Consider the following 230,686-nt stretch of genomic DNA (forward strand, 5'->3'; position numbering starts at 1 on the left):
TTCCCGGGCTTAACGCCTGAGAACGGCTTGCTGTATTTCGTCTGCGGACGCTTAGACGCCAAAGAGAAACGGGAAGGCGCACCCGTTAAGGGGGCGTTCTTCCCGCTGCGACGTCAGCAAGACTCGGATAGTTCGGAGGGTTTGGCACCTTCGGGATTTTCACGAAGCTGCTGTCCTCTGTGAAAGAACGGAAATGCGGCGAACGCGAGCAGCGTCAAAATGCCGAAGATGACCGGTCCCTGACCGAAGCCCAGTCCCTGCAGCAGGAGCCCGCCGATCCAGGCGCACAGGCTCTGCCCCAGGAATGCGAAGCCGCTGGCTCCGTAATAGGCGCCCCGGAGACGCTCGGGAGCTATTTCGCCAATGAGCACATCCCCGACGACGAAGCACAGAATCTCGCCCATGGTGAACACAATCATCGAGAGAAAGAGCAGAGCCGTATTCTCAAAGAGGCCGAAACCGAAAAGTCCCGCCCCGAACAGGAGGCAGCCCGTTTTCAGCGCCGTCAGGGACGTGTAGCGCTTCATAAACCGGGTCAACGGATACTGCAAGACTAGCACGCATAACGTGTTGACGACAAACAGGCTGGAGTAGAGCGCTACCCGGTCATGGCCGATGTACTGCGACAAGGTTGTGTCGAGGTGCGAGTAAGCCCCGGCGACGAAAAAATTGCCGAGCAGCAGATAGAGAAACACCTTATCGGTAAAAACAATCTTCATCATTTGCTTTACGGTCGCGCCGGGCTCATCCCTGCTCTGGAGCAGATGCCTGAAGGAGAACATAAAGACGAGGAGCAGCGCGGCGTACACGGCGTAGATAGCGGCGCTGACCAGAAAAGGCAGCAGGGACGACGTGCCCCCGATGCCCAGCTTCAGGCCGATTAGAGGCCCGACGGCACCGCCGATATTGATGGCGAAATAGCGTGCGTTAAACACTTCCGTGCGGCTTTCGGCCGGTGTCACATCGGCCAGCAGGGCACGCGCAGCAGGTTCGAACACGTTCCGGAACAGCCCGTTCAAAGCGCTGAGGACAAAAAACAGCCAGGTCGCATCGGCGAAGGCGAAGCCGATAAACACCAGACTCCAGGCCGCCATCGACGCAATCATCACGGGATAACGGCCCAGGCGGTCGGACAGCGCGCCTCCGGCAAAACTGCCCAGCGTGCCCACGAACAAGCTTACCGCGAGAATGGCTCCAATCGTCGCGGGATCAATGCCTTTGACCTTGCCCAGATAAATGCCGAGAAACGGAATCGTCATAAAAAAACCTGTCCGGGACAGGAAAGTCCCGATAATGACTCCCCAGGCGACGGGGTGAAAGGAGGGAATACGGAATCGTTTTGTCGTTTTCGCTTTCATGAGTATCACCCTTCTTTTTTGTCGTTATGTTCAGTATAGCTACACAAAAGGGGATGAAAAGTGTATGATTTGATGGAATCAGTTCACCTTTTATAACGGATTTATCGAAACGGAGGAACGAGAACATGCAGACCGTGCTGCCTTTTTTAGAACTCCGGCTGTTTTTCAGAGACCGGGAGCCGCAGAAGCCTTTTCCCGTTACGGTCGACGAGCTGGCCGGTATCTGGCACTGCACGCCCCGCTACGTGAAGCTGATCGTCCGCACGCTGTGTGAGCAGGGATGGATCGATTGGCAGCCCGGCAGGGGCCGCGGCAACAAATCCAAGCTGACCCTCGTGCTGGATTCCGACGAGCTTCTGCTGGAGGAAGTCCGCCGGCGCACGGAGCGGGGGGAGGTTCATGAAGCGATGGAGCTGATGAACCGGTTCGGCGGTCCCGCCGTCAAGGACCGGTTTATGGACTGGATTTCCGAAGGTATCGGTTTCTCGACAGCAGGAATGCCGGATTCCCCGCAGGAGACGCTTTGTATGCCCGTTTTTCGCTCGATTACGACGCTGGACCCCGGACTTGTGTACTATGCCTTCGACTGTCATATGGCCCGGCAGTTGTTCAACACCCTCGTCGAATATGACGAAGAGCTGCAGACGGTTATTCCCTGCATAGCGCATTCCTGGGAAAGCAGTGCGGACGCCAGAGAGTGGACCTTTTATTTGAGAAAAAACATTCTGTTCCATCACGGCCGGGAACTTACGGCGGAAGATGTGATGTTTACGCTAAATCGTCTCAAGCACGATCCCGGCCGTTATGACAGCGGGTGGATGTTCCGGGACATTGAGCGGATGGACGCTCCCGACCGGAAAACGGTCGTCATCCGTCTAAGGGAACCGAATTACTTGTTCCTGAGATTTTTGTGTACGATCGCGGCCGCAATCGTACCGGAGGATGTTGTGCGCCGGGACGAGGCCGCATTTGGGGAGATGCCCGCAGGTACAGGACCTTTTCGGGTCGTATGCCGCAATGAGGGTAGATGCGTGCTGGAAGCTTTCCCCGCTCACTTCCGGGGCCGGGCCCATCTGGACCGCGTGGAAGTGCTCATTTTTCCGCCGGAGGAGTCCGGCCGTTTGAAAGAGCCCGACTGGACGTCCATCATGACGTCCCACGGAGAGACATCCAGCGCGAGGCGGGAGGCTCTGGTCAGCGGGGGAAGGGGATGGTGCAACATGGAAACCATATTCAGCTGCAGCAGCATGCTCGTCTTCAACCAAAGGAAAAACGGCCCCCACAATCATCCCTTGTTCCGGGAAGCGTTTCATCATATTCTCGACCGGGAAGCGCTGATCGCCGATCTGAAAGGCGAAAGATTATGTCCCGCCGGAGGCTTCCATCCGCAGGAAGATATGGGGAAGAGAGAGGGAGCGTTTTATCCCGTGAAGAGCCGATCTGAAATTATGGCGCTGCTGGAGAAAAGCGGATATTCCGGAGAGGTACTGGAACTCGTCACGTATTCCCATCACGAAGAAGACGCCTGCTGGATTCAGGCACGCGCCCGTACGTTCGGCGTTTGCATTGAAATCCGGGTCCGGAACGCGGAGGAATGGTCGGACCGTGCTTCGCTGCAGCGCTACGACTGCCAGCTTTACGGAATTGTTCTGGGAGGCGACGAGGTACGCGAGCTGGAAGTATATCTTCAGAACAATTATTTTGCTGCCCTGTGGGACAGCGCGACGGAAGAGGTCGTCCGCCGGGAGACGGCCGCGATTTTGCGGGAGCCGGGCGAGGCGGAACGGAGGGCGAGATTTGCGCAGCTCGAGCGGTGGATTCGTCAGACCCACGCGATTTTGTTCCTCGTTCATAAAACGACGAACACCGCCTTCCACCAATCCGTCCGCGGAGTGAGATTCAACTCTTACGGGTGGGTCGATTTTTATCATATCTGGTTCAATAAAGGAGCTGCGGCTTTGTCTTGAACGATTTAAAAAGCCTTTTCAAAGCTGGATCTGCATTCATGAACAAGACGCGGGTTTGGATGAAAGCAAGAGGAAACTTACGTCACGTTAGATACGCTGAGAAAAAGAAGAACCTTTCTCAGGTTCTTCTTTTTTTGTGGCGGAAGCGGCTGATCCCAACAATTGAAAATGCTTTTTTGGCTTCACTCCAGCGCTTCCAGCGTTTCCAGTCCGCTCTTCAGCGCCTCGGGATCCTCGTTTTCCACGCCGAACAACGCTTCCTGCAGGGCAAACGTTCCCTTGTAAAAGATTATCCGGCTCAGCATTTCGCGGGCTTCCGGGTTTTTATCCAGAACAAGCCGGAAGAAAGATTCCCCGTAGGAGGCAAGTAAAGCCGCATAATCGACTGCCGGATCTCCCAGGCCGGCCGAGCCGAAATCAAGAATTCCGCTTACCCGTTTGGATGCGGGCTCGTACAAAATATTCGAAGTCCCGAAATCCCCGTGAATGAGCGAAGGGGCGATTTCGAAGTTCTCTTTGCAGCCGAGAAACGCGGAGAAATGCCGGTCTGTCCAAGTACGCGCGCCTTGTTTCATGAACGGATAAAGACGGCTTTGCATGCGTTCATACATATCCGACCATTTGCGGTAGCCGTCATACCCGGGTTCATGCTGCGCACACGCCAGACCCTGCGTGTCCAGTCCGTGCAAGTCGTGCAAGAAATCACCGAGCTGTCCGGCTATATGACGCAGAAATGCTTCATTCGGAACGTGTTCATCCTGAGATTCATTTGACGCCTCGGCCTGTAAAAGATCGGCTTCAAGCGGTTCTCCCGCAATTTTGTTGTAACCGATAAAGGGGTGTTTTTTAAGTGAGGGGCGTGCATGGATAAAAACCGGTCGTGGAATTTCTAACGATACATGATCCGCCGCGTAAAGCAGGAAAGCGACTTCTCTCTCCATGTCACGGATGGCCGATTCGTATCTGGGGAACCGGAAAATCAGCCGGCCGTTTATGAGCCAAACGTCGTTGTTTTGCCCGGCTCCGATTTTTTCCGCCGTGTCCAGCGGCAACTCGGGATAACGCTGCCGGATGGCTTCCAGATAAGGCTGTGCTTTTTTCATTGCGGGCAGCTCCTTTTTACTAGATTTTACTAGTACGCGCGTCTGAAAGTCTTCGTTTCATTTGTCGTACGTTCTTTTGCCTGAAAAGTACATGGAAAACCAGGCGCTATGAGGCCCCGCTTTGCTGGACAGAATACAGGGCGGAATTGGTATAATAGCAGCATATACAAGCTTGCCCACAACCGATGACCCAACCGACAGGGCAGCGTTCACAAGGTTTTGGAACCCGGCGAGGGCGATTTGCCCGTTTGTGGGTAAGGTTACTATTTGAGGAGGAAAGTTGAGGAGGAAAAATGATGGCCAAGGAAATTTCCCGCATCAAAATCGCTGCACCCGCAGGTAACGTGTGGGACGCGCTTACCCGCCCCGAGCTCGTGAAGCAGTGGCAGTATGGAAGCGAGCTTGTGACGGACTGGCGGCCGGGCAGCGAGATTCGTTTCTGTAACGAGTGGGAGGGGCAAGTTTTCGAGCAGTGGGGAACCGTACAGGAAATCGTGCCTGACCGGCTGATCCGGTATACGCTTTTCGCGCCTCGCCCCGGGTTGGAAGACAGGCCGGAAAATTACTTCGTCATGAGCTATCTTTTGGAGGATGACGGGGACTGGACTACGTTGACGATCGAGAAGACGGATAACCGTCCGGACGCCGGCAGCGGGGTAACGGAAGACGATGAGGTTTCACCTGTGCTCTCTGCACTCAAAAAACTCGTCGAAGGGAACTGATTTTTCAGGCATGCGTTCAAGGCTTGTAATCCAATCGTTACTACCTGTGGAATTAGGCAGGCCAATTCTTTTAATAGGTCACGAGAGGAGCGGAACGATGAAGAAAATTATGAACAAGCCGGAAAACCTGGTTAAAGAGATGTGCAGCGGTTTTGTGCTCGCTCATCCGAATCTGGAGTTTGACCGTAAATATACGATCATCCGCAAAAAAACGATCCGTCCCGATAAAGTGACGCTGATCAGCGGCGGAGGGAGCGGGCACGAACCCGCACATGCGGGATTTGTGGGCAACGGGATGCTGGATGCCGCGGTCTGCGGCGATGTTTTCGCTTCTCCGTCCCAGATTCAGGTGTATCAGGCGATCCGTTCAACCGCCAGCCGGAAGGGAACGCTTCTCATTATCAAAAATTACAGCGGCGACATCATGAACTTCAAGAACGCGGCGCATCTTGCGGGCGAAGACGGCATACAAGTCGATTTTGTGAAAGTGGACGACGATATTGCCGTAGAAGACAGCTTGTACACCGTCGGGAGAAGAGGGGTTGCCGGAACGGTTCTCGTACATAAAATAGCGGGCGCGGCCGCGGAAGCGGGGATGTCCCTGGAGCAGGTAAAGCAGGCGGCGCAGAAGGCCGTGGATCGTACGAAAAGCATCGGATTCGCTTTGTCGTCCTGCACGGTACCGGCCAAAGGCAGCCCGACTTTCTCCATGGAAGAGAATGAAATGGAGTACGGGGTGGGCATCCACGGCGAACCCGGTATCCGGCGTGAAAGTGTGCTTACGGCCGATGACCTGGCCCGCAGAATGGTAGCCGAGCTGCTGCAGAGCCTCCCCGAAGACGAAAATAATCCGCCGGAAGTGGCGGTGCTGGTCAACGGGTTCGGAGGCACTCCGCTGCAGGAGCTTTATCTGCTTAACCATTCCGTACAAAGGGAGCTCGCCTCACGGAATGTTGCCGTATATAAAGTGCTTGTCGGCAATTACATGACCAGCATCGATATGGAAGGCGCCTCGCTCACCTTCATGATGCTGGACGACGAGCTGAAAAACCTGCTCCGCGCGGAATGCGATACACCGGCTCTCACTGTCCGTGAATATACGGAGCCTGCGAGCTTCGCGGAAGTCGTTCCTGCTGAGGAGGCGCTCGGGGACAAGCCGGTTTCCTTCAGCGTTGTGACCCCGGAAGAGAGCGCTGTTATTCATAACGGCCGGCTGTCTTTGGACAATATGATCTATCTGATTGATACGATGAGTGAAATCATTATCGAAAACGAGGTGCCGTTCTGCGAGCTGGACGCGCATGCGGGAGACGGTGATTTCGGCATGAGCGTTGCCAAAGGCTTCAGGCAGTTGAAAACGGAATGGAACGAACTGACCGCCGGGGCTTCGGACATCGGATCGTTCCTGGATGCCTGCTCCCTGATTATAATGGAGCACTGCGGCGGCGCTTCCGGCCCGATCTGGGGATCGGCTTTCCGGGCGGCGGGCAGAAGCGTCCGAGGCAAAGCCGGTCTAGATGCGGCGGATATCGCTGAAATGCTGCAAGCCGCGGTCAAAGGAATTCAGGACACAGGAGAAAGGTCGTTCGGCAGGGGAGCGGTAGTCGGTGACAAGACGCTGATCGATGCGCTTGTTCCTTACGCCGACTCGTGGGAGGCGAGCGCCGCCGCAGGCACGGACCTGAAGCTGGCCGGAGCCGCAGCCGCAGAAGCTGCGGTAGAGGGAGCGAAGAAGACGGAAGCGATCGTCGCCCGGATGGGCAGAGCGGGAACCGTCGGCGAGCGGAGTATCGGCTATCCCGATGCGGGAGCGCATGCGTTGGGGGTTATTTTCACCGGCCTCGCCAAAGCGCTTAAATAATCGTAAGGAAAGATACCGTCCTTACGTAATGTTAACGAACCGGCCCTTTTCAAGGGGGCCGGTTCTTTTTTTGCATCGGCCCCGCTAGCTAGCTGCCATGCGGCTCTAGATCCTTATTTTCCGTATAACGGAGCGATTCAGTCTATGCTGTTCGTCCAGATTCCACCGCGACCGAAAGGATGTACTGACCGTCTATGGAACCAAACTTCATTGCCGTTGCCCGCGCCCAAACTTCCCCAAAACGAATTTCACCGTTTGCAAGCATATCTGCCGGAGGAACGCATACGATTAGGCGAAGAAACGGGAAAAAGGAGGATCGCCTATGCCGGCTGACGAGATGCAGGTGACTTCGCTTGTATCGGGGTTTTTACCGCAAGGGGCCGAACTGATGACGATAGAGAAACCCTCTCCGCACACTGCGATTCACTCAGCCGACTTAACAGGAGACGGTATACCGGAAATTGCGGCGGTTTACCGGTTAAACGGAGAAATGTACCTGCTTATATTGACTGACCGGGACGGCGTTTGGCAGAAAGCGGCGGCTGTAAAAGGAACCGGCTACGCCGTAACGCTGCTGTCGTCCGCCCCCGTTCTGCGGGCCGGTCTCAACAATCTGCTCGTAGGCTGGCAGATCGGTTCCATTTGGTCGAAGCTGTCGGTTTACGAATGGACGCCGGAAGGGCTTAAAGATGCCGCTCCCGCGGACATGAGCTACAGTTATATCGAAGTGGGGGATATGCCGGGTCTTGCCGGGCGTGACGGAAAAGCCGAAGTGGCGCTTTGGATTCATGATACGGGAGAAGCCTACCGCGTCCAAGTGCTGAGGTGGAGCAACGGGGCGTTTGTGCCGGCGCCGGATGTCTATCCCTATTATTTTCCGCGTGTGGTCCGGTACTACGAGGCGATGACCCGGCAGCATCCGGATTATACGTTTTACTGGTACTATCTGGCTGACGCCCAGTACCGGGCCGGGTTGCCGGAGGCGGCGCTGGTATCGGTCCGGAAGGCGCTGTCTTTTCCGAATCCTTTTCCTTCGCGTGACAAACTGCTGGAGCTCCGGTTGAACATTTTGGCGGCGCTCGCCAGATCACCCCAAGCCCGGATGCCGGCCCTGTTTCCCGCTTCATTGAAAACAACGTCCGGACTGAAATGGGGCTACATCGATCCGGAAGGAAGGCTGGCGATCCGGCCGATGTACGAGGACGCCGCAGATTTCCAGCGGAACGGACTCGCCGTCGTCGGACGGAACGGGAAATACGGCCTGATCGACCGGTCGGCGCACTTTGTCGTGCCGCCTGTTTACGATTCGATCAATCCGTTTTCCGGTCGGCGGGCGGTTGTCATCGACAGCGAAGGCTTCAAGCTGATCGACGAGAGGGGTAAAGTTCTGACCGGGCGTGCCTACCCGTTTATCGCCAATATGGAGGACGGGAGAGCCGTTTTCTATGTCACCGGCGGGGGAAGCGGCGATACCGGAACGAGCAGATACGGCTATCTCGATGCGCAGGGCAGAGAGGTGATTCCTGCGCAGTACGAGGAAGCGAACGATTTTAACGGCGAACGGGCCGTCGTGAAAATCAGGGACAGCGACTATGCGCTCATCGCTCCGGATGGCCGCAAGCTGGCGTCCTACCCTTACGCGTACGTCGGACCGCACGGAGACGGCCTTCTTGCGTTTCAGCAAACTTCCGGCGGCAAGTACGGCTACATCGATGAGCGGGGGAAAATCGTTATTACGCCGTCCTTTACGATGGGCCTGCCCTTCCATGACGGCAGGGCCGTGGTCAATACGGCGGAAGACTACAAGTGGACATACGGCGTCATCGACAAAGCGGGCCGGTATGTGATCAAGCCGGCCTACAACGACATCCGGGATTTGGGAGAGAAGCGGTTTGCACTCGGCAGGGCGTTAGATCCCGAACAGCCTTTCCTCGGTTCGGTTTACGCGATCGTGGACAGGAACGGAGCGCAGCTGTCGGATTTCCTGTACGACGAGGTTTCCGACTTCAAGGACGGTTTAGCTTCGGTGGCGGGAGCTGAACAAACCTATTTCATCAACCGCAGCGGCAAACCGGCGCCGGGCTATCCGAAAGTGGATGGAAGCGGCACACTCACGCTCGAGCGGGGAGGACTGATCAAAGCATACACCGATCGCAGGCTGGCTTATCTGAACCGGGCCGGCAAGGTGATCTGGCATCAGAACACGGTCATTCCCCTAACACCGCCTTACGCCGTAAGAGAAGAGAAATATAAGCCGAACCGGGACTATCTCGTCTACTATCCGCAGGTCGAAGGAATGAAGGACGAGACGGCGCAGCGGAGTGTCAACACCAAGCTCAAGGAATTGAGCCAGGTGAAGCCGGTTCCCGGGGATCAGAAGCTTGATTATTCGTATTCCGGCGATTTCGAGGTCGCTTTTTACAAGGAAAAACTGCTTGAGCTGGAGCTGACCGGGTACAAATACCCGTTTGGCGCCGCCCACGGCATGCCTTCCAAAACGTATGCGATCCTTAACCTGGAGAACGGCCGCATGTATGCGCTTAAAGATTTGTTTAAACCGGGAAGCGACTATGTCCGTATACTCAGCGGTATCGTGGGCAGGCAGATTAAAGAAGACCCGCAATATGCGTACGTGTTTACGGACAGCTATAAGGGTATTAAACCGGATCAGCCGTTTTATGTGACCGAGAATGCGCTTCATCTCTATTTTTTTCCGTACGATATTGGCCCGTATGCCGCAGGGTTTCCGACTTTTACCATCCCTTTTGACCGGATTGGCGCCATCGTCGACCGGGAGGGAGAATTTTGGAAAGCGTTCCATGTTTGAAGGGGGACGTTTTTCTTTTTTTGTTATCATTGATAATCATTATCATTTAAATTAAAATAGAGAGAAGCAGGAGAATCACGACGTCGATTAATCTAAATCCCAGATGAGGGGGAATGCAGATGAAGCCGAGCAAATCAGCGGCACGCATCGAAGGTCGCGGAGAGCGCGCGGCGGCCACGAGACCATACCTGACTGACATCCGGGTGTATATGGATTCGCATTATCACGAGCAGCTGACCGTCCGGCAGCTTGCCGAACGCGTTCATGTCAGTCCGAAATATTTTGTCGATTTGTTCAAAAAAACGTTCGGCCAGAGTGCCATGGACTATTTGACCGATTTGAGGATCAACCGGGCCAAGCGTTATTTGTCCGAGCCCGAACCGCTTCTGTTGAGGGAAATCGCCCAGCGTGTGGGATACAAGGACGAATACTACTTCAGCCGGAAATTTAAAAAGGAAGTGGGCATGTCTCCTACGGAGTTCGCGCGAAGTTCGAAACACCGGATCGCGGCTTGGTCCCCCGACATGACCGGGTATCTGATCGCACTCGGCCTGACGCCGCTGGCGGCTCCGCTTGATCCCAAGTGGACGGCTCATTATTACTACTCGTACCGGAAAAAAATCAGATACGCGCTGAAGCTGACGGACCCTTATATTACGGGAACTTTCGAGGAAAATGCGGATCTGATGGCACGCCTGAGGCCGGATGCCGTCGTGGCCGGGGACGGATTAAGCGACGAGCAGCAGGATACGATCCGTAAAATCGCGCCCGCTCTTTTTGTCCCGACTTCACGTGAGCTTGGCTGGCGGGAGTATTTGCGCCTTATCGCGGTTTTTCTGAAACGTACCGACGAGGCGGAGCAGTGGATCCGGGGCTACGACAAGCTTGCGGATGAGGCCCGTATTCAGTCGGAAGGGGTGCTTGGAAGTGACCGGATCCTGATCGTGAGGCTTTACGGCAAAGGGCTGTATTCCTACACGAACCGGGGAATGGAGGATGTGCTTTTCAAAGATTTGAACCTGCGGCAGGTCTCACCCGGTAAGCAGTCCGCCCCGATCCGGCCGGAAGATATCAAAGCGCTTGATCCAAGCCGGATTCTTGTCCTGGTCTGCCCGGAATCGGAGTCGAGGGCCTACTGGCTTGCCCTTCAGCATTCACCCGAGTGGAAAACGATCGGAGCGGTCCGTTCGGGAAGCATTTATCCCATATCGGCCGATCCTTGGCTGGAATACTCCCCGGTCGCCGTCGCACGTATGCTGGATGAAGCGATGCTGCTGTTTACGGGAAAATGTCCAAACGCCTTTCTGGATCATGTGCATGGCGGAAGCCCTCCCGCTGACTTATAATTCCTGTGAATGAGAATCATTATCATAGGGGGGCAGAGCTTAGTTATGCGCAATCAATTCTTGAATAAAATCGTTACGGTGAAGGTGCTCGCCGTTATATGCACCGCTCTGATGCTGAACGCTTGCGGAGCTAATCCGAATGCGGGATCCGCTGACGGCAAAGCGGGAGACACAAGCGCTTCGGCGGCACCGACCGGTGCGGCCGGCGGACAGGAACGGACGTTTACGGACGAGTTTGGCCATACCGTCAAAGTGCCCGCTTCTCCAAAACGGGTCTTTGCGCCTTACTTGGAAGATTCGCTCACAAAGCTTGGAGTGACCCCGATCGCCCAATGGTCTGCGGGAGGACAAGGCAACAGTTACTTGAAGGAAAAGCTGAGTCAGGTGCCCAAGCTTGATTTTTCCAGCGGTGCCCCTTCTCCGGAAGTCGTGACCGAACTTCAGCCCGATCTGATTATTCTGCAAACCGAATCGTACGCATCCAACGGAGTTTACGAGAAATACTCCAAGATCGCTCCGACGTATGTATTCAAAAACGCTTCAAGCGACCCGGCTTCTTCACTAAGCAAGATCGGCGAGCTGCTGGGCAAGACCGAAGAAGCGAAGCAAGCTTTGCAGGCCCACGATAAGAAAGTGCAGGAAGCGAAAGCGAAGCTGCAGCAGGCTGCGCCGGGTAAAAAGGCCGCTGTTATCCGTTTCGCGAGCCGAGGCGTAAGCCTGATGGGCGGCAAATATCTGGCCGGTGCGGTCGTCCACGATAAGCTCGGATTCGGAATGTCCAAGCTGGTGGACGGCAAAAACTCCGCGGCCATCTCGCTTGAAGTGCTGCCGGATCTGGATGTGGATTACATATTTATGATGAACCAATACGGCCAGGGGACGGAGCGGATGAAAGAAATCACCGAAAGTCCGTTTTGGAAAAAGATTCCGGCTGTCCAGGCCGGACACGCCTATGAGGTGAACAGCGAATACTGGCTGGGAAGCGGAATGATTGCGGACGAAATGATGATCGACGATGTGGTCAAGCTGATTGCAAAATGATTGAGTGAACCGTGTTCGGGATTAGCCCGGACCCGGTTTTTTTTCTGTAAACGTATTTGCTAAAAATGGATTTTGAACAAATAAATTCCGGATTTCTTCCATGTGCCGGGGAGAGAGGAGCCTATATAATTTTAAATGAAAATGATTATCAATATCACTTAATGGTTGATTACATTTCTTTATTAGGAGGCCGCAAAGAATGGTTTCACGTGTGGAAACACCCCGCAGAACATTTCAGGGAGAGACGGCGTATAGCGGCGTGGAGATTCCGAACACCGAACAGCGGGTGATGCGTTCGTCCAGAACGAATCTTTCTTACCGGATTATGACAGCACTTCCGCCGGGACCGCCTCCTGCGACGGGCTACCCCGTCTTTTATGTCCTGGACGGCAATTCGGTATTTGCCACCGTATCGGAGGCTTTGCGGGTTCAATGCCGACGTCCCGAAGTGACGGGCGTCAAAGCGGCGCTTGTCGTAGGCATCGGGTATCCGACGGACGAACCGTTTCATCCGCAGCGATACTTCGATTACACGCCGGAAAAGACAGCCAAGTATACGCGCAAGCCGGACGGAACTGTGCTTCCGGAGCAGGGAGGCGCGGCTGCCTTCCTCGATTTCATTCAGGAAGAGCTGAAACCGGTCATCGCTAGGGAGTACCCCGTCGACATTACGAATCAGACGATCATGGGTCATTCCCTTGGAGGATTGTTCGTCCTGCATACGCTTTTTACAAGACCGGAATATTTCCGTACCTATATCGCCGGCAGCCCGTCTATCCATTGGAACCGCGAATGGCTTGACGTGCGGGAGAAGCTGTTTACGGCTGCGCTTGACGCGGGTTCGCTGCAGAGAAGTTCGGGTATCCGGGCGCTGATTGCGATGGGCGAACTGGAAAATGCGCATCCCTCGGGCAATTACGGGATGGCGAGAGAGATGGCTGGCAGGCTCTCTAACATGGAGAGCCGCGGTTTAAGCGTACAGTGGCATTCGTTCGAAGAGGAAGGGCATGTCTCCGTCCTGCCGGGACTGGTCAGCCGAGGACTGCGATTCGCTTCCCGCCCGTGACGAAAGCGGGCTGAGCAGCCGGAATACAGCCAATGGAAGGGAGCGAATTGAAGGATGAAAGAAAGCCCGTTTGCAGGTGCGCCGTACACGGGAATCTCCGGCAAAGTTGCCGTCGTGACCGGAGCCGCCCAAGGCATCGGTGAAGCGGCGGCAGCCGTTCTTGCGGGCCTGGGCGCCGTGATAGCCGCCGTAGACCGCCAGGGCGAGAAGACGGAGCGCGCAGTCGAAGCTTTGGCAAGCTCGGGCGCTTCCGCCGCAGCCTATACGGCCGACGTGTCGGACGGCAGGAGCGTGGAAGAAGTCATTGCCCGTATCGAGCGTGAGCAGGGCCCGGTCGATATACTCGTGCATGCGGCGGGAGTGCTGCAGCACGGAACCGGCGTAACGCTCGGCGACGAGGAGTGGGAGCGGACATTCGCCGTGAACACGACCGGCGCCTTCTATGTGTGCCGCTCCGTCATCAGCCGCATGTCCAAGCGCCGCAGGGGGTCGATCGTGCTGATCGGCTCTAATGCGGGGACCGTGCCGCGTTACGGCATGAGCGCCTACGCCGCTTCCAAAGCCGCCGCGGCCATGATGCTGAAATGCCTGGGTCTTGAACATGCCGCGGAGGGAATCCGCTGTAATATCGTTTCCCCGGGATCGACAGACACACCGATGCAGCGGGGCATGTGGGAAGACGAAAGCGGGGAATTCAAGACGATTTCGGGGTCGCCGGAACTGTACAAGCTGGGTATTCCGCTCGGAAAGCTGGCGACTCCGGAGGATATCGCCTGGGCCGCGGCTTTTCTCTCGTCGGATCAGGCGGGTCATATAACGCTTCACGATATTCGAATCGACGGCGGAGCCACGCTCGGCCGCTGACAGATAAAAAGGAGTGGATAAACATGATGCTGGGACAAAAGGAAAAATTGTTATCCCCGGCCGACTTGCTTGATAAATACAGCGAAGGCTCGGCGTTTTATTTCGGCTCGCCCCGTCGAACGCTGCTTGCGGAAGGAGAGCTTGTCCGACTTTCCGTTGACGGGAAAGGGGAAGACCTGGAGCGGCTGCCCCGCCGGGTCGCGGACCTGCTGACGGGTGTCCGTGCGGGGAATGCCGCCGAACCCGTTATCGTCGGCGCGATTCCGTTCACCGTGAACAGCGGTGTCAGACCCGAACTGTTCGTTCCGCTGCAGACCCTGTGGGCGGGTCCCCTGCCGGAATCGGAGGAGGCCCTTGCCGAGATTGCGGGCGATACGGACCGTCCTGTTTTTGCCGGGGAAGCCGCTGGCGGAACCTTCAACATCGTCTCGTTTCCAACGGAATCCGATTACGAGGCGGCGGTGCGAAAAGGACTGGAGCAGCTGAGGTCCGGCAAACTGCGCAAGGTCGTCCTGTCGCGTTCGCTGCGGCTGGAAAATTGCCCGCCCGTTCAAACGGGACGTCTCCTGCGCCGTCTCGCGGCAGGCAACACGCGCGGCTACACGTTTGCCGTTCCTTTGCGGGGGCAGCAATCTGCAGCGGCCGGCAGCGGCCACAACGCCGGACCGGGCCAAGGCGCGGCGCCGGCTTCTGCCGCCCACACGCTGATCGGCGCCAGTCCGGAGCTGCTTGTGGCGCGCTCGGGCCAGCTGGTCACGGCCAACCCCCTGGCAGGCTCGGCCGCCCGCAGCAGCGATCCCGCCGAGGATAAGCGGCGTGCAGACGCCCTCCTGTTGTCGGCCAAAGACCGCCACGAGCATGCGGTTGTGGTCGAAGCGGTAGCCTCCGCGCTCCGGCCTTACTGCCGGAAGCTCGATGTACCGGCAGAGCCTTCGGTCATCGGGACCAAAACGATGTGGCATCTGTCCACGAAGGTGACCGGAGAGCTGCTGGAACCGGCGGCAAGTTCCCTTGAACTGGCGGTCGCCATGCACCCGACGCCAGCGGTGTGCGGCACCCCGACAGGTCCCGCGAGAACCGCCATCCGCGAGCTCGAATCGTTCGACCGGAGGTATTTTACCGGAATGGTCGGCTGGTGCGATGCGGCGGGTGACGGCGAGTGGGCGGTGACGATCCGCTGCGCGGAGATCGGGGAAGATGCCGTGACTTTATACGCGGGCGCCGGGATTGTCGAAGGTTCGGACCCCGCTGCCGAGCTGGCCGAAACCTCCTCGAAGCTCAAAACGCTGCTTCTCGCGATGGGAATGGACCCGGAGACGGGAAGCGGCGGGGGAGGGAAAAGCGTATGAGCGAAGATTATCCGTACTGGCCGGACGAGTTCGTTCGGAAGTACCGCGAAGCGGGCTGCTGGCGCGGTGAAACGTTCGGCGGGATGCTACGCGAACGCGCCGCCGCTCATGGGGACCGGACCGCCATTGTCGGCGGTGAATCGCGTGTCAGCTACGCCGAGCTGGATTTGAACGCCGACCGGCTGGCTGCCGGTCTGAAAAGACTCGGAATCCGGAAAGGCGACCGGGTCGTCGTGCAGCTTCCGAACGTGCCGGTTTTCTTTGATGTGATTTTTGCGCTGTTCCGGCTTGGCGCTCTTCCCGTCTTTGCACTGCCGCTCCATCGCCGGAGCGAGATTGTTCATATCGCTTCCTATTCGGAAGCGGCGGCCTATATCACCATCGACAAGTACGCCGGCTTCGACTACCGCACGCTGGCTTCGGAAGTGAAAGCCGAAGTTCCGGGCCTTCGTCACGTACTCGTAGCCGGAAATCCGGGCGATCATCAGAGTCTGGAAGAAACGTACGTACACGAAATTCCGGCTATTCCGGGTAAATTACATCCCTTACAGGTGGATAGATCCGAGGGGCAAGTATCCGATGGTCCGGAAGAGCTGCCGGATACGCGGGATGAAGGGCCTGCTCCCGGAGACACCGCTTTTCTGCAATTGTCCGGCGGAAGCACAGGGCTTCCCAAGCTTATTCCGCGTACGCACGACGATTACATATACAGTCTTCGGCGCAGTGCGGAAGTATGCGGGCTGGACGGCGGCAGCGTATATCTGGCCGCTTTGCCGGTCGCGCATAATTTTCCGCTGAGCTCGCCCGGGGCGCTCGGAACTCTGTACGCCGGAGGCACGGTCGTGCTTGCGCGTTCGGGCAGTCCGGACGAGGTGTTTCCGCTGATCAGGCAGGAAAAGTGCACCATTGCGGCCGTCGTTCCGCCGCTGGCGCTTGTCTGGCTGGAAGCCGCCCGGACGAGAGGCGAAAACCTTCATCCGCTCCAGGTTCTTCAAGTAGGCGGAGCCAAATTCAGCGAGGAGGCGGCCAAGCGCGTCAAGCCCGAGCTGGGCTGCACGCTCCAGCAGGTTTTCGGCATGGCCGAAGGTCTTGTGAATTACACCCGGCTGGATGATGCGGAAAGCGTCATTACGGGCACACAAGGACGACCCATGTCACCGCTTGACGAAGTGCTTATTCTCGATGACGAGGATCGTCCGGCGGCTCCGGGAACAATCGGTCATCTGCTGACCCGGGGACCTTATACCATCCGCGGCTATTACAAAGCCCCCGAGCACAATGCGCGGAGCTTTACGCCGGACGGCTTTTACCGGACGGGAGACCTGGCACGTTTGACCCCTGAGGGGAATCTCGTGGTGGAAGGTAGAGCCAAGGATCAGATTAACCGGGGGGGCGACAAAGTAGGCACGGAGGAAGTGGAAAACCATCTGCTTGCCCATCCCGCCGTCCGGGACGCCGCTATCGTGGCGATGCCCGACGAATTTCTGGGCGAGCGTTCCTGCGCTTTTATTTTGTCGAGGGATCCTCATACGGGGGGCGACGAACTGCGTTCTTTCCTCCGCCGCCGCGGCCTGGCCGCTTATAAAATCCCGGACCGGTTCGAATTCATCGACTCGTTTCCCCAGACGGGAGTCGGCAAGGTGAGCAAGAAGGAGCTTCGCCAGCGTATTGCGGATTTGCTGCTGGAAGAAGCCGGAGTTAAAAGCTAGATTCGCACAGCGGGTCATCGGACAAGGATAGCCCGGCTAACTTTATAGAGCCTGACAAGGAGAGGATTGAAATGGCAATACCATCCGTACAATCATACCCGATGCCTACGACGGAGGATTTACCCGTAAACCGGGTTTCCTGGACACCCGACCCGTCCCGGGCGGCGTTTCTTATTCACGATATGCAGCAGTATTTTATGGCCTGCTTCGAACCGGGACAATCGCCCGGGGTTGAGCTGACGGAGCATATCCGGCTGCTCGCAAATCGCTGCAGAGAACTGGGTGTGCCGGTTATTTATTCGGCCCAGCCCGGTGCCCAGACACCCGAACAGCGCAGGCTGCTTCAAGATTTTTGGGGGTCCGGTATCGGCCCCGACCCTCGGGAACAGCAAATCATTGCGGAACTCGAACCCGGAGACAACGATATCCGGCTGACCAAATGGCGCTACAGCGCTTTTCAGAAAACGGATTTGGCCGAGCAGTTGAAAGCGATGGGACGGGACCAACTGATTATCGTCGGAATTTATGCCCATATCGGCTGTCTGATGACGGCCTGCGAGGCTTTTATGAGAGATATCGAGGCCTTTATGGTCAGTGACGCTCTCGCCGATTTTTCGCGGGAAAAACACGACCTGGCGCTGGAATACGCGGCCGAGCGCTGCGCGTTCACACTGACGACGGAGCAGCTGCTGGCGCAGTGGGCAAAAGAGACTCCGGAGGGTGTGAACCTCGGACAGGCGGAAACGGGGGCTGTTTCAAACGCAGCCGGCTCCTTAAACGGCGCAGCCGCCGGTATCGCCGAGACCGCCGCGGCCGACGGCCAGGCGGACGGGCCGGAAGTGACGGGCGCTCCCGATCCGTACGCCTTTGCTTTGTCGGCTCTGCGGCAGCAGGTTGCCGGGCTTTTGCGGGAGCGGCCGGATGCGATAGGAGACGAGGATAATCTGCCGGAATATTGGGGACTCGACTCCATCCGGATTATGACATTGGCCGAACGCTGGAGAAGCCTGGGGGCGTCCGTTACGTTCGCGGAGCTTGCCGAAGAACCGACGCTGCTTGCCTGGAGCAGACTGCTGGCTTCCAGAACCGTAACCTTCGTCCCGAACGGGGATTATTACGATGCGGCCGCAAGGGGGGAGCGCTGATGATAGAGAGCGCCCTCCGGCTGCCGCTTTCCGGCGCTCAGCAAGGAATCTGGTACGCCCATCAAATGGACGCACAGCGTTCCGTTTACAACACGGCGGAATGGCTGGAGATTCACGGAGACATAAACGAGGAACTACTGGAACAAGCGCTGCGGCTGACGGTGCAGGAAGCGAAGTGGCTGCACGCCCGTTTCGGCGAGGACGGCGACGGACCGTGGCAGGAGCTGGGACCCGAAACCGACTGGGCTCTGCTGAAAATAGACGTCAGCCGGATGAATCATCCTCGTGCCGAGGCGGAAGCCTGGATGCGCCAGGATTTGCAGAAGCCCGCGGAACTCGCGGAAGGACCTTTGTTTACCCAGGCGCTGATCCGGCTGGCTTCCGACCGCTGGTGCTGGTATCAGCGCATTCATCATATACTGATCGACGCGTACGGCTATGCGCTGCTTCACCGGAGAGCGTCTCAGATTTATACCGCTCTCGCCGCCGGCGGGCCCGTTCCGACGCATAATTTCGGTTCTCCCGAGCAAGTTCTCCGCGAGGAGGAAGCATACCGGGCATCGGGGCAGCACGAGCGGGACCGGGCGTACTGGCTGGACAAGCTCGCGGACGCCCCCGACTCCTCCGTCATGGGCAGAGGCGGAAACAGCCCGGACGGCAGCCCTCTCCGGCAGTCGGGACGGCTTGCTGCCGCGGCAAGCCGCGTGCTGAACGAATCCGCCGCTGAGGCCGGATGCAGCTGGGCGGAAGCGGTGCTTGCCGCCGCCGCAGCTTACGTGCACCGGATGACGGGCTCCGCGGATATCCGGCTCGGCCTTCCTTTGATGAACCGGCTGGGCAGCTCGGCCCTGAATGTACCCGGTATGGTCATGAACGTCCTGCCGTTGTGCCTGACCGTCAAGCCGGAAACGAGCTGGGGAGACTTGAGACAGCAAGTTGCGGCGGAACTGCACAAACTCCGCAGGCATCAGCGCTACCGGCAGCATGATCTTGTAAGAGATCTGGGCTTGCTGGGCGAGAGGCGAAGACTTTACGGGCCGATGATCAACATCATTCCGTTTGTGGAAACCCCTTCTTTCGCCTCGGCCGGAACGGTTCGGCACTCCATTTACGCAGGACCCGCCGACGATCTGTCTCTGCATATTTATGAAGCCTCAGACGGTGACGGCTTGCAGATCGATTTCGATGCGAATCCCGGCATTTACAGCGAGCAGGAACTTTCGGGCCACCGGCGCCGTTTTCTCAGCTTCCTCGAGTCGGCCGCCTTCGCTGACCCGGATACACCCGCCGGACTGCTGGACACCCTGCTGCCTTCGGAGAAGGACCTGCTCCTGAACCGCTGGATCGATACCGCTTGCGACGTGCCCGGAGATTCACCCGCGGAGCTGATCCGCCGGCGTGCGGAGTTTTCACCCCATGCGGCTGCCGTTCTGTGCGGCGGACGGACGCTGACGTACGCGGAACTGGACCGGCAGGCAGCGATTCTTGGCGCGGAGCTTAGACGGCTCGGGATCGGGCCGGAGCGGCTCGTCGCGATTGCGCTGCCTCGGAACGACTCGATTGTCGTTTCCATCCTAGCCGTTCTCCGGCTGGGTGCTGCCTATCTGCCGATAGATCTGGATTATCCGGCGGAACGTATCGCCTACATGCTGGACGATGCGAAGCCGGCCTGCCTCCTGACGGATACGGAGTCGATGTGTTCGCTGCCAGAAACGGGAAACGTGTCCCTGCTGCTGCTCGATCAACTGGGCAAGGGAGACCGCGCGGAAAGTCCCGGTTCCATTCCGGAAACGGGAGACCACGCAGATGCCGAATGTCTTCCGCTGCGCCCGTTCCCGCTCAATCCCGCTTATGTGATCTATACCTCCGGCTCCACCGGCAGGCCGAAAGGCGTGCCCGTAACCTACGGCGGCCTCGCCAATCTGCTCGACGCCATGCAGAGGAAGTTCCGTCTTCAAGAAGGAGACAGCTTCTTGTCGGTGACGACCATCGCGTTCGACATTTCCGTGATGGAGATTTTACTGCCGCTGATCGGGGGCGCTTGCCTGGATATCGCATCCCGGGAGCTGATTCTCGAGCCGGGAGCGCTGGCCCGCAGAATCCGGTCGACCGGGGCTTCCATCATGCAGGCGACACCGACTTTGTGGCAGGCGCTCGTATCGGCAAGACCGGGACGGCTCGACGGCCTGCGCGCCATTGCGGGAGGGGAAGCTCTGCCTCAGAGCCTGCAGCTTGCCTTACAGAAACTTGGCTGCGAGGTGCACAACCTATATGGTCCAACGGAAACGACCATCTATTCTACCGCGGCGGCACTCCCAGCGGGTTCGATGGTCAAGCCTCCGATCGGTCCGCCGATCGCCAACACCCGGACGTATATTCTGGATGCCGGTCTCCAGCCCGTCCCGCCAGGGGCGGAAGGGGAACTGTACATTGCCGGAGCCGGAGTGGCCCGCGGTTATCTGAACAAACCCGTTCAAACGGCGGAGCGTTTTGTAGCCGATCCTTGGGGAGAACCGGGTTCGCGCATGTACCGAACGGGAGATCTGGCCCGTTGGCTTCCGGACGGAAGCATCGATTATCTGGGACGAGCGGATCATCAGGTGAAATTACGCGGCTTCCGGATCGAACTCGGCGAAATCGAATCCCGTATCGCCGGACAGCCCGGCATAGCTCAAGCGGTTGTCGTGGTCAGGGAAGACAGGCCAGGGGAGCGGAGGCTCACCGCGTATGTCGTGCCCGAGGAGCATCATGAACCGGATCATGCCCAATTGAAAAAACAGCTTCAGCAGGAGCTGCCTGAATATATGGTACCGCTTGTCTGGGTCACCCTGGCGAGCCTTCCGCTGACGCCTAATAAAAAAGTCGACCGCAAGGCGCTGCCCGTTCCACAAATGTCCGGCGCCGCAAAAGAAGCTTCCGCACGGACGCCTCACGAGGAACTTCTATGCCAGGTATTCGCGGAGGTGCTCGGCTTGTCCTCGGTTGGCATCGACGACGACTTTTTCCGTCTGGGCGGGCATTCGCTTCTGGCCGGACGAGCGGTTCTGCGCATACGCGAAACGACGGGAGTAGATGTGCGGTTGTCCGGCATATTCGAAGCGCCGACGGTTCGTGAACTTGCACAGCTGCTGGGCCGGAAGGGGATACCTATCCCGCCGGTCGTTCCGGCCGCTCCGGGGGTCGCAGTCCCTCTATCGAGGGCCCAGAGACGCTTGTGGTTCTTATACCGCCTGGAGGGACCGAGTTCCACCTACAACATCCCGCTGGTGTGCACACTCTCCGGGAAGCTGGACCGTCAGGCGTTGAAGCTGGCCCTGCTCGACGTTACCGGACGTCACGAGCCGCTGCGCACCGTATTTCCGGAAACGCCTGACGGCATGCCGCAGATCCGCATAATGGATTGCGAAGCTGCCGCCGATATGTTTGTGTTTCAGGTTGTTCCGGCAGCGGGCCTGGAGGGAGACGACTGGCAGGAAGCGCTCGACCGGGAAGTTCGTCACGGATTTGAGCTGTCTTCCGAGATCCCGCTGAAAGCGGTCCTTTTTGAACGGGATGAAGAGGAATACGTCCTTCTGCTCGTCGTACATCATATCGCGGCAGACGGCTGGTCGCTCTCGGTTATCACGTCGGATCTGTCCGCCGCCTATGCGGCCCGGATTGCAGGCCGTGACCCGTCATTCAGCGATACTCCGGTCCGGTACGGCGATTTTACGCTGTGGCAGGAAAAGCTGCTGGAAGAAGAAGGCGAGCCGCAGAGTCTGATGGGAAGCCAGCTGACGTACTGGAAAGAGGCGCTGCGGGGTCTGCCCGAGGAGCTGCCGCTGCCAGCCAACCATCCGCGCCCGTCCGTGTCCGGACAAGCCGGGGGTGTAATTCCGTTCCGGATCGGCGAAGAATTGCATGCGCAGCTGCTCGAACTGGCGGCCGAAGGGAAAGCCAGCTTGTTCATGGTGCTGCATGCGGCGCTGGCGGCGCTGCTGTCCCGGTTGGGCGGCGGCGAGGATATCCCGGTCGGAAGTCCCGCCGCGGGCCGGCCGGACGAAGCGACCGGATCGCTCGTGGGCATGTTCATCAACACGCTCGTGCTCCGGGCGGATCTTTCCGGACAGCCCACGTTCCGCGAGCTGCTCGCACGTGTCCGGCAGACGGATTTGAGTGCCTACGAGAATCAGGAGCTGCCGTTCGAGCGGCTGGTCGAGGCTCTGAGCCCGGCACGATCCCGTTCGCGGCATCCGCTGTTTCAGATTATGCTAGTGCTGCAAAATACACCGGCCACGAGGCTGGATCTGCCGGGAATCGTCTCGAAGCTGGAGCTGCGGGGGACAGGTTCATCGAAGTTTGATCTTACATTCGAACTCACAGAAAACCGGCGCTCGGACGGGGAACCGTGCGGCATAGAAGGTTTGCTGGAATACAGCGCGGATTTGTACCTGCCGCACACGGCTGAAGCATTTACAAGACGGTTCCTGAAGCTGCTGGAACAAGCTGCGGCGCAGCCCGATCAGCCGGTCGGCCGCATAAGCGTGCTGCTGGAGGAAGAGAGGCTTGCGCTCACGGCCAAGCCGAAACCGCAGGCTGCCAAGCAAATGATCGCAGGCGGCAAACTGTCCGCCTCCGGACGGACCCTTACGGAGCTGTTCGAAGGGCAGGCCGCACTCCGGCCGGATGCTCCCGCTGTCGTGTACGGCACGCAGACGCTGAGCTATCGGCAGCTCAACGAACGGGCCAACCGGATCGCCCGCCTCCTGATGGAGGAGGGAGCCGGACCCGAGCAGTTCGTAGCTCTGGCTCTGCCGAGATCGGCTGATCTTCCGGCCGCCGTACTGGGCGTTCTGAAAACGGGAGCGGCTTATCTGCCCCTCGATCCCGATTATCCGGCCGACAGGCTGGCTTACATGCTGGAAGATGCGGGACCTTCGATTCTTGTTACTTCGGCGGACGCCGCGGCAGGTTTGCCGGAACGAAGCGGCCTGAAAGTCGTGGTACTGGGCGACTTTTACTGCGAGGAGCGCCTGCGTCAGCTGCCGGATTCTGATCCCGAACCGGCTCTGCGTGCAGGAAGACATAACGCTCTCCATCCCGCGTATCTCATCTATACGTCGGGTTCGACGGGCCGCCCCAAAGGGGTCGTTATTCCTCATGAAAATGTGATCCGGCTGATGGAATCGACAGAGGAATGGTTCGGCTTCGATGAGACGGACACCTGGACGCTGTTCCACTCGTATGCCTTCGACTTCTCGGTATGGGAGCTATGGGGCGCACTGTTGTACGGAGGGAAGCTCGTTGTCGTGCCGTTCTCCGTAAGCCGTTCGCCGTCCGAATTCCTGGGTCTGCTGGAAGAACAGGGCGTTACGGTGCTCAATCAGACGCCTTCCGCGTTCTATCAGCTGATTCAGGCGGACCGGGAGCAGTCAGAGAGAGCTTCGGATCTTTCGCTCAAACACGTCATTTTCGGAGGGGAAGCGCTCGATCCCGGAAAACTGGAGGAGTGGTACAGCCGCCATCCGGATCATTTCCCGAGACTCGTCAATATGTACGGCATAACGGAGACAACCGTGCATGTGAGTTACTATCCGTTAGACCGCCGCAGCGCGGAGGCAGGGACCGGCAGCGTGATCGGCGTACCGATTCCCGACCTGGACGTATACGTGCTGGACGATAACCTGGAGCCTGTACCGTTCGGCGTGAGCGGGGAGATGTACGTGTCCGGAGCGGGACTTGCAAGAGGCTACTGGCAAAAGCCGGAGCTGTCCGCTCAGCGTTTTGTCGCCGATCCGTTCGGTGCTCCGGGAAGCCGGATGTACCGGACAGGGGATCTTGCCAAAAGATTCGCCGACGGCTCTCTGGAGTACTTGGGCCGGGCCGACCAGCAGGTGAAGCTGCGCGGTTTCCGGATTGAGCCCGGCGAAATCGAAGCCGTGCTGGAGAAGCACCCGGCGGTTGCGCAGGCGGCCGTCGTCCTGCGGGAGGATCAGCCGGGTGACAAACGGCTGGCGGCGTATATCGTTCCCGCTCTGTCCGGCGAAGTGCCGGACACGGGCATGATCCGACTGCATGCCTCCGCGGCGCTGCCGGATCATATGGTCCCTTCCGGCATCGTCGTGCTGGACAGTCTGCCGCTGACCGTTAACGGCAAACTCGACCGCAAAGCGCTGCCGGCTCCCGTCTACGCTTCCGCAAACGGAAGCCGGAGTCCCCGGACGCCGCAGGAAGAAGTGCTGTGCGGACTGTTCGCGGAAACGCTCGGTCTGGAGGATGTCGGTATCGACGACGGATTTTTCGAACTGGGCGGGCATTCGATGCTGGCCGTCCGTCTCATGAGCCGGATACGGGAGGTATGGGGCAAAGATCCCGGTATCGGTCTTCTGTTCGAAACGCCTACAGTGGCCGGACTGGCCGCGAGGCTTGAAGAGGATACGGGTGACGGGGCGCTGGAGATGCTGCTGCCGCTGCGGTCCAACGGTTCCGGCGCACCGCTGTTCTGCGTGCATCCGGCCGGAGGACTCAGCTGGTGCTACGCCGGCTTGATGAAACATCTGAATCCGGACGTTCCGATCTACGGGCTGCAGGCGAGAGGCATAGCCGGTCCCGACCGGCTTCCGCAGACGCTGGGCGAGATGACGGAGGATTACATCCGATGCATCCGAACCGTCCAGCCGGCGGGGCCGTACCGCCTGCTCGGATGGTCGCTGGGAGGCAATGTGGCTCACGCCATGGCGGTGCAGCTGCAGAAGGAAGGCGAATCCGTCGAGTTTCTGGCCATGCTGGACGCCTATCCGAGCCACTACCTGCCGCTGCGGGGAGAGCCGGATGAAGAAGAGGCGCTGACCGCTCTGCTCGCTCTCGGCGGGTACGACCCCGACAGCATCGGAGACGAGCCGCTGACGATGGAAACCGCGATTGAGATTCTGCGCGGAGACAACAGCGCGCTGGCTTCGCTGAGTGTCGAGACGATCCGCCAGCTGCGTGTAACCTACGAAAACTCGGTCAAAATTTTGGCGGCCTATGTGCCGGAGAAATACGAGGGCGATCTTCTGTTTTTCCATTCGACGATCATTCCGGACTGGTTCGATCCTATCGATCCCGATATGTGGATTCCGTATGTGGGAGGAAAAATCGAGCGTCACGATATCGAATGCCGGCACAAGGATTTGTGCCAGCCGGGACCGTTGTCCATCATCGGCCGTATGCTGGCCGGAAAGCTGTCATCCGCAAACATGAAGGAAGGGGAGGGAAGTTTCCATGGGCAATCCGTTTGACGATCAGAGCGGTTCCTTCCGGGTTCTTGTCAACGTCGAAGGGCAGTATTCGCTTTGGCCCGCTTTTATCCGGACACCGGACGGCTGGACGGCCGTTCTGGAGGAAGGCACGCACCAGGAATGTCTCGAATATATCGAGAGCAACTGGACCGATATGAGGCCGGCCAGTCTGCGGGAGTAACGAGACAGAGCATCCGATGGAAGCGGGGTTTTCCGAACCGTAGGGGTCGCTCACTTGTAAATATCGGAGACGGTTCCGGGGCAATAATGCTCGGATACCGTCTTTTTTTATTTTCCTCCAGAGAAATAAACCGTTGTCATTTGCAATGCTGCGATGCGTTTTAATCAAGCAGAACGGGGTGCAGCGTTTCCGGTCCTTTCTTTGAAAGCGGAAAACCGCTCTTGCCAGAAGAGCGGCCCGGTTAAAACTATGCGATGGAGAGGGGGCGGATGGATGGAGAAGAGATAGGGTAAGGGGGTGATCCTAAACAGGTGTCTTTTCCGGCCCGATCTTTTACTTGCCGGTCTTGACTAACCACTCCGCTAATTCTTCGGTCTGGGAAAGTACGGCAAGCGGGTCGTAGTACCAGGAACGTTCTTCCGGCCACACGTACAGTTTCCCGTTCTTGACGGCAGGCAGCGTGCTCCAAACCGGATCGGTGCGGAAGTCTTCGGCGGTTTTGTTGTTAGCGGTCACGATGATGTAATCTCCCGCATAACGTCCCAGCATTTCGGCCGAGATTTCGGCCCACTGTTTTTTCATGAGTTCGTCGGAGATTGCGGCAGGGGGTTTTCGGCCCAGAGACTGGTACACCGGCTGACCTCCGCGTCCGAAGTTATCCCCGTAAACCCATATGTTTTTATCGGTGCTTTCCATGATGGAAAAAGAAGCATCGGCAGGCAGAACGGCATCGACTTTGGACTTGGCCGCGGCGATGCGCCGGTCGTAATCCGCAAGCCATGACTTGGCTTCGGTTTCTTTACCGAGCAAGGTGCCGAAGTATTCCAGTTCCTCGCGCGCGTTTTTCAACGTGCCGTACGGTATGACCAGGGTCGGTGCTATTTTGCTGAGCTGTTCGTAAGTCTCCGCGTTCCCGGTAATGATGAGATCGGGCTCCAGCCCGGCTATACGCTCTACGGAGGGTTTTCCGTAAGTTCCCGTATCCGCAACTCCGTTTAACGCTTTTTTGTAATAATAATTGTTCAGGGATAATCCCGGCGCTCCGGCGGGCACGACATTAAGGGCGATCAAGCTGCCCAGATATTCCTCTGCGACGATCCGCTGCGGACGGGCGGGAATTTGAATCTCCCCTTTGACGGTGGAGATCTTTTTGAATTTTGCTTCTTTCGTTGTACCGGTTCCGTTTCCGCTCACATCGGAAGCTTGTACGTTCAGTGTGCCGGGCACGGTATTACCGGCAGCCGAATCCTCACGTCCGCCGCAGCCGGATAGAATAACGGCCGCGAGCAGAAGGACGGCAGTTGCTCCCGCCTGCAAACGGTATCGGGCGAATCGCTGATGAGAAAACATGGGTTGTCCTCCTAAATAAAAATGATAATCATTCTCATTAAATGTACAGCGGAAAGACCCCAAGAACGATACACATACATGATATCAGATCATGTAAATTTGTGATCCGGCGCCAATACGTTCATCAAAACGCGCAGCTGTTCCAGCGAGGAGAGCGGATCGAAGCCGAAGAACAGTTCCGGTTGATCCAGCAGGTAAACCCTGCGCCGGCGGACGGCATCGAGCGCAAGCCATTCCGGCGACCGGAACAGCCGCATCAGCCGCTGCCGTCCATGAGAATCGCAGGGCAGCGCGGTAATAAAAATATGATCGGCGGCATATTGGACGATAGCTTCCACAGAGGTCTCCACGTACCCGCGCCACGATAAGCCCTGCTCGAGCATCCGCTCAGGAGGACGAAACCCGATGTCGTCATACAAAATCTGGCAGCTTCTGCCGTGGCTGCTTCCGAAGCCGTAAGCCTTGTCCGGGCCGATTTCCCAGACGGCCGCAGTGCCCCGGCTTCCAAGCTGCCGGTCCAGCTGCCGATTAATCGGAATCAGCCGCTTGTCGTAGAGCGCCAGCCATTCTTCTGCCTCCCGGCGTTTGTTTACGATGTCGGCGATCATGCGGAACTGTTCCCGCCAGCTCATCGTTTTAAAAGGCAGTTCCAGCACCGGGGCAAGCGGAAGAAGGGAATTATTTTCTTCTTCCGTATCATAGCTGAGAATGATGTCCGGACGGGCGGCGGCAACCGCTTCATAAAAACTGGCGGAAGTACGACCGTAAGGGTTAAATTTCTGTCCCTCCGGTATTTCGGGACCCGCCGCGATTTTCTCAGTCCAGCCCGTGTAAACGCCGAGCTCGGGAGTAATCCCCAGCGCGGTCAGAATAGCTGTATAGTTTTGATTAAGCGCGGCGATCCGCTTGGACTTCCCCCGGTAAACGGTAGGGGAGACGCCTACCGATTCTTTAAATTTGCGGCTTAAATACGCGCCTTCTTTATACCCTATCTCGTGAGCGAGCGTATTCAAGTCCGGAGAACCGGTCAAAATCCGCTTCTGGGCGCCGCGAATCCGCAGCAGCGTCAAATATTCGTTGAAAGTTCGCCCGGTATACTTGCGGAAGGCACGGGAAAAGTGCTCCGGGCTCACATTCGCTCTTTCGGCCAGCTGATCCCGCGTAAGGTCCTCGACAAAGTGCGCTTGCATGAAACTAACGCTCTGCTTCAGCCAAGAACGGCCGGTCCTCTCCCTGGAAGCCAGCTCTTCGTAGAGCCCGTTCATCAATTCGATGAACAGCTGCTGTATCCGGAAAGGACCGCCCAGCTTGGGCTCGCGCCATAGTTTTTGCAGTTCGCCGGCCTGTCTCAAGAGCTTTTCCGGGCAACCGTGCAGAGGTTCGGGACATTGCAAGACACCGGTGTCCGGGTCTGCCGTGCCCAAGCGCCGGTACTCGATAAGCACACCCTTCAGCAAGCCGTGAGATGTCACGTCCAGCTTCTGAAAATCGTCGCTATGGTATATGCTTCCTCGGGAAACTTCGTACGGTTCCTCATGTATGCGCAGCACACCGCTTCCGCCAAGAACGACGAAAATCCGGGAACAACCCGTGCGTTCGCTGCGGCCAAGATCTTTAACTTGCCTGTCCACTTCAGTGATACGAAAGGGGATATAAAAGAGATGAGCCGCAGAAACCGGCTCTGTATGGAGGCTGGAGATATCGGTCATGGCGATGATTTTCTCTCCTTCAGTGATAATGATTATCAATTATAGGTTTAGTATAGCAAAAGATTGACGATCGGGGCACTCGTAATCATCTCATCGAAAATCCCCAAACCGGAACTTATCTGAAAAAGTGGACACCCGGTCCGGCCGGTTACGCACTCCCTCCGTGCTGCCGCTTGCCAAAACGAAAACGATACGTTATAGTGGATTTGATTAGATTATCTAACTAACAGGAACGATGAAGGATGTACCGGGAATGATCGAACAACGAAAAGGCAGATAACGGAGAAGGGAGGTGGATGACCTTGAACAGAAAACCCGCCAAGGAATATACGACCGAACAGCAGCTGCCGAGACTGGGGACGAAGCCTTACCTGGATTTGCTGGAACGCACCGCGAATTCCGATACGGACCGCGATTCCGCTCTTACCGGCCTCCTTATGCTCTGGCTGGGGGACAGTGTGTTGGATGTGATGGATATTCATTTATCCGATTACGACATCACGGAGAGCAAGATGGATATTCTGCTGCTCATCTCCCTACATCAAGACAAAGAGCTCGTTACCCCTTCTTCCATAGCCGACCGGCTCGGAATACGCCGCTCCTCGGTGACGTCTTTATTGAACTGGCTCGAAAAGAGAAGCCTGATTATCCGCGAGCCCTACAACAAAGACGGGCGAATGACACATATCCGGCTTAGTTCCGAAGGGGGCGAATTAGTTAAGCGGGTGCTGCCCGTATTCTGGTCCACCTGCGCGTCCCTCGTCGAGGAATTGGATAAAGAGGAACAGGAGCTGTTCAAAAAGATGCTCGTTAAGCTTAACAGAGGCATAGAAAAACGGCTCGGAGCCGGCAGATAATTTTTTTGGTCATGTAGTTAGATAATCTAATCATATATCTGTTTTAAATCCAATCAACTTGAGGTGAAAGTATGAGTAATCAACCCCAACTTACGAATGCTTCTGTCGTGCGCAGGAACTATTCCCTTATGACCGTAATTTTGTGCTGGTCCGGTCTGGCGGTCATGTCCAGTCTGTATGTGACAATTCCACTGATATCGGTTTTTGCCAGGCTGTATGACATAACGCCGACAGAGGCGGCCGCTTCGGGAAGCACGTTTTCGATCGGCTTTGCTCTCGGGTGCCTCATATATGGCGCTTTGTCCGATAAATACGGGCGAAAGAAGGTTATTTTTACCGGTCTTCTTGTTCTGATGCTTATTTCGCTCCTGCTGGGCACTGTCCATACGTTTGCGTGGATCGTAGTTCTCAGAGGACTTCAAGGAGCGGCGGCAGCCACTTTTTCTCCGGTAGCGCTTGCGTATGCCGTGGAAATGTATCCGGCGGAAAAACGCGTGACGACCATCGGTTTTATCAGTACGGGATTTTTGACCGCCGGAATTGTGGGGCAGGTAGTCAGCAGTCTCATCAGCGAGCAGTACGGATGGAACGCGGTATTTTATGTGCTTGCCGGTGTTTACGCGCTGACTGCGGTTCTGGTTTATCTTTTTCTTCCAAAAGGAGGCACCCAGCAGGCTCACGCGAATAGTTGGGAGCCGATCAGACAGATCGGGCAAGTTTTTGTCCGCAAGCAGCTCGTGCTCAGTTATGTGGTCGCTTTCGTTCTGCTCATGTCCTTCGTAAACATGTATACGGTGCTGGGCAGTTACTTAAGCAGCGCACCCTTCGGTTTGGATAAGCAGGGGATCTTGGTTGTCCGGTCCATCGGAATCGCGGCCATGCTTCTGTCGCCGTTTGCCGGCCGCATCTCGAAACGCTTCGGAATACACATGACACTGCGGGGGTCTCTGGCGCTGGCGGCAGCCGGATTGGCTTCGATGGGGCTGATCTCCAGTCTGCCGGTTCTCGTTGCGGTAAGTCTCGTATTCGTGGCGAGCATCGCGCTGGCGGTTCCTTCACTCGTCTCTCTCGTCGGCCAGTTGGGCGGTAAACTGCGCGGAATAGCGGTGTCCGTCTATACGTTCATTTTGTTTGCGGGAACGAGCTTCGGTCCGGTGTTATCGCTTTCTTTTATGAAAAGCTTCAGCTATCCCGTTACGTTCCTTCTGCTCACTTCCATTTTGTGCATAGGTTTGGCGGCAGCCTGTCTGATTGACCGGGAGGAGTCTTTGGACATTAAAAAAACGCGGTAAGGGAACGCACCGGCTTGTGCCGGGAGGTTTTTAACAACGTGCCTTCAACAAACACCGGGAAATGAAAAGGGAGCCATCTGTCCGTATGAGCGAACGGGTGGCCCTTTTTTTGTCGACCAGATGCAAATAAATGTAAATAAGCTTCTGGTAACGGCGGCACAGGTTGTGCTACGATTTCATCTAGAACGGAGTGAAGGTATGGAGAAGACCAGAGAGAAGACCAGATTATTGATCATCGAAGATGAAGAAGCTATCGCGGATTTGCTTGCTTACGGGCTGAACCGGGAAGGGTTTGAGGCTTTTACCGCAAATACGGCGGCGGAAGGCTTGCTTAAGATCGGCCAGGTGCGGCCCGATCTGCTTCTGCTCGACTGGATGCTGCCGGATTTGAGCGGGCTCGAAGTATGTAGACAGGTCACGGCCGCCTATAAAATCCCGATCATTATGATTACGGCCAAATCGGATATTACCGACAAGATTCAAGGGCTTGAATACGGGGCGGACGACTATATGACAAAACCGTTCGATTTGCGCGAGGTGGCTGTCCGCATCCGGACGGTGCTGAGGAGAGTCAGCCAAGCGAACGTAACGCCGGAAGCGCCGGCGGGTGCCGTGATCCGGTTCAGGGACATCGAAATCGTCGAGCACGAAAGAATCGTCACAATCGGCGACGAGGCTGTCGATCTGACTCCGAAAGAATTCGATCTTCTTCTCACGTTGTGCAAGTACAGAGGCAAGATTTTCACCCGGACGGAACTGCTGGATTTCGTATGGGGCTACGATTATACCGGAGACACGAGAACGGTCGATATCCATATTCAGCGGCTGCGCAAAAAATTGGGAGCGAGCGATCTGATCGTGACGGTATTCGGGGTGGGATACAAATTTGAAAAACAGGTGGATTAACGGGATGGTCTCGACCATCCGAGCCAAATTTCTGATCGGGCTGTTCGCGATCTTTTCCGTTTCTTTTCTGCTGCTGAATCATTTCGTCGTCCGGATCATTGAAACCAGTAATGAAAAGATCATTACCCAGGACTTGATCCAGCTCAAAAACAACAGCAGCATTTACGTCAAACAAGCGTTTCTGATTAACCATTTCAACACGGATGACATGTACTTCCAGCAGATGGCGGAGGAAATGGTCCGGGATCTGAACCATGTCACCTCCAGCGATACAAGCGCCTATTCGGTTGCGGGAGATCTGATCTTTGCTTCGGATGAAGCGAAGTTTTTGTCTGCGAACGCGGACGATCTTCAGTATGCGCTGGACGGAAAAACAGCTTACCGGATTCAATACACGGACGAGAAGGCGGAAGTGTTTTATGCCTATCCGGTTATCGTCGAAGGCAAGAAAGTCGGCATTCTGCGCTTCGGCAAAGATTTTTCTTTGCTGTACGAACAAAGAAAACACATTCTGGATGTTTTCTCCTCCGTAACGATCGCCATTTTTATTGCGGCGTTTGTTTTTTCCTATCTGTTGTCCAGAAACATTACGATTCCCCTGATCAAGCTTACAAGAGCTTCTTCGGAAGTGACGAACGGCAACCTGAATATCAAGATCGGCTTTCGCAGAAAAGACGAGATCGGACAGCTTGCGCACAACTTCGGCAATATGATCGTACAGATCAAGAAACAAATTCAGCGGATCAAGAAGGATCGTGACCGCCTGGAAGAACTGAACCGGCACCGGAAGCAATTTTTCGATCATGTCACGCATGAACTGAAAACGCCTCTTACTTCGATCATCGGGTACGCGGAGCTTATCCGAGAAGTAGGCAGCCGGGACGAAGCTTTTTTTGCCAAAGGAATGAATCATATCGTGAGCGAAAGCAAAAGGCTGCACGAAATGGTGCTTCAACTGCTCACCCTATCCAGGGAAACCGGTGGACAGGATGCGATGGAAACGGTCGAACCGGGCCATATTCTGCGTGACGTATGCGACGGAATGCTGCTGAAAGCCCAGAGGTACAACAAATTCATTCATTGTGAGGCGGACGAAAACCTGACCCTGGTCGCGGACCCGGCTAAAATCAGGCAGCTCTACATCAATATTATCGACAACGCGATCAAATACGGGCGGTCTCCGTCGACGGTTCAGGTTAAAGCCGAGAAACTGCCGGGGTTCGTCCGGATTTCCGTGAAGAACGAGGGGGAAACGATCCCGCCCGGTGAATTGGCTAAAATTTTCGAGCCGTTCTACCGGGTAAGCGGACCGGCCGACCGGGAAGCCGGCAGCTGCGGTCTGGGCCTGAGCATCAGCAAAGCGATTGTGGACGGGCTCGGCGGTACGATCGGGATGAGGAGCGACGAACAGGTGACCACGGTCATCATCGAATTGCCTTACGAGGGGGCCGGGGAGGAGGAAGCAGGATGAAAAGACGGTCTATGCTGAGCTTGCCGCTTCTTCTGGCGGCATTAGCTCTGCTGGACGGCTGCGCGGGTTCGCCGAAGGCGAAAACCATCGTGATCGGAGATACGGCAGAAGACGCGCATACGGAAGAGGAAAGCACCGATTTTGAAACGAACAAAATTTACAAACTCTCCTTGCCCGGAAACAAGGCGGTGGATGTATGGGGATGGATGTCTTCCCGCCTCCTGCTCGGTTCTTACAAGAATCAGGGGACGAAACAGGATATCCAGCTGGTGGATTACCGGAATTTGTCCGCCGTGAGTTTGACCCCGCTTGCGGGGAATGCGCAGACCGGGAAAACTTCACCCGACGGGAAGTATATGGCCTATACGGGTCAGTCCCGTACCGGGGAGACTTTGTATGTACTCGATTTAAACACGGCGCAAAGCTTCGCCCCCGGGATACCCTATAAAGGGAAAGGGATTACCAGCGCCATGACCTGGTCCAACAACGGCCGGTACTTGTCTTTTACGGCGAAAAGCAGAGAGTATGGGACCGAATCCATTGTCGTGTACGACATGAAGAACCGGGCTGCGCAGGAAATTCCTCTGCCGAGATGGCAGGAAAACAGCGAGGCGCCCGCTCCACGGCCTCTGAAACGCGAAAGCAAATATACGGTGATTTCGGTTAAATTTGCGGACGACGGCAGCACGGCCCTGATGGGGCGGATAGGCGAGGAAGGTTCGTATGTTACTCTCGGAGCGGTAACGGAGGATAAATGGACCCGCAAGTTCGAACATTCGGCCAGCGAACGGCAGTTTGATTATGTGAACGACAGCCAAATTATTTTCCTCGACGCCAAAAATACACTGACGCTTTACGACGAGCGCGATGAGAATACAGTCGCACTGTCTGCGGGGATCAGCACTTTCCGCCTGTCCGGCGATAATAAAACGATCGCCTACGCAAAGGACGAAGAGTCTCTCTACGTCGCAAAACTGCAAGGCCATAACATGATCAAGGAGAAATTGGTCTACAAAGGCCTTGTGTTGTCCCAAATGGACTGGAGTCCCGATAATAAGAAAATTTTGATAACGGGCTGGAAGTCTTACGACAGAGCCCCTGCTACCGGCAATCCGGAACAAACTCCGCTTGTGATCGAATTCAAATAAACTCAGTTAGAGTGTCTAATTAGATGATCTAAGGTCAGAAATTGATACCTCAACAAAACACCGGGTTGTCGTCGATATGAAACAAAAAAGCTTTTTCGAAAAGCACGAACGAGTATGCTATTTGGGCGCAGACAACTAGCACAATATATCTTTACGTTGGCAACAGTAAGTCCGTCGTTAGCTTCCACATCGCCAGGTCCTTTTATTGATTTTATCACTGTTTTCTTAAGGCGATGATTTCTTCCTCGGACAACCCGGAGGCTTTGGCAATGACAGCTGTATCCACCCCATACTTGAGAAGCTCCAGAGCCATCTGGATCGCTTTTCTTTTCTTCACGCGAGCTTCACCTTCAGCCATAGCAGTTTCAATCATTAGAAGCTTCATCATGCAGATACTTTTTTAAGAAAAGTAACCAATTGACTAATCCGCCACTCTCAACAGGAGTTGCAAAAGCGTCAATCTTGGGCAATTCAAGAAAATGAAGCTCTAAGTCATCTATAAGCGGTTGGCCGCTTCGTTCTTCACGCAGATGGAACACGTTATGATACTGGTTATTAGGCAGAAACGAATAGTTCAGGATGTTTATGGTCACACATTTTTTGAGCATTTATAAGACTGGCCCTCTTGAAGCTGACCGCTGTACCGCACAAGTGAATTCTCGTGCCTGCTTAAACCGTTTTATGTAAATATATGGTCCAAATGGATTCATCCGAGCTTAGCCAAAAAACGATCGGTGAACGGACACATTTAGTGGTAAAAAGGGAAAGAGTACTTTAGGAACAGGACTTCAATATGCATATATGCGCTTGATTATGTTACACAATCGACGCTTGTGGAGTGCTGTGTGTCGCTTGGTAGGGTATAGCATTTGAAGGGCCGCATTTGCCTATTAACTAGACTAAGCTCAAGCGAGGAAGAAGCTTGGGCTTTTTTTATTTAGTGGAGGCATTGTTGCAGAACGATATTGAGACACTGGCGGAACAATTAGAAATCACTAGACTCCAGAGCCGATTAGGGATTCGAACCCGAAGGGATCTTTGTATTGGGAATTAGGGGATTATGCTACAATAGAAAGGCGATATGGAAATGATGTCTAATTTTTATTGTTAATTTGATGATCTAATTGAGGTGGATGCTTTGTCAGATGGCTTACCGGATAAAAATTTGTTTATGATGTGTACTGCGCTGAATCTCAAAGCAATTCGAAGTCTCCCGGCGGGGTTTCACATTCGAAATTGTCGTAAAAGTGAAATTGGCCTTTGGATGGATTTCCCGTTTGACGACCCGCTGGAAGCAGAAAAGTACAGGGAATTTATGTCATCCTATTTTCATGATGTTTATTCCGATAAGGATGAATTGTTTTTTGAAAAGTGCCTATTTGTTTGTGATCTGCAAGATCGTCCGATTGCAACCTGCTTCGCATGGAGAGCTTATGATAAGATCACGACTATTCACTGGTTCAAGGTGCTAAAACAGTATGAGGGATTGGGGATTGGCAGAGCGTTGCTCTCAATTGTCATGCATAATCTGTCTAAATCAGAGTATCCGGTATTTCTTCATACGCAGCCATTGAGTTACCGTGCTATTAAACTGTATACGGACTTTGGTTTTTATTTGTTGAGCGATCCGGTTATCGGCACTATAAAAAATGACTTGGAGGAATGTCTTCCAATCTTGCAAAAATATATGCCGGCTGAGTCATATCAAGCGCTGGGAATAACCGAGTCTCCGGCTTTCTTTTTGGAGGCTGTGCTTTCATCTTCTACTGTGCAGTTTTAGACGTGTAAATCGCACATGTGGAGTGCATAATAGGAATGCAACGCATCGATTCGTATAAGTCCTTTATTTTCAACACTTTGCGCGATCTATGACGTTCACGGTGGACGGCAATATCCACGATGTCAAGGGCGGCAGATTCAAGAAGAAAGATATCCATTAACGTGTGCTCAGTTTTGAAAAAAATGAAGTTGCATACTGAATAAAGCAGCTTGTCCCTCATCTGTGGGAAGGCTGTTTTTTTACAGGAAATGTATTCATGTGCTATTATTAGTTGGATTACTATTTTTCCCATAGAGCATAGAAACATATACAAAAGTATTATTTTTTGATATAATGTATATATAAGTAAATTATGGATAAATATTCAAATCAAAAAGTCGATGTAAAACAGAAGGATTATACTAATCCTCCTGTCTACATAAATAGCCAAAACCAATTTAGCTTTTCCCGGCGATTGGTGCGGCTCTATGAGCAGTCACGATTTCTTTTTGCAAAGAAATAAGACTACATAACTTACTTTACTATAAGGAATAATCTTTGCAAATAGAAATCGTGCTAATCCGCTAAAAAAGGGGTTGTTTATCAAAAAAAGATAAATTCATTTATCGTCTTAAAAATCGGTCTCCTCAAGTCATATCATTAATTGTCGTTACCAAATTATAAGATCGGAGTGAAGTATGTTATGTTAAAAAGTAAAATTGTTGCGTTAGGTGTATCTGCTGTAGTTACCCTATCATTTGCTGTCACTGCATTTGCCGCCCCTAATCACGCTTATACCGTTAAAGGGCTCAACACTAGCAGTGCAACTAGTGGGTACGTGGGAGGTGATGGCATCTATGGTCGTTATGATGCAGCACTTCGACAAGGGGATAACGGCCGAGTTACTTTATATAAACAAAGAACATTATTGCCGGATCAAGCTGTAGATTTTATTGATCTGGGAACAAGTACAACATATGGCTCCAAAACTTACTATATGAATGAAGGTACTCTCTATTACATCAAAGCAACGGGTGATAACAATGATGAAGTTGCAGGGAATGTTTGGAACTATTAAAATTTGATTTGTTTGAGAGAATTAAAGAGTTAGGACATTTCCTAACTCTTTATTCTTGCATCTTTCAATAAATAGGAGACAATTATAGATGCTTAAAGAATTTAAGCAATTAATGAGACAACCTCATTTTCTCTTGTTATTTATTTTTGCGGAATTGGCCTCCATCCTGTTGCCGATGAAATACTTGGAAGGGCTAAGGGATTTTCCTTCCCTTATATTTTTTGTGATGGGCTTTAATCTGTTATTTCTTTTATACGGGGCTGAGCAGGCGAGGTCGGATCATAACAACCACATTCCGGAATTGATTGCTTCACTACCCAAAGGAAAATGGTATTATCTTCAAAAGATTTTCTATTGGTTTGTCTTCGCTTTAATTTGGTATGTTATCTTTGTGGTTTGTGCATTGTTATATGTAACATATGGGATTCATGATGATGCTACTTTGTTTCAGTTCCGAATCACATTGGTATATACTTTTTTTAACTGGCTGGTTCCCTTTTTCGTATCCCTTGTACTCGGTTACTCCATCTATACGCTATGGCCTTCCCTTGCCGCATATCTCGTATTAATCAGCATTTGGATATTGTTGGGACCCTATAATTCGTTCGTGGGATTTATACCGCATTCGTGGTTGCCTCTTCTGACTGTGGGTGACACGAACCTTTCAATAACACAAAGTTATTATCAATCCGAACATATGATTCTGAATGACGGAGCTTTCTGGCAGAGAACGCTAGCTGTGCTCGTATGCTTCTTCGTTTTCTTCGTTTCCATACCGTTGTTAAGAAAAGGAAGAAAAGCCCGCATTCTTATGATCGTCTACCTTCTTATTTGTATTTGTCTTGCAGGCTTTGCACCAACACAAAAAATATCGGATGTTACACGCGAGTACAAGTTTAACGATGCTGTGCCGGATTACGACGACTTTACTATTTCCTCTTATGACATGCAAATCAACCATGGTCGTGAGGATCATTTGTTTTCTTACGTCGCAGACTTGAATGTAAGCACAAAGTCCGATCAAATTCCGCTAGCCCTATGGGACTTTATGGATGTTCAAAGCTTAAGTTGGAACGGTGCTTCGGTTCCCTTTTCCAGAGATCGAAATCTGCTGTTTGTCCAGCTTCCTTCCGGACATACGGAGACGGGTATATTATCCTTTCATGTCCGTTCGGAGAAGTACGGAGACATGAACCCGACCTCCTTCGAATTATTATCAACTCTCCCTTGGTATCCTATGGATCCTAAAGAAGCTAAGGATCCGTTGTATCATGCAATTAAGGAAAAATTTTCTGTGAAAGTGAATGTAAAGGATTTTCGAGGACTAGTAACTAATTTATCGAAAAATGAGAATCAAACACTAACAGGAATCGCTTATGGTCCTACACTGCTATACGGGCCTTACACACAGGAAACCGATCTTACAATCCCGAAATTCATTACTTTAAAGGAAGCGCAAGCAGCAGTCAGTCAAGTAGCCGAAATTATAAATTCTGGTCATCAGCCATCGAATAAAGTTGTTTCATTGCCCCAACATGGTTCTATCGTAACTTCTAAATCTATATTTAGCGCAAATCCTGATGAATATTTTCTTACACTTTCAAAGAGTAAGATAGATTCCAACATATTACGTGTTTTCTTCCCGGAAAAAGAGAAGTGAAAGGTTGTTCTATATGGAGGGATTACTGCTATGCTGCAAATCAAGGGGTTAAAAAAATCTTTTGGCAAACGTGAAGTTTTACAGGAAATCAATGTTGCCATCGGAACCGGTGTAACAGGTGTTCTCGGACCAAATGGTGCCGGAAAAACTACACTTTTCCGGATTTTGGCAACAATCTATGAGCCGACTCAAGGAGAAATCAAACTAGATGAATGGACTTGGAAACATGACCTGGAAAAAATAAGGGAGCTATGTGGATATTTGCCTCAGCATGTGGGGTTATTTCCATCCATTACTGTGTATGAATATCTGGAATACGTAGGTCAATTACGAAAACTAACTGACTCCAAAAAACGTCGCCAAAGAATTGATCAAGTGCTGCAAGAGGTTAATTTGGAGAACAAACGTGATGATAAGATAAAAAAATTATCCGGCGGCATGAAACAACGCTTGGGCATTGCCCAAGCCATCCTTCATGAGCCCAAGTTATTGCTGATCGATGAACCGACTGCGGGCCTCGATCCCGAGGAGCGTCTTAGATTTCGAAGCCTGCTGCGCCAACAAGCACAACACAGAGTGATTATGTTATCCACTCATATCACTGAGGATGTGGCTATGACCTGTGATCGTGTGTGCATGATGAAGAATGGGCATCTGGATTTTTACAATTCTTTAGCAAATGTAACTCAAATGGCCGAAGACAAAGTGTGGAGTATGGAGCTTTCACCGGACGAATTTATGAAAATCAGGGATAGCGATGAGTGCCGGATTGTTGCCACATCGGAAACGGGAGGCAGATTATCGGTGCGTGTACTGGCAAACCAACGGCCCGTTGAACACGCTAAACCCACCGATCCTTCGCTGGAGGAGGGATATATGATTTGGTTAAGCGAGAATTAAGCATGCTGCTCTTTATCTTTCGAACTCAAACCATATTGATTTGTTTGCCTTTCCTTGTATACACATTCGCTTGTTTGGGGAATTACTACGGCTATTTCAACGGGCTTGAATTCATGGTATTTGTCGGGTTCTGGATTCATGTATTTCCGGCTGTAGCCGTCACATATCAGATCGGCTCTCTCCGGCAACAGGAGTTATTCATTTCTCTTCCTCTTTCATCCGTCCGATACGGGCTGATATATCCTTGCTTCTTATCGGTACTATATGGATTCTTTTATGAAACAGCCCTTTTAATCTGTATCGATTCAAACAACGGATTCGCGAAGACGACTGACATGGCAGTAAATTCATTTCCTTCGTTCCTATTGGTTTTTTTCTTGACGGTAACCCTGGTCTCCTTATTTAAAAATTCGGCTATAGGATTATGTTTGACCTTATTTTACGTGTTTTTCGGTTTATTTACAGGCGGTGCCGGTCAGGGTCCCTTTTATCTCATGCAATGGTACAGACCCAAAATCAATACAGATGTTAACGATTTTGTGATTGTACAATATGCAGCCGTCATTGTTTTATGCGCGCTTCATATTCTTTTTATTAAATATCGCCATCGCTTTTATTTGTTAAAAATCACGTAAAAAGATATCCATTAACTTATATTGCCCTTCGCTGCTAGCGATGTAATGAGTGTAAAATGGTTCAATTGATTACCAGCAAATCTTTGAAAATCGGACAAGGCAATTAGTATAGATGGCTCGCTCCGCTTTCACCTTTTGTTGCAGCATAAACAGGCGCCCATAGAGCTTTTCGTTTGGCAGCTTGAAAATCACTGTTAAGGCCTTCCAGCAGGCCATTGTTCAGTTTGGGTGTAAACCACTGAATGACGCCAATTAGAGCCATCCATAATTCACTTAGTTACGAAATCTTATTGATTTTCTCCGCAGCTTATTCAGTTGGAGACGGAGTAGTTGTTTTAATAGACAACGTATAAAAGTGCCTTGAAGGTAGATTTGTGTATGACCATTTATTAGGTCATGCCTTATTAACTTTCAGGGCTTTTTTTGTCCACAAACACGAAGGAAGTCGTAAGCGTATCCGGATCGTGTTTTTGACGAACCAGATATCGTATGGGCAATTACTCACGGAAAAATTGTGGAAGGATTTGATAGTGATGAAAAAAGGGAGAAATCCTGAACCGGAGAGAACCATAGTCGGCCCTGCAATGGTCTGGGGTTTGGACGGTAATTATTGTGTTAATGAAAACAGACAAGCGATTTATTGTGAAGACGGTTTATCCGGTTAACGGAAACCCGCGCTATACCAAATACCTCTCAGAATGAGGAGAAACAAAGCATGCCAACAAAAGGAAAAAAGATACATCGCCTTACTGCATGGTCATAGGAGGGATATTTTTTAATGTCTCAATGTGACAGGTGTAAAAAGGAGATAAAAGAAATGAATATTAGAGGATGCTGCTAACTGCAGCGTTCTCTTTTCCATTAACATGATCTGCAAAGCACCAAATATCAAAAGAAGTTAAATGGATGTCCGTTAAAATAAGAAGCTTTGACTTCTAATATTCAAGAACTTCAATTTTCTATTCTAGCTGTTGTATGTTTAACTCTTTCATGGGACTAAAGATAACCCCCTGTCTCCGCCCCGGCGGCATACAGGGATTTTTTTCGTTTAGGTAAGGATTTCGAAAATGGAAACATTTTGTTTACAAGTTAGAGAGCTTTCTTTTACAAGCCGGGCTTATAACTATAGATAACACCCGTTAGCGCCGGCGGAAGAAATGTGGATGGGGGAGGATGCCGGAATGAAAAGAATGCTTCTGCTGATCACGGCCCTGCTGCTTCTTACGACAACCGCTGCCTGCGGAGGAGGGGGGCGGACGCAAGTCCCGGATTCCGGCGGCACTTCACCCGGAGAAAACAAGAACGGCAAAAAGACCGTGGTCGTTTCGATGCTTTTTCTCGATGAGGTGTTTAGGGAAGCGAAAAAGAAATTCGAACAAAAGCATCCGGATGTCGAGATTCGGCTTACGTACGTTCAAACCAAAGACAACTGGAAAGAAGGCGATCTGGAGAAGTTCGTCAAATCGACGAACACCGAGATGCTGTCCGGCAAAGGTCCTGACGTACTCGTTTTGGACCCCCTTCCTATGGGGAAATATGCGAGCAATAACGCGCTTGCTAATCTGAGCAGGCTCATGGATCAAGATCCTTCTTTCCATAAAGACCTGTACTTCGGCAATATCCTGGACAATCTCCCCATAAACGGAGCCCTCTACGGAATGCCGATGCGCTTCATACTGGAAACCATGGTCGGGGATGAACAGGCGGTCAAGAAGGCCGGGGCCCGTATAGACGATAACGTCTGGACCTGGAATGAATTTGCCGAGACAGCCAAGGCTATGAAAAAAAGCGGTTCTCCGGCAGCCTATACCGCAAGCCCGCCAAGGATGCTGAATGCGAGGGTCAAAGCCGATTATCCGGCCTTTGTGGATGAACCGAACCGGAAGGCGAAATTCGATCAAGCCTCTTTTATCAAGCTGCTTAACGAGGTTAAGGCGTTATTTGACGGGAATGTGATGGCGGACAAGGCGGCAGACGCTTCCTTCAAAAGCATCTACATTCAAAATCCCGAGGAATTTTTCAGTTTTCCCCGGGCTTTGTACAAGCAGCCCAAGCTTTATCGGAGTCCGCTGGCTGCCGGGCAGAAGCCGGGGGGATTCTTTCTGCCTTATCAGACCCTCGGCATTAATGAGAATTCCGCTGTGAAAACGGAAGCCTGGGCGTTTATCAAATTTATGCTGTCCGATGACATACAGGATGTCAAAGGGTTAGGCGGGTTTCCGCTGAACAAGGACGTTTACGGCAGGCAGCTGGATCAAGTGTTGAAGAACGGCAAAGTCCAGATCGAGGACGGCCCTGAGGAAGGCGGAGCCGTGGACGTTAACCCGGCGGATATCGAGTACCAGAAGCAGCTGATTTCCGGGCTGAGCCACCCGATCCCTACGAATGCCTCCATGGTCGAGGATGCGCTGCTTATAGAGTCCAAAGCGTTTTTCGCCGGACAGAAATCGGCGGAAGAAGCGGCCAAGGAGATCCAGGATCGTGTGAATGCGTATCTGAACGAATAACCGGTGAAACTGCCGGGCGGATCTTCCGCTTCATGACCTGAGCGGCCCGATTCCGTATTTTAATGATTCATTCGAGCTTCTGATGATAGCCTCTGCAGGATGAAGGAGCCTATAATGGCGCTAAGATATGGTTGTAAACGGGTCCGTCAGGATACTCCGACATTAGAAAAGGGGATTCGTAAGGTGTATACAATCTTACTGGTTGACGATGAATCAACGACGATTAAACTGATGCGTTATATGCTGGAGAATTCCAGGTTTCCGGCTCTGCGCATTTTCGAGGCTTCCGACGGGAAAGAGGCGCTCCGTATGATGCACGAGTACGGGGCCGATCTTGTCGTAACCGACATAAGCATGCCTTATATGACCGGCCTGGAGCTGTGCCGTCAGCTTTCCAGGGAGTTTCGGTACACGCCCGCCATCATCGTGTCCGAGCACGATAAATTCGAATACGTGAGGGAGGCGCTGGTCTGCGGAGTGAAAGATTACCTCTTGAAGCCGCTGTGCAAAGACCGCTTTCTGTCTTCCGTACGCAGGACGCTGGAGGAGCTGCCGGAAACGGTTCATACCATCGGCGAGACCTCGGACAGATGGAGAGGGCTTGCGGATACCTGGGTCGAAGCGGTGCTTCAGGAAAACCGCCCGGTTCAGGAGATGACGGGCCGCAAATGGCTGGCTTCGCTGCAAGCGGTGCCCCCTTATCTGTGCCTGAAGTGGCACAGTGCCTTTCACCGCATCCTTCTGCAGAGCGCCGCAGCCAAGCTCGAAAGAGAGGTCGAGTGCTCTCTGCAGCCTTATCACGGACAAACCGGAACCGAGCTGACGCAGTGGATCATAGCCGATTTCAAAGCTCTGCAGCATGCCGTGAAACTGGCGGCTTATACGGATAACCAGCGCATGATCTATAACGCGCAGAAATATATCCAGCAGCACTACAACAAGGAAATCACGCTGGAAGAACTGGCTTCGTCCGTGGGGTATTCCGCTCCTTATTTCAGCTATCTGTTCAAACTGAAGACCGGGATCTCCTACATGGCCTACCGCACCCAACTGCGGTTGAAACGGGCTCAAGAGCTGCTGCTCAAAAGCGATAAGTCGATGCCGCAGATTGCCAGCGAGGTCGGTTACAACGATGTAACGAGCCTGATCCGCGCCTTTAAAAAAGAGCTGGGCTACACACCTTCGGATTATCGGAAAAACGGCTTTGTTTAAACGGCGGAAGCGGGAGAAGTCCGGGATACATTTATGGAGGACATAACTGTTTTTAAGTTAAAACGCTTAAACTTACTTGGAACCGCGTCTTGGAAAGGATTCATTCAGAGGAGATGACTAAACCGGGAGACCTCGTCCGATGCGGGGCTGCCGGGTCTCTTCATCCGGGAGAGCGGGCGGTGAACGGCAGGACAGGAATTGCAATATTCGAAGCAATGAGCTATATTGGACATGTGATTAGATTATCTAACTAAAAAAGAGTGGGATGAAGAGAGGTGAAGAAAATTGTGCTTTTATAGTTAGATAATCTAATTAAATATAGTTGAAAGTACGTGATCTCCATGAAAGAAAGGCAGCAGATAACAGACCGGCCTGACCGGTCACACTCTATAATGAGCGTACGCGGCATGCTCAAAGAGATGTTTGTACACACAAAAGCCCACTGGGGCCTGCTTTTGACCGGGGCGCTGGCCGTCCTGTTCATTTCGTTCTGTGAATTTATCATTCCGCAGCTGACAAAAACCGTTATCGACGACATGATCCCAGGCAAAAAGGTAGACGCCCTGCTGGAAACGGGCGGGTTGATTGTTCTGACGACTCTCGTGCTCGGACTCCTTCATTTTACTTCAAGTTACGTTATGACCATTGTCAGCCAGAAGGCCATTCTCGGGCTGCGCAATAAACTGTACACCCATACGCTAAGGCTGGATGTGAAGTTTTTTGACCGCAGCAGGACAGGGGATCTTATGGCGAGATTGACCGGAGACGTTAACCAACTTCAGGAGCTGGTTTCAGCCGAGAGCCTATCCATCCTTGCCGATTTTGTCACTTTCGTCGCGATATGCGGCTATCTGTTTTATGTGGATTGGCAGCTGGCACTTTTGACGGTTGCGACCCTGCCTTTTTTATTTATATCGTCCCGTTTTTTCAGCTTGCGGATCAAAAGCGCGTATAGACGGGTACGTCAAATCTCCGCCGAGCTGAACAACTTCCTGCAGGATACCCTCTCCGGTATCCGCATGATCAAATCTTTCGCAAGCGAAGAAAACGAAGAAAAGCAGTTCGTGAAGCTGAGCGACCGGAACCGGATCGCAGCGGTTTCGGCATCGCGGCTTTCGGCGCTCTTTTCACCGCTGACCGATTGGCTCAATTATATAGGGATGACGCTTGTTCTTCTGTTCGGCGCCTGGCAGACGATGCAGGGTAACCTGACTGTGGGGGAAGTCGTCGCGTATCTCGCTTACCTGCGCCTGCTGCAGGCGCCTATCCGTTCCTTCAGCAGGCTGGTTACGAAAATTCAGCAATCGGCAGCGGCCTTCGAACGTATCCGGGATATTCTGGATACGGTTCCGGAGGTCCGCGATCAGGAAGGCGCGATTGTGCTGCCGCCCGTTAAAGGCGAAATCGTATTCTACGACGTTGATTTCGCTTATGACGAAGGGCAGCCTGTGCTCGAAAGCTTCTTTTTGAAGCTTCGCGGGAACGAGACGACGGCTCTGGTCGGTTCGTCGGGCTCCGGTAAATCCACCATTGCGGACCTGATCGCCCGTATGTACGACGTGCAGCGGGGAGATATATACATCGACGGCTATCCGCTGAAGGCGGTCACACAGCAGTCTCTGCGAAGCCAACTGGGAATCGTATCGCAGGAAGTCATTCTGCTGAACGGCACGATCCGCGAAAATATCGCGTACGGACAGCCTGCCGCATCGGGCGAACAAATCGAAGCGGCCGCGAGAGCCGCGAACGCGCACGAGTTTATAACCGCTTTGCCGCAAGGCTACGACACTCCGATAGGGGAAAGAGGCGTCAAACTGTCCGGCGGACAGAAACAGCGGCTGTCTATCGCCAGAGCCTTCCTGAAAGATCCCCGTCTGATCATCCTGGATGAAGCGACGGCAGCCCTGGATACGGAATCCGAGCAAAAAATCCAGCAGGCGCTGTCACGCCTTCTTCCCGGCCGCACTTGTCTGCTCATTGCCCACCGGCTGTCCACGATTCAGAATGCCGATCAGATTGTCGTTCTGGAACATGGAGAAATTGTGGAATCTGGAAAGCATGATGTTCTTCTTCGCCGAAACGGAAGGTATAAAGAACTGTACAGGATGCAGTTCCCTTGAAAGTACCGGCGAAGCCGCAGGACTCACACTTACAGGACCGCGATAACCGCGGTCTTTTTATTTTAATGATGTGGAGTGAGGAATGGCGTAAGACGAAAGATGGCGAGAGATCAGACTGACGCAAGTTTTTACGAAGAAAATTGTCCGGCCGGCCTTAAAATCAACAAAAAACCCCCACGCCATGATCATTTGCGTGAGGGAGATGAAGGGAACGGAATCAGACTTTAGCCGCCCATATTTCAATTTCAATTTTGAGTTCGGGTAATCCTAATTCCGAGATATAGCCGACCGTCATGGCCGGGTAATTAAGGCCGAATAATTCGGCCCATTTTTCATCCAGAAAATCCCAGTCGATTTTCTGGGTAGCCCATATATTGACTTTAATAATATGTTCGGATGATAGTTCCTCAGCGTGCAAGACGGTTCGGATATTATCGAAAGTATTCCGGATTTGTTCGTTCATGCTATCGGGAATCTGTCCGTTTAGATCCGCTCCGATTTGACCGGAAGTAACATACAGCTCTGCATTTCTTGGAATTTTAGTAATGTGAGTGTAGTTGCCTACGGGGCTGCACACGCCTGCCGGATTTTTTCTGGTTATTTTGGAGTTTTCCATTTTTATGACCTCGCATTCTATAAATGACCTGCCGTTTTCACTACTCACTTTTGGACAGACTTCACCCATAAAAGTGAATTCTAGAAAAAAACGGCGGTAGAGTATCCGTAACCGACGGACAGAAACCCCAAAGACTTTTTCTTCATGGATCGGATACCCCTTTCTTTATACATGCGAAGAGAACGATTTGAATAGATTGTAGACCAAATCTTAGGGGGTGTCAAAATTTATGACGGTCAAAAATGTTTGAACGGTTGCAAGGAAGACCACCCTATGAATAAGGGTAAGCTCATTTACCATTTTTTATCATTGACTCCTTGGAAAGCTACCCTTTATGATGTGGTTAAGCATTACTTAAACGTTTCAGTACTTAAACGATTCAGCACTCAAATGAAGGGGGAAACATCATGTCCAAACGCTTATTTTCCGCCGGAATTGCCGTTCTCTTGAGCGTGACCGGCTTAACCGGTTGCGGAAACGATCAACCTTCGCCTTCCGCGCAGCCGCAGGAACAGGGCGGAGGAAATGCGCAGCAGAAGGAGCTCAAACCCGAAAGCGGTGCCAAGCTCGTCGTGTGGGAATCGAAGGGTCCCGAACTGGATTATTTAAAAACCGTCGCCGCAAGCTTCGAGAAGGAATACGGAGTTCCCGTAAAGGTGGAACCCGTCCCGGCTATCGATACCGTGAAAAAGCTTACCACCGACGGTCCGGCCGGAATCGGAGCCGACGTCTTCTCCGCGCCGCACGACCAGCTCGGCAATGCCGTCATGACCGGCCTTGTGCTGGAAAATGACGCTTTCAGCGAAGAGGACAAAAAGCAGCTGCTGCCTTCGGCTTTGGAAGGCGTCAGCTTTTCCGGCGCCCTCTACGGATTTCCGACGGCCATCGACACGTACGCGCTTTTTTACAATAAAAAAGCGATGCCCCAAGCTCCGAAAACATACGAGGAGATCGTAAAATTCGCCGAAACCTACAACGATCCGGCGAACAAAAAGTTCGCCCTGATGTGGGACGTCGGGCAGCTGTACCAGTCGTACTCGTTCCTTGCCGGTTACGGAGGTTATGTTTTCGGCGGCAAAGGCACCGATCCGAACGATATCGGGCTGAACAGCCCGCAAGCGGTCGAAGGAGCCAAGTATTTGCAATCGCTTAAAAAGATTCTGCCGCTGAATATCCACGATATCAACGACAATATCATCACCGGCTTTTTCCAGGAGGGAAAAACAGCCTCCGTCATTAACGGGTCGTGGCTCATTTCCAGCTTGTCCAAAGCCGATTTCGAGTTCGGCGTCGCTCCGCTGCCGCTGCTGCCTAACGGGGAGCATCCCGTAAGCTTCTCCGGCATCCGGGCCTTGTACGTCAATTCGTACACGAAGTACCCCGATGCGGCAAAGCTGTTCGCAAGCTATGCGACAAGCAAAGACCATCTGATCGAGCGATTCAAAATGACGGCTCAGCTGCCTCCGAGGCAGGACGTCATGGCGGACCCGGTCCTTACCTCCGATCCTTACGCGCCCGCTTTCCTGGAGCAGGCGAAGCATTCGGTGCCGATGCCTTCGATTCCCGAGATGGGCAACGTCTGGGTGCCGGCCGGAACCGCTATTTCCTCGCTGTGGAACGAGAACCAGGACCCGGCCGCCGTTTTGACGAAGGCCGTGGAACAAATCAAAACCGCGATGAAAACAACGAAATAAGCGGAACATCAAAACCTAAGTTAGGCGGTCTGACGTATGCAAGTAAATCCAAACAATCGCCGGCACCGGATACGGGCCGCTGCGGGCTCGGCGGTACTCATCGGCCTGGGGCAGCTCTACAACAGGCAGATTGTCAAAGGGCTTCTGTTTCTCCTTTCGGCCCAGCTGTTTATCTGGAGCTACTGCCCGCAGGCCCTGCGGGGAATCGCCGGACTGATCAGCCTGGGTGACGTGCCGACCAAAGTGGTCCGGGGCAAAGTCGTACCCGGCGACCATTCCATCTTTCTGATGATCAACGGAGTGATGACCTGCGTAATCGTGCTGTTGTTCATCGGGTTCTACGCCCTGAACATTGCGGACGCATGGAAGAACGGAGAGCTGAGAGACAGAGGAAAGCCCGTTCCCGGATTTCGGGCGTCGGTGAAGCAGGCGAAGTTCAAGCATTTCCCGTACCTGCTTCTGCTGCCCGCGTTCGTGTTTGTCCTTTTCGTAACGGTGATCCCGCTTGTGTTTAACGTTATGATCGCGTTTACGAACTATTCGGCGCCCGGGCATATTCCGGATCGTTCGCTGGTCGATTGGACCGGACTCCGGACCTTTTACGATTTGTTCGCCCAGAAAGCGTGGCGGTCGACCTTCCTCGGCATTTCGCTGTGGAATATCGTCTGGGCGGCGGCCTCCACGATAACGGTCTTTTTTAGCGGACTCCTTCTGGCGATGATGATCAATCACCCGCGTATCCGCTTCAAAAAGTTCTGGAGAACCGCCTTTATGCTTCCCTGGGCCGTACCGCAATTCATTTCGATTCTGGTGTTCCGCGTGCTGCTTAACGGCTCGTTCGGTCCCGTCAACGGGTTTCTGGCCAGCCTCGGCTTGCCGCCGGTGTCCTGGTTGTCCGATCCGACGATGGCCAAAGCGTCGATCCTGCTCGTCAATCTGTGGTTCTCGACTCCTTTTCTGATGGCGCTGATGGCGGGGATCTTGACGACGATGCCGCGCGACCTGTACGAAGCGGCGGACGTGGACGGGGCTACCGCGGCGCAGAAATTTTTCGGCATTACGCTGCCGCTTGTGAAGCTCGCCACGGCACCGATTTTTATTATGCAGTTCGCGTTTAACTTCAATAACTTCAATCTGATTTATTTGCTGACGGACGGGAAGCCGAACAATCCCGATTATTATTACGCCGGAAGTACGGATATCCTGATTTCGTGGATTTTCAAAATGACGCTGAATCAGAGCCAGTTCAATATGGCCTCGGCCGTCTCCATCATTATGTTTGTGTTCATTGCCCTGTTCTCCTTATGGAATTACAGACGGATGAAGGCACTTTGAGAAGAGGAATGGGTCTGCATGAGGAAATTTAAAGACAATCTGACCGTTACGGGGATTTATCTCGTTTTTATCGCGCTGCTTGTCGCAACGGTTTACCCGATCCTGTGGGTGATCGGCACTTCGTTGAATCCGGGGCAGAGTCTCCTGGTCAGCCGGATGATCCCGGATCATCCCACTTTCGCCCACTATGCCGAATTGATCAGGCAGACGGACTTTGTGCTGTGGTACCGCAATACGGTCAAGATCGCCCTGGTGAACGCCGTCGTTTCGACAACGCTTGTGGCCGCGACGGCCTATGCCTTCTCCCGGTTCCGGTTCAAGGGCCGGCAGCAGGGATTGATGACCTTGCTCATCCTGCAAATGTTTCCGGGCTTCTTATCCGTCATGGCCCTATTTGTTCTCCTGCTGCAGACGAAGCTGCTGGACACGCACATGGGCTTGATTCTCATTTATGCGGGAGGTTCCGTTTCGATGGGAACCTGGGTGATGAAGGGGCATTTCGATACGATTCCGAAGAGCCTGGAGGAGGCGGTATTCATAGACGGGGGGAGCCACGCCGACGCGTTTTTTAAAATCATTTTCCCCCTGTCGCTGCCGGCGGTTACTTTCGTCGCTCTGAACAGCTTCATCACGCCGTTTATGGATTTTATTTTGCCGCAAATCGTACTGAGGTCTTCGGAAAAAATGACGCTGGCCCAAGGCTTGTACAGCATGGTAGCCACCGAGACGAATTCGAGCTTTACACTGTTCGCCGCCGGAGCCGTGCTTGTGGCTCTTCCGATTACCTGCCTGTACATGTATTTCCAGAAGTATCTGATCCACGGAATTACGGCAGGGGCGGACAAAGGATAGCGAATAGAGCGGAATACTAGGAGAAAAAGGAGCAGACCATGTTACTGGAAGCGATTGACCACCGGTCGGGGCAGGCTTACTGCTACGCCTACGACGAGCGTACCGTGCATATCCGGCTGCGCACGAAGAAAGACGATGTTGACGCCGTGCACGCGCTGCACGGAGACAAATACGATTGGGAGCGGACAGCTCTTGAAACGAGGCTGTACAAAACGGGCAGCGACCAATTGTTCGACTACTGGCAAGGAGAGCTTGTCCCGCCGCATTACAGACTGAGATACGCTTTTAAACTGACTTCGGGAGAAGAGGTCGTATGGTTGACGGAGAAAGGGTTCGGTACGGAAAAATCGCAGGATCCGCTCACTTTTTTCGATTATCCGTTTTTGTGGCCGCAAGAGGTGCTGAAGCCGCCGGCTTGGGTGAAGGAAGCCGTCTTCTATCAGATCTTCCCCGACCGCTTCGCGAACGGAGATCCGGCCAACGATCCCCCCGGCGTCCGCCCTTGGAGCGACTCCGATCCGGGGCCGTACGATTTTTACGGCGGAGACCTGCAGGGGGTGTACGACCGCATCGACTATTTGACTTCGCTCGGCGTAAACGCGATCTATTTTACACCGCTGTTCGAAGCGGCGACGAACCATAAGTACGATACGGCCGATTACAGGAAAGTCGATCCGGCTTTCGGGGATACGGCGCTGCTGAAAAAGCTGGTTGCCGCGTTCCACGAAAAAGGCATCCGCGTGATCCTCGATGCGGTGTTCAATCACAGCGGAGAAGGATTCGCTCCGTTCCGGGATGTGCGGGAGAAGGGTCAGGAGTCTCCTTACCGGGACTGGTTCCACATCAAGGAATATCCGCTGCGAACGGAGCCGAGACCGTCTTATCATTGCTTTGCGTTCGAGTCCCACATGCCAAAGCTCAATACGGCCAATCCCGAGGTCAGAAACTACCTGCTTGACGTGGCCGAGTATTGGGTGCGGGAGTGCGATATTGACGGCTGGAGGCTGGACGTGGCCAACGAAGTCGATCACGAGTTCTGGCGGGAATTCCGCAAGAAGCTGAAAGCGCTGAAGCCCGATTTCTACATCCTGGGCGAAATCTGGCACGATGCGATGCCGTGGCTTCAGGGGGACCAGTTCGACGCGGTCATGAACTATCCCGCCACCGACGCCATTCTCGATTATTTCGCCAAGGGCGAAATCGATGCCCGGGAGCTTGGCAGCCGGATAAACCGCCTGCTCGCTTCTTATCCGCAGCAGGTGAACGAGGCGGCCTTCAACATCCTTGGCAGCCACGATACCCCGCGGCTTCTGACCCGGATACCGGACGAGGCGAAAGCGAAGCTGGCGGTTCTGCTCCAGTTCACGCTCCCCGGAACTCCCTGCATTTATTACGGGGACGAAATCGGAATGCAGGGCGGACCTGACCCCGATTGCCGGAAGCCGATGCAGTGGGATACGGCCCGGCAAAATCACGGCCTCCTCGCGTTTTACCGCATGCTGATCGAGCTGCGGCGGACACGCCGCGCTTTGAGTGAAGGCACTTTCCGGTTTGTTTACGCGGAGAAGGATCAGCTTATCGTGATGAGGAAGAACGCGGAGGAGGAGCTTTACATCTGCGTGAACAACAGCAGCCGGGAGGCCTCCTGCCACGTTTTCGAGCCGGAACCGGTCTCTTCCGCCGCGGGTGCGCAAAGCGGGCCTCTGCCGGACCGGGAGAGAGGCAGCCGCATCCGGCCGGAAGCCGAAGTGATTCTCGGCCAAGGGTCGTTTGTCCGGACTGAGAACGGCCTCGCGGCAGCGCTGCCGCCGTTCGGCTGGCTGGTCGCATCGGTGCCCCTGGGGCGGTTTGACACCGGCCAAGGGGATATGCTTTAATCAACCTAAACGTTTAAGTAGGAGCGATTAGGATGAAGAAAGCAACCATCAAAGATATAGCCAAAGCGGCGGGCGTCTCCATTGCCACCGTTTCGTATATTTTGAACGATGTGAAGACCCAGTCCATCTCGGACGAAACGCGCGTCAAGGTAATGAAAGCCGCCCAGCAGCTTAAATACGTGGCGAACCGGACCGCTCAATCGTTAAAAATCAAAAAAACGGGCCTGATCGGCATTTTGCTGTTTCAGGAACACGAAGACCAGTACTGGTCCGATTTTAAATATGCCAAAACAGTCAGCAAAATCGAACAGATTTGCGGACAACTCGGATACCATGTCATTTTTATGCAGGTCCGGAGCCAGCTTTCGGATTACAAAATGATCATGGAGCGGAATTTGGACGGCGTTTTCCTTCTTAATGCGGATCAGGAACGGTTCGGCACGATCTCCAATTATTTCGGTTTCGGTATACCCGTTTTTGTCATCGACAGTTATATCGACGATTCGCTGTTTCACAAAATCATTCCGGATTTTGCGCAAAGCTTCCGGGCTTGCGAGGCTGCCCTTGGCGGGCGGCCGGAGTTTCTGGTCACGGATGCTTACAACAACGCGAAGCTTGCCGGTTTCATTCGGGAACAGTCCGGCTTGGAGGATGAACGGATTTGCGCGTATGACAGTCCGGAACAGTTGAACGATTTTCTGTCGCGTTTTGAAGGGAAGCCGGGGATCGTGATCAACGAATTTCTGGCGCTTGAAGTGCTGAAAAAAACGACCCGCATTGCCGCCGTATGCACGTGCCATTGTCCGCAGGTCCTTCCCGATACGGTAGGGAGGATTACGTTCGATTTGAATGACTATCAGGAAATAGTTCATAAAATGGATCGTTACATTCAAGATGCGGACTATGTAGATCCTGAAAAATTTTACTACTTGTCCGGCACTCCGTAACGATCCGTTTCAAAGGAGAGTTCACGGTGAGTTCATCGCGGTTAATTGAAATCAATCCTTTTTATTCTCATACCTTGAAAAACGAGCGGACGATTTATGTGTATTTGCCGCCAAGCTATCACTCGGACGACCGGAAAAGGTATCCCGTCCTGTATATGCAGGACGGCCAGCATGTTTTTTTCAAAGACCGGAAGGGCGAGTCCTGGGATGTTCATCTCACCGTCGACGAGCTGACTGCGCAGGGCAGGATGAGAGAAATTATCGTCGTCGCCGTTTCGCATGTGGAGGACGCGCGAATCGCCGAATATATGCACGCCAATCCGGACGGCCACAACATTTTTAACACCACGAATCAAGGCGAATTATACGAAACGTTTCTCGTCCGTGAAGTGAAGCCGTTCATCGATTCCACCTACCGGACCTTGACGGAGAAAGAGCATACCGCTCTGATGGGTTCGTCCGCCGGAGGACTTGTATCTTACAACATCGGCTTCCGGCAGCCGGAAACGTTCGGCATGATCGGAGCGCTGTGCCCTTTCTTCGTAAGCGTAGATCCGGCCACGATGGAAGACCGGTGGCTGAGCACCGTCTATACGGATAAAAAACCGCTGAAAATATGGATGGATGTCGGGGACGCGGAAGGCTTCACGGTTATGGAGAAGCATGTGAGACAAGTCGCGGATACGCTGATGGACGCGGGCTACAAGCCGGGCGGCGATTTCATGTACTATTTCGCCGTCGGCTCGGGCCATTCCCAGAAAGACTGGGCGGCCAGGGTCCATGCGCCTCTTTTATATTTTTTCGGCGAAATCGGAACTCCAGTACGCATAGATCTTCACGGCCCGGAAAGAATCGGTCTGCAGGGTCCGTCCTGCGCGCTTAATCCTGTCGTTCATTATGACAGCGGCTTTATGATGACCGATCTGGACGTGGACTATGAAGTAACGGACCCGGGTATCGTCGAGGTGACAGCCGAAGGCAGGCTCTTTCCAAAGCGGGAAGGAAGCGTCACCGTCCGCTACAAGGGGCAGGGGCTGACGGCGAGTCTCGACTTGACCGTCGTTCCGCATCTTTCCGATACGGTCGGCGTCACGATGTTCGTCGAAGTGCCGGTCTGCACGCCGAAGACGGATACGCTCTATGCGGGCATCGAATTGCCGATGATCGGAGAGAGGCTCTACGGAGGCACGTTCCAAGTGCCGCGGGGTATTTCCTTCGAGTTCCGTATCTCGCGCGGCCTCGGCAAGCACGAAACATACGCAAGCGGAAGGGAAATACCTTACCGCAAATTTACGGCCCGCGAGGGGCTGGAGCTGTCTTATAAAGTGGAACACTGGGTAGACGTTCCGCCAGAGACGGAAGCAAAGGAGGCGGCGAACGGATGAAGAGTCTGTCGAGTTTGTTGAAAATCGAACAGTTTTATTCGGCCTTTCTGAACAACCGCCGCGATCTGTTCGTTTATCTCCCGCCCGGTTACAGCGAAGAGAGCGGCAGGCGTTATCCGGTATTGTACGTGCATGACGGACAAAATATTTTTCATCCCGCCTTTAACGGCTATTCGTGGAACCTTCATGAAACGGTGGACCGGCTCGTTCAAAACGGTCTGATGGAAGAAATCATCGTGGTCGGCATCGCGAATATGGGCATGCAGCGGTCGGATGAATTCACTCACGAGCTGGAAGGCGTCGATTATTTGCGTGACAAAGTGGAAATCCGGCCGAAAGGGCAGCTTTACGAACAGTTCATCACCGATGAATTGATGCCGTATATAGACTCGCTGTTCCGCACGAAAAAAGGGCCGGAGCACACGGCCATGATGGGATCGTCCCGGGGAGGTCAAGTGACCTACCACATCGGCATGCGCCGCCCGGACCTGTTCGGGAAGCTGGCCATCCTGTCGCCCTATTTTTACTGCGTCGATCCCGTAACTCTGGAGGAAGCGCGTCAGTATCATACCTGGACGGGCAAAGTCCCGTTATCCCGGATCTGGATCGATTTGGGAAGCTGCGAGGGCACGTTGATTCTGGAAAAGCATGTGCGGGAAGCGACGGAAAGCCTTCTGCGGCTGGGCTATAAACCGGATGACGAGCTCGTTTATTACCTGGACCCGACCGGCACTCATTCGGAAAAGGACTGGGCCGCGAGAGTGGCGTCTCCGCTTCTGCATATGTTCGGGAAAAAAGGAACTCCTGCCAAGCTTAGCCTGGAGGGAGAAGAAATCGCAGGCATCCGGGGGCCGGGAATGCGTCTGAATCCGATCGCGGAATTTGACAGCGGGTTTAAAATGTCGCTGCTAAGGGCGGATTACGCGGCCGAAGACGGGACGATTCTGGAGGTGCGTGAAGACGGCACCCTGGTGCCCGGGCGTGAAGGAGAGACCGCCGTTAAGGTGAGCTACGGCGGCCTGTCCGCAACACGGCCGATCCGTGTCGCCGGAGAGCTCAAGGAGCATGTCACGCTTGAGCTGCTTGTGCACGTGCCTGCGGATACGCCGGAAACCGCGGCCTTGTACAGCTGGATTCCGCTTCGCAGAGAAGCGGGCGAACCCGCCGTATATTCCGCACGTCTCGCCGTTCCCCTTAATGTGGCTTTTGAGTTCCGGATCAGCCGGGGGGACGGAGCTGTGGAAGCGGATCAGGCCGGACAGGCGGTTACGCGCTTTTACAAGGCAGAAGCTGACGGCCGGCTGGAACTATCGGTACACAGCTGGAAGAGTCCTCGGTAAGGGAAGAGGGAGGAAATTTTATGATGAACAAAATGATCGTTAGCGTGCTGCTCGGATCTTTGATTGTTTCCGGAAGCCTGATGCTGAACGGAAGTGCCATGCGGCCCGCATTGCCGGATTCCGGTATGGCGGATGGCAAGGCGGCTCTTCCGGGAGCGGGCGGTACCTCAGATATTAAGGCGCCGGTGCCTGCCGGAAGCGTTGAATCCGGCGGCGAGAAGACTTACGCTCAGCTGCCCGTGACACAAACCGCAAATAACATCGAAGTAACCGTGCATGCCGTCAGGCTGAAGGCCGACACGGCGGATTTCGAGGTGACGATCCGAAATCTTTCGGACCGTGAGTCGATCGCGCCGGATCTCGCAAGCGTCTCCGTCGTTACGAATGAAGGCCTGCCGGGCCGGCACTCGGAGAAGGTACGTGTTGCGCAGGTTAATCCGGATTTCGAGCAGGCGGTGATCCAGCCAGGCAAGGAGCGATACGGTTGGCTGAGCAGCGGTGTGTGGAGTGAGGAGGCTCCCGAGCGTCTCACTCTGAATGTGACAATCCGCAGCAACAGCGGTGCGGAGCAGGCGTTTAGCATCCCCGTAGACTGCCGGGGACTTACGTTCCGTACGCTTTGATGATAGGTGACTGACGGACACTGGAGTACAGGGACAGAAGAAGAGAGACGGATCGTGCGGATCGTTCAGAGAAAGCGATAGAGAGTCAGGCAGATAGAGATAGTGATAAAGTAAGATTAAGAGCAAGAGCAAGAGCAAGAGCAAGAGCAAGAGCAAGAGCAAGAGCAAGAGCAAGAGCAAGAGCAAGAGCAAGAGCAAGAGCAAGAACAAGAGCAAGAACAAGAGATAAAAGAGATAACTAGATGCCGCACCCAGGTGCGGCTTTTTGCTTGTGGCAGGCATCGCGCATCGGCATAAATACCTCTTGCATCTTTTGTAGCAAAGGTGTAAGATAAGGCCATAAAGACATTGTGATTTATTTCACATATAATACCTGATCCATTATTATTGATTTATCCGCTTTGGTTAATCGCCAACAGCTCTTTTTTTAAAGAAAGTATGTGAATAAATTCACTAATTAAAATTTCGGGAGGCTATCATCATGACATTCAAAGTTGCCGTAATCGGATGCACACACGCAGGAACCGCCGCTGTTAAAAACATTGCAACGCAATATCCCGACGCGGAAATCACAGTCTACGAGCGCAATGATACTATTTCATTCCTTTCGTGCGGAATCGCGCTGCATGTCGGCGGAGTGATCGGAGATGCGCAGGGGCTTTTCTACAGCAGCCCGGAAGAGCTTGCCCAGCTCGGTGTCGTTACCCGGATGCGCCACGAAGTGCTGGAAGTCGATGTACAGGCCAGAATGCTCCAGGCCCGCAACCTGGAAACCGGAGAGGAATTTGTCGACACCTACGACAAGCTGGTCGTGACGACAGGCTCGTGGCCGGTCATTCCGCGGATGGAAGGCATCGGGCTGGAGAACATCCAGCTGTGCAAAAACTACGGCCATGCCCGTGAAATCATCGCCCGCGCGGCGGAGGCGAAGCACATCACGGTAATCGGGGCCGGTTATATCGGCATCGAGCTGGTCGAAGCGTTCCGCGATCTGGGCAAAGACGTGACGCTGATCGACAACATGGACCGCGTCATGGCCAAGTATCTGGACCCCGAGTTCACCGGGTTGGCCGACAAGGAACTCCGCGAGCGAGGAGTGCGGCTCGCTCTTGGACGGACCGTCGAAGGCTTCCGAGGTACGGACGGCAAAGTCCGCGAAGTCGTGACGACCGACGGCACTTTCGAGACCGACATGGTCGTGCTGTGCATCGGATTCCGTCCCGGAACGGATCTGCTCAAAGGCCAGGTGGATATGCTGCCGGGCGGTGCTATTCTCGTGGACGATTATATGCGCACGAGCCATCCCGACGTGCTGGCCGCCGGAGACAGCTGTGCCGTCCGGTATAATCCGACGGGCGAAGCGGCTTACATCCCGCTGGCGACGAATGCCGTCCGCATGGGAACGCTGGCCGCCATGAACCTGCTGAAGCCCGCCGTCCGGTATCAGGGCACCCAGGGCACATCGGCAATTAAGCTGTTCGACTGGAATATCGCTTCGACAGGACTTACGGAAGGAGCCGCGGCTGCGGCGGGCATGAATGTGAAGGCCGTCGTCATTCATGAGAATAACCGGCCGGAATTTATGCCGACCTATGACGACGTGATGCTGAAGCTGGTTTTCGAAGCGGAAGGCGGCCGCCTGGTAGGGGCACAGGTCATGTCGAAAGCGGATATGACCCAGGCCGTCAATACGCTGTCGGTTTGCATCCAGAACCGGATGACCGTGCAGGAGCTTGCTTTTGTGGATTTCTTCTTCCAGCCGCACTATAACAAACCGTGGAACCTGCTTAATACGGCAGGCTTGGCTGCTATGCAACGGCTGAATGAAACGGCGGGTGCAGAGCTAGAGCCGGAACGGGATAAACCCGACGCCGAACGTGCCGATGCTCGGCCTCACGGTAAATACGGAGTCGCGTAAACGGGCGTAAACGTACAGAGGTTACGGGCAGAACTGCCCGATCCCTAAGCCTGATTTAAAAAGAACCCGCTGCCGTTTTATAAGGAGAGCGGGTTCTATTTATTCATTCGTATTTCTCTTTATGACCACTAGCGGGCTCGAACTACTGACCCTCAGCTTGTCAAAGCGGGGGTCTTTTTCATCAGCATCCACCCTATCCCAAAATCGGAAAATTTCCGTCTGTCTTACGATTATGGTAAAATTTATTTAGAAGCTGCGCAGCCGGTTTTCAACCTAACTGCCGCAAATTTGGCGCAGCGCTTTTAAGATACGGCCGGCTTCTTAGCACTGGGCCAAAACAAGAAAGCCGTCACATACATACGCGGCTAAAACGGGCTTAAACGGCCCTGTCTTTACAATTTTTATCCGGGAGGATAAGCTGATGACATTTGCGGAACATTTTATATAACTCCGTTTACCGGATATCCGGGGACCTCCTTGAATCGTTTTCCTTTCAAAATTTGAACATGAAAACTCAGGAGGTGCCGATCTATGCGTTCGGAACAAGAAATATTTAATCTGGTATTAAAAGTGGCGGAGAATGACAGCCGTGTAAGAGCGGTCGGTTTGAACGGTTCGAGGACGAATCCGAATGTTCCCAAAGACATTTTCAGAGATTACGATATCGTCTATCTCGTCACGGATATGGAGTCTTTTCTAAACGATCCGGAATGGGTGAACGTTTTCGGGGAACGGATGATTATGCAGACGCCGGAAGAGATGGCTCTGTTTCCTAACGAGCTGGGAAACCGTTTTACCTATCTCATGTTATTTAAAGACGGGAATCGGATAGACCTGATGCTTATTCCTCTTGAGGAGAAAGAGATGTACTGCCGGGAAGACAAGTTGACGGTGATCCTGCTCGACAAGGACAACGCTCTGCCGGTCATACCGCCTCCGACGGATGAAGACTACTGGGTGCAGCGGCCCAGCGCCGAATTTTACGCCGATTGCTGCAACGAATTCTGGTGGGTGTCCACCTATGTCGCCAAAGGACTGTGGAGACAGGAAATTTTGTATGCGATCGATCATATGAACCTGGTCCGGGCGATGCTGCTCAAAATGCTGGAATGGAAGGTCGGGATTGATACCGGCTTCTCGCTCAGTATCGGGAAGAACGGCAAATTTTTAAAGCGGTACCTGGATGAAGAATCTTGGAACAAGCTTTTGTCGACCTATGAAAACGGCAGTTATGAGCAGGTTTGGAACGCTTTGTACACGACGGGAGAGCTTTTTGAGCCTGCTGCCCTTCAAGTGGCGGCCGAATTCGGATATGTTTATCCTGCGGAAGAAGCGGAGAAGATCAAACCGTATTTGCGGCAAGTTCAACTTCTTGCTCCCGATGCGAGGGACATCTATTAACATTTCTTGAAACTAAAAAGAACCCTGACACATAGCTGTCAGGGTCTTTTTGTTACGATGGAAACAGGCCCGGCCGCCTCGTTGGTTCAGCCGACGTTAGATTTTATATTGACCGTACGTTCATTCAATAATAAACTAAACGTACTGAACGGAATTTTTTACCTACAGAAAGGAGTTATGTATATGGATCTCTATTATGAAGTACAAGGAGAAGGCGCTCCGGTCGTGCTCATCCACAGTCCCGGTGTAGACTCTCGCGAATGGAAGTTCATCGCTCCGATTTTGGCGCAGTCGTTCCAGGTGATCACGTTCGACGGCCGGGGGACCGGGAAATCCCCGGCTCCGACCGATCCGGCCAATCTGGTCGAAGATCTGAAGCGCCTGCTTGACCATTTGAATATCGGGCAGGCTGTCCTGATCGGTCATTCCATGGGCGGACAGGCGGCAGCGGATTTCGCTTTGACTTATCCTTCCATGGTTAGCCGGCTCATTCTGCTCGCCCCTTCGCTTTCCGGTTTTCCTTACTCGAAAGAATTTACGGAATGGCTGGCCCAAGTAAACTCTTTCGCCCCCGATCTCGACAGAATGATCGGCACTTCCTTGGCCGGTCCTAATTACCGGGTCGTCATGTCGAGTCCGCAGCGGGATTTTCTGATTGAAATGCATACCGACTATATGCGCAGAGTCTTTACGGAATGGAAGAGTTTCGAAGTAAACTGGCCGCAGCCTCCCGCGATCGAGCGTTTAGAGGAGATTAGCGCGCCAACCTTGTTTCTGCAAGGAACGGTGGAATGGGAGGATATGGCACGCGTTGCGGAGGAATATAAGCGTGTGCCGTCGTGTAAAATCATCCGGATAGAAGGTGCCGACCATATGCTGACATTGACTCATCCCGCGGAAACGGCCGGTTATATCGAACAGTTCCTGAAGGACTTTACCTGATGCCGCGTTCAAGGGAAGAAAACGAGCGCGTCCGCCAGCTTGCCCAAGAAAACATCCGGACTTCGGCCATGCAAGTTTTTATAGAGAAGGGCTATTATAACGCTTCTATTGCCGATATAGCGAAAAGGGCGGGGGTTTCCAAAGGACTTTTGTACAATTATTATAAAGGAAAAGAAGAACTTCTCGGCGACATGGTACAAATCCGGATAGAAGAAATCGAAGACGTCATGCAAAAAGCGGCGTCTCTGGGTACCCCGTCCGAGCAGTTGAAACATATCATCGACGGCGCTATCGACAATGTGCTCCAGCACCCGAAAATTTACCGGTTTTATTTGCATCTGCAAACGCAGCCCGAAGAAGATCTGCTGCTGTCCCGGTACAGCCAGATGCTCAATGAGGAAATGGCCCGGCAGTTTCAGCTCCAGTGTGAGATGTTCCGTAAACTCGGAGTTCCCGATCCCGAAATTAGATCGCTTCATTTTTCTTCCGCCATCCACGGAATTTCTCTGATGATCTCGACCTATCCCGAGCATTACCCTGTCCGGCAGGTGAAAGAACAGTTGTTTCGTGATTTTTGCGTTACCGAGTAATTATTCGAGAGGAGCGTCATGATGGAGAACCTTGCGGCGAAAAGCTTGATTGAAAAATACGTGGAGGCCTACAACGCTTTCGATATCGAAGGCATGCTTCTGCATATGCACGAGGAGATTGTGTTCCGGAACATCTCTAACGGCGTCGTGAATGCGGAGACGGAAGGAAAAGACGCTTTTCGCGAATTAGCCGAACAATCCCAAAAGCTGTTCTCTCAGCGCTGTCAGACAATTACGGATTGTGCGGTCAAAGGCGACCGGGGCGAAGTTGAGATTGATTACGAGGGAACTCTTGCGGCCGATCTGCCTCACGGTCCTAAAGCAGGGGAAAAGATCGCTCTTAAAGGAAAGTCGGTATTTAAAATTGTAGACGGCAAATTGCTCGTAATCGAAGATTACAGTTAAAACGGTATCCGGTAGGGCTTGCCGTGTTTTCAGTGAAAAGGTGCGGGCCGTCCCCGTACTTGGTCCACGGCGGTGGTTATACGGCGGCGCAATGCGAAGCGTGAAACCACGTCATGCAAAGCAGCTGAAGTTTCATCCGGAGAGCGGACATTGGGCAGTGTATATGCGGTGTACGAACGCAAACAGGTGCAGGCTTTTTTAGCCTACACCTGTTATTTTTTTTGTCGCGGCGTCAGTAGCGGTCCATAATCAACTGAGTCTTGAGCGAATCCTGCGCGAGGAACCAGCCCTTGCTCTGCAGCAGTGCGATCAGTTCATCGTGCTTCGCGGACGCGGTTGATTCGCTCGTCGTTTTGAACGAAGCTTCGACTATGTATTCGGTGCCGGTTCCGGCAGAGTTCCGGATCGGCCATACTTCGATGTACAGCTTCAAGCCATTCCAGGTGCCGATCGAGCGTTTGGCAAGCACCGGCCCGTAGTAGCGGGAGCTTCCGAGCAGACTCGTACCCCACCCGTTGCTGAGCCAATCGTCGAACTTGCCCGGCGCATTGCTGATCATCAGGCTGCGGGCATCGCTGACAGACGGAAGATCCATGCCGCTGTATCCGGATTTGCTGGCATTTTTGCTGCGCGTGATGCTCAAGGTTTTGTTCTGGTAGCCCCACTCGACTTGCGCTTCGTAGTTCGTGTCACTGGAGTCGAATCCGTCCTGGTTCGCTTTCGTAAGTGCGGCGTTGATATCGTTGTTTGCGATCGGGTACCGCTTTTTGTAGCTCAGCTCGAATTTGCTCTCGCCTTCGGTTTTACGAATGCGGGGGCTCCAGCCGCCGGTGTAAATAGTTTTGGCGTCCGTGTCCAGGAAAGCCACATTCATTTTGGTAACGCTGGACGGCATGGCGAACGTATCCAGCACGTCGCTTTTGAGCTTGTTATCCGAGCCCAGAACGGCCGCCGGACTCATCAAAATCTTTACCTCGTAATCGGGTACCATGTTGCTTGCGGCATGTGCGGGTGCGGACTGGATAACCGTACCGGTCAGCAGAGTCGAACCGACGGTCAGGACAAGCGCGGTGGTGCGAAGCAAACGTGTAAACATCCAATTTTCTCTCCTTTATTCTCATCTTGAATAGTTTCCCATTATTTAGAATAAAGAACGTTTATTAGCTTATCGTCAAGGGAAAGGACGATTTATGTAAATACCGCTTTATTTATATTCGCAGAGAAGGTGAATTAAACCACATAAAAAAGGAATAGGAAGGATACTCGATGCAGCTTGTTCGTTATTGCGTTTGGAATGAATAGAGGTGTGGTCCGGAGAGAGGGTGTGGGGAATCGAGCTTAATCGACAAATGTGCATGTTTCGGCAATGACATATGTCACATGAAATGTTGTTATTTTGTAAAAATGGATAAAAATAGACCTTATTATTAAATTAATACAAAATAGTTCGAAAATACCATGATTACCGGGAGGACATCAGTTATAATTGGTAATTGATGGTGAATTATGCAATTTTATAAGAAGAGGAAGCAAATGGAACTCCTACAAAGCTTGAAAGCAAAAATAGTTTTAGATTTAAATGCAAGAATTTCTTGTTGCAAAATCCCGTAGACGGGATGATTTCATCCATTTGCTAAACTGCCCGCGAAGGGAGGATACCTTTACTCATTATCTCTATCCGACATCAAATGTCAAGTTTTGGAATATTTTTACCCATCGGACAATTAATTAGACGAGCCTGCCGAAAGAGACCCTTCACTTTTTGTCCAAGTTTTTTTCAAAGTTTGGAGTGTGGAATTTAGATAACAGGTTTGCATACCTGAAAACGAATCTCTATACCAGGAGAGTGTCGATGTGAGAGAAAATACGAACAAACGGTTTGCTTTAACTCAAGCGCAGCGAAGAATATGGAGTATGGAAATGATGTATCCGAATACATCGGTCGGAATCATCGTGGGTACTTTGTTTATTCGCGGACCCGTGAATACCGACGCTTTGATGCAGGCGATCTATCAGCTGGTCCGGGACCACGATGCGTTCCGAATCCGGATTGCGTCTTCCGATGCCGGCGAACCCGTCCAGTGGTTTGCGAATGAATCGGACATTGAACCGTACTGCGACTATATGGAAATGGGCAGCGAAGCCGAAGCGAAAGAGCGGCTGGATCAATTTAATCATACGCCGATATCCATATTTGACGAACAACTGTATCAATTCTGCCTGTTTAATCTGAATAACGAAGAACATTGGTTTAACATAAAAATACATCACAGCATAGCGGACGGTATCGCATCTCATCTTATTTGCACGACGATTATGGAAAACTATGCGAAATTAATCGACGGCCGAGAACCGGATGCTAAAGCCAAAGGGACTTATCTCGATTACATCTACGCCGAACAAGAATACGAGCGTTCGGATCGCTACCAGAAGGACAAAGCCTACTGGCTGGACAAGTTCGAATCCTTCTCGGAAATAACACGAATGAAACCGAGTTCGCCTTACTCCGTGAGTACGGAGGCCGACAGGGTGAGTGTGCCCTTCGCGGGCAAGCGCTACGAACAGCTGCAGCGTTTCAGCGAAGAGAACAACATCAGTACCTTTACGGTGTTTTTGGCGGCTTTATACATATTGCTCCATAAAGTAACGGGAAATGAAGATATTACAGTCGGCACCATCTATGCGAACCGGACGTCGAAGCAGGAGAAAGAGACGTTAGGGATGTTCGTGAGTACGGTTGCGACCCGAATGCTGCTCGAGCCGGATCAGCATGTATTGGCGTTTTTGCAGCATGTGTCCAAAGAACAGAAAGCGAATCTCCGCCACCAGAAGTACCCGTATAATCAGCTTATTCAAGACTTAAGAGAGCGGAACAAACAGTGGGACGTTCCCGAATTGTTCCGGGTGGACATCGAATATTTGCCCGTGAACTGGACTTATTACGACGGCCTCAGCGTAATTCGGAAAAGCAGTCATTCCGGGCACGAAGTGGGCGATTTTGCCGTACACGTTGTAGATATGCTGGACGATAAGGAAATTGATTTGAATATCGATTACCGGGCTCAGTTGTTCGATGAGAGTGAAATCTTACGGATCTCGGAGCAGTTGTTTACTATTATTGACCAGATCGTCCTTAACCCCCGGCAAACCGTCCGCGAGCTGTCCATGCTGAGCAATGAAGAGAAGAATAAAATTTTGACGGAATTCAATCCGCCGGTGTCCGAACTTCCGCCTGCCAAAACGTTCCACCAATTGTTCGAGGAACAGGCGGCGCTGAATCCGGATTCGGCGGCAGTGGTGTACGAGAACAATCAGCTCACATACGGGGAGCTCAACGATCGGGCCAACCGCCTGGCGGGTTCGCTGCGCGGAGCCGGAATCGGCCGTGAAGCGGTCGTGGGTATTCTGGCCGACCGTTCGGTCGATCTGCTCGTCGGCGTCATGGCGGTATGGAAAGCTGGAGGCGCGTACGTTCCGCTGGACCCGGATTATCCGTCCGATCGCATCCGCTATATGCTCGAAGATAGCGGTGCGGCCGTACTGCTGACGCAAAGCGGACTGAGGGACAGAGCCGGAACGTGGCAGGGAGAAGGAGGAGCGCTTCGAACGATTCTATGCCTGGACGACGAGAAGTCGTACAGCGAAGAAAGGGAGAACGCGCCAGCGGAGAGCCGGCCGGACGACCTCGCCTACGTGATCTACACCTCCGGCACGACGGGACGGCCGAAAGGCGTTATGATCGAGCACCGGAGTCTGGTGAATACGGCAGCGGCTTACCGCAAGGAATACAGGCTCGATCAGTTCCCCGTACGCCTGCTGCAGTTGGCGAGCTTTTCCTTCGACGTGTTCGTCGGGGATATCGCCCGGACGCTCTACAACGGCGGCACCATGGTCATCTGCCCGAAAGACGACCGGATCGATCCGACACGCCTGCACGGCTGGATACAGAGCCGGCAGATTACCGTGTTCGAATCGACGCCGGCGCTAATCATCCCGTTTATGGAGCATGTGGCGCAGCAGGGGCTCGATATGAGCTCGATGAAGCTTCTCATCACCAGCTCCGACAGCTGCAGTGTGGAAGATTACCGGCAGCTGCAGGAACGGTTCGGTTCTCAGTTCCGGATCATCAACAGCTACGGCGTGACGGAGGCGGCGATTGATTCGAGCTTCTACGACGAACCGCTCTCCAAGCTGCCGGAAGCCGGAAACGTGCCGATCGGCAAAGCCTGGCTGAATGCGAAATTTTACATCGTGGATGCTCAGTTGAACCCCGTTCCCGTAGGAATTCTGGGCGAGCTGTGCATCGGCGGGCCGGGCGTCGCCCGGGGGTACATGAACCGTCCGGAGCTGACGGAAGAGAAGTTTGCGGACAGCCCGTTCGCTGCCGGAGAGCGCCTGTACCGCACGGGCGATCTGGCTCGCTGGATGGAAGACGGCAACGTGGACTTCATCGGGCGGATCGACTATCAGGTGAAGATCCGGGGGTACCGGATCGAGCTCGGCGAAATCGAGACGGCCATGCTGCGTTTTGACGGCATCCGCCAAGCGGTCGTGACCGACCGTACGGACGAGCGGGGCCAGAAGTATTTGTGCGGGTACGCGGTGGCGGAATATGAAATCGATACCACAGAGTTGCACGCGTATCTGGAGCAGACGCTCCCTTCGCATATGGTGCCGGCTCGCGTGATGTGTCTGGACCGGCTGCCACTTACGCCGAACGGCAAGGTAGACCGCAAAGCGCTGCCCGAGCCGGAAGGAAGCTTACAGGCAGAGGTGAAATACATCGCTCCCCGAACTCCGGCGGAGCAGGCGCTTGCCGCCGTCTGGCAGTCCGTGCTGGGCGTAGACAAAGTCGGTCTGTCAGACAATTTCTTCGGACTCGGCGGCGATTCGATTAAAGCGCTGCAAGTTTCTTCAAGGCTCCTTCAGGCCGGTTACAAGCTGGTTATGCGTGATCTTTTCCACTATCCGACGATAGCGTCCCTCAGCCCGCAGCTTCAAACGGCCGGCAAAACCGCCAGCCAGGAAGAGGTGACGGGAGCCGTGACGCTGACGCCGATTCAGGGCTGGTTTTTTGGGCAAAATCCGGCCGATCCGCATCACAGCAATCAGGCCTTCATGCAGTACCGCAGGGAAGGTTTCGAGGAGACGGCTCTGAGGAAAACGATCGCTAAGCTGGTCGAGCACCATGACGCGCTTCGTACGGTTTACCGCAAAACCGGAGCCGGATATGAAGCGTGGAACCGGGGGACGGAGGAAGAATTGTTCAGCCTGGAAGTGGCTGATTTTACGGGCCTCGGAAGCTGCAAGGCAGCCGTTGAGGCGAAGGCGAGCGAAATCCAGGGGAGTATCGACCTTGAAAAGGGGCCTTTGGTGAAACTGGGCCTATTCCGCTGCACGGATGGCGACCATTTGCTCATGGCCATCCACCATCTTGTTGTGGACGGCGTGTCCTGGCGCATCTTGTTTGAAGATTTTGCGGCCGGTTACGAACAGGCTCTCGGCGGACAAGCGATTTCGCTTCCGCATAAAACGGATTCGTTCCAGACATGGGCCGGTCAGTTGTCCCGCTATGCGGGTAGTATGGCGCTTGAATCCGAGCGGGCTTACTGGAGGCAGACCGGGCGGATCGAACTTGCGCAGTTGCCCAAAGATTTGGGGCAGGATAAATCACGGCTCAAAGACAGCGATGTCGTGACCGTAAGATGGACGGAAGGCGAGACGGAGCAGCTCTTGAAACAGGCGCACCGCGCTTACAATACGGAGATGAACGATCTTCTGCTTACCGCCCTCGGTATGGCCGTCCAAGCCTGGACGGGACATAGCCGGGTGCTCGTGAATTTGGAAGGCCACGGCCGTGAAGACATTCTTCCGGATGTCGACATTACGCGCACCGTCGGATGGTTCACCAGCCAATTTCCGGTCATGCTGGAGGGCGGCCGGGATCAGACGGTTGCCCAGCAGATCAAGCAGACCAAGGAAGGCCTCCGGCGTATTCCGAACAAGGGAATCGGCTACGGCATTCTGAGGTACATGTCGGAAGAGCGGGAGAGCGACCTATTCGGTTCCGATCCGGAAATCAGCTTTAACTACCTCGGCCAGTTCGATCAGGATTATCAGAGCAGCGGCCTGGAACCTTCTCCGTTCTCAACTGGGAACGATATCAGCGAAAACGCGGTGATGGATTTCGCGCTCGACATGAACGGTATGGTCACGGAGGGCTCGCTTGAGCTTACGATCCGCTACGGCACGACACAGTACCGCCGGGAGACGATTGAGCGGCTGGGGAGCCTCTTGGAAACAAGCTTGCGGGGAGTAATCGCGCACTGCTTGTCCAAGGATCTGCCGGAGCTTACGCCGAGCGATGTCCTGCTGCCAGAGCTGTCCGTAGAAGAGCTGGAGCAGCTGACGGCACGCACCGCCCCCATCGGCGAGCTGGAAAATGTGTACACGCTGACTCCGATGCAGAAGGGCATGCTGTTCCACAGCCTGCTGGACGCCGATTCGGAAGCCTATTTCGAGCAGGTGACGTTCGATCTGCAGGGCAGCCTCGACGCCGAAGCTTTTGCGAAAGGGCTGGATATGCTGATTCAACGGCATGAAGCGCTTCGGACCAATTTTATAAGCGGATGGAAAGATGAGCCGGTTCAGATCGTGTTTCGTCAGCGGAAAGGCGAAATTTACTACGAAGATGTAAGCGGACTTGACGAGGCGGAGAGAGAGCAAGCACTCGCTGAACTGGCAAACGCCGACAAAGCCCGGAAATTTGATTTGGCGCATGACTCGCTTATGCGGGTGACCCTTGTGCGGACTGATGAACAAACCTGGCATTTGATCTGGAGCCACCATCATATCCTGATGGACGGCTGGTGCATGTCCTTCATGATCAAGGAAGTGTTTGAAAGCTATTTCGCGTTTCTGGAACGAAGAAAACCGGAACTTCCTCCCGTTACTCCGTTTGCCCGCTATATCGAATGGCTGGAGAAACAGGATCGGAACGCAGCAGCCGACTATTGGAGCGGTTATTTGAACGGCTACGACCAGCACACGAAGCTTCCTCAGGAAAAAGCGCAGCGTAAAGCGGAAAGTTTCAACGCGGTCGAACTGGATTTCGAATTCAGCCGGGAACTGAGCGAGCGGATCGAGCGCGTGTCCAGGCAAAATCAGGTGACGCTGAGTACGTTCGTCCAAACGCTCTGGGGTCTCGTTCTGCAGGTTTATAACAACAGCCGGGATGTCGTGTTCGGCTGCGTCGTTTCGGGCCGTCCGGCGGATATCGCCGGTGTGGAAAGCATGATCGGCCTGTTTATCAATACGATTCCGGTCCGGGTTCGGAGCGAAGCGGGAGAATCTGTGGCAGATGTCTTGCGAAAAACCCAGGAGCAGGCACTTGCTTCGGGCGCGTACGATACGTTCCCGCTTTATGAAATCCAGGCGCTTAGCGAGCAAAAACGCGATCTTATCAGCCATATCATGGTATTCGAAAACTATCCGATGGAGGAACGGATCGAACAGCTTATCGGAGGAAACGGAGCTTTGGCCATTTCCAACATTCAGGCCCCGGAGCAAACGAACTACGATTTCGATATAACGGTTATTCCGGGCGAGCGGATTGTGATCCGGTTCACCTATAACGCGGATACGTTCAGCGAGGAAGACATCCGTGGGATTCACGGGCATTTCACTCGGGCGGTCGAGCAGGCTACGGCCGATCCGAACATCCCCGTCGAACAGTTGGAGCTGCTTACGCTTTCCGAAAAAGAGCAGCTGTTCGAAGCGTTCAATCCGGCCATGTCCGAGCTTCCGCAGGTGCAGACGTTCCATCGGCTGTTCGAGGAACAGGCGGTCCGGACTCCCGATGCGGCGGTCGTTGTCTACGAAGACAAGCAGCTGTCCTACCGGGAACTTAACGAACGGGCCAACCGGCTGGCCGGAACGCTGCGCGCCGGAGGCGTCAGCAGAGAGTCGATCGTCGGCATTCTGGCCGAACGTTCGGTGGAGCTGCTCGTCGGCGTCATCGCCGTATGGAAAGCGGGAGGCGCGTACGTGCCGCTAGATCCGGATTATCCGGCCGACCGCATCCGGTTTATGCTCGAAGACAGCGGAGCGACGGTGCTGCTGACGCAGACTTCTCTCAGAGAGAGCGCCGGGGCTTGGCTGGAAGCGGAAGAGACGGCGCTGCGCACGATCCTTTGCCTGGACGACGAAAAGTCGTACAGCGGGGACGGAGAGAATGCGGCTATCGGAGTCGTCTTGGAAGGCAGCGTAATCGGGGATGCTGATGAAAGCGCAGAGAGTGCCAGGGTGTTTGCCGGTCTAGGAGACAACGCTGCGTTGGGCAGCACGGCTGACAGCGGATCGGACGGCATTTCTTACGAGACGCAGCCGCACGATCTCGCCTACGTGATCTACACGTCCGGCACAACGGGACGACCGAAAGGCGTCATGATCGAGCACGGCAGCCTTGTGAACACGGCGGCCGCCTACCGCCGGGAATACCGGCTGGACCGGTTCCCGGTACGGCTGCTCCAGCTCGCGAGCTTCTCCTTTGACGTGTTCGTCGGGGATATCGCGCGAACGCTGTACAACGGCGGCACGATGGTCATCGTGCCGAAAGACGACCGGATCGACCCGACCCGGCTGCACGGCTGGATCCAAGAACAGCAGATTACCGTGTTCGAATCGACTCCGGCGCTCATCGTGCCGTTTATGGAGCACGTAGCCGAAAATGCGCTGGATATGAGCTCGATGGAACTGCTCATCACCAGCTCCGACAGCTGCAGCGTAGGCGATTACCGTGTGCTGCAGGAACGCTTCGGCTCGCAGTTCCGGATCATCAACAGCTACGGCGTCACGGAAGCGGCGATTGATTCGAGCTTCTACGACGAGCCGCTGGCGAAGCTGCCGGAGACGGGCAGCGTGCCGATCGGCAAAGCGTGGTTGAACGCGAGGTTCTACATCGTGGACGCGCACCTGAACCCGGTGCCGGTCGGCGTCCTGGGCGAGCTGTGCATCGGCGGCCCGGGCGTGGCACGGGGCTACTTGAATCGTCCGGATCTGACGGAGGAGAAATTCGTGGACAGCCCGTTCGTCACGGGTGAACGTTTGTACCGCACGGGCGACCTGGCCCGGTGGACGGCAGACGGCAACGTCGACTTTATCGGGCGGATCGACCACCAGGCGAAAATCCGGGGCTACCGGATCGAAACCGGTGAGGTCGAGTCGCAGCTGCTCCAGGCGGACGGCGTCCGCGAAGCGGTCGTCATCGTACGCGAAGACGGCAGCGGGCAGAAAGCGCTGTGCGCCTACTTCACGGCGGGCGGCGAGCTTGCCCCAAGCAGTCTGCGAAGCGCGCTGGCGCAGGAATTGCCGGGCTACATGATCCCGTCGTATTTCATCCGGCTGGAGCGGATTCCGCTGACGCCGAACGGGAAAGTCGACCGCAAGGCGCTGCCGGCGCCGGAAGCGGGCGCGGACGGAGGCGCGGAGTATATCGCGCCAAGGACGCCGCTGGAAACGAAGCTGGCCGCCATCTGGCAGGATGTGCTCGGTCTTCAGAAGGAAATCGGCATCCGCGATAACTTCTTCGACCTGGGTGGACATTCCCTACGGGCGACGACGCTTGTCGGCAAAGTGCACAAGGAACTGAACGTCGATCTGCCGTTAAGAGACGTTTTCCGTCACTCGACGGTTGAAGATATGGCAGAGGCAATCGCCAACATGGAACGGCAGGAGCATGTTTCCATTCCTGCTGTGGAGAAAAGGGAGTTCTATCCGCTTTCGTCCGCTCAGAAACGTTTGTATATTCTCAATCAGCTTGAGGGAGCGGAGCTGAGCTACAACATGCCGGGTACGCTGATACTCGAAGGTGCGCTGGACCGGAACCGGTTCGAGGAAGCATTCCGCAGTCTGATTCAGCGCCATGAAACACTGCGCACGGGCTTCGAAATGGCGAACGGGGAAGCGGTGCAGCGGGTATACCCGGATGTGGACTTTTCCGTGGAACATGTCGGGGCAAGCGAGGAAGAAGCGGCAGAAACGGTACTGGCTTTTGTCCGTCCGTTCGATCTCACGAAACCGCCTTTGATTCGGGTCGGCTTGGTCGAACTGGCGGTTGAGCGGCAACTCTTGATGTTCGATATGCATCATATCGTGTCCGACGGAGTTTCGATGGACGTGCTGGTGGAAGAGTTCGTCCGCTTATACAGCGGAGAAGAGTTGGAGCCTCTGCGCATTCAATACAAGGACTACGCCGTCTGGCAGCAGTCCGAAGGGCAGAAAGAGCAGCTAAAGCGTCAGGAAGCTTACTGGCTTAATGCCTTCCGGGGAGAACTGCCGGTGCTGGAGCTGCCGACGGATTATGCCCGGCCTGCCCTGCAGAGCTACGAAGGACGGACGCTCCAATTTTCCATGGATGCGCAGAAGAGTGAAGGCTTAAAGCGGCTGGCGGCGGAAACAGGCACAACCTTATACATGGTTCTGTTTGCGGCATATACAGTCATGCTGCATAAATATACAGCTCAGGAAGACTTGATCGTAGGCACGCCGATTGCCGGCAGGACACACGGAGATGTGCAGCCGCTCATCGGAATGTTCGTCAATACGCTGGCAATCCGCAATTACCCGGCCGCGGACAAAACGTTCCTCTCCTACCTGCAGGAGGTCAAGGAAACGACTCTGGGCGCATACGAGCATCAAAACTACCCGTTCGAGGAATTGGTGGAAAAGGTGCAGGTTGCCCGGGATCTAAGTCGCAACCCGCTTTTCGACACGATGTTCACGCTGCAAAACACGGAAAACAAAGAGCTTCAACTGCCCGGCCTCCGGCTGGTTCCTTATGCGAGCGAAGAAATCGTGTCCAAGTTTGACCTTAGTCTGGATGTGACGGAAGCCTCCGGCGGCCTGGATTACTTGTTCGAGTATGCAACCTCTTTGTATAAAAAAGAAACGATAGAACGAATGGCCAAGCATTACGAGCAGCTTTTGAATGCCATTGTGATGAGCCCGGAAGCCAAAATCGCCGATCTTGACCTGGTGACTCCTTCCGAAAAAGAGCAGCTGCTCGAAGCGTTCAATCCGGCCATGTCCGAGCTTCCGCAGGTGCAGACGTTCCACCGGCTGTTCGAGGAACAGGTATCCCGCACTCCCGATGCGGCGGCGGTTGTCTACGAAGACAACAAGCTGTCCTACCGGGAGCTCAACGAACGGGCGAACCGACTGGCCGGTACGCTGCGCGAGAGCGGCCTCGGCAGAGAGTCGATCGTCGGCATTTTGGCCGAGCGTTCGGTTGAGCTGCTCGTCGGCGTGATCGCCGTATGGAAAGCGGGAGGCGCGTACGTGCCGCTAGATCCCGATTATCCGGCCGACCGCATCCGGTTTATGCTCGAAGACAGCGGAGCGACGGTGCTGCTGACGCAGACTTCTCTCAGAGAGAGCGCCGAGGCTTGGCTGGAAGCGGAAGAGACGGCGCTGCGCACGATCCTTTGCCTGGACGACGAAAAGTCGTACAGCGGGGACGGAGAGAATGCGGCTATCGGAGTCGTCTTGGAAGGCAGCGTAATCGGGGATGCTGATGAAAGCCCAGAGAGTGCCCGGGTGTCTGCGGGTCAAGGAGACGGCGCTGCGTTGGGCAGCACGGCTGACAGCGGATCGGACGGCAGCTTGTCCGCATCAGGCACGCCGGACGGTGTCCCAGCCGAAACCCAGCCGCACGATCTCGCTTACGTGATCTACACGTCCGGCACGACGGGACGGCCGAAAGGCGTCATGATCGAACACGGCAGCCTTGTGAACACGGCGGCCGCCTACCGCCGGGAATACCGGCTGGACCGGTTCCCGGTACGGCTGCTCCAGCTTGCAAGCTTCTCCTTCGACGTGTTCGTCGGAGATATCGCGCGGACGCTGTACAACGGCGGCACGATGGTCATCGTGCCGAAAGACGACCGGATCGACCCGGCCCGCCTGCACGGCTGGATCCAAGAACAGCAGATTACCGTGTTCGAATCGACTCCGGCGCTCATCGTGCCGTTTATGGAGCACGTAGCCGGAAATGCGCTGGATATGAGCTCGATGGAACTGCTCATCACCAGCTCCGACAGCTGCAGCGTAGGCGACTACCGTGTGCTGCAGGAACGCTTCGGCTCGCAGTTCCGGATCATCAACAGCTACGGCGTCACGGAAGCGGCGATTGATTCGAGCTTCTACGACGAGCCGCTGGCGAAGCTGCCGGAGACGGGCAGCGTGCCGATCGGCAAAGCGTGGCTGAACGCAAGGTTCTACATCGTGGACGCGCACCTGAACCCGGTGCCGGTCGGCGTCCTGGGCGAGCTGTGCATCGGCGGCCCGGGGGTGGCACGGGGCTACTTGAACCGTCCGGATCTGACGGAGGAGAAGTTCGTGGACAGCCCGTTCGCCACGGGTGAACGTTTGTACCGCACGGGCGACTTGGCCCGGTGGACGGCGGACGGCAACGTCGACTTTATCGGACGGATCGACCACCAGGCCAAAATCCGGGGCTACCGGATCGAAACCGGCGAGGTCGAGTCGCAGCTTCTTCAGACGGACGGTGTCCGCGAAGCGGTCGTCATCGTACGCGAAGACGGCAGCGGGCAGAAAGCGCTGTGCGCCTACTTCACGGCGGGCGGCGAGCTTGCCGCAAGCAGTCTGCGAAGCGCGCTGGCGCAGGAATTGCCGGGCTACATGATCCCGTCGTACTTCATCCGGCTGGAGCGGATTCCGCTGACGCCGAACGGGAAAGTCGACCGCAAGGCGCTGCCGGCGCCGGAAGCGGGCGCGGACGGAGGCGCGGAGTATATCGCGCCAAGGACGCCGCTGGAAGCGAAGCTGGCCGCCATCTGGCAGGACGTGCTCTGTCTTCAGAAGGAAATCGGCATCCGCGATAACTTCTTCGACCTGGGCGGACATTCCCTGCGGGCGACGACGCTTGTCGGCAAAGTGCACAAGGAACTGAACGTCGATCTGCCGCTGCGAGATGTTTTCCGGCATTCGACGATTGAAGAAATGGCTCAAACCATAGCGGGACTGGAACACCGGGAACACACCGCCATCCCTGTACTCGAAAAACGCGCTCATTACCCGCTGTCTTCCGTTCAGAAAAGGCTATACATCCAGCATCAGATGGAAGGCGCGGAGCTGAGCTACAATATGTCGGGCCTCATGGTCCTCAAAGGGGAACTGGCCCGCGGTCGCTTTGAAGCTGCGCTTCGCGGGCTGATCGGCCGTCATGAGATTTTGCGTACGGCATTCGAGATGGTGGACGGCGAACCTGCACAGGTTATTTACCCGGAAGTGAATTTCGCCCTGGAGTACCGGCAGTCGGACGAAGAAGGAGCCCGGGAAATTGCCGCACAGTTTGTCCGCGTCTTTGATCTGGAACAACCGCCGCTGCTGCGGGTCGGTCTGATCGGGCTGGAACGGAACCGGCATATTCTGATGTTCGACATCCATCATCTTGTTTCCGACGGCGTGTCCACCGGAATTTTAATCGACGATCTTCTCCGCATGTATACGGGCGACAACCTCCGGCCGCTGCGGATTCAATATAAGGACTTCGCTTCGTGGCAGCAGTCCGAAGCGCAGAGCGAGCGTCTGAAAAAACAGGAAGCGTACTGGCTGGACGTGCTGGACGGAGAGCTGCCGCAGCTTGAACTGGCGACCGATTTCGCGAGACCGGCGGTGCGGAGCTACGAGGGAGATGTGCTGGATTTTGCCATAGACAAGCAGCAAAGCGAAGCCTTGCAGCAAATCGCGGACGATAACGGCGCAACCTTGTATATGGTTTTCCTCGCCGCCTTCACCGTTCTTCTGCATAAGTATTCCGGACAGGAAGACATCATTGTGGGCACGCCGGTCTCAGGCAGAACTCATGCGGATACGGAACCTCTGATCGGAATGTTCGTGAACACGCTGGCGATCCGAAATTACCCGTCCGGTGAGAAAATGTTCCTTGCTTACCTGGATGAAATCAAAGAAACGATGCTGGGAGCCTATGAAAACCAGGATTATCCGTTCGAGGAGCTTGTGGAAAAAGTACAGGCGGCAAGGGAGTTGAGTCGGCATCCGATATTTGACTCGGTGTTTGTGATGGAAACGAGAGAAGACCGGATCAGCCGTTTCGGAGAGTTAACCGTCGAACCTTATATCGAGGCCCAGACGGTCGCCAAATTTGATCTGACCCTGGAAGTTACGCATGAGGAAGAAGGCATGAGCGGTCATTTTGAATATGCGACTAAACTGTTTACCCGGAACATGATCGACAATTTTGCCGAAGACTTTCTGACCATCCTCTCCAAAATTTGCGAGCAGCCTCATGTCCTGCTGAAAGATCTTTCCTTAAACGGTTCTTCGGAGCAGGAAGAGGACTTGCTGGAAGCTATTGATATTGTTTTCTAAAGCTTTACCCGGCGGATGTGCGTGCGGCGCATTCCGTATGCAATCCGCCGGATCGCTTTTTTTAACGAAAAGAGAGGGGAACGATGAAGGTGGCTTTTGAAAAAGAAATCCTTTTTTGGAACGAAAAATTCTCAGGTGAAGATGATTCGCTTACCCTGCTGCCGTACAGTAAGGCTCCAAGCCACGCGGCTCCAAGCGTTCTGTCCGTTTCCGGAACTTTGTCCGGCGGAGCGGCGCAGCGGGTCATTCAAATGAGCAAGGGCGCGCCGCTGGCCGCCTATATGATTTTGCTGGCGGGAGTTCAAGTCCTGCTGTACAGATATACAGGTGATTCCGCTGTTCTTGTCGGCATGCCGGTTGTGAAGAAACCGCAGGAGACCCGGCGGCCCATTAATCATACGGTTATTCTGAAGAATAGAATCGGCGGCGAGTCCACCTTCAAATCGGTGTTGAACGAATTGAAGGTTTCTCTTCCCGAGGCTATCCGTCATCAGCAGATTCCGTTCCTCAAAATGACGGAGAAGTTGGAGCTTCAATACGCAGACGGAGTGCCGGTCGTCAACACGCTCGTTTCTCTGAATGAGCTGCACGGCACTGAGGTTGGCGGGAATGTCGTCTGCGACTGCCTGTTCCAATTCCGTCTGGAGGACGGTTCGATCCATCTTCAGATTTTGTACAACGAAAATTTGTATCACGCGGGCTTTATGACCGGGGTGGTCGATCATCTGGACCGTCTGCTGGCAGGCGGTTTAAATAACCTTGATCAGGAAGCGGCAGGGGCGGATATGCTGTCTCCGGAGGAAGAGCGCCGGCTTGTTCACGCTTTTAACGAGACGGAAACGGACTATGAGTCGGAAAAAACGATTCACGGGCTGATCGAGGAGCAGGCTGCCCGCGTTCCGGAAGCGACAGCGGTGGTTTTCGAACAGGAACGTCTCATCTACCGGGAGCTGAACGAGCGGGCGAACCGGCTGGCGCGTACGCTGCGTGCGAAGGGTGTGCAGCCGGATCAGCTTGTCGGCCTGATGGCCGGACGCTCGCTGGAAATGGTCGTCGGCATCTTAGCGGTACTGAAAGCCGGAGGCGCGTACGTGCCGATCGATCCCGAATATCCCGAGGAGCGCATCCGCTACCTGCTGGAAGATTCGGGTGCAAAGCTGCTGCTGACTCAGCGGCGGCTGCTGGACCGCGTCCCCTATGCGGGAACTGTACTGGCACTCGATGACGAGAACTCCTACAGCGCCGATGGCACCAATCTGGAGCCGGTTAACGGGCCGGACCATCTGGCCTACGTTATCTATACGTCCGGTACGACGGGCAAGCCTAAGGGCGTGATGGTGGAGCATCACGGACTCGTCAGCTTGAAGAACATGTTCCGGTACACGCTGGGCATCACCGGATCGGACAGAGTCGTCCAGTTCGCGAGCCTGTCGTTCGACGCGTCGTGCTGGGAAGTGTTCAAGGCGCTGTTTTTCGGAGCTGCTCTCTACATTCCCACGGCCGACACCATTCTTGATTATCAGCTTTTCGAGCGCTACATGGACGAGAACGGCATCACGGCCGCGATCCTGCCGCCTACGTACGCTGCCTATTTAAACCCGGATCATATGCCGGGGCTGCAAAAGCTGATTACCGGGGGCTCGGCCGTATCGGCCGAATTCGTGCAGCAATGGAAAGACAACGTGCGGTATTTCAACGCTTACGGCCCGACGGAAGCTTCGATCGTCACTGCGGTCTGGGCCGCTGAGCCGAATGATACCGGCTTGAAATCGGTCCCCATCGGCCGTCCCATTCATAATCACAAGATTTATATCGTGGACAAGCACGGACAGCCTGTGCCTGAAGGAGTAGCGGGTGAGCTGTGCATTGCAGGTGTCGGTCTGGCGAGAGGATATTTGAATCGCCCCGAGCTGACGGCGGAGAAGTTCGTCGACAACCCTTTTGCCTCCGGCGAACGGATGTACCGGACCGGGGATTCCGCCCGCTGGCTTCCTGACGGAAACATCGAATATATGGGCCGGATCGACCACCAGGTGAAAATCCGCGGCTACCGGATCGAGACCGGCGAGATTGAAGAACAGCTCCTGAAAATTCCGTCCGTACAGGAAACGATCGTCATCGCCCGCGAAGAAGAGAGCGGACTGCAATTGTGCGCTTACTTTGCGGGAGACCAATCGCTGACCGTTAGTGATCTCAGAGCAGCGCTGTCGCAAAACTTGCCGGGGTATATGATTCCGGCGCATTTCGTGCAGCTGCCGAGGATGCCGCTGACGCCGAACGGGAAAATCGACCGGAAGGCGCTGCCTGCCCCGCAAGGAAACGCGCTTGGGGGAGGCGAGTATGTTGCGCCCCGAAACGAAGTGGAGCAAGCTCTTGCCGACGTTTGGAAGGCTGTGCTGAATACCGAACGGGTCGGAGTCACGGATCACTTCTTCGAGCTCGGCGGTGATTCGATCAAGTCGATTCAGGTTTCCTCCCGGCTGCACCAGGCCGGCTACAAGCTGGAAATTCGCGACTTGTTCAAATACCCGACGATCGCGCAGCTCAGCCTGCACGTGAAGCCTGTCGCCCGGACGGTCGATCAGGGAGAAGTGACCGGAGCCGCCGGATTGACTCCCATTCAGCAATGGTTTTTCGAGCGTGAATTCGCGGATGCGCATCACTTTAACCAATCCGTTCTGCTGCACCGCAAAGACGGTTTCGACGAGACGGCTCTCCGCAAGGTGCTGCAGAAGTTAACGGAGCATCACGATGCGCTGCGGATGGCTTTCCGCAAAACGGAGCACGGCTATACGGCCTGGAACCGCGGAATCGGGAAAGGTGAGATGTACAGCCTGGAAGTCTCCGATTTCAGGGAGGCTGTTAATCCGGGAGCAGCGGTAGAAGCGAAGGCGAACGAAATTCAGAGCGGGATCGGGTTGGAAGACGGGCCGCTTGTAAAAGCGGGCCTGTTCCGCTGCGCGGACGGCGATCATCTGCTTATCGCGGTTCATCATGCCGTCGTCGACGGTGTATCGTGGCGGATCTTGATGGAAGATATCGCGCTCGGGTACGAGCAGGCCGGCAAAGGGGAAAACATCCGTTTTCCCGCGAAAACCGATTCCTACCTTGCCTGGTCCAATCAGCTCGCGGCCTATGCGCAAAGCCCGGACATAGAGAAGGAGCGGGCCCACTGGCAGGGCGTGGAACGTACACCCGTGCCTCCTTTGCCGAAGGATACGGATGCGGAGGATTCCCTGCAGCGGGACAGCGAATCACTTTTTGCCGTCTTGACTCGCGACGAAACGGAGCTGTTGTTGAAACGGGTACACCGGGCCTATAACACGGAAATGAACGATATCCTGATTGCGGCTCTGGGAACAGCCGTGCAGAAATGGAGCGGACATGACCGGGTCCTTTTAAATCTGGAAGGTCACGGACGTGAATTTATCGGAACGGATATCGACATTACGCGTACGATAGGCTGGTTTACGAGCAAGTTTCCCGTTGTGTTGGAGCCGGAGAGCGGCAAAGACTTGTCGCATCAAATCAAAGCGGTGAAAGAAAGTCTTCGCCGGATTCCGAACAAAGGGATCGGATACGGGGTATGCCGGTACCTTTCGGAGAAAACGGACGGCTTGATATGGGGGGCCGAACCGGAAATTAACTTTAACTATTTGGGCCAGTTCGACGACGATCTGCAAAATAACGAGATGGGCCTATCGCCGTATCCGGGCGGCAGCCCGGCAAGCGACCGGCAGGCGCGCAGCTTCGTGCTGGACATTAACGGCATGGTCCTGGACGGTTCGCTGTCGCTTGACCTGAGCTACAGCCGGAAGCAGTTTCACAGGGCGACGATAGAGAAACTGGTTTCGCTGCTGGAGCAGAGCCTCCGGGAAATTATTACCCACTGCGCGGCTAAGGAACGGACGGAGCTGACGCCAAGCGACGTGCAGTTCAAGGGATTGAGCGTTACTGACATGGAACGGATTGCCGAAGACACGGCACCTATCGGCGAGATCGAGAATATCTACACACTCACGCCGATGCAGAAGGGGATGTGGTTCCACAGCGCGATGGACCCGCAGACGGGCGCCTACTTCGAACAAGCGCGTTTTACGCTGCTGGGTGAGCTGGATGTCGATGTTTTCTCCAAAAGCTGGGCCGAATTGGCCGCGCGGCATGTCGTGCTGCGGACTAATTTTTACAGCGGCGCGGGCGCAGAACCTGAACCTCTGCAAATCGTGTACCGGGACAATCCGGTCGGCTTCGAATATGAAGATCTGCTGCATCTGGATTTTGCAGAACGCACAGCCTATACCGATAAGAAAGCGGAGGAAGACAGGCTGCGGGGCTTTGATCTGGAGCGGGATGCGCTTGTGCGCGTCACGGTACTAAGAACGGATGAACAGCGCTATCACGTGCTGCTCAGCTTCCAGCATATTCTGATGGACGGCTGGTGCTTGCCGCAGCTTACGCAGGAATTGTTCGAAACGTACTCAGCTTACATCCGGAATGTGAAGCCGGAGCGGATTGCGTCAGCGGACTACAACCAGTACATCGAGTGGCTGGAGAAACAGGATGAAGAGAGTGCTTCCCGCTACTGGTCCGGCTATCTGGAAGGGTATGACGGACAGACGGAGCTTCCCAAAAAGACCGATGCGAAAAGTGGACCGTTTCTTCCGGAACATGTCGTTTGCGAGCTGGGCAAAAGCTTGAGCGAACGGATGGAGCGTGCGGCCAAGCAGCAACATGTCACGTTAAACACCTTGCTGCAATCGGCATGGGGCGTCGTTTTGCAAAAGATTAACGGGACGGGCGATGCGGTGTTCGGCAGCGTCGTCTCGGGAAGACCGGCTGAGATTCCGGGAATCGAAGAGATGATCGGACTTTTCATCAACACGGTACCGGTGCGGGTAACGAGCGAGCCGGACACGTCTTTTGCCGACATCATGGTCAAGGTGCAGGAGCAGGCGCTGGAATCCGGCCGCTACGATTATTATCCGCTGTACGAGATCCAGGCGCGAAGCTCCCAGAAGCAGGATCTTATCCACCACATTATCGCGTTCGAAAACTATCCGATGGACGAGCAGATGCAGCAGGCGGGCGGCAGCCAAACCGGCGGTCTGGCTATCACGGATGTCGAGATGGCGGAACAGACGAATTACGACTTTAATATGACGGTCGTGCCGGGAGAAGCCATTGAAATACGTTTCGATTACAACGCCGGTGTGTTTGCGAAAGCGGACGTTGAGCGTTTGAGTGGACAGCTCATGTACGTACTGGAACAAGTCGTGAACGATCCCCGGGTCAAAGTGGGCGACTTAGAGCTTGCAACAGCGGCTGAAAAAGCGCAAATTATTGAAACGTTCAACGACACAACGACGGATTTCCCGCGGGACAAAACCCTTCATCAGCTGTTTGAGGAACAGGCGGAACGGATACCGGATGCAGTGGCGGTCGTATTTGAGCAAAAGGAACTTACGTACCGCGAGCTGAATGAACGGGCGAATCGCCTGGCACGTACGCTCCGGGGCGAAGAAGTCGGCCGGGACTGTCTCGTAGGCATTGTTGTCGATCGTTCCATCGAGATGATCGTCGGCATTATGGCCGTGCTGAAAGCCGGCGGCGCTTATGTGCCGATCGATCCGGAATACCCGGAAGAACGTATCCGGTACCTCATCGAAGACTCGGGCGCCCGGGTTATGCTGACGCAGCGTCATTTGCAGGAACGGATTCCCGTCCAAAGCGTCGTGATCGTACTGGATGATGAAGGGTCTTACCAACCTGACGGGTCGGAATTGGAACGAATCAACGAATCGGCCGATTTGGCCTGTGTGATCTATACCTCGGGGACGACCGGGAAGCCGAAAGGAAACCTGGTGTCCCACCGAAACATTATCCGGATCGCACGGAATACGAACTATGTCGAGATTACGGAGCAGGACCGGGTTCTCCAGTTGTCCAGTTATTCTTTTGACGGGTCGATTTCCGACATTTTCGGCGCTTTGGTCAACGGGGCGGGCCTCGTTCTCATTCCGAGAGAGATCATGCTGGAAATCGGGCAGCTGGCCGAGTTGATCGAAAGGCAGCGGGTTACGGTATCGCTCATTACGACCGCTTTTTTCAACGTGCTCGTGGATGTAAATGTGGATTGCTTGAGGCATATGCGGGCCATTCTGTTCGGCGGAGAGCGTGTTTCGGTCGGTCATGTCCGTAAAGCGGTCGCTCATCTGGGTCCGGGCAAAATCATTCATCTGTACGGTCCTTCGGAGAGCACGGTGTACGCTACGTATTATGTGGTGAACGAAGTGGCCGAGGACGCCGTAAATGTTCCGATCGGTCGTCCGATCAGCAATACGACGGCCTATATCGTGGATGCCCGCAACAATCTGCAGCCGATCGGTGTAGCCGGGGAGCTGTGCGTGGCCGGCGAGGGCTTGGTCCGGGGCTACCTGAACCGGCCTGAATTGACGGCGGAGAAATTCGTGGACAATCCTTTCGTTCCCGGAGAACGCATGTACCGGACAGGGGACGTGGCGAGATGGCTGCCGGACGGAACGATCGAATATGTGGGCCGGATGGACGATCAAGTGAAAATCCGCGGCTTCCGGATCGAGCTTGGCGAAATAGAGGCGCAGCTGCTGAAGGTGGAATCCATCCGGAAAGCGACTGTGATCGCCCGTGAAACCGCCAGCGGAGATAAACAGCTGTGCGCCTATTTCACGGCGGACGGCGAGCTTCAGGCAAGCCGGTTAAGAAGCGCCTTATCCCGCGAGCTGCCGGGGTATATGATTCCTTCGTACTTTGTTCAGATGGAAGAGATGCCGCTCACGACTAACGGCAAGGTGGACCGCAGAGCGCTCCCGGCGCCCGAGCTCAGCTTGCAGGAGGGGACGGAGCATACGGCGCCGCGGACTCCGCTGGAAGCGGACCTGGCCGCCATCTGGCAGGGCGTACTGGGACTTGAGAAGGTTGGCGTGAAGGAAAATTTCTTCGAACTCGGAGGACATTCCCTGCGGGCAACAACGCTTGTCAGCCGGATACGCAAAGAGCTTCACGTAGATTTCCCGCTGAAGGATGTCTTTGTTTATTCGACGGTAGAAGAGATGGCTCAAGCGATTGCAAACCTGACGCGGCTTTCGTTCTCTTCGATCCCCAAGGCAGAGGAAAGCGAGTATTACCCGCTATCTTCCGCGCAAAAAAGGCTGTTCATCCTTCAACAGCTTGAAGGGGCGGACCAAAGTTACAACATGCCGGGAGCTTTGCTGCTGGAAGGAGCGCTGGACCGGCATCGATTCGAAGAAGCGTTCCGCGGCCTGATCGCCCGACATGAGACGCTTCGCACCGGTTTTGGGATCATAAACGGGGAAGCGGTGCAGCGGATACACAGCGACGCGGGCTTTTCGGTGGAGCATATCCGGGCAAGCGAAGAAGAGGCGGGCGAAGCCGTGCAGAAGTTCATCCGACCGTTCGACTTGGCGGCGCCGCCTTTGCTCCGGGTTGGCTTGATCGAGCTGGCGGCGGACCGGCATATTCTGATGTTCGATATGCATCATATCGTGTCCGACGGCGTTTCGATGGATGTGCTGGTGGAGGAGTTTGTCCGGCTGTACAGCGGCGAAGAACTGGAACCTCTGCACATTCAATACAAGGACTACGCGGTATGGCAGCAATCGGAGACGCAGAAAGAACAGTTGAAGCGGCAGGAAGCTTACTGGCTCGATGTTTTCCGGGGAGAGCTGCCCGTACTGGAGCTGCCGACGGATTTTGCCCGTCCGGCCGTACAGAGCTACGAAGGACAGACACTTGAATTTTTTGTCGACGCGCAAAAGAGCGAAGCTTTGAAACGTCTTGCGGCAGAAAGCGGCTCGACGCTTTATATGGTGCTGCTTGCGGCGTATACGGTGCTTTTGCATAAATATACGGCTCAGGAAGATCTGGTCGTAGGGACTTCGATTGCCGGAAGAACCCACGGGGACGTGCAGCCTCTGATCGGAATGTTCGTCAATACGCTGGCAATCCGCAATTACCCGGCCGCCGCCAAAACGTTCTTGTCCTACTTGCAGGAGGTCAAAGAAACGACTCTGGGCGCATACGAGCATCAGAACTACCCGTTCGAGGAGCTGGTCGAAAAGGTACAGACGGCCCGCGACTTGAGCCGCAATCCGATTTTCGATACGATGTTCTCTCTGCAGAACCTGGAGAATAAGGAATTTGAGCTGGATGGTCTTAAGCTCACTTCCTATCCGAGCGAGTACGGCATGGCGAAGTTCGACCTCAGCTTAGATGTCGTGGAAGAAAGCGGCGGTCTCGAATGCAGCTTGGAGTATGCGACTTCCTTGTATAAAAAAGAAACGGTAGAACGGATGGCGAAGCATTACGAGCAGCTGCTCGGGGCCATCGTGGAAAAGCCGGATGCGAAAATTGCCGAGCTGGAACTGCTTACGCCTTCCGAAAAAGAGCAGCTGTTTGAGGTGTTCAATCCGGCCATGTCCGAGCTTCCGCAGGTGCAGACGTTCCACCGGCTGTTCGAGGAACAGGCGGAGAGCACTCCTGATGCGGCGGCGGTTGTTTACGAAGACAAGCAGTTGTCCTACCGGGAGCTTAACGAACAGGCCAACCGGCTGGCTGGAACGCTTCGCACTGGCGGCGTAGGCAGAGAGTCCATCGTCGGCATTTTGGCCGAGCGTTCGGTGGAGCTGCTCGTCGGCGTCATCGCCGTATGGAAAGCAGGAGGCGCGTACGTGCCGCTAGATCCGGATTATCCGGCCGACCGCATCCGGTTTATGCTCGAAGACAGCGGAGCGACGGTGCTGCTGACGCAGACTTCTCTCAGAGCGCGGGCAGAGGCTTGGCTGGAAGCGGAAGAGACGGCGCTGCGCGCGATCTTTTGCCTGGACGACGAACAGTCGTACAGCCGGGACGGAGAGAATGCGGCTATCGGAAGCAAGGCTGACGGTAGCGTAATTGGGGCTGCTGATGAAAGCGCAGAGAGTGCCCGGGTATCTGCGGGTCAAGGAGACAACGCTGCGTTTGGCAACACGGCTGACAGCGGATCGGACGGCATTCCTTACGAGACGCAGCCGCACGATCTCGCCTACGTGATTTACACGTCCGGCACGACGGGACGACCGAAAGGCGTCATGATCGAGCACGGTAGCCTTGTGAATACGGCCGCCGCCTACCGCCGGGAATACCGGCTGGACCGATTCCCGGTACGGCTGCTCCAGCTGGCGAGCTTCTCCTTCGACGTGTTCGTCGGAGATATCGCGCGGACGCTGTACAACGGCGGCACCATGGTCATCGTGCCGAAAGACGACCGGATCGACCCGGCCCGCCTGCACGGCTGGATCCAAGAACAGCAGATTACCGTGTTCGAATCGACTCCGGCGCTCATCGTGCCGTTTATGGAGCACGTAGCCGAAAATGCGCTGGATATGAGCTCGATGGAACTGCTCATCACCAGCTCCGACAGCTGCAGCGTAGGCGATTATCGTGTGCTGAAGGAACGCTTCGGCTCGCAATTCCGGATCATCAACAGCTACGGCGTTACGGAAGCGGCGATTGATTCGAGCTTCTACGACGAGCCGCTGGCGAAGCTGCCGGAGACGGGCAGCGTGCCGATCGGCAAAGCGTGGCTGAACGCGAGGTTCTACATCGTGGACGCGCACCTGAACCCGGTGCCGGTCGGCGTCCTGGGCGAGCTGTGCATCGGCGGCCCGGGCGTGGCACGGGGCTACTTGAACCGTCCGGATCTGACGGAGGAAAAATTCGTGGACAGCCCGTTCGTCGCGGGTGAACGTCTGTACCGCACGGGCGACTTGGCCCGTTGGACAGCAGACGGCAGCGTCGACTTTATCGGGCGGATCGACCACCAGGCCAAAATCCGGGGCTACCGGATCGAAACCGGCGAGGTCGAGTCGCAGCTGCTCCAGGCGGACGGCGTCCGCGAAGCGGTCGTCATCGTACGCGAAGACGGCAGCGGGCAGAAAGCGCTGTGCGCCTACTTCACGGCGGGCGGCGAGCTTGCCGCAAGCAGTCTGCGAAGCGCGCTGGCGCAGGAATTGCCGGGCTACATGATCCCGTCGTATTTCATCCGGCTGGAGCGGATTCCGCTGACGCCGAACGGGAAAGTCGACCGCAAGGCGCTGCCGGCGCCGGAAGCGGGCGCGGACGGAGGCGCGGAATATATCGCGCCAAGGACGCCGCTGGAAGAGAAGCTGGCCGCCATCTGGCAGGATGTGCTCGGTCTTCAGAAGGAAATCGGCATCCGCGATAACTTCTTCGACCTGGGCGGACATTCCCTGCGGGCGACGACGCTTGTCGGCAAAGTGCACAAGGAGCTGAACGTCGATCTGCCGTTAAGAGATGTTTTCCGTCATTCAACGGTTGAAGAAATGGCAGAGGCAATCGCGCGGATGGAACGGCAGGAGCATGTCTCCATTCCTCTTGCCGAAGAACGGGACCATTATCCGCAATCATCGGCGCAGAAGCGGCTGTACATTCTCAACCAGCTTGAGGGAGCGGAGCTGAGCTATAACATGCCGGGAGCGCTGCTGCTCGAAGGGGCATTGGATCAAAACCGGTTCGAGGAAGCATTCCGCAGACTGATTGAGCGGCACGAGACGCTGCGCACGGGCTTCGAAATGGTGAACGGGGAAGCAGTGCAGCGGGTATATGCGGCCGTGGACTTCTTCGTGGAACATTTTTCGGCGGCCGAGGAAGAAGCGACTGAAACGGTGCGGGATTTTGTCCGACCGTTCGATTTGGCCAAACCTCCTTTGCTGCGCGTAGGCTTGGTGGAGATGGCGGCAGAGCGGCACGTTTTACTGTTTGATATGCATCATATCGTTTCCGATGGTGTTTCGATGGACGTGCTGGTGGAAGAGTTCGTCCGCTTATACAGCGGAGAAGCGTTGGAGCCGCTGCGCATTCAGTACAAGGACTACGCCGTCTGGCAGCAGTCCGAAACGCAGAAAGAGCAGCTAAAACGCCAGGAAGCTTACTGGCTTGACGTTTTCCAAGGAGAGCTGCCGGTGCTGGAACTGCCGACGGATTATGCCCGTCCCGCCGTCCAGGGCTATGAAGGGCGGACGCTCGAATATTTCCTGGATGCCCAGAAAAGCGATGCTCTGAAGCAGCTTGCGGCGGAAACCGGAACCACGCTCTACATGGTTCTGTTTGCGGCCTATACGGTCATGCTGCATAAATATACCGGCCAGGAAGACCTTGTTGTCGGCACACCGATTGCGGGCCGGAACCACGGTGATGTGGAGCCGCTGATCGGAATGTTCATTAATACGCTGGCGATCCGCAGCTATCCGGCCGCGGAGAAAACGTTCCTCTCCTACTTGCAGGAGATCAAGGAAACGACTCTCGGCGCGTACGAGCACCAGAACTATCCGTTCGAGGAGCTGGTGGAAAAGGTTCAGGTTACCCGGGATTTAAGCCGCAATCCGATTTTCGATACCATGTTCACGCTGCAAAATACGGATAACAAAGACTTTGAACTTGAAGGTCTCCGGCTGACCTCGTATCCGAGCGACAGCACAATGGCTAAATTCGATTTGAGCCTGGATGTGATGGAAGAATACGGCGGTTTGGATTATAGCTTTGAATATTCGACTGCTTTATACAGGAAAGAAACGGTGGAGCGGATGGCGGAGCATTTCGAGCAGCTGCTCGGTGCCATCGCCGAGAAGCCGGAGGCAAAAATCGCCGAACTGGAACTGCTTACGCTTTCCGAAAAAGAGCAGCTGTTCGAAGCGTTCAATCCGGCCATGTCCGAGCTTCCGCAGGTGCAGACGTTCCACCGGCTGTTCGAGGGGCAGGCGGAGCGCACTCCCGATGCGACGGCGGTTGTCTACGAAGACAACAAGCTGTCCTACTGGGAGCTTAACGAACGGGCCAACCGGCTGGCTGGTGCACTTCGCACCGGCGGCGTCGGCAGAGAGTCCATCGTCGGCATTCTGGCCGAGCGTTCGGTGGAGCTGCTCGTCGGCGTCATCGCCGTATGGAAAGCGGGAGGCGCGTACGTGCCGCTTGACCCGGATTATCCGGCCGATCGCATCCGGTTTATGCTCGAAGACAGCGGGGCAACCGTTCTGCTGACGCAGACTTCTCTCAGAGAGAGCGCGGAGGCTTGGCTGGAAGTGGAAGAGACGGCGCTGCGCGCGATCCTTTGCCTGGACGACGAACAGTCGTACAGCGGGGACGGAGAGAATGCGGCTATCGGAGTCGTCTTGGAAGGCAGCGTAATTGGGGCTGCTGATGCAAGCGCAGAGAGTGCCCGGGTGTCTGCGGGTCAAGGAGACGGCGCTGCGTTTGGCGGCACGGCAAACAGCGGATCGGACGGCAGCTTGTCCGCATCAGGCACGCCGGACGGTGTCCCAGCCGAAACCCAGCCGCACGATCTCGCCTACGTGATCTACACGTCCGGCACGACGGGACGGCCCAAAGGCGTCATGATCGAGCACCGCAGCCTTGCGAATACGGCGGCCGCCTACCGCCGGGAATACCGGCTGGACCGATTCCCGGTACGGCTGCTCCAGCTCGCAAGCTTCTCCTTCGACGTGTTCGTCGGAGATATCGCACGGACGCTGTACAACGGCGGCACCATGGTCATCGTGCCGAAGGACGACCGGATCGACCCGGCCCGGCTGCACGGCTGGATCCAAGAACAGCAGATTACCGTGTTCGAATCGACTCCGGCGCTCATCGTGCCGTTTATGGAGCACGTAGCCGAAAATGCGCTTGATATGAGCTCGATGGAACTGCTCATCACCAGCTCCGACAGCTGCAGCGTAGGCGACTACCGTGTGCTGCAGGAACGCTTCGGCTCGCAGTTCCGGATCATCAACAGCTACGGCGTCACGGAAGCGGCGATTGATTCGAGCTTCTACGACGAGCCGCTGGCGAAGCTGCCGGAGACGGGCAGCGTGCCGATCGGAAAAGCGTGGCTGAACGCAAGGTTCTACATCGTGGACGCGCACCTGAACCCGGTGCCGGTCGGCGTCTTGGGCGAGCTGTGCATCGGCGGCCCGGGCGTGGCACGGGGCTACTTGAACCGTCCGGATCTGACGGAGGAGAAGTTCGTGGACAGCCCGTTCGTCACGGGCGAGCGTTTGTACCGCACGGGCGACTTGGCCCGTTGGACAGCAGACGGCAGCGTCGACTTTATCGGGCGGATCGACCACCAGGCGAAAATCCGGGGCTACCGGATCGAAACCGGCGAGGTCGAGTCGCAGCTGCTCCAGACGGACGGCGTCCGCGAAGCAGTTGTCATCGTACGCGAAGACGGCAGCGGGCAGAAAGCGCTGTGCGCCTACTTCACGGCGGGCGTCGAGCTTGCCGCAAGCAGTCTGCGAAGCGCGCTGGCGCAGGAATTGCCGGGCTACATGATCCCGTCGTATTTCATCCGTCTGGAGCGGATTCCGCTGACGCCGAACGGGAAAGTCGACCGCAAGGCGCTGCCGGCGCCGGAAGCGGGCGCGGACGGAGGCGCGGAATATATCGCGCCAAGAACGCCGCTGGAAGCGAAGCTGGCCGCCATCTGGCAGGACGTGCTCGGTCTTCAGAAGGAAATCGGCATCCGCGATAACTTCTTCGACCTGGGCGGACATTCCCTGCGGGCAACGACGCTTGTCGGCAAAGTGCACAAGGATCTGAACGTCGATCTGCCGTTAAGAGACGTTTTCCGTCATTCGACGGTTGAAGAAATGGCGCAGACAATCGCCAACATGGAACGGCAGGAGCATGTCTCCATTCCTCTTGCCGGAGAGCGGGAACATTATCCACTCTCGTCGGCGCAAAAACGGCTCTTTATCCAGCACACGCTGGAAGGGGCGGATGAGCTTTACAACATGCCGGAAATGCTGCAGCTGGAAGGGCCGGTGGATATCGGCCGGATAGAGGAAGCTTTCCGGACATTGATCGCAAGGCATGAGACGCTTCGTACCGGATTTGAAATGGTTCACGGAGAACCGGTTCAACGGGTACACGCTCAAGTGGAATTTGCAGTCGAAACGAGCAAATCCGCAAAAGAAGACGCGGAACAGATCGTCCGCCGTTTCGTCCGAGCGTTCGACTTGAAGACACCGCCTCTGCTTCGCGCAGGCCTGATCGAACTGGGTCCGGAGCTGCACATTCTGATGTTCGATATGCACCATATTGTCTCCGACGGTGTTTCCATGTCGATATTGGTGGACGAATTTTCCCGGCTATATGGGGGAGAAGAGCTTCCTCCGCTGCGAATTCAATACAAGGATTACGCGGCATGGCAGCAGAGCGAAACGTACAAAGAACGCACACGGCAGCAGGAGTCGTACTGGCTGGAAGCGTTGGCCGGCGATCTGCCCGACGTGGAGCTGCCGGCCGATTATGAGCGGCCGCCGGTACGTAGTTATGAGGGCGCTCATCTGGAATTTGAAGTCGGCGCGGATCTCACAGCTGAGCTGGGTGATCTGGCAGTCCGATCGGGAAGCACCCTGTTTATGATCCTTTTATCCGCCTACAACGTGCTGCTGTCCAAATACAGCGGACAAGAAGATGTTATTGTCGGAACGCCCGTTGCAGGCAGAACGGATGCCGATCTGGAGCCGGTTATCGGCATGTTCGTCAACACGCTGGCGATCCGCAACCGGCCTGCCGGCGACAAAACCTTCCTTTCCTTCCTGGAGGAAGTGAAGGAATCGGCGCTGGGAGCTTTCGAGCATCAGGACTATCCGTTCGAAGAGCTCGTGGAGCGCTTGAATGTGAAGCGGGAACCAGGCCGCAATCCGCTGTTCGATACGGTGTTCGATATGCAGAATATCGAGGAACACGAGGCTTCGCTCGGAACTCTTCGTCTCAAGCCTTATGAGCTGGACGATCTGGAAGAAGCGAAATTCGACCTCACCTTGTTCATGTCGGAAGACAACGGCGCGCTCAGCGGAGGGTTCTTTTACGGGACGAAATTGTTCAAAGAGGCGAGAATCCGGACAATGGTCCAGGATTACTTGCATATCTTGTCCCAGATTTGCGAAAATCCCGAAAGCCGGTTAAGCGAGATCCAATGCCTCAAGCTTTCGAGCGGCACGAAGAGTTCGGTAGAAGCGATTGAATTCGCTTTTTAGACAAAGCCCTGCCAGGTACTAGTTGTTCATGCCTGAAGAGTGTGTGCCCAAAAACGAGGGCATGCACTCCGGGTATGAGCCGATATCATTTTAGGGGAGGTACGCATGAAATCGTTGTTTGAAAAGGAAGAAATGTATTGGAAAGAAAAGTTCAATGCCGATGACAGCTTGACCTTTCTTCCTTACAATCTATCCCCCAAAGCCTTAGCCCGCCCGATTTCAGAAGGGAGTCCGGACGTGGTCAGCCTCAGGCTGCCGCCCGCGCTGTCCGAAAGAATTCTCCGACTTGCCAACGGTTCGGATTTGGCAGTTTTTATGATCGTGCTGGCGGGAGTAAACTGCCTGCTCCACACTTACGCTAAACGGGACAACGTGCTCGTCGGGATTCCGGCGGAAACAGACCTCGGAAACGAACCGGCGATCCACGATTTTCTCCTGATTAAAACGTACATAAACCGTCAAAGCACGTTCAAATCCCTGCTTGGTCAAGTTAAGCTGGCGATCGGCGAAGCGCTGGAAAATCAGCATCTTCCGTTCCGGAAAATGACGGGTTCCCTGAATATCGAAACTACTCCCGAAGGGACCCCTATTCTGAATACGATTGTTACCTACAAAAACATCCATAAAGCGAATATTCAAGCAAAAGCCGCTGCGGATACCGTTTTTCAATTCGATTCGAATGAAAACTCTATAGGGATGAACGTGAGTTTTAACAGCGGGCGCTATACCTGCGATTTTATTGAAAAAGCCGCCGGGCATCTCGTGCAGCTTTTGTCCGTCCTGTTAGTTCAGCCGGATCTTGAACTCGGTGGCGCGGATATGCTCTCGCCTTACGAAAAGCAGCAGCTGCTTGTTGATTTTAATAACACGGAAACGCACTATGAACGGGAGCAGACGATTCATGGGCTGATCGAGGAGCAGGCTGCCCGCGTTCCGGATGCGACAGCGGTGGTTTTCGAACAGGAACGCCTTACTTACCGGGAGCTGAACGAGCGGGCGAACCGGTTGGCGCGTACGCTGCGTGCGGCCGGTGTGAAGCCGGATCAGCTTGTCGGCTTGATGGCCGGACGCTCGCTGGAAATGGTGGTCGGCATTTTGGCGGTTTTGAAAGCCGGCGGCGCATATGTGCCGATCGATCCCGAGTATCCCGAGGAGCGCATCCGCTATCTGCTGGAAGATTCGGGTGCGAAGCTGCTGCTGACTCAGCGGCGGCTGCTGGACAAGGTCCCGTATGCGGGAACTGTACTGGCGCTCGACGACGAGAGCTCTTACAGTGCCGACGGCACCAATCTGGAGCCGATTAACGGGCCAGACCATCTGGCCTACGTTATCTATACGTCCGGCACTACGGGGAAACCGAAGGGCGTGATGCTGGAACACCACGGACTGGTCAGCTTGAAGCACATGTTCGGGGATACGCTCGGCATCACTGAAACGGACAGAGTCGTCCAGTTCGCGAGCCTGTCGTTCGACGCGTCGTGCTGGGAAGTGTTCAAGGCGCTGTTTTTCGGGGCCGCTCTCTACATTCCCACAGCCGAGACCATTCTGGACAACCGGTCGTTCGAGCGTTTCATGCACGAAAACGGAATTACGGCCGCCATCCTGCCACCGACGTATGCGGCCTATTTAAACCCGGATCATATGCCGGGGCTGCAAAAGCTGATTACCGGGGGCTCGGCCGTATCTGCCGAATTCGTGCAGCAATGGAAAGACAAAGTGCGGTATTTCAACGCCTACGGTCCGACGGAAGCTTCGATCGTTACCTCGGTTTGGACTGCCCGCACCGACGATATCGGACTAAAATCGGTCCCGATCGGCCGGCCGATTCAGAATCACCGGATTTACATTCTGGACGACCGTCTGCAGCTTGTGCCGGCGGGAGTAGAAGGAGAGCTGTGCATCGCGGGCGCTGGCTTGGCGAGAGGGTATTTGAACCGTCCCGAACTGACGGCCGAGAAGTTCGTGGACAATCCTTTTTCGCCGGGCGAGCGGATGTACCGGACCGGAGACCTGGCTAGGTGGCTGCCGGACGGGAACATCGAATACAGGGGCCGGATCGACCATCAGGTGAAAGTCCGAGGTTACCGGATCGAGACCGGCGAAATCGAGGAGCAGCTTCTGAAAGTACCGTCCGTACAAGAAGCGATCGTCATCGCCCGGGAGGAGGCGGACGGTCAGCAGTTGTGCGCTTACTTCGTGGCGCAATCGAAGCTGACGGCCTCCGGGCTGAAGGAAGCGCTGGCTAAAGAGCTGCCGGGGTACATGATCCCGGCGCACTTCGTGCAGCTGGTCCGGATGCCGCTGACGCCGAACGGCAAAATCGACCGGAAGGCGCTGCCCGCACCGGAAGAGAGCGTGGAGCAATCAGCGGAATATATCGCGCCCCGCACGCTGATGGAAGTGAAGATAGCCCAAATCTGGAAAGACGTGCTCGGTCTCCGGAGGGTCGGCGTGAAAGACAATTTCTTCGATCTGGGAGGGAGCTCTCTGAGCCTCATGCGTTTGATTCAGGCGGTCTATGACGAAACCGGAATCGAAGTGCCGCTGAACCAGCAGTTCAAGAATCTCACCGTGGAAGCGATGGCGTTCGGGAGCGGAGAAACGGGCTTGGAGAAGGGCCAATCGTTTATCAAGCTCAATAAAAACGGAGCCTTGAATGTATTTTGCTTTCCGCCGGGAAGCGGATTCGGCATCGGGTACCGGGAACTTGCGAACCTATTGAACGACCGTTTCGTCTTGTACGGGACCGATTTCATTGAAGATTCGGAAAGCTATGAAGCGATGCTGGACGACTATGTCGACGAAATCGTGCGCATTCAGGAGGAAGCTCCTTACGTGCTGCTCGGCTACTGTTTCGGCGGGAATTTGATGTTCGAAGTCGCTCAAAGAATGGAGAAGAGAGGCTATCGCGTCTCGGACTTGATCATGGTGGATTCCTGGATTAAGGAGACTTTGACGCCCGCAGAGACGACTGAAAGCGAATGGCAGGAAATACTGGAGGATTTGTCGGATACGGAAAAAGAAATGATGGCGAACCCCCTCATCCGCGAACGGGTCAGCATCAAGGTGCGCGCAACTTTGATGTATGAAGCGCAGCTCATAAACAGGGGAGCGGTCGAAGGGAGTATCCATGAGCTGATCGCCGAAGACAGCGATGCTTTCCGTCTGGAGCACGGTCTGCCGTCATGGCGCGGAGCGGCTCAAGGTACCTACACGGAGTACAAGCTTGCGGGCGCGCACGAGAAGCTGCTTGAGCTGGAATGCCTGGACGGGACGGCCAAAGTCATCCTCCGGATTCTGGAGGAAATCGCTCGGCGAAACGGAGCATCATCGAAGGTGCTGCATGGAAGCTGACGGCCGGTCCATCGCCGGGAAGGGGGACCCAATGGCGGCACAAAAAAGCAAACGCGTATACGCTGCATGGAAAGCATTCCGCTGGTTATTAACGTTTATAAACCGTCACAGAGGCTGGATGATCGCAGGTACCGTATCGGCGATTGCGGCAGCCATCATCGAAGTGTGGACGGGCAGTTTGATCGAACAGCTGACATCTCAGGCCGAGAACGGAGCGGGGCCGGTTGTCATCGAAATCGTGTGTACCGTTTTTTTCGTCATTCTGATCGGAGTGCCCGCGAAATACTTGATGATCTACGGGGTTGAGAAGAGCAGCGCGTTGGCTGTGAGAGATATCCGCAACCATGTGATGAACCATATCGGCAAATTGCCTATTCATTATGTGGAAAAACAGCATTCCGGCGATATTCTATCCCGGATCAGCAGCGATCTTCAGCTTATTCATCAATTTATGAGCCGGGATTTGGCCCAGTGGTTTTATCATCCGCTGCTGTTCGTGGGCTGTTTCACTTATCTAATCTGGATTCAATGGGAGCTGATGATGTACAGTCTGCTGCTTTTTCCCGTCTCGCTGCTTGTGTCGCACTGGATCGGCAAGCAGCTTCAGCAGCTGACGGAAGAGGCTCAGGCAAACATGGGACGGATGAATATGAACCTGCAGGATACGCTTGGCGGTATGCCGGTGGTGAAGAGTTACTTGCTGTCGGGGCTGCTGTTCCGCTCCTATCAGTCACTTCTGCTTCTGACGGCTCAGAAAAAACTGGCCGTGAAAAAAAGGGAATCGTGGGTCAACCCCCTCCTGTCCACGCTGATGCTCAGCCCGATCATTTTTGCCGTAAGCTACGGAAGTTATCTGATTTCCAAAGGGGAGCTCGGCACCGGAGAATTGATCGCGTTTCTTTATTTGCTGAATCTGTGTTTGGAGCCGCTGGATCATATTCCTGAGCTTATCACGCGTACGTTCGAGATGTCCGGCGCTTTAAAGCGGGTTTCCGATATTTTGGAACAGCCTGCGGAAAATCAGGAGGGGCACGCGATTACAAAAACCGCCTCCCCGCCGGTCGAGTTCCGGAACGTCTCATTTTCTTATGAAACCGGATCTCCCATTCTTCAGAACTTGAGTTTCACGGTACCGGAAGGAAAGACAATCGCCTTGGTGGGCGCGAGCGGCGGAGGCAAGAGTACGGTTTTCAAGCTGCTGTGCGGTTTTTACCCGCTGGAGGACGGGCAGGGAAACATCTGTGTATTCGGTCAGCAGGTAAACGGCAGCAACCCAGAGCAGCTGCGTTCCCATTTTTCCGTTGTGACCCAGGAGTCGTACTTGTTCAGCGGTACTGTGGCCGACAATATCGCCTACGGCCGGCAAGACGCGTCCATGGACGAAGTGATCGCGGCTGCAAAATCGGCGCAAGCGCACGCGTTTATCATGAGTCTGCCCGAGGGGTATCAGACGAATGTCGGGGAACGGGGCGGCTTTCTTTCCGGGGGCCAGCGTCAGCGGATCGCCATTGCCCGGGCGCTTCTCAAGAATGCTCCCATTCTGCTGCTCGATGAGCCTACATCCGCGTTGGATCCGGAATCCGAGGGCGCTGTGCAGGAAGCCTTGCAAGTTCTTATGAGAGAAAGAACGACAATCGTCATCGCCCACCGGCTGTCTACCGTTCAGAATGCGGATGAAATTTGGGTTCTGGAGCAGGGAAGGCTTGTGGAAGCCGGGACTCATACGCAGCTTCTGGAGAAGAAAGGGCTGTACGCTCAATCGTTCCTCCAGGAGTTTACCGGTCTTGCGGAAAGCAAGGAGGTGGTCTATACATGAAGGGCGGCGGGTTAATCTCACAGGTGAAAGAACTCGTGTACTTAATGAGATTCATGAGCCGCAGACGCAAAATTCAGTACTACACAGGTCTCGGTATTACGGCGGTCAACCAGACGCTGTTTCTCGTTTCCTTCAGCCTGGTTGTCCAAAATCTGGTCAACTTTGCCGATTACCGCGATTCGGCCCTGATGTACCGGGCTTTCTACATCCTTGCGGGGGCTTTGCTTCTGGAAAATGTCATTTCCCCCTGGTTTACGTATTTGTATCAGCGCAGTGTCGAATTTACGATTGTGGACGTGCGTGAGCGCCTTTACCGGAAATTTTGCCGGCTCCGGCCGAAATATCTGGAACAGACGCACCACGGAGATCTGATGTCGCGGGTAAATAACGATGTGGCCGCGGTGGAACTCACCTTTTCCAGCATTTATTTCATGCTGCTGCTGCAAGTGGTGTTCAGTGTCGGCTCCATCATTTCGATGGTGCTGATCGACTGGAGATTCGCCTCCGTTTCGCTGCTCGTTCTGCTTGTTTCTTTCTCGATCAGCGCCCGGTTTGCCCGGCAAATCCGTGTCCTTTCCGAGAAGTCGCTGCAAACTTTAGCCCGGATGACCGAAAAGTTTAAAGACTTTATCGGAGGCATTCAACTCGTGAAATTGTTTCATATCCGTCCGGTTTATTCCCAGTACCGGAGCCTGAACGAAGAAGTGACCCGGCTTGCCGAGCAAACCGCAAGGAAGAACGGGCTGCAGGCCGCCGTCAACCATTTTGTCAGCTATGTCACGTTCTGCGGAATTATCGTCATCGGAAGTCTGCTGTATGCTTACGGGCTGATCGGGATGGGAAGCGTTGCGGCGCTTGCCGTTCTCCAGATCAACCTGACCCATGCGATTATGAATTTCGGGACGGTGCTGTCTATGGCGCAAAATTCGTTAGCCGGCGCCCACCGGATTGAGGAAATTTTATCGGAGGAAGAAGAGCCGGAAAGGTTGGGATTGCCCGATCCTAAGAGGTCCTCGGAGGCGATGGTGGAGTTCCGGGACGTGGAATTTTCGTACCAGGCGGACAAAAAAGTGCTGTGCCGGATGTCCATGCAGGTATATCCGGGACAGGTCGCGGCTATCGTGGGCGCAAGCGGGAGCGGCAAAAGCACGCTGATCAAGCTGCTGCTCGGCTTCTATCCCGTGGACAGCGGGGAAATTTTGCTCGGAGGCAAACTCTTCGGCAGCTATACGCTGGACGAAATTCGCGGGCAGATCGCTTATGTGCCGCAGGAGCCGTTTCTGTTCAGCGGAACGATCGAGGAGAACATCCGTTACGGCAACCCGCAAGCGACGGCGGACGACGTGATCGAGGCGGCCAAGGCCGCGTATGCCCATCATTTTATCGAGGAGCTGCCCGGCGGGTATCAAACCCAGGCAGGGGAGCGGGGAGCGTCTTTGTCCGGCGGACAAAGACAGCGTATCGCGATTGCCAGAGCCATCCTGAAAAATGCTCCGATTCTGCTCCTGGACGAAGCGACGTCCGCACTCGACAACGAGTCGGAGCACTGGGTGCAGCAGGCTCTGAACGAGCTGATGAAAGGGCGGACGACGATTCTGATCGCCCACCGCCTAAGCACCGTGGAGAAGGCGGATTCCATTACCGTGATGAACCAGGGCACGGTTGTGGAGCGGGGAACGCACCGGGATTTGCTGGCTAAGGGCGGCGATTACGCGAGGCTGTACGGCTGACAGACCCGGACCTGGCAGAAAGTTGTGTCCCTATGCCCGCGCAGGGCAGAATATCCTAACCGCAGTCCGGTTAACCGGACTGCGGTTATTTTGCGTGCGGAAGGGAACAACTGTTGAAGAGTCATTGTTACGTATACGCTGATCCGGACTGAAAGCATGGATAATCCGCTCCATACCGGTATAATGAGGGTACGAAAATCGTGCGATACCGGGTCTGGAAGGTGATGAAATGAACAAGGATTTTAAGTTGATGAAAGCGCTGATCGAGCTGCTGGATTCCGAAGAGCGGTGGTTTACTTTCGGGGAGGCCGAAAGGGAGCTGGGCATATCGGACAAGTCCGTCCGGAAATTGGTGGAGGAGATAACGGCGCTTATGCCGGGCACAATGAGTATCGAAGTTTCCAGAGGCAAGGGCATCTTCTTCCGCCGCGAACGTCACGGGCCGACTATACGGGAAGTCCTTGTGGAGCAGTTCAGGCAGACCTCTTATTACCGCCTCATGCACAGGTTGTTCACCTACGGAGGTCAGGCTTCCGCCGAGGAGCTTGCGGAGTTCCTTTATATGAGCGCTTCGTCGTTTAAAAAATTCATTATTCAACTGAATCGGGAAGATCTGCAGCCGTCCTGCCTGCGGCTCGCTTATTCTTCTCCGGCGCTTAAAGGAAATGAGATACACATCCGGTATTTTTACTGGAAATTATTTTCCGATTCACATCCTTATACAGGCTGGCCGTTCACAGAGGTTGATTTTGAGCAAATTCAGGAATGGATATCGGAATTGGAAGAGGAACAAGGAATCGTTTATTTTCTGAATTCCAAGCGGAGCCTGATTTTCCTGATTGCCGTTACGCTGGAGAGAATCCGGCAGGGACATTCCGTTTCGGTAAGCCGGGAGCTTTACGATTGGAAAAGCGGCGCTTTCTATGAATCCGTCCGCCGTTTAGCCGGAAAGCTTGGACAAGAATACGGCCTGGACATGGCCGGGGAAGAAATTTATTTTCTGCAGTCGTTATGCAGCCTGAGTCAATATCATTACCGGAACGAAAGGGAAATGGCCTTGGAGCAGGAAGAGGCTCTCCATAGGAACGATGAGCCCAAATACCAGATGATTAACAAACTTATACCCTTGCTCAGGGAAACCTTCCCTTCGTTAGGTGCCGGCCACCGGTTTGTAATGGAAATGTGCGAGTTTTTCGAGAAGCTGATGATCGATAATGCCATTCCCGAACTGATGGCGGTATCGAAAAGCCGGCTGATCGCCTACATGCGCCAGGAAGAGCCTCTTATTTACGAAGGGGTAACGGAGTGTATAAACCGGTGGAGCCGTGAATACCCCGCCGTATCGGTCAGCTCGTACCATCTCGTCAAGCTCGGTTTTATCGTCAGCTCCAATGTCCGGTATAAAAGCAAAAAGGCTTTTCTCATTATCGGTGAAGAATTTTCCGTCCGTCATTATGTGGCCAACCGGATTAAAAGAGAGATTGGCGACGAGTTGACGATCGAAACTTCCATCTTGCATGAACTAAGCGATGAGACCGTCCGTGAGCGGGAGATTGATTTTATTATAAGCACGATGCCTGTTACGCTGAAAACCGTGCCCGCTGTGATTATTTCCGCCATACCGACGAAAAGAGACCTGGAAAACATTCGCAAAGAACTGCTTGAGTAAACGCTTGGTCCCGATTGTTCCGTATTCAACGGCTTATATGTGTCTAGTTTCCGGCCCCGGATTCTTTTATGCTGTGGTTGAAAGCGGTTGCGAACCGCCGATCCACGACAATCGAGGAGGAAACACAACATGAGTATCCACTTGGAAGCCAAACCCGGAGAAATCGCCGAACGCGTCCTGCTGCCGGGAGATCCGCTGCGCGCTAAATTCGTTGCCGAGCATTTTCTGAACGATGTGCGCTGCTATAACGAAGTGAGAGGGATGTACGGCTATACCGGGTTTTATAAAGGGGTTCCCGTTTCGGTTCAAGGTACCGGCATGGGCAATCCTTCGATGAGTATTTACGTGACGGAGTTAATCCGGGATTACGGAGCTAAAAAACTGATCCGGATAGGTACTTGCGGCGCGATGCAAAAAAATATCCGGATCCGCGATCTTGTGCTGGCCCAGGCGGTCTCGACGGACAGCAACATGACGGACAAAATTTTTCACGGCTGCAGTTACGCTCCCACGGCCGATTTCGGCATGCTGACGCAGGCGTATGAAGGTGCAAAGCGGAGCGGCGCCAACGTATTTGTCGGGAATGTATATAATTCCGATGAATTTTACCGCCAAACCCTGGACAGGCTGCATACCTTTATGGAGTTCGGTGTTCTCGCCGTCGAGATGGAAAGCACTGCGCTTTATACGCTTGCCGCCAAATACGGTGTTAAAGCGTTGAGTATTTTGACGGTGGGCAGTCAGCTTCTTACAAACGAACGTTCCGCGCACAAAGACAGCGAGCAATCTTTCAATCAGATGGCCGAAGTCGCCCTGCAGACGATCACTCAGGATGCCGTATGAAATATGCGCTGGCTCTGATCGGTCTTATCGTCATTTTGTCGCTTGCGTGGCTTGTCAGTTGGGACAAGAAAAACATCAAGTACCGTCCGGTCCTTGTGATGATTGCTCTGCAAATCATTTTAGGCATGGTTTTGCTTAAAACAGGCGTAGGAGAATTTCTGGTAAAAGGATTCGCGGACGGGTTTGCCAAGCTGCTCGGCTTTGCCAACGAAGGAACGAATTTTGTGTTCGGCGGAATCGCAAACGAAGGGATTCACTCGTTTTTCCTCCACGTCTTGATGCCTATTGTGTTCATGTCCGTTCTGATCGGAATCTTGCAGTATTACAAGATATTGCCTTTTATTATCAAATACATCGGGCTTGCCTTGAGTAAAGTGAACGGCATGGGAAAACTGGAATCTTACAATGCGGTCGCTTCCGCGATCCTGGGACAGAACGAAGTCTTTATCTCTATCAAAAAGCAGATCGGGCTGCTGCCGAGAAACCGTCTCTATACGTTGTGCGCATCAGCGATGTCGACGGTATCCATGTCGATTGTCGGTTCCTACATGACGATGTTGAAGCCGGAATATGTGGTGGCCGCATTGGTGCTGAATCTTCTGGGCGGGTTTATTATCGCATCGATCATCAATCCGTACGAGGTGAAGCCGGAAGAAGATCTTTTGGAAGTCCGGGAGGAGTCGAAACAGACGTTCTTTGAGATGCTTGGCGAGTATATTATGGACGGCTTCAAAGTTGTCGTAATCGTCGGCGCCATGCTGGTCGGGTTTGTTGCTCTCATCGCCATGATTAACGGCATTTTCAGCAGTATATTCGGAATTTCATTTCAAAATATACTCGGGTATGTTCTCGCCCCGTTCGCTTTCCTCTTAGGTGTCCCTTGGCAGGAGGCCGTAAAAGCGGGAAGTGTCATGGCTACCAAAATTGTGGCGAACGAGTTCGTGGCTATGCTTGATTTTGTGAAAATCCAAAACGATTTCAGTGAACGTACCCGGGCAATCGTGTCCGTATTCCTGATCTCGTTCGCTAACTTCGGATCGATCGGTACGATCGTCGGCGCTGTTAAAGGGCTGAACGAGAAGCAGGGCAACGTAGTGGCCGGATTTGGGCTGAAGCTCCTATACGGAGCGGCTCTCGTGAGCTTTCTGTCGGCGACGATCATAAGTATCGTATTCTGATAGAGCCGCCTGATCAAGATGTAGTCCGGTCAAAAGAAGAGGGAACCGGGCGGTCAGCCTTTTTATTAGGGAGCTCAACAAATACGAAAAACATATTAAACTATCGGTTATTATATATTTTTAATATTAAGAGGGGCTTGTTATAATCGGTTTCAAACGGAAGGGAGGAAAGAAAAATGAAATACAGGAAACTGGGCAAAAGCGGCTTGTCGGTTAGTGAAATGGCTCTTGGGAATTGGATCACACACGGGGCTCAAGTGGATGACCGCACGGCGCAAGCCTGTGTGAATGCCGCATTGGATGCCGGGATCACGACTTTCGACACGGCGGATGTTTATTCGGAGACGAGAGCGGAATCCGTTCTGGGAGTGTCTCTTAAGGGGATACGGCGTGACAGCATAGAGCTTTGCACGAAAGTCTTCCATCCCACGGGCAGCGGGCCCAACGATAGAGGATTGTCCCGCAAACATATCCTGGAAGGGTGCGACGCTTCTCTGCGCAGATTGCAAACGGATTATATCGATGTGTATTACGCACACCGTTTCGATTCGGACGTATCGCTCGAAGAAACCTTTTTAGCGTTTTCGGACCTCGTCCGTCAGGGGAAAGTTCTATATATCGGAGTCAGCGAGTGGACTGCGGAACAGATCAGGCGCGGTGCGGCTCTGGCAAGAGAACTGCATGTTCCTTTCGTGGCGAGTCAACCTCAATATTCCATGCTGTGGCGTGTGATTGAAGGCGAAGTTATCCCGGCTTGCGAGCGTGAAGGAATCGGACAGGTGGTGTGGTCGCCGCTTGCGCAGGGGATTCTTTCGGGTAAATATGCGGCCGGCAAGCCGGTGCCGGAAGGTTCCCGCGCTTCAGCGGAAGCGGGTGCCCCGTTTTTCGATCGTTTGGCCGGACAGTGGCTGCATCAAGAAGTTCTCCAGGCCGTCGGTCGGCTCCGTCCGCTCGCGGAAGAATCCGGTTTGACCATGCCGCAGCTTGCGCTGGCCTGGGTTTTGCAAAACCCGCAAGTATCGTCGGCTATTATCGGCGCCTCGAAGCCCGAGCAGGTACAAGAAAATGTTAAGGCGGCGGGAGTCCGGCTGGATGCGGAGGTCATGAGGCAAATCGACCTTATTCTGAGCGGCATTGCGGAATTTGATCCGAGTAAAACCGGCTAACGATGGGAAGTCCGGGAAGCCTCGCCGGCTGTTTTTTCTTCCAGGACGTCCAGAAAATTCATCAGAACAATTTCGTTTCTGTCTGTTTTCCAAGAAGCATAAAGAGGAACGGACGGCGCTATTTCACTAAAGGAGCGGAAGACGACATCCTCTCGCCGGAAGGCGGATACAGAAGAGGGAACGATTGAAACCCCTATCCCGGCAGCTACCAGATTAACGATCGTATACATTTGAACCGCTTCCTGGACAATACGGGGCTGAAACCCATGCTTCCCGCAAAAATCAAGAATCAGGTCATGAAAAGAAGCTCCTTTATCGCGCGGGAACAAAATAAAAGGTTCATCTGCCAGAGAATGTACGGACAAAGACTCCTGTTTAGCTAACCGGTGCGTGACGGGTATTACGGCAAGCAGGGATTCATTTGCGTAAAGCCTTGAGATTACATGCGGGGACGGGTCAGCCGAGCGCAGGAAGCCGACATCGATTTTGGCATCGTGCAGAGCTTGCAGCTGTTGGGCGGTTGTCATTTCCGTCAGCGTAAGCTGAACATCCGGAAACCGTTTGCGAAACGCTTTTAAAACATCGACCATGGTGCCGCCGACTGCCGAATCCACGAATGCGATGGATAAATTTCCGATTTTGCCTTGTCCGGTGAGCTGTGTTTTTTTGATGGACTGTTCCAGTTGAGCGACTAGGCTTCTTGACTCTTCTAAAAACACGGTTCCTGCAGGAGTCAACCGAACCTGTCTTTTGGTACGCTCGAACAGCTTTACCCCGAGTTCCTCCTCCAGGACTTGGATTTGCTGGCTTAACGGAGGCTGAGTCATATTCAATTTTTTCGCAGCCCGGTTGAAGTGAAGCTCTTCCGCCACTGCGATAAAATAATGCAGTTTTTTCAAATCCATAAAATCGAATTTCCTCCCGCAAGCAAAAATAGTTGCTTTCCTCTGCAAATTCACTTTATCACAGGCCTGACGCGGCGGCAAAATTCCGAGTCTGGGTCTGTATTTTTTCTTGTATTGAGTTTCCTCCGATCCGGGTAATGTATGGCATAACGTAATTCGGCGCTTGCCGTACAAAAGGAAAGGGGGAGATGAACATGTACCTTCAGAGCCGTTTTTTCCGCGTATGTCTGGGAATTATCTCCGTGCTTCTGATTATTCTGCTTTTCAGTAAAATCAGCTTTGTGTTCAACCCCTTGATCACGATGATCAATATTTTGATCGTTCCGTTTATGATGGCGGGCTTTTTCTATTATCTGCTCCGCCCCGTGATCCAGTATTTAACGTCCCGCAAACTGAACAAAGTTTTGTCCATTCTACTGGTTTATTTTGTGCTGAGTGCGATTGTCATCGTTTTTGTTATCGGCGTGTGGCCGACGCTTCAGCATCAGGTGGAAAACTTCGTGAACGGGGTTCCGGGACTGATCGAGAATTTTAAACAGCAGATAGGCAGGCTGCAGCAGAACCGGATGTTCTCCATGTTCGAGGGAAGCGAATCGGATCTGTCGACGAAGCTTTCGGAATACTTGAACAGGGGGATTACGGCGGCTTCCGACTATGTGTCCAATGTGATTTCGATCTTGACGAATTTCGTGATCATTATTGCGACGGTTCCGATCATTCTGTATTACATGCTGAAAGAGAGCGAGCATATCCCGTCCTCGATTCTGACCGTCGTTCCAAGACGCTACCGCAAGGACGGTAAAGAGGTGCTCGCTAACATCGACTCTGCGCTTAGCGGGTTTATCGTGGGCCGCGTCATCATTACCAGTTTGCTCGGCGTCATACTGTACATTGGGTTTCTGATCATTGATCTTCCGTACTCGCTTCTGCTGGCCATTGCGGCTACGATCTTGAATATCATTCCGTATATCGGGCCCATTCTGGGCGCTATCCCGACGATTATTGTCGCTTTTACCGTTTCACCCGCCATGGTCGCCTGGGTGCTTGTGGTGACGGTTATCGCGCAGCAAATCGAAGGAAATCTGCTGTCTCCTCACATTTATGGGAAAAGACTCGATATCCATCCGCTGACGACCGTCATTCTGCTTCTGGTTGCCGGGGATATTGCGGGGATACTGGGCGTCATTCTGGCAATTCCCGCCTACATTGTGCTGAAAATCATTATCGTGCGCATTTATTCGCTGTTTTTGGCGGAGAAAGTGGAGGAGCTCGTGGAATAAGAGGTTTGCTTGCTTGAATAAAGGGCTGCCGCCAGGCAGTCTTTTTCTTTTTGGGGTTTGGGGAAAGAAGATGGTAAAATTTACGAGAGGAGGGGATCGACTATGCAAAACGTGCTTATTTTGGGCGGAACACGCTTTTTCGGTAAAAAGCTGACCGCGAACTTGCTCCGCAGCGGGGCGGATGTAACCATCCTTACGAGAGGCAACGCTGCCGATTCGTTCGGTCCGGGTGTCAAAAGGCTTCATGCCGACCGCACGGATACGGCTGCTCTGCGTCAGGCGATCGGATCTGCGGATTACGACGTGGTCTACGACAATATTTGTTACACGCCTCAAGATGCGGAACATGCGGTGCAGTTGTTTGCCGGTCGCATCGGCCGGTACATCGTGACTTCATCGAAAAGCGTCTACCCGTTCGGAGGCCCCCGCAAAAAAGAGAGCGATTTCGATCCTTACGGCTATCCGCTGCCGTCCGTTTACCCGGACCAACCGGATTACGCGGAAGGCAAACGGCTCGTTGAAGCCGTTTTGTTCCGCAAAGCGCCTTTTCCGGCAGCGGCCGTACGGTTCCCGATCGTCCTGGGCCCGGATGATTATACGCGCAGGCTGCATTTTCATATCGAGCATATCAAGCAGGGACTTCCGCTCGGTATCCCGAACCGCGAGGCGCTTCTGACGTTCATCGACTCGGATGAGGCGGCTTCTTTCCTGGGCTGGCTCGGCACATCTGCGCTGGAAGGACCCGTGAACGCCTGCTCCAAAGGAGAGATTACGCCGGGTGAAATCGTCTCCCTTATCGGGGAGGCCTTGAACAAGGAAGCGCACGTTACGGACAAAACGGAAGAAGAGCACATGTCCCCGTTCGGCGTACCGGAGTCCTGGTATATGGACACGTCCAAAGCCGAAGCAGCCGGCTATACGTTCCGTCATCTGGATGACTGGCTGCCGGGCTTGATCCGCAAGCTTGCCGGGGAAAGCTAAAAGGGAAGCAGCGGGCTGAATCGGCTAGGTTCTGAATTTACGGACAAAAAAAGGCACGCTCTTATAAGAGGGCGTGTCTTTTTTATGGTCTAAAGTCAGGCGCTGTGGTCAGTCCCGGAAGCCTGCGGCCCGGTCATTCGCGGGTTCACCTGCCGACTGTGGGCGGGACGGGGATTTTGTCCTGAATTTATAAAGCGACATAAACAAGCTTAAACCAGCTATGAACGCGAATTTTTGATAGTGAAGTAAAAGGAAATCCATCATCGGCAAAGGTACGGCAAATATCAGGAGCGGATAAAAACTTAAAAGCAAAAAAAGAATAAATATCGTTAAAAACAAAGCCCGATGAACAGTCAGTTTGCTCGTCATGAACAGCGTACCGCTATAAATACCCGTCAGCATGTACAACAAAATTTTGAAACTATCCAGCACGAAAATGTTTGAGTAAACGGAGTTTGCACGTTTGTAATCCAGAAACAGTTCGAGCTTTCCGATTCCGTAAAAGACAATCCCTGCCCCGACTAACCAAATAAAAATAAACGCCGTATGGTTCAGTTACATAAAATAAATCCTCCTTAAACCCGTCAGGTTAAATTTACCATAGTATTCATACATTGGATAGTTAAGGGGTTAACGAATGAGTGCTCAGAGATTCGGATCGCCTCGATCTCTATATTGACTAACCGGTCAGCATCCGTTACACTTTTATTAACCGATCGGTTAGCATAAGGGAAGGAAGATTCCGGTTGCCTTTACAACTTTACGAAAGAAAAGAGATTTTCGAAGCCTGTCTTACCGTTTTCGCGCGGAACGGGTATAAAGACACTTCGACCGGAATGCTGGCGGAGGCGGCCGGAATTTCCAAGGCACTGATTTTTCACCATTTCAAAAGCAAAAAAACGCTGTATCTCAGCTTGCTGGATCACTGCTTCGAGAAGGCGAGGGAAGAACTCCGGGTGGACACCATTCCGGACTACCGGGATTTTTTTGAAGCGATTGATGCGTACAGCCGCAAAAAACTCGATTATTTCCGCAAGCATCCGGACGAAATCAAATTGATCTACGAGGTTTATTATTCGACCCCGGAAGAGCTGAAAGAGGACATTGCCAAGAAATACGGGCATGTGCTTGCTTCCAAGTATGAGGTGTGGGAGCGGTTATTTGACAAAGTGCCCCTTCGGAACGGAGTGGACCGCAAGCACGCTTTTGAGCTGATTGTGATTACCCTGGAGCATTTCGAGAATAAGTTCGTAGCGGAGGTCACGGATCTTAGCGCCATCGGCGACGATTATATCGAAAACATGTTCACGAAAATGAATGAGTTCTGCGTAATGATCCGTCAAGGAATCGCGCAGGATCACGTTTAAAAGGCTGCAGCACGCTATTTCCCGCATAAACGTTTGCCGTTTTTCCGCTTATTCGCTTTTAAAGAAGGGAGTAAATCCATGGAAAAAATGACTGGCGGCGATCTTAATTCGCCCGAAACGATGCGTGATATCATTTCGTTCTATAAGCGGCTGGCCGCGCAGAAGGAGTCTCTTATCCGTCTGGACGATTTTTACGGGATGGGAGGGGCCTGGATCGCTTTTCGTCACGATGATGTGGCCGCGATGCTGAAAGATCCTCGGTTGGTCAAGGATATGAGGAAATACGTGCCGCAGAACGAGCCGGAAGCAGCGGGGGCAAGCACGTATGTGGGCAAACTGCTTGAATGGTTGAGGAACATGCCGAATATGCTTTCGGTTGACCCGCCCGATCATACCCGGCTGCGCAGGCTAGCTTCGAAAGCTTTTACGCCCCAGATGATCGAGGGCCTGCGTCCGCGCATCCAGCAGATCGCCGACGAGCTTCTGGATGCCGTCCAAGAGCGGGGCCGGATGGATCTTGTCGCGGATTTCGCTTATCCGTTGCCCATTATCGTCATTTCGGAGATACTGGGGATTCCGGCGGCCGACCGCAGCCTTTTCCGGGGCTGGACTCAGAAGCTCCTGCAAGTCGCAGTGGACCCAAGCCAAGGTTCCGCGGTGGAAGAGGCGCTTGAAGAGTTTATCGGGTACATCCGGGTGCTGCTGGACGAAAAACGCCGCAATCCCGGCACGGATGTGACGAGCGGCCTTGTCCAGGCTTACGAGCAGGGCGACAAGCTGAGCGAGAACGAGCTTCTCTCGACGATCTGGCTGCTAATCGTTGCCGGACATGAAACGACGGTCAACCTGATCGGCAACGGCATACTCGCGCTGCTGCGGCACCCCGGACAAATGCGGCTGCTCCGGGAAACTCCATCTCTTCTTCCGAGTGCCGTAGAAGAGATGCTGCGCATGGAGGGGCCCATTGTCATCACGAGCCGATTTGCCGGAGAGGACATCGCCATGCACGGCAAAGTCATCCGCCAAGGCGAGATTGTGCTGCTGTCGCTTGCCGCCGCCAATGTGGACCCGCAGAAGTTTTCCGATGCGGATACGCTTGATATCACCCGCGAAGAGAATGAGCATCTCGCCTTCGGCAAAGGGATCCACCACTGCCTCGGCGCGCCGCTTGCCCGCTTGGAAGGGCAGATCGCTTTCGGCACGCTTTTGCGGCGGCTGCCGGACCTGCGTCTGGCAGTCGAACCGGAGCGGCTGGTTTATAACTACGGAAAGCTGCGCTCGCTCACCAGCCTGCCTGTTCTTTTCTAACCACTAGACACCGATCCGGGCGCGGCGCCCGCATGCCGGACCGCCCCGTCCCGGATTGGCTTCAGACAATCGCGACATTCCCCGATTTTTCCTCTAACGGACTTCCGCTAACAAGGAAAAAACCACTTCTTTAAACCGCCTTAACCCTGCGCGCAGCTCTGCTTCATTCAAATAGGAATAACTCATGCGCACCCGGGATGTTGACTCTCTCAGCGGATCGCAGATCATACCGGGAACGAAGGTGAGGGACTGCTCCATGCAGCGGCTGAGCAGACGGTCCATCGGCACCGAAGCCGGCAGCTCTACCCATAGATTAAAGCCTCCCGCAGGGCTGGTCCATTGCCACCCGGTTCCGGACAATTCTTCTTCCATGATGTCCTTGCGTACGGCAAGGGCAATTCTTAGTTTCGCCAAATGCTGCTGCATCCGTTCGGAAAAGAAATAGTGCAGAAAAATCTTCTGATTCAGCAGCGGAGCCCCGCTGTCGGATAACGATTTGGCCCGGATCAGGTAGTTCATGAACGACGGACGGCAGGCGACGGCGGCAATGCTGAGCCCGGGAGCGATATATTTGCTGAAACTGCGGAGATAGATGACGTATCCTGCCGTATCGTAGGAAAAGAGCGGCAGGGGAGGCTCATCGCCGAAATAAATATCGCGTCCCGGATCGTCCTCAATCAGCAGGCACTTGTACGTTTCCGCCAGCTCCACCAATTTCTTGCGTTGCTCGGCCGGAATCGTGAACCCCGTCGGGTTGTGAAAAGTGGGATTGAGGTAAAAAAGGCGCGGCCTATCGGTCTGCATAATCCGTTCCACCTGCTCCAGATCGTAGCCGGACGGATGAATATCGACCGGGATGATCTTGGCGCCCTGGCGGCTGAAAACGTCTATGGCCGGACTGTAAGTAGGCCGCTCCAGCATGACGGCATCTCTCGGTCTAACGAGGACTCTGGCGACCAGATCGATTGCCTCCTGAGAACCGGAGGTGATCAACAATTCCTCGGGAGACACGAAGAAATGAAAGCCTTTCGTAAAATATCCGCAAAGCGCTTCACGCAGCTCCTGGTCTCCTTGAACGGTAGAGTAGGTGCCCAGCACTTTCGGATACAGATCGAACACTTTTTTTACATACTCCGACAAATAAAGATTCGGCAGCAGATTAGGATCGAGCAGCGCCTTGGAAAATTGATAGTCCGCCTGCACCTGGTGGATTTCCGAAAGGTGGCTTTCATGCACATAGGCGGAAACGATCGGATCGTTTAGCGGACCCAGCATCGACTGGCTGTCGGGATGCGCGTAGTAACCCGATTTATCCTTCACGTACACATCCCCATTGCGCTTCAGCAGCTGATAAGCCTTAAATACCGTCAGCCGGTGCACCCGAAGGTCCGCCGCCAGCGACCGGATTGAAGGGAGCTTGTCATGCGCCTTCCATTCCCCGCGACGGATTCTTTCCAGCAGGTAATCGTAAATTTGTTCGAAAAGCTTATCGGAATGGACGTTCGAACGGTTTTCATTTTCCACCACACATCGCTCTTTTCCTCGGGTTGGTTTCCTCCAGTATAGCCGATTTCGGCGTAAATCTGTTCTGTTCATTGAAAACTGTTCTGTCTATTCCCGTTTATACTGGGGGAAAAGGAGGAATGGAAATGATCCCGTTCAACTATATCCTGATGTGTTTAATTTTCGGGACAACTTTTTTGGCCATCAAAGTGGGGATCGATGCGGGGGCATCCCCCTTCTTCTCGGCCGGGGTCCGTTTTTTTCTTGCCGGTGCTATCCTTTTATTGTCATGGTCGTACAAAAAAAGGCGCGGCTCTCGCTGCTGCTCCGCAAAGAGATGATGCTGACCGGACTCGGGCTCACTTTCGGTGTTTTTGCGAGTCTTTATTGGGCGGAGCAATATTTAAGCTCGGGGATCGCCGCCGTTTTGTCGGCAACGGCTCCGCTTATGATTATGCTGCTGCAGACGGGCATGACCCGGCAGAAAATGTCCGCTTCATCCTGGGCAGGCTGTCTGGTGGGATTTGCCGGCGTCGTTATTCTGCTCGTCCCCGGAATGACCGTCGCATTCAGCGCGGTCTGGGTGGCGGGATGCATCGCGGTTCTGATGGGGCAGGTTTTTTATTCCGCGGGTACGGTGTATTCCCGGCGGGTTATCCGAAGATTTTCCGATACGTCCCCGATCGCACTGAATGCGGCGCAGATGCTGTACGGGGGACTCATGCTTCTGCTTTTGTCGCTATTCACGGAGCAGGTACATATGGAAGCGATGCTCGTTCCCGAAGCCGTTTTTTCTCTGCTGTATCTGATCGTCTTCGGGTCGATGATGGGGCACACGATCTTCTACTGGCTTGTAGCCAAGACGAATCCCGTTTTTCCGTCCACCTGGCTCTATATTTCTCCGCTGATCGCGCTTAGCCTTGGGGTGGTGCTCTACGGTGAACCTCTCTCGTTTTTGTCGCTGGCAGGAGGCGTTACCATTATAGTGGGCATTCTTCTGATCAACCTCAAGAGCCTGCGGCAATTGGCGGGTGCCCGGTCTCATTTGGTTGAGCGGAGTTAGACAGCGTAGCGGGGGTTACAAACAAACGCGGGAATTATTCTGCGTCAAAATGTTCACAAATTTGTCACTTATGCGGAGCCTTCCATTATCCCTATACTAACAAAGGTAAACAGAGAGGATGATGGAATTGCCGACAACGAAGAAAGAAAATGTTTATTTCGGATTCTGTCCCTTTCATTTTTTATGGTCATCGGAATGGTTCTGATTATGTCTATGTATGGACTTGCGACTTCTTATTTGCTTACCCCCCGGTAGGAACATCACTGCTTGAAAGTTATTTTTCTTTGATAGTTAAAAACGTTAGTTTTGCTTTGCCTCTGCAACTCCTTATTGTAGGACCGACTGCTCGATATTTGTTTAAAAGATTCGTTAAAAACGAAGAAATAGCGGTATCCGTAAGCTGAATTTGCACAACGTGCAATTTTCGGCGGAATATAACGAATGTTCTTTAATAATAAGATTGACACGGCCAGACGAATCTGTTACCTTGAGATTAATTTCATACCCTTCAAAGGGGAGTAGCTTATACATGCTTAGTCGTCATTACGTGGCTTGATCGCCTCCGGCTTTGCATGCGACGTAAGATTGATCACGTTGTTAGCGAGACCTTTGCCTTACGGCAATGGTCTTTTATTTTTTAGCAAAACAGCAGCCTTTGCCGGCCAACCGGTGAAGGCTGCTTTTATTTTGGCCCTATTTCGGGGGAGGGAGGAAAAGCGGCGCCGTTTATCGAGTTCATCTCATTAACGCAGCATCAAGATTATACGAGGAGGAGTGTCAACCCCATGCTAGTTTCTTCAACGACCCGGATGAACGAGAAGGCGCTCGACATTGCGGCGGCCAGGCATCAGGCGATCCTGAGCAATCTTGCAAACGTGGATACCCCCGGTTACAAGAGTCGGTTTGTTTCCTTCGAGGAGGAGCTGGAGAAAGCGACGGAAGGTAAGATGCCTTTGGAAGGGATTACATCCCACAAGCGGCATTTCAAGATTTCCGGTTCAGGAGAAGCCGGTCTCATTAACACCGCGGTTCTCGGTCCGTATGTTTTCAACACCAATGGAAATAGTGTTGATATGGATTACGAGATGTCCCTGATGGCTAAAAATCAGCTGGCTTACTCGGTTTTCGCCGAAAGGGTAAGCGGTCATTACAAGAAAATGAACGGGCTGCTCAGAGACTTGAAATAATCCGCCCGGACAAAGATTTAACTCAAACTCAAACCTGCAGGAGGATAACGTATGGATGTTTCGCTAATTCTCGAATACGGTTGGGTGCTGCTCGTGCTTGTCGGTCTGGAAGGACTGCTCGCGGCGGATAATGCCCTTGTACTTGCCATCATGGTCAAACATTTACCGGAAGAAGAAAGGAAAAGGGCGCTCTTCTACGGATTGGCGGGCGCTTTCGTCTTCCGTTTTCTATCGCTGTTCATTATTTCTTTTCTCGTTGATGTCTGGCAGGTGCAAGCCATCGGCGCGGTTTATCTGATCTTCATCGCACTCAATCATATTTTCCGCAAAGTTCTGGTCAAGAAGGGCGAAACCGGCAGCAAAAAAGAGAAAGAGGTCAAAGCGGGCTCTTCCTTTTGGGCGACGGTTTTCAAGGTCGAGCTGGCCGACATCGCTTTTGCGGTCGATTCCATTCTTGCGGCTGTCGCTTTGGCGGTGGCCCTGCCGGAAAGCGGCCTGCCCAGAATCGGTGGGATGGACGGGGGACAATTCTTCATCGTCTTTGCGGGCGGGCTCATCGGATTGATCATTATGCGTTTTGCCGCTTCCTACTTCGTGAATCTTCTTAACCGGAGACCCGGCCTGGAAATTGCAGCGTTTGTCATTGTGGGATGGGTAGGGGTCAAGCTGATTGTGTATACCTTGTCGCATCCGGCGCTTTCCGTTCTGCCCGAAGGATTTGCGAAGCTGCCGGCCTGGAAATATACGTTTTATGCCGTTCTGGTTCTGATTGCCTTGTGCGGCTGGTTTCTGTCGAAAGAAAAAAAAGAAACGGCCGTCTGAAAGAGCTGAGATGCGGAATTTCGTTCGTTTAACAAAAGACGGGGAGGAGAGATGCGAATGGAGCAGTGGATTACGGAAACGATGGAGGCATTCGGATATTTCGGCATCTTCCTGCTGATCGCACTGGAAAACCTATTCCCTCCGATTCCTTCGGAGGTCATCCTGACCTTGGGCGGTTTCATGACGACCACATCCGCATTGACGGCATTCGGTGTTATCCTGGCCGCAACCGCCGGTTCCGTCGTGGGGGCCGTCTGCTTGTACGGGGCCGGAAAGCTGATGTCGATGGAACGCCTGCAATCGCTAGCTGCGCGGCACGGTAAGATTCTCCGTCTGAAACCGGAGGACATCGGCAAAGCGGGCTCCTGGTTCGACAAGTACGGAGTATGGGCCGTGTTTCTCGGACGGCTCGTGCCCCTGGTCCGCAGTCTGATTTCAATTCCGGCGGGAAGTGCGGGCATGAGCTTCGTTCCTTTCCTGCTTCTCACTACGGCGGGTTCGCTTATTTGGAACAGTGTCCTTGTCTATGTCGGGGCTGCCGTAGGCGCATCTTGGGAGACGATTGTGGGCTATATGGACATCTATTCGACCGTTATTTATGCGGGACTGGCTCTGTCCTGCGCGCTTGTCGGTTTCCTCTACGTACGCAGGCGGATCGTAAAGAGCGAACGGGGAAAAAAATCGTTCGAGATCAGTAACGATAAGTAAAGGACAGGACAAGCCTTTGTGCTGAAAGATGCCGGTAAAAGGAGCCGGTAAAAGAAGCCGTATCCGTTCCGGCAGGGAGCGGAAAAACGGATAAAGGGGTGCCCGCAAATTCCGCGGGCACCCCTTCCTTTTTCTGCTGCGCTATTCATTTCCCCCTTTCAATTGTGGCGTCTAATGAAGCGGCTTCTGCATTCAGAAGTGCGGACACACCTTCTTTCGGCTGAATATGTTTCCCTTCAACGACTACATCGAGCCATCCGGTAACCGGATGAATAACCAGCCCGTGTACAAGAACCGATTCCGGAAACAGCGGATGTGATCGTATCATGGAGACGCTGTATGCAATGCTTTCTTCCATACTGGAAAATCCGGTCAGCCACCCGTCCAGATCAATGCCGGCATCCGACAGCGTCTGCATATAAGGATCTGAAACACCGAATTGCCGAACGCTTTCGTTCTCATCGGCGCTTCTAAAATTCCCCAACCCGCATTCGTGGTGACCGATTACATATACTTCCTTAGCCTTCAGTTTGCAAATGGCAAGCAGGATGTTTCTCAGGATGCTTCCGGACGGATGAGACACGACTGCGCCGGCATTTTGAATAACTTCGGCATCTTCGTTTCGAATTCCGAGCGCCTTGGGCAGGAGTTCCGGAATCTGAGTGTCCATGCAGGTGAGGATCACTATTTTGGTTTCCGGGTATCGGATTGCCTGAAAGGGGAGAGCCTGTTTTTCCTGCACGAAAATACGGTTGTGAGCGAGTATTTCATGTAGGTTTGACATGTCATACGACCTCCTTTCCATAAATTTTAAAAGTATGATTTACCAATATTAGTAAAAATACATATTTATGTTAATTTGAGTTTTGAATTTCGTAAATAATAAAATTCAACGAAAAATGATATTTTACAATTAAATGCCCGTACTCTATCGAAAATAATGCATTTTCACGGATGTATAAAAAAATATACCCGATGTGTATTGCGGAAATCTGCGAAAGTGAAGTAGACTAAACCTGCATTGTTGAGAATGATTATCAAAATCATTGATAGGGGCGAAAGGATATATGAGAGAGAAACGTTCGAAGAGGGCCGTGTGGAATCTGCTTCCAGTACTGGCTTTAGCGGCAAGTATAACCGGTTGCGGAGGACAAGGAGAGAGCGTGGAAAAAGCGGCCGTACAGAGCACTCCCGCAGGGGAGAAATCAACGGAAGATAAACGCGTCGTCAAAGATGCTTTCGGTGAAGTTGAAATTCCGGCCAAGCCGAAAAGGGTGGCGGCCATCTACATGGAAGACTACGTAACGGCTCTGGGTGTCACTCCGGTAGTCCAGTGGTATCATCCTAACTGGGGAATTCAGGAATATTTGAAGCTGAATGTGCCGAAGTTTGATATGACCGGAAGCATTGAGGCTCTTTTAGATGCCTCTCCCGATCTGATTGTCGTAGATGGAGGGGCAGACAAAGCCAGATATGACATGTATTCTAAAGTCGCTCCGACTTACCGGCTGCCGGACGAAATGCTGAACGATGCATCCGCTATCCTTAAAACTACGGCGGATCTGCTGGGAATGCCGGATAAGGCAGATACTATTCTCAAGGAATACCGGAAAAAGGTCGACGATGCGAAAACGGCTCTGGAGAAAGCCGTCGGCACTGAAAAGGTGGCCGTGATCCGTTTGAACGTGGGAGAAAAAACGTTTACGCTGTTCGGCATCAACAACCGGTTTATCGGTTCCATTCTGTACCGCGATCTGGGACTTACTCCGCCTCCGATGGTCAAAGAGATGAAGGAGTTCCAGCAAATCATCTCCGAAGAAATGATTCCACAGATTGACGCCGATCATATTATCCTGCTGCCTTCCAACGGCACTTGGGCTTCCGAAGAAAACAAAGAAGCCGTTCAGCTTTTAAAAAGCCCGTTCTGGAAGTCGGTTCCTGCGGTCAAAAAAGGACACGTCTACCAAGTGGAACGTACTCACTGGCAATCCGGCGCCTTTTTGGCTAACGGTATGAAAATAGACGATCTGCTAAAGCTGCTGGTCAAGTAACTCGTGAGGATGAGTGATCATGAATGACAATCAAGACAGACCGTTTGCTCGGCGAGCCTCGTTTTACGAGCTGACCGGTATTAGCCGAGAAACGGCTTCTTCCGGATGGAAACAGGAGGCTGCCGGAGCGGATAGCTACTACGTTATGGCGGTAACCGGCGGAAGCGGCGGCATGGCGCTGAACGGAGGAAGTTATGCCGCGGGGCGCGGGAAGTGCTACCTGGCCGCTCCCGGAAGCGGTGCGTGCATCCAATCGGCTGCAGCGGATTTAAGCTTCTACCTCTTGAAATTCGAAGTCCTGGCTAGGCAAACACTTGGCGAGAAAGCGGCAAGCGACTTCGCGGACGCGGCCGACAGGCGCGACGAGGTGCCCTCCCGGATTCGGGGAGCTGAGCAGGAGAACCTGCTGGAACCGGGCGAAATCGTCTGCCTTTCCTTTGCCTCCTGCGTTACGATGCTGGAGGCGCTGTATGAGCGCCGCCGGCCGGCCGGCGAATTCGAATCGTTCGATTCCTACGTGCGCTTTCAGGAATTTCTCCGCTTCCTCCTGCAGCAGCGCGCTGCCGGCTCCGGCGGCCACGATCCGATGCAGGCGGTGGAACGCTCGATTGCCGTTATCCGGGATAATTACCGGAGCACGCAAACGGTAGAGGGGCTGGCCTCGGCCGCCGGTTTGGACCGCTGGAAGTATTCCCGTCTGTTTAAAGAACGGACGGGAACGACTCCGCTCGATTTTTTGAACCGGATCCGCATCGAACGAACGAAGCGGCTGCTCGTGCTGACCGAGGATCCTTTGTCGGGCATAGCCGGAGATGCCGGTTTCAACAATGAATATTATCTCAACCGGCGGTTTAAGCAGACGGTCGGCATTACGCCGGGACAATACCGGCGCAATCACCGGGAGCATGTCCGGGTGTTCGCTCCGTGCCTGGAAGATTTTTTGCTGGCTCTTGAGATTACGCCGGTTATGCAGTGGTACAGCGAGGGATGGGGAAAACAGGATTATCTGGGCATGGGCGATGTGCCTGTATTCGACGTTTCGGATGGCAGTCTGGAAGGGCTTACGAAGGAGCAGCCCGATTTCATTTTATTGGACGGCGGTACGCATCCTTCCGGCTACAGCCGCCTCGCTCCCACGTATCGGATGGCTCATTCGGGGGAGGACTGGAAATCCACGCTGGATAAAACGGCGGATCTGCTCGGAAAGAAGGGCCGTGTCCGGGACATTATCGGCGAGTACGAAAGTAAGGCGGACAAAGCAAGACAGGCCCTCGAACGCTCCGTTCGCGATCAGACGGTGGCGTTCCTGCGCATTTCAGCCGAGGCCGTTATCTTGTACGGCGGGCCGGAGCAAGGCTACACGGGTCCCGTTCTTTACGGAGATTTAGGACTGACCCCGCACCGTCTCGTCAGCCAATTAACGGGCCGCTCGCGCAGAAGTGTCGCCTTGACTCCGGAATGGCTGGCCAAGCTGGATGCGGATCATCTGTTTGTGACGTTTGACAGGCGCTGGGGACACACGCCCGGAGCCCGTGAAGACAAGCGGCTCGCCCTGCTGCCCGGAGTGCGGAACAACAGCGTCTATGAAGTCGATTTCCTGACTTGGATGAACTACGGCATTCTTTCCCGCGGCAAAAAAATCGACGATGTCTTGAAAGTGCTGGCTTGAGGTTTAACTCAAAACGTGTGGTGTCATTGAAAAAAATGGATATATTCTCTTAATTACCCGGATAGCGCATTCTTACAGGATGCGTCTTTTTTTGCCTCAACCGCGTACTTGATAGACGCCATCCTGTCCGTGCTTTTTTCGCCGGGCTGAGGTAAGCTTAACGTATACGAATCAGGGAGGGGCCGGGATGAACGAACCGGGAATGATTACGCTAAACACCGAGAATATCAGCCGGGAACATATTTGCTGTGCGATATCGGATAAGAAATGCGCCAACGGAGTCCAGTTGAAAAAGGCATGGCTGCAGCAGCGCTTTCAGGAAGGTTTGCGTTTCAAAAAGCTGGATGTCCGGCAGAAAGTATTCATCGAATATATTCCGGCGGAATACGCCTGGTGTCCGGTGGAAGCTCCCGGTTACCTCTATATCAACTGCTTCTGGGTAGCCGGCTCATACAAAGGCAAGGGCTACGGTAAAAAGCTTCTAAGGGAATGCCTGGAGGAAGCGGGCGCGACGAATGGGGCGATAGCGGTAACGAGCCGGACGAAGCGGCCCTATTTATCCGACAAATCTTTTTTTACCCATAACGGATTCGAAGTCTGCGATCAGGCGCCTCCTTATTTCGAGTTAGTCGTGCGGAAATTCAAGAAAAACGCTCCGACACCGAAGTTTAAACAAAGCGTTCATGAGCAGAAAGTGGACGTTGTAAAAGGATTTCAGGTTCTGTACACCGCCCAGTGTCCCTATACGGATCATTACGTGGGAGAGCTTGAGGATTGCGCACGCGAGCGTTCCATTCCGGTTGAAACCAGACGAATCGCATCCACCGGAGAAGCACAATCCGCGCCAACGCCTTACACCAGTTACAGCTTGTTTTATAACGGCCATTTTATCACACACGAGATTTTGACCCGGAGCAAGTTTGAGAAAAATATGGACGGCTGGATACAAAAGTACGGATTGCCGGATGCCGAATAGACGGCCTATTTGCGGCCCGTGGACGAGCTGCCGGAGAAAAAAGCTGCCTGAAAATTCGATTGTGGAGGTTGAAAGATGAAAGAGAACTACGTGTTTCGTTAAGTCCGCGGACCACCGGGTATCCGTTCGTTCCTCATGCTTGTACGGTTGCAAAAACAAACAGTCGGGAGGATGGATATGGATATTCGGATCAGAGAATTAACCGCGGAGGACGAATTCGAGGGCATTGAGGTGGACGGGAGCTTTATCGTCGATTCCGTTCTCGTCCTTACTCTTGAGGAACGGCGGATCGGCTATGCGGTTGAAGAAGTGCCCCGCTATACGAAAAGGTATGCGGACGAGCTGGACGGGGAAACGGAGGACACCGGGTATGCTGGCTATATCGGAAATCCCGATCAGGTCATGTATCTGGCCTGTATGGATAACCGGATCGCAGGTCAAATTCTGCTTAGTAAGAACTGGAACGGGTACGCTTACGTCGAGGACATTAAAGTAGACCCCGCCTACCGAAGATACGGCGTCGGCCGCAGGCTGATTGACCAGGCCAAGAACTGGGCGAGGGCAGGGGGAATGCCGGGGATCATGCTGGAGACGCAAAACAATAACGTCCGGGCCTGCAAATTTTATGAAAGCTGCGGGTTTGTCCTAGGCGGATTCGACTCCTGCTTGTATAAAGGTCTCGACAAACAAAGCAATGAAATTGCGCTGTACTGGTACCTGATATTCGACTAAAATTACGCCTCCCTGAATCGGGCAGATTAACCTGAACCGGTAGTCCGCACCAGGCACAAAGTGAGGCCCTTAGTATGGCCCGCTTGACGGCGGCAAAACTTTCATGTAAATTGATAAAAATAATTACATGTGAAAAGCGTTGAACAAGGATACAGAGTTCAGCGATCGCCGTACAGAGATGAAACCCGCCGGCTGAAAGGTTTCACGAAGCGATTGGACTCTCTCCCGCCTTGCCAGCTGTAACGGAAACCTCATTTGAGGATGCTGGTTAACCGTTACCGGGTCATGCCGTTATCCGAATGAGGATCTCGCACACCTGCGCGGTTGAATTAGGGTGGTAACACGACACATTCGTCCCTGACGGATGTGTCTTTTTGTTTTTTTTACGGGCTTCATCATGATCATACAAGGAGAGGGAACAATGCGCCAAAGCCGATTATTGCTGACAACTTTACGAGAATCTCCAGCGGACGCCGAAGTGATCAGTCACCAGCTCATGCTGCGGGCGGGATTTATCCGCCAACTGGCGGCGGGGATTTATACTTACCTGCCCCTTGGAAGAAGAGTTCTGCGCAAGGCGGAGCAGATCGTACGCGAGGAGATGGATAGGGCCGGGGCCCAGGAGATGCTCATGCCGGTTCTGCAGCCTGCCGAGCTGTGGAAAGAATCGGGAAGATACTCGGTGTACGGCCCGGAATTGATGCGCCTGAACGACCGGCACGACCGGGAATTCACGCTGGGACCGACACATGAGGAAGTCATTACTTCGATCGTGCGGGGGGAAATAAACTCTTACCGCAAACTGCCGGTCACGCTCTATCAGATCCAGACGAAATTCCGAGATGAGCGGCGTCCCCGTTTCGGCCTGCTGCGCGGACGCGAGTTTCTCATGAAAGACGCCTATTCCTTCGATACCGATTGGGAAGGGTTGGATGAATCGTACCGGCAGATGTTTCAAGCTTACAACCGGATACTAACGCGTTGTGAAGTAAACTTCCGTGCAGTCGAGGCCGATGCGGGTGCGATAGGCGGAGAAGGCGGCACCCATGAATTTATGGCGCTGGCCGATATCGGGGAAGATACGATTGCGGCTTGCACCGTTTGTGAATATGCGGCTAATCTGGAACAAGCGGAATCACGGACCGTGCGGACGGATTCCGTCGAACGATCGGAGGAAAAGGCCGTTAAGTTTCATACGCCCGACATCCGCACGATCGGTCAGCTCGTTCAGTCGCTGGGCATTCGTCCTTCCGATATCATGAAAACGATTGTTTATACGGCAGATACCAGACCCATCGCCGTTGTCGTAAGAGGTGACCGGGAAGTGAACGAGATTAAAGTGAAAAATTATCTCCGGGCCGGTGATCTCTCTATAGCGGATTCAGAAGCCGTGGAGGAAGCAACCGGCGCACCTGCGGGTTTTGTCGGGCCTTTGGGCTTGAACATTCCCCTCCTGGTCGATGAAGAGGTCCTCGGCATGGCGTTTGGAATCGCAGGGGCCAACGAAGCGGACTATCATTACAGAAACCTCAATCCGGGCCGTGACTTGGCGGATTCGGAAGTCGGCGATTTCCGTCAAGCGGCAGAAGGAGACAGATGTCCGCGTTGTACCGAAGGCGTGCTGAAATTATCGCGCGGGATTGAAATCGGGCATGTATTTAAATTGGGCACGAAGTACAGCGATAAACTGGAAGCGTCTTTCCTGGACGCGGCCGGCAAAAGCACCCGCATGATAATGGGCTGTTACGGAATCGGCGTTTCCCGTATTCTTTCCGCCGTGATCGAGCAGAATCATGATACGAACGGCATCATCTGGCCCCTGGCTCTGGCGCCCTATCAGGTTCATCTCATTCCGGTCTCTATCAAAGACGACGTTCAAGTTCAAGCGGCGAATGACATTTACCGGCGTCTTCAAGAGAACGGGATCGAGGCGCTGATGGATGACAGAGACGAACGCCCCGGTGTTAAATTCAAGGATTCGGATTTGATCGGGATTCCATTCCGCATTGTGATCGGCAAAGACGCCGGGCAAGGCAAGGTGGAGTTTGTAGAACGCAGAAGCGGGTTGAAAGAAACCATCCCCCTCCAAGCTGCTTGCGAGCGCATTCTCGATCAGGTTCGTTTATCCAAACCCACGTATTGACAAGGGTGCAAGAGCGTTATAAAATAGCTCCAAATGAAAGGGAGTATTCCACATGAACCGCTGGGAAACTGAAAAACGATATCCAAAACGCTGCTCCGAACAATCGGAACCAAACGATGAAACGTTGTCCGGAGCTTAATCGAGAAGCGAAACGCTTTTCATTCATCGGCTGATAGCTTTCAAATTTCGCATGAAACCTTCGTGCTTATTTGGGCTGCTGTCCGCCGGTTAGATTAAGGCTGCAGACAATATTTTGTCTGCAGCCTTTTGTGATACCTTGTTCAGTTTCCGGCTGAAGATCGTATTGCTGTATTTGCACGCAAAATACAGAAAGCAGAAGGCTTGTGCCGTATCGGCGCAATCTTTCTGCTTTTTTTTATGAGGAAAAGGAGAAGACATACATGAGCTTACTGGAGATTACGGGCATGTCCCACTCGTTCGGAGACAGAACGTTATATAAACAGGTCGATTTTGAATTGTTCAAAGGGGAACACTTGGGTGTCGTCGGGCAGAATGGCACAGGAAAAAGCACCCTGCTGGGCATTTTAACGGGAAAAATGATACCCGATGAGGGAACGGTCCGATGGCAGTCGAACATCCGGATCGGTTATCTCGACCAGTACGCCGTCATCGACGGAAACCGGACAATAGGGGAGTATTTGAAAACGGCTTTTGCCTCCCTGTTCGAACTGGAAACGAAAATGAACGCCCTCTATGAAGAGAGCGCAAGCACCGGAATGGAAGAACCGCTGCTCAAAGCCGCACACTATCAGGAAGAGCTGGAGAGGCTGCAATTTTATGAGGTGGACAGTACAATTCAGAAGGTCGTGAACGGACTGGGGCTGAGCGCCATCGGTATCGGCCGTCCCATTCAAGAATTGAGCGGAGGGCAGCGGGCCAAGGTCATTCTGGCAAAGCTTCTTCTGGAAAAACCGGATGTGCTGCTGCTCGACGAGCCTACGAATTTTCTCGATAAAGAACATGTCAGCTGGTTGGCGGATTATTTAACGTCCTTAACTAACGCTTTTGTCGTGATTTCGCATGATGCTGCCTTTCTCGATAAAATCACGACCGGCATCTGCGATATAGAAGGCGGATCGATCAAAAAATACCCGGGCAAATATTCGCATTTCCTCCGGCAAAAGGAGCATTTACGGGAGGATCATATCCGGCAGTACAACGCCCAGCAGAAAACGATTCAAAGGACAGAGGCGTATATCCGTAAAAATAAGGCCGGAGTTAACTCCAGAATCGCCCGCGGACGCCAAAAACAGCTGGATAAAATCGAGCGGATCGAGGCGCCTGCTTTTGTCGCGAGGCCGTTCATCCGCTTTGGGGAACTGCCGCTGGGGTCTCAGACGGCTCTTCGTGTAAACGAACTGGAAGCCGGGTATGCGGCGCCTCTGCTGCCCAAGTTAACTTTTGCCGTCAGAAGCGGGGAAAAGATCGTCATCACCGGATTTAACGGGATCGGAAAATCCACGCTGCTCAAAACGCTCATGCGAAGGATTCCGGTTATTTCCGGCGGATTCCGTTTTGGGGAACATGTTAAGACCGGCTACTATGAGCAGGACTTGATCTGGGAAGACGACGCTCTGACACCGGTTCGGTTTATAGCGGACTGTTATCCGCAGCTGAACAACAAAGAAATCCGGCGTCATTTGGCACAATGCGGAGTAAATGAAACGAGAGCTTCCCAAACACTTCGTACGCTAAGCGGAGGGGAGCAGTCGAAAGTGAAACTGTGCGGTTTACTGCTTTCGCCCTGTAATGTGCTCATCATGGACGAACCGACCAATCATCTGGATGCGGAAGCGAAAGACGCTTTGCGCGACGCCTTGATTCACTTCGGCGGCACCCTTATTCTGGTGTCTCATGAACAGAAATTTTATGAGGGATGGGTGGACCGGGTTCTCGAAATCGGCAGCCGGAAGGGCTGATTGGATGAGGAAGGTTATACGCGTCCCATCGTAACCAGTTTTGTAGGAAAGAAAAGCACCGGGAAGCGGGCCGTTTTCGTTTGGCCCGAATGTCCCGGTGCTTTTTTGTCTGGAAGAGAATGAAAACATGCAGAGCTGCTTTAATTAACGTGAAGTTTTACTCGAATTTTTCTGTTTGCCGCTCTGCAGACCGGCTGAAAACACAAGCGCGATAATCACTGCGGCAGCTATGGCCAGAAAAGCATCGGAGTAAGGAGCGGCGTCCAGAACATAGAACGGGTTCAGCGGATCTTGCGCGGCTTCTTTACGCGCCGCCAGAAAGGCTCCGATAACGGAAGCGCCTGTTCCGGCCCCGAGGAATAAGGCCCCTTGGAAGATTCCGAGCCCCGCGCCGAGCTGTTCGTTTTCGAGCGTACTTGCAGCGGCGTTGTTCGCCGGCGAATTCGTAAAGGCGACGCCGAAGCCCAGCCCGAGCATTCCGGCCGAAGCCAACAGAGGAGAACTCCCCGCTGCAAAAGTGGAAATGAACAAAAGCGAAATGCCCATGACCGAAAGTCCGGCGGTGACGGGTATTTTAGCTCCGATCCGGTCGGAAAGACGGCCGGCCGCAGGGGAAAAGACGGCTACAGCCGCGGCACCCGGCAGGAGGACAAGTCCGGCTGCCCCGGGGGAGAGGCCGTTGACTTCGACGATCAGAAGCGGCACGAAGACGAGCGACGAGACGTAAGCGAACATCGTGAAGAACCCTGCCAAGACTGCCGCCATGTAGCTTTTGTTTGCTAACAAGGCAGGTGGAAGGAACGGGTGCTCCGCCGTGAAAATTCGCCAGATGAAGGCGGCTGTCATAAGACTAGCCCCTGCCAGACTGCCCCAGGAGGATAACGACGAGAATCCCTCCGCCTGTCCCTGGGTGACGCCGAAAAGGAATAAACCCGCCGCCAGGCCGAACATGATCCCGCCAAGCAGATCGAAACGGCGTTCTTTTGCGGTTTCGGTTCCGGGACGTCCGCCCGGGAGCACATAAAGAGCGCAGGGAAGAAGCGCCAGCAGCAGCACAAGAGTGATCCAGAAGAGCGCGGGCCAGCCGAACATTTGACCGACAAGACCGCCGAAGATCGGCCCGACTGCCGTTCCGATGCCAATGCTGCCTGCAAGGATGCCGAGTGCGGCGCCTCTGCTTCCGGACGGAAGAACCCGGGAGACCGTGATGACGGAAAGGACCGGAATGGCCGCGGAGCCCGCCCCTTGCAGCATACGGCCCAGTACCAAAACCAGAAGGGTAGGAGCGGCTGCGCAGACGAGGCTTCCGACCGCAAATATCAGGAGAGCAAGCGGATAAAGTCTCCGTAAACTGAAAAAGTCCGAAATGCGGCCGTAGAACGGGACACCGATGGCGATCACGAGCAGAACCCCGGTGACTACCCAGCCTGCCTGAGCTTCGGAAGCTCCGAAATCTTTGCCGATGAGAGGCAGAACCGGATTGACCATATCGGCTGTCATACAGGCCACGAATAAGGAGAAGACAAGTACAAGCAGCAGGGGAAGCTGCCGGGCTCTTTTAGTATGGGTTTGAACGTTCATTTATGTTTACCTCCTAAAATTAAAGTGGGTTCAATCTTAGGAGGGGTATCCCATGTTTTATTTATCACGAACAGTCACCTCCCTTCAGGCAGAAGAACAAGGGCAAAAAAGTACGCAAAAAAGACGCCTCAACAAACCGGCGCCAAGTCGTTGCGTGTTGAATTAAAATCTGCTAGTTAATCAGAAACGTCCATTCACTTTGCAGATTCCATTACGCGAGGCAAAAAGCATCCGGCGGTTGTAACTATGAAATTTCGTTTTAACACTGTACGAAAAAAGGCAGACTGATCCCGTCAGAGACTGATCTCCGGATTTTTTGATTTTATTTTTTACCGGAACGAAAATCGTTTCCATCGCTCTTTGCCTCCTTTCCTGCGTGATTGACTCTAATAGTATTCGATAACGCTTAGAAAAACAACTGGACTTACAGCCTCGTTACATAAGATTTTTCAAATAATCATCCTTCCACTGAAAATAAACTTCGTTATTTTCCTTTTGCGAAAACAAATGCTTAGGGTATGGCAAGGCCAGTTCAGGCATCTGTTCCGGGCTGAAATAACGAAGTTCGGCTGTTTCGCTGTCTAAGGGATTCAAGGTGCCGGATTGAACGACGCAATCGAACATCAAAATGTTATATTCCACTTTATGGCCGTTCGGATATTGATAGCGGTATTCCTTTCCGCCGAATACGCCTATCAACTTGTTCGGGAAAACATATAATCCCGTTTCTTCGCGCACTTCGCGAACTATCGCTTCGGCAGGCGTCTCGCCAAGTTCAATAGCTCCTGCGGGCAGACTCCATTTCTCGCCGTTTCCTTTGTTTTGTAATAAGATTTTTCCCGACTCATTACGAATAATTCCAGCAACGCTTGGCACGAAGATCCATTCACTGCCCACTTTTTCTCGCAGATTTCTATAATAATCGGACATTCCCATTTCAACTACCACCTTAAATTTTTTATGCGAAACAGTAGTATTCGTTCTTGATTAGGAACTTCCTTCTTATATATCTAACCCTATTGCTTATCAACGAAAAAAGGACGCGGGGCTAATCTATATGAAAAACGTCGTTTGCTTCTGCAAAAATCAATATCTTTGACGGACGGGATTTAGTATGCTAATAGACAAGACTTTACCGTAGGGGGGATGCTGGTTGAACGATAAAGAATCTTTGAAAGAGGCCTTTAAACGGGCGCCTTATCCGCTGGGCGGCAACGGGCCTCGGGATATCGGAATCTTGAAGCGGGTCTTTGACGAGATTGAGGGAACGCTGGAAAGTGACGTTTACGGAGCGGGGACGCTGATTGAGGAGTTTCAAAGCAAAATAGCCGCCTATCTGGGCAAGGAAACGGCCGTGTTTTTCCCGAGCGGAACGATGGCGCAGCAAATTGCGCTAAGAATCTGGTGCGATGAAAAAGGAAGCAGGCGGGTCGCGTATCATCCGCTCTGTCACCTGGAAATACACGAGGAAGACGGCTTGAAGGAGCTGCACCGCATAGAGCCGGTTTTGCTGGCCGACAAGGACCGGCTGATTACACTTGAGGATGTGAAGCAGTTAGACGGGGAAATTTCCTGTCTGCTTCTGGAGCTGCCGCAGCGGGAAATCGGCGGCCAACTGCCGGCATTCGAAGAGCTGGAGGCCATTTCGGCTTACTGCCGCGAAAGAGGCATTAAGCTTCATTTGGACGGGGCGAGATTGTTCGAAATTACGCCTTACTACCAAAAATCGGCCGCTGAGATAGGTGCGCTGTTTGACAGCGTGTACGTGTCCTTTTACAAAGGAATCGGCGGAATTGCAGGAGCCGTACTGGCGGGCGGCCGTGATTTTACGGAGCGGTCCAAAGTGTGGAAAAGACGCCACGGCGGCGATCTGATTAGTCTTTACCCGTACATAATCACGTCGGATTATTATTTCGACCGGCGAATCGGCAGGATGGCACAGTACTTCGAGGAAGCGAAGGAACTCGCCGCTTTCTTCAATGACTGCGAGGGCGTTTATACTAGACCCGCGGTTCCGGTGTCCAACATGTTCCATATCCATTTTAAGCTGCCGGAAACGGCAATTCTTCCGATCCTCACCGCAGTATCCGAGGCCACGGGGGTAGGATTGGCTTCTTGGCTGCATGAACGTGAAGAAGGAACCTGCTACACCGAGATCAGCGTGGGTGACCGGTACGAGAATGTGCCCAAAGACAAGATCCGGGAAGCATTCCGCCTGCTGAAGGAGAAGTTGGAAGCGGCGTTATCCACGTAAGCGGAGCAGTCCGGTTAGATGTCGGGTCCTTCCTAATCCTGTCCGGCATGTGGAGAGGATGGATGGAAGGAAGGACTTAATCGCACAGCCGAAGCATGGATATTAATTAATGATATTAATCATTTGATGTATTTAATCTCATTAACTATTTCGTGGAATCATTTTTCATCCGTCTGTCATCTATACACACGAAAGAAGGAACGATATGAAACGAACGCTGGTCGTCAGTGACATACATGGGGAAATAGACAAATTTACAAGGCTGCTGGAAAAGGTGAGCTACAATCCCCGGCAGGATCAGTTGATTTTGCTCGGCGATTATGTGGATAAGGGGCCCGATTCCAGAAGAGTGGTGGAGAAGGTGATGCAGCTTCACCGGGAAGGCGCGATCGTCCTCAAAGGGAACCACGATCATATGATGGTCAAATCGTTCGAACGGGACCCTGTATTCATCGAACGCTGGTTCCGGAATGGGGCACGTGCAACATTAACCAGCTATGAACATGCGGGGGCCGCTTCGGAAGCTCCTGCTCCCGAAACATTGGAGCTTACGCCTCTGCTGGAGGAACACCTTTCCTTTTTGGGCGGCCTTCAAACCTATTATGAAACCGAAGATACCATTTTTGTTCATGCCGGGGTGCATCCTTCGACTTCGCTTGCAGAGACGGATGCTTATGTGCTGATGTGGATCCGCGACGAGTTTCACAAGGGCTACCGGGGTGAGAAAACGGTCGTGTTCGGGCACACCATAACGGAAACCCTTCACGGCAAGCGGGATGTTTATTTCGGCGACAACAACATCATCGGAATCGACGGCGGAGCCGTATACGGAGGGGTGCTGCACTGCCTCGAGCTGCCGGGCCGGAACGTCTATTCCGTCTACTAAAGAACCTTTTGCACCGGAAAATGATTCTTGAAAAAACGTACTCGCGAAGCGAGAGGACCTCTTAAAAAACCGTTCAGTTTCTGAACGGTTTTTTTCTTTTCTAAACGATTGTATAGAGGAAAGTAACAATTCCTTAATAAAGGCTTTATTTTTCGTTTCGGAATGAAAGCCGCCCTTCGTTGTATAATGCAAACAAACGTCTCCTGTAGACCGATTCATTATCGAAGAACTGCATGTGCGGCCGCTAATTTGCAGACAAGAAAGGATTATACCCACCCATGTATCAAGGTAAGCTGCGTAAAATGACTCTCCTCTTGTTAGGCTTATACACCGGATTGATTTTCTATTTCTTATATATCGGATTTAACCGCAGTTCGCATCTTGCAGATCGGGGCATGCGCTGCAATCTGACTCTGCACGGAATTCCGCTTCATTTTCCGATGGGCAGAGACTTTCAAAGCTGGTTTTTCGAATTCGGCAACTTTGCCGCTTTTGTTCCTTTCGGGCTGCTCATTCCGCTCTTGTTCCGCTGCAAATTCGTCCCGTTTATTGTGTGTTTCCTGGTGTCGATCACGTTTCTAGAAACTTTGCAAATGCTTACCCGCTTAGGCGCTTTCGATATCAACGACATCGTGATTAATACGTTAGGAGCTGCCGTAGGCTTCTGGGCGCAGCGCTTAGTTCCCGGCAGCCGGGACAGTTTGCAGGGCATGGTCCGGCTTGTTTTGATGACGATCCTCCTTTCGGCCGGTACGGTTGCCGCTGTCGGAGGGATGAATGATTCGATGGAAAAAGGACGCGGCAGCTACCTTTTCAAGACGCAGGAGTCTCCGTCACACAATGTGGTGCTGTATCACGACGTTCAGCCGCAGAGGGCTGAATAAGCCGTGCTATAAGAATTCCTCAGCCGAGGTAGGGAATCGATCAGCAGAGGCGAGGAGGCAAGTTTACTAACTGGAACGGAATTCCCGTCCGGCACTTTCCATTCCTCAGCGATATTCACTTGGAACATATGCTGGCTCTGTTCCGGATGGGAACGACGATTTTTCCGCCGGTGCCGGCCTTTTATAACCATCCTCAAAATATCGAAGATCTTATCCGGCATATCGTGATCCGGACAATCGATCAGTTGGGCGTATCCTTGCCTGCGGCCAAAAGATGGGGCGGTATGAAGGAAGCTTGACCCGCATTGAATCAAACCTTCTCTTGACGTATAGTTGAACTATCTTGCATAACTATCCAGGACAGGGAGGAAGCGGAACCCATGAGCAAGAAAGCGCCCGAGCTGCCGGTTCTTTGTTTTGAGAATCAAGAAGCGTTTGAGATTTGGCTCGAAAGCAATCATGAAGCATCGCCCGGAATCCTTCTACAAATCGCGAAAAAAAATGCCCGCCTTGTGACGGTTTCTTATCAGGAAGCCCTCGAAAGCGCGCTCTGTTACGGATGGATCGACAGCCAGAAGAAAACATTCGACGACCAGTCGTGGCTTCAGCGGTTTACGCCGCGCGGGGCCAGAAGCATCTGGTCCAAGGTGAATAAAGACAAAGCGGAGCAGCTCATCGCGGACGCGAGAATGAAGCCGGGGGGCCTCAAGGCGATTGAAGACGCCAAGCGCAGCGGTCAGTGGGACAAGGCTTACGAACCGCAAAGCAGCGGCGCCGCGCCGGAAGATTTTGCCGCCAGGCTGGAGCTTAATGCCCGGGCTAAAGCGTTTTACGACACGTTAAACAAGCAAAACAAGTTTGCGATCCATTTTAGAATCCAGAATGTTAAAAAGCAGGAAACCCGGGAAAAACGCATTTTACAGTTTATCGAAATGCTTGAACGGGGCGAAAAAATTTATCCCTGATCGGGCGTGAGCCGTAAATCTGCGGCTTATATCGAAAACAGCTTAATTGCTGTTATAAATAAGAGCCGGCGAAATGCGGACAAGCCGCCGAAGAAGACTGAGAGAATCAGTCTTCTTTTTTTAGGATACCTCGAATAGCTTGACCTCTGACGGCTCGTCAGCCTTGTTTACTGCTCCAGGCTGCGCAAATAATTCTCATACTCGACGCTGAATTCGAGCGCTTGTTTGAAATCGGAGGACAAGCGGGACAAGGCTTCTACGATGTCCTGCTGCCTCGTCTCGGTAAGCGCGATAATTCCCGGCCGGCGGGGAATACGAAACCGGGTATGGTCATGGTAAGTAAGGGTGACAATCGTTCCGACAGGCGGACCCTCGGTTGGATGAAGCGTACTCCACATCCAGCGCTCCTGATCGCTTTGGTCCGGATTCCGTCCCCATTCGCGGGAAATATCGAAATTACCCGGCAGGCGGGGTTCCGGCCGCAGTCCGGCTTCATTTAGCTGACGGTGTACCGGCAGGAAGAGCAGGTTCAAGTATGTTCCGTAAGCCGGATCTCCCGCTTCCGCGTAAGCTTTCAGCAGCCTGTCGTTCTCTTTAACCAGAATCTCCTGCCAGTTCTGGCGAACATGAGATTCAATAAAGGCGGCGACGGCCCCAATCTTGTTTTGCGGCTGTTCTTTCAAGAAATCGCTTAATGCTTCGGTTGTAGGCATTTAGGTGTAAACTCCCTTCCTGTTAACCATTTTATGGAATGCAATTTCATCTTACAACATGCATGCAAATGATAAACTTACCTTCACAAAGCAGGCTGCTGAAGCCGGTTTAGGCGTGAAACATTAGCAAGTGCTTTAAGCGGGTACATGATTATATGACAGCGCATCCGAATTCCTTATTGAATAGAATACGGGGAAAATAGTTTGCCAGACTATGGAACACATGCTATGTTGATAATGATTATCAATATCAATTAAAAAATAGGAGTGAATCTAGTTGCGCAAATCTGTCCGGATATATACGTTTCCGAAGGGCGACACGTTCAATGACCCGGTATCGCTTGAAGCGGAGCTGAAATTCATATCGGAAAGTCTGCTTTCCGTGAAATAACCGCCGCACATCCGGAAGAGACGGCCATACACCTGATAACCGAGAGCCTGGCGCTTGTCGGGTGTATGCTTGTCGAGGCGGGCGCCGGTTGACAACACCGTTTTATTTTTTCTATAATGGCATGGATTTTAAAGACGGAACTAAAGGTGAAGCGGCATGTCTCCACGTACTAAAGAACAAAACGAAGCGATCCGGAATCAGCGCAAACAAGAAGTGCTGCAGGCGGCTGTTCAGGTCTATGTCGAGAAAGGCTATGCGGCGGCCGAAATGGGGGATATAGCGGATTGGGCGGGACTCGCTCACGGTCTCGTTTATTATTATTTCAAAAACAAGAAAGCATTGTTCCGCGAGCTTTACGAAACCATGATGGAAGAGTCCAAACACTTTACGAAATCTTATTTTGAGCAAAAGGGGTCCGTATCGGACCTGTTCGAGAGTTATGCCCGGGTCGTCTGCGAGCGGGTTAGGGTTAATCCCGTGATCCCGCGTTTTTACATGCGGATTAGTTTGGATGTGCATCATTTGTATACGCCGGAGGAATTCTCTCCGTTTTCGTGGGTGAGAAGCTTTTTGCAGGAGATGACTCAGGCCATTGAAAAAGGGATCGGAGAAGGCACGATTCGGCCGGGTAATTCCGATCTTATGGCGAGACAATTCTGGGGAGCCGTGTCGCAAGGGATGAATTACTTGGATCAGGCCCAGCAGGAATGGATGGCAAACGGCATGCCGGAGACGGAAAAGAAGGAACAATGGGAGAAGGCTTTGAATCAGGTGGTGGAGTCGTCCGTTTCCATCTTAAGGCTGCGCTAATTTTTTTTATTTTAATATTGACTTATAACTCAATCAAAAATAAAATGTGGGAAAGGAGAGTGATGTTTGTCTGAAAACGCTAGTCGTCGTGGCTCATCCGAATTTGCAGCAGTCCCGCGTTAACAAACGATGGGTGGAGGAATTGAGAAAACATTCCGGCGAGGTTACCGTGCATGAACTGTACGATTCGTATCCGGAGAAGGTATTGGATACCGGACGGGAGCAGGCTTTGCTGGCGGAATGTGAACGTCTCGTGCTGCAGTTTCCGTTTCAATGGTACAGCACACCGCCGCTTCTGAAGCAGTGGCTCGATGAAGTGTTCACAACGGCGTGGCTGTTCGGTCCGGGCGGTAAAGCCGTTGCCGGAAAAGAACTCCTGCTCGCCGTTTCTATCGGGGGAGCGGAGGAGACTTACGAGGCAGGCGGACTGATCGGGTATACGATCAGTGAATTGACTCGCCCTCTGCAAGCTTTTGCCAATCAGATCGGCATGACGATGCTTCCGCACTTCAAATTTCACGGTGCGAATCAGGCGGCGGACGAACAGATCGAGAGCAGCGCGGAACGATACATCCGGCATATCTTGACTCCCGAGCTTGATCCCCGGATTGCCCGGCAGAGAATGCTTAACGAAATGAAACAGAAGATGCAGGCCTCCCTGTAAAAAACAAAGCCGATGCTCCTCACATGGGGAACTTCGGCTTATGTGACGTTCGGATTCCGGGAGAGTATAATGGGAATGGTTGGTACCAAACAGACACAGGGTGAGAACTCGGGAGGAATCGGACATGAGCACAGAACCGAATACGGCGGGCTGGGACGCCATTGACAAGGAATTCGTAAAGCTTTACGGAGATCAGGAACCGAAACATTACGGTACGCTTATCTCCTATGCGCTGGGGGGACCGGATCCGCTGGATGGAATCAGTGCGTACAAAACGGACGAGCCTGCCCCGCATTGGCATTTCGTAACGTTCGGATTTTCGGAACTTTACGATAAGGAATCCGATCATCCGGAAGAGAGCGGCTACGGATTCGAATTGACGTTTCGGCTGGACCGCGGGGCAGAAGAGGAAGAGCCACCGGCTTGGGCGATCAACCTGCTGCAAAATATGGGGAGATACGTATTCAACAGCGGCAATATTTTCCGGTCGGGCGATTACATGGACGCCAACGGTCCGATTTGCCTCGATTCCGATACCCGGCTGACCGCTCTGGCTTTCATCCAGGATCCGGAGCTTCCTGCAATCGATACGCCTAACGGGCGGGTGGAGTTTATCCAGATGGTCGGAATTACGAGAGATGAGCTGGAAGCCATGCAAACCTGGAATACGCTTGGTATGCTGTCCGCCTGTTTGCCGTATATGCCGGACTACATAACGAATTTATCGCGGGATTCTCTGCTTAAAGTGGAAGCCGTTTCCGAAGCCGCCGAGAAAGGAATGCGGGAAGACGGCTCCAATACCGGCTTTTTGTTTGTGGATCAGCTCGATTGGGAGCCGGGGAAAAAAGGCTGGCTGAGCAAAACTCCCGCAGCGCTGACGCTGGGGGCCAAACAAGCCGGCATGATCGGCAAGCTGCTGCAAGGGCGGATTTTGAAAGGAAAGGACCTCACTCTCGTGGGACCGGAAGTCCGCGTGATCTTTAAAGCGGGAGAAAAGCCGGAGTGTGCGGCCGGAGAAGGCGAGGTCCGGATCATTCTCGATGAGAAGGCTGCCGGCGAGCTGAGCAGAGGCTTAATGCCTAAAGAAAGCGTGCTTGAGATTCCGTCCTTACAGGGAACGGTCATTCGCATCGTGAAAACAAACATTAAGGACAGCGAAGGAAACGTAGTGGAAGTTATCGGCTGACTTAAGGCTGCAAATACAGGATTAACGGACTATATCGCACGGAGATCAGGGCCTGGAAACGGGCCTTTTTTTGTCGAAAGTAAAAGTGAAAACGGTTCCTTACGAATGGTAGACACGATACCCATTTGTTTAAGGAGCCGTTTTTTGTGCAGCTGAAAAAACAGGAAATACCGTAGGTCATAGGAGCATGCAGGCAATCGGCTCTATCTGCTTCTTATCCGAAATGAACCTGTGCAACGAGATTTCACGGATTTAAGACCCTGCATATAATGCGTTGAGACTATAAGCAGCTAATTTTTTACCGGTTATTGTCATAAAATGCCGATTAGGACACCGGCAAGCGTTAGGTACGAAAGAAGCAGAAGAGAATGACCCGGTTGAAAATTCAGACCTATTCGTTGTGACTCAAGCCTTATTTCCTGCAAAATGAGCAACCGAAATACGGATTGTGCGTAGAAGCTGAAGAAAAGAAAATCCAAATATAGGAAATATGCATATATTTATGGTTTATATATCATTCATTTTAGTTCTAAAACAAAATTAAAAACCATTTAATTTCCAAAAATGGTAGTTGACATTTAATTTTGGTAATTATAGGATGTAAATGTATCCATAAATAACACATTATGGAAATTGTAGTCGATTAATAGACTTTAAATATCCAAAAGGAGAGTTATCATGACCATTCCATTTGACCAGTGGCCAGAATGGCCTCAACACTCCGATCGTACCCGCCAGAAAATTGAAGATGTGTTTCAGTCGAACAGATGGGCGATAAGCGGATATTGGACGGGCGAGGAAAGCATGGAACGGAAATTCGCAAAGGCTTTTGCGGATTTCAACGGGGTCCCTTACTGTGTGCCGACGACGAGCGGCTCCACGGCTTTAATGCTTGCCCTTGAAGCGCTCGGAATAGGCGAAGGAGACGAAGTCATTGTTCCCAGCCTGACTTGGATTGCAACCGCTACCGCCGTATTAAACGTGAATGCGCTTCCTGTTTTTGTGGATGTTGAGGCGGATACCTATTGTATCGATCCTCAATTGATAAAGTCGGCCATTACGGATAAAACGAAAGCCATTATCCCGGTCCATTTGTTCGGAAGTATGGCGAATATGGATGAAATAAGCAGAATTGCGCAAGAACACAACCTTTTTGTGATTGAAGATTGCGCGCAAAGCCACGGTTCCGTATGGAACAACCAGCGTGCCGGAACGATAGGAGATATAGGGGCGTTCAGCTGTCAGCAGGGCAAAGTGCTAACGGCCGGAGAAGGGGGGATTATCGTGACGAAAAATCCCCGTTTTTTTGAACTCATCCAACAATTGCGAGCGGATTCCAGGGTTTATTGCGATGATTCCTCCGATTTGATGCACGGTGACATGCAGCTGGTCAAAAAAGGGGACATTCAAGGCTCCAACTATTGCTTGTCCGAATTTCAATCGGCCATCCTTCTGGATCAACTTCAGGAGCTGGATGACAAGAACGCGATCCGGGAAAAGAACGCCATGTTCTTGAACGATGCCTTAAGCAAAATTGACGGCATTAAGGTGATGAAGCGTCCTCCTCAAGTCAGCAGACAAACTTATTACGGGTATGTATTCCGGTTCGATCCGGTGAAATTCGGCGGGTTGAATGCGGATCAGTTCTGTGAAATTCTTCGTGAAAAGCTCAATATGGGGACGTTTTACCTGCATCCGCCGTATCTCCCCGTACACAAAAATCCGCTGTTCTGCCCTTGGACAAAGAACCGTTATTTGAAATCGGTTCGTAAGACAGAAGCTTATTGGAGAGGGCTTCATTACCCGGTCTCCGAACGGGCTTCCGAGCAATCCATCGTTATCCACCATGCTATTTTACTGGCTGAACCCTCACATCTGTCGCTTCTGGTCGATGCCGTAGCCGAACTTGCCCGGAAATTTTGCGTGACTCATTAACGAAGGATGATTAGCGAGGAGGAATTGGGATGGATAAGCTGTTTTCGATGATCGAAGTAGAAGTCAATTCTCAATGCAACCGCACGTGCTGGTACTGCCCCAACAGTGTATCTCAGCGCAAAGAGAACGGAGAGATGGACCCCGCTTTGTATAAAACGCTAATGGAACAGTTAAGTTCGCTGGATTTTGCGGGACGTATTTCGTTTCACTTTTACGGGGAGCCGCTTTTGTGCAAAAATCTCGATCTGTTTGTGGGCATGACAACGGAATATATCCCTAGAGCAAGGCCTATTATTTACACAAACGGCGATTTTCTTACCGAAAAACGGTTACAGACTTTGACGGAACTGGGTATTCAAAAATTCATTGTGACCCAGCATGCCGGAGCCAAGCACAAATTCAGAGGCGTATACGACCAACTGGCGGGAGCGGACAAAGAAAAAGTGGTCTATCTCGATCATTCGGATCTGATTTTATCCAATCGGGGCGGGATTCTGGATAATATTCCTCAAGCTTCGAAAGCCAACATGTCGTGCATGGTGCCATCCAATCTGGCCGTTGTTACCGTTTTGGGGAACGTGCTTCCATGCTTTGAAGATTTCAATCAAAAGATGGTTATGGGCAATATCGGCGAACATCATATTTCCGATATCTGGAACAATGACAAATTTACATCCTTCCGCAAAATGTTAAAAGAAGGGCATAGAGGCAAATCGGATCTATGCAAAAATTGCAACAATGTAAGTGTGCAGACAGAAGATCAATACGATTATGTGCTGTAACGAAGAGGGGGTGTACGTTTGAATATTTTGCGGCTTACCCCTCATTACTACTTTGAGACTACCGAATGGCCGAGCCGGTTTGATCCGATGGGCGGCATGCAGGTTCAAATCACGAATTTGACGGAATGGCTGGCCGATCAAGGAGTCCGGCAGGATGTGCTCACAACCGGCATTCCCGGCATCCCCCGAACATTGCAGCTTCGGGACCGGTTGACCGTCCATTCCGTCCGTTTTATGACGCTGCCCTTTAAGTCCAGCCAAACGGGAACGCTGTTTCTCGATCAGAGCTGGTTCATGGGCGCTGTCAAATGGATCGTTCAGAACGGGAAAAAGAAGAACTACGATGCGATTCATGTCCATGCAAGCGGAGTGGTGTGGCCGTTACTCGCCGGTATGTTCGCTCAAAAATATTTAAAAAAGCCGTTGATTTTAACGATACATTGCAGCCGGATATTTACGTACAAGCCCATGAATAAGTGGGATCAATTCGTTCACGATTTTGTTAAATCCGTGGAATTAAAGAGCATCAAACTCAGCCATAAAGCCGTCGTTCTTACGGATAAGAGACTGGACAGCTACAACCGGCTGCTTGAGGATTCGTCGAAAATGACGGCGATCAGCGACTGTATCGGATCGAATCATCTCAGTCATTCCATCGATTGTCCTTTTTGCGGCCAATTAAAAACCGAGCTTCTCGGCAAAAAAACGGTTTTGTTTCTGGGCAGAATCGCACACGAGAAAGGCTGGGCCACCTTTGTAAGCGTTGCGAAAGAGCTCGCGGACAAAATCGGCGATTTGCAATTCATCGTGTGCGGAGACGGTCCCCAGCGCGAGGCGATGGAAGAACAAATTAAAGCGGCGAATTTGCAAAACCAATTCCGTATCACCGGTTTTATTTCACATAAATTTGTCTCCTGCTATCTGCACCATGCCCAGCTGTTCCTGCTGCCCTCCCACCATGAGGAATTCGGCGGAAGCCTGATTGAAGCCGCCATTGCGGGAGTTCCGATCATTTCGACCAATAACGGAGGTCCCGCCGATATTTTCACTCACGGTGAAACCGCGATTTTAACGGACCCGAGCGACGTGTTGGGGATCGCTGACGAGGCTTATAAAATATTGACGAACGACTCCGTTGCCGAGTCCCTGAGGCTCCATTCCAGACCCGAGGTTGTCAGTAAATTTTTGCCTCACTGCGTGTATCCGAATTATTTGAATTTGTACTCTTCAAAAGAGGCTGCCGTCCATGAAGGATAATCCGATTTCTTTGTTTCACGAATTGGAAAGCTACGTCAGAGGAAGCAAGGACCGTCTTCATCGTTACATGTACGCCTGTATCCTGGAGCAGCGATTGGCGGATTTGCTTTTGCTGAGCCGGTGCGGCGTACATCCTGAAGACAGGGATCGTTTGGCTGCCCGGCTGGCCTCTCAACGCAGCCTTTGCGTGCAGGCTGCTTCCGACATTGCGGAAGATACGCAGGAGGCGCGGGGGAGTACGCCGGCATGGCCGGACTACAAGGCTGCCAAATCTTCCGTTACGAAGAAAAGACCGGAGCTGCTCTCTTTAATCAAAGTGATGCAGGAGCTTCGTACCCCGGAATGCTCCGGGTATGATTTGTGCGACCTGGAGGTTTGCCGGGAGGATGCTCTGCGCTGGCTGAGAGACCATGCCGATCCGTCTTCACCGCCTGTACTCATCGGCGTTCGGACCGGAGGCGCTTTCTACGCTCCGTTATGGTCATCGGCTTTGCGGCAGAGGTGGGGGAATGATGCCCTATATCACACAGTCCGAGCTCTGCGGAAGCCTTCCGATCCGGGCGCGTCCTTGTATTTGCCCGAGGAACTCTCGATGCTGCCGGCGGCAATAGAGCCGGATACGGATATCGTGATTCTGGAAGATCAGCCGCATACGGGCGGGACCGTTCTGGAACTGGCTGGAAGACTTAGCGTGAAGTATCGGCTGAACAAGCCTGTCTGGGTTTCTTCTCCGGGCCGGTTGTTCAAAATCGAGAACGACCGGCTTGCGAAGTGCAGCGATCGTATCCCTCTGAATACGGCGACAAAAAAGCGCATCTGGCAGATGCTCGGCAATTCGGAAGAAGTGGTGGAGTTTCTTCTGCCGAAGCTCGGTTTATCTGACGCGCGTCCGGCGGATTTGGAAGTGGTCCCTTATAAATCCGTGCCTCATTGGAATGATCCGATGTATCGCCGTGAAGTTCCCTTCCGGATTAATCCGAAGAAAACTCCGCTTTTCATCCGACGAAAAAGCACGAATGAGCCGGTCGTATTCGCAAAATTTATCGGGAAAGATCTTTTCGGCGACTTTCAATTTCATCAGCTGAAAAAGTTTGAAAAGTATTCCTCTGATATTTTAGCGTACCAGGACGGTTATGTGATGACCCAATATGAACCGGGATTACGGGAAATGAGAGAAGTGTTCGTCAACATGCCTTCAGCCGTGACAGGTGATATTTGCCAAACCATTTCCGGTTACTGGAAAACGCTGCTTGATTCGTGCCAAGTAAGCGGAGGTCATCCCGTTCATCCTTTAGCCGACCATTGGCAAGCCCATCTTGGAGAGATGGAGGACTTTATCGGGAGAAAGCTGCCTTATGATTTGGATTGGTTCGAACAAAGTTTGCATACCGAATGGACCTCGTCCGCTCATGTTTACACGTCCTTGCCTTACGCCAACCGGTATGGGCACTGGAAAGCGAGGCTTTCAGCCGGGCAGCGCTTGAAAACGTACCGGTTTCACATTGATTCCACCTGGGGAGGCACTTCCAGCATCGAGGTGGAGCTGGCTTCGTTTCTTTTGGAAAACAGGGTGAGGCCCGATGACTTCCGTCTGTTGGTAAACCAGGTAAAAAAAGAAGCCGAATCCTTAACCATTGGAGCGGTTACCGATGCTCTGCCGATCGCTTGCATCCTGCAAGTCGCGAATCTTTTAAAACAGGCGAAGGGTGAAAGCCGCTTGCCGAAAGGGCTGATTTTGTCGGAAGCGATGCAATCATTCGAGTATCTTCAGGCCATGAAGCCGAAGCTTTCGGATGTAAGATAACTGTCACGGTCGAACGAAACCACGCACATGCTTGAGGAGGCTTTGTATGAATAGCTTCGGAATAAAATGCGAGAGACTGTTGGAACTGCGGAACAATGAAACGTTTACAGCGCATATTCCCCCTCTTTATCCGATCGATCCTAAACCAGCCGTTGAATTTCTGGAACAATACAGCGGTACCGAGGAGGAATTGCCAGGCAGACTGGCCCGGTACATAGAGCAGCGCGAACCATCCCGGTTCGATCAAATTAAAAAAGTTTGCGGGGACCTTCCATGGATTGTCAGAAGCTCCGGGGAAGAAGACTTAAACGAAACGACGAATGCCGGCGCTTATCTCAGTTTAGTTTGTGAGCACAGGGATAACTTTTACGAAGTGCTTGCGCAGGTCATGCTTAGTGGAAGCACGGAGCACGCCAGGAACCAGAATAAACGTTTCGTGAACCGGCATTTGCACGATCATGAACCTATTCCCGTTTTTGTCCAGCCGTTGGTCCAATCGGAGCATGCGGGGCATCCCGTTCCTTATGATGCAACCCCTTATGTCAGGGGAGAGGATTTACAAACGATCATCGGTCTGCTTAAAAACCTCCACAGCACCATGCCGGATTATGCGCTTGATTGCGAATGGGTAGGAGACTCGGATTTCGGCACGATTTCCATGACAAGCTTAACGGAACTTGCCGACGGAAATCTTACGGGGCAGATTGCTTTCGGTTTCGATCTTTTCTCTACGCAGCATGTGAAAGCGAACAATAGTGTCCGGTATCTGCTGCCGGGGGACGAGTTGAACTTGTGGCAGGGGCATATTTTTCAGGAAGTGAACCTGCAAAGCTTGTTTCTGGTGCAGACAAGACCGGCCAAGAACTACCGCTTGTACCAGCATGTTTACGAGCTGTCGGCATCTTCCAAAAAGGAATTGGAAAAGGACGCCGCTCTTTGTCTGGATGCAAAGGAGTTCATCTCGCAGGGCGGCAAGCCGTTCTTCGGCAAGTTTATTAAGGCGGTTACCTTGAACGAAGCCTGGAACGCCTATCTTCAGTACACCAGCAAAGACGTTAAGGAGGATATTGCCGCTATCCTGGTGGAATTCGGTACGAGAACGGAACATGCCGGAATTATGTTTAACCAGGTCGGAATCCCGGTCATTCGTATCGAGATTACGCTTATACCGGAAAGTATGACTTATATCGTACTTGATCCGTTTTCCCTGCAGTGCCGTTTGTACAGCCACAACAAAGAAGTCAAGGCATTGGAATACGAGACCAGGGAAATTATTCCCCTTCCGGATAACTGCATTCTTGTTCAGGATCGCGAAGAGAAGCAGCAGCGGGAAGCTATGGCGGTATCGGCGGACGAGCACTTTAACGAGGTGTTAAACAAGCCCTTCTTCTCGGAAAAGACTAAACAGCATTTGGCGGCAAATAGTGCCTATCCGAATTACAGCTTCATTTTTCACGGAGAAGATGGTGTCCGTTCACCGAGTTACTACGCAAATGCCGCCGATCGGTTGACGGCTGAAACGGTTGACGCATTTCTAAAAAGCCGTGAGTGGCCGGAAGCATCGGCGAATTATTTCCTGGCCTTGTTTCATGCGAAAAACTTGCTCAAAGACCAGAACATCGCCGCTTATTTCGAGCGGCAGCCGGAAGACAAGGGCCGGTCTAATGAAACGCTCGTGTACTGGAAAGTGCTGCGCATCCACCATCTGTTGGCCAAGTGCAGCAGCCGGGACCGGGAAACGCTATTGGAGCGGGTCCGTGCGGAAATGAACGTTAATTCGGGCGTAATCGAGCTGCGGCTGGACGTGCTGTTTTTATTCGAGCAATATCTGGACGCCTTGTGCATTTATTCGAAGCGGGAGGAAGAGGCACTGATCCAAAACTTTATCGGCATTCTTTCTTCGGTTAAGGATGAAGACCTGCCGATCGTTCTGGATCTAGCCCGCAACGGGATTTTTAACGCGGGTCACCTGTGCCAATTTTTAAAGCATGCCATAGAGAACCGGCACTTGTTCGATCTCTACCGGAATTATTCTCTCGTCAGCAAAGAGTTTGCCATCATTCCGTACGATTTGAGCGTTATCAGCAGATTCCCGTATTTTAACGAGGTTTTCGTTGATTTGAACAACGAGATGAATAAATACGAGTCGCTCGGCGAGTTAAGCAGCTCTATTTTTCATACCGTAGTCGAAACATACGATAAGTCGGCCAAAGAAATTCTTTTGAGCGTGATAGATGACGGCAGTCCGTCCTATTATCAAGCGTATCTCACACTGTTAACCGAATGGCTCGGTTTAATCCGGCTGTTCGATAAGAACGAGAAAGTGATTCATACCTTCCTTGACTGGATCGGGGTCCAACAAGATCGGCAAGCGGAAATCGAAGATTACTTCCTGGAAGAAATTCATTGGAAAACAAGAATAGAAGAAGCTGAGGCCGGTATTGCCAAAGACTTGTCGTTAACCAATTTGCATCAGCTGCACAACGTGCTGCACCAGTGGTCGCTATATTTGGTGCCTGCGTCCAATGGCGCTCATATGCCTCTTTTCGTCAAAGAAATGGTGGCGTTCGCCCAATCTTTTTCCGAACAAGAAAACCGTTTGCTGCGGATGCAAAAGGACTTTTTTGAAATCGAGCTGGCGATGTGTACGCACAAGGCCGGGTTTATGTTCTACAAGCATTCCGTTTCTGTCGAATTTAGCGAGCCTCCTTCCGTACATGACGACGAAATCGCAAGATTATCGGCTTTTGCCTCCTTTATGAACAAGTGCAACGACTGGTTCGAGGCTTATCGTTTCCGCACTCATTACGAGAAGGTAGCCGGAACCTGGACCTGTTATATGACTGTAAAATCCGTCGAAGACGGCGCACTTCAGCAAAGCGATTACCAAACGATTTTTCACATCATCCGGTTTGTTTTAGACAGCTCGTACGATTTTTCGCATAATCCGCTTTCTGCCGTTGAGGATTTGACCGCTCAATTTAATGACCCGGAATGGAAAGATATTTTCCGGAAGCTGGTAAACTATCGGGTCCATTTTGACGATGAAGGGCAGTTTATCAACTTGAAGTTGTTCGCCATGTCCACTTTCTTTACGTACCTGTGTCTTTCGCCGTCCCTGCGAAGCCGCCTGCTCTCCTTGTATCGGGAAGGGTTCGATCGTATGGTCGGTGAGCTCGCCGTACTGGAAGACGGGATGGCGCGCGCCGGTCATTATTCGGAATGGCTCGAGCATTATGAATCGGCAACCTATACCGCCTTATTCCTTGCGGCTATTTATCCTCTGGAGACAGTGGGCAAGCTGGAGTCGCTGCGTGACCTGCGGTTGACCTACGATATCGTGTCCAGAAACTTGCTGAAGCACAAAGAAGCCGCCAACAAAGTTATCGAGACGCTGCCGTCCTGGGATAAAGCGCTGCAATCCAGCGTGACGGACAAGCTGCTGCACTATTGTCCGGCTAAATTTTTCAAAACCGTTTCATCTGTTAACGACATGGCCAAGGAGCTCTCCAAACGAAGCAAATCGTTTAAACGCGCCAAGCAGGTTTTGCTCAACGCGTATGCGGATTCCTTGGAGCCAGACATTTTACAACAATTCATCGACGACTTGCAGTATGTCCCTTATGCCGGGACCGAGGCGCAAAATCAACAGCTGGATAAATGCCTGACGGATTCCGGGAAAAAGAGATATGACATTCAAAAAGAAATTTTGTATATCTGATCCGCCGTATCGCATGTCACGACTAAGGAGTGAACGATGAAATGAAACAGGAAATGGTTGAAAATTCGGAACAGCTGCTATCGGTACTCGGTACTTATATCGATTCGCCAGTCGATCCCTTCCGCAAGGAAAGAGTGATGTTTTCAAGGGGAAGCGGGGCGTATTTATTCGATTACGACGGCGGCAATTATATCGACCTGATGAACGGGAAAGGGTCTATTATACTGGGGCACAACGATCCGAGCGTCAATGCCGCCTTGCGGAATTTTCTGGAGCAGGACAGGGAGATTGTAACGGGTCCTTCCAAACCGATCATTGATCTGGCCGAACGGATCAAGAAAGACAGCGCTTTGCCGGATGCGAAGGTTTCGTTCTATACGACCGGAACCGCCGCCTGCAGAGCGGCCGTGTATGCCGCACGCGATTACAGCGGCAAGAAAATCGTCCTCAGCTCGGGATACCACGGCTGGGATCCCATGTGGAGGCAGCAGGGTGCCCTGCTGGAACCGAATGAGGACGGGGTGATTGAGTTTTATTTCATCCCCGAGCTGCTGGAACGCGCCTTAACGGCGCACAAGGATCAAGTCGCCTTGGTCATATTTTCGCCGGACTATACGTATTTATCGGCTTCGACGATGGAGAGAATCCTTGGCATATGCCGGGCACACGGTGTCCTGGTTTGCTGCGACGATGTGAAGCAAGGCTACCGGCACCGTCAAGGATCATCGCTTGAGCTTGTGACGACTGAGAAGGCCGACATGTACGTCTTCTCCAAAGGTTTGTCGAACGGACACCGGATTTCATGCGTGGTGAGTTCGGACGAAATTATGGCGGAGACCAAGGAACACACGTACACGGCCTACTACCAGATGCTGCCGATTCTGTCGTCCCTGGAAACGCTGAAAAAGATGGAAACCAGTAAAGGCTACGATTTGATACGTTCTTACGGTCAAACCTTGACGGGGAATTTGAAAGAGTTGTTCGTTCAATCCTCTCTGCCTATCGAAGTGAACGGAAGCTCCATTTTTCAACTGGTATTCGGAGACGAAGAGCTGGAGGAGACATTTTACCGGGAAGCCTTTAATCAGGGACTCATTCTATTCGAGGGGGATAATCAGTCGCTTTCCCTGTGCATGGACAAAGACGTCCAAGTGGACCTGATTCGCAGGTTTGCGAACGTAACCGATGTCTTATCGGAGCAATTTAAACACCTGAGGGGAAAAGAGGTTACGACCGAGCAAACGTTCAGGACCGCTTGGAACATGATTGACGGGGCATCGGATTTGCTCCCCTATGAGAAACAGCTCAAACTTCTCGATAATTTGATCGGTGGAGGTTAAACATGACGACTAAACAAATTTGTTTTGCGGACCGGTGTTTTAACTTTGCATTCGGCGAACATGTTTTGGAATCGATTGAATCCTATATTCCCCGGGATGAATTTGATCAATATATCGTGATTTCGGACTCGGGGGTACCGGACTTTATTGTTCATCATGCCGCCGAGTACTTCGGCAAACTCGCCCCTGTACATATTCTTCGCTTCCAGGGCGGAGAAGAATACAAAACACTCTTAACCGTGACAAATTTGCAAGAGCAGGCAATTGCTCTGGGAGCCAACCGCAGAACCGCTATCGTAGCGGTTGGCGGAGGGTTAACCGGGAACGTTGCCGGAGTGGCGGCCGGTATGATGTTTCGCGGGATTGCACTTATTCACGTCCCGACCACGTTTTTGGCGGCCTCCGATTCGGTTCTTTCGATTAAGCAGGCTGTTAATTTAACGAGCGGAAAGAACCTGGTCGGCTTTTATTATCCGCCCCGGTTCGTGTTCGCCGATACCCGAATCTTGTCGGAGTCGCCGCCCCGTCAGGTGAAAGCGGGAATGTGCGAGCTGGTAAAAAATATGCTGATTTTGGAAAACGACGACAAGGAATTTACAGAGGATGATTTAAATTCAACCAATGTGTATTCTCCGAAGCAGTTGGAGACCTTTATTAACTTCTGCATATCGGCCAAAATGTCGGTATTAAGCGAAGATATTTACGAGAAAAAGAAGGGCCTGATCTTTGAATACGGCCATACGATCGGTCATGCGATCGAGCTTGCCGAGCAGGGAGGAATCACGCACGGAGAAGCCATTGCAGTGGGCATGATTTACGCCGCTAAAATAGCGAACCGGATGAACCTGATGTCCGAGCATGACGTGTCCGCACATTACTGGCTTTTAAATAAAATAGGGGCTTTGCAGGATATTCCGCTCAAATCGGACCCGGATGCGATCTTTCATTATTTAATCCACGATAACAAGAGAGGCTACATTAAGCTGGATGAGGATAATTTGGGCATGATTTTACTTAGCGGAGTAGGGAAACCGGCGGTGTATAACCAATCCCTGCTTACCCCTGTCAGAAAAACGCTCATAAAAGAAGTGATCCGGGAAGGGCTGTAAGGATGAACCAGGATAAGCGTGCTTTTATGTTTATCTCGCCTCACTTCGATGATGTCATTTTGTCGTGCGCGTCGACTTTAATGGAACTGGTGAATCAGGGGCACACCTGCAAGGTGCTGACCGTATTCGGAGGCTGCCCGTCGGTTCGCTTTCAGCCCAGCGAGATTGCCAGCCAGTATGCGGCCGAGGATTTGGGACTGTTCGAGGATGAAATAGAAGGCGAGCACCTGTCCATACTCGTGGCGCGCCGACTTCAGGAGGATCAGCAGGCATTCCGGCATCTTGCCGGTGTACAGGTTGAAGTACTGTCCTTTCCGGATGCCATCTACAGGGAAAATAAGGGGCAGCCTTATTACCAGACGGAGGAAGACTTATTCGGCATTCCGGACAAACAGGACGAAGACATTTTCCTGCCTAAAATCGAAAAATATTTGCAGTCCTGTGATCTTGCCCGGAAATACACCTGGGTATTTCCCGCCATCTCCAAACATGTCGATCACCAGCTGCTGACCAAAGCCGGATTGAGGCTGATGTCGCAAGGGTATCCGGTGCTTTTCTATTCCGAATTTCCGTACTGGCAGCAGTACAATGAGTTTTTACAGAACGGATGGCGTCAGTTGGAATTGAGAAACAGCGTCTACACGCCGGTAAAAAGAGCCGCTGTATTGGAATACAAAACGCAGCTGCTCGGATTGTTCGGCGAAGAGGCGGAAACGAAAATCAATAACGGCGAAATCCTTAGCGAAGCCGAGCTATTTTGGATACAAGAAACGGATACTCAAGTTTGGCGGGTATTCCGGGCAATAAGTTCCGAACCGCTTCAAACCTGACACAAAGAAAAGGAGTGCTTTCCATGGAAATTTTAACGTACACGGGTCCAAGTCGATTAATCGTGGAAACGGCAGAAGAATTGCCATTAAAAAGCGGCGAATGCCGGATACAGTCCCTCTATTCGGGGATCAGTCACGGAACGGAAATGGGAGCTTACAGAGGAATCGCTCCCTATTTCACAAGAGATATGGATTCCGAAACCCGGTTGTTCGAGGACCTGGCCGAAGAGCATAAAGTTAAATATCCGATCCGGAGCTGCGAGGACGATGCCTGGTTTATCGGGTATTCGAACGTAGGGAAAATTATTGAAGTTGGAGCCGATGTCGAAGGATTTTCGGTCGGAGATATCGTGTTTTCCCACGGCAGACATCAAACGATCGTGTGCAAGCATCACAAAAAGATCTTTAAACTTCCCCAAAAGCTGGAGCCTGAGCTCGGCATCTTCTACACAAACCTGATGACGGCTTATAACGCTGTATTGGACACGAGAATTAAAATCGGGGACGTTGTCGTCGTATCGGGACTCGGTGTAGTCGGGCAGTTAATCGCTCAATTAGCCAAACTGTCCGGCGCCATAGTCGTCGGAGTGGACCCGCTTGAGAACAGACTGAACATCGCCAGGGAAGTTGAAATCGACTATGTGTTTAATCCGAATCGGACGGATGTCGCCAAGGAAATCAGAGAGATTACGAATAACCGGGGTGCCGATGCCGTCTTTGAAGTATCCGGTCATTCAACGGCTTTGAATCAAGCGATTCGCATAGCGGCGCCGGACACGGTAATCACAGCCGTAGGCTGGTATCAGGGCGGGCAATCGGTGCTGAATCTTTCCGAAGAATTTCATCAGAACCGGATTACGATCCGCGCTTCGCAAACCCTCGGGATCGATCCTTCCATCAGCCATATGTATAACGATGCGAGAAGAAGGAATATCGGGAAAGATCTGCTGCTCAAGCTGAAGCTCCGTAACCTGATCAGCCACCGGATTCCGTTCGGCGATGCGCCGAAAGCCTACGAAATGATCGATAAACATCCGCATGAAGTTCTGCAGGTCGTTCTGACCTACTCTTAAGGGGGAAGCCCATGATCGTTTTCATAACCGGCGCGAACCGGGGGCTGGGACTGAGTCTTTGTGAGGTTTTTCTGGAACGGGGACATCACGTTCTTGCCGGAGTGAGAGACATGAACAGAGCCGAGCAGCTGCTCCTGTTAAAAACCAAATACAAGGGAGAGCTGAGCATCATTCCCGTGGATGTAAGCAGCCAGGATTCAATCCGGCAGGCTTATTCCCTGATTACCGCCGTGACGCCAAAGCTTGACGCGATTATTAATAATGCGGCCCGTGAAGGCATACGATGCAAAAAGATCCAGGAAGTGGACATCGCGGATTTCGAAGAAACGTGGAAAACGAACGTTTTGGGTCCGATGGCCATTATCAAATACCTCAAGCCTATGATGGAAAGCAGCGCGGTCAAAAGCATTCTTAATATCAGCTCCGAGGCCGGAAGCATTTCCGAACTTCCTTTGAAAACGTACGGCTATTGTATATCCAAAGCGGCTCTTAATATGTTTACCCGTATGCTGGAGAGAGAACTGAAGCCGGAGAACTTTAAGGTGCTTGCGGTTCACCCCGGCTGGATGAAAACCGAAATGGGGGGCGAGGACGCCCCTTACGAACCCGGTGAAATCGCCCGGCATTTGTACGAACGCCTCACGGAATCGCCCGGGAAAGAGGTTGATTTCAACATCGTCGATCATCTTGGAAACCGCATGCCCCTGTAAGGGAGTTCAAGGCGATGATTAGCTGGACGAAAGCTTTTACCAAGCCGTTTAAAGGGGAGAATTTTCATGCCCAAATTATTTGTCTACGGGACCCTGCGTGAGGGAGAAAACAATCACAAGTATATGAAAGAAGCCACCCTGCTTTCACGAAAAGCCAGCATAGCCGGTTCCTTGGTTGATACCGGCAACGGTTACCCCGGCTTACTGCTGGAAAATCAGCTGGTGGCGGGCGAGTGGTATGAAGTCTCGGAAGAAACGCTGAAACGGATAGATGAACTGGAAGAATATTTCGGTCCCGGGGATACAAGAAACTTATTTGACAGAATCGAATGCCAAGTAAACGAGAGCAGCGGAACACATCTGGGTTGGACGTACGTTTACAACCGGGACGATTATCTGGAAACAAGGTTTTCCGACTGGAAACAATACCGGTTGCAGCATGGTTCCGGAATAGAGGAGAAGCATGATGTGCCTCACTCGTTATGACGAGAAATTTTTCGATTGCCGAAAATCGCAAATAATCGCTTACTTGGACTCAAACCGGGTCCCCGTCATCCCTCTATTTTATAACAGTTATCAAAGTACAGCGGAAATTTACCGCCAGATCTTTATCGAAAATAAGAGCAAGTGGAAGTATTCGGAGCCTTCCTTTTCCGACGATGATTTACTGAGAAAAGGAATTACGCCTGTTCGGACTTCTTTTCCCGACTTCAGCCAGGCTTCGGATTGTTTAAAGGATTTGCTGGCCCGGCGCAAACTCGTTTTCGTATGGGGAGACGAGTATTATCTGCCTTACCGGAAGGAAGCCTTCCATACCATTCATTCTACTCATTCGCTTGTCGTCACGGGCTATGACGGTGAGAACAAGGCATACTACGTGGAAGATTGGGACGGGCTTTACGGATATTTGCCGGCTGCGCATTTGGAAGCGGCTTTCGACAGTCTGTCCGGTCAGATGAGGACATTGTTGGTTCTGGAACTTAACGACGAGGACATGCGGGAAAACAAACAAGAAGATCTGGCCTTGTTTCGACAGTGGCTGCAAGCCTTCGAGGACGACTATATCTTCTACGACCGGGTGCTGCTCGATATGCGTGATTATGAGGAAAAGCGGCTGATTTCGATGGATCACGGTCTCCGTTTAATCGCCGCATCCCGGCATGTTTTCTCCAAGTTTCTTCATTATATAGATGACGCCCCGGAGGAAGTCGGCCTCCTTATCCGCAATCATCAACTCGCTAACCATATCGCGACCATCGTCAGGCGGTACATGATCGCCAAACAGATCGACTGGGACGGTGCAGCTTGCAAGATTCAGCAATTAAGAGAGCAAGAGGATAACTTTATGCGGAAGCTAAAGAACCGTTACGGCTAGTTACGGCACCAAAAGCGGATAAACCGCTGTGCGGAAACCGCCATCCAATACAGAAGGAGTTGAATGTGATGTCTTTAGAAACTCAGGAAAACGTTCGGACCGCTCAAGTTGTATCCTGTGTGAATGAAATTCTACAGACGAAGGAATCCATTACCCCGGAAACCGATTTGTTTCTGCTTGGCTTGGACTCGGTAACCGCCGTGAATCTGATCGTCAGTCTGGAAAGCCAATTCGGTATCACGTTTAACGACGACGAACTGATCGTAGAAAATTTTTCAACGGTGCTGAAAATTACGGAACATGTGACGGATAAACTTGAGGGAACCCTATGAAGTTCACTCACCCGTTGGATTATTATCGTCTGAACGGCAAACAAATCCTGTGGTACATGAATATCGGCGAAGACCAGGACAGCCAGGCGTCGAATTACTTTCCCTCCGTCAAGGACCCTCAATCCGAGAAGATTGTCGTGCAGCAGGAGCATCAGCTTCTCTTTCTGGCGAGGCCGCAGGACACGGTATTTTTTCATACGATGCCGGAGCAAGCCTTTCTCGATTATTGGAAAGAGAGCCACCTCTCCTTGCCGTCGATAATTTGTTGCGACGAACTTTCGCAGGTGCCTGATCTTGCGCGTTATACGATTATCCCGTTCATTGTTTCGGATCAACTGCTTGAGCTGAAGCGGCGGTATCCGCACATGGATATCATTGCGCCGGATTTGGCGGTCTGCCGGGAAATCAACCACAAGTTCAACACGAGAAGACTGATGGAGAGGAACGGGTTCAACGTCACAACCGGTTATTTCTGCAGCGATATCGAGAGCTTGGAGCATGCCTACGATCAGCTCATTTCCGCCGGCTTTTCCAAATGCGTGTTAAAAGTTCCATACGGTTCGTCGGGTAAAGGTCTTAAAGTCATCGACAACGAACGGAATTTCCGTTTTTTGCTGAATTATATTCAAAACCGCCAGACAAACGTCGACCTGCTCCTGGAAGGCTGGCATCCCCACCGTCTCAGCCTGACGTCTCAGCTTTTCATTTCCGAATATGAAGTCCATCTTCTGGCCGTCACCGAGCAAATCGTAGACCTGAACGGTGTCTACAAAGGAACGAATTTTACGCCTGCCTTATCGCAAACGGAAGCGGCCGAATATCGCGAAGAAATTTTACGGGCAGGAGAACTGATACGGCAGATGGGGTATACCGGCGTGCTTGGGATAGATTCGATCATCGATACGAACGGAGAACTGATTCCGGTTATCGAGATTAACGCCAGGCTCACTCAGGTCACCTATATTCTTCCTTTGGTTATCGAACAGAAGAAGCGTTATGAGTTTGTCGAAAGCAGGGTGCTGGTGTTTAATTCCAGGGCGGATCTGAATTATGAAGATTACGTAAACGATCTCTCGGAAGTGACCCGCGATTTACCGGTCCAAATCGATCTATACAATTTCTGCAAGGCTTCGGGAGCCTTTAAAAACACCTATAAGCTCTTTGTGTTAGTCTCTGCCCACAATTCCGAACAGCTGAAAAAGGCCCGAAGCCTGCTTGACGAGCTGAACACGAAAATGACAACGGCTGTTCATTAAGTCATGAAGAAGGAAGGGGACTTGCGGATGAACCTGGATCAAGCTGAAATCACGGCCTTAACGAGAAGGTTTGAGACTCCTTTTTATTTGTATGACGGCGATTTTATCGAAACGCATTACCGGCACTTAAGAAGCCGGACGAACCCGGCGATTCAGTTTTATTTGTCCCTAAAGGCGAATAACAATATTCATCTGGCCAAATTGTTCCGGCAGTGGGGACTTGGCGTCGAGGTTGCATCTGCCGGAGAACTGGCTTTAGCCAGGCATGCCGGATTTTCAGCCGATAACATCATTTTCTCGGGACCGGGGAAGAAGCGAAGCGAGCTTGAGATTGCCATTGAAAGCGGGATTTACTGCATCATCGCGGAATCCGTTGAAGAACTCCTTTACATAGAAGAACTGGCTGAAAAAGAAAACAAAACGGCCCGCGTCGCGATCCGGATCAACCCCGACAAAAGCTTCGGCAGCACGGCCATTAAAATGGGCGGAGTACCGAGACAGTTCGGAATGGACGAATCCATGCTGGATACCGTAATTGATGCCATCCGCTCTCTTCAATTCACCAAATTTATCGGGATACACGTCTATACGGGAACCCAGAATCTGAATACCGACAGCATTATCGAGTCGATGAAATATACCGTAGATCTAGGCAGAAGCATTTATGAACGATACGGAATCGTCTGTGAATTTATTAATCTTGGCGGAGGGTTCGGAGTCCCGTATTTTTCACACGAAAAGGCGCTGGATATCGGCAGAATCACGGATGCGGTCAGCGATTACGTTCAAGAGGCTAGAGATTCCTTGTTCCCGCAAACGACCTTTATTATCGAAAGCGGAAGATACTTATTGGCTCAAGCGGCCGTGTATGTAACCGAGGTGCTTTACCGGAAAGCGTCCAAAGGAGAAGTTTTTGTGATCGTAGACGGGGGAATGCACCACCATGCGGCCTCCACTTTCCGGGGAAGAAGTATGCGGAGCAATTACCCTATGGAATGTATTCCCGTTAGGGAAAACTCCGGCCGTCGCGAACTCGAAAAAGTCACCATTGCCGGTCCTCTCTGTACGCCCGAGGATTGTGTGGGGAAGGATGTCCATGTGCCGGCCTTGTATCCGGGCGACCTCGTATGTGTGTTGAACTCGGGCGCCTACGGACTGAGCTTCAGCCCGGTTCATTTTCTGGGACACCCGACACCCATTGAAATTCTCAAACGGAACGGTTCATACGAGTTGATCAGGCGGAAAGGAACGGCGGATGATATAGTCGCGACCCAGTTGCAGACAGAATCGAATCTCCTCTTTGTGGACAAATAGAAAGCCCAATATACGAAAAGCAGGGGGATGATTGCATTGGATACGATTCAGTATTATTGCCAAATTCCAGGCGTCAACCATTATGCCGCCAAAAAAGAATTCATGGAAAGCTCCGTCAAAATCGCTCAATTGTCCGATGCTTACGGCATAGTCGGGTCCCTGTCGTTTTTTAACCATTCCGTATTGGACCCCTGGGCAGTCAGTTCGGTTATTATGCAGCATACGGAACATCATGTTCCTCTAATTGCGCTTCAGCCCTATATGTATCCTCCCTATACGGCGGCCAAATTAATTCAGAGCTTCACTTATTTGTACAACCGGCGGATTGACTTGAATATGATCACCGGCGCCGTTACCGGCGAACTCCAGCAAACCGGGGGCTATATCGACCATTCGTCCCGCTATAAGAAACTGTACGAATATGTTCAGGTGCTCCGTCTGCTGCTGGAATCCGATTCTCCCGTTTCGTTCAAAGGCGACTATTATGAGCTGAATAATTTGGAGTTCAAGCCTTCGCTGCCGGACAAACAGCTTTTCCCACGCATATTTATGTCCGGTTCTTCCGAGGAAGGGCTTGAAACGGGTTTGAAAGCGGCGGATTTCGTCGTTACTCATCCGGGACCGCTGGAACATTTTAAACACCAATTTAGCGAGAAGGTGCAGGGATCGGCTGTTCAAAGCGCCATAAGAATCGAGATTATTGCCAGAGAATCGGCGGAGGAAGCATGGAAGGTCGCTCATGCCCGCTATCCCGGCAACCGGCAGGGGACGATCCAGCTCCGGATGAAAAAAAATTCGGAATCAAGCTGGCAGCGGACGCTGGCCGAACTGGCTTTAGCGAGTGAAACGTACGATGAAGTCTTCTGGATGGGCGGGTACATGAACGGCGGAATTTACAGTCCCGTGTTAGTCGGGGATTACGAACAAGTGGCCGCTTATTTGAATGAGTACTATAAACTCGGCGTGAAAGCCGTGTTACTGGGTTCGATGTACAGCGAGGAGGATTTTATTCATTTCAGCCGGGTGAAGGAAGGGATTTCGAATCCGGTCTAGGGGACCGCAGCGAACAATTCGACGGAAGGAGAGATAACATGCGATTGATTTTAATCCGTCATGCGCAGGCCCACTGCAATATTCTGGAGGACGACGCTCTTATGGACGTTTACGATCCTCATTGCGAGCTGACGGAAGCGGGGATCGGCCAGGCCGTGAAGCTTCGGGATGAATACCCGGTTTCTCTGACGCCGTCGGTCATTTATTCCAGCCCTTTGAAAAGAGCGAGGGAAACGGCGGCCATTTTCCAAGGACGGTTTCCGGCCGTGCCTTTCATCGAAGACGAACGTTTGAGCGAGCTGAAAGCACCGGAGTCTTTTATCCCTCCGATTACGCAGGGGCAGTGGGATCTGTATCTGGAGCAGCGGATCCGGTCGCCTCATTTGGAAATCGTAAAGGGCTTGGAGTCGCTTGACGTACAGCGGGAACGGATCGAGCGGTTCTATCAGGATCTGTTCCGGAAGTATGCCGAAGAAGCGTGCAACATCGTCATTTTTACCCACGCTTTCAGCATCCAGCTGTCCGTCCTGTTTTTTCTCGGATTAGGGAACGAACAGCTCCTGCAATGGCAAATCAAAGCAAGCAATACGGCGATGCACATCATTCATTACGATCCGACTAGCAGCAGTTTTCTCCTGGAGAGCCTGAACAACCGTTCACATCTCCAAACAACCGGATAAGAGAGGGCGAGACGGGATGGATAACAAAGAACGGAACTGTTTGTATCAAGTGATCTATGCGATTTCCGGTGTGACCGGCGAGGACGGGGACGAGCTTGTGGAAACGTTCAAACAGGGACCGATGGAAGTGGATAAGCGGGATTTCTTTGAAATTATACAGCGGGTTGAATCCCTTTTTGACTGCACGCTGGATTTGAATTTGGAAGGTCCTTATTTGATACATGCCGATGAGATCGTGACTAAGATTACTAAGCTGAACGTTTAGTCCTGGCAATTGAAATAATCAAGTATGGGGGAATCACCTTGACCAAGCAATTCGATGTATGTGTGATCGGCAGCGGAGCCGGCGGCTCCGTTGTCAGCAAGTATTTGGCCGAGAAAGGCCTGGAAGTCGTCATCGTGGAACAAGGCGAACTCATTGAACCCGGAACGAATATAGATTCGGTCATGAGCCATGCGGAGAAAGCCTACGCGAGAGAGTCGGACGGAACCTGGGGAAATAACGGCTATCCGTGGTCTGCCAGTGCGGTTGGCGGCGGAACGATTTTTTATGCCGGTATCTCGTTCCGATACAAAGACGTCGACTTCGATGCGAGGGACTACGTGGCGCCCGATGCCCTGGACCCCCAGTGGCCCATCCGGTATTCGGATTTGGACCCCTACTACAACAAGATTGAACAGTGGCTCGGGGTGTCCGGGGATTTGAATGCCGATCCGTTCAAAAACAGGGCCGGTACCGGTTCGCTCCGAACGGCTCATTCCTACAGCCAGCAGGGAGCCCTGATCGACCAGGCGGGCAAAGAGCTCGGCCTGCATCCGTTTCCGACTCCGCTGGCGGTTAACACAACGGATCATAACGGATATCCGGGCTGCGACAACTTAACCAGCTGCACGGATTACGCGTGCCCGATCGGCGCCAAAGCGGACAGTTTTACGCGTATTTTGAAGCCCGTGTTGAAGCTGGAGCATGTGACGCTGATGAAAAATACGAAGGCTCTGGCGTTCCATCAGACGGACCCGTCCGTAATCGACTCCTTGGAATGCCTGGATTTGGGCACGAAAGAACGGTTCCACATCAGAGCGAAACAATTCGTACTGGCCGGAAACGCCATCCAAAGTGCCGCGCTCGTGCTGCGTTCAACGAACAAATGGTGGCCGGACGGAGTAGGGAACAAATCCGGTCTGGTCGGCTCGGGATTAAGCTTCAAGAACAGCGAATACGTATCCGGCTGGGTGGACAATCATCCCTACGAGCAATTGAACGAACCGCTCAAAGGGCTGTACTCCACCGTTTCGATTACGGATTATTATCAGGACCCGCATTGCCATTCCGGCCTGGGCGGGCTGATCTACGAAGCGAACCCGTGGACCTATTACGGCCATGAAGGCAGCGGCATGTATGTTCAATTGGAATGTATCATAGCGGACCAGCCTATGGTAACCAATAAAGTCCGGTTATCGAACGATAAAGAAGCCACGGGGGTACCCAAAATTGTCCTTGATTATCAGACACATGAATGGGACAAGCGCCGGCTGAGCTTTATGATCGAGAGGGCCGGAGAAATTTTGACGGCCATGGGAGCCAAGCAGGTACAATGCAACCCTTCCTACTACTATTTAGGAAGCGCTCATTTGCATGGAACATGCAGAGCAGGCACGGATGAGCTGACGTCCGTCGTCGATAAATTCGGCCGGTTCCATACGATCGACAATTTGTTTGCGGCGGACGGGTCCTTCATGCCTTTTGCGGGCGGGGTCAATCCGACCTTGACGATCCAGGCCAACGCTTTACGAATAGCCGAAAATATGAGTGTCTGATTACACGCGATACCTGTGTAAGGCGGGAAATCCGGAAGCAGGGAAGTGATCGTTATCGTTTCTGTTTTAGTAAGGCTCGGCTGGTTTTTTAAAGAGCATAAAATCCGGTATACGTTGGCGGTGCTCATCCTGGTCCTCGTAAACGGGGTCGAAATGCTGCCGCCACTGCTGCTGGGCTCCGCTCTTGACCATATCCAGCAAAACACGCTGACCCCGGCGAGTCTGGCGCAGTATATCGGATTTATTCTCGGGCTTGCCGTCGTCATCTATACCCTGAATTACGCTTGGATGTTTCAGTTGCACGGCGGAGCGAACCGTCTGCAGTTGAAGATGCGTTCACGTTTGATGGCCCATCTGTTAAAGATGACACCGCCCTTTTTCGAAAAGTACCGGACCGGAGATCTCATGGCCCGGGCGACCAACGATATCAAATCCATCGGAGAAACGTCGGGTTCCGGCATTTTGACCTTAGTCGATTCCTGTTTGTTTTCGGCGACGATCCTGATTACGATGGGCTTTTTTATCGACTGGAATTTAATGCTGGTCACCATCTTGCCGCTTCCGCTTATCGCGGCGGTCATTACCTTTTTCGGAAAATACCTTCACCGCCGTTTTACGATCGCACAGGATGCTTTCGGCACGCTTAACGATCAAGTGCTGGAGACCATTACCGGTATTCGCGTTGTTAGAGCTTATGTGCGGGAAGAGGCGAATCAGAAAAAATTTGAAATTATGGCGGAAGATCTGTTCCGGAAAAATGTCGCCATCGCGCGGGTCGAAGCTTTATTCGAGCCCACCATCCGCATGTTAATCGGGATCAGTTATTTGATCGGTCTCGGATACGGGACCTATCTGGTTTTTCAGCAGCGCATTTCACTGGGCGAACTGATCACGTTTAACGTCTATTTGGGCATGCTGATCTGGCCCATGTATGCGATCGGTGAACTGATTAATATTATGCAGCGGGGGAGCGCTTCCTTGGACCGTTTGGATGAGATCATGACCTATCCGCCCGACGTACGGGATGGGGAAGATCTTGAGGAGAACATCGCGCTGCCGCATACCCTGCTATTCCACCGCGTAAGCTTCCGCTATCCGTCTTCCCAAACCGATAACCTGAAAAACATCACGCTGCATATAAACCGCGGCCAGACCATCGGTATCGTCGGCCGGACAGGAAGCGGCAAGACTACCCTGTTAAGGCAGCTGCTCAGGGAGTATCCGGCAGACAGGGGCGAAATCACCGTTTCGGGCATCCCGCTGGAACGCATTCGGCTTGAAGCCTGGAATCAATGGATCGGTTATGTCCCGCAGGAGCAGCTGCTATTTTCGAAAACCGTCAAAGAAAATGTTCGATTCGGCAAGGAGAACTCGACCGACCAGGAAGTGTTCCGAGCTCTGGAGCTGGCGTCCTTTATGCAGGATATTCATACGCTTCCGGACGGGATTGATACCCTGGTAGGGGAAAGAGGGGTGTCCTTGTCGGGCGGACAGAAGCAAAGAATCGCTTTTGCGCGGGCGATCATTTGCGAACCCGAAATTCTGCTGCTGGATGACGCTTTATCCGCTGTCGACGCTAAAACGGAGGCGAGCATAATCGCGAACCTTATTGCGGAGCGAAAGGGGCGTACGACGCTCATTTCGACGCACCGGTTATCCGCCGTGGAACATTCCGATTTCATCGTCGTAATGGATCAGGGCCGAATCGTCCAATGCGGCGCGCATGTACAATTGATTGCCTGCCACGGTTGGTATAAAGAACAATACGAGTCACAAAAATTGCAAATGAACTTGTTAAAGTGAGCGTGGAAAATCCTATGAATGTAGGAAAGAAACTGTTCAAGTATGTTCTTTATTACAAGAAATCGTTTATCGGGGCGCTTTGTCTTCTCTTGCTGATGGTAGCGGCGGAATTGTCCGGACCGCTTATCGCCAAACAGTTAATCGACCAACATATTCTGGGGATTGAAAAACCTTGGTACGAAACACGGGAACCCGGGGAAAATGCCGTGCCTTATAAAGGGAAGTATTACAAAAGAGGCGATTATTTTCACGAGCAGGAAGAGAGAGGACAAGAGGTCCGCATTCTCCAGGTGCAGCGGCAGTTCGTATTTGTTCCGGAAGCCGTGAAGGTGGACGGTGAACGCCTTGTACAAGGCGAACAACTCATCATCAAGCGAAATGCGGAAACCGGGACTTATCCGGCCGATATTCTCTCCACGCGCGACTTGTTTCGCTTTTATGAACCGGAATTGGGGAAGATCGTCAACTTGATCCTTCTTTATTTCGGACTCGTAGGGGCAGCCAGCTTGCTCGAATACGGTCAAACGTATGCCTTGCAAGTCTCTTCCAACCGTGTCATCCAAAAAATGCGGGTAGATGTTCTAAAGCAAATCCACCGGATTCCCATTCCGTACTTCGATCGAATACCGGCCGGCCGGATCGTATCTTGCGTAACCAACGATACCGAAGCCGTGAAAGAATTGTTTGTTACCGTATTGAGAAATTTTTTCACCGGAGCCGTCTACATCACCGGAATCTTGACGGCCCTCTTTATACTGGACGTTAGGCTTGCGCTTATTTGCACGCTTATCATTCCTGCCCTTGCAGGCTGGATTTACCTTTATCAGAAATTTGCATCCAAGTACAGCCAAACCATCCGCTCCACATTGAGCGATATCAACGGATTGATCAACGAAACCATTCAATGTATGCCTGTCATTCGCGCGTTCTCCCGGCAGCGCACCGTGCGGCAGGAATTTGAGGATAAAAATGTACGTTACTTTACGTATTCCAATAAACTGCTTACCTTAAAAGCGCTCACCTCCAATAATCTGGTTACGGTTCTCAGAAGTCTCGCTCTCGCCGCAATCATCTGGTATTTCGGCGGCGCCGGTTTGAGCCATCCATCCGTTTTCACCTTTGGCATGATTTATGCCTTTGTGGAATATGTGGAACGCTTATTCCAGCCTCTGGTGGGAATGGTGAATCAACTGGCTCAGCTGAATCATTCCCTCGTTTCGGCCGAACGGGTTTTCAGGCTGATGGAAGAGGAAGGTTCGGATGTCGTAGACGAGGAAACGCCGAGAATGAAAGGGAACGTAAAATTCGAGAACGTTTCCTTTGCCTATTCGGACGATCATTACGTTCTCCGAGATATTTCTTTCGAGGCGAAGCAGGGACAGACGATCGCATTCGTCGGGCATACGGGATCGGGGAAAAGTTCCATCATGAACGTACTGCTGAGATTTTACGAGCTGCAAAAGGGAACCGTTACGATTGACGGGCACAATATCCACACCCTTTCCAGGCAGCAAGTAAGGAAACAGATCGGCATCGTTCTACAGGAACCCTTCTTGTTCACAGGCACCATTGCCAGCAATATCAGTTTGGACAATCCGGCCATCAGCCGTGAGTTGATCGAGGATTCGCTAAGAGCGGTCGGAGCCCAGCGCGTGCTTCAACATTTGCCCAATGGATTGGATGAACCCGTGATTGAAAAAGGAAGCACCTTATCGGTCGGGCAGAAGCAGCTGATTTCGTTTGCAAGGGCACTCGCCTACAACACGCCTGTCCTTATCCTGGATGAGGCAACGTCCAACATCGACACGGAGACCGAAGGGATGATCCAATCGGCACTGGAAGTGTTGAAGAAAGGAAGAACTACGTTTGTCATTGCCCACCGGTTGTCTACCATCCATCATGCGGACCTCATTCTAGTGATGGACCGAGGCCAAATCGCGGAACGCGGCAGTCACGACGAATTGATGCGGCAGCGGGGCATCTACTACCAGATGTATCAATTGCAAATGCGTGATAGGGCGAACGTTCCCGTTTAATCCAAGAAAGCAGTCGACCGCATCGTGCGGACGCTGCTTTCTTGCTTTTTAAGCAAATCGGCGTGGATGAGAAAATCCTGTGGAAATATAGGGTTGTAAAAATTCCCTGTTCATGGTAATTTAGCTCCTATCCAGTAAGAATCAGGAGGATTATTTCACATGAATTGGCTCAAATGGGATCTGAATCTGAAAATCAGATTAACAGGCGATACCGTGTTCAATCTGCTTTTTTGGATGTATTTCCCTTTCATCACCTTGTTTTTCAGCGAAGCGTTCGGCAAATCCGTTGCCAGCGTGCTGATGGCTGTACCGCCTATATTCAGCCTGGCTGGCGGCTTGTTCGGCGGTTTTTTGTCGGACCGCCTGGGCAGAAGGCCGGCCATGCTGCTTGGCGCGTTTATGCAAGCTTCGATGTTTGCCGTGTTTGCGTTATCTTCATCCCACTGGCTGGACTATTTCGCTTACATCGGCATCGGCCTCGGGGGAGCCATCTATAATCCGGCCAGTTCGGCCATGGTGGCGGATGTGACGCCACCCAAAGACAGGCGGATGGTCTATGCCACTTTTGTGACCGGAAGGAACATCGGGGCCGTGTTCGGACCCGCGCTCGGTTCGGTCTTCTTTTTCCAGTACCGGCAAGAGCTGCTCTGGACCTGCACCGCTGTCACGCTGCTGTATTCGCTGGCCATCCTGCTGATGATCAAGGAGACGCTGCCGGCCGCGGCCGGAGCAGCCCGGCAAAGCATGAGACTGTCCGGAATTTTGAAGGAGCAGGTGAGCAGCTACGGCGTCATTTTCCGGGATAAACTATTTGCTCTCTACATCGCCGCAGGCGTTCTGGTTACGATCGCCTTTATGCAGCTCGATATGTACCTGGCGGTGTACGTGACCGAATACGTACCGGCGCAGAAGCTGCTGACCATCCGGGATTGGAGCTTTTCCCTCAGCAGTTCGCAGGCATTCGGTTTGATCCTCGGTCTCAACGGCCTATTGTTCGTCCTGTTTGTGATGCCGGTAACGAAATGGTTTGAAACATGGCCGGAACGCAACGTCCTTATCCTGTCTTCCCTGCTGTTCGGAGCGGGAATGTTTATGTTCGGGTTCACGACACAAATATGGCTGCTGCTGATTTTCACGGTTATTTTCACGATTGGAGAGCTGTCACGCAGCCCGGTTACGGAAAGCTTCATCAGCAAATATGCGCCGGACCATGCCAGAGGCCGGTATATGGGGGCATCGGGTCTTCAGTTTTCGATCGGCAGGCTGATTGCGCCCGTTACGGTTTTGTTCTCGGCCTGGTTTCCTCCGCTAGTGGTGTTCGGATTTATTTTTTTGGTTACCATCCTCAGTTCTCTCCTTTATATACGCCTGTTTAAAATGCTCCCTGCCAGCTACTACGACCACCAGCGGGAAGCGGATGCCGTCTGACTAAGAAACGATTGGGGGCAAAATAAACGAACTTGAAAGAAAGCCGGAAAGGCTTTCTTTTTTTGTTGCGGAGATGCGGATTATATGAAGCAAAAAATAATTTTCTTTTTTGGCAGGGGTTGTCGATTTTGCCGTTTGCGCTTCGTCGTCTTAATAGAAGGCGGTTGGTGAAGCTAAGATGTGAGCCAAACCAAACCTAAAGAAAAGCGGGAAAGAAAGCGGTGGAGAAAGAAGCGGTTGAAGACAGGCACGTTGGAAAGACACCCGCCTGCATTGTCCAGTACTTTCCAAAAACAGCGTTCCGTTTTAAGATAGCTAAATAATCCGTTCAGCAGAAAAGGAGACATTTAGGATGGACTCGGTAATTTCAAAAGACGGCACAAAAATCGTTTACGACAAGACAGGGCAAGGCCCGGCGCTTATTCTCGTGACCGGAGCGTTCAGCTACCGCAAATTTCCGGGACAGGTGCAGCTGGCCGAGCTGCTGTCCGGGCAATTCACGGTGTACAACTACGACCGGCGGGGAAGAGGCGACAGCGGAGACAAACAGCCCTATGCCATCGAACGCGAAATCGAGGATCTGCAGGCCGTTATTGACGAAGCCGGCGGTTCCGCTTTCGTCTGGGGATTGTCTTCCGGAGCGGTCCTTGCCCTGCAGGCGGCGGCGAGCGGGGCGGGCATCGCCAAATTGGCTTTGCATGAACCCCCGTTTGTGGTCGACCCGGCCGATCGGAAGCCGCCGCACAATTTTACGGCGCATGTAAGCGAGCTAATTGCCGCCGGACGTCGTGCCGAGGCCATCAAATATTTTATGACTCAGGGCATGGGCGCGCCTTCGTTCGTGGTCGGCATGATGAAGCTGATGCCGGGTGTCTGGTCAAACCTAGTGGCCGTTGCTCATACGCTCCCTTACGATGCCGCCCTGCTCGACGGCTATATGGAAGGAACGCCATTGCCAGCCGAATTATGGCGCTCCGTCACGCTGCCTGTTCTTGTGCTTGAAGGCACGGAAAGTCCGGCGGGTCTGCGTCATGGCGCGCAAGCGCTCGCTCATGCCCTTCCCAATGCGCGGCTGCTCAGCAAGAAAGGACTCGGCCATACGAAAAAGCTCCCCGCAAAGTTAATTTCAGCGGAACTTTCGGCGTTTTTTACAGGAAAACAGTAAAGTTCGATTTGCAGCTGGCAGGCAATCGGGGGAAGGGTAGTGTCCGGAATGTGACCTATATTTCCGAATGGCAGGAACTAGACTTGCTTCCGCCGAAACTTAGTAACCAAAGTTAACGTGAGAAATCGAAAATGAAAAATAGAAAACGAAAAATGATCCGGTTGTCGATCGTTCGTATACCCATTCGTCGTATAAGTGAAGGTTCACGAAAAAGAGGAGGAATATACCGATGAGATTTATGATGATTGTTAAAGCGACGACGGATTCCGAGGCAGGGGTCATGCCCAGCCAAGAGCTTATCGAGGCGATGCAGAAGTATAACGAAGAATTGGTAAAAGCGGGCGTTCTGCTGGCCGCCGACGGCCTGCAGCCAAGCTCGAGCGGAATCCGGATTTCCTATCCGGAACCCGGAGGCAAACCGAAGGTGGTGGACGGACCGTTCACCGAGGCGAAAGAAATGATTGCGGGCTACACGCTTATTGAAGTCAAAACGAGAGAAGAAGCTATCGAGTGGGCTATGCGTATGCCGGATCCGCACGGATATGGACAAGGCGAGATCGAGCTGAGACAGGTGTTTGAGGTGGAAGATCTGATGAGTAATCCCGAGACGGCCGAGAAGGAAAAATCGCTCCGCAGGCAGGTTGAGGAGCAGAAGAAAGCGTGACGCAGTCTTCCGCACACCGGACGATCGATGCGATATGGCGTATCGAATCGGCCAAACTTATCGCGGGACTGACGCGTATGGTGAGGGACGTAGGACTCGCAGAGGATCTCGCCCAGGATGCTCTCGTAATCGCGCTGGAGAAATGGCCCCTTTCCGGGATTCCGGACAATCCCGGGGCCTGGCTGATGACGACGGCGAAGCGGCGTGCGATTGACCTCCTGCGAAGAACGAAGGTGCGTGACCGGAAATACGCCGAAATGGCCCAAAGCATGGATTTGTATACGGAGGAAGACCTCAATCCCACACTGGACGGGGAGATCGGCGACGATCTCCTCCGTCTGATCTTTATGACCTGCCATCCGGTGCTGTCGTGGGAAGCCCGAGTCGCGCTGACGCTCCGGCTGTTATGCGGGCTTACCACGGATGAAATCGCCCGTTCTTTCCTGTCTGCGGAGTCAACGGTTGCCCAGCGGATCGTACGAGCCAAAAAAACGTTAAGCACGGAGAAAATACCTTTTGAGGTGCCGGCCGGAGAAGCGCTCAAGGAACGTTTGTCGGCCGTACTCGAGGTGATTTACCTGATGTTTAATGAAGGCTATTCCGCAACGTCGGGGGAGGACTGGATCCGGCCGCTGCTGTGCCAGGAGGCGTTGAGACTGGGACGCGTGCTGGCCGAGATCGCTCCGGGGGAAGGGGAGGTCCATGGACTGGTCGCCCTGATGGAAATTCAATCTTCGCGGTTTCGAACGCGGATTGGCGCAGCGGGCGAACCCGTCCTCTTGATGGACCAGAACCGCGCGCAGTGGGACCGCCTGCTGATACGGCGGGGTTTGGCGGCACTCGAACGCAGCCGGAAGCTCGGACGCCCGCTCGGTCCTTATGCGCTGCAGGCTGCCATATCCGCCTGCCATGCGGAGGCGCTTCACCCGGCCGAGACCGATTGGATCCTGATCGCGGCGCTTTACGAAGCGCTGTCAAGAGCTGCGCCGTCGCCGATTGTCGAGCTGAACCGGGCCGTCGCCATCGCTATGGCGTTCGGTCCGGCCTTCGGGCTGCAGATTGTCGACGAGTTGAGCGGCGAGCCTGCTCTGAAAGGATACCATCTGCTGCCGAGCGTCCGCGGCGACCTTCTGGTCAAGCTCGGACGGCTGGAAGAAGCCCGTGCGGAGTTTGAGCGGGCGGCTACCATGACGCGCAATGCCCGGGAACGGGATCTCTTGCTGAGCCGGGCCGCTGAGTGCAGGACGGATGCCGCGGAATAATTTTGTGCCGGCTTGTCGATTGCAAGGCTTCCCGTTCGTTGTCCTAATAAGGGGAAGAGCTGCGTAGGAAACTGCCGCAAGTATTCTTCCCGCGAGGAGGAGACGGGGATGCGATTTATGCTGATTGTAAAAGCGACAAGTTATTCGGAGGCAGGCGTAAAACCCGGCCGGGAATACGCCGAAGCGTTGGCTGCGTACCGCAAGTCACTGGCAGAGGCCGGTGTACTGCTTGCTGCGGAAGAGCTGCAGCCGAGCTCCAGCGGAATCCGGATAGGCTATTCGCCGGATGGAGAGGAGCCTGAATTCGAGACGGGGCCTTTTCAAACCGGGCAAGGGCTTTTGGCGGGCTACACACTCATTGAGGTGAATTCCGAAGGGGAGGCCGTGAACTGGGCGCGACAGATGCCGGTTCCGCCGGGACTCGGGACTTTCGGTATTGAAGTCCGAGAGCTCACTGAGCAATCCAATCGGGCAAAAGAACCGATGAATCGGGTCTTGGAAGCCGATTTGAAAAATCAGCTCGATATGCTGAAACATACCTAAAGGAGAGAAAAATATGACCCTCACGAACCAGGAAGTAACCGATTTCATTGAAGCGTTGAAGGAACAATGGCAGAAAGAACTGTCCGCCGGGCTGCGTGAGGTCGTTCACCAGGCCATCCCCGATGTGGCGGAACGGATTCAGTACAAGAAGCCGCATTTTCTGAAAAATGGAAAATACGCCGCCGTCATTTCGACTTCCAAAGATGCGGTGAGCTTTACGATCTTTAACGCCACCGATCTCCAGCTGCCCGAAGGAATGTTTGACGGTCCTCCGGAAAGAAAAACGTTGAAGCTGCGTAAAGGGGACACGTTTGATTCCGGGCTTCTGGTTCCTCTGGTTGTCCAAGCTTCAAGCGAGCTTTAAAGTTTTTCTGTAAATAAAAAAGAGCAGGGAGTAATTTAGCGGCCGCTAAGTTAATCCCTGCTTTTTATATCGAAAGTAGATTGTTTCTTATCGTGTGGTAGGCGGAATATCGTCCGGCGATCAAGCGGGAGAAGCCGTGCTTTGTGACAAATTCCCGCCCGATGGGCTGCCGCAAAATCGGTTATGCCCGTTCAGCCACTCGTGCGATGTTTTCGTTGACACCGTCCTGAACGAGACCGCCGTGGTAACAGACTACCCGATCAATGTCGAAGGCCGCGAACTTCTTCAGTGACTCCAGTGCTTGCCCCATGTCAGGCGTATTCGCAGGATTAGGTCCCATCAATTCACCGTTCTTCGCGGTCATGGCGTCTCCGGCAATCAGCGTTTTGCTGGGCGCATGGTACAGGCTGACATGGCCGGGCGTGTGCCCCGGAGTATGGATAACGGTTAATCCTCCGCCGTAAGGCAGTGTCTCTCCGTCGGCAAATGTCCGGTCCACGTTCGGGTGCGACGGATTCAGGAACGTCCGCTCGAACTGCTCCCGGACGTCTGCGGGCACCTGCTCGAGGAACCCGGCCAGCCGTTCCGGCGTCATTTTCAGCATCGGCTGCGTGCCGTTAATGGCGCCTTCGTCGCCGGGATGGGCGAGGACGGGGGCCGAGCCGCCGGTAGCAGCCAAGATGCCGGGCAGTCCCCCGATGTGGTCGATGTCCTGGTGCGTTAAAATGATGGTGCGAAGCGGCAGATCTCCGGTGCCTGCTTGTCTCGCCAGCTCCATAATGGCCGGAGCGGACCCCGGCATGCCTGTGTCGATCAGCGTCCAGGATTCCTGATCGAACACGACAACGGGATGAATCGTCATCGGTCCCAGTTGCAGTCCCAACATCTCAATACCTTCGGCAATTCGCATATGAATGCCGCTTCAAGCCTTCTGTCAGTGGCCTGAACCGGCTGCCTCCTTTCGTAGTGCGTATGGGATGAATTTATTTTAGAACTAAAAAATTTATGTGTCAATAGAGTGGGAGCGCGGTTGCATAAGGAGCCCCGCCAATATTTTGATAAGACAGTAGAAATAACTAGTCAAGGCGGCTGATGCTGGCAAAACACCGCACTGCATGAATGGAAGCGTCAAATAACTCCCGCTTTATTAGGGGCGGGGGCTACTTGACGCTTTACGGAACGATTACATACAGCAAGCGGCCGTTATGGGATCGAGAAACTTAGTTTATCGGGCTTCCTCATCGGCCGACGGACCGTAAAAGCCAGGCACCGGAATATCGAGAAGCCGCAAGTATACCCCGAGCTGCGCCCGGTGGTGGACCATGTGGCTTAATCCGAAAGTGCGGAGCGCGATCACCCGCGGCTCGCGGAGGATGACATGGCTGCCGTTGCGCAGCGTCCATTCCTCGCCGAGCGTTCTCACGTCGCATTCGGCGAGCAGCTTTTGAAACTTGTCAACGTTCGCGTCGAACTCTTCCAGAATGTCAGCGCGTTTTTCCAAAGGCTCCCGCCGCAGCGGCAGGGTCGAAAGATCAAACTCCGGGTACTGATAAATCGCGATTTGCCAGTTCAGCAAGTTGATCAGGTGCGTGGCCAGCCCGCCGAGCGTCATCGATTTCTCGTGGGGCTTCCACGACATATGCTCCTCGGGCAAGCGTTCCAGAATGCGGCGCGTATTAGTCAGTTCATGTGCTGCGTCGCCGATGATCAGTTGTTTGTCCATAATCCATCTCCTCTCTTACGGTTTAGCATACTATAAATTCCAGTCGAGTGGGGAACGCCAGTCCCGGTCGTTTGACGTTCGGTCATTCGGAACCCGGTGCCCCGAGTCTAGATAGCGTTCATTCTTGATACACATCAACATTCCCAAAGAGGTCCTAACTGAAATGTGAGGGCATCTTTTTTTTATGAATAAAACGATCTAAAAAGAACCTGTAAAAAACAACTGCAAACCGATTAACCCTTTGTTTGTCGGACTTCAGTAATGATATCCTAATAAAAAAACGGGAGTGATAACCATGACATTTTATCCGATAGCCAAAACTAGAAAGTATGCCGATTGTGCCGGAAAAACCGGCCGTGCAATCCAAACTATGCGGAGGTATCCGGGTGAAAATGATAAAAAGGTTCGTGACTTATTATAAGCCTTATAGAAAGGTACTGTTTGCCGATTTGATATTTGCGGCGCTTGCTTCCATGTGCGCGCTTGCCTTTCCGATGCTGGTCCATTTCATGACCTCGAGCGCGATCAGCGAGGAGGGGATCGCCGCTGCGCTTCTTGTCAAAATGATTGCCGTTTTTTTATTTCTGATGGCGGTTGAGTATGGAAGTAGCTTTTATACGGACTATTACGGACATGCGATGGGCGCGGCGATGGAGGCGGATATGCGAAACGACTTGTTTCGGCATGTTCAAAGTCTTCCGTTCAGCTTTCATGACAATACAGCTACCGGTCAGCTTATGTCCCGCGCCACCCATGATTTGTTTAACATATCCGAACTTGCGCACCATGGTCCGGAGGATCTGGTCATCTCGTTCGTAAGAATCGCGGGATCGGCGCTTATTTTGTGGCTGCTGAACCCCGTACTGGCCATGACTCTGTTAGGGATTCTGCCGTTTATGGTCCTGTTTGCTTACCGCTACAGTATCAAGGTAAAAGAAGCGCTGAAAAGGAACAACGAACGAATCGGAGATCTTAACGCTCAGCTGGAAGATAGTCTTGCCGGCGTTCGCGTCGTCCAGTCTTTCGCCAACGAAGAGATTGAGACCGCCAAATTCAAAGCCAGCAACGAGCTGTTCCTCGGGAGCAGAAAAAAAGGCTATAAAGCCGAGGCTTTATTTTTCAACGGGTTGACTTCATTCATGTCCTTGATGAATATAGCGGTCGTTGTCGCGGGTGCGCTTCTCATCAGCAATAACATGCTTCTCTTGACGGAATTGATTACTTTTCTGCTGTATATAAACACCATCACCGATCCGGTAAAAAGACTGGTTAACTTTACGCAAAATCTGCAAAACGGGGCGGCGGGTTTCGAGCGGTTTGTTGAAATCCTCTCGATAAAACCCGATATCACCGACTCGGAAGACGCAGTCACGTTAAATCGGGTCCGCGGAAAAATCCGATTCGAAAACGTTGGTTTCCGGTATTCGGGCGACAATTCCCCCGTGTTCAGTCATTTAAACTTAACCGTGTTTCCCGGTGAAACCGTTGCCCTGGTCGGTTCGTCCGGTGTGGGGAAAACGACCCTTTGTCAATTGATTCCCCGCTTCTACGATCCCTGTGAAGGACACGTATACGTGGACGATCTGAACATTAAAGATGTGGAGCTAAAATCGCTGCGCAGCCAAATCGGAATTGTGCAGCAGGACGTTTATTTATTCGCGGGCACCGTACGCGACAATATTAGGTACGGGAAACCGGACGCAACCGATGAGGAAATTATAGCTGCCGCCAAACTGGCGCATGCTCATGAATTCATTACGGATTTACCGGGGGCTTATGAAGCTTTTGTCGGCCAGCGGGGAAGCAAGCTTTCGGGCGGACAGAAACAACGCATCAGCATCGCCCGCATTATTTTGAGAAACCCGGCCATCCTGATCTTCGATGAAGCCACTTCCGCTCTCGACAACGAAAGCGAGAAGATCATTCAACACAGTTTGGAGACGCTGGCCCGAAACCGCACGGCCTTAATCATTGCCCACCGGTTGTCCACGATCCGGAATGCCGACCGGATTGTTGTGCTTACGGAACAGGGAATCGCCGAGGAGGGAACTCATGAGACGCTTATGAGACAGGGAGGGACGTACGCGAAGCTGTATAACATGCAGTCGAATTAAGCGCGGCTGATATGCCGGTACGGATCACGCGGAGATGTTTAAAATCCAGGTTAAACATTTCGTAACCCAAACGATTCTTTCCCGTATAAATAGAACAAAATCGGTTGCCGTCCGGCGAGGGAATTGTTCTTCTAAGCACGGTTTAACCAAATAGAAGTCGAGGTCGTGCATCCTATGAACCAGACATTTACTGATCAGGCCGAAACCTGGTACCGGCCGGCTGAGCAGAGAGCCGCGCAGTATTTCACATCGCTTTATGAACAGGTCAAGGAGAAGAGCTATGTGCCGGTCCTGACTGAAGATATTCGCGTTTGGAAAAAAGATCATATCCCGCCTTTTTCGCTATTTTCCTTTTTATCCCGGAGAAAAAGAAGGCCCGATTCACGGGATTATTCCCGATATATCCAATGGCTCCGTTACACGGGAAAATTGGACGATTATCTGGACCGGAGCATTTCTTACATTTATTTGCGGGATCTGGGCCAAGCCCTGGATTCCCCCGCCACACAGAAGAAGATCCTGGGCCTGATCGGCGATATCAAAAACCAACTGATGGATTCCGGCAAAGCGGATGGGGGAGATCAGCCGGATTATATAAGCTGGTCGGGCTTGTACCGCTGGGCCCAGAAGGAAGGTATCGAAACCGCCACAATTTGGTTAATAACCAAGCTCAAAAACGTTTCTTCCCGTATCCCCAAAGAAATGAATGCCGAGCAAGCCCAGCGCAAACTGCTCAAAATCATTCTCGGAGTCATTCTGCACGTAGACGACGATATGGAGGATGAAACGCCGCCGGATGAACGGTCCCGCAGACTTGATGAAGCCATCCGGCTCGGATATTCGTACGGTCTGACTTATCCATTCATAGACGATCTTCTCGATTCCGGTATCTTAACTGACTTAGAGAAAGAACAATTTACCGGCATGATACGCAACGCGCTTCTTACGGGTTCCGTCCCTGAATTAGGGGAGTGGTCCGAGAATAACCGGACTTTGCTGGAATTCGTACATGCGGAGCTGCGGGATGCTTTTCAGTCGATCCAGGCGTACCAGCGGCCGGAAACACGGAGAACCTTTTACGAACAATCGTATGTGTTCTTCCACTCCCAAGAGCTGGACCGTATAAAGGATCTGTCCTGTGAGTCTTACACGAATGAAGAACTGTATGTCCCCATCATTTTAAAATCCTCTTCTTCCCGGCTGATTGTGCGTTCCGTACTTAGCGCGGACGCGGACGAGGGCTTTGATAACCGGACTTTTTATTACGGCATTTACAATCAGTTGGCCGATGATTTCGCGGACATGTTCGATGACGGGAAAGACGGTGCGGTAACCCCCTATACCTACTATTTAAAATACCGGGATCGTCGTCCGGATCTGATCAATCCTTATGAATTGTACTGGACGGTTATTTCCCATCTGATTCATAACGTGTACCGCTCCGATGCCAAGACCCGTGAGGTCATCCTGGATCGTGCGATTAACGGTCTCAAACGATGTAAAGAACGTCTCGGTGCCGAAAAGTATAACGACATGATGAATATATTCGCTTCCGGAGACCCCGAATTCAACCGTCTCGTCCAAACCATGGTAAGCAAAGCGGACGATGTCGATTTCTTCGATAAACTGCTTCGGGATCAGGTGGTTACCGTTCTGCAAAATAACCGGAAGGAAAAGGAGGCCTTCTCCGATACGATCCGGACTGTCCGGGATCAGATCAACGGCTTCCTGCACATTTCCAAGCCTCACGGAATGCCGGGGATGAAAGAAGCACTTATTGACGCCGCCAATTACAGTCTGGAAGGATCGGGAAAGCGTATCCGGCCCATTTTGACCTGGGTTATGGGGGTAAACGAATACGGCCTGAAGGCGGAAGAGATCGTCCCGCTTCTCAAATCGCTCGAATATATGCACACCGCCTCCCTGATCTTTGACGATCTGCCTTCCCAGGATAATGCGTCCACGAGGAGAGGACGGCCGACCCTGCATCAGGTGCATAACATTGCCACCGCTGAGCTGACCGGTCTGTACCTGATCCAGAAGGCCACCCAAGAGCAGACATCGCTGGACCGTTTTCCAGCCAAATCCGTACTTGCCCTTATCCGCTATTCGGCCGAAAAGACCGAAGAGATGTGCATGGGACAGGCGATGGACCTGCAGGCCAGGGGAAAAGCATTGACCCTGGAGCAGTTGAACCGGATCTGCTTTTACAAGACCGGCATCGCATTCGAGGCGGCTCTCGTCATGCCGGCCATTCTTGCGGAAGTTCCGGCTCCCGAGATGGAAGCTTTGAAAAGATTCGCCTATCATGCGGGTATTGCCTTTCAGATCAAAGACGATTTGCTTGACGCGGAAGGAAATTTGGATGTGCTCGGGAAACCTGCCGGCAAAGATATTGAAAACAACAACTCGACTTTCGTGACGATATTAGGACAGGACGGCGCTGGTAAAGAGATGTGGGAACATTACTGCCTGGCTATGGAAACCCTGAAAAAGGTTCCACGCAATACCGCTTTCCTGAAGCATTTATTGGCTTATATAGTCGGCCGGGATCGTTAAACTTGCGGGAGCACAAACATAAGGCTCTGTAAAACATAAAAAAGCCGATTTTCTGAATACAGAAAATCGGCTTTCGCAGAGAAGAACGTTTACCTGAGATGGCCTCTTTATTTTACGGGATGCGGCAGCTTTTTACTTACGAATACCATTATCAGCGACAAAACGAGGAAATAAAGCGGCATGGTGAGCAAAGAATCATTGTGCAGGTAACTCATGCCGCTCGTGATCAAGCTGACAAGGATATAATAGCCCAAGCCGAAGATGGCGCCCGCAGTCCCGAGTACATCGCTGTATCGGACCAGCGCCAAGCTCAGACAGTTGGGTATGGCCATTCCGATTCCCAGCAGGAAGATAAAGATACAAACGGCCAGAAGGATTAGAAAAATTGCCGAAGGACTCGCCTTATACAATATGACGGCGGTCATGCAGGCCGCTCCGATAGCGGAGATGATCGTGCCGGTGACGATGATCTTTTCGGCGGTGAATCTCGTTAACAGTTTTTTCGACAACAAGGCTCCGAGAATGGAAGAAAGCGCCACTAGAATACCGAAAATACCGAATTCGCCCGGTGTCAGATGAAAAAACTCTATAAAAATAAACGGTGACTCGGCATAATAACTGAACAAAAGACCATTCGTTGCCCCAATGAGAAAACCGAATGCCCATAACTTTTTATCGCCAATCATGCGCCGGAATACGGACCGGATTTTGATGTTGGTCGTTACGGCTCCTTTTGTCTCGGGAAGTGCAGCGAACGTATACGCAAAAACGGCCGCGCCCATGATAACAAGCGTGAGGAATACCGCTCTGAAACCGAGCGCTTGATCTACCCAACCGCCAATTAACGGGCCGATCGCCGGAGTGAAGGCCAGCGCTGCGGAAATTTGGGCAAACACGGCGTGACGTTTGGCTCCGTCGATACTCTCGCGCAGGATGGTTTGCGTGACAACCGAGCCGGTACTGGCTCCAAAAGCCTGAACGAACCGGCTTACCAATAGCCATTCGGCGGTGCCGGACAAATAACACCCCAAGCTTCCGAGGCCATAAACGAGGATTCCCCAAAGCAGCGCGGGACGCCGTCCGATTGAATCCGAGAGCCTTCCCCAGCAGAAAACACCAAGGGCGAAGCCCAGGAAGTAGATACTGAGCGTCAGTTGGATCAAGTTCCGGCTGACCTGGAGATGATCCGCGATATCCGGTAAAGAAGGCGTGTATATCGTTTCACTAATTTGCGGAAAACCCACAAGAATAATAAACAGCAGGATGGATGGTGTTGAGATTTTTTTTGTTAACACAGTTCATGCCCCCTATAAATTGAAAAATCTCAATTCGTCCCGGGTATTAGGGGATAGGGGGCTTGCATTTAATCAATCGGGTAAATGAGAGCATGTAATTTCACCTTATTTTTTTATAGGGGGGCTATAACGAGTATTATAGCAAGAATTCTCAAAGTTCCCAAGGGTACGTTAACGAATTTACAGACACTGGAGGGGAAAAGGAATGGAGACAGAGAGCTTGAAGCTCGCCCGGCTCACAAAATTGGTTACGGAACATTATCATCTGGAGCCGCTTAGCATCAGCCGACAGCAAGGAGGATGGGCTTCCTTGGCTTACCGGATCGAGACCCCAAGTAACTCGACCTATTTTTTGAAAGAGTATGAGAAAAAACGGTCGTCAACTCCCAAATTAACCGCACGGCTGGACAAATATATCCCCGTAACCTGCTGGCTTAACGAGAACACGGACCTGGCCGGTAAAATCCCGGTGCCTCTGAAAACTCAATCGGGGGAATATGTATGTGAAAATGCGGACGGTATTTTTCTTCTTTACGAGTATATTGACGGAGAAACGATCGGAGAAAAAGCTTTAAACCAAGCTCAGATCGAACAACTGACAATTATATTGGCCGAGCTGCACAAGGTCGGAAATTCCATCCCGGTGCCTGCGGAACATCTGACGGAGGATTTTCATGTCCCTTTTATGAACACACTCAACGAAACGATGGCAGCCCGCCATTTACCTCCAAAATTAAGATCCGCAATAAAACCTTACGAAAACGTTTTGTTTGACCATATATCCATTTTGCAGGATCTATCTTCGAAATTGGCCGGTCGCATGCCGCCCTTGCGCTGGTGTCATACGGATATTCATCCCTGGAACATGATGCAGAGCGATCAACAACTGATTTTGATTGATTGGGAAGGTTTGAAGCTGGCACCGGTGGAAGCCGACTTGATGTTCCTGACAGATGAAACTTGTTTTCACGATTTCTTCGCTTTATATAAAAAAATACATCCCAACTATATCATAGATGAGGAAGCGCTCCGATTTTACAAAATCAGGAGGCTGCTTGAAGATATTTGGGAATTCACGGAACAATTTTTGTATGACGAGCAAAGTGAATCTGAAAAGGAAGGCACTCTCAAGCAATTGATCCATGAACTGGAAGCTTTGAAACGACGGGGCCGGTAATGGTTGCCTCAGGACGGCTGAAAAGTGTCGGCACAATTGCCGGCACTTTTTTGTTAAGTCTGATAACGATTAACCGGGACGACCGACTGGCTCTCCATTGACAAAATAAAATTCGAATCGTATTCTGATAAAAACATACGTCACCGTATTTAATGGGGAGGGAGTCATGCAAGTAACCAGGGAAGACTGGGTAAAAGCCGGACTAAATAAGCTGGGCGAAGCCGGCATACATGAAGTGCGTGTCGAAGTACTTGCCAAGGCGCTGAAAATAAGTAAAGGCAGCTTCTACCACTACTTTCGAGACCGTAAAGAACTTCTGGATTCCATGCTGGATTATTGGGAAGATTATGCGACCAAACGGATCATCCGGAATGTAGAACAGGATAACTCCTCGTTGGAGCAACTGCTTAATCTTAGTATTAACAACCGGAACAAGAAAATTGAGATCGGCATTTATGCCTGGGCTAAACATGATCCTATCGTGGCATCCCGATTAGTCGATATTGAGGAACAGAGAATTCATTGTATTTCCATCCTATATCAGAAGAGAGGATTGACGTTTTCAGAGGCCGCCGACAGGTCCAGACTTACCTATTTAACTTATGTAGGATGGATGACTCGGTTTGAGAGCAATACGAATTTTGATATCGTCAAAATGTTCGAGATTTTATTAAAGCTATGAACACCCTTGTCCCTAATGCGGCTGCACGTGCTGCAGGGACATAAAAAATGCACGGCCATACGGAAGCGTATGTTTTAGCTGTGAATTACCCACTTGTTAGATGAAGAAAGGAGCTTCTATATGAACATCCTGTATCTTATCGTGGCAATCATGATTATGCTTTTGGGGATTCTTCATATTTGCATCACACCCAGGAAATACAAAGCGATGACCCCAGAATCTATATGGTTCGTCAGCGGCGGGTTGGCGATCATCTCAAACGCTACCCTTAATTTAGCAAGGTTTAACGCTAAGATGGAGCCCGGTTTATTGGATTATTTTTGCCATGTAAATAACCTGCTGACTCTTACATTTTCACTTATTCTGGTTCGTGTACTTCCTAGGCCGCAAACGAAATTGTTGGCAGGTTTAATGGTCTTGGAAACTTTGTTGGGTTTTTCGGGCAAGTTTTAAAAACTGCATTGGGAGGCGGATGTAATGAAACTCGTTATGGCTTTGTCAGCCGTAAGTATTTTGGCTCTGATCAGCATCTTACATATTTATTGGGCGTATGGGGGGCGCTGGGGGATCGGTGCGGCCATACCTTCGAAAGCGGGGGAGTATGAGCCTGCTTTTAAACCCGGGAAGTCGGGGACACTCTTCGTGGCTGTTCTTCTTTTAATTGTTTGTTTCATACTCCTGATGCAAGGCGGTTATATAGATCACTTTCCGGCAAATTCCCTTACAAGAACGGGGTGTATCGTTTGCGCTTCTGTTTTCTTCCTACGGTCGGTCGGTGACTTTAGACATATCGGATTTTTCAAGAAAGTAAAGCACACGGTATTTGCAAGAAATGATACGTGGTTATATAGTCCGCTTTGTTTGTATTTAGCGCTAACGTGTACGATTCTTCTGTTTTAATTTGCGGGTTCAAAAAAATGAAGCGGCAACCCCTTAGGGTTATCGCTTCATGGAAATTAGATTCTGCGTTCAAAAACTAGAACATTCCGTCTGGATGACACAAGCCGAAAACCGTGGCTTAACAGGCATCGTTGAGCAAAAAACACACGACCGCCAAAGAATAAGAAACGGTTGCAGGGTCGGGCGCTGCCGATTATGCGGAAGGCGATGATAATTCTTCGTCCGGTTATGACACTGCGTCTAAACTTGATTTCGACTACATCTCTTCTTATGCGGGCCATATTAATCACCTCGCTTTCCTCTGAATACTATAGATAATGCGAGAATTGATAGAAAGGTAACTTAGATATCACCAGAAGCCATACAATTCCATGAATGACCTTATGCAGGGGACGCAGCAACATGTATACATTGCCGATTTCCCGGCTTTCACTGCAGGAGCATTCCGTGTCGTCAAACCGGGCGGGAAACTGCTGCTTATCGACAATGTGGCTCCGGAAGACGACGATTCGAATCTTTCTACAACCAGGTGGAAAAACAAAGAGACCCGAGTCATGCCCGGGTCTGGAAAAAATCGGTATGGATTCACCTTCTGGTCCTTTCTAGTTCCTCATCGTTCACAGTAAGCTGTTGGCGGCAATTACGAGAAGCATCATGCCGCTAACCAGGGTGCCGAATTGGCCTAACGTAAAGGAACCGATGCGGATGCCGGCAACTTTACCGCCCAGCCAGACTCCAAGCCACACGGTCAGAAAACTTCCCAAAGCCGCCGTAAGAGATATCGCAAAGGGAGAGAGGCCGAGCAGCCCCGCACTTAACCCATTGGTCAGCGCATTGGCCGAAAGGGCAATCCCCAGAATTAACGATTCGGCGATTCCGATATGCTTCGAATTGTCTCGGTCCACCTGCTCGGGATTCCGTAAAATCGACCGTAATCCATTTCCATTACTCTTTGACGGAGAGGGAGCTATTTCGGGCTCTTTTCCCGGAGTTGCCATCAAAATGATTCGTATTCCGATGAAGAACAGGCTAAACGCGCTCAGAAGGACGGGGAGCATGCCGGGCAGGACGGTAGAAATCCATTTTCCAAACCATATTCCCGTATAGCTGAACAAGAAGCAGACAGCGGCAACGATCAAGTTGGACAAAATTCCGATTCGGATTTTTCGAATCCCGTAAGAAATTCCCACACCTAAATTATCGAGACTCGATGAAATTGCAAAACCTAAGATAAGTAGCCACGCCATTTCTAAACACCTCGTTATGTTGTATTTGTTTTTAAAGTATGTGCCGTTGAGAAAGTAGTGCCAGTACCACCCAAAAATCTCAACAAACCTCACGTTTTTACGGACAAAGACAAGGTAAATTTTTCAACAGTCTTTCATATACTAGTTCATAAAGGGTCGAGAAAGGAGATGCCCCGATGGAAGCCCTTGATCCGCCGAAGGAAAGCACGATTGGGGAACTAATTAAGGCTCAGTTGAAAAAGCAATCGCTTTCCATGCGTAAGCTTAGCAGTCTCTGCGGAATGGACACCGCTACGATTTCACGAATCGTAAACGGCAAACAGGAGCCAAAGCTCATTCATCTAAAGCTTTTTTCCGAATACCTGGATCTGTCGCTGGATAGGTTGATCGAAGCTTCCGGTTATATGGTGAACCCTGGAAAAGAAGCCGGCCATTCTCATATCCATCATTCGCTGGGTATGCTGCTGGAATTGTTCGGGGACTCTAGCGTGTCCGATTTAAAAGCCACAACGGGGCGCATTGAACAGGAATTGGCCAAATACGAACTGTATGCACAGACGGAAGAAGGACATCGCTTGATTTGCCGGGAGTTCGATACCAAGCTGGCACAAGTGAACGGGGTAGGGCCGTTAATCGATCAATTGAAGGAAATGTATACTCTCTACTGCGCCAAAAGTTCCTCCGAAACCCATCAGGCTATCCTCGGAAGCGCTTTGTTGTACTTCATTTTATCTGCTGATATTATACCCGACTATCTGTTTCCGATCGGTTACGTGGACGATGCCATGGCTGTTCATCTTGTTCTAGACAGGCTGAGTCAAAGTGGTTTTCCGCACAAGCTTTGACCGCCTGCAGGCGGTTTTTTATAATAGGGAAGTTTCCTATAACGAATTTGTACCTGTCCTGAACCTTATGGAAGGATTAAAATAAACAGGATGTTGGACGCCACTGTCGTCATCGGAACTCGAAGGAAATTCCGGAGCCGCTCGGTAGGCGGCTAAAGGGTTTCATAAGTGCTTTGTAAGCCGCATAGTGTGCGGCTTTTTCTTTTTCATTGCTTAAAGAGGCTATTTCTGTTATTATCATGACAACTTATTAAATGCGTTTAATAAGTGAGCGAGGAGTGTGATACAGGGTGAGTGAGCTGCCTCCTACATCCAATGACGGCATGAAGAAAGCTATCCTTCGCAGCATACGCGCAGCTCTTCTGGAGCTTGGAAGCGCAACGAAGGTTGAACTTAGTCACAAACTAGGCATCAGTTTTCCTACCGTCAGTAAGTTTTTGACTCAAATGGAGAAGGACGGGGAAATTTTTTCAGCCGGTCTTGATGGTTCGAGTGGGGGAAGACGGGCCGAAAGATACGCGTATAATCCGGATTATATGCTTGGTTTGGCTTTGTTTCTGGAGAAAACAGAAACGAATTACACGATTTTCAATTGTTCGGGGGACATAAAAGAATATGCCCAAACATCCGGTGTCCTGACGGACCCTATTCTCAGCTTAACGGATCAAATCGAGAGGATCATCACGAAGTATCCGAAAATTCGATCCATAGCGGTCGGTGTGCCCGGCGCGGTCAACAATGGCCGGATCATCTATATTCCCGGCTATGAGCAGTTTCATCAGTTTGATCTGAAAAGCTATTTTGAAGAGCGTTTTTCCATTCCGGTCGCGGTTGAAAACGATATGAATGCCGCAATTCTCGGCTATCACTTAAAAGGGACCCAGACAGGCAATCCGACTCTGATCTATCTGAATTTCGGACAAAACGGACCCGGTTCCGGCATTCTGGTCAATGGCGACGTGGTGCGGGGAAGCACGTTCTTTTCGGGAGAAGTTTCATTCGTGCCTCAGTATGACGACCGCAATTTCCTGCAAGCTTTGGAGCGTGAAGCGGGATCTGAAGAAGAAGCCCTTCGCGAGAAGGAGATAGATGCCGTTAGTAGGTTGATCGCTTCGTTTACCGCTATTCTTAATCCTCACGCGATTATTTTTTGCGTCAATGAAGTCAGCAGCTCTCTTCTTAATCTAATCGCAAGTAGGAGTGCCGACTACATACCGGAAGAACATCTTCCGGAACTGTGTACCAGTGACTGGAAGCAGGATTATTTGAACGGACTACAGCACCTCGGGCTTGACCTTATGATCTGGGAGAAGAGGTGACCTATGGCTACTTTCTTTTTATTGATTATTTATATGGCTTTTATCAGCCTGGGACTGCCGGATTCCTTGCTGGGATCGGCCTGGCCCGTCATGCAAACGGATCTAGGCGTACCGCTTGAAACCGCCGGTTTGCTGTTTATGACCGTCACAGCCGGCACGATTGTTTCCAGTATGGCAAGCGGCACCCTGCTTAAATGGTTCGGAACGGGGAAACTCACCCTCATCAGCTGCATCATGACGGCCGGTGCTCTGCTCGGCTTCGCTGCAGCCCCATCGCTTGTCTGGTTAATGATCTGCGCCATCCCCCTTGGATTGGGCGGAGGCGCCGTAGATGCGGGCCTGAACAATTACGTTGCCGCACATTACAAAGCGCATCATATGAGTTGGCTTCATTGCTTCTGGGGAGTGGGAGCTACGCTCGGGCCGATTATTATGGCGCAATTTATTTCAGGACCGGACTCCTGGAGGGATGGATACCTGACAGTTGCCGGGATTCAGTTTGCCCTGGTGATTCTCCTGTTCGTCACCCTGCCCTTATGGAACCGGGTAGCAAGGAATAACCACACGGCTCTAGGCAAAGAAACGGAAGATCTGAACGGGGCAGGGGATGAGCGTTCCGAGAGCTCCGTAAAGCCTTTACAAATCAGGGGAGTTAAGCTCGCTTTGGTCACCTTCTTGTTTTATTCCGGAGCGGAAGCGACAATCGGGCTGTGGGGAAGCAGCTTTCTGGTGAATATGAAAGAGCTGCCGGCCGCGGTCGGGGCGCAGTGGGTGTCCCTTTATTATGCGGGAATCACAGTCGGCAGAATGGTTACGGGATTTATTACGTTCAAAGTGTCTAACCGAACCCTTATCCGGGGAGGCCAAATCACCGCTCTCGCCGGTGCGGCCTTGCTGATTCTGCCATTGCCGCCTGTTTTCTCGCTTGCGGGTTTTATGATAACGGGATTGGGCCTGGCGCCTATCTACCCGTGTATGCTTCATGAAACGCCTGTGCGTTTCGGCCGGAAACACTCCCAGTCGATTATGGGGTATCAAATGGCCGTGGCCTATGTGGGCAGCACGTTTATGCCTCCTCTGCTCGGTTTTCTGGCTTCCCTTTTCGGCATCGGAGTGTTCCCGTTTTACATTGTACTGTCCGCCGCAGCTATGCTCTTGTTCTCGGAAAAACTGAATGTCTTCTTAACGGCCAGGAAGAATGCCTTGAAGAACAACACGACTTTCACAGGATGATCATTTTGTCCTTATGCGTTCCTAAGATATAATAGATGTACTAAAAAATAGGGGAGGCATTTCAATGAGCCAGCGTTATCGCATTACAAGGGCGTTTCAGGAAAACGGCAATTCCGCAAAAACGATCTCTTTGGAGGAGTGCAAGCAGGTTTTCTCGTCCAAAGCCGATTTTTCTTATACAACCGTTTTTACGGTGAATGGCGCAACCAGCATGTCCATTGAAGGGGACTTTTTCATGTGGAGCTACGACGAGAATACCAAGATTCCATTCAGGCATTACGAGGGTGACATCTACGTGTCCGGTACGAATAAAGTCGTCATTCCCTTGGTAATTGAAATTGCGAGCGAATTAGGGGCGGATGTGCAGGAAGAGTAGATCCTAAACGGAATCGTACGAATGCAGGAAGCCTTCCGGGTATAAGTGTCCGGTTGGCTTTTTTTGTGCAGGTTGAGGCCGGAACTTTCCTTACATCCGACTTACGATTACCCTGAAAGGAAATGCGAAGCTGTGGGAGGTTACATTCAGTGAAATGAAGTATTGGTGGGAATGACAAAAGAGCTTGTCTTCATTAGAAGGCAAGCTCTTTTCGTCTTTTGTAAATGTTAAGTTAGCGAAGAAAGCGGGGCAAAAGGCAGCGAATCTTTTAAAGCCCAGAGCTCTTCAAAACTTCTTACCCGGTGATCGGCGAGTGAAAGATCCTGATTGCCCGAACCGGGATTTTGAAGCCCGATGCACCGCATGCCGGCACTTTTCGCGGCCTTGACGCCGTTTCGTGAATCTTCGATGACGAGACAGGAAGAGGGTTCCACTCCCAGCAAGCCGGCCGCATGAAGAAAAATGTCCGGCGCCGGTTTTCCGTGCTTAACTTCCTCTCCGCTGACTCGTACGTCGAAATAAGGCCCAAGGCCGGTCTTGTCCATAATCAGCTCAATAAGCGGCCGGGGGGAAGAGGAGGCGACAGCTACCGGAATCTGCTTTTCTTTAAGCCAGCTTAACCAGCGTTCCGCTTGAGGCATGGCCGTAAGCTCCGTATGTCCGGACAAAATAGTCATCACATTGTCCTTGTGATACGTTAACACCTGTTCCAGCGCAAACGGAATCCGGTGCTTGTCCAGTATTTGCTCCCACATGGATTCCAGCGTTACACCCACAAAACTATGATGGTCCTCTTCGCTCACAGGCACGCCGAAATGGTCGAACGAACTGCGTTCAATATCAAAATAAATCGGTTCGCTGTCTATAAGGACGCCGTCCATATCGAACAGAACCGCTTTTATGGAAGCTGCCTTCCATTCGGATTCGTTTAAATCCTTCAATGAAATTCCTCCTTTGACCTACATTGCGGATTACAAACCCATGCTAGCATATTAGCCCCTCCTTTTAAAGGTTTAAAAGCGTGTTCAGGGGCGAGTCCGGCTTTCTACGATTTGATCAATCAGTCCGACGTCTCTGGCCACGCCGATGAAGCCGGAATGAACCTTTCAAAACGTGCTCCGTCATGCTATACTTTATGCAAGCAAGTACTTGCATGCATGAAAGGGGATGCAGATGGAACAAACTGCGCAAGAAACCCGAGATAAGATTTTAACTGCCGTCATCTTTTTAATGAAAGAAAAGGGATACAAAGGCATGACGACACGCGCAATCGCAAAAGAAGCCGGCGTGAACGAAAGTACGATTTTCCGGCATTTTGTTAATAAACAAGGAATCTTGGACGCCTTAGTGGACCGGTATTCCTATGTTCCCGGCATCCATCAAGTCTTTGACAGCTTAACGGGAGAGCTTCAATCCGACCTGACCCACGTTGCGCGAGCGTACCATGAGTTTATGAAGCACAATGGCGAGATGGTGTTAATCGGATTAAGAGAGACCGGGCAGTTTCCTGAACTGGACGAAAAAACAGCCGCTATACCGATTCAATTAAAGGAGCTGCTTGTCGACTATTTAACCCGTATGCACGAGAACGGCGCCATTCAGAAAACCGATTTTGAAGCGTCGGCGATGACTTTTATTTGGATGAATCTCGGCTATTTTATATCCTCTTCTCTTTACGGTCAAAAAATAACGCACGTAAAAGTCGAAGATTTTCTACAGTACGGTGTTCGTACATTCGCTCAAGGTTTGTTAAAGGGACATTAAAGAAACGATAAAATCGCAGCTAGGGGAAATGTGAAGATGAACCATGTGGAAGTTATCATAATCGGCGGAGGACAAGCCGGTCTCGCAATGGGGTATTTACTGAAGCAGAAAGGAGTAACCTTCTTCATTCTGGATGCCCATAAACGGACCGGAGATTCCTGGAGATCGCGCTACGATTCCTTGACTTTATTTACACCGAGGATGTACAGCAGCCTTCCCGGCATGAAGTTTCCGGGGGTTCCTGAAGGTTTGCCTGCCAAGGATGAAACGGCTGATTATTTGGAGGCGTATGCCAAGGCTTTCGCTCTGCCTATCCGGCATCAGACGAATGTACATTCACTTACTAAACATGAACTTGGTTTTAAAATTGAAACCGGACAGGAAACTTTTATTGCGCGTCAAGTAGTCGTGGCCACGGGGCCTTTTCAAGAACCTGTTATCCCGGATTTTGCGAAAAAACTGCCGAAAGAAATCGTTCAGCTGCATTCATCCGGCTATAAAAATGAATCACAGCTTGCGGACGGTCCTGTACTGGTGGTCGGCGGCGGCAATTCGGGTGCGCAAATCGCGGTTGAACTTTCCGATCGCAGACCAGTCACGATCTCGGTGAGCCGACCCATAAGTTTTAAACCCATGCAATTGTTCGGAAGAAACATTTTCTGGTATTTCGAGACATTCGGTTTGCTGAAAGCGAACGCGGAGTCTCCGCTTGGTTCTTGGCTGAAAAAACAACCCGAGCAAGTATACGGGACCGAATTAAAATCCCTCCTGAAAAAAAGAATCGTTTCTTTGAAGCAAAGAGCAATAGATGCAGACTCCGCAGAGATCCTCTTTAAGGACAAATCGCGGATGAAGGTGTCTACTGTCATTTGGGCCACCGGTTTTCGAAACGCTTATCCGTGGATCGACATTCCGGAAGCGGTAGATGTCAACGGAAAGCCGATTCATCGCAGCGGTGTCAGCAAGGTGAAGGGATTGTATTATTTAGGATTGCCTTGGCAATCCTGCCGCGGCTCCGCTTTGTTAGGATGGATGGGGCGAGATGCCGAACGCTTGGCGGAAGTCATCGAACAGCATGCTGAGTGATCAGGGTGAAACATGCGACTGTCGATGAGAACAGCAAAGAGTGGGGAGCCCCGCCGGAGAAAACGGGTGACTCGCGTGCAGAACAGAGACATAAGTACAAGATAAATGGAAAACTCCATAAATTTCATGCTTTATCAGAATAACTATAACTACGTTTAAAGGCCGTATAAGAATTTTGTGTATAGGATCTTGTTAGATGGACTTAAAACCGCTTGAATAGCTATTTGAACCCGTTAAAACACGTGTTTTTTGTATAGGGAACGTATGATATTATATAGATCTGTACAAAAAGGAGGGGTTCTCTGCGTTATTTTAATGTTGATGCAAAATCGTTGAACAGGTGGTCTTATTTAGCCGGTGGGAGGGAGCAATGACTATCTCTCTGATCGTGCTGGTGGTCGCTGCGGTTTTTGTCGGCGCCTTCATGAAATCTATGTTCGGCTTCGGGGAGGCGATCGTGAGCATGCCATTGCTTGCCCTGCTGCCGGTACCTCTGCAAACGTCGGTTTCCCTGATCGGTTTGGCGGGACTGACCGTTGCTTTGCTGACCGTGTTTAGCGGCTGGCGCCATGTTGAACGTCCTGTCCTGATTCGATTGGCCGTTTCCACTGTAATCGGTATTCCTTTCGGGCTTATTATGCTTCACCTTGTTCCTGCTATCGTGATTACTTCCGCACTTGGTATTTTCTTAATTATTTTCGGCTGCTATTCCTTACTGAAGAAGATACTTTCCCGGAAAATCGGGCGCCCGCTGCTTCACAACCGAGGATGGGTTTTGCCGTTCGGTTTTGCTTCCGGAGTTCTTGGCAGTGCCTATAATTTTAACGGTGTACCGGTCGTTGTTTACGGTACCTTGCGTCGCTGGAATCCGAATCGTTTTCGGGGCACGCTGCAAGCACATTTTCTTATATCCGGCTTACTCGTTGTGACAGGACATGCACTCGGCGGATTATGGACGTTTGACGCGTTGGTTTTGTATGCGTACTCTTTGCCCGCTATTCTTGCGGCTACCGGACTTGGCGTCCTCTTGAATAAGCGAATTTCCGCTGAAAATTTCGAGCGGTACTTATTTATGATGATCATCGCTCTTGGAATTCTGTTAATTCTGCCAAACGGCTCTAACTAAGTTTATCCGATATCTTGTACCGTGTTTCTGGCGGCAGCATGATCGTAATAACTTAATAATTATGAAAAGACCGGCAGCTTTAATCTGCGGGTCTTTTTTATAGACGAAACATTTCCTGATCCAACTAGTTGGAACCGGATAAAGGAAACGTCAAACCTAATTATGGTAAAATAAGTGAGTTCGGTATTTCTTCGTTACGTATGAAAGAGGCGATGAATTATGAATGATGAAACCAATAAGGAAATATTAAAAGAACTAAGGAACTTAAATGAAAAAATCGATCATTTGAGTGCATCAAAAGGATTATCCACCCCTCTTAAGATTTTAGCCGTTTTTCTCGGGTTCGCGGTGATAGGTCCTATAGTTGTTGAGATTTTGTCCGTCTTGCTAAATTTATTCTAGATAACCGCGTAAGGGCTGTAATTTTTTATAGGAAAATAATAATATATTTATCTGTGGTGAAGGTAGTATGGGGAATGAAGGTTTTATTGAGAACCCCATAAAAAGTTATTGGCAATTTTCTTAATGTGAATGGATGAAACATGTAAAATCACAAATATCCAGTAAGGAGGCGTTTATATGACGTTGGAAGAAGTGTTGGCGACGTTGCCGGACAAAGGGAAGAAGAGAGAAGACGCTATTGCGCGATTGAGTCATGTAGAAGCACTTCTATATCTTGTAGACCATGAGAAAGGGAAGTGCAAAAAAGCGGCGTTAAAAGCACTTGCTCATCAAGAGTGCGGGGAAGCGACTGCGATCTGGGAAAAATATATGAAACATAAAAATTTGGGCGAGGACATCCTGATGCCAGCTATTTCGGATACGGTTTCGGAAGTGGTGGGCAGTCATTGCGAGAAATATTTTCACGAGCTGTTTCAACAGCCGCCAGATTTTCTGACCGATCAGGATGAGTTTGAACGATTCACTGCCGTTGTTTCCGTTATGCTTGGCAAAGGCAGCCCGTCCATGATCGGCGTCTACCGTATCATTGCGGCGAATCAGCCATTGGTTGAGAGGCTTAAACTATTGGCCAATAAGGACTATGTGCACATTAACGATACGCTCAGAATATGGAACCCGCAGCCACAGGATACCATATGTATTTTCCCGGTGGTGCTTGCTGCTTCGATTATACGGAGCATGAATGAACGGTTGATTTTGTTAGCTGAGGAGCTGTATACGCAATACGGTAATGAGTGGTTGATTCCTTATTTTACCGCAAAACTTCTTACCAACCGAGCAGACACCGTGTATGATGAATTTGCTATTTATTTGCAGGATGAAGCATTAAATCGGTATATTCATAACGGCTTGGGACGGATCTATTATGACGATCAGGTTGGCAGTCACACCATGTCGGTACTTTGGGGACGTTACAGCTACGGAAGTTACGATAACAGAACCTATTTCAAGTGTAAATTGGCAGAAAGTCTGGATGCCAGGTGGTTGGAACGTTTGATGGAACATCCGCACCTTAACGATAAGGTCAAATTTCAATTTTACAATCGATGTCCTGTTATCTACGAATCTTACAAACAGATGTTGATTGATTTGCTACCTAAGACAATTGAAGATGCACGGATGAGAAGTTATTTGGGACTATCATAGAGAAGCGAAAACGAGCAGAATTCCGTTTCCGGGAGAGGTGTAACTATGATTAACATGTGAAAAGCTGTAGGCTATGGCGAAGATCTAAATTAATCATGAGTGAGGTGGCTTTATGGATAATTCTAATATTATTTTACCAAAAGAAATTAGTGACATTGTAAGCGATTGGTTTTGGGATATTATTTGGAAGGCAAATCAGAATACGGATAAATTAAGGGAAATATTGAGAGGGATGGATCAAGAAAGTATTATAAAATTTCAGGAACAATTTTTAGATGCCGCAGTTGAATTACAAGATGAACCATTTGTGAATTATATGGAAGAGTCAGAGGATGGGATTGAGGATGTAAGCTATTTGGTAGTAGGCAGAGGGAAGAAATACTATGCAGAGATACTTCATGATCCCAAGAAAATCCCTTTTACAGCCGAAAATTGTGAAATTTTATTCGGCATCGCAGATGAAATATGTATTGAAAAATTCGGCGAGTCAACTGGAATATATTAGGGATACGAGCCCTTGATCTGTCAGATTAGTTGAGATGGCGAAAGATGACCTTGAAATGAAATGGAAAAATCAATGTGAAGTGATGAATTTAAACATGGGGAGGGTGTAAATTATGACGAAAGAAAAAATGAATTTAATCAGTGTTAGGGATGTGTTATCACATCCAGAGAAAAATCCAGAGACTTGGTTTTATCTTCCTCCAAATTCAAAAGAATGGAACTTAAATACAAAGGGGATATTTTCGCTAGATAGCTTTGATTTTCCACCTGATTCAGATGATTTTTTACCGGAACAAGTGAAACAAAATGGTTGGGTAGAAACATTGGATGGTGCAAGTATTGAGGATGTAATTGACAATGCAAATGATCAGTTAGAATACCCATCACTAGATCAGTTACTCCAAGCGTTCATTTATTATTTTGAAAATGATGCGTTTTTAGTTTTTAAGTAGTTAACTGTATATGCCAAAATTCACCTGTGATCGGACAGCATCTTGCTTATCAGTAAGTGAAATGGAATGCGAAACAGAATAACAGTCCTATCTTTGCCATTATAGATGCTTTTTATTTCATGGTAACTGTCGCACTTCATATTACAATCTCGTAGCTGAATAAAATAACCCATACGACAAAAAGTTTTACAAAGAATCCAGCACAAGATACTGCGTTCGCCTAAAAGCTTTCCGTAGGAAAGCTAGCATCGTAAGCATACGCTTTGTGAGCGGATATAGAAAAAGATCTAAGAGGCTTTTGGAACGAAGGAGGTAGTGTTTATGCAAAAAGACCTGTTGGAACAGCTAAACCGCTGGCATGAAGATGATGAATTTGAAAAAATAGTTGGCAAGATTGCGGAAATCCCCGAACAGGATAGAGACTATGATTTAGTCAGCCATTTGGCGAGAGCATTAAACAATTTGGACCGTTACGATGAAGCATTGCAGCAGCTTTGGACGATCAAAACGGAAGGCGAACATGACCCTCTTTGGTATTTTCGTGTTGGTTATGCCTACTACTACCTATCGCAATATGAGGACGCAGTAACAGCATTCGAAATGGCAAATACACTGGACCCCGAGGATGAAGATGCTGGTATGCTTTTAAAATGGAGCCGCCACGAAATTGGCATAACCAACCCTCAAGAGAAGTCGATGACAGTGAAGCCAAACGCAATTGCTTCGGTGAAGAATGATACTCCGGCGAATGAGCTCATAAGTTTAATCAAACCGTTTCAGTTCATAGAGCATGATAGCGGCAATGTGTCGATTATTTTGAATGTTGGTATTTATAAAGATGAGGTTTTTCAGACAAGGGCTGATGAGGGATTTGAAGGCAATGGTTACGATTGGGGATCTTTGGCGGTGGTCTTTCTTGAGGAAAAAATGCCTCAACTAGAAGATATCGTACATTTTGACCCGGAAGCCGATATGTTCTGCGCTTATTCAAACAATAGAGAGGCTTTGCAAAAATTTGCGATTGGATTTAAAGATGCCTGCGAGGATGACGCCGTAATCAGGGACTTATTCTCCCGCGCCGAATTGGATTGATCCAAGGACAAACTGTTCGTTTTGATGAAATGGGAATGGGCTAAATTGACGATGATTGGTGGTGTTTGCTATTCATAAAATTAGTAGGCAAAAGACTATAGAGGGCACTCGGATTCCAGGCATTATCAATAACATGCAGTATTTCTACGTTAATCTTGATGTATATGAAGATGGAATGATTAATTGTTGGGAATTGGTGGATTTGGAAGGGCTAAAAGATAAACTTAGAATCGATTGGCTTGTGCCAAGCATCCCTGATGGAGAAAGTATATCAATCCATGGATTAGGAGCATACGAAATAATAACCGGATCGTGGAACTATAATAAGAACAGTTATTATGAGTACATAAAGGAAACGATTGAGCGCCTTAATCCTAATTTGAATAATCTATATACAATATCAGAAGAAGAAAAAAAGTTATTGGAGCAGCGGAGAATATCTTACTCACCAAAAGCAAAGGATTTTTATGTGAAAAACGAATTATTTTATCAAACAGTTGAAGGGAATGGGTTCCCAATCTTCATGAAGCATGAGGGTTGCTGCTACTTAGCCAATTTGGTGGTTTACCAAGATGGGTGTGTGAAATGTTATCATTCAGGATGCGAGTTGGATTATAAAATAGAAGAGGTTCAAGAAATGTTTCGTAACGGTACTTTTTTCACGGAATTTAAGACACCCACAAAAATTATTATTGATGATTTTGCAGAGGTTACGCTTGGAGAAGCCGTATATTGTACCGATCCTGAAGAAAAATACAAGGAACTTTTGGATATTCATTCGAAAATGAATGGAAAGAAAACATCATTAGAAAAATGCAGAGAAGCCTATTATAGTTATCTTGAATATCCCTCTGACTATGCAAGGGAGAGGCTTAAAGAACTGTACGAACTTATTCCGGAGCATGAAAGAATGTATTTGGGCGACATGGATAGTAAAGATGCCGATTATATAAGAATCATTTATTATCCAGAAGACAAAAGAGAAGTCTAGTCGAAACGGATCGAACATACCAGTAGACCGCAATCCTCTGTCAGAGGGCGGTCTATTTGCGTAACGCCAAGTTTATCATAACCTTCATCGTCAGCCGTTTCAACTTGAGACCTTTTTGTTGATTTGATAAGAGGAACTTGATAATCGTCCGGATGCCACGATCAGCTACAGGCACTCGGGAGAGATTCCGTCAGACAAACTGCAAGCGGCGCTTGTCCGCATGGACGATAGAAGCTATCTGAGCGATGCCGATAGAACTCGATTGGAGTGGGAATGGCAAACAATCACGAAGCAAAGCGGGTCACTTCGAATTTGGCGTGATGCAGGGGTGGCTGAGGTGCCGGATAATTATTATGACACGTACTTGCTGGAAAAGCTGGACCACCTCAGGCCGGCCTCCGATCCTCGTTATGTGAAAGCAGCTCGTCTAATTGGAGAAGCGATGGGCTGGTGTGAGCAATTTATCGGAGACGACTATTTTGAATTCCGGCTGAGGCAGTTGATTTATGAAGGTATTCTTGAGATTAAAGGTGTCCCCAGCTCGATGAGACGCTATAGCGTCAGACGTAAAAAGCTTTCGTCAAACTGAGTTCCGAGATTGTAAGGAACCTGTTCAGGATTTCCAGCGGCGCATGCAGCTATAACGCGGCCCGCCTAGGGACCGGAAGAACAGAGAGGATGAAGGCAAGCTGTATCAGCATCCTAGCCTTCTAAGCATCCGGAATAATTGTAAAGGCAATCGTTCTGACCGGTGCTTCAATATCTTTGCCCACGGAATAGTAATACTTCGTCATCAATTCGTTTAAGTCATGCTGAAACTGACTAAATTGTTCCTCATCCAGCTTCATTTCTACCAATGAAAAAGTGGCACCGTCTTCCCGGGTGTTTTGTTCTTCTATTTTTTTGAGATAAATTTGATATTGAGTCATAAGGGATAGCTGATAATAGGAAACATAATCAAGCTTCTTCTCATGAGAAGCTTTTTTCCATTCTTCCACATTCAACTTCGCTTCAAGTTCATTCAGAACATAGTATTTTTCCACAACGGATTTCACTTTTTTTTCTTTAAGTACACGTATGATTCCCGCATCCAACATCACCTGTATATGTCTATATAAAGTGGCTTGAGGTACGTCTTTGATGATTTTGACCATTTCCAAGGATGTCAGTCCCGTGTCTTTATTCCTCATCAGCACTTGAGAGATTTTCATTCTTACCGGATGCATTAAAATTTCCGCTTTGTTAGCCATCATTTTCTCCTTGTGTGGGTATGAGTTGGTTTTCGAAGCTCCGTATTTCTATTCTTATTATAAATAATGAGAATAGGTATTGCAACGAACGTACTTTGAAGTTAATATTATCATTATCAATAACGATAATAAAAGAGGTGCTACACACATGCAGCTGCATTATGGGTTTGACGAATTAAAAGAAATTGACTTTATGGCTTATATCCCTATGCTTCTCCCGTTTTTAGCTATTGGTACCCTGCTGGTTCTGATTGCCTTAATTGATCTATACCGGCACAGAACGACAAGAAAGAGCGTTCTCCTATGGACCTGTATAATCCTTTTCGTTCATACACTGGGTCCCATTCTGTACTTTGTGCTAGGCCGAAAGGATGACGTGAAAATATGAAATTGGAGATCAAGCATGTAAAGAAGGCCTATAAAGATAAAATTGCGGTAAATGATTTCTCGATGGAGCTTAGTGCGGGGGAATGTGTCGGCTTAATCGGTCCGAACGGAGCGGGGAAATCGACTTTACTAAAAATGATTACAGATATGATCAAGCCGGACGAAGGCGAAGTTTTGCTCAATGGGAATAAAATAGCGCAAATGAAAAGAGAAATCGGCTACTTGCCGCAATATCCAAACTTTTATCACTGGATGACAGCTAGGGAAACTCTTGCGTTTATGGGGCAACTTTCCGGACTGCAAAAAGAAGAATTAATCCATTCAATCCCGGAGATTTTGGCTAAAGTTGGACTAAGGGAGGTCGGGAATTCAAAAGTCGGCACCTTTTCCGGCGGTATGAAACAGCGGCTCGGTATTGCACAAGCACTGCTGCACAAACCTGCGCTCATCGTTATGGATGAACCGGTATCCGCACTAGATCCGATTGGCCGGCGGGAAGTGGTAAACCTGATCCGGGATATAAAACAACATACCACGATTATATTGTCCACCCACATACTTAGCGATGCTGAAGAAATATGCGAACGATTTGTCATGATAAGAAGCGGAATCAAAATAGAAGATACCACGATTGCCGAACTTTTCGCGCGCGGTAACAAAAACAAGCTGAGCATACAATGTACAGCGAAAGATTTGAAATGGATTGACGTTGCAAAAAAATTGCCTTACGTGAGAGAGATAGAGGTTACCGGACACAGGATTGATATAGAAGTCGAAAATATCCAAACAGATAAAAACAGAGTATTGGAAAACGCTCTTGTTCATGAAGTGGACATCGTAAAATTCGAAATCCATACCGACACGTTGGAAGAAATTTTCCTGCAACTGGTGGTGAAGTAAATGAATACATTTTATGTGCTCGTAAAAAAAGAAGGGGTTCAAATGATACGTGAGTTAAAAGTGATTTGGCTGCCGGTCGTTTTTATTTTATTGGGAATGACCCAGCCCATAATGACTCATTACTTGCCATCCATTCTGGGCGCATTAGGCAGTGGGAAGGGAATCACCATCGATCCGATTATGGCTGCTCAAAAAGGCGGGGAAGTTCTAGCCGGCACATTGGGATCTCAATTTGATCAACTCGGCCTGATTATTCTTGCCGTCTCCATGATGGGGATGATTCAAAGCGAAAAGGCAAACGGCATGTTGGCTTTCATTCTGACACGGCCTGTAACTGTCCGTACCTATCTAGCTGGAAAAATCATAACCAATTATTTGATGGCCGCTTTCAGTGTAACAATGGGATACTTCGTTTCTTATGTATATGTTAATTTTCTTTTTACGAAGGTTCCGTTTGCCCAGATGATTACTGCCTTATTGCTTTATCTCGTATGGATTTGTTTTGTTACCTCTTTTATCACTATGCTCAGTACCCTTTTTAACAGCCAGAGTATGATTGCATTAACGGGGATTGTTTTGCTTATCGGCTCCAGAATTATGGTGGGTATAAGTCCGGTCGTCGATTTTATAAATCCGGCAAGTATGAGCAAGCTGGCCATGGAATTGCTGATCGCAGGATCGATACCTTCAAGAGCAATGGAGCATACACTCGTAACGCTTGTTTGGATTACGCTGATCCTCTTAGTAACGAATCACTGGATTTCGGCCAAAAAAATCAATTCCGATTAAGTAAACTGCATTGGACTGGGCTTTGTGCGTTAGGAGACGCATTCCTTTTATGTACATCCTTCACAAATTAATGTGAAGAATATAATCATGGAGTTCACAAGAACGGATCAAGGAAAAAACAAATCCTATTTACATGATCGGACTAAGTGACGCAATAACGCTTAATTCGGATTGAAGAATACGCTGATCCGTGACAAGATTACCAGATCCATCGATGCCGAAAACGGAAAGTAACGCGTTGGGTGTTGCAACAGAAGCCGTGTTAATTTGAACTTCATAAGTGACGTTTCCGGCGATAAAAAATTCTCTGACATTATAAGAGTTTGCAGGAACCACATACGTGACTAGATAGGCGGTATAGAAAGTAGTTGAATCTACAGATGCGAATACATGAACCGTAACGGTTACCGGGTTAGTGGTATCCAAATTCCTGACGTTCATCACAATGTTAGAAGATGCGGTACCTACGTCTCTCGTATTGGAAATTGTACCTGTTGAAAATGGCATACATATTCCTCTCCTTTTGGTAGATTTGCTGTAGGATATGAACGGGTGCTAGTGATGGATTGGATGATCATCTACTGGCAAGAGAAATGGATAAGATCCAGTATAAAAAAAACTAAAACGACGCACCTAATCTGGTAGGTCTGTCGTTTTATAAATCTTAATCTTAAGTATGGAGACCTTGGCTTATCGTCGGTAAGTTTTCATACGAAAACAAGCCATCCTTGGAGATCGAACGAAGGGAATGGCTTGTTTTTTTGCTAACGTAATTTTCGGGAAACCGTAATCACGACAACCGCGGCTATAATGAAGACAGCGGCCGTCAGCGAATTGGGGGACAGCTGTTCACCGGCCAGGGACCAGCCCAGAAATACGGCAACGACGGGATTGACGAAGGCATAGGTGGAAACCAGCACAGGTTCCGCATGTTTTATCAGCCAGATGTAGGCCGTATAACTGACGATAGAGCCGAATGCGATTAAATATCCAAGGGCTGCATAAGAACGAAGGGTGATTGCACTTGGCTGCAATCCGGACCATTCACCCAAGACAAGCGCAGCGATTAAAAGCAAAGCTCCTCCGATGATCATTTGGAGGGCGGTAGACAGCAGCGGTGATTCGGGAAGCTTGGCTTTGCGGGAATACAAAGAACCGATTGACCAGGAGACGGAAGCGAGCAGGAGAGCGACGATCCCCACCATATCCAGACTTCCGCCGGAAGATGAACCGGGATGGACGACCAGAATGACAATTCCCGCGAAACCAAGTAACAGGCCCGCCACGATACCTGCTGTGGGCTTATTTCGGCTGCGTCCCATCCAACCGAATACGAGCATCCATAAAGGAACGGTAGCAACCAGCAGGGAGGCAATGGCGGAGGGGACACGCTGTTCGGCCCAAGCCACGACTCCGTTTCCGCCGAGCAGCAGCAAGGCGCCAGTAATTCCCGCGCCTTTCCATTCTTCGGCAATGGGGCGTTTTGCCCCTGTCAATCGTGCCAGCACGTACAAGATTAATCCGGCACTGAGAAAACGAACTCCTCCCATCGTAAAAGGCGGAATCGTTTCAATGGCGACTTTCATTCCGAGGTAGGTCCCTCCCCAGAACAAGTAAACCGACATCAATGCGGCTGCAATGCCCAGAAATTTGGATGTTCCCGCCTGAGTAAGATTTGTCGCCGCAGGCTGTTTCATATTCCTGCTCCTTTCCTGTCCAAATAGAAGATTGCGGATAGTGCGGACTCAATTTTCTTTCCGCCCATTTTCATACACGGTAGACAAAATGAAAGTCGTGGAAGTTTCCTGAACCTCGTGAATCTTAACCATTTCATCGATTAGATTGGTAATATGCTCGGGGGCGGATACCCGCACTTTAAGCATCATGCACCATTCTCCCGCAAGCCGTTGACATTCCAGGATCGTAACATCCCTGACCTGGAGAGCCACGATTTTATCCGAAATTTCTCTGAAATTCAGGCACTTGATTTTGACGTAAATATAAGCTTTGATTCTTTGTTCCAATTGACTCCAATCTACGATGCCGCGATACCCTTTGATAATTCCGTTTTTTTCAAGCTTTGCGACCCGCTGATGAACCGCCGGACGGGAAATATGAAGCGATTTGCTTATCTCTTCATGGGAAAGTCTCCCGTTCTCTTCAAGCAACCGGATGATTTTCATGTCGATAGAGTCCATCTATAACCTAACCTCCTCGGGTAAATTATAGCACGCAACCGTCAAGCGGAAACTATTCGTAATCATAGAGAGATAAAATCAAACGAATCGTCATAATCCACCCTGGTTTTGGGGATAAATACCGATGTTCGCCTAAAAAAAGACTTCAGGCTTTACGAATCGTAACGATGATAGAGGCGGTCATCCGGCAGGAATGATGACTCTATAAGCGGATATAAATATTCCTTTACGGGAATATTCCCTATGTGGTATATTGATTTCAGCAAGAAAAGCAAACCGAACAACGACTCCGGACACTTACCTACAAGACCGGCAGAGAATGGATGATGACCATGGACACTCGCGTCATGAGTGCTCTTGCCGAGCCGAACCGGCTGTTGATTTTGGAGCTGCTGCGGGAGTGTCCGCTCACGGTAGGGGAAATTGCGGAGCGGCTGCAGATGCGTCAGCCTCAGGCATCGAAGCATTTGCGTGTTCTGAGCGAAGCGGGCCTTGTTAAGGCACAGGCGGATGCGAATCGGCGAATCTACAGCCTTCAGCCGGACCCTTTCCGGGAGCTGGATGAATGGCTGGAGAGCTACCGCGTCATCTGGGAGGAACGATTCGACCGTCTGGACGATTATCTACAGAAGCTGCAGGGCCGGGAAACCGGGGAAAATCGGCAAGATTGACGGAAGAGAACCCAATTATTGAGGAGGAATATACAATGACAAATCCAATCACTTCCAAGGTGGAAGACAAGACCCTGACACTGGAGCGCGTATTCAAGGCTCCCCGCGAGCTGGTGTTCGAGGCCTTCTCGCAGGCCGAGCACCTGAAGCACTGGTGGGGACCGAGAGGCTGGAGCATAACGGTATGCAACATGGATTTCCGTATCGGCGGCGTTTGGCATTATTGCATGAAATGCGAGGACAAAAATCAGGGCGAATTCTACGGTATGGAATCGTGGGGCAAAGCGGTATACAGCGAGATCCAAGCACCGGAGAAGATCGTGTACACAGACTATTTCTCCGACGCGGAAGGCGGCATTGCGGAAACGATGCCGGCCACGGTCTGCACGCTGACGTTCATCGAAGTTGAAGGCGGCACCAAAGTCGTCAGCAGAGCCGAATATGCAACGGCCGAGGGCTTGAAGCAGGTACTGGATATGGGCATGCTGCAAGGCATCACCGAAACTTGGGATCGTCTGGGCGAGCACTTGGAATCGATTCAGTAGAACAGCCGGTCGGTCACGCGGCCAGTCATCTTTAAAATCTATACATGAGAGAAGAGGATCACTCCCCGAGTGATCCTCTTTATCGATAGCCGTGTAGGGGCATTTCCGGAGCCGGGCGCGTGATGTAGTAGAAGATGAAGTCATTGTCGTTCCCGGATAGATGGTACAGGGGTATAAATGTTCCAGAGCTCCACATATACAATAAGGTAACCGGAAAAAAGGACGTGTGGGAGGGACAATGAGTATGGAAGGAAACAACGGACGGTTTCAATCAGACGCAACATCTCCACGCAGCGGTTCTCCGCAAAGATATTCAGCGCAGCATGTACCCAAAGAGGATGCTCCTAGAGGTCACATTCCTGCACAATGGGCGGGGGACACACCGGCAGCATTTCATTCACAGACGGTAGGCGAGAGAGGTCCGGTACTCGAACAGGACAATATTTTACACGAAACACTGGAAACCTTTGTACATACAAAAATTATCGAAAGGCCGGTGCACGTGAAAGGCTGCGGTGCCTTCGGTTACTTTCAGACCGTCCATTCCATGGCGGCCTACACCAAGCTCTGCTTTTTACAAAGTCCCGGCCAGCAGGTTCCCGTCACCGTGAGGTTTTCCCTTGCCGTAAGCAACAAAGGGACCCCGGACACTTCCCGCAATGTGCGCGGTTTCTCCACCAAGTTTTACACGGAACAAGGTGTTTTTGATTTGCTCTGCAATCATATCCCCGTATTTTCCGTACGGGACGCCATTCGTTTTCCGGAGTTCGTTCAAGCCTTTCTGCCCTCGCCGGTAAACAACCTGATCGATCCGGAACGGATGTGGAGCTTTGTCGCCAGAGCGCCCGAATCCACTCATTTCCTGGTCAGGCTCTACTCGGACGCGGGTACGGTCAAGAGCTTTCGCCATATCCCGGGCCATAGTGTAAACACCTATGTGTGGAGAAACGCGCAGGGCGTCCGCACTTATGTAAAATACCACTGGATACCGTTTGCCGGCGTGCAGGTTATTGACCGTCACGAAGCGGCCCGATTGAGCGAGAATCCGGATCTTGCAGGCCAAGATTTATTCGATACCCTGGCAGCGGGCAACACCGTTGAATACGGGCTGCATGTACAGCTTATGAACCCGGACGACGAGGCCAAACTTCCTTTTGATCCGCTGGATGATACCAAGGTCTGGGACGAGAGGCAATATCCTCTGGTGCCGGTAGGACGGCTGATACTGAACCGCAATCCGGACAACTATATGGATCAGGTGGAGAAAATAGCTTTCTCGCCGTCCAATCTCTTGGATGGAGCTGAGTTATCGGACGATAAGTTGCTGCAAGGACGTGCGAACATTTACTGGGATTCTCAGCGCCGGCGGTTGGGGCCGAATTTCCGCAAAATTCCTGTCAATCATCAAGAAAATTGGTCGCCGGATTCCCTTGTGACCAGCGGCAGCGGCAGATATGTTGAAGGCCGTCTCGTGCGGACCGATCTGCCCGAACCGGATAATTTTACACAGGCCGGCCAGTACTATCGCGCTTTGCCCCCTGTGCAGCAAGAGCATCTGGTGGATAACCTCTCTGCCGATCTTGCCGGTATATCCCGTGAAACGCAAAGCATTGTCTTAAGCTATCTGTACCACGCCTCGGCGGAACTGGGAGAACGGGTTGCCCGGCACATTCAAATGCAGACTAACGGATAATTCCCCCAAAAATGAAGGGCCCCTCAGGGCAGCACGCATGGTTGGACCTGCTTAGAGCGCAATCTGTTTTATAAAAAGGATAGATGTTCTTGTCTTTGGCACCGGACAAGAACATCTATCCTTTTTCCGTATTACAGGCAGCATTCTGTATTTCAGGCAAATCACAGAGGCGGAGCAGGAAAGGAGAAGCTGTACGATTCCGCGTCAGCCAAGGCCAGACTCCGCCGTCCTAGTCATTCGTGCAATCGTATACAATCTTTACCAAATGCGGATACGCGGCCGGAAAGCTTGCGGGAGCGCAAGAAACGTCAGGCACAGGCTGCCATTGAAGAAGCGGCACTTCGGCTTTTTCAGCAAAAGGGCTACGAACAAACCTCCATCCAGGACATAGCTGATGCGGTGACGATGTCTCCGCGTACCTTTTTTCGCTATTATGCGTCCAAGGAAGAGGTCCTCTCCGGGCTCATTCATTCCATACAGAGCGACGGTATCCGTACGCTCATGCACGTTGCGTCAACGGCATCGCCGCACACTGCGCTGCGGGAAGTCTTTGGGTATCTGGCGGGCAGGTATCAGGAACAGCGGTCCAATCTATTCATCCGCCATCAAATAGCCATGCAGACCCCGTCCATCGCTTCCTTGTTTCTGTATGCGCTGCTGGAGACCGAGCCGGCCATCTGCGAAGCGGTTTGCTCCCGCCTCGAACCAACAAGGGACCGCAATGAGATGCGCTTCCTGGTCGCGGTCTATATGGCGGCATTACGTGTCTCCCTGGAAGAGTGGCTGGAGTATGAGGAAAGCCGTGATCTCGTCTCCCTGCTGTACAGCCATTTGGACTGCTTCTCTACCGAGCCGAAGCGAACCGATGAATGAACGCTAGTTTGCCTGCATAGAGGTACTGCAAATGAATGTACAACTCTTACCTGGTTTTGGTATAGTGAAGAAAAAAATACCACTGAATGCGAGGAAGTGAAGCGATGAACATTGCACTTTTAATCGTCGATATGCAAATTGATTTCCTTCAAGACCGTTCGGTGGCAACCGCAAGCGCGTATATTAATCATACCGCTCAAATTTTGCGTTCCGGCGGACATCCAGTCATTCATATCCAGGATGTAGAAGAGGCCGGGACGATTAGTCCGGAACGGCTCGAGTTCATCTCCGAGATTCAAGTGGAGAAAGACGACCTTGTCGTGAAGAAGACGTTCTCCAATGCTTTCTGGCAAACAGATTTGGAACAAATTCTGCTTGACCGCCAGATTGGCCTTGTTGTGATAGCAGGCTTCGACGCCGGGAATTGCGTATTATTTTCCTATAATGGGGCGATTGAGCGAGGGTTTAAGGCCGCCATTCTGCAGCATGGAATTTTGAGTGCCAAAGAAGATCTTGTTGCCCTGACATACCGTGATCGGCATGTGATTTCCTATCCGGTCATTGAGTTCATGGTTCAGTCATAACCGGAAAGAAAGCTTTAAATTCGAACATCCGCGAAACCGCGGATTTTTTTATTTTCAGGGAAAAGATTTCGGCATTTTATTCCAATCGGACCGTATTCAATGGGAGCCTCACAAAGGCCGCTGTCGTTGCGTGGAACGAGGGCATAAATAAGGAAACGTGGTGTTAGCTGTTCGGCAGGATTCTTTGAGGGTACCGTTTAAATGTCGCCGATCCTGGTTACAAAGAGAAGTGTCAGACACTTTTCAGACCCTGCCGATGATACAGATAGGACCAAGAGGAGGACTTCACTATGCCTGAACAAGATCAATATAAAGTGCAAGATCCAACCGCCCAATATCCGAAGCCCACACCTGAATGGAAGCAAAAGCAGCCTGAGCCGGGTCTCCAAAAGAAAATGACTCCCGTACCCGATGCAGGGGAGACAAGCTACCGCGGAACCGGACGATTAACCGGACGCAAAGCAGTGGTGACAGGAGCCGACAGCGGAATCGGCCGTGCGGCAGCGATTGCTTTTGCCCGTGAAGGTGCCGACGTGCTGTTGTCTTACTTGCCGGAGGAAGAGGCGGATGCGCAAGAGGTCGTCAAACTGATCGAAGAAGCCGGCCGTAAAGCCATTGCTTTTCCTGGCGATCTGAAGGACGAGCAGTACTGCGAGCGGCTGATTACGACCGCGGTAGATAAACTGGGCGGAATCGATATTCTTGCCAACGTGGCCGGCATGCAGCAGTTCGTGGAGGACATTGCGGATCTGACGACCGAACAATTCGACGCCACGTTCAAGACCAATGTCTACTCTCTCTTCTGGCTTTGCAAGGCCGCGGTCAGACATATGAAGCCGGGCGGCTCCATCATCAACACGTCCTCCATTCAAGCGTATAAACCTTCCCCGATTCTTTTGGATTATGCGACTACGAAATCCGCGATTAACACCTTTAGCAAAGCCCTCGCACAGCAGGTGGCGAGCAAGGGCATCCGGGTAAATGTGGTGGCGCCGGGCCCCGTATGGACCCCCCTGCAAGTTGCGGGAGGACAACCGACCGAGAAGCTGGCGGAATTCGGTACGAATACGCCGCTTGGCCGTCCGGGACAGCCTGCTGAGATGGCTCCGGCTTTTGTCTTCTTGGCCAGTCAGGAATCCAGCTATATCAGCGGGGAAACCCTTAACGCTAACGGCGGTACGCCAACGCCTTGACCTTAGCGGAATTCATGTTCAACCCGTTAAATAAAAACCTTACCGGTCTTAACAAAGACAGGTAAGGTTTTTTAGTTTTAACAACGGGAACGGACCCATAGAACCCGGGGCACTTACCTTTTTGTAAGTATATGTACTAAAAGTGCGTACTTACATAGTTGTAGGTTGGACTCTATACTCAAGAAGTAAATACACTGTTAGGAGGAAAATATGCTGTATGCTGAAAACTCTTGTTGTCGTTACGCACCCGAGCCTGGAAACATCCGTCATTAATAAACGATGGGTAGAAGAACTCGAAAAATACCCGGAAAAATATACGGTACACGACTTGCATAAGGTTTATCCCGACGGAAACATAGACGTGAAGAGAGAACAGCAGCTGATTGAATCGCATGGCAGCCTTGTCTTGCAATTCCCTGTGTATTGGTTTAATTGCCCGCCACTCCTTAAAAAGTGGCTCGACGATGTTTTTACTTACGGTTGGGCCTATGGTTCTAACGGCGATAAATTAAAAAATCGCAAAGCGGCTTTAGCGGTTTCTGCCGCAATTAAAGAAGAGGACTATAGCGAAGAGGGGAGATACCGCTATACGCTTGAACATTTACTATCTCCTTTTGAAATCACCTTCCTATACTGCGATGCGGACTATCGTTCGCTCTTTGCGTATTACGGCACAGAAACCGAATCTGGCGAAAATGTACCCGGTGCGGAAAATGAACCGCCGACAAACGATTTGGAAAAAAGCGCACAAGATTATGTCAGGTTTATTGATAATCTGTAAGAGGCAATTATATTGAACTATAAAAAAGAAGTATTTCCTTGTAGGAGATACTTCTTTTTTTTCAAACAAATCCCTTTTGCCTACCGCTGTGCGGCCTCGGAATCGGGCCAATTGTTTTCACCCCACTTGCACATCATGCTTAGCAGCGGAAGGAGAGAAAGGCCGCGTTCCGATAAGGAATACTCGACTTTCGGAGGAACTTGGGGGAATTCCTTACGCAGGATAAGCCCGTCCGCTTCCATCTCTTTTAACATGATGCTTAAAGTTTTAAAGGAAATGCTTCCGATACTTCGCTTCAGCTCATTATGCCGCATCACCTTGTTCTCAGCCAGCCAATATATAATGATCATTTTATATTTACCGCTTATTAAAGACAACGTATAGCCAAAGCCGGTGTCTTTTAGTGCCACGCCGGTGGGAACACAAGTTTCACGCACAAATTACACTCTCCTTTGGGTGAGTATAGGACATAAATGGATATACGGTATAATAGAACATTATGCTATCTTTTGGTAGGAATGTAAAGGCAGATGGCTTTTGCGGTTGACTTTGCCCCTAGGGCAAGCTGTACAGTGAAGGTGAACAAAACAAGGATAGTTAGACCGTATCGTTCGTAAAAAACAAAGGGAGGTGACCTCTTGCTGTCGATTGGAGAGTTCTCGAAGATTTGCGAAGTGTCTACAAAAACGCTCCGGTATTATGATGAGATCGGATTAATCCATCCGGATGAGATTAACCCGGAGAACGGGTATCGGTATTACTCCATCCGGCAGCTTAAAAAGATGCTTTTGATCAACCGGTTGAAATCTTATCACTTTTCTCTGGAAGAAATCAAAGCCATGCTGGAAATGGAAGGGGATCAATCGGAAGAAAAGCTTTGTTCCGCCCTTCATCGCAAGAGAAAGGAAATACAGGAGAAGCTGACTGCTTTTGAATACACCTTAAACCAGATAAGCACGGATATTTTAAACGTACAGAGAGGCATACCCATTCTGTCCCACCTGGACCGGATAGAAGTGGAGCTGGTTGAAACCCAGCCCATGAATATTTTGTATACACGTCAAATGATGAGCCGGGATGACTTTGTTCGAGGATATGAGAACTATTTTGGTAAGCTGTATGAAAAGATCGCGGTTGAAAAACTCACCCTGCTTGGCACGCCAATGACCATTTATCACAGTTCTGAATACAATCCAGCCGGCAATGATACAGAGTTTGCCATCCCGGTAGGGGAGTTCGTAAAAGGAACACGGGACTTGCCCGGAGGTCTATGCGCGAAGTCCGTTCTGAAGGGTGCTTATTCGGAATTGACCACGGTGTATGCCAGACTGATGGAGTGGATCGAGAATGAAGGATATCAATTGGTAAGATCCCCTTACGAAGTGTATGTAACCGATCCCACTCAAGCCGAAGATTCCGGTGATATTGTGACCGAGGTATATTTTCCTGTAAAGAAAAAATAGCGGAAAGACCTGACATTATCTTTGGGGAGGTATCTATCGTGCAAAAAAACGACTGGCCGACTGCAGAATGGCAAGCCACAGACCCGGCGCTCTTAAGAATGGACCCTGAAAAGCTTGCAGAGCTTGAACCTGTCATCCGATCCGAGTACAGCAATATAAACAGTGTGGTTATCGTGAGGAATGGAGCTATTGCCTACGAGAATTATTACAACGGCTATGGCCCTGATGATACGCATCACGTGGCATCGGTAACGAAAAGCATCCTGTCCGCCCTCATTGGCATTGCCATAGATACAGGTTTTATTAAACACGTGGACCAGAAGGTCCTGGATTTCTTTCCCGAATATGTTCCCGATGCCGCCGATAGCCAGAAACGGGAAATCACTGTGCGCCATCTTCTCACTATGACGGCTCCTTATCCATTCGAGGATTGGCACGAACCGCTGGACAAGATGTGCATGCAGCCTGACTGGGTAAAGTATACGCTGGATATGCTGGGCCAAAAAGGGGAAATCGGAACTTTTAAATATTCAACCGCGGGGGCGCACCTGCTGTCAAGCATCATTACTCGCAGCACAGGAAAAAGTGCCCGTGAATTCGCCAACGAACGATTATTCAGACCCATCGGCATGAAAGAAATCCCGGATTATGAAATGAAATCATTCGGGTTCGAGGACTTATTCGGGAAGAAGGTAAGAGGGTGGGTTCAAGACCCGAACCGGATTTCCACTGGAGGATGGGGACTTACGCTGACTCCCCGTGACATGGCGCGTTTCGGTCATCTATATTTGAACCGCGGCTTGTGGAATCATCATCCGATTATTTCCGGAACATGGGTGAATGAATCCACGGCAATGAACGCCAACAATTACGGTTATTTATGGTGGCTGCGCGAAGAGGACGGGGTCTATGCTTACTCGGCACTAGGGGACGGGGGGAATGTCATTTGCTGCATCCCGGAAAAAGACCTGGTGATCGCAATTGCATCCGAATTCGTCGCTCATCCACGTGACAGGTGGACACTGATTAAGGATCATATCATCCCGGCTGTAATAGGCTGAATTGATCACTTGGAAGAAATTCGGTAAAATCATGGAGAAGGGGGGGGCCCATCTCAACAGTGCATGTTCATCAATTGTCCAAAGAATATAAAGTACTATATAAGATGATTTAAAGATTCGCCCAAATTAAGCCTTCATGTCCAAAATCGGGTAATAAAGAGTGAGACGATTGAAAAAGGACGTGAAAACATGGGAACTTTGAGTGAAGTAGAAGCTGTAGAACAAGCAATGAAAAAAACAACAGATAAGCGGATGTATGAGCGTTATCTCGCGGTACGTCTTCGCTTGGAAGGACAGACCCTCGAACAAATCGCTAACACCCTTCATCGCACCCGAAAAACAATAGGGGCTTACCTGCATAAATATCGCGATGGCGGTCTTGGCTCTTTGGGTATGAATCATTCAACAGGGAAGCCTCCAAAACTGACAGAACAACAAACTCGGGAGCTTACGGAACTGCTAACCCATAAACGTCCAGCAGACGTTGGATTTGAGGCAAAATACACCTGGACGCTGAAGCTTATCATCCGCTATATCGAGCGTGAGTTTCAACAAACGTTTAGCGAGCGTGGTCTGTCTTTGCTTTTACATCGACTCGGATTTAGCTATACGAAAGCGACCTACACCTTGGCTGCAGCGGATCCAGAAGAGCAAAAAAAGTTTCGTGAGAACATCGCAACGGCTTTAAAAAAAAGCTAATGGACGGAGACATTGCTCACTTGCTCTTTGAAGATGAATCCATGATTCGTGCCTACCAATCCCTGCAATACAACTGGTTTCCACGAGGACATCAACGCAAGATTAAAACCTACGGCAAGCATGAAGGTGCTAAACTCTTTGGCACACTGGACTATGAGACCGGCAAGGTATTCTACCAAGAAAGTGAATCTTACGATGCCAAGGCGTTCAAGCAATTCCTGAAATCGCTTCTCAAAGAATATCCTACAGGAAAAGTCGTTGTGGTGCTGGACAACGGACGAATCCATAAAGCAGCTTCCATTGTGCATTTCGTTCAGGATGAGCCGCGTCTGGAGTTTGTGTTTTTGCCAAAATACTCTCCTGATCTCAATCCCATTGAAGGTCTTTGGAAATGGCTGAAAAGCGATGTCATTCACAATGTGTTTTACGATAAAACTTACAAAATCCGGGCTGCCGTCAGCCGATTTATAAAGCGTGTGAACCAAAATCCAATGGAAGCCATTGATCGGCTGTGTATAAAAGTGTAATTCTTTAATTCAATTTATATAGACTGAAAAATAAAGTATTAGACTCGGAAAATATAGTTGTAGACTAAGAAAATAAAGTATTAGACTGGCGATGGTGTTAAACGGGCAGTTTAGTTGAAGAATGGAAATGGCTCCTTTATGTTTGTGCCAAGCAAGAATAACCCCTCCGAACAGATCGGAGGGGGTTGTGCTATCTAAATTCATCCGTTATTCCAAGCCCTTATTCTGACCAAGCAACCACTTGGGAACAGTTCGGACAAGTTGTATAGGAAATTACCATTGGGGATGATTTATAATTTTGAAATAGCCTCCTGTGTCGTCCAAGTAGCACTGGCAAATGCTTTATAATTGGTAACGGCAGCTTGAAAATCCTCTTCACTAATTGTTGCGGTTGCATCGTATACAACAGCTGTTTCAAAACCAGTTTCGATTAGATGCCTCATATGGGACTCTACACAAATGTTGGAAAGCACCCCTGCAATAATTATCTTCTCTTTTCTATGTTGTCGTAACTGATATTCCAAGTCATTTGTTTGTGGGCTGGCAACCTTGTGAGGAGTTGCAATGACGGTTCTTCTATCAAAAATATAAGGTTTGAAAGAATGAACAAAATCAGCTCCAAATGACGGTGGTGTGTACGCATTTGCCACTTGATACATTCTAAGACCTAATAGCATATTTTGTTCATTTCCTGTAAATTGCCAGCCATAATCATGAGGGTATAAATAATGGGGCGATATGAAAAGTTGGTATCCCTTATTCATGGCAGTTCTCATTAATAGTTCAAGGTTTTGTAAAGTATTGTTTCGTTCAATAGTTCCTTTAGTCAGATGATAGCCTCTTCCCCCAGGACTCATAAAGTCATTTTGTGGGTCTGTGATTACAATAGCAGTATTATTGGGATGTGGTTTAAACGGCAAATTACTTACCTCCCTCGCAGCATAAGCTTGCGGAAATGTTTGCAACCTGTTCAGGGAAGATAGAGAAGTTGTTTTCTAAAAAAGTTCAGCATTGACACGACAGACGCACCGAACAAGTACATAGTCATTAAAAACTCTATAGGCATCTATATGTATTTGTAGTTTGTTTGGTTACCTTTGTTATAGAAATTAGTGTGCAACTTTGACGAATTGTTTCCAGAAGGTATGCTAACGGGAAACGTTAGTTGAATGACAACAGCGGCAGTCTAAGACTTTATTTTTCAAGTCTTGGTCCGCCGCTGTTTCTTTTAATGGATCAGTCTAAAACTTTTTTTCAAAAGCTGACGATTCTTCAATTCAAAAACCGCGTTAAATCAACGACTCCAGTCTAATACTTTATTTTCACCAAACATCAATCCTTATCTGAATCGTCCAACGAAAGCAGTTCAATTTATGTCCTATTTGATCGTATAAGATGTAGGGTGGGAGGATTTCCTCATGAAAGATGCGTTACTAGAGAGATTAAAGGCTTTCCTTCAACGGAAAGATAATAGCACACTGGTAGGCAGTCCGGCGAGCCAGGAGGAAATTGCTCATGCAGAGCAGCAGCTGAATGTAAGCTTCCATGAGGACTACTCGCATTTTATCCGGACTTTTGGGGGAGCGTACGCAGGTCTTGCGGTTCATGCATTCTCAAATGGCTCCAGTCTCGGAAATGAAACGGTTGTCGATTTGACGCTGGGGTTCCGGGAGGAATTCAAGGGGCTTCCCTTAGCAGAGGTTTTGCGAACCGGCTATGTCATCTCTATGGATGGTTCCGGTAATCCGATTATAATCAATCCGTCAGGACAAGTTTTTATCTGTGATCACGATACCGGGGAGATGGAGTTGATAGCGGATTCATTCGAGGCGCTGATCGAGGAACAATTTTGTGAATGGTGAGTTTCCAACGGACTGACGAAACCAGTGGCTAATCCGAAAAGCACTTTGGCATGAGCCTGCTGCAATTTCAAGATTTCGCAGGCTCCGCTTAAGTGCTTTTTTACAGTTTTAAAATGTCGGGGGACCCATGAACATCAACTCAACTTCGGTAAAGGCTTGGCAGATTCACTAATAGGTTTCATACACGAGTTGACTGCTCAGTTCATGCTTGCGGTTAAATACGGCGTAAATGTACAGGTGTCCGGCCGGAGACTCGCCTGCATCGTAACCAATCCGAATGGTGGCGTCTTTATCGAATTCGAGCTCGGACAGGACCAGTTCGGTAACATCTTCGTCAGGATGTGTACGGGCAATCAGGTCTGCTGCCTGCTCATGGAGCTGATCCAGTCGTTCCCAGGTCTTCCTGATCATCGGTGACAGACGTTTCATATCCGCCTTGGCGGGTACATCCGCTCTAACGGATAGTTCCTTGTCTTTATGGCGAAGTGCGGTTTGATAGGAACAAAACGAGCTGTCGTATTGAAAAGTTCCCATTCCTTTGACCGTATGATCCGGCTCAACAATCAGATTATCGGCATAATCCAGCCGTTTCAGCATCGGATTACAACGAGTATTGAGTTCCGGGAGTTTATTTTCCGAGCAGTAAAGCTCGTTCAAAAGCGGATTGTGACTGAGATCCAAGCTTGTAAGATGATTCTGGAAGCATCTTAAGCTTTCTAAAACCGGGCATTGAGTTACGTCCAAATGCTTCAAATGATTGTTGTTGCAGCGTATTACAACGAGGCCGGCGCCATCTTTTATATTCATTTCGATCAAATAATTGCTTCCGCAATCCAGGTACATGAGGGATGCATTCCGATTCAGTTCCAAATTGAATAGGGAATTGTAGGAGCAGTTAAGTTCCTGCAGATTGGGGTTTTGCTCTACATGCAAGTCTGAAATCATATTCCAGCAGCAGATCAACTTGGTGATCATGGGATTGCGACCGACATCCAGATGCCTAAGGCGGTTAAAACTGCAATCCAGTGCTTCCAACTGCACATTGGCCGTCAAATCTATGGAATAGATTTCGTTGTTGTTGCAAGACAGCTTCTTCAGTTTCGAGTTATGGCTTGTATCCAGAGAATGTAGTTTGTTTCCATTGCACTCCAAAAATGTAAGGTTTTCATTTCTACTGATGTCAAGTTCCGTCAAGTTGTTAAACGAGCAATCAAGCTCCTCAAGAGAAGCGAAGTGTTCAAGCCCTTTCAGACTGGAAAATTGCAGATTCGCAAGCTGAAGGGAGACGATTCCTTCCACATCGCCTGTTTGAATCCGTCCGGGATTCTCGCTAAAATGGTCCAGAACGTACGTTTTAAAATGTTCATCCATGAAATCTTGGGTAATATCCATGACAAATCTCCCCGCGATATGGTTTTTCCGTTCATTCGGCAAAAAGCCTTGTTATACGACAAACTTTAACAGATTTAAAGTAATCTATTTCCAAAGTTATTGCAAGTCTGGGCCCTTCTATTGAAAATGAAATTCGACGGAGCACTATTCATACTGTACTTCGGGGTATTGTTGACAGACCGGCAGCATCATAGTTATTATAGATACGTAAAGTTGATGAAAATGAAGTATCCGAAAGCGGCGAACTATGCCCTCCACACGAAACTGGTGAAAGCGGGCTGATTGAGCCGGCTTCGGGCGCTATCGGGGATACCGATTGAAGTGGCTAGGATTCGCGGTGAGCTTTCCAACAGGCAATGTTCACTGCCGAGGAAGCGATGGAGCGGCATTTGAGTAACATCGTAATGATCGGAGTTGCCTCTCAAGCCACATTGTCCGTGTTAGTAGAAAGCGGATTGTTAAGGTTTGAGTAATTATAGATATAAAATATCTTTGAAGTCCTATAAAGGATTGTTACCGGTGCGATTGGCGGGACTGCCGCAGCCTCCGACAGCAAAGCATCGATCGACGCGTTGGCGGACCTCAAGGAAGAGAATGGTCAATCATATAAAAAAAGGAGACAAAACTTATGAGCAGCGAACTTTCTAACAACCATCGGAACTCGAAAGTGTATCAGGATAATCCGGATTTTGTCGTCAAACCGGGAGCGGAGGTCTTGTCCCTGCTGCTGCCGCAATCCGGAGAACGAATCCTGGACGTAGGATGCGGGACTGGGGACCTGACGGCGAAGATCGCAGCCGCGGGAGCGGTACCCACAGGTATCGACCTATCGGAGGAGATGGTGAGGAGGGCCGGACAGAAGTATCCTGAACTGAATTTTCAGGTGGAAGATGTTTGTCATTACCGGACAGATGTCCGATATGACGCTGTGTTCTCTAATGCGGTTTTGCATTGGGTCAAGGATGCCCCCGCTGTCGCCCGCACCATCTGGCTGGCCCTCCGGGAAGGAGGGCGATTCGTTGCCGAATTCGCCGGCAGAGGCAATGTTGCCGCGCTGACCACCGCCATGGAGCAGGAGCTGGAAGCTCATGGTTATACGTGGGCGGGACGGAGCCCGTGGTATTTTCCCACGATAGGCGAATACGCCAGCCTGCTGGAGCAGACCGGTTTTCGCGTTATGCTGGCTCAGCACTTCGACAAGCCCACTCCGCTCAAGGGAGATACAGGAGTCAGGAACTGGCTGGACAGTTTCGCCGATTACTTCTTCCGGGACGTCACCTCAGCTGACAAAGCGTCCATCTACCGCGCAATCGAGGCTAAGGTTAAGCCGCACCTTGTCCGGGAAGGTCAATGGATGATGGACACAAGCCGGTTACGCATCGTTGCCATCAAGGAACCCTTGATTGAAGTCGCGCCGCCCTACGGGCTGCATACTTCCCAGATTACAAACGGTCAGGAGTGAAAAACACCAGTCCGTTCAGAACCAATTCACAGCCGCTTTGCGGCATGGCGTTAACGCGGAGACAATTCCTACGCTCGTGAAATGCATGCTGCACAGCACGGATTCGATGAAGCTGAAGATCAAAGCGGATATGGAAGACGACGTTAAAGAAGCCGCCAAATGGGCGGCTTTTTCTGATTTTATGCTAGAACTTGTTCTTCCAAACCATGAACCCTAGAATGAACTCCTTGACAATGATAATGATTATCAATATCATTGTCATTAAAGCATCCAGGGATTAGAAAAATTCGGAATGGTGGGAAAAGTATGACTGAATCTGTTCATGACAACGTGAATCAGTTTTTTGATCAAATGGATTTTTTCTATCGTTCTTTGAACCGGACGGAGAATATGGAGAGAAGCGATTCGACAGGTGAAGGTTTTGCTTTGCGCATCGTACCGAGACCAGAACTGATTATTGTTCTCACCAATTGTACGTTATATAAGAACAAACAAGTTAATTTCCGGTTCGATATTCCGATGGTCGAACTGTCGATCTGTCTGGAAGGGGAGGGAGTTGGACAAGTTAACGGCCTTGAGATTCCACTATGTCCGAATACGGTTAATCTCGGTCTTATGGGACATGGGGCCGGAGAATTTTGTTTTGCCGGCGGCCGCTCTCTCGTAACGGCAAGTATTTATATTCCGGTATCGTCTTTCAATCATTATCTTGAAAACATCGCTCAGGGCAAAACGGCCGATTTCCATCGTCTGCTCGGCTCCAGATCTTTCCATCAGTACAGACAAGCGATAACTCCCGCCATGCTCCAGCTCGTCCAGCAGCTTATTCATATGCCGTTCTCCCAGGCAGTCCGCAACATTCATATGGAATGTAAAGTTCTTGAAATGCTATCTTTATCGTTTCAGCAGCTGCTGTTTGAAAACGAACCCGGTCCTTCCGCGTTTTCCATGACTCGAAGCGAGCTGGAGAAGATTCGCCGTGCGAGGGAAATTTTGCTGGAACGGATGGAGTGTCCGCCGTCTTTGCTGGAGCTGTCCCGGATTGCCGGGTTAAACGATTTTAAATTGAAAGCCGGATTCAAGAAAGTTTACGGTACGACCGTATTCGGATATTTGCGCGAGCAAAGACTGGAAAAAGCGAAACAATTGCTTCAGAGCGGCCGGTTTCGGGTGGGGGAGGCTGCGGCTTACGTCGGATATACGAATTCCAGTTATTTTGCCGATGCTTTCCGCAAGCACTATGGGGTTAATCCGGGAGAATTCATGAGGAGTTCCTCGACTGTTTTTTGATCGCTACGTTCATTCATTTAAGAGACGCCGGATGCCTGCATCCGGTGTTTTTTTTGTTAGATTCGCCCGATAAAAAAATCCGTCTTACCGCTTTAAAATCCGTATGGAGGCGGCAAGGAAGAAAGAATTGGTATAGGATGTTGATTGATCGAGAGTGAAAATCATTATCAACAAAGAGAGAGGGTTAGCACACATGATACGCAGCCGTATAACGTTACCTTTTTGGGCAGCAGCCCTGTTTATTCTTCTTCTGACGGGATGTTCCCATGCAGAGAAAACCGCTTCCCAGGAAGCGGGTAGTCCGTCAAGCGGACCCGCAGCACAAACGACTGGTGAAAAGGGGGCTTTCCCGCGTACGATCCAACATGCGAAAGGTTCGCTTGTGATCGATAAGAAGCCGGAGAAAGTAGCTACCCCATACATTGTTTATTTGGACTACTTGACCGTACTCGGCGAGCCGCCGCACGCTTCGCAGGGGATGGATATGATCGGCAGTTTCCCTAATTTGAAAAAACGGCTCGAAGGCAAGCAGGTAATGGATCTTGGCCGGGAACCGAGTATGGAAAAGCTGCTGGCCGCATCCCCCGATTTGATCATCTCGGAAGATGAAAACAAATTTACTGAATACAACAAAATCGCCCCGACTGTCATTATACCGCACAGCGAGGACTGGAAGGCGCAGCTTCGGATCATCGCTAAAGTCATCGGAGCCGAAGAGAAGGCGGAAAGCGTCATTGCCGATTATGAGAAAAAGGCGGCCGAATACAAAGAAAAGCTGGCGTCAAAACGCGGAGAGACGGTCTTGGCCGCCATGTTCAGCGGAAAAGAGTTCACTTCTTTCAACAGGAGCCGGATGCAGGTTTTCTATGAGGATCTGGCATTAACACCGGTCGAGGCGTTTAAGCAGGGGGGGAATTTTAATCTGGAAGGACTGGCGGAAGCGGATCCGGATTATTTGTTCATTGTAAATAACTATGTCCAACCCGTTGCCGGCGGTGTGATGGCCGCGATGAAGGACAACCCGATCTGGAACCGGCTAAAAGCGGTGAAGAACAACCATGTATTTGTCCTGGACGACAGTTCGGTTATCGGGCCGATGCCGCTCGGAAAAATCGTGGCGATCGACGAGATTATGAAAGCCATGAGCGGACAGTAAATCGGGATAAATCCACTGTTAATAGAATAGGAGCGAACCTTATGAGCAACAAGTCTGGCGTGGCCCGGCTGCTGCAGATCGCGGGAGAGAAGCGAGGTCTTCTCACAGCGTCCGGCATATTGTCCGCGCTTAGCGCGATTGGCCAACTGATTCCCTACATATCGGTTTATTTTATCCTGAAAGAACTGCTTGCTCATGCGGCCCATCCTGCTGAAGCGGACGGCTCGTTCATGGTCCGTTGGGGAATCATTGCCCTCCTGGGGCTAATCGGGAGTCTTGTTCTGATGTACGCGGGAGGATTGTTATCCCATATCGCCGCCTTCCGGATTTTGTACGGCCTGCGAATCAAGCTCTCTTCCCACATCGGAAAGCTGCCTTTAGGCTGGTTGAACGGCACGTCTACCGGAGCGGTCAAGAAGACACTGGAGCAGAATGTGGAGAAAATTGAAACATTCGTCGCCCATCAGCTGCCGGATCTCATTCACGTCGCGGTGTCTACGCTTCTCATGATTACCGTTATGTTTTACTTGAACGTATGGCTGGCATTTGCCTGCATCGTGCCGATTCTGCTCGGCTTCGGCGTACAAATCGTTTTGATGACAGGACCGGAGACGAAGAAAAACGTTAAAAAATACCACGACGCTCTGGAGAGATTAAACAGCTCGGCGATTCAATATGTGCGCGGAATGCCTGCCGTGAAGGTGTTTGGGCAGACGGTGCATTCTTTCCGCAAGTTTTATGCCGATATGATTTACTATCGTGATTACTGCGTGAAATACACCGACCAGTTTCAGAACGGTTTTCTGATTTTTAAAGTGATTCTGGTTTCGTTTGCGGCCTTCGTGCTGCCGGTCGGCGTATTTCTGCTCAGCCGCGATCCGGGCAACGTCGCCTTCGCTTCCGTGCTGCTGTTTTTTCTTGTCATGGCGCCGGGTGTATCGGCTCCGATGTTTAAGATTATGTATTTGATGTCAACCCTGCGTGATATCGACGAAGGGGTAGAACGTATCGACCGTCTATTGGCGGAAAAACCGATCCCGGAACCCGAACGCCCGGTTAAACCGGATCAATATGACGTCACCTTCGATAAGGTGAGCTTCTCGTACGAGGCGAAAGCCGGAAGCGGCGAAGCGCTCTCGAATATTTCGTTCACTGCCGCACAAGGGCAGGTTACAGCGTTGGTCGGCCCGTCCGGAGCGGGCAAATCTACCGTAGCGAACCTGGTTCCCCGCTTCTGGGACGTTAATCAGGGCGCTATCCGTATCGGCGGTGTCGACGTGCGGGATATGTCTGTTACGGACTTAATGGATACGGTCGCTTTTGTATTTCAAGAGACATTTCTTTTTTACGATACGGTGTATAACAATATCGCGGTAGGTCGGCCGGGCGCCGCTGCGGAAGACGTGTATGCGGCCGCAAGAGCGGCACAGTGCCATGAGTTTATCGGCAGGCTCCCCCAGGGTTACGAGACTCGGATCGGCGAAGGCGGCGTTTACTTGTCCGGTGGCGAGGAACAGCGGATTGCCGTAGCGCGTTCTATCTTGAAAAACGCGCCCGTTCTCGTACTGGACGAAGCTACCGCATTCGCGGACCCGGAGAACGAAAATGAGATGCAGCTTGCCCTCAAAGAGTTAATCCGGGGGAAGACGGTTCTTGTTATTGCCCACCGGCTCCATGTGATCCGCGATGCGGATCAGATACTTGTTCTGAGCGGCGGCAGACTTACCGAACAAGGTAAGCACGACGAGCTGGTTGCCGCAGGCGGCCTCTACGCCAGAATGTGGCATACCTACACGGATTCGGGGAAATGGCATATCGGCATGAAGAAGGAGGCGACAGACGATGGATTTACTGCGCAACATCACGGCAGGTAACCCCCGCGCATTGATCAAGCCGGTGTTTTATACGACGCTGGCCAATCTGATCGGAATTATTCCGTTCGCCCTGCTGGTGGAAGCGGCGCGGCTCATTTTCGAACCGTTTGCGTCACCCGGGGCCGCTCTTCAAGCAGAGCGGCTGTGGTGGGTATGCGGAGGCATGGCCGCCTCTCTGGTCCTTATGTATGTCAGCGAAGTTCCGGCATACCGTTCCCAATTCCGTCATGCATACAGCGCCGCGGCGGAAGGGCGGACGCGCTTGGCCGAGCATTTGCGCAAGCTGCCGCTCGGTTTTCTGAACAAACGGGATCCCGGAGATCTCGCAAACATGATGATGGGCGATTTTACTATGGTCGAGCATGGTATTTCTCATCTTGTTCCGCAAATGATCGGCGCGCTTGTCATGCCGGTTCTCGCTATTGCGGGATTGTCATTTCTGGACTGGCGTATGGCGCTTGCCTTATTCGCCGCGTTTCCGCTGGCTGTCGCGCTCGTGATGCTGACTTCCGGAATTCAGCATAAGCTTGGCGCCAACCATATGCGCGCCAAAATCGATGCCGCCAACCGTCTGCAGGAGTATCTGAACGGCATCCGTGTCATCAAAGCCTTTAACGTGACGGGGGAGAGCTTTACAAGGCTGACCCTATCGTTCAGGGAGCTGATGCGGCAAAGCATCCGGATTGAAGGGCTGCTCGGGCCGATCGTCCTGAGTGCGATTGCCTGTATCCGCGCCGGCCTTACCTTCATGATCATGGTCGGCGTTCATCTTCTGCTTGGAGGCAGCCTGGATCTGGTCGTGTTCGTTTCTTTTCTCATCGTCGGCACCCGGATTTACGATCCGCTAACCGCGGCGCTTGTAAATTATGCGGAATTCCGATATCACGAACAAGCGGGTGAACGCATTGTACGGCTTCTTCAGGAGCCGGTTATGCCGGGTAAAGGCCAGCCTCCGGCGGCTTATGATATCGAACTGGAGCAGGTCACATTCGGTTATAACCGGCAAACGGTGCTCAGTGAAGTGAATCTGTTCATCCCAGCCGGTACGTTTACGGCACTTGTCGGTCCTTCGGGCAGCGGCAAAAGCACGATGTTGCGTCTGATCGCGCGTTTCTATGATCCTGTCGGGGGAAAAATTCTTCTGGGCGGCGAAAATATCCGGGATATGGAGCCCGAAGCGCTGCTGAGCAAAGTATCCATGGTCTTTCAGGATGTGTATCTGTTCCAGGATACGATCGCGGGCAACATCCGCTTCGGACGCAATAACGCCACGATGGAAGAGATCGAGGAAGCGGCGCGCCAGGCTTGCTGCCACGATTTCATCATGAAACTTCCGAACGGTTACGACACCCTTGTCGGAGAAGGAGGAAGTACGCTCTCCGGAGGCGAGAAGCAGCGGATTTCCATTGCCCGAGCGCTTCTCAAGGATGCACCTATCGTCTTGCTTGACGAAGCTACGGCGTCACTGGACCCGGAGAACGAGGCCGTCATTCAGCAGGCGATCGACCGGCTTGTACAGGGCAAAACCGTCATCGTCATTGCGCATCGCCTGAAAACAGTGCGAAGTGCGGACAATATCGTCGTGCTGGATAACGGCAGCATCGTCGAACAGGGCAGCCATTCCAACCTTCTGGCCGCGAAAGGGTTGTACGCCCTATTGTGGGATATCCAGCAACAAACAGATACTTGGAAAATGATTGAATAAAACAGTATACTTTAATTTAATGAACGGTTGAGAACTTACTTTGGAACGAGGTTCAAGGCAGAGAAGGGGGTGCTGAACATGACGGAGGAGGTTCTGGGTTCGCCTATCGGCGATCTGCGGATTAACGAGAGTGACCACGGCGAAGTGTTCGCCCAAGGCCTCTATGCGGTTTCAGTAAATCCAGTATTCTTCTCCATCAAGCTGCCCGCACGCGATCGCTTGGATGAAGTCGATTTCGAGTTTATCCGTGCGAGGATCGCCGGGGTGAAGATTTATACCGATGCGGCGAGAGACTTCTTGGTCGCCAAGCTGGGCCTTAATCCCGCAACGGAGGACGAAGCGCCGCTGATTGGCGGACCGGAATTCACATTCTGGGGCGGCATGCACTGGTCGATCTTGTTCTCCGAGGGGAGTCTGCCTATCCTGCAGCCTTATGGCGTGATAGTGAACTTCCACGATGAGCGCATAACCGGGTTCGACGATCTTTCCGATGCCGAGGAGACCTGACTTGAGAGGAAGTGAAGGCGGTGGAAGCTTCGGCTGGAAGCCTCCGCCACAGAACGCTGGACCCTGAACGGCATCGCGTATTTCAAGAAGGTGTAATATTCTCACAGAAAAGGAGACATTCCGTTACAGGAACTCCTTTTTTTGTTAGAAAATTATTGTGATAGGCTCCGATTCGGCTTATAATATGGAAGATATACCCATGAGTAGTCTGTTTCTACTAAGGGTTGCCGCTAGACTTTAAGGGAGGTGATGTTGTTTAAAACAACGAAATGTAAGCGCTTTTGGCGCTGAAAACCCAAATCTGAGGAGGAATGAATGATGAATTTGGCTTTACCGAACCACGCATGGCTGCACAAACTGGTTGCCGCATGCGGAATGCTGCTGATGCTCGCTTTACTGATGGTTTTGTTTCCCGAAACCGGCTCGGCTCACGGGTATTTGGATGTTCCCGCGAGCCGCGGGCTTTTATGCAAGAACAACGTGAACACGGATTGTGGAGGAGCCTCTTACGAGCCGCAAAGCGCCGAAGCGGGCAAAGGCTTTCCTAACGGAGGTCCCGGCGACGGTCACATTGCGAGTGCCGGTAACACCTTCCCCAAACTTGACGAGCAAACCTCGACACGTTGGAGCAAAGTTCCTATGAAGGCGGGCCCACAGGCTTTCAAATGGCAGCTGAACGCCGCACACGCTACAACGACCTTTAAATATTTCATCACCAAGCCGGGCTGGAATCCGAACGCCCCTCTGACGAGAGCTTCCTTTGACTTGACGCCTTTCTGCCAAGTGGATCTGAACGGTGCAAGCCCTACCAACTATTACACCACGAATTGTAACGTTCCCGAAAGAACCGGTTATCATGTCATCCTGGCTATTTGGGAAGTATCCGGTGCGCCTACCGCTTACGTCAATGTAGCGGATGTAGATTTCGGCGGAGGCAGCGCACTTCCCGCTCCGACGAATCTGGCTTCCACAGCCGTAACGGACAACAGCGTTTCCTTGAGCTGGGCATCGGTAGCGGGAGCGGCTAGTTATCAAGTATACCGCGATAACGTTGCGGTAGGCACGACAACTTCGACCTCCTACACGAACACGGGCTTGTCGAGTGGCACTTCCTACAGCTTTACCGTGACCGCTATCGACTCCTTGGGCAAAGCATCTGCATCCTCTTCCGTAGTGACGGTCAAAACGACGGGCGGTAGCACAACGACGTATCCGGCCTGGAGTGCGACTACCGTTTATGTAGGCGGAAACAAGGTATCCTACAACGGTGTCAACTATGAGGCCAAATGGTGGACACAAGGCGAAACACCGACCGGCACCAACGTGTGGAAGGTCATTCCTTAACGTTAGCGCGCAGCAAGCCCTGGAGGCGGAAACCTCCAGGGCTTTTTTTGCATGGATATGGAATTCGGAGCGAAGCGCTTGCCGACTGTCAAGAATGTATCCTTTAGGAATCGCGTGAGGAATGGATAAACAGGGCTGGTTTCAGGTTCACAAGCTTAGTAGAGCGGGAGCGCGTCTTGTTTCAGGTTTTTAAAGGTATCGCCGGATTGTTCCAAGAAACGATCGGGCAATTGATAGTACGCATCTCCCATCGACACGATTTTTAACTCCGGGATGATATACATGGCCATGCTAGTCCCGTCCTTAAGGTTAAACTTCAGTTGATACGATTTCCCTTGGGATTGCGCCTCCGCGATGCCCTCGAAATCCCGGTTGGTTAAATCCGCCGTTTTGGCCGTGTAAAGGCCTTCGATGATGGATTTCACAGAAGCAGAGTCCGTCATTTTCTTCAGCACGTCATTCCCCGCATGATTCAGAATATGGATGTCCCGCACATGTTCCTTAAGATTAGACATATCCAGATAATCCTTGGCAGTTATCGCGGAGTCGTTTACCTTCGCGACGATTTCCGCCAGGTAGAAGTTCTGTTCATATTGAACCGCAATCCGGAAATGAGACGGGTATGCCGGGATCTCGTACAGTTCCCCCCCGACGGCGAAAGTTGCGGCATAGTCCTTTTCCGCATCGCTGCCTTCGATATTCTTCCCGGTCTCGCGGCTCATATCTACTACTAATGTTCCGAGCGATTTTACCGGCTCAGTTCCCGTGAACTTAAACGGTGCGCCATCGTCGACGAACGCATAACGATAGCCGTTGTACGTTAGAAATTTCCGGATTCCGGTCGGAGACGCGGACGGTGCCTGCTGCAAAATTTGCGGGGAGGCAGACTGGGGAATAGGGGGGGACTCATACAGCGCCAGCCCCGAAACCAGTGCGACACAGGCAGCGACCGATCCCCATAGCGCATAGGTTCTTTTATTCGTGCGTCTCGCCGTATGAGCCTTTTCGATAAGTTGGCCGTCTATGTACCCTATCGTTCTAAAGAGATCCTTATTATTCATACTGCATAACCCTCTTTCTTAAGGTGTATTTGGAGTTTTTTTCGTGTCCGGAACAGAACCGACTTGGCTTTGCTTTCACTTATCGAAAATCGCGACGCGATATCTGTCATAGAATCGGAGTACCAATATCGTCTCAAGAAAATATTTCGATGATCTTCATTTAGGGTCTTCAAAAACTGGCTGATAGCTTCAGCCATTTGTTCTTCTTCATACCGGCTTTCGACGTTATCGGAAGAGGATAAGCAATCGTTCAGTTCATCGAGTATCGTCTCAAATTCCTTGCTGCGTTTTTTGGCCGTGTGATAATCGTATTTATCCAAAGCGATATTCCGGGTGATTCTCCCAAGAAAAGACGAAAGCTTTGCGGGTGACTTCGGCGGTATCGCTTTCCACGCTCCAAGAAAGGTATCGTTCACGCATTCTTCCGCATCTTCCGCGTTGGACAGAATATTATGGGCGATCCGAACACAATAATTTTTATATTTTTTGGCTGTTTCTTCTATGGCTCTTTCATTGCGCGCAAAATACAGCTGTATGATTTCTTTGTCTTCCACTCCATCACTTCCGTTCGGTTTGTTTAAGGCCCTCACTTATAAAGTAGGAAAAGAGGCGCTCCGGTTGCGGAATTGATTTCCGAACGGGTGCAAAAGGCCAAATCACCCGATTTCTTGCTCAAAGTCGTCTCGTCTAACCATCCTATTCGGGGGACACTTTAAGATAAAGAAGGCAGCTTTTAATTTCAAGTGGAAGATATGTACAATAAAGGGGGAAGTGGAAAAGGGGCCGTGAAACCAATTTGCAAGACCTAAATTAACGGCGGCGACCTTGCTGTTAGTAACCATCCTGAGGGGGGAGTCCTGCCGGAAGTTGGCTCCCTGCAGCTGGTCCGGATTCAAAGTTACTGCGCTGACGGGCAGATTACGGCCCCCGACCGGTTCCCGACAAAAATACTGGACCGATCATTCCCGAAATGATATGCTGTATCTACAGATAGGGAGGGGATAACCATCGGACGTTCAAAAGAATTTGACAAGGAGAACGTGCTTCATAAGGCAATGCTGGTTTTTTGGGAGAAAGGTTACGAAGCGGCAAGCATACCGGATTTATTAAAAGCAATGGAATTAAGCAGGTCAAGCTTGTACGAAACCTTTACGGACAAAGAGACGCTTTATGTGGAAGCAGTACGACTTTATAAAAAAACAGGCCAAAAGAAAAGAAACCTCTTGGCAAACGCGCCGTCTGCGAGAGATGGAATCCGGCACTATTTTGATCGGCATATCGCTTTCGCATTTGATGATCACTTGCCAAAAGGATGCTTAGTTACAAACGCAACGATCGGTTTGGATTCGCCGGATGAACATGTGCGGAAATTGATACGGGACAGTTTTGAGGAATTGGAGCGGTCCTTTTATGAACTTTTAAGTCGAGGACAGCAGTCGGGAGAAATCGACTCCTCGAAAGATATTAAGGCTCTATCATTCCTATTGCTAAACCTCAATCATAGTATCAATGTCGTATCCAAGGTGAAAACCGACAAAAAAACTTTTTATGACATGATGAATACTGTAATTGAGATGTTATAAAAACTTATTTTTTTAATGATATCGGAACGATCGTTCCGGTAATGACGACTTACTCATTCAGTAAAGGAGCCTGATGATGAATTCAATCGAAAATTCAAACATCGAAAAACCTGTTTCGCCTCGGATCATTCTCATTCTTGCGGCCGCGTGCGGCTTAATCGCCGCAAATCTTTATTATGCGCAACCTTTGGTGGGACCCATTAGTTCGGCACTCGGATTATCTTCCGGGGCAGCGGGCTTGATTGTAACACTTGCTCAAATCGGTTACGTCATCGGATTGTTATTTATCGTGCCATTGGGAGATATACTGGAAAACCGAAAACTTGTTCTAACGTTATTGTTCCTCACGGCTATCGTTTTGGCGGCTGCAGCAGCAGTCAAAAGCACTGGCCTGTTTCTCACCGCATCCATGTTTATTGGAATGGGATCGGTCGCGGCCCAGGCACTAGTGCCGTACGCGGCTCATCTTTCGCCGGATGCTACCCGCGGCCGCAATGTGGGGAATGTGATGAGCGGTTTGTTGCTCGGTATCATGCTTGCCCGTCCCATTTCAAGTATGGTGGCGGAGTTTATGGGATGGAGAGCTGTCTACTGCTTATCCGCCGCAGCGATTTTTGTGTTGGCGCTTGTGCTGGCAATGGTGCTGCCGGCAAGGCAGCCGTTGACCACCGCTCGATACTCCACACTGCTGGGTTCCATGCTGCATTTGCTCAAAACGACACCGGTCCTGCAGCGCAGAGCTTTCTATCACGCTTGTGTGTTCGGTACTTTCAGTTTGTTCTGGACTACGGTTCCTTTAATGTTGACCGGCCCGACGTTCCATTTCTCCCAAAAAGGAGTTGCGTTGTTCGCTTTGGTTGGGGTATCCGGGGCGTTGGCAGCGCCTGTCGCGGGCCGGCTTGCGGATCGGGGCTGGATTCGTCCTGCCACAGGCGCCGCGTTAGCTTTAGTTATCCTTTCCGTGAGTCTTCCCTTTGTTATTCAAGGCGGTTCGACATCCGCATTATTAACCTTGGTTGTGGCGGCTATTCTTTTGGATATGGGAGTTTCGGCAAATTTGGTCCTTGGGCAGCGTGTTATTTTCTCCTTAGGAGCCGAGTTTCGAAGCCGACTTAACGGCTTATATATGGCTATTTTTTTTGCTGGCGGTGCTCTAGGTTCAGCGACGGGAGGATGGGCATACGCCATGGGCGGCTGGAAAGCGGCGTTTTGGGTTGGGATAGCTTTACCGGTTCTTGCGTTGATTTATTATGCGACAGAAAAAAAGGAATAACCAATCCAGGCCCGCATTTTATTCCGCCGCGAGAGTAGCTTTTTGAAATTCAACTTCCGGGTATCGGGGATGGGGGCCATCGTCAAGCCGTTGACCGCCATTCTTTTTCAAATGTTTGGTAAAGAAATCAAGTACATAAGAATTGACAATGTCAGCCCCTCTGTAACCGTTAATGCTCCCGGTCATACCGGTATATTTTAACATCGGCGTATAGAACTGCAGGTCGGTAAAATTGAAATGGTCCGTTCCCCGTATATGAATGACCTGCCCGTTATGGGCGCCGATACCGTCCATCATCCGTTGCTCCTTCACCAGTTGTGCCCGGATACTGCCTGGAACCTCATTGTTCTTTATCGCCGCGGAAAGCATGGATCTTTTGTCGGAGTTAAGGAACATGAACGGCTTCGGCATCTGCCCTTTATTCTCCAGGTCATAAAGCGTTCCATCCATATCAATCCCGGCTTTGATCTTATCGCTCAAATAGGTGGCGTTAAAAGCAGCGCCGCCCCCGAACGAATGCCCCATGATACCTGCATGGTTTACATCCATCATGCCCTTCAAGCTGGATTTTGGGTCTTGATTCAACTGTTCCATTTCCGAAAGGACGAACTGAATATCTGCTGCCCACACGGCTCCGACCTGCTTGGCATATGTGTAAAAATCATCTGCCGGCGTCTTTGTCGCGAACCCGGTTATCCGCCCGTCCGGGAAAAGGGTAGCCGCTGTGCTGTAGGTATGGTCGATAGCAGCTACTATAAACCCGTGACTGGCCAAGTTCTCTGCCTGAGAGACATGCAGCACGCTGCCGGTACCCATACCATGACTAATCAGCACCAAGGGATAAGGCGCGGAAGCGGGGAGAAGTTCAGCATTGAGATGGGAATAGCCGCGCGTATATTTCCAGTAATCGAGCATGAATGCGGGGATCTTGAACACTCCTGAGAAGTTTTGCTTGTATGTTTTGAACTGCGCCGGATCTTCTGGAAATAGCAGTTCCCCTTTTCCGGATTGAGGTTTTGCAGGATACCAAACTCTAACCATAAGCTCGCGGTCATTTTTCGGAAGATTAGGATAGCTCTCTTGTCGCGTGAAATCCGTAAAGTGAAAGATTTGGGTTCCCACCGCCGCTTCTCCTCCTGGCTTTGGCAAAACCAATATCGGCATCGCCTGTGCCAAGAAAACAGAAAAACTCAGCAGCACGGCGACTATAGAATAGCCGATGTATCGTGTTTTTTTCCGGGGTTTAACGAATTTCGGATTTCGATAAATCCTTATGGCAACCAGAATGAACAGGATAACCGCAGCGAAGTAGGAGGGGACCAATTGCCAGCGGTACCCTTCCTGAATCAGATGAACGCTCAGTGCGCAGACAGCCGCAAGGCCTGCACCCAGGCCGATTTTTCGATTCCTCATGAAAAGCAGTACCGCCAGAACCAGATTGGAGCCAATAAGTAGGATTTCAAACAAACGCATAACAATCTCTCCCCGTTTTTCATCTTTTTTCCTTCTCTATTGTAAAAATCCAAGGTTAAAGATGAGGGGGGAGCGAGTTTAAATGTTGGTTAATTAGACGAAAGAACCTTTAATCATTGTCCATTGTACTTGAAATTGTTCGTCTAACAAGACAAGATCGGCATCAAAACCCGCGGAAATCTTACCTTTAGCAGCAAGTCCTAGCAGCCGTGCAGGTGAACTTGATGCCATTTTAACCGCGTCCGTTAAAGAAATGCCGGTATCTACGGTTAGACGAAGTGCCTCATTCATCGTAACCGTACTGGAAGCTAAAGTCCCGTCCTCAAGGCGTGCTACACCTTCGGAAACCGTAACGGGATGGCCGCCGAACATATATTTCCCATCACCCAGCCCCATGGCTTGCAAAGCATCTGTGATAAGTACCATGCCATCCGGTCCTTTGAGACGATGCATCATTCGAATGATCGCGGGATGCAAATGAATGCCGTCTACAATCGCTTGGAGGCTTACATGTTCTTGTTCAAACGCGGCTACAACCAGACCGGGATCCCGATGATGAATCGGACGCATGCCGTTGAAACAATGCGTAACATGACTGGCTCCTGCTTCAAAGGCCTGCGTGGCCTCCTCGTATGTGGCATCCGAATGCGCGACGGCGATAATTACGCCCCTTTCCTTCAGAAAAGAGATGAGTTCCATCCCGCCGGGTAATTCGGGAGCTATTGTAACCATCTTGATCAGCCCGTCCGCTTCATCAAAGATTTCTTTCATTTCAGTAAGATCCGGATGTCGTAAAAATCGTTCATTTTGCATCCCTTTACGCTTCGGATTCAGGTAAGGACCTTCTAGATGAAGCCCGGCAATTTTGGCCCCGGCTTCATGCCCTGCGACACGTTTCACACTACGAATCATGGCTATTAATTCTTCAATCGTTGAGCTGACGGAGGTGGCCAGAAACGAGGTACAGCCCGTTGCTGCACAAGCCCGCGAAACCTCCTGAATACTCGTCTCGCATCCATCCATCATATCGAAACCGTTGGCGCCGTGAATATGGACATCGATCATGCCCGGGATTAACAAGTGACCTTGACCGTCCATAAATTCATAGTCGCCCTCCGGAAGAGCAGATAGGGCACTTTCTATCCGTTCAATAATTCCGTCTCGTATCCAAAGTGTGGCAGACATACCGGAGTTATCTTCTTGAACCACGTTTACATTGTGCAAAATTTTAAGACTCATCTTTATATTCCTCCTCGTATTTGTCTTTCTCCTCACATTGGATAAGCGTTATATTTTTAGTATGAAGTACTTCTCTAATAGCGAAAGGCACTTCTTGATCGGTAATCAAAATATCTACAAAATCAAAATCTAACCGATAAACCGACTTGCTTGTAAACTTCGTAGAATCTGCCACAACAATGACCTGATCCGATCTGCGGGCCATCTCCTTTTTAACCGAAACATCCTCTTCGTACGGAAAGTAAAGCCCATCGGCTCGTATAGCCGTAGCTCCGATAAATGCCTTATCGGCTCTTAATTCCCTTAGCTTCTCGATGACGGAAGGTCCGTATAACAACCGGTTTTTGGCATGTAAATAGCCACCGAGCACATAAACTTGCAGATCTTCCCGGCCGGACAGAATCCCCACAATGTCTATGGAGTGCGTGACCGCCGTAATATGTTTAGCTGAAATTTGTTCGGCTGCGGACTGTACCGTAGTGGATACGTCCAAAATGACGGTTTCGTGATCTTGAACTAGTTTAGCCGCTAACTTCCCGATTTTTCTTTTACTGTCTGTTTCGTCAATTAAACGTTCCTGATAAGTGGCTATTTCTTTCTGCAATTGAGGGAGAGCGACACCTCCGTGTGTACGAATAACGACCCCTTCTTGCACTAATTTAACAATATCTCTTCGGGCCGTATCCCTAGATACATTTAGAAGCGAACAAATATCCATCACACTCATCGCGTGGTGTTTATTAATATAGTCGAGTATTTTCAGTAATCGTTCTTCTTGATACATCATTTTCACCTCTTGTAAGTAAATTTATCATAAATTTTAAGTATTTCAAGTTAATTTTTAAGTAGATGCAAGTATTTTGTTGATTTACCTAAATCAATCGACCTATACAGGCTGAAATAAGGTTGGGCAGCTATCACGAGGACGAATCAAGGCCGGGATGAAGAATAGCAAAATGAAAATTAAAAAAACAAGCCATCCTTCGCTTTAGTCCAGGATGGCTTGTTTTTTGTGAATAAACGGATCGGCCCTTAAGACAAGGGTTCTCACCGATCGGGAAAAACAAAGACCTTGCGGAGGAGCAAGACTTTTGCCGGACAGCCGTAATTAGCGAGCTGCGTTGTTCTCGTCTTGAAGCTTCTGCAAACGGCGGTCGCTTGACTGGCGAAATAAAGGTTGAAACGGCAGCAAAATCTTGACGGGCAGAGGATACGGCGTCTGCATTTCCTGAAGGAGCGTTCTTGCGGCGACACTTCCGATTTCAAAAGTAGGAATATGAATAGTGGAGAGAGGAGGAACCGTGTAACGGGAAGGCTCGTTGTCGTCAAAACCGATAATGGCGAAATCTTGCGGAATTTGATAGCCCTTCTCGGAAATGGCGCGCATAGCCGCCATCGCCATAATATCGCTGGCTGCAAAAACCGCGGTAGGCAGGCGGCCGCTATGCTCGTCGATGTAATTCAGGACGAGACGGTAAGCCTGATCCGGTTCCCACTCGGCGTTAAGCACGTACTGGGGCTTAACCGACAAACCGGCTTGCTCCAGTGCCAGCTTGTAACCCCGGTAGCGCTTCTCCCTCTGGAATTCTCCGGACAAGCCAGTGCCCCCGATAAACAGGATGTCCTTGTGGCCTTGATCCGTTAAATGTTTGACGGCTGTACGAGCCGCTTCGACCCGATCATAGGAGATGGTAGGAATGTCCGGATCGGACACGTCGATTCCGACGATATGCTCCACATGCTTGCGGATATAGTCATACAATTGTTTCTCGATGCCTTCAATAATGATTAGGCCTCCGATTTGATCCTTGTGGATGACTTGCTGCAAAATTTCAGGTTTTTGCAAATCTTCTTGCGTATAAGTGAACGCAATCTGATAGCCGTGAAGAGATAATTCTTTCTCGATTCCCTCGAAAATAACGGAAAAGTAGGGATGGTAGCGCCGTCCCTGCATCGTGGAAACGATACAGCCAATTTTCTTCACCGGCTCATGTGCGGGAAGCTTGACCGTGTAGCCCAGTTCTTGGGCAGCGTCCCAAATCTTCCGGCGTGTTTTGCTATGGGAGGCGCGGCTGGTATCGTCGGCCAGAACGCGGGAAACCGTAGAGATAGAGACGCCGACCCGGTCCGCTATATCTTTTAGTGTGGGCATGCTATGACCTGCCTTCATTTCATCTAAGATTGAACGAACAAAAATTCTTACTCTCTATGTTAAGGAAAATAAAAACGGAGGTCAACTGAAAATTAGAACAAACAAAATGCAAATTATGATCAATAAAATGAAATTAAATTGCAAAATAATTATTGACGTTCCATTTTTGTGGAGGTATTATTTTTATATGGACGTAGGAAATTCTAGGTAAAATAAAAAGAAAGGGGTTACAAATTGAAAAATGTCCGCTTTTTTTCATTAATTTCTCTATTATTTGCATTAATTATCGTTTCATCTTGCACGAATGATAAAGAAAAGACGGCTGACAATTCTGCAAATCCGGACGGAAAAGTAAAACTCGTTTTTTGGAGCCATCAGGAAGATGCCTTTATGAATGCGTATAAAAACTTGATTGCCGCTTATCAGACGGCGCATCCGGAAGTAGAGATCGACTATCAATCCTTTCCTTACGATGTTTACCCTCAGAAGTTAAAAGCTTCTTTCATTGCCAAAAATCCTCCGGACATCGCCGAGATGTTCGGCACCTGGGTTCCCGTCTACTCCGCGAACGGTCTGCTGGCGGAAATACCGGACGGCGAACGGCTCCGGGACGGCTACTACAAAGCCCCGCTAGGGGGATACGCATGGAACGGCAAGCTTTACGGACTTCCCCTCGAATTCAATATCGAGAACGGGGGCATGCTGATCCATCCGCAAATGTTGAAAGAGAGGGGGATCGCCCGGCCTCCTTCTACGTGGGAAGAGCTTGTGGAGAGCGCCCGTAAGCTGACGGTCCGGGACGGGAAGGGCATTAAGGTGAAAGGGTTTGATTTTGTGTCCAGCGACAATATCACCTTCACGTTCTTGTCCATGATTTTGCAGCAAAACGGGAAGTATTGGGGCGAAAACGATCATGTGAACTTTCGGACGCCGGAGGCGAAAAAAGCGATGGAAGCTCTAATCTCGCTTATCAAAGACGATAAAGTCGCGGATCTCACGACGTTCGGCAGCGAGCTTGACACCTCCGACTATTTCTTTCAGGGAAGTTCGGCGATGACGTATCGCGGACCCTGGTCCATAGCCGCCGGTTTGAATACATACAAGGCAGACGACTTCGAGTATGTGCCAGTGCCGTCTTTCACGGCGAATCCGCCCTTATACGCGGCCGAATCCGGATGGGGACTGGTAGCCGCACAAAAAAGCAAACAGCGGAAAGCCGCCGTCGATTTCATCGAATTCGTTTCTTCCAATGAGAATCTGCTGCAATGGAATCTGAGCACGTTTACGGTCCCCGCCAAAAGAGATGTGGCCGAAAATCCGGAATTTCTCAAGGCCAATCCGTTTATGAAAACTTCGCTGGATATTTTGACGCTGGGAGAGTGGATCGGACCGATTACGGACCGGGATTATTTCTTCAAAGCGATCAGCGATCATTTTCAATTAATGGCAAGCGGACAGGAAACCGTGGAAGCCGGTCTGAGCAGCATGGAGAAATCGATAAACGACAATCAGGATCAACACAAATGATCGGAGTGATCGGAGTATGAATCTTGAACCGGCAGCAGGCAGAACCCAAAAGATTCCCCCGGCAGCCCAGTACAAAGGCCGAAAGAGCGGGCGCGCGTTCATTTACTTGTCGCTGATTCCGATCCTGCTGTTATTCGGCGCATTCGCTTTTCTGCCGATCGGCTGGAGTCTCGGGCTGTCACTTTTCAAATATAATCCCCTCAGTTCCAACACGATTTTCGTCGGTACGGCGAACTACGTGCGGATGCTGGGAGATTCGGTTTTTCTGAAATCGCTCTGGGTGACAGTAAAATTCGTAGTCGTTGCCGTTGCGGTGAATATTGCCGTCACACTGCTGATTGCGGTGGCCATTCAGCGGCTGCGGGCAGGATGGCTGCGCAATTTAATGCGCACGGTGTTTTTTCTGCCGACGATCGCACCGCTTGCCGGAACGGCTATCGTGTGGAGCACGATGTTCAATTATAATCACGGCTTGTTTAACATGCTGCTTGAGAAGCTGCATATGGCGCCCGTCCAATGGCTGAGCGACCCGCATTATGCGCTGTATTCCGTCATTATCATGACGTTGTGGGCGGACGTCGGCTACAATATCGTCCTGTTCATCGCCGGAATCGATTCCATTCCCGGGCTGTATTACGAAGCTGCTCTCCTGGACGGAGCGAACCGCTGGCATTCATTCCGATATCTGACGCTTCCGCTTCTGCGGAGAACGATGCTGTTCGTATCCGTGACTACGGTCGTCTCCTATTTTCAGGCCTTCGCCCAATTTCAGATCATGACTAAGGGAGAACCGTTTAACGAAACGAGAGTGATTGCCCTGCACATTTATGAGATGGCTTTCTCCAACTCCAACATGGGCTATGCGTCGGCGATGGCGACTGTTTTCTTGATGATCATTCTGGCCGTGACCGTCCTGCAGCTTAAATGGGGCCGCACGGATTGGGAACATTGAAGGAGGCTTGAATAGATGCAACGCAGAAACAGATGGCTGGACGGAGCGATTCTGATGGTACTGGCGGCTGCCGGTTGTGCAATGCTGCTGCCTTATCTCTGGATGGTGCTGTCTTCGCTGAAAAGCAATATGGAAATTGTCTCCGGATCGCACACCTTGTTCCCGCAAGAGGCAAGCCTGGAGGGCTATCGCACAGTGCTTATGGACGCGCCCTTTGTAAGATGGCTGCTAAACAGCACGGTGACATCTGTCATCATTACGGCAGCGACTCTTTTTACGAGCGCGCTGGCCGGTTATATTTTCGCCAAACACGAGTTTAGAGGAAAAAAGATCTTGTTCCTGCTCATTCTGGCCACGATGATGATCCCGTTTCAGGTCGTCATGATCCCGACTTATTTGATCACGGCCAAACTCGGTCTCGTCAACCATTTGCTGGCGATTATTTTACCGAATCTGGTCAGCTCGTACGGTGTTTTTCTCGCCAAGCAATTTATCGAGGACATCCCGCAGGATTTGCTTGATGCCGCCAGAATAGACGGTGCGGGGGAGCTGCGGTTGATGGTCCGGATTATCGCCCCGCTTATTTTTCCCATGCTGTCGGCGCTCGGCATCTTTACCTTCATGAATTCATGGAACAATTATTTGTGGCCGCTCATCGTATTGGACGACACCCGGAAAATGACGGTGCCGCTGGCTCTCGTTTATTTTAACGGAACGCATACCGTCAATTATAACGTCGTCATGTCGGCGGCCGTTCTTATAACGGTTCCGGTGATCATCGTATTTCTCATTTTCCAGAAACAGTTTATTAAAGGCTTGACGATGACCGGCATGAAATAGACCTTAATAAGGAGAGAACAACCATGACCAAAATTTCAATTATCGGCGCGGGAAGCGCATTTACGCAGGAAATA

The 230,686-nt window shown here is 51.6% G+C and carries 173 protein-coding genes and 2 pseudogenes (1 of these 175 running past the window's edge); 144 read left to right on the forward strand and 31 right to left on the reverse strand.

What is annotated here, in order from left to right; genetic code table 11:
• Window positions 1-113: 113 nt before the first annotated feature.
• Window positions 114-1,358, reverse strand: a complete 1,245-nt coding sequence (locus AC2TF6_RS12495) for an MDR family MFS transporter (protein WP_491311276.1) — start codon at window positions 1,356-1,358, stop codon at window positions 114-116.
• A 125-nt stretch (window positions 1,359-1,483) separates the two neighbouring features.
• Between AC2TF6_RS12495 and AC2TF6_RS12500 the strand changes: the two genes are divergently transcribed.
• On the forward strand, window positions 1,484-3,325 hold the full coding sequence (locus AC2TF6_RS12500) for an SgrR family transcriptional regulator (protein ID WP_491311277.1): 1,842 nt from the start codon (window positions 1,484-1,486) through the stop codon (window positions 3,323-3,325).
• A 182-nt stretch (window positions 3,326-3,507) separates the two neighbouring features.
• Here the strand turns inward: AC2TF6_RS12500 and AC2TF6_RS12505 are convergent, their stop codons facing one another.
• Complete coding sequence (locus tag AC2TF6_RS12505) at window positions 3,508-4,428, reverse strand: phosphotransferase family protein (protein ID WP_491311278.1); 921 nt, start codon at window positions 4,426-4,428, stop codon at window positions 3,508-3,510.
• Between the two features lie 296 nt (window positions 4,429-4,724).
• Between AC2TF6_RS12505 and AC2TF6_RS12510 the strand changes: the two genes are divergently transcribed.
• The 12 genes from AC2TF6_RS12510 (at window position 4,725) to AC2TF6_RS12565 (ending at window position 25,798) form a co-directional block, all read left to right on the forward strand.
• A complete protein-coding gene (locus tag AC2TF6_RS12510; RefSeq protein WP_491311279.1) occupies window positions 4,725-5,150 on the forward strand; it encodes an SRPBCC family protein in 426 nt (141 codons plus the stop codon).
• A gap of 97 nt (window positions 5,151-5,247) precedes the next feature.
• On the forward strand, window positions 5,248-7,011 hold the full coding sequence (gene dhaK, locus AC2TF6_RS12515) for a dihydroxyacetone kinase subunit DhaK (protein WP_491311280.1): 1,764 nt from the start codon (window positions 5,248-5,250) through the stop codon (window positions 7,009-7,011).
• Between the two features lie 322 nt (window positions 7,012-7,333).
• Window positions 7,334-9,838 (forward strand): WG repeat-containing protein, encoded by a 2,505-nt coding sequence (locus AC2TF6_RS12520; protein WP_491311281.1) that lies wholly within the window; start codon window positions 7,334-7,336, stop codon window positions 9,836-9,838.
• Between the two features lie 119 nt (window positions 9,839-9,957).
• Window positions 9,958-11,184, forward strand: a complete 1,227-nt coding sequence (locus tag AC2TF6_RS12525) for an AraC family transcriptional regulator (RefSeq protein WP_491311282.1) — start codon at window positions 9,958-9,960, stop codon at window positions 11,182-11,184.
• A 45-nt stretch (window positions 11,185-11,229) separates the two neighbouring features.
• A complete protein-coding gene (locus tag AC2TF6_RS12530; RefSeq protein ID WP_491311283.1) occupies window positions 11,230-12,225 on the forward strand; it encodes an ABC transporter substrate-binding protein in 996 nt (331 codons plus the stop codon).
• 199 nt (window positions 12,226-12,424) lie between these two features.
• Entirely contained in the window at window positions 12,425-13,291 is an 867-nt protein-coding gene (locus AC2TF6_RS12535; RefSeq protein ID WP_491311284.1) for an alpha/beta hydrolase, read from the forward strand.
• 54 nt (window positions 13,292-13,345) lie between these two features.
• Window positions 13,346-14,155, forward strand: a complete 810-nt coding sequence (locus tag AC2TF6_RS12540) for a 2,3-dihydro-2,3-dihydroxybenzoate dehydrogenase (RefSeq protein WP_491311285.1) — start codon at window positions 13,346-13,348, stop codon at window positions 14,153-14,155.
• A gap of 23 nt (window positions 14,156-14,178) precedes the next feature.
• A complete protein-coding gene (gene dhbC / locus AC2TF6_RS12545) occupies window positions 14,179-15,504 on the forward strand; it encodes an isochorismate synthase DhbC (protein WP_491311286.1) in 1,326 nt (441 codons plus the stop codon).
• Window positions 15,501-17,213, forward strand: a complete 1,713-nt coding sequence (locus AC2TF6_RS12550) for a (2,3-dihydroxybenzoyl)adenylate synthase (protein WP_491311287.1) — start codon at window positions 15,501-15,503, stop codon at window positions 17,211-17,213. Before dhbC ends, AC2TF6_RS12550 begins: the two co-directional genes overlap by 4 nt.
• A 71-nt stretch (window positions 17,214-17,284) precedes the next feature.
• Entirely contained in the window at window positions 17,285-18,358 is a 1,074-nt protein-coding gene (locus tag AC2TF6_RS12555; RefSeq protein WP_491311288.1) for an isochorismatase family protein, read from the forward strand.
• Window positions 18,358-25,617 carry an amino acid adenylation domain-containing protein gene (locus AC2TF6_RS12560; protein WP_491311289.1) on the forward strand — a complete coding sequence of 2,420 codons (7,260 nt, stop codon included), beginning with the start codon at window positions 18,358-18,360 and terminating at the stop codon, window positions 25,615-25,617. Before AC2TF6_RS12555 ends, AC2TF6_RS12560 begins: the two co-directional genes overlap by 1 nt.
• Window positions 25,601-25,798 carry an MbtH family protein gene (locus tag AC2TF6_RS12565; RefSeq protein ID WP_491311290.1) on the forward strand — a complete coding sequence of 66 codons (198 nt, stop codon included), beginning with the start codon at window positions 25,601-25,603 and terminating at the stop codon, window positions 25,796-25,798. Before AC2TF6_RS12560 ends, AC2TF6_RS12565 begins: the two co-directional genes overlap by 17 nt.
• A 333-nt stretch (window positions 25,799-26,131) precedes the next feature.
• Here AC2TF6_RS12565 and AC2TF6_RS12570 read toward each other — a convergent pair whose 3' ends face one another.
• Both AC2TF6_RS12570 and AC2TF6_RS12575 read right to left on the reverse strand, forming a co-directional pair.
• Window positions 26,132-27,148, reverse strand: coding sequence for an ABC transporter substrate-binding protein (locus AC2TF6_RS12570; RefSeq protein WP_491311291.1), 1,017 nt, complete (start codon window positions 27,146-27,148; stop codon window positions 26,132-26,134).
• Between the two features lie 89 nt (window positions 27,149-27,237).
• The gene (locus tag AC2TF6_RS12575) at window positions 27,238-28,857 is read right to left on the reverse strand and encodes an ABC transporter substrate-binding protein (protein ID WP_491311292.1); all 1,620 of its coding nucleotides are present in this window, start codon (window positions 28,855-28,857) and stop codon (window positions 27,238-27,240) included.
• A gap of 302 nt (window positions 28,858-29,159) precedes the next feature.
• On the opposite strand from AC2TF6_RS12575, the gene AC2TF6_RS12580 reads away from it, so the two are divergent.
• The 5 genes from AC2TF6_RS12580 (at window position 29,160) to AC2TF6_RS12600 (ending at window position 34,531) form a co-directional block, all read left to right on the forward strand.
• Window positions 29,160-29,714, forward strand: coding sequence for a MarR family winged helix-turn-helix transcriptional regulator (locus tag AC2TF6_RS12580; protein ID WP_491311293.1), 555 nt, complete (start codon window positions 29,160-29,162; stop codon window positions 29,712-29,714).
• A gap of 128 nt (window positions 29,715-29,842) precedes the next feature.
• The gene (locus AC2TF6_RS12585) at window positions 29,843-31,006 is read left to right on the forward strand and encodes an MFS transporter (protein ID WP_491311294.1); all 1,164 of its coding nucleotides are present in this window, start codon (window positions 29,843-29,845) and stop codon (window positions 31,004-31,006) included.
• A 198-nt stretch (window positions 31,007-31,204) separates the two neighbouring features.
• Window positions 31,205-31,912: a response regulator transcription factor gene (locus AC2TF6_RS12590; RefSeq protein WP_491311295.1), complete on the forward strand. Its 708-nt coding sequence runs from the start codon at window positions 31,205-31,207 to the stop codon at window positions 31,910-31,912.
• A gap of 4 nt (window positions 31,913-31,916) precedes the next feature.
• Window positions 31,917-33,383 carry a sensor histidine kinase gene (locus AC2TF6_RS12595; protein WP_491311633.1) on the forward strand — a complete coding sequence of 489 codons (1,467 nt, stop codon included), beginning with the start codon at window positions 31,917-31,919 and terminating at the stop codon, window positions 33,381-33,383.
• Entirely contained in the window at window positions 33,380-34,531 is a 1,152-nt protein-coding gene (locus AC2TF6_RS12600; protein WP_491311296.1) for a TolB family protein, read from the forward strand. The genes AC2TF6_RS12595 and AC2TF6_RS12600 overlap by 4 nt, the downstream gene beginning before the upstream one ends.
• Before the next feature lie 214 nt (window positions 34,532-34,745).
• Here AC2TF6_RS12600 and AC2TF6_RS12605 read toward each other — a convergent pair.
• Window positions 34,746-35,177 (reverse strand): annotated as a pseudogene (locus AC2TF6_RS12605) (PD-(D/E)XK nuclease family transposase); the annotation flags it as partial.
• Between the two features lie 492 nt (window positions 35,178-35,669).
• Here AC2TF6_RS12605 and AC2TF6_RS12610 point away from each other — a divergent pair.
• The 7 genes from AC2TF6_RS12610 (at window position 35,670) to AC2TF6_RS12640 (ending at window position 46,402) form a co-directional block, all read left to right on the forward strand.
• Entirely contained in the window at window positions 35,670-36,311 is a 642-nt protein-coding gene (locus AC2TF6_RS12610; protein ID WP_491311297.1) for a GNAT family N-acetyltransferase, read from the forward strand.
• A 682-nt stretch (window positions 36,312-36,993) separates the two neighbouring features.
• Window positions 36,994-37,368 (forward strand): hypothetical protein, encoded by a 375-nt coding sequence (locus AC2TF6_RS12615; RefSeq protein ID WP_491311298.1) that lies wholly within the window; start codon window positions 36,994-36,996, stop codon window positions 37,366-37,368.
• 88 nt (window positions 37,369-37,456) lie between these two features.
• Window positions 37,457-39,028: a hypothetical protein gene (locus AC2TF6_RS12620; protein ID WP_491311299.1), complete on the forward strand. Its 1,572-nt coding sequence runs from the start codon at window positions 37,457-37,459 to the stop codon at window positions 39,026-39,028.
• Window positions 39,029-39,058: 30 nt separating this feature from the next.
• Window positions 39,059-39,928 (forward strand): ABC transporter ATP-binding protein, encoded by an 870-nt coding sequence (locus tag AC2TF6_RS12625; protein WP_491311300.1) that lies wholly within the window; start codon window positions 39,059-39,061, stop codon window positions 39,926-39,928.
• 1,816 nt (window positions 39,929-41,744) lie between these two features.
• Entirely contained in the window at window positions 41,745-43,070 is a 1,326-nt protein-coding gene (locus tag AC2TF6_RS12630; RefSeq protein WP_491311301.1) for an ABC transporter substrate-binding protein, read from the forward strand.
• A 183-nt stretch (window positions 43,071-43,253) separates the two neighbouring features.
• On the forward strand, window positions 43,254-44,282 hold the full coding sequence (locus AC2TF6_RS12635) for a response regulator transcription factor (protein WP_491311302.1): 1,029 nt from the start codon (window positions 43,254-43,256) through the stop codon (window positions 44,280-44,282).
• 407 nt (window positions 44,283-44,689) lie between these two features.
• On the forward strand, window positions 44,690-46,402 hold the full coding sequence (locus tag AC2TF6_RS12640; protein WP_491311303.1) for an ABC transporter ATP-binding protein: 1,713 nt from the start codon (window positions 44,690-44,692) through the stop codon (window positions 46,400-46,402).
• Window positions 46,403-46,619: 217 nt separating this feature from the next.
• Here AC2TF6_RS12640 and AC2TF6_RS12645 read toward each other — a convergent pair whose 3' ends face one another.
• Window positions 46,620-47,018, reverse strand: a complete 399-nt coding sequence (locus AC2TF6_RS12645; RefSeq protein ID WP_491311304.1) for a RidA family protein — start codon at window positions 47,016-47,018, stop codon at window positions 46,620-46,622.
• A gap of 407 nt (window positions 47,019-47,425) precedes the next feature.
• Here AC2TF6_RS12645 and AC2TF6_RS12650 point away from each other — a divergent pair, with 407 nt between their 5' ends.
• The 13 genes from AC2TF6_RS12650 (at window position 47,426) to AC2TF6_RS12710 (ending at window position 62,327) form a co-directional block, all read left to right on the forward strand.
• Window positions 47,426-48,712, forward strand: a complete 1,287-nt coding sequence (locus AC2TF6_RS12650) for a sugar ABC transporter substrate-binding protein (RefSeq protein ID WP_491311305.1) — start codon at window positions 47,426-47,428, stop codon at window positions 48,710-48,712.
• A 36-nt stretch (window positions 48,713-48,748) separates the two neighbouring features.
• The gene (locus AC2TF6_RS12655) at window positions 48,749-50,047 is read left to right on the forward strand and encodes a carbohydrate ABC transporter permease (protein ID WP_491311306.1); all 1,299 of its coding nucleotides are present in this window, start codon (window positions 48,749-48,751) and stop codon (window positions 50,045-50,047) included.
• Between the two features lie 18 nt (window positions 50,048-50,065).
• Window positions 50,066-50,899, forward strand: coding sequence for a sugar ABC transporter permease (locus AC2TF6_RS12660; RefSeq protein ID WP_491311307.1), 834 nt, complete (start codon window positions 50,066-50,068; stop codon window positions 50,897-50,899).
• A gap of 38 nt (window positions 50,900-50,937) precedes the next feature.
• Window positions 50,938-52,776 (forward strand): glycoside hydrolase family 13 protein, encoded by a 1,839-nt coding sequence (locus tag AC2TF6_RS12665; protein WP_491311308.1) that lies wholly within the window; start codon window positions 50,938-50,940, stop codon window positions 52,774-52,776.
• 32 nt (window positions 52,777-52,808) lie between these two features.
• Window positions 52,809-53,723 carry a LacI family DNA-binding transcriptional regulator gene (locus tag AC2TF6_RS12670; protein ID WP_491311309.1) on the forward strand — a complete coding sequence of 305 codons (915 nt, stop codon included), beginning with the start codon at window positions 52,809-52,811 and terminating at the stop codon, window positions 53,721-53,723.
• A 26-nt stretch (window positions 53,724-53,749) separates the two neighbouring features.
• Entirely contained in the window at window positions 53,750-55,108 is a 1,359-nt protein-coding gene (locus tag AC2TF6_RS12675; protein ID WP_491311310.1) for an alpha/beta hydrolase, read from the forward strand.
• A complete protein-coding gene (locus tag AC2TF6_RS12680) occupies window positions 55,105-56,448 on the forward strand; it encodes an alpha/beta hydrolase (protein WP_491311311.1) in 1,344 nt (447 codons plus the stop codon). The genes AC2TF6_RS12675 and AC2TF6_RS12680 overlap by 4 nt, the downstream gene beginning before the upstream one ends.
• A 20-nt stretch (window positions 56,449-56,468) precedes the next feature.
• Window positions 56,469-57,071, forward strand: a complete 603-nt coding sequence (locus tag AC2TF6_RS12685) for a hypothetical protein (protein WP_491311312.1) — start codon at window positions 56,469-56,471, stop codon at window positions 57,069-57,071.
• Window positions 57,072-57,552: 481 nt separating this feature from the next.
• On the forward strand, window positions 57,553-58,989 hold the full coding sequence (locus AC2TF6_RS12690) for an FAD-dependent oxidoreductase (protein ID WP_491311313.1): 1,437 nt from the start codon (window positions 57,553-57,555) through the stop codon (window positions 58,987-58,989).
• 531 nt (window positions 58,990-59,520) lie between these two features.
• Window positions 59,521-60,390, forward strand: a complete 870-nt coding sequence (locus tag AC2TF6_RS12695; RefSeq protein ID WP_491311314.1) for an aminoglycoside 6-adenylyltransferase — start codon at window positions 59,521-59,523, stop codon at window positions 60,388-60,390.
• Between the two features lie 183 nt (window positions 60,391-60,573).
• On the forward strand, window positions 60,574-61,332 hold the full coding sequence (locus tag AC2TF6_RS12700; RefSeq protein ID WP_491311315.1) for an alpha/beta fold hydrolase: 759 nt from the start codon (window positions 60,574-60,576) through the stop codon (window positions 61,330-61,332).
• Entirely contained in the window at window positions 61,332-61,922 is a 591-nt protein-coding gene (locus AC2TF6_RS12705; RefSeq protein ID WP_491311316.1) for a TetR/AcrR family transcriptional regulator, read from the forward strand. Before AC2TF6_RS12700 ends, AC2TF6_RS12705 begins: the two co-directional genes overlap by 1 nt.
• 21 nt (window positions 61,923-61,943) lie before the next feature.
• Complete coding sequence (locus AC2TF6_RS12710) at window positions 61,944-62,327, forward strand: nuclear transport factor 2 family protein (RefSeq protein ID WP_491311634.1); 384 nt, start codon at window positions 61,944-61,946, stop codon at window positions 62,325-62,327.
• A 232-nt stretch (window positions 62,328-62,559) separates the two neighbouring features.
• On the opposite strand, the gene AC2TF6_RS12715 is transcribed toward AC2TF6_RS12710, so the two are convergent.
• Window positions 62,560-63,423, reverse strand: coding sequence for a hypothetical protein (locus AC2TF6_RS12715; RefSeq protein ID WP_491311317.1), 864 nt, complete (start codon window positions 63,421-63,423; stop codon window positions 62,560-62,562).
• 758 nt (window positions 63,424-64,181) lie between these two features.
• Here AC2TF6_RS12715 and AC2TF6_RS12720 point away from each other — a divergent pair.
• The 9 genes from AC2TF6_RS12720 (at window position 64,182) to AC2TF6_RS12760 (ending at window position 103,590) form a co-directional block, all read left to right on the forward strand.
• Window positions 64,182-76,739, forward strand: coding sequence for an amino acid adenylation domain-containing protein (locus AC2TF6_RS12720; RefSeq protein ID WP_491311318.1), 12,558 nt, complete (start codon window positions 64,182-64,184; stop codon window positions 76,737-76,739).
• An 83-nt stretch (window positions 76,740-76,822) separates the two neighbouring features.
• The gene (locus AC2TF6_RS12725) at window positions 76,823-91,834 is read left to right on the forward strand and encodes an amino acid adenylation domain-containing protein (protein WP_491311319.1); all 15,012 of its coding nucleotides are present in this window, start codon (window positions 76,823-76,825) and stop codon (window positions 91,832-91,834) included.
• Between the two features lie 105 nt (window positions 91,835-91,939).
• Window positions 91,940-95,188 (forward strand): non-ribosomal peptide synthetase, encoded by a 3,249-nt coding sequence (locus tag AC2TF6_RS12730; protein WP_491311320.1) that lies wholly within the window; start codon window positions 91,940-91,942, stop codon window positions 95,186-95,188.
• 31 nt (window positions 95,189-95,219) lie between these two features.
• On the forward strand, window positions 95,220-97,004 hold the full coding sequence (locus tag AC2TF6_RS12735) for an ABC transporter ATP-binding protein (RefSeq protein WP_491311321.1): 1,785 nt from the start codon (window positions 95,220-95,222) through the stop codon (window positions 97,002-97,004).
• Complete coding sequence (locus AC2TF6_RS12740) at window positions 97,001-98,734, forward strand: ABC transporter ATP-binding protein (RefSeq protein ID WP_491311322.1); 1,734 nt, start codon at window positions 97,001-97,003, stop codon at window positions 98,732-98,734. Before AC2TF6_RS12735 ends, AC2TF6_RS12740 begins: the two co-directional genes overlap by 4 nt.
• Before the next feature lie 229 nt (window positions 98,735-98,963).
• The gene (locus AC2TF6_RS12745; RefSeq protein ID WP_491311323.1) at window positions 98,964-100,403 is read left to right on the forward strand and encodes an AcpB/EbpR/MafR family transcriptional regulator; all 1,440 of its coding nucleotides are present in this window, start codon (window positions 98,964-98,966) and stop codon (window positions 100,401-100,403) included.
• Window positions 100,404-100,532: 129 nt separating this feature from the next.
• On the forward strand, window positions 100,533-101,246 hold the full coding sequence (gene deoD / locus AC2TF6_RS12750) for a purine-nucleoside phosphorylase (RefSeq protein ID WP_491311324.1): 714 nt from the start codon (window positions 100,533-100,535) through the stop codon (window positions 101,244-101,246).
• Complete coding sequence (locus AC2TF6_RS12755) at window positions 101,243-102,424, forward strand: NupC/NupG family nucleoside CNT transporter (RefSeq protein WP_491311325.1); 1,182 nt, start codon at window positions 101,243-101,245, stop codon at window positions 102,422-102,424. Before deoD ends, AC2TF6_RS12755 begins: the two co-directional genes overlap by 4 nt.
• A gap of 176 nt (window positions 102,425-102,600) precedes the next feature.
• A complete protein-coding gene (locus AC2TF6_RS12760) occupies window positions 102,601-103,590 on the forward strand; it encodes an aldo/keto reductase family protein (protein ID WP_491311326.1) in 990 nt (329 codons plus the stop codon).
• On the opposite strand, the gene AC2TF6_RS12765 is transcribed toward AC2TF6_RS12760, so the two are convergent.
• The gene (locus AC2TF6_RS12765; protein WP_491311327.1) at window positions 103,587-104,495 is read right to left on the reverse strand and encodes a LysR substrate-binding domain-containing protein; all 909 of its coding nucleotides are present in this window, start codon (window positions 104,493-104,495) and stop codon (window positions 103,587-103,589) included. The genes AC2TF6_RS12760 and AC2TF6_RS12765 overlap by 4 nt on opposite strands.
• A gap of 194 nt (window positions 104,496-104,689) precedes the next feature.
• On the opposite strand from AC2TF6_RS12765, the gene AC2TF6_RS12770 reads away from it, so the two are divergent.
• The 4 genes from AC2TF6_RS12770 (at window position 104,690) to AC2TF6_RS12785 (ending at window position 109,431) form a co-directional block, all read left to right on the forward strand.
• Window positions 104,690-105,775: an AI-2E family transporter gene (locus tag AC2TF6_RS12770; protein WP_491311328.1), complete on the forward strand. Its 1,086-nt coding sequence runs from the start codon at window positions 104,690-104,692 to the stop codon at window positions 105,773-105,775.
• Between the two features lie 102 nt (window positions 105,776-105,877).
• Window positions 105,878-106,756, forward strand: a complete 879-nt coding sequence (locus AC2TF6_RS12775; protein ID WP_491311329.1) for an NAD-dependent epimerase/dehydratase family protein — start codon at window positions 105,878-105,880, stop codon at window positions 106,754-106,756.
• A gap of 746 nt (window positions 106,757-107,502) precedes the next feature.
• Window positions 107,503-108,123 carry a TetR/AcrR family transcriptional regulator gene (locus AC2TF6_RS12780; RefSeq protein ID WP_491311330.1) on the forward strand — a complete coding sequence of 207 codons (621 nt, stop codon included), beginning with the start codon at window positions 107,503-107,505 and terminating at the stop codon, window positions 108,121-108,123.
• A 78-nt stretch (window positions 108,124-108,201) separates the two neighbouring features.
• A complete protein-coding gene (locus tag AC2TF6_RS12785; RefSeq protein ID WP_491311331.1) occupies window positions 108,202-109,431 on the forward strand; it encodes a cytochrome P450 family protein in 1,230 nt (409 codons plus the stop codon).
• Between the two features lie 93 nt (window positions 109,432-109,524).
• On the opposite strand, the gene AC2TF6_RS12790 is transcribed toward AC2TF6_RS12785, so the two are convergent.
• The gene (locus AC2TF6_RS12790) at window positions 109,525-110,958 is read right to left on the reverse strand and encodes an aminotransferase-like domain-containing protein (RefSeq protein WP_491311332.1); all 1,434 of its coding nucleotides are present in this window, start codon (window positions 110,956-110,958) and stop codon (window positions 109,525-109,527) included.
• A 122-nt stretch (window positions 110,959-111,080) separates the two neighbouring features.
• On the opposite strand from AC2TF6_RS12790, the pseudogene AC2TF6_RS12795 reads away from it, so the two are divergent.
• From AC2TF6_RS12795 to AC2TF6_RS12810, 4 genes and pseudogenes are all read left to right on the forward strand, one after another.
• Window positions 111,081-111,997 (forward strand): annotated as a pseudogene (locus tag AC2TF6_RS12795) (DMT family transporter).
• A gap of 785 nt (window positions 111,998-112,782) precedes the next feature.
• Window positions 112,783-113,184 carry a flagellar basal body rod protein FlgB gene (gene flgB / locus AC2TF6_RS12800; RefSeq protein WP_218231121.1) on the forward strand — a complete coding sequence of 134 codons (402 nt, stop codon included), beginning with the start codon at window positions 112,783-112,785 and terminating at the stop codon, window positions 113,182-113,184.
• Between the two features lie 51 nt (window positions 113,185-113,235).
• Window positions 113,236-114,006 carry a TerC family protein gene (locus tag AC2TF6_RS12805; RefSeq protein ID WP_491311333.1) on the forward strand — a complete coding sequence of 257 codons (771 nt, stop codon included), beginning with the start codon at window positions 113,236-113,238 and terminating at the stop codon, window positions 114,004-114,006.
• Window positions 114,007-114,063: 57 nt separating this feature from the next.
• Window positions 114,064-114,714: a DedA family protein gene (locus tag AC2TF6_RS12810; protein ID WP_491311334.1), complete on the forward strand. Its 651-nt coding sequence runs from the start codon at window positions 114,064-114,066 to the stop codon at window positions 114,712-114,714.
• Between the two features lie 145 nt (window positions 114,715-114,859).
• Here the strand turns inward: AC2TF6_RS12810 and AC2TF6_RS12815 are convergent, their stop codons facing one another.
• Window positions 114,860-115,498: a beta-class carbonic anhydrase gene (locus AC2TF6_RS12815; protein WP_491311335.1), complete on the reverse strand. Its 639-nt coding sequence runs from the start codon at window positions 115,496-115,498 to the stop codon at window positions 114,860-114,862.
• 283 nt (window positions 115,499-115,781) lie between these two features.
• Between AC2TF6_RS12815 and AC2TF6_RS12820 the strand changes: the two genes are divergently transcribed.
• The 6 genes from AC2TF6_RS12820 to AC2TF6_RS12845 all read left to right on the forward strand — a co-directional run bounded on the left by AC2TF6_RS12820 (window position 115,782) and on the right by AC2TF6_RS12845 (window position 124,225).
• Window positions 115,782-116,765: an ABC transporter substrate-binding protein gene (locus tag AC2TF6_RS12820; protein ID WP_491311336.1), complete on the forward strand. Its 984-nt coding sequence runs from the start codon at window positions 115,782-115,784 to the stop codon at window positions 116,763-116,765.
• A gap of 19 nt (window positions 116,766-116,784) precedes the next feature.
• Entirely contained in the window at window positions 116,785-118,434 is a 1,650-nt protein-coding gene (locus AC2TF6_RS12825) for an AraC family transcriptional regulator (protein WP_491311337.1), read from the forward strand.
• Window positions 118,435-118,621: 187 nt separating this feature from the next.
• Window positions 118,622-119,410, forward strand: coding sequence for a GNAT family N-acetyltransferase (locus AC2TF6_RS12830; protein WP_491311338.1), 789 nt, complete (start codon window positions 118,622-118,624; stop codon window positions 119,408-119,410).
• A 177-nt stretch (window positions 119,411-119,587) separates the two neighbouring features.
• Window positions 119,588-120,142, forward strand: a complete 555-nt coding sequence (locus tag AC2TF6_RS12835; RefSeq protein ID WP_491311339.1) for a GNAT family N-acetyltransferase — start codon at window positions 119,588-119,590, stop codon at window positions 120,140-120,142.
• A 421-nt stretch (window positions 120,143-120,563) separates the two neighbouring features.
• On the forward strand, window positions 120,564-122,285 hold the full coding sequence (locus AC2TF6_RS12840) for a proline--tRNA ligase (protein ID WP_491311340.1): 1,722 nt from the start codon (window positions 120,564-120,566) through the stop codon (window positions 122,283-122,285).
• 401 nt (window positions 122,286-122,686) lie between these two features.
• Window positions 122,687-124,225, forward strand: coding sequence for an ABC-F family ATP-binding cassette domain-containing protein (locus AC2TF6_RS12845; RefSeq protein WP_491311341.1), 1,539 nt, complete (start codon window positions 122,687-122,689; stop codon window positions 124,223-124,225).
• Between the two features lie 144 nt (window positions 124,226-124,369).
• On the opposite strand, the gene AC2TF6_RS12850 is transcribed toward AC2TF6_RS12845, so the two are convergent.
• Complete coding sequence (locus AC2TF6_RS12850; RefSeq protein ID WP_491311342.1) at window positions 124,370-125,806, reverse strand: MFS transporter; 1,437 nt, start codon at window positions 125,804-125,806, stop codon at window positions 124,370-124,372.
• A gap of 435 nt (window positions 125,807-126,241) precedes the next feature.
• Window positions 126,242-126,742 (reverse strand): NUDIX hydrolase, encoded by a 501-nt coding sequence (locus tag AC2TF6_RS12855; protein WP_491311343.1) that lies wholly within the window; start codon window positions 126,740-126,742, stop codon window positions 126,242-126,244.
• A gap of 217 nt (window positions 126,743-126,959) precedes the next feature.
• On the opposite strand from AC2TF6_RS12855, the gene AC2TF6_RS12860 reads away from it, so the two are divergent.
• The 5 genes from AC2TF6_RS12860 (at window position 126,960) to AC2TF6_RS12880 (ending at window position 130,795) form a co-directional block, all read left to right on the forward strand.
• Entirely contained in the window at window positions 126,960-128,060 is a 1,101-nt protein-coding gene (locus tag AC2TF6_RS12860) for a threonine aldolase family protein (RefSeq protein WP_491311344.1), read from the forward strand.
• A gap of 205 nt (window positions 128,061-128,265) precedes the next feature.
• Window positions 128,266-128,946 carry a metallophosphoesterase family protein gene (locus tag AC2TF6_RS12865; protein ID WP_491311345.1) on the forward strand — a complete coding sequence of 227 codons (681 nt, stop codon included), beginning with the start codon at window positions 128,266-128,268 and terminating at the stop codon, window positions 128,944-128,946.
• A gap of 278 nt (window positions 128,947-129,224) precedes the next feature.
• Window positions 129,225-129,830, forward strand: a complete 606-nt coding sequence (locus AC2TF6_RS12870; RefSeq protein WP_491311346.1) for a VanZ family protein — start codon at window positions 129,225-129,227, stop codon at window positions 129,828-129,830.
• Between the two features lie 119 nt (window positions 129,831-129,949).
• Window positions 129,950-130,129, forward strand: a complete 180-nt coding sequence (locus AC2TF6_RS12875; RefSeq protein WP_491311347.1) for a hypothetical protein — start codon at window positions 129,950-129,952, stop codon at window positions 130,127-130,129.
• A gap of 81 nt (window positions 130,130-130,210) precedes the next feature.
• Window positions 130,211-130,795 carry a YdeI/OmpD-associated family protein gene (locus AC2TF6_RS12880; protein ID WP_491311348.1) on the forward strand — a complete coding sequence of 195 codons (585 nt, stop codon included), beginning with the start codon at window positions 130,211-130,213 and terminating at the stop codon, window positions 130,793-130,795.
• A gap of 167 nt (window positions 130,796-130,962) precedes the next feature.
• Here the strand turns inward: AC2TF6_RS12880 and AC2TF6_RS12885 are convergent, their stop codons facing one another.
• Window positions 130,963-131,508, reverse strand: a complete 546-nt coding sequence (locus tag AC2TF6_RS12885) for a DUF6022 family protein (protein ID WP_491311349.1) — start codon at window positions 131,506-131,508, stop codon at window positions 130,963-130,965.
• A 547-nt stretch (window positions 131,509-132,055) separates the two neighbouring features.
• Here AC2TF6_RS12885 and AC2TF6_RS12890 point away from each other — a divergent pair.
• The 30 genes from AC2TF6_RS12890 (at window position 132,056) to AC2TF6_RS13035 (ending at window position 166,213) form a co-directional block, all read left to right on the forward strand.
• Window positions 132,056-132,709: a TetR/AcrR family transcriptional regulator gene (locus AC2TF6_RS12890; protein ID WP_491311350.1), complete on the forward strand. Its 654-nt coding sequence runs from the start codon at window positions 132,056-132,058 to the stop codon at window positions 132,707-132,709.
• An 88-nt stretch (window positions 132,710-132,797) separates the two neighbouring features.
• A complete protein-coding gene (locus tag AC2TF6_RS12895; protein WP_491311635.1) occupies window positions 132,798-133,373 on the forward strand; it encodes an NAD(P)H-dependent oxidoreductase in 576 nt (191 codons plus the stop codon).
• Window positions 133,374-133,497: 124 nt separating this feature from the next.
• On the forward strand, window positions 133,498-134,559 hold the full coding sequence (locus AC2TF6_RS12900; protein WP_491311351.1) for a suppressor of fused domain protein: 1,062 nt from the start codon (window positions 133,498-133,500) through the stop codon (window positions 134,557-134,559).
• A 678-nt stretch (window positions 134,560-135,237) separates the two neighbouring features.
• Entirely contained in the window at window positions 135,238-136,494 is a 1,257-nt protein-coding gene (locus AC2TF6_RS12905) for a DegT/DnrJ/EryC1/StrS aminotransferase family protein (protein WP_491311352.1), read from the forward strand.
• A gap of 29 nt (window positions 136,495-136,523) precedes the next feature.
• A complete protein-coding gene (locus tag AC2TF6_RS12910; protein ID WP_491311353.1) occupies window positions 136,524-137,276 on the forward strand; it encodes an SPASM domain-containing protein in 753 nt (250 codons plus the stop codon).
• 18 nt (window positions 137,277-137,294) lie between these two features.
• Entirely contained in the window at window positions 137,295-138,533 is a 1,239-nt protein-coding gene (locus AC2TF6_RS12915) for a glycosyltransferase family 4 protein (RefSeq protein WP_491311354.1), read from the forward strand.
• Window positions 138,523-140,337, forward strand: coding sequence for a Neamine phosphoribosyltransferase (locus AC2TF6_RS12920; protein ID WP_491311355.1), 1,815 nt, complete (start codon window positions 138,523-138,525; stop codon window positions 140,335-140,337). The genes AC2TF6_RS12915 and AC2TF6_RS12920 overlap by 11 nt, the downstream gene beginning before the upstream one ends.
• 46 nt (window positions 140,338-140,383) lie before the next feature.
• Window positions 140,384-144,058 (forward strand): hypothetical protein, encoded by a 3,675-nt coding sequence (locus AC2TF6_RS12925; protein WP_491311356.1) that lies wholly within the window; start codon window positions 140,384-140,386, stop codon window positions 144,056-144,058.
• A 41-nt stretch (window positions 144,059-144,099) separates the two neighbouring features.
• Window positions 144,100-145,398, forward strand: coding sequence for an aminotransferase class III-fold pyridoxal phosphate-dependent enzyme (locus AC2TF6_RS12930; RefSeq protein ID WP_491311357.1), 1,299 nt, complete (start codon window positions 144,100-144,102; stop codon window positions 145,396-145,398).
• Window positions 145,399-145,400: 2 nt separating this feature from the next.
• Window positions 145,401-146,507, forward strand: coding sequence for a 2-deoxy-scyllo-inosose synthase (locus tag AC2TF6_RS12935; protein WP_491311358.1), 1,107 nt, complete (start codon window positions 145,401-145,403; stop codon window positions 146,505-146,507).
• Between the two features lie 2 nt (window positions 146,508-146,509).
• On the forward strand, window positions 146,510-147,337 hold the full coding sequence (locus AC2TF6_RS12940; RefSeq protein WP_491311359.1) for a PIG-L deacetylase family protein: 828 nt from the start codon (window positions 146,510-146,512) through the stop codon (window positions 147,335-147,337).
• A gap of 23 nt (window positions 147,338-147,360) precedes the next feature.
• Window positions 147,361-148,410: a zinc-dependent alcohol dehydrogenase gene (locus AC2TF6_RS12945; RefSeq protein ID WP_491311360.1), complete on the forward strand. Its 1,050-nt coding sequence runs from the start codon at window positions 147,361-147,363 to the stop codon at window positions 148,408-148,410.
• Between the two features lie 11 nt (window positions 148,411-148,421).
• Window positions 148,422-149,120: an SDR family oxidoreductase gene (locus tag AC2TF6_RS12950; protein ID WP_491311361.1), complete on the forward strand. Its 699-nt coding sequence runs from the start codon at window positions 148,422-148,424 to the stop codon at window positions 149,118-149,120.
• Window positions 149,121-149,186: 66 nt separating this feature from the next.
• A complete protein-coding gene (locus AC2TF6_RS12955; protein ID WP_491311362.1) occupies window positions 149,187-149,606 on the forward strand; it encodes a gamma-glutamylcyclotransferase family protein in 420 nt (139 codons plus the stop codon).
• Window positions 149,584-150,495 carry a BtrH N-terminal domain-containing protein gene (locus AC2TF6_RS12960; RefSeq protein WP_491311363.1) on the forward strand — a complete coding sequence of 304 codons (912 nt, stop codon included), beginning with the start codon at window positions 149,584-149,586 and terminating at the stop codon, window positions 150,493-150,495. The genes AC2TF6_RS12955 and AC2TF6_RS12960 overlap by 23 nt, the downstream gene beginning before the upstream one ends.
• 68 nt (window positions 150,496-150,563) lie before the next feature.
• Complete coding sequence (locus AC2TF6_RS12965; RefSeq protein WP_491311364.1) at window positions 150,564-150,827, forward strand: acyl carrier protein; 264 nt, start codon at window positions 150,564-150,566, stop codon at window positions 150,825-150,827.
• Window positions 150,824-152,083 (forward strand): ATP-grasp domain-containing protein, encoded by a 1,260-nt coding sequence (locus tag AC2TF6_RS12970; protein ID WP_491311365.1) that lies wholly within the window; start codon window positions 150,824-150,826, stop codon window positions 152,081-152,083. Before AC2TF6_RS12965 ends, AC2TF6_RS12970 begins: the two co-directional genes overlap by 4 nt.
• A gap of 27 nt (window positions 152,084-152,110) precedes the next feature.
• Complete coding sequence (locus tag AC2TF6_RS12975; RefSeq protein ID WP_491311366.1) at window positions 152,111-153,397, forward strand: type III PLP-dependent enzyme; 1,287 nt, start codon at window positions 152,111-152,113, stop codon at window positions 153,395-153,397.
• Window positions 153,398-153,424: 27 nt separating this feature from the next.
• Complete coding sequence (locus AC2TF6_RS12980; protein ID WP_491311367.1) at window positions 153,425-154,450, forward strand: LLM class flavin-dependent oxidoreductase; 1,026 nt, start codon at window positions 153,425-153,427, stop codon at window positions 154,448-154,450.
• A gap of 38 nt (window positions 154,451-154,488) precedes the next feature.
• Window positions 154,489-155,130, forward strand: coding sequence for a histidine phosphatase family protein (locus tag AC2TF6_RS12985; RefSeq protein WP_491311368.1), 642 nt, complete (start codon window positions 154,489-154,491; stop codon window positions 155,128-155,130).
• Window positions 155,131-155,146: 16 nt separating this feature from the next.
• A complete protein-coding gene (locus AC2TF6_RS12990) occupies window positions 155,147-155,395 on the forward strand; it encodes a DUF6137 domain-containing protein (protein WP_491311369.1) in 249 nt (82 codons plus the stop codon).
• 38 nt (window positions 155,396-155,433) lie between these two features.
• Window positions 155,434-156,948, forward strand: a complete 1,515-nt coding sequence (locus tag AC2TF6_RS12995) for a GMC oxidoreductase (RefSeq protein WP_491311370.1) — start codon at window positions 155,434-155,436, stop codon at window positions 156,946-156,948.
• A 54-nt stretch (window positions 156,949-157,002) separates the two neighbouring features.
• Complete coding sequence (locus AC2TF6_RS13000; protein WP_491311636.1) at window positions 157,003-158,751, forward strand: ABC transporter ATP-binding protein; 1,749 nt, start codon at window positions 157,003-157,005, stop codon at window positions 158,749-158,751.
• Window positions 158,752-158,765: 14 nt separating this feature from the next.
• A complete protein-coding gene (locus tag AC2TF6_RS13005) occupies window positions 158,766-160,787 on the forward strand; it encodes an ABC transporter ATP-binding protein (protein ID WP_491311371.1) in 2,022 nt (673 codons plus the stop codon).
• 159 nt (window positions 160,788-160,946) lie between these two features.
• On the forward strand, window positions 160,947-162,215 hold the full coding sequence (locus tag AC2TF6_RS13010; protein WP_491311372.1) for an MDR family MFS transporter: 1,269 nt from the start codon (window positions 160,947-160,949) through the stop codon (window positions 162,213-162,215).
• 352 nt (window positions 162,216-162,567) lie between these two features.
• The gene (locus tag AC2TF6_RS13015; protein ID WP_491311373.1) at window positions 162,568-163,380 is read left to right on the forward strand and encodes an alpha/beta fold hydrolase; all 813 of its coding nucleotides are present in this window, start codon (window positions 162,568-162,570) and stop codon (window positions 163,378-163,380) included.
• Window positions 163,381-163,609: 229 nt separating this feature from the next.
• The gene (locus AC2TF6_RS13020; RefSeq protein WP_326050224.1) at window positions 163,610-164,044 is read left to right on the forward strand and encodes a YciI family protein; all 435 of its coding nucleotides are present in this window, start codon (window positions 163,610-163,612) and stop codon (window positions 164,042-164,044) included.
• The gene (locus AC2TF6_RS13025; protein WP_491311374.1) at window positions 164,041-165,306 is read left to right on the forward strand and encodes an RNA polymerase sigma factor; all 1,266 of its coding nucleotides are present in this window, start codon (window positions 164,041-164,043) and stop codon (window positions 165,304-165,306) included. Before AC2TF6_RS13020 ends, AC2TF6_RS13025 begins: the two co-directional genes overlap by 4 nt.
• A 108-nt stretch (window positions 165,307-165,414) precedes the next feature.
• On the forward strand, window positions 165,415-165,849 hold the full coding sequence (locus tag AC2TF6_RS13030; RefSeq protein ID WP_491311375.1) for a YciI family protein: 435 nt from the start codon (window positions 165,415-165,417) through the stop codon (window positions 165,847-165,849).
• A gap of 13 nt (window positions 165,850-165,862) precedes the next feature.
• Window positions 165,863-166,213, forward strand: a complete 351-nt coding sequence (locus tag AC2TF6_RS13035) for a DUF1801 domain-containing protein (protein ID WP_491311376.1) — start codon at window positions 165,863-165,865, stop codon at window positions 166,211-166,213.
• A gap of 181 nt (window positions 166,214-166,394) precedes the next feature.
• Here AC2TF6_RS13035 and AC2TF6_RS13040 read toward each other — a convergent pair whose 3' ends face one another.
• Both AC2TF6_RS13040 and AC2TF6_RS13045 read right to left on the reverse strand, forming a co-directional pair.
• Window positions 166,395-167,099 carry an MBL fold metallo-hydrolase gene (locus AC2TF6_RS13040; RefSeq protein ID WP_491311377.1) on the reverse strand — a complete coding sequence of 235 codons (705 nt, stop codon included), beginning with the start codon at window positions 167,097-167,099 and terminating at the stop codon, window positions 166,395-166,397.
• Between the two features lie 339 nt (window positions 167,100-167,438).
• Entirely contained in the window at window positions 167,439-167,936 is a 498-nt protein-coding gene (locus AC2TF6_RS13045) for a DinB family protein (RefSeq protein WP_491311378.1), read from the reverse strand.
• Window positions 167,937-168,322: 386 nt separating this feature from the next.
• Here AC2TF6_RS13045 and AC2TF6_RS13050 point away from each other — a divergent pair, with 386 nt between their 5' ends.
• A complete protein-coding gene (locus tag AC2TF6_RS13050) occupies window positions 168,323-170,050 on the forward strand; it encodes an ABC transporter ATP-binding protein (RefSeq protein WP_491311379.1) in 1,728 nt (575 codons plus the stop codon).
• 174 nt (window positions 170,051-170,224) lie between these two features.
• Window positions 170,225-172,609, forward strand: a complete 2,385-nt coding sequence (locus AC2TF6_RS13055) for a polyprenyl synthetase family protein (protein WP_491311380.1) — start codon at window positions 170,225-170,227, stop codon at window positions 172,607-172,609.
• A gap of 107 nt (window positions 172,610-172,716) precedes the next feature.
• On the opposite strand, the gene AC2TF6_RS13060 is transcribed toward AC2TF6_RS13055, so the two are convergent.
• A complete protein-coding gene (locus AC2TF6_RS13060; RefSeq protein WP_491311381.1) occupies window positions 172,717-173,904 on the reverse strand; it encodes a multidrug effflux MFS transporter in 1,188 nt (395 codons plus the stop codon).
• A gap of 205 nt (window positions 173,905-174,109) precedes the next feature.
• Between AC2TF6_RS13060 and AC2TF6_RS13065 the strand changes: the two genes are divergently transcribed.
• From AC2TF6_RS13065 to AC2TF6_RS13080, 4 genes are all read left to right on the forward strand, one after another.
• A complete protein-coding gene (locus AC2TF6_RS13065) occupies window positions 174,110-175,081 on the forward strand; it encodes a phosphotransferase family protein (protein WP_491311382.1) in 972 nt (323 codons plus the stop codon).
• Between the two features lie 166 nt (window positions 175,082-175,247).
• Window positions 175,248-175,763 (forward strand): TetR/AcrR family transcriptional regulator, encoded by a 516-nt coding sequence (locus AC2TF6_RS13070; protein ID WP_491311383.1) that lies wholly within the window; start codon window positions 175,248-175,250, stop codon window positions 175,761-175,763.
• A 120-nt stretch (window positions 175,764-175,883) separates the two neighbouring features.
• Window positions 175,884-176,216 (forward strand): hypothetical protein, encoded by a 333-nt coding sequence (locus AC2TF6_RS13075; protein WP_491311384.1) that lies wholly within the window; start codon window positions 175,884-175,886, stop codon window positions 176,214-176,216.
• Between the two features lie 24 nt (window positions 176,217-176,240).
• Window positions 176,241-176,663, forward strand: a complete 423-nt coding sequence (locus tag AC2TF6_RS13080) for a DUF3995 domain-containing protein (RefSeq protein WP_491311385.1) — start codon at window positions 176,241-176,243, stop codon at window positions 176,661-176,663.
• A 617-nt stretch (window positions 176,664-177,280) separates the two neighbouring features.
• On the opposite strand, the gene ytaF is transcribed toward AC2TF6_RS13080, so the two are convergent.
• Window positions 177,281-177,910, reverse strand: a complete 630-nt coding sequence (gene ytaF, locus AC2TF6_RS13085; RefSeq protein ID WP_491311386.1) for a sporulation membrane protein YtaF — start codon at window positions 177,908-177,910, stop codon at window positions 177,281-177,283.
• Window positions 177,911-178,086: 176 nt separating this feature from the next.
• On the opposite strand from ytaF, the gene AC2TF6_RS13090 reads away from it, so the two are divergent.
• The 4 genes from AC2TF6_RS13090 to AC2TF6_RS13105 all read left to right on the forward strand — a co-directional run bounded on the left by AC2TF6_RS13090 (window position 178,087) and on the right by AC2TF6_RS13105 (window position 181,683).
• The gene (locus AC2TF6_RS13090; protein ID WP_491311387.1) at window positions 178,087-178,755 is read left to right on the forward strand and encodes a helix-turn-helix domain-containing protein; all 669 of its coding nucleotides are present in this window, start codon (window positions 178,087-178,089) and stop codon (window positions 178,753-178,755) included.
• A gap of 323 nt (window positions 178,756-179,078) precedes the next feature.
• Entirely contained in the window at window positions 179,079-180,074 is a 996-nt protein-coding gene (locus AC2TF6_RS13095) for an ROK family transcriptional regulator (RefSeq protein WP_491311637.1), read from the forward strand.
• Between the two features lie 3 nt (window positions 180,075-180,077).
• Window positions 180,078-181,307 (forward strand): MFS transporter, encoded by a 1,230-nt coding sequence (locus tag AC2TF6_RS13100; RefSeq protein WP_491311388.1) that lies wholly within the window; start codon window positions 180,078-180,080, stop codon window positions 181,305-181,307.
• A gap of 64 nt (window positions 181,308-181,371) precedes the next feature.
• Window positions 181,372-181,683 (forward strand): hypothetical protein, encoded by a 312-nt coding sequence (locus tag AC2TF6_RS13105; protein WP_491311389.1) that lies wholly within the window; start codon window positions 181,372-181,374, stop codon window positions 181,681-181,683.
• 227 nt (window positions 181,684-181,910) lie between these two features.
• Here the strand turns inward: AC2TF6_RS13105 and AC2TF6_RS13110 are convergent, their stop codons facing one another.
• Window positions 181,911-182,624 (reverse strand): HAD family hydrolase, encoded by a 714-nt coding sequence (locus tag AC2TF6_RS13110; protein ID WP_491311390.1) that lies wholly within the window; start codon window positions 182,622-182,624, stop codon window positions 181,911-181,913.
• A 226-nt stretch (window positions 182,625-182,850) separates the two neighbouring features.
• Between AC2TF6_RS13110 and AC2TF6_RS13115 the strand changes: the two genes are divergently transcribed.
• The 10 genes from AC2TF6_RS13115 to AC2TF6_RS13160 all read left to right on the forward strand — a co-directional run bounded on the left by AC2TF6_RS13115 (window position 182,851) and on the right by AC2TF6_RS13160 (window position 190,895).
• Window positions 182,851-183,447 carry a TetR/AcrR family transcriptional regulator gene (locus tag AC2TF6_RS13115; RefSeq protein ID WP_491311391.1) on the forward strand — a complete coding sequence of 199 codons (597 nt, stop codon included), beginning with the start codon at window positions 182,851-182,853 and terminating at the stop codon, window positions 183,445-183,447.
• Window positions 183,448-183,483: 36 nt separating this feature from the next.
• On the forward strand, window positions 183,484-184,533 hold the full coding sequence (locus AC2TF6_RS13120) for a flavin-containing monooxygenase (RefSeq protein ID WP_491311392.1): 1,050 nt from the start codon (window positions 183,484-183,486) through the stop codon (window positions 184,531-184,533).
• A gap of 424 nt (window positions 184,534-184,957) precedes the next feature.
• Complete coding sequence (locus tag AC2TF6_RS13125; RefSeq protein ID WP_491311638.1) at window positions 184,958-185,659, forward strand: sulfite exporter TauE/SafE family protein; 702 nt, start codon at window positions 184,958-184,960, stop codon at window positions 185,657-185,659.
• Between the two features lie 219 nt (window positions 185,660-185,878).
• Complete coding sequence (locus tag AC2TF6_RS13130) at window positions 185,879-186,061, forward strand: hypothetical protein (RefSeq protein ID WP_491311393.1); 183 nt, start codon at window positions 185,879-185,881, stop codon at window positions 186,059-186,061.
• Window positions 186,062-186,238: 177 nt separating this feature from the next.
• Window positions 186,239-187,267 carry a hypothetical protein gene (locus AC2TF6_RS13135; protein ID WP_491311394.1) on the forward strand — a complete coding sequence of 343 codons (1,029 nt, stop codon included), beginning with the start codon at window positions 186,239-186,241 and terminating at the stop codon, window positions 187,265-187,267.
• Between the two features lie 112 nt (window positions 187,268-187,379).
• A complete protein-coding gene (locus tag AC2TF6_RS13140; protein WP_454232777.1) occupies window positions 187,380-187,772 on the forward strand; it encodes a DUF4240 domain-containing protein in 393 nt (130 codons plus the stop codon).
• 112 nt (window positions 187,773-187,884) lie between these two features.
• Entirely contained in the window at window positions 187,885-188,223 is a 339-nt protein-coding gene (locus AC2TF6_RS13145) for a DUF7716 domain-containing protein (protein WP_491311395.1), read from the forward strand.
• Window positions 188,224-188,544: 321 nt separating this feature from the next.
• Window positions 188,545-189,315, forward strand: a complete 771-nt coding sequence (locus AC2TF6_RS13150; RefSeq protein ID WP_491311396.1) for an Imm51 family immunity protein — start codon at window positions 188,545-188,547, stop codon at window positions 189,313-189,315.
• 70 nt (window positions 189,316-189,385) lie between these two features.
• Complete coding sequence (locus tag AC2TF6_RS13155) at window positions 189,386-190,306, forward strand: DUF7638 domain-containing protein (RefSeq protein ID WP_491311639.1); 921 nt, start codon at window positions 189,386-189,388, stop codon at window positions 190,304-190,306.
• Window positions 190,307-190,526: 220 nt separating this feature from the next.
• On the forward strand, window positions 190,527-190,895 hold the full coding sequence (locus AC2TF6_RS13160; RefSeq protein WP_491311397.1) for a DUF3658 domain-containing protein: 369 nt from the start codon (window positions 190,527-190,529) through the stop codon (window positions 190,893-190,895).
• Between the two features lie 121 nt (window positions 190,896-191,016).
• Here AC2TF6_RS13160 and AC2TF6_RS13165 read toward each other — a convergent pair whose 3' ends face one another.
• Window positions 191,017-191,556, reverse strand: coding sequence for a helix-turn-helix domain-containing protein (locus tag AC2TF6_RS13165; protein WP_491311398.1), 540 nt, complete (start codon window positions 191,554-191,556; stop codon window positions 191,017-191,019).
• A gap of 148 nt (window positions 191,557-191,704) precedes the next feature.
• Here AC2TF6_RS13165 and AC2TF6_RS13170 point away from each other — a divergent pair, with 148 nt between their 5' ends.
• From AC2TF6_RS13170 to AC2TF6_RS13180, 3 genes are read left to right on the forward strand one after another with little or no spacing between them, the layout of a single operon-like run.
• A complete protein-coding gene (locus AC2TF6_RS13170) occupies window positions 191,705-191,944 on the forward strand; it encodes a PLD nuclease N-terminal domain-containing protein (RefSeq protein WP_491311399.1) in 240 nt (79 codons plus the stop codon).
• Entirely contained in the window at window positions 191,941-192,843 is a 903-nt protein-coding gene (locus tag AC2TF6_RS13175) for an ABC transporter ATP-binding protein (RefSeq protein ID WP_491311400.1), read from the forward strand. The genes AC2TF6_RS13170 and AC2TF6_RS13175 overlap by 4 nt, the downstream gene beginning before the upstream one ends.
• On the forward strand, window positions 192,844-193,632 hold the full coding sequence (locus AC2TF6_RS13180; protein ID WP_491311401.1) for an ABC transporter permease subunit: 789 nt from the start codon (window positions 192,844-192,846) through the stop codon (window positions 193,630-193,632).
• A 129-nt stretch (window positions 193,633-193,761) separates the two neighbouring features.
• Here AC2TF6_RS13180 and AC2TF6_RS13185 read toward each other — a convergent pair whose 3' ends face one another.
• The 3 genes from AC2TF6_RS13185 to AC2TF6_RS13195 all read right to left on the reverse strand — a co-directional run bounded on the left by AC2TF6_RS13185 (window position 193,762) and on the right by AC2TF6_RS13195 (window position 195,830).
• A complete protein-coding gene (locus AC2TF6_RS13185; RefSeq protein ID WP_491311402.1) occupies window positions 193,762-194,139 on the reverse strand; it encodes a hypothetical protein in 378 nt (125 codons plus the stop codon).
• 257 nt (window positions 194,140-194,396) lie between these two features.
• The gene (locus AC2TF6_RS13190) at window positions 194,397-195,329 is read right to left on the reverse strand and encodes an EamA family transporter (RefSeq protein ID WP_491311403.1); all 933 of its coding nucleotides are present in this window, start codon (window positions 195,327-195,329) and stop codon (window positions 194,397-194,399) included.
• 48 nt (window positions 195,330-195,377) lie between these two features.
• On the reverse strand, window positions 195,378-195,830 hold the full coding sequence (locus AC2TF6_RS13195) for an Lrp/AsnC family transcriptional regulator (protein WP_491311404.1): 453 nt from the start codon (window positions 195,828-195,830) through the stop codon (window positions 195,378-195,380).
• A gap of 332 nt (window positions 195,831-196,162) precedes the next feature.
• Between AC2TF6_RS13195 and AC2TF6_RS13200 the strand changes: the two genes are divergently transcribed.
• From AC2TF6_RS13200 to AC2TF6_RS13230, 7 genes are all read left to right on the forward strand, one after another.
• A complete protein-coding gene (locus tag AC2TF6_RS13200) occupies window positions 196,163-196,501 on the forward strand; it encodes an ArsR/SmtB family transcription factor (protein WP_491311640.1) in 339 nt (112 codons plus the stop codon).
• A 35-nt stretch (window positions 196,502-196,536) separates the two neighbouring features.
• Window positions 196,537-197,046, forward strand: coding sequence for an SRPBCC domain-containing protein (locus tag AC2TF6_RS13205; protein ID WP_491311405.1), 510 nt, complete (start codon window positions 196,537-196,539; stop codon window positions 197,044-197,046).
• Window positions 197,047-197,290: 244 nt separating this feature from the next.
• Window positions 197,291-198,739 carry a catalase gene (locus AC2TF6_RS13210; RefSeq protein WP_491311406.1) on the forward strand — a complete coding sequence of 483 codons (1,449 nt, stop codon included), beginning with the start codon at window positions 197,291-197,293 and terminating at the stop codon, window positions 198,737-198,739.
• Window positions 198,740-199,027: 288 nt separating this feature from the next.
• The gene (locus AC2TF6_RS13215; RefSeq protein WP_491311407.1) at window positions 199,028-199,612 is read left to right on the forward strand and encodes a TetR family transcriptional regulator; all 585 of its coding nucleotides are present in this window, start codon (window positions 199,028-199,030) and stop codon (window positions 199,610-199,612) included.
• A 104-nt stretch (window positions 199,613-199,716) separates the two neighbouring features.
• Complete coding sequence (locus tag AC2TF6_RS13220) at window positions 199,717-200,196, forward strand: cysteine hydrolase family protein (protein WP_491311408.1); 480 nt, start codon at window positions 199,717-199,719, stop codon at window positions 200,194-200,196.
• Between the two features lie 290 nt (window positions 200,197-200,486).
• Window positions 200,487-201,389 (forward strand): SDR family oxidoreductase, encoded by a 903-nt coding sequence (locus AC2TF6_RS13225; protein ID WP_491311409.1) that lies wholly within the window; start codon window positions 200,487-200,489, stop codon window positions 201,387-201,389.
• 220 nt (window positions 201,390-201,609) lie between these two features.
• The gene (locus tag AC2TF6_RS13230) at window positions 201,610-202,170 is read left to right on the forward strand and encodes an NAD(P)H-dependent oxidoreductase (protein ID WP_491311641.1); all 561 of its coding nucleotides are present in this window, start codon (window positions 201,610-201,612) and stop codon (window positions 202,168-202,170) included.
• Window positions 202,171-202,250: 80 nt separating this feature from the next.
• Here AC2TF6_RS13230 and AC2TF6_RS13235 read toward each other — a convergent pair whose 3' ends face one another.
• Window positions 202,251-202,607, reverse strand: coding sequence for a winged helix-turn-helix transcriptional regulator (locus tag AC2TF6_RS13235; protein WP_042226625.1), 357 nt, complete (start codon window positions 202,605-202,607; stop codon window positions 202,251-202,253).
• A 201-nt stretch (window positions 202,608-202,808) separates the two neighbouring features.
• Between AC2TF6_RS13235 and AC2TF6_RS13240 the strand changes: the two genes are divergently transcribed.
• The 3 genes from AC2TF6_RS13240 (at window position 202,809) to AC2TF6_RS13250 (ending at window position 205,920) form a co-directional block, all read left to right on the forward strand.
• Window positions 202,809-203,633 (forward strand): MerR family transcriptional regulator, encoded by an 825-nt coding sequence (locus AC2TF6_RS13240; RefSeq protein ID WP_491311410.1) that lies wholly within the window; start codon window positions 202,809-202,811, stop codon window positions 203,631-203,633.
• A 38-nt stretch (window positions 203,634-203,671) separates the two neighbouring features.
• Window positions 203,672-204,694, forward strand: a complete 1,023-nt coding sequence (locus tag AC2TF6_RS13245; RefSeq protein ID WP_491311411.1) for a serine hydrolase domain-containing protein — start codon at window positions 203,672-203,674, stop codon at window positions 204,692-204,694.
• Between the two features lie 189 nt (window positions 204,695-204,883).
• A protein-coding gene (locus AC2TF6_RS13250) for an IS630 family transposase (RefSeq protein WP_491311412.1) occupies window positions 204,884-205,920 on the forward strand; the annotation gives its coding sequence in 2 pieces (ribosomal slippage) (window positions 204,884-205,381 and window positions 205,384-205,920; 1,035 coding nt in all).
• 290 nt (window positions 205,921-206,210) lie between these two features.
• Here the strand turns inward: AC2TF6_RS13250 and AC2TF6_RS13255 are convergent.
• Window positions 206,211-206,840, reverse strand: coding sequence for a cysteine hydrolase family protein (locus AC2TF6_RS13255; protein ID WP_053228632.1), 630 nt, complete (start codon window positions 206,838-206,840; stop codon window positions 206,211-206,213).
• A 498-nt stretch (window positions 206,841-207,338) separates the two neighbouring features.
• On the opposite strand from AC2TF6_RS13255, the gene AC2TF6_RS13260 reads away from it, so the two are divergent.
• Window positions 207,339-207,782, forward strand: a complete 444-nt coding sequence (locus tag AC2TF6_RS13260; RefSeq protein ID WP_491311413.1) for an SMI1/KNR4 family protein — start codon at window positions 207,339-207,341, stop codon at window positions 207,780-207,782.
• A 168-nt stretch (window positions 207,783-207,950) separates the two neighbouring features.
• On the opposite strand, the gene AC2TF6_RS13265 is transcribed toward AC2TF6_RS13260, so the two are convergent.
• Entirely contained in the window at window positions 207,951-209,174 is a 1,224-nt protein-coding gene (locus tag AC2TF6_RS13265) for a leucine-rich repeat domain-containing protein (RefSeq protein ID WP_491311414.1), read from the reverse strand.
• A gap of 628 nt (window positions 209,175-209,802) precedes the next feature.
• On the opposite strand from AC2TF6_RS13265, the gene AC2TF6_RS13270 reads away from it, so the two are divergent.
• The 8 genes from AC2TF6_RS13270 (at window position 209,803) to AC2TF6_RS13305 (ending at window position 218,512) form a co-directional block, all read left to right on the forward strand.
• Window positions 209,803-210,636: a class I SAM-dependent methyltransferase gene (locus AC2TF6_RS13270; protein ID WP_491311415.1), complete on the forward strand. Its 834-nt coding sequence runs from the start codon at window positions 209,803-209,805 to the stop codon at window positions 210,634-210,636.
• Between the two features lie 37 nt (window positions 210,637-210,673).
• Window positions 210,674-210,853 (forward strand): DUF6138 family protein, encoded by a 180-nt coding sequence (locus AC2TF6_RS13275; protein WP_491311416.1) that lies wholly within the window; start codon window positions 210,674-210,676, stop codon window positions 210,851-210,853.
• An 89-nt stretch (window positions 210,854-210,942) separates the two neighbouring features.
• Window positions 210,943-211,926: a helix-turn-helix transcriptional regulator gene (locus AC2TF6_RS13280; RefSeq protein WP_491311417.1), complete on the forward strand. Its 984-nt coding sequence runs from the start codon at window positions 210,943-210,945 to the stop codon at window positions 211,924-211,926.
• Window positions 211,927-212,119: 193 nt separating this feature from the next.
• Window positions 212,120-213,082, forward strand: coding sequence for an ABC transporter substrate-binding protein (locus tag AC2TF6_RS13285; protein ID WP_491311418.1), 963 nt, complete (start codon window positions 212,120-212,122; stop codon window positions 213,080-213,082).
• Between the two features lie 41 nt (window positions 213,083-213,123).
• On the forward strand, window positions 213,124-214,956 hold the full coding sequence (locus tag AC2TF6_RS13290; RefSeq protein ID WP_491311419.1) for an ABC transporter ATP-binding protein: 1,833 nt from the start codon (window positions 213,124-213,126) through the stop codon (window positions 214,954-214,956).
• Window positions 214,925-216,661 (forward strand): ABC transporter ATP-binding protein, encoded by a 1,737-nt coding sequence (locus AC2TF6_RS13295; protein WP_491311420.1) that lies wholly within the window; start codon window positions 214,925-214,927, stop codon window positions 216,659-216,661. The genes AC2TF6_RS13290 and AC2TF6_RS13295 overlap by 32 nt, the downstream gene beginning before the upstream one ends.
• A 78-nt stretch (window positions 216,662-216,739) precedes the next feature.
• Complete coding sequence (locus tag AC2TF6_RS13300; RefSeq protein WP_491311421.1) at window positions 216,740-217,168, forward strand: hypothetical protein; 429 nt, start codon at window positions 216,740-216,742, stop codon at window positions 217,166-217,168.
• Window positions 217,169-217,483: 315 nt separating this feature from the next.
• Window positions 217,484-218,512: a lytic polysaccharide monooxygenase gene (locus AC2TF6_RS13305; protein WP_491311422.1), complete on the forward strand. Its 1,029-nt coding sequence runs from the start codon at window positions 217,484-217,486 to the stop codon at window positions 218,510-218,512.
• Between the two features lie 155 nt (window positions 218,513-218,667).
• Here AC2TF6_RS13305 and AC2TF6_RS13310 read toward each other — a convergent pair whose 3' ends face one another.
• Entirely contained in the window at window positions 218,668-219,573 is a 906-nt protein-coding gene (locus AC2TF6_RS13310) for a hypothetical protein (protein ID WP_491311423.1), read from the reverse strand.
• Complete coding sequence (locus AC2TF6_RS13315) at window positions 219,570-220,127, reverse strand: RNA polymerase sigma factor (RefSeq protein WP_491311424.1); 558 nt, start codon at window positions 220,125-220,127, stop codon at window positions 219,570-219,572. Before AC2TF6_RS13315 ends, AC2TF6_RS13310 begins: the two co-directional genes overlap by 4 nt.
• A gap of 486 nt (window positions 220,128-220,613) precedes the next feature.
• Here AC2TF6_RS13315 and AC2TF6_RS13320 point away from each other — a divergent pair, with 486 nt between their 5' ends.
• On the forward strand, window positions 220,614-221,156 hold the full coding sequence (locus AC2TF6_RS13320; protein WP_491311425.1) for a TetR/AcrR family transcriptional regulator: 543 nt from the start codon (window positions 220,614-220,616) through the stop codon (window positions 221,154-221,156).
• A 76-nt stretch (window positions 221,157-221,232) separates the two neighbouring features.
• Window positions 221,233-222,429: an MFS transporter gene (locus tag AC2TF6_RS13325; RefSeq protein ID WP_491311426.1), complete on the forward strand. Its 1,197-nt coding sequence runs from the start codon at window positions 221,233-221,235 to the stop codon at window positions 222,427-222,429.
• Window positions 222,430-222,447: 18 nt separating this feature from the next.
• Here the strand turns inward: AC2TF6_RS13325 and AC2TF6_RS13330 are convergent, their stop codons facing one another.
• From AC2TF6_RS13330 to AC2TF6_RS13345, 4 genes are all read right to left on the reverse strand, one after another.
• Window positions 222,448-223,902, reverse strand: a complete 1,455-nt coding sequence (locus AC2TF6_RS13330; protein ID WP_491311427.1) for an alpha/beta hydrolase family protein — start codon at window positions 223,900-223,902, stop codon at window positions 222,448-222,450.
• 93 nt (window positions 223,903-223,995) lie between these two features.
• Complete coding sequence (gene nagA / locus AC2TF6_RS13335) at window positions 223,996-225,141, reverse strand: N-acetylglucosamine-6-phosphate deacetylase (protein ID WP_491311428.1); 1,146 nt, start codon at window positions 225,139-225,141, stop codon at window positions 223,996-223,998.
• Entirely contained in the window at window positions 225,131-225,925 is a 795-nt protein-coding gene (locus AC2TF6_RS13340; protein WP_491311429.1) for a DeoR/GlpR family DNA-binding transcription regulator, read from the reverse strand. Before AC2TF6_RS13340 ends, nagA begins: the two co-directional genes overlap by 11 nt.
• Window positions 225,926-226,249: 324 nt before the next feature.
• Window positions 226,250-227,293: a LacI family DNA-binding transcriptional regulator gene (locus AC2TF6_RS13345; protein WP_491311430.1), complete on the reverse strand. Its 1,044-nt coding sequence runs from the start codon at window positions 227,291-227,293 to the stop codon at window positions 226,250-226,252.
• Between the two features lie 390 nt (window positions 227,294-227,683).
• Here AC2TF6_RS13345 and AC2TF6_RS13350 point away from each other — a divergent pair, with 390 nt between their 5' ends.
• The 4 genes in view from AC2TF6_RS13350 to melA are tightly spaced (at most 23 nt apart) and all read left to right on the forward strand, a layout consistent with a single transcriptional unit that may run on beyond the window.
• The gene (locus AC2TF6_RS13350; protein ID WP_491311431.1) at window positions 227,684-228,820 is read left to right on the forward strand and encodes an ABC transporter substrate-binding protein; all 1,137 of its coding nucleotides are present in this window, start codon (window positions 227,684-227,686) and stop codon (window positions 228,818-228,820) included.
• Between the two features lie 16 nt (window positions 228,821-228,836).
• Window positions 228,837-229,772: a carbohydrate ABC transporter permease gene (locus tag AC2TF6_RS13355; RefSeq protein ID WP_491311432.1), complete on the forward strand. Its 936-nt coding sequence runs from the start codon at window positions 228,837-228,839 to the stop codon at window positions 229,770-229,772.
• 15 nt (window positions 229,773-229,787) lie between these two features.
• Window positions 229,788-230,612 carry a carbohydrate ABC transporter permease gene (locus AC2TF6_RS13360; RefSeq protein WP_491311433.1) on the forward strand — a complete coding sequence of 275 codons (825 nt, stop codon included), beginning with the start codon at window positions 229,788-229,790 and terminating at the stop codon, window positions 230,610-230,612.
• A gap of 23 nt (window positions 230,613-230,635) precedes the next feature.
• Window positions 230,636-230,686 carry the 5' end (the start) of an alpha-galactosidase gene (gene melA / locus AC2TF6_RS13365; protein WP_491311434.1) on the forward strand. 1,251 nt of this gene lie beyond the right edge of the window, so only the first 51 of its 1,302 coding nucleotides appear in the window; it begins with the start codon at window positions 230,636-230,638; the stop codon falls past the right edge of the window.

The sequence above is a fragment of the Paenibacillus sp. JNUCC 35 genome, assembly GCF_058269095.1.

What these genes read in the sequence shown, in the direction of transcription:
- AC2TF6_RS13195 (WP_491311404.1), bottom strand. Translation starts at nt 195,830, where the DNA reads ATGGACTCTATCGACATGAAAATCATCCGGTTGCTTGAAGAGAACGGG.
- AC2TF6_RS12670 (WP_491311309.1), top strand. Translation starts at nt 52,809, where the DNA reads ATGAAGAAAGCAACCATCAAAGATATAGCCAAAGCGGCGGGCGTCTCC.
- AC2TF6_RS12870 (WP_491311346.1), top strand. Translation starts at nt 129,225, where the DNA reads ATGTATCAAGGTAAGCTGCGTAAAATGACTCTCCTCTTGTTAGGCTTA.
- AC2TF6_RS13350 (WP_491311431.1), top strand. Translation starts at nt 227,684, where the DNA reads ATGAATGCGTATAAAAACTTGATTGCCGCTTATCAGACGGCGCATCCG.
- AC2TF6_RS12855 (WP_491311343.1), bottom strand. Translation starts at nt 126,742, where the DNA reads ATGGGAATGTCCGATTATTATAGAAATCTGCGAGAAAAAGTGGGCAGT.
- AC2TF6_RS13170 (WP_491311399.1), top strand. Translation starts at nt 191,705, where the DNA reads ATGCAGCTGCATTATGGGTTTGACGAATTAAAAGAAATTGACTTTATG.
- AC2TF6_RS12975 (WP_491311366.1), top strand. Translation starts at nt 152,111, where the DNA reads ATGAACCTGGATCAAGCTGAAATCACGGCCTTAACGAGAAGGTTTGAG.
- AC2TF6_RS12985 (WP_491311368.1), top strand. Translation starts at nt 154,489, where the DNA reads ATGCGATTGATTTTAATCCGTCATGCGCAGGCCCACTGCAATATTCTG.
- AC2TF6_RS13115 (WP_491311391.1), top strand. Translation starts at nt 182,851, where the DNA reads ATGCAGATGGAACAAACTGCGCAAGAAACCCGAGATAAGATTTTAACT.
- AC2TF6_RS12785 (WP_491311331.1), top strand. Translation starts at nt 108,202, where the DNA reads ATGGAAAAAATGACTGGCGGCGATCTTAATTCGCCCGAAACGATGCGT.
- AC2TF6_RS13185 (WP_491311402.1), bottom strand. Translation starts at nt 194,139, where the DNA reads ATGCCATTTTCAACAGGTACAATTTCCAATACGAGAGACGTAGGTACC.
- AC2TF6_RS13225 (WP_491311409.1), top strand. Translation starts at nt 200,487, where the DNA reads ATGCCTGAACAAGATCAATATAAAGTGCAAGATCCAACCGCCCAATAT.
- AC2TF6_RS12830 (WP_491311338.1), top strand. Translation starts at nt 118,622, where the DNA reads ATGAACGAACCGGGAATGATTACGCTAAACACCGAGAATATCAGCCGG.
- AC2TF6_RS13290 (WP_491311419.1), top strand. Translation starts at nt 213,124, where the DNA reads ATGAGCAACAAGTCTGGCGTGGCCCGGCTGCTGCAGATCGCGGGAGAG.
- AC2TF6_RS12930 (WP_491311357.1), top strand. Translation starts at nt 144,100, where the DNA reads ATGAAACAGGAAATGGTTGAAAATTCGGAACAGCTGCTATCGGTACTC.
- AC2TF6_RS13340 (WP_491311429.1), bottom strand. Translation starts at nt 225,925, where the DNA reads ATGTATCAAGAAGAACGATTACTGAAAATACTCGACTATATTAATAAA.
- AC2TF6_RS13165 (WP_491311398.1), bottom strand. Translation starts at nt 191,556, where the DNA reads ATGGCTAACAAAGCGGAAATTTTAATGCATCCGGTAAGAATGAAAATC.
- AC2TF6_RS12910 (WP_491311353.1), top strand. Translation starts at nt 136,524, where the DNA reads ATGGATAAGCTGTTTTCGATGATCGAAGTAGAAGTCAATTCTCAATGC.
- AC2TF6_RS12705 (WP_491311316.1), top strand. Translation starts at nt 61,332, where the DNA reads ATGCCGCGTTCAAGGGAAGAAAACGAGCGCGTCCGCCAGCTTGCCCAA.
- AC2TF6_RS12630 (WP_491311301.1), top strand. Translation starts at nt 41,745, where the DNA reads ATGAAAAGAATGCTTCTGCTGATCACGGCCCTGCTGCTTCTTACGACA.
- AC2TF6_RS12970 (WP_491311365.1), top strand. Translation starts at nt 150,824, where the DNA reads ATGAAGTTCACTCACCCGTTGGATTATTATCGTCTGAACGGCAAACAA.
- AC2TF6_RS13330 (WP_491311427.1), bottom strand. Translation starts at nt 223,902, where the DNA reads ATGCGTTTGTTTGAAATCCTACTTATTGGCTCCAATCTGGTTCTGGCG.
- AC2TF6_RS12615 (WP_491311298.1), top strand. Translation starts at nt 36,994, where the DNA reads ATGTTAAAAAGTAAAATTGTTGCGTTAGGTGTATCTGCTGTAGTTACC.
- AC2TF6_RS13065 (WP_491311382.1), top strand. Translation starts at nt 174,110, where the DNA reads ATGGAGACAGAGAGCTTGAAGCTCGCCCGGCTCACAAAATTGGTTACG.
- AC2TF6_RS13270 (WP_491311415.1), top strand. Translation starts at nt 209,803, where the DNA reads ATGAGCAGCGAACTTTCTAACAACCATCGGAACTCGAAAGTGTATCAG.
- AC2TF6_RS12740 (WP_491311322.1), top strand. Translation starts at nt 97,001, where the DNA reads ATGAAGGGCGGCGGGTTAATCTCACAGGTGAAAGAACTCGTGTACTTA.
- AC2TF6_RS12710 (WP_491311634.1), top strand. Translation starts at nt 61,944, where the DNA reads ATGGAGAACCTTGCGGCGAAAAGCTTGATTGAAAAATACGTGGAGGCC.
- AC2TF6_RS12680 (WP_491311311.1), top strand. Translation starts at nt 55,105, where the DNA reads ATGAAGAGTCTGTCGAGTTTGTTGAAAATCGAACAGTTTTATTCGGCC.
- AC2TF6_RS13175 (WP_491311400.1), top strand. Translation starts at nt 191,941, where the DNA reads ATGAAATTGGAGATCAAGCATGTAAAGAAGGCCTATAAAGATAAAATT.
- AC2TF6_RS12955 (WP_491311362.1), top strand. Translation starts at nt 149,187, where the DNA reads ATGCCCAAATTATTTGTCTACGGGACCCTGCGTGAGGGAGAAAACAAT.
- AC2TF6_RS12525 (WP_491311282.1), top strand. Translation starts at nt 9,958, where the DNA reads ATGAAGCCGAGCAAATCAGCGGCACGCATCGAAGGTCGCGGAGAGCGC.
- AC2TF6_RS13260 (WP_491311413.1), top strand. Translation starts at nt 207,339, where the DNA reads ATGAAAGATGCGTTACTAGAGAGATTAAAGGCTTTCCTTCAACGGAAA.
- AC2TF6_RS12500 (WP_491311277.1), top strand. Translation starts at nt 1,484, where the DNA reads ATGCAGACCGTGCTGCCTTTTTTAGAACTCCGGCTGTTTTTCAGAGAC.
- AC2TF6_RS13035 (WP_491311376.1), top strand. Translation starts at nt 165,863, where the DNA reads ATGACCCTCACGAACCAGGAAGTAACCGATTTCATTGAAGCGTTGAAG.
- AC2TF6_RS13130 (WP_491311393.1), top strand. Translation starts at nt 185,879, where the DNA reads ATGAATGATGAAACCAATAAGGAAATATTAAAAGAACTAAGGAACTTA.
- AC2TF6_RS13305 (WP_491311422.1), top strand. Translation starts at nt 217,484, where the DNA reads ATGATGAATTTGGCTTTACCGAACCACGCATGGCTGCACAAACTGGTT.
- AC2TF6_RS12505 (WP_491311278.1), bottom strand. Translation starts at nt 4,428, where the DNA reads ATGAAAAAAGCACAGCCTTATCTGGAAGCCATCCGGCAGCGTTATCCC.
- AC2TF6_RS13105 (WP_491311389.1), top strand. Translation starts at nt 181,372, where the DNA reads ATGAGCCAGCGTTATCGCATTACAAGGGCGTTTCAGGAAAACGGCAAT.
- AC2TF6_RS13045 (WP_491311378.1), bottom strand. Translation starts at nt 167,936, where the DNA reads ATGGACAAACAACTGATCATCGGCGACGCAGCACATGAACTGACTAAT.
- AC2TF6_RS12745 (WP_491311323.1), top strand. Translation starts at nt 98,964, where the DNA reads ATGAACAAGGATTTTAAGTTGATGAAAGCGCTGATCGAGCTGCTGGAT.
- AC2TF6_RS12565 (WP_491311290.1), top strand. Translation starts at nt 25,601, where the DNA reads ATGGGCAATCCGTTTGACGATCAGAGCGGTTCCTTCCGGGTTCTTGTC.
- AC2TF6_RS13125 (WP_491311638.1), top strand. Translation starts at nt 184,958, where the DNA reads ATGAAATCTATGTTCGGCTTCGGGGAGGCGATCGTGAGCATGCCATTG.
- AC2TF6_RS12555 (WP_491311288.1), top strand. Translation starts at nt 17,285, where the DNA reads ATGGCAATACCATCCGTACAATCATACCCGATGCCTACGACGGAGGAT.
- AC2TF6_RS12520 (WP_491311281.1), top strand. Translation starts at nt 7,334, where the DNA reads ATGCCGGCTGACGAGATGCAGGTGACTTCGCTTGTATCGGGGTTTTTA.
- AC2TF6_RS12775 (WP_491311329.1), top strand. Translation starts at nt 105,878, where the DNA reads ATGCAAAACGTGCTTATTTTGGGCGGAACACGCTTTTTCGGTAAAAAG.
- AC2TF6_RS13040 (WP_491311377.1), bottom strand. Translation starts at nt 167,099, where the DNA reads ATGTTGGGACTGCAACTGGGACCGATGACGATTCATCCCGTTGTCGTG.
- AC2TF6_RS13005 (WP_491311371.1), top strand. Translation starts at nt 158,766, where the DNA reads ATGAATGTAGGAAAGAAACTGTTCAAGTATGTTCTTTATTACAAGAAA.
- AC2TF6_RS12840 (WP_491311340.1), top strand. Translation starts at nt 120,564, where the DNA reads ATGCGCCAAAGCCGATTATTGCTGACAACTTTACGAGAATCTCCAGCG.
- AC2TF6_RS12620 (WP_491311299.1), top strand. Translation starts at nt 37,457, where the DNA reads ATGCTTAAAGAATTTAAGCAATTAATGAGACAACCTCATTTTCTCTTG.
- AC2TF6_RS13010 (WP_491311372.1), top strand. Translation starts at nt 160,947, where the DNA reads ATGAATTGGCTCAAATGGGATCTGAATCTGAAAATCAGATTAACAGGC.
- AC2TF6_RS13160 (WP_491311397.1), top strand. Translation starts at nt 190,527, where the DNA reads ATGGACGATAGAAGCTATCTGAGCGATGCCGATAGAACTCGATTGGAG.
- AC2TF6_RS12665 (WP_491311308.1), top strand. Translation starts at nt 50,938, where the DNA reads ATGTTACTGGAAGCGATTGACCACCGGTCGGGGCAGGCTTACTGCTAC.
- AC2TF6_RS13200 (WP_491311640.1), top strand. Translation starts at nt 196,163, where the DNA reads ATGGACACTCGCGTCATGAGTGCTCTTGCCGAGCCGAACCGGCTGTTG.
- AC2TF6_RS13015 (WP_491311373.1), top strand. Translation starts at nt 162,568, where the DNA reads ATGGACTCGGTAATTTCAAAAGACGGCACAAAAATCGTTTACGACAAG.
- AC2TF6_RS12590 (WP_491311295.1), top strand. Translation starts at nt 31,205, where the DNA reads ATGGAGAAGACCAGAGAGAAGACCAGATTATTGATCATCGAAGATGAA.
- AC2TF6_RS13180 (WP_491311401.1), top strand. Translation starts at nt 192,844, where the DNA reads ATGAATACATTTTATGTGCTCGTAAAAAAAGAAGGGGTTCAAATGATA.
- AC2TF6_RS12965 (WP_491311364.1), top strand. Translation starts at nt 150,564, where the DNA reads ATGTCTTTAGAAACTCAGGAAAACGTTCGGACCGCTCAAGTTGTATCC.
- AC2TF6_RS13090 (WP_491311387.1), top strand. Translation starts at nt 178,087, where the DNA reads ATGGAAGCCCTTGATCCGCCGAAGGAAAGCACGATTGGGGAACTAATT.
- AC2TF6_RS13310 (WP_491311423.1), bottom strand. Translation starts at nt 219,573, where the DNA reads ATGAATAATAAGGATCTCTTTAGAACGATAGGGTACATAGACGGCCAA.
- ytaF (WP_491311386.1), bottom strand. Translation starts at nt 177,910, where the DNA reads ATGGCGTGGCTACTTATCTTAGGTTTTGCAATTTCATCGAGTCTCGAT.
- AC2TF6_RS12990 (WP_491311369.1), top strand. Translation starts at nt 155,147, where the DNA reads ATGGATAACAAAGAACGGAACTGTTTGTATCAAGTGATCTATGCGATT.
- AC2TF6_RS12820 (WP_491311336.1), top strand. Translation starts at nt 115,782, where the DNA reads ATGAGAGAGAAACGTTCGAAGAGGGCCGTGTGGAATCTGCTTCCAGTA.
- AC2TF6_RS13360 (WP_491311433.1), top strand. Translation starts at nt 229,788, where the DNA reads ATGCAACGCAGAAACAGATGGCTGGACGGAGCGATTCTGATGGTACTG.
- deoD (WP_491311324.1), top strand. Translation starts at nt 100,533, where the DNA reads ATGAGTATCCACTTGGAAGCCAAACCCGGAGAAATCGCCGAACGCGTC.
- AC2TF6_RS13070 (WP_491311383.1), top strand. Translation starts at nt 175,248, where the DNA reads ATGCAAGTAACCAGGGAAGACTGGGTAAAAGCCGGACTAAATAAGCTG.
- AC2TF6_RS12575 (WP_491311292.1), bottom strand. Translation starts at nt 28,857, where the DNA reads ATGACCGATATCTCCAGCCTCCATACAGAGCCGGTTTCTGCGGCTCAT.
- AC2TF6_RS12645 (WP_491311304.1), bottom strand. Translation starts at nt 47,018, where the DNA reads ATGGAAAACTCCAAAATAACCAGAAAAAATCCGGCAGGCGTGTGCAGC.
- AC2TF6_RS12925 (WP_491311356.1), top strand. Translation starts at nt 140,384, where the DNA reads ATGAATAGCTTCGGAATAAAATGCGAGAGACTGTTGGAACTGCGGAAC.
- AC2TF6_RS13325 (WP_491311426.1), top strand. Translation starts at nt 221,233, where the DNA reads ATGAATTCAATCGAAAATTCAAACATCGAAAAACCTGTTTCGCCTCGG.
- AC2TF6_RS13345 (WP_491311430.1), bottom strand. Translation starts at nt 227,293, where the DNA reads ATGCCCACACTAAAAGATATAGCGGACCGGGTCGGCGTCTCTATCTCT.
- AC2TF6_RS12735 (WP_491311321.1), top strand. Translation starts at nt 95,220, where the DNA reads ATGGCGGCACAAAAAAGCAAACGCGTATACGCTGCATGGAAAGCATTC.
- AC2TF6_RS12885 (WP_491311349.1), bottom strand. Translation starts at nt 131,508, where the DNA reads ATGCCTACAACCGAAGCATTAAGCGATTTCTTGAAAGAACAGCCGCAA.
- AC2TF6_RS13150 (WP_491311396.1), top strand. Translation starts at nt 188,545, where the DNA reads ATGCAAAAAGACCTGTTGGAACAGCTAAACCGCTGGCATGAAGATGAT.
- AC2TF6_RS12755 (WP_491311325.1), top strand. Translation starts at nt 101,243, where the DNA reads ATGAAATATGCGCTGGCTCTGATCGGTCTTATCGTCATTTTGTCGCTT.
- AC2TF6_RS13265 (WP_491311414.1), bottom strand. Translation starts at nt 209,174, where the DNA reads ATGGATATTACCCAAGATTTCATGGATGAACATTTTAAAACGTACGTT.
- AC2TF6_RS12890 (WP_491311350.1), top strand. Translation starts at nt 132,056, where the DNA reads ATGTCTCCACGTACTAAAGAACAAAACGAAGCGATCCGGAATCAGCGC.
- AC2TF6_RS12845 (WP_491311341.1), top strand. Translation starts at nt 122,687, where the DNA reads ATGAGCTTACTGGAGATTACGGGCATGTCCCACTCGTTCGGAGACAGA.
- AC2TF6_RS12730 (WP_491311320.1), top strand. Translation starts at nt 91,940, where the DNA reads ATGAAATCGTTGTTTGAAAAGGAAGAAATGTATTGGAAAGAAAAGTTC.
- AC2TF6_RS12880 (WP_491311348.1), top strand. Translation starts at nt 130,211, where the DNA reads ATGAGCAAGAAAGCGCCCGAGCTGCCGGTTCTTTGTTTTGAGAATCAA.
- AC2TF6_RS12765 (WP_491311327.1), bottom strand. Translation starts at nt 104,495, where the DNA reads ATGGATTTGAAAAAACTGCATTATTTTATCGCAGTGGCGGAAGAGCTT.
- AC2TF6_RS13095 (WP_491311637.1), top strand. Translation starts at nt 179,079, where the DNA reads ATGAAGAAAGCTATCCTTCGCAGCATACGCGCAGCTCTTCTGGAGCTT.
- AC2TF6_RS12510 (WP_491311279.1), top strand. Translation starts at nt 4,725, where the DNA reads ATGGCCAAGGAAATTTCCCGCATCAAAATCGCTGCACCCGCAGGTAAC.
- AC2TF6_RS13190 (WP_491311403.1), bottom strand. Translation starts at nt 195,329, where the DNA reads ATGAAACAGCCTGCGGCGACAAATCTTACTCAGGCGGGAACATCCAAA.
- AC2TF6_RS13205 (WP_491311405.1), top strand. Translation starts at nt 196,537, where the DNA reads ATGACAAATCCAATCACTTCCAAGGTGGAAGACAAGACCCTGACACTG.
- AC2TF6_RS12695 (WP_491311314.1), top strand. Translation starts at nt 59,521, where the DNA reads ATGCGTTCGGAACAAGAAATATTTAATCTGGTATTAAAAGTGGCGGAG.
- AC2TF6_RS12770 (WP_491311328.1), top strand. Translation starts at nt 104,690, where the DNA reads ATGTACCTTCAGAGCCGTTTTTTCCGCGTATGTCTGGGAATTATCTCC.
- AC2TF6_RS12850 (WP_491311342.1), bottom strand. Translation starts at nt 125,806, where the DNA reads ATGAACGTTCAAACCCATACTAAAAGAGCCCGGCAGCTTCCCCTGCTG.
- AC2TF6_RS12655 (WP_491311306.1), top strand. Translation starts at nt 48,749, where the DNA reads ATGCAAGTAAATCCAAACAATCGCCGGCACCGGATACGGGCCGCTGCG.
- dhbC (WP_491311286.1), top strand. Translation starts at nt 14,179, where the DNA reads ATGATGCTGGGACAAAAGGAAAAATTGTTATCCCCGGCCGACTTGCTT.
- AC2TF6_RS12715 (WP_491311317.1), bottom strand. Translation starts at nt 63,423, where the DNA reads ATGTTTACACGTTTGCTTCGCACCACCGCGCTTGTCCTGACCGTCGGT.
- AC2TF6_RS13135 (WP_491311394.1), top strand. Translation starts at nt 186,239, where the DNA reads ATGACGTTGGAAGAAGTGTTGGCGACGTTGCCGGACAAAGGGAAGAAG.
- AC2TF6_RS12600 (WP_491311296.1), top strand. Translation starts at nt 33,380, where the DNA reads ATGAAAAGACGGTCTATGCTGAGCTTGCCGCTTCTTCTGGCGGCATTA.
- AC2TF6_RS12495 (WP_491311276.1), bottom strand. Translation starts at nt 1,358, where the DNA reads ATGAAAGCGAAAACGACAAAACGATTCCGTATTCCCTCCTTTCACCCC.
- AC2TF6_RS12725 (WP_491311319.1), top strand. Translation starts at nt 76,823, where the DNA reads ATGAAGGTGGCTTTTGAAAAAGAAATCCTTTTTTGGAACGAAAAATTC.
- AC2TF6_RS12650 (WP_491311305.1), top strand. Translation starts at nt 47,426, where the DNA reads ATGTCCAAACGCTTATTTTCCGCCGGAATTGCCGTTCTCTTGAGCGTG.
- AC2TF6_RS12550 (WP_491311287.1), top strand. Translation starts at nt 15,501, where the DNA reads ATGAGCGAAGATTATCCGTACTGGCCGGACGAGTTCGTTCGGAAGTAC.
- AC2TF6_RS12760 (WP_491311326.1), top strand. Translation starts at nt 102,601, where the DNA reads ATGAAATACAGGAAACTGGGCAAAAGCGGCTTGTCGGTTAGTGAAATG.
- AC2TF6_RS12950 (WP_491311361.1), top strand. Translation starts at nt 148,422, where the DNA reads ATGATCGTTTTCATAACCGGCGCGAACCGGGGGCTGGGACTGAGTCTT.
- AC2TF6_RS13285 (WP_491311418.1), top strand. Translation starts at nt 212,120, where the DNA reads ATGATACGCAGCCGTATAACGTTACCTTTTTGGGCAGCAGCCCTGTTT.
- AC2TF6_RS12920 (WP_491311355.1), top strand. Translation starts at nt 138,523, where the DNA reads ATGAAGGATAATCCGATTTCTTTGTTTCACGAATTGGAAAGCTACGTC.
- AC2TF6_RS12535 (WP_491311284.1), top strand. Translation starts at nt 12,425, where the DNA reads ATGGTTTCACGTGTGGAAACACCCCGCAGAACATTTCAGGGAGAGACG.
- AC2TF6_RS12640 (WP_491311303.1), top strand. Translation starts at nt 44,690, where the DNA reads ATGCTCAAAGAGATGTTTGTACACACAAAAGCCCACTGGGGCCTGCTT.
- AC2TF6_RS13220 (WP_491311408.1), top strand. Translation starts at nt 199,717, where the DNA reads ATGAACATTGCACTTTTAATCGTCGATATGCAAATTGATTTCCTTCAA.
- AC2TF6_RS12935 (WP_491311358.1), top strand. Translation starts at nt 145,401, where the DNA reads ATGACGACTAAACAAATTTGTTTTGCGGACCGGTGTTTTAACTTTGCA.
- AC2TF6_RS13295 (WP_491311420.1), top strand. Translation starts at nt 214,925, where the DNA reads ATGGATTTACTGCGCAACATCACGGCAGGTAACCCCCGCGCATTGATC.
- AC2TF6_RS12570 (WP_491311291.1), bottom strand. Translation starts at nt 27,148, where the DNA reads ATGTTTTCTCATCAGCGATTCGCCCGATACCGTTTGCAGGCGGGAGCA.
- AC2TF6_RS12540 (WP_491311285.1), top strand. Translation starts at nt 13,346, where the DNA reads ATGAAAGAAAGCCCGTTTGCAGGTGCGCCGTACACGGGAATCTCCGGC.
- AC2TF6_RS13145 (WP_491311395.1), top strand. Translation starts at nt 187,885, where the DNA reads ATGACGAAAGAAAAAATGAATTTAATCAGTGTTAGGGATGTGTTATCA.
- AC2TF6_RS13355 (WP_491311432.1), top strand. Translation starts at nt 228,837, where the DNA reads ATGAATCTTGAACCGGCAGCAGGCAGAACCCAAAAGATTCCCCCGGCA.
- AC2TF6_RS12945 (WP_491311360.1), top strand. Translation starts at nt 147,361, where the DNA reads ATGGAAATTTTAACGTACACGGGTCCAAGTCGATTAATCGTGGAAACG.
- AC2TF6_RS12865 (WP_491311345.1), top strand. Translation starts at nt 128,266, where the DNA reads ATGAAACGAACGCTGGTCGTCAGTGACATACATGGGGAAATAGACAAA.
- AC2TF6_RS12825 (WP_491311337.1), top strand. Translation starts at nt 116,785, where the DNA reads ATGAATGACAATCAAGACAGACCGTTTGCTCGGCGAGCCTCGTTTTAC.
- AC2TF6_RS12530 (WP_491311283.1), top strand. Translation starts at nt 11,230, where the DNA reads ATGCGCAATCAATTCTTGAATAAAATCGTTACGGTGAAGGTGCTCGCC.
- AC2TF6_RS12900 (WP_491311351.1), top strand. Translation starts at nt 133,498, where the DNA reads ATGAGCACAGAACCGAATACGGCGGGCTGGGACGCCATTGACAAGGAA.
- dhaK (WP_491311280.1), top strand. Translation starts at nt 5,248, where the DNA reads ATGAAGAAAATTATGAACAAGCCGGAAAACCTGGTTAAAGAGATGTGC.
- AC2TF6_RS12940 (WP_491311359.1), top strand. Translation starts at nt 146,510, where the DNA reads ATGAACCAGGATAAGCGTGCTTTTATGTTTATCTCGCCTCACTTCGAT.
- AC2TF6_RS12660 (WP_491311307.1), top strand. Translation starts at nt 50,066, where the DNA reads ATGAGGAAATTTAAAGACAATCTGACCGTTACGGGGATTTATCTCGTT.
- AC2TF6_RS12960 (WP_491311363.1), top strand. Translation starts at nt 149,584, where the DNA reads ATGATGTGCCTCACTCGTTATGACGAGAAATTTTTCGATTGCCGAAAA.
- AC2TF6_RS12585 (WP_491311294.1), top strand. Translation starts at nt 29,843, where the DNA reads ATGACCGTAATTTTGTGCTGGTCCGGTCTGGCGGTCATGTCCAGTCTG.
- AC2TF6_RS12595 (WP_491311633.1), top strand. Translation starts at nt 31,917, where the DNA reads ATGGTCTCGACCATCCGAGCCAAATTTCTGATCGGGCTGTTCGCGATC.
- AC2TF6_RS12815 (WP_491311335.1), bottom strand. Translation starts at nt 115,498, where the DNA reads ATGTCAAACCTACATGAAATACTCGCTCACAACCGTATTTTCGTGCAG.
- AC2TF6_RS12810 (WP_491311334.1), top strand. Translation starts at nt 114,064, where the DNA reads ATGGAGCAGTGGATTACGGAAACGATGGAGGCATTCGGATATTTCGGC.
- AC2TF6_RS12835 (WP_491311339.1), top strand. Translation starts at nt 119,588, where the DNA reads ATGGATATTCGGATCAGAGAATTAACCGCGGAGGACGAATTCGAGGGC.
- AC2TF6_RS12625 (WP_491311300.1), top strand. Translation starts at nt 39,059, where the DNA reads ATGCTGCAAATCAAGGGGTTAAAAAAATCTTTTGGCAAACGTGAAGTT.
- AC2TF6_RS12980 (WP_491311367.1), top strand. Translation starts at nt 153,425, where the DNA reads ATGATTGCATTGGATACGATTCAGTATTATTGCCAAATTCCAGGCGTC.
- AC2TF6_RS13055 (WP_491311380.1), top strand. Translation starts at nt 170,225, where the DNA reads ATGAACCAGACATTTACTGATCAGGCCGAAACCTGGTACCGGCCGGCT.
- AC2TF6_RS12690 (WP_491311313.1), top strand. Translation starts at nt 57,553, where the DNA reads ATGACATTCAAAGTTGCCGTAATCGGATGCACACACGCAGGAACCGCC.
- AC2TF6_RS12805 (WP_491311333.1), top strand. Translation starts at nt 113,236, where the DNA reads ATGGATGTTTCGCTAATTCTCGAATACGGTTGGGTGCTGCTCGTGCTT.
- AC2TF6_RS13030 (WP_491311375.1), top strand. Translation starts at nt 165,415, where the DNA reads ATGCGATTTATGCTGATTGTAAAAGCGACAAGTTATTCGGAGGCAGGC.
- AC2TF6_RS13120 (WP_491311392.1), top strand. Translation starts at nt 183,484, where the DNA reads ATGAACCATGTGGAAGTTATCATAATCGGCGGAGGACAAGCCGGTCTC.
- AC2TF6_RS13280 (WP_491311417.1), top strand. Translation starts at nt 210,943, where the DNA reads ATGACTGAATCTGTTCATGACAACGTGAATCAGTTTTTTGATCAAATG.
- AC2TF6_RS13210 (WP_491311406.1), top strand. Translation starts at nt 197,291, where the DNA reads ATGGAAGGAAACAACGGACGGTTTCAATCAGACGCAACATCTCCACGC.
- AC2TF6_RS13080 (WP_491311385.1), top strand. Translation starts at nt 176,241, where the DNA reads ATGAAACTCGTTATGGCTTTGTCAGCCGTAAGTATTTTGGCTCTGATC.
- AC2TF6_RS12560 (WP_491311289.1), top strand. Translation starts at nt 18,358, where the DNA reads ATGATAGAGAGCGCCCTCCGGCTGCCGCTTTCCGGCGCTCAGCAAGGA.
- AC2TF6_RS12905 (WP_491311352.1), top strand. Translation starts at nt 135,238, where the DNA reads ATGACCATTCCATTTGACCAGTGGCCAGAATGGCCTCAACACTCCGAT.
- AC2TF6_RS13020 (WP_326050224.1), top strand. Translation starts at nt 163,610, where the DNA reads ATGAGATTTATGATGATTGTTAAAGCGACGACGGATTCCGAGGCAGGG.
- AC2TF6_RS13140 (WP_454232777.1), top strand. Translation starts at nt 187,380, where the DNA reads ATGGATAATTCTAATATTATTTTACCAAAAGAAATTAGTGACATTGTA.
- AC2TF6_RS13100 (WP_491311388.1), top strand. Translation starts at nt 180,078, where the DNA reads ATGGCTACTTTCTTTTTATTGATTATTTATATGGCTTTTATCAGCCTG.
- AC2TF6_RS13075 (WP_491311384.1), top strand. Translation starts at nt 175,884, where the DNA reads ATGAACATCCTGTATCTTATCGTGGCAATCATGATTATGCTTTTGGGG.
- AC2TF6_RS12700 (WP_491311315.1), top strand. Translation starts at nt 60,574, where the DNA reads ATGGATCTCTATTATGAAGTACAAGGAGAAGGCGCTCCGGTCGTGCTC.
- AC2TF6_RS12685 (WP_491311312.1), top strand. Translation starts at nt 56,469, where the DNA reads ATGATGAACAAAATGATCGTTAGCGTGCTGCTCGGATCTTTGATTGTT.
- AC2TF6_RS13300 (WP_491311421.1), top strand. Translation starts at nt 216,740, where the DNA reads ATGACGGAGGAGGTTCTGGGTTCGCCTATCGGCGATCTGCGGATTAAC.
- nagA (WP_491311428.1), bottom strand. Translation starts at nt 225,141, where the DNA reads ATGAGTCTTAAAATTTTGCACAATGTAAACGTGGTTCAAGAAGATAAC.
- flgB (WP_218231121.1), top strand. Translation starts at nt 112,783, where the DNA reads ATGCTAGTTTCTTCAACGACCCGGATGAACGAGAAGGCGCTCGACATT.